At 60.1% G+C, this 230041-nt stretch carries 207 protein-coding genes, 5 tRNA genes, 1 other RNA gene, 3 pseudogenes and 1 riboswitch (2 of these 217 cut by a window edge); of the genes and pseudogenes, 116 read left to right on the forward strand and 100 right to left on the reverse strand.

Annotated features, from left to right (window positions below; all coding sequences use genetic code 11):
- A protein-coding gene (gene thiO, locus FJD34_RS03505) for a glycine oxidase ThiO (RefSeq protein ID WP_090292076.1) crosses the window boundary here: on the forward strand, window positions 1-547 show its 3' portion. It extends 554 nt beyond the left edge of the window; 547 of the gene's 1101 nt are visible here — the last part of the coding sequence; its start codon lies off the left edge, out of view; its stop codon occupies window positions 545-547.
- 27 nt (window positions 548-574) lie between these two features.
- Here thiO and FJD34_RS03510 read toward each other — a convergent pair whose 3' ends face one another.
- Both FJD34_RS03510 and FJD34_RS03515 read right to left on the reverse strand, forming a co-directional pair.
- The gene (locus FJD34_RS03510; protein WP_065944241.1) at window positions 575-808 is read right to left on the reverse strand and encodes a PP0621 family protein; all 234 of its coding nucleotides are present in this window, start codon (window positions 806-808) and stop codon (window positions 575-577) included.
- Window positions 809-935: 127 nt separating this feature from the next.
- Window positions 936-1961 carry an outer membrane protein assembly factor BamD gene (locus tag FJD34_RS03515; RefSeq protein ID WP_032861895.1) on the reverse strand — a complete coding sequence of 342 codons (1026 nt, stop codon included), beginning with the start codon at window positions 1959-1961 and terminating at the stop codon, window positions 936-938.
- Window positions 1962-2110: 149 nt separating this feature from the next.
- Here FJD34_RS03515 and rluD point away from each other — a divergent pair, with 149 nt between their 5' ends.
- The 7 genes from rluD to FJD34_RS03550 all read left to right on the forward strand — a co-directional run bounded on the left by rluD (window position 2111) and on the right by FJD34_RS03550 (window position 7233).
- Entirely contained in the window at window positions 2111-3073 is a 963-nt protein-coding gene (gene rluD, locus FJD34_RS03520; protein ID WP_032861896.1) for a 23S rRNA pseudouridine(1911/1915/1917) synthase RluD, read from the forward strand.
- The gene (gene pgeF, locus FJD34_RS03525) at window positions 3070-3795 is read left to right on the forward strand and encodes a peptidoglycan editing factor PgeF (protein ID WP_065944240.1); all 726 of its coding nucleotides are present in this window, start codon (window positions 3070-3072) and stop codon (window positions 3793-3795) included. The genes rluD and pgeF overlap by 4 nt, the downstream gene beginning before the upstream one ends.
- Before the next feature lie 154 nt (window positions 3796-3949).
- Entirely contained in the window at window positions 3950-6514 is a 2565-nt protein-coding gene (clpB, locus tag FJD34_RS03530) for an ATP-dependent chaperone ClpB (RefSeq protein WP_032861899.1), read from the forward strand.
- A gap of 303 nt (window positions 6515-6817) precedes the next feature.
- Window positions 6818-6893 (forward strand) — tRNA-Asn (locus tag FJD34_RS03535).
- 9 nt (window positions 6894-6902) lie between these two features.
- A tRNA-Pro gene (locus tag FJD34_RS03540) sits at window positions 6903-6979 on the forward strand.
- Window positions 6980-6984: 5 nt separating this feature from the next.
- A tRNA-Lys gene (locus tag FJD34_RS03545) sits at window positions 6985-7060 on the forward strand.
- 96 nt (window positions 7061-7156) lie between these two features.
- A tRNA-Pro gene (locus tag FJD34_RS03550) sits at window positions 7157-7233 on the forward strand.
- Window positions 7234-7392: 159 nt separating this feature from the next.
- On the opposite strand, the gene FJD34_RS03555 is transcribed toward FJD34_RS03550, so the two are convergent.
- From FJD34_RS03555 to FJD34_RS03565, 3 genes are read right to left on the reverse strand one after another with little or no spacing between them, the layout of a single operon-like run.
- A complete protein-coding gene (locus FJD34_RS03555) occupies window positions 7393-8691 on the reverse strand; it encodes an NAD(P)/FAD-dependent oxidoreductase (RefSeq protein ID WP_065944239.1) in 1299 nt (432 codons plus the stop codon).
- 60 nt (window positions 8692-8751) lie between these two features.
- On the reverse strand, window positions 8752-8925 hold the full coding sequence (locus FJD34_RS03560; RefSeq protein ID WP_032861901.1) for a DUF3094 family protein: 174 nt from the start codon (window positions 8923-8925) through the stop codon (window positions 8752-8754).
- Window positions 8926-8964: 39 nt separating this feature from the next.
- Window positions 8965-9594 (reverse strand): DUF1780 domain-containing protein, encoded by a 630-nt coding sequence (locus FJD34_RS03565; protein ID WP_029292005.1) that lies wholly within the window; start codon window positions 9592-9594, stop codon window positions 8965-8967.
- Between the two features lie 182 nt (window positions 9595-9776).
- Between FJD34_RS03565 and FJD34_RS03570 the strand changes: the two genes are divergently transcribed.
- Complete coding sequence (locus FJD34_RS03570) at window positions 9777-10466, forward strand: energy-coupling factor ABC transporter permease (protein ID WP_065944238.1); 690 nt, start codon at window positions 9777-9779, stop codon at window positions 10464-10466.
- Between the two features lie 63 nt (window positions 10467-10529).
- On the forward strand, window positions 10530-10745 hold the full coding sequence (locus FJD34_RS03575; protein WP_032861905.1) for a hypothetical protein: 216 nt from the start codon (window positions 10530-10532) through the stop codon (window positions 10743-10745).
- On the opposite strand, the gene yacG is transcribed toward FJD34_RS03575, so the two are convergent.
- From yacG to FJD34_RS03595, 4 genes are read right to left on the reverse strand one after another with little or no spacing between them, the layout of a single operon-like run.
- Window positions 10742-10945, reverse strand: a complete 204-nt coding sequence (yacG, locus tag FJD34_RS03580; RefSeq protein WP_032861907.1) for a DNA gyrase inhibitor YacG — start codon at window positions 10943-10945, stop codon at window positions 10742-10744. The two genes, FJD34_RS03575 and yacG, sit on opposite strands and share 4 nt — an antisense overlap.
- A complete protein-coding gene (gene coaE, locus FJD34_RS03585; protein WP_065944237.1) occupies window positions 10942-11565 on the reverse strand; it encodes a dephospho-CoA kinase in 624 nt (207 codons plus the stop codon). Before coaE ends, yacG begins: the two co-directional genes overlap by 4 nt.
- Complete coding sequence (locus tag FJD34_RS03590) at window positions 11562-12434, reverse strand: prepilin peptidase (protein ID WP_146552177.1); 873 nt, start codon at window positions 12432-12434, stop codon at window positions 11562-11564. Before FJD34_RS03590 ends, coaE begins: the two co-directional genes overlap by 4 nt.
- A gap of 2 nt (window positions 12435-12436) precedes the next feature.
- Complete coding sequence (locus FJD34_RS03595) at window positions 12437-13657, reverse strand: type II secretion system F family protein (RefSeq protein ID WP_090292074.1); 1221 nt, start codon at window positions 13655-13657, stop codon at window positions 12437-12439.
- A 203-nt stretch (window positions 13658-13860) separates the two neighbouring features.
- Between FJD34_RS03595 and FJD34_RS03600 the strand changes: the two genes are divergently transcribed.
- The 4 genes from FJD34_RS03600 (at window position 13861) to FJD34_RS03615 (ending at window position 16314) form a co-directional block, all read left to right on the forward strand.
- Window positions 13861-14271: a pilin gene (locus tag FJD34_RS03600; RefSeq protein WP_090292072.1), complete on the forward strand. Its 411-nt coding sequence runs from the start codon at window positions 13861-13863 to the stop codon at window positions 14269-14271.
- Window positions 14272-14353: 82 nt separating this feature from the next.
- A complete protein-coding gene (locus tag FJD34_RS03605) occupies window positions 14354-15760 on the forward strand; it encodes an O-antigen ligase family protein (protein WP_090292071.1) in 1407 nt (468 codons plus the stop codon).
- A 39-nt stretch (window positions 15761-15799) separates the two neighbouring features.
- Window positions 15800-15872, forward strand: a tRNA-Thr gene (locus FJD34_RS03610).
- 136 nt (window positions 15873-16008) lie between these two features.
- Entirely contained in the window at window positions 16009-16314 is a 306-nt protein-coding gene (locus FJD34_RS03615; RefSeq protein ID WP_032861916.1) for a DUF6388 family protein, read from the forward strand.
- Between the two features lie 73 nt (window positions 16315-16387).
- Here the strand turns inward: FJD34_RS03615 and nadC are convergent, their stop codons facing one another.
- The gene (nadC, locus tag FJD34_RS03620; RefSeq protein WP_032861918.1) at window positions 16388-17236 is read right to left on the reverse strand and encodes a carboxylating nicotinate-nucleotide diphosphorylase; all 849 of its coding nucleotides are present in this window, start codon (window positions 17234-17236) and stop codon (window positions 16388-16390) included.
- Window positions 17237-17504: 268 nt separating this feature from the next.
- On the opposite strand from nadC, the gene FJD34_RS03630 reads away from it, so the two are divergent.
- The 5 genes from FJD34_RS03630 to FJD34_RS03655 all read left to right on the forward strand — a co-directional run bounded on the left by FJD34_RS03630 (window position 17505) and on the right by FJD34_RS03655 (window position 24047).
- Window positions 17505-19655 (forward strand): DUF1631 domain-containing protein, encoded by a 2151-nt coding sequence (locus FJD34_RS03630; RefSeq protein WP_090292069.1) that lies wholly within the window; start codon window positions 17505-17507, stop codon window positions 19653-19655.
- A gap of 62 nt (window positions 19656-19717) precedes the next feature.
- Window positions 19718-20281, forward strand: coding sequence for a 1,6-anhydro-N-acetylmuramyl-L-alanine amidase AmpD (gene ampD, locus FJD34_RS03635; RefSeq protein WP_065944233.1), 564 nt, complete (start codon window positions 19718-19720; stop codon window positions 20279-20281).
- Window positions 20278-21114: a regulatory signaling modulator protein AmpE gene (gene ampE, locus FJD34_RS03640; protein WP_032861923.1), complete on the forward strand. Its 837-nt coding sequence runs from the start codon at window positions 20278-20280 to the stop codon at window positions 21112-21114. Before ampD ends, ampE begins: the two co-directional genes overlap by 4 nt.
- Window positions 21115-22772: 1658 nt before the next feature.
- Window positions 22773-23477: a methyl-accepting chemotaxis protein gene (locus FJD34_RS28790; protein WP_373347688.1), complete on the forward strand. Its 705-nt coding sequence runs from the start codon at window positions 22773-22775 to the stop codon at window positions 23475-23477.
- Window positions 23478-23606: 129 nt separating this feature from the next.
- Window positions 23607-24047 carry a hypothetical protein gene (locus tag FJD34_RS03655; protein WP_032861925.1) on the forward strand — a complete coding sequence of 147 codons (441 nt, stop codon included), beginning with the start codon at window positions 23607-23609 and terminating at the stop codon, window positions 24045-24047.
- Here FJD34_RS03655 and FJD34_RS03660 read toward each other — a convergent pair.
- Both FJD34_RS03660 and cra read right to left on the reverse strand, forming a co-directional pair.
- Window positions 23967-24770, reverse strand: a complete 804-nt coding sequence (locus tag FJD34_RS03660) for a TatD family hydrolase (RefSeq protein WP_090292065.1) — start codon at window positions 24768-24770, stop codon at window positions 23967-23969. The two genes, FJD34_RS03655 and FJD34_RS03660, sit on opposite strands and share 81 nt — an antisense overlap.
- Before the next feature lie 2 nt (window positions 24771-24772).
- Window positions 24773-25768, reverse strand: a complete 996-nt coding sequence (gene cra, locus FJD34_RS03665) for a catabolite repressor/activator (RefSeq protein WP_065944230.1) — start codon at window positions 25766-25768, stop codon at window positions 24773-24775.
- A 283-nt stretch (window positions 25769-26051) separates the two neighbouring features.
- Here cra and ptsP point away from each other — a divergent pair, with 283 nt between their 5' ends.
- The 4 genes from ptsP (at window position 26052) to FJD34_RS03685 (ending at window position 33189) form a co-directional block, all read left to right on the forward strand.
- Window positions 26052-28910, forward strand: coding sequence for a phosphoenolpyruvate--protein phosphotransferase (ptsP, locus tag FJD34_RS03670; RefSeq protein ID WP_090292062.1), 2859 nt, complete (start codon window positions 26052-26054; stop codon window positions 28908-28910).
- Window positions 28911-29852, forward strand: coding sequence for a 1-phosphofructokinase (gene pfkB, locus FJD34_RS03675; protein ID WP_032861931.1), 942 nt, complete (start codon window positions 28911-28913; stop codon window positions 29850-29852).
- Between the two features lie 11 nt (window positions 29853-29863).
- Window positions 29864-31570, forward strand: a complete 1707-nt coding sequence (locus tag FJD34_RS03680; RefSeq protein WP_032861933.1) for a PTS fructose-like transporter subunit IIB — start codon at window positions 29864-29866, stop codon at window positions 31568-31570.
- 77 nt (window positions 31571-31647) lie between these two features.
- Window positions 31648-33189 carry an alkaline phosphatase D family protein gene (locus tag FJD34_RS03685; protein WP_032861935.1) on the forward strand — a complete coding sequence of 514 codons (1542 nt, stop codon included), beginning with the start codon at window positions 31648-31650 and terminating at the stop codon, window positions 33187-33189.
- A 51-nt stretch (window positions 33190-33240) separates the two neighbouring features.
- Here the strand turns inward: FJD34_RS03685 and FJD34_RS03690 are convergent, their stop codons facing one another.
- Together FJD34_RS03690 and FJD34_RS03695 are read right to left on the reverse strand one after the other, a co-directional pair.
- A complete protein-coding gene (locus FJD34_RS03690) occupies window positions 33241-35766 on the reverse strand; it encodes a PepSY domain-containing protein (RefSeq protein WP_090292060.1) in 2526 nt (841 codons plus the stop codon).
- A gap of 136 nt (window positions 35767-35902) precedes the next feature.
- Complete coding sequence (locus FJD34_RS03695) at window positions 35903-38191, reverse strand: TonB-dependent receptor (RefSeq protein WP_090292058.1); 2289 nt, start codon at window positions 38189-38191, stop codon at window positions 35903-35905.
- A gap of 217 nt (window positions 38192-38408) precedes the next feature.
- Here FJD34_RS03695 and FJD34_RS03700 point away from each other — a divergent pair, with 217 nt between their 5' ends.
- The 3 genes from FJD34_RS03700 (at window position 38409) to FJD34_RS03710 (ending at window position 41530) form a co-directional block, all read left to right on the forward strand.
- Window positions 38409-39089, forward strand: coding sequence for a Fe2+-dependent dioxygenase (locus FJD34_RS03700; RefSeq protein WP_032861939.1), 681 nt, complete (start codon window positions 38409-38411; stop codon window positions 39087-39089).
- 2 nt (window positions 39090-39091) lie between these two features.
- Window positions 39092-39847 (forward strand): tetratricopeptide repeat protein, encoded by a 756-nt coding sequence (locus FJD34_RS03705; RefSeq protein WP_032861940.1) that lies wholly within the window; start codon window positions 39092-39094, stop codon window positions 39845-39847.
- Window positions 39848-40051: 204 nt separating this feature from the next.
- The gene (locus FJD34_RS03710; RefSeq protein WP_065944223.1) at window positions 40052-41530 is read left to right on the forward strand and encodes a M10 family metallopeptidase C-terminal domain-containing protein; all 1479 of its coding nucleotides are present in this window, start codon (window positions 40052-40054) and stop codon (window positions 41528-41530) included.
- A 48-nt stretch (window positions 41531-41578) separates the two neighbouring features.
- Here FJD34_RS03710 and FJD34_RS03715 read toward each other — a convergent pair whose 3' ends face one another.
- From FJD34_RS03715 to FJD34_RS03735, 5 genes are all read right to left on the reverse strand, one after another.
- Window positions 41579-42742 (reverse strand): type III PLP-dependent enzyme, encoded by a 1164-nt coding sequence (locus FJD34_RS03715; protein WP_032861941.1) that lies wholly within the window; start codon window positions 42740-42742, stop codon window positions 41579-41581.
- Between the two features lie 412 nt (window positions 42743-43154).
- Window positions 43155-44312 carry an osmoprotectant ABC transporter ATP-binding protein OsmV gene (locus FJD34_RS03720; protein ID WP_032860144.1) on the reverse strand — a complete coding sequence of 386 codons (1158 nt, stop codon included), beginning with the start codon at window positions 44310-44312 and terminating at the stop codon, window positions 43155-43157.
- Window positions 44309-44962, reverse strand: a complete 654-nt coding sequence (locus tag FJD34_RS03725; RefSeq protein ID WP_027604864.1) for an ABC transporter permease — start codon at window positions 44960-44962, stop codon at window positions 44309-44311. The genes FJD34_RS03720 and FJD34_RS03725 overlap by 4 nt, the downstream gene beginning before the upstream one ends.
- Window positions 44963-44974: 12 nt before the next feature.
- Entirely contained in the window at window positions 44975-45868 is an 894-nt protein-coding gene (locus FJD34_RS03730) for a glycine betaine ABC transporter substrate-binding protein (protein WP_032860143.1), read from the reverse strand.
- A gap of 20 nt (window positions 45869-45888) precedes the next feature.
- Entirely contained in the window at window positions 45889-46605 is a 717-nt protein-coding gene (locus FJD34_RS03735) for an ABC transporter permease (protein ID WP_032860141.1), read from the reverse strand.
- 329 nt (window positions 46606-46934) lie between these two features.
- Between FJD34_RS03735 and FJD34_RS03740 the strand changes: the two genes are divergently transcribed.
- The 3 genes from FJD34_RS03740 to FJD34_RS03750 all read left to right on the forward strand — a co-directional run bounded on the left by FJD34_RS03740 (window position 46935) and on the right by FJD34_RS03750 (window position 49862).
- The gene (locus tag FJD34_RS03740; RefSeq protein WP_032860140.1) at window positions 46935-48518 is read left to right on the forward strand and encodes a peptide chain release factor 3; all 1584 of its coding nucleotides are present in this window, start codon (window positions 46935-46937) and stop codon (window positions 48516-48518) included.
- 179 nt (window positions 48519-48697) lie between these two features.
- Entirely contained in the window at window positions 48698-49141 is a 444-nt protein-coding gene (locus FJD34_RS03745) for a hypothetical protein (RefSeq protein ID WP_090292055.1), read from the forward strand.
- Between the two features lie 439 nt (window positions 49142-49580).
- Window positions 49581-49862 (forward strand): hypothetical protein, encoded by a 282-nt coding sequence (locus FJD34_RS03750; protein WP_146552179.1) that lies wholly within the window; start codon window positions 49581-49583, stop codon window positions 49860-49862.
- A 201-nt stretch (window positions 49863-50063) separates the two neighbouring features.
- Here FJD34_RS03750 and FJD34_RS03755 read toward each other — a convergent pair whose 3' ends face one another.
- The 13 genes and pseudogenes from FJD34_RS03755 to FJD34_RS03815 form a co-directional block, all read right to left on the reverse strand.
- Window positions 50064-50411: a hypothetical protein gene (locus FJD34_RS03755; protein WP_090292053.1), complete on the reverse strand. Its 348-nt coding sequence runs from the start codon at window positions 50409-50411 to the stop codon at window positions 50064-50066.
- A 279-nt stretch (window positions 50412-50690) separates the two neighbouring features.
- Window positions 50691-52949 (reverse strand): TonB-dependent siderophore receptor, encoded by a 2259-nt coding sequence (locus FJD34_RS03760; protein ID WP_032860138.1) that lies wholly within the window; start codon window positions 52947-52949, stop codon window positions 50691-50693.
- A gap of 354 nt (window positions 52950-53303) precedes the next feature.
- Window positions 53304-54275 (reverse strand): peptide ABC transporter ATP-binding protein, encoded by a 972-nt coding sequence (locus tag FJD34_RS03765; RefSeq protein ID WP_029291946.1) that lies wholly within the window; start codon window positions 54273-54275, stop codon window positions 53304-53306.
- Window positions 54275-55243 (reverse strand): ABC transporter ATP-binding protein, encoded by a 969-nt coding sequence (locus FJD34_RS03770; RefSeq protein WP_032860136.1) that lies wholly within the window; start codon window positions 55241-55243, stop codon window positions 54275-54277. Before FJD34_RS03770 ends, FJD34_RS03765 begins: the two co-directional genes overlap by 1 nt.
- Window positions 55244-55253: 10 nt before the next feature.
- Window positions 55254-56165, reverse strand: coding sequence for an ABC transporter permease subunit (locus FJD34_RS03775; RefSeq protein WP_029291943.1), 912 nt, complete (start codon window positions 56163-56165; stop codon window positions 55254-55256).
- 10 nt (window positions 56166-56175) lie between these two features.
- A complete protein-coding gene (locus FJD34_RS03780) occupies window positions 56176-57186 on the reverse strand; it encodes an ABC transporter permease subunit (protein ID WP_032860135.1) in 1011 nt (336 codons plus the stop codon).
- 73 nt (window positions 57187-57259) lie between these two features.
- Window positions 57260-58855, reverse strand: coding sequence for an ABC transporter substrate-binding protein (locus FJD34_RS03785; protein WP_032860134.1), 1596 nt, complete (start codon window positions 58853-58855; stop codon window positions 57260-57262).
- A gap of 81 nt (window positions 58856-58936) precedes the next feature.
- The gene (locus tag FJD34_RS03790) at window positions 58937-60331 is read right to left on the reverse strand and encodes an OprD family outer membrane porin (RefSeq protein WP_032860133.1); all 1395 of its coding nucleotides are present in this window, start codon (window positions 60329-60331) and stop codon (window positions 58937-58939) included.
- Between the two features lie 170 nt (window positions 60332-60501).
- A complete protein-coding gene (locus FJD34_RS03795) occupies window positions 60502-62046 on the reverse strand; it encodes an ABC transporter substrate-binding protein (RefSeq protein WP_373290037.1) in 1545 nt (514 codons plus the stop codon).
- Window positions 62047-62411: 365 nt separating this feature from the next.
- A complete protein-coding gene (locus FJD34_RS03800) occupies window positions 62412-64037 on the reverse strand; it encodes an ABC transporter substrate-binding protein (protein WP_032860131.1) in 1626 nt (541 codons plus the stop codon).
- A gap of 258 nt (window positions 64038-64295) precedes the next feature.
- Window positions 64296-64985, reverse strand: a pseudogene (locus FJD34_RS03805) (ABC transporter substrate-binding protein); the annotation flags it as partial.
- Window positions 64986-65008: 23 nt separating this feature from the next.
- Window positions 65009-67945: a hypothetical protein gene (locus FJD34_RS03810; RefSeq protein ID WP_223232724.1), complete on the reverse strand. Its 2937-nt coding sequence runs from the start codon at window positions 67943-67945 to the stop codon at window positions 65009-65011.
- Window positions 67946-68194: 249 nt separating this feature from the next.
- Complete coding sequence (locus FJD34_RS03815) at window positions 68195-68908, reverse strand: SIMPL domain-containing protein (RefSeq protein ID WP_032860129.1); 714 nt, start codon at window positions 68906-68908, stop codon at window positions 68195-68197.
- Between the two features lie 225 nt (window positions 68909-69133).
- Between FJD34_RS03815 and FJD34_RS03820 the strand changes: the two genes are divergently transcribed.
- Both FJD34_RS03820 and FJD34_RS03825 read left to right on the forward strand, forming a co-directional pair.
- Window positions 69134-70396 carry an ATP-binding protein gene (locus FJD34_RS03820; protein ID WP_032860128.1) on the forward strand — a complete coding sequence of 421 codons (1263 nt, stop codon included), beginning with the start codon at window positions 69134-69136 and terminating at the stop codon, window positions 70394-70396.
- Window positions 70389-70949, forward strand: a complete 561-nt coding sequence (locus FJD34_RS03825) for a response regulator transcription factor (protein ID WP_029291924.1) — start codon at window positions 70389-70391, stop codon at window positions 70947-70949. The genes FJD34_RS03820 and FJD34_RS03825 overlap by 8 nt, the downstream gene beginning before the upstream one ends.
- A gap of 122 nt (window positions 70950-71071) precedes the next feature.
- On the opposite strand, the gene FJD34_RS03830 is transcribed toward FJD34_RS03825, so the two are convergent.
- Window positions 71072-71509, reverse strand: a complete 438-nt coding sequence (locus tag FJD34_RS03830) for a Z-ring associated ZapG family protein (protein WP_032860127.1) — start codon at window positions 71507-71509, stop codon at window positions 71072-71074.
- Window positions 71510-71656: 147 nt separating this feature from the next.
- Between FJD34_RS03830 and FJD34_RS03835 the strand changes: the two genes are divergently transcribed.
- The 3 genes from FJD34_RS03835 (at window position 71657) to zapE (ending at window position 74840) form a co-directional block, all read left to right on the forward strand.
- The gene (locus FJD34_RS03835; protein WP_032860126.1) at window positions 71657-72286 is read left to right on the forward strand and encodes an alpha/beta hydrolase; all 630 of its coding nucleotides are present in this window, start codon (window positions 71657-71659) and stop codon (window positions 72284-72286) included.
- A 24-nt stretch (window positions 72287-72310) separates the two neighbouring features.
- Window positions 72311-73666, forward strand: coding sequence for a tryptophan--tRNA ligase (locus tag FJD34_RS03840; protein ID WP_090292048.1), 1356 nt, complete (start codon window positions 72311-72313; stop codon window positions 73664-73666).
- A gap of 79 nt (window positions 73667-73745) precedes the next feature.
- Window positions 73746-74840 (forward strand): cell division protein ZapE, encoded by a 1095-nt coding sequence (gene zapE, locus FJD34_RS03845; protein WP_032860124.1) that lies wholly within the window; start codon window positions 73746-73748, stop codon window positions 74838-74840.
- A gap of 67 nt (window positions 74841-74907) precedes the next feature.
- Here the strand turns inward: zapE and FJD34_RS03850 are convergent, their stop codons facing one another.
- Window positions 74908-75828 carry a GlxA family transcriptional regulator gene (locus tag FJD34_RS03850; RefSeq protein ID WP_174553311.1) on the reverse strand — a complete coding sequence of 307 codons (921 nt, stop codon included), beginning with the start codon at window positions 75826-75828 and terminating at the stop codon, window positions 74908-74910.
- 220 nt (window positions 75829-76048) lie between these two features.
- Here FJD34_RS03850 and FJD34_RS03855 point away from each other — a divergent pair, with 220 nt between their 5' ends.
- Window positions 76049-77185, forward strand: coding sequence for an acyl-CoA dehydrogenase family protein (locus tag FJD34_RS03855; RefSeq protein ID WP_032860122.1), 1137 nt, complete (start codon window positions 76049-76051; stop codon window positions 77183-77185).
- Between the two features lie 123 nt (window positions 77186-77308).
- Here the strand turns inward: FJD34_RS03855 and FJD34_RS03860 are convergent, their stop codons facing one another.
- Window positions 77309-78349, reverse strand: a complete 1041-nt coding sequence (locus tag FJD34_RS03860) for an NADP(H)-dependent aldo-keto reductase (RefSeq protein WP_032860121.1) — start codon at window positions 78347-78349, stop codon at window positions 77309-77311.
- Window positions 78350-78596: 247 nt separating this feature from the next.
- Between FJD34_RS03860 and rplM the strand changes: the two genes are divergently transcribed.
- From rplM to FJD34_RS03900, 8 genes are all read left to right on the forward strand, one after another.
- Window positions 78597-79025: a 50S ribosomal protein L13 gene (gene rplM, locus FJD34_RS03865; protein ID WP_029291908.1), complete on the forward strand. Its 429-nt coding sequence runs from the start codon at window positions 78597-78599 to the stop codon at window positions 79023-79025.
- A 14-nt stretch (window positions 79026-79039) separates the two neighbouring features.
- Window positions 79040-79432 carry a 30S ribosomal protein S9 gene (rpsI, locus tag FJD34_RS03870; RefSeq protein ID WP_003216038.1) on the forward strand — a complete coding sequence of 131 codons (393 nt, stop codon included), beginning with the start codon at window positions 79040-79042 and terminating at the stop codon, window positions 79430-79432.
- A gap of 267 nt (window positions 79433-79699) precedes the next feature.
- A complete protein-coding gene (gene petA, locus FJD34_RS03875; protein ID WP_032860120.1) occupies window positions 79700-80293 on the forward strand; it encodes a ubiquinol-cytochrome c reductase iron-sulfur subunit in 594 nt (197 codons plus the stop codon).
- Window positions 80293-81504, forward strand: coding sequence for a cytochrome b (locus FJD34_RS03880; RefSeq protein ID WP_003188526.1), 1212 nt, complete (start codon window positions 80293-80295; stop codon window positions 81502-81504). The genes petA and FJD34_RS03880 overlap by 1 nt, the downstream gene beginning before the upstream one ends.
- Window positions 81504-82283: a cytochrome c1 gene (locus FJD34_RS03885; RefSeq protein WP_032860119.1), complete on the forward strand. Its 780-nt coding sequence runs from the start codon at window positions 81504-81506 to the stop codon at window positions 82281-82283. The genes FJD34_RS03880 and FJD34_RS03885 overlap by 1 nt, the downstream gene beginning before the upstream one ends.
- A gap of 150 nt (window positions 82284-82433) precedes the next feature.
- Window positions 82434-83051, forward strand: coding sequence for a glutathione S-transferase N-terminal domain-containing protein (locus FJD34_RS03890; protein WP_027604841.1), 618 nt, complete (start codon window positions 82434-82436; stop codon window positions 83049-83051).
- A gap of 17 nt (window positions 83052-83068) precedes the next feature.
- Complete coding sequence (locus FJD34_RS03895; RefSeq protein ID WP_032860118.1) at window positions 83069-83485, forward strand: ClpXP protease specificity-enhancing factor; 417 nt, start codon at window positions 83069-83071, stop codon at window positions 83483-83485.
- 151 nt (window positions 83486-83636) lie between these two features.
- A complete protein-coding gene (locus FJD34_RS03900; RefSeq protein WP_032860117.1) occupies window positions 83637-84386 on the forward strand; it encodes a FadR/GntR family transcriptional regulator in 750 nt (249 codons plus the stop codon).
- Window positions 84387-84411: 25 nt separating this feature from the next.
- On the opposite strand, the gene FJD34_RS03905 is transcribed toward FJD34_RS03900, so the two are convergent.
- Together FJD34_RS03905 and FJD34_RS03910 are read right to left on the reverse strand one after the other, a co-directional pair.
- Complete coding sequence (locus FJD34_RS03905) at window positions 84412-84609, reverse strand: hypothetical protein (RefSeq protein ID WP_032860116.1); 198 nt, start codon at window positions 84607-84609, stop codon at window positions 84412-84414.
- Between the two features lie 188 nt (window positions 84610-84797).
- Complete coding sequence (locus FJD34_RS03910) at window positions 84798-85955, reverse strand: phospholipase (protein WP_065944213.1); 1158 nt, start codon at window positions 85953-85955, stop codon at window positions 84798-84800.
- 226 nt (window positions 85956-86181) lie between these two features.
- Between FJD34_RS03910 and kdgD the strand changes: the two genes are divergently transcribed.
- The 4 genes from kdgD to garD all read left to right on the forward strand — a co-directional run bounded on the left by kdgD (window position 86182) and on the right by garD (window position 91717).
- Window positions 86182-87093 carry a 5-dehydro-4-deoxyglucarate dehydratase gene (kdgD, locus tag FJD34_RS03915; protein WP_032860114.1) on the forward strand — a complete coding sequence of 304 codons (912 nt, stop codon included), beginning with the start codon at window positions 86182-86184 and terminating at the stop codon, window positions 87091-87093.
- Between the two features lie 54 nt (window positions 87094-87147).
- Window positions 87148-88593, forward strand: coding sequence for an aldehyde dehydrogenase family protein (locus FJD34_RS03920; protein ID WP_032860113.1), 1446 nt, complete (start codon window positions 87148-87150; stop codon window positions 88591-88593).
- A gap of 193 nt (window positions 88594-88786) precedes the next feature.
- Complete coding sequence (locus FJD34_RS03925; RefSeq protein WP_032860112.1) at window positions 88787-90151, forward strand: MFS transporter; 1365 nt, start codon at window positions 88787-88789, stop codon at window positions 90149-90151.
- Between the two features lie 12 nt (window positions 90152-90163).
- Window positions 90164-91717, forward strand: coding sequence for a galactarate dehydratase (gene garD, locus FJD34_RS03930; RefSeq protein WP_032860111.1), 1554 nt, complete (start codon window positions 90164-90166; stop codon window positions 91715-91717).
- Between the two features lie 9 nt (window positions 91718-91726).
- Here the strand turns inward: garD and FJD34_RS03935 are convergent, their stop codons facing one another.
- From FJD34_RS03935 to FJD34_RS03945, 3 genes are all read right to left on the reverse strand, one after another.
- Window positions 91727-92437, reverse strand: a complete 711-nt coding sequence (locus tag FJD34_RS03935; protein WP_090292046.1) for an HAD-IB family phosphatase — start codon at window positions 92435-92437, stop codon at window positions 91727-91729.
- Complete coding sequence (locus FJD34_RS03940) at window positions 92434-93078, reverse strand: 1-acyl-sn-glycerol-3-phosphate acyltransferase (protein ID WP_083204911.1); 645 nt, start codon at window positions 93076-93078, stop codon at window positions 92434-92436. Before FJD34_RS03940 ends, FJD34_RS03935 begins: the two co-directional genes overlap by 4 nt.
- A gap of 246 nt (window positions 93079-93324) precedes the next feature.
- Window positions 93325-93924: a GNAT family N-acetyltransferase gene (locus FJD34_RS03945; protein ID WP_050593344.1), complete on the reverse strand. Its 600-nt coding sequence runs from the start codon at window positions 93922-93924 to the stop codon at window positions 93325-93327.
- 282 nt (window positions 93925-94206) lie between these two features.
- Here FJD34_RS03945 and FJD34_RS03950 point away from each other — a divergent pair, with 282 nt between their 5' ends.
- A complete protein-coding gene (locus FJD34_RS03950) occupies window positions 94207-95148 on the forward strand; it encodes an AEC family transporter (RefSeq protein WP_032860109.1) in 942 nt (313 codons plus the stop codon).
- 15 nt (window positions 95149-95163) lie between these two features.
- Here the strand turns inward: FJD34_RS03950 and FJD34_RS03955 are convergent, their stop codons facing one another.
- From FJD34_RS03955 to gatC, 6 genes are all read right to left on the reverse strand, one after another.
- Complete coding sequence (locus tag FJD34_RS03955) at window positions 95164-95547, reverse strand: carboxymuconolactone decarboxylase family protein (RefSeq protein ID WP_090292041.1); 384 nt, start codon at window positions 95545-95547, stop codon at window positions 95164-95166.
- Window positions 95544-96605 carry a calcium/sodium antiporter gene (locus tag FJD34_RS03960; protein WP_032860106.1) on the reverse strand — a complete coding sequence of 354 codons (1062 nt, stop codon included), beginning with the start codon at window positions 96603-96605 and terminating at the stop codon, window positions 95544-95546. Before FJD34_RS03960 ends, FJD34_RS03955 begins: the two co-directional genes overlap by 4 nt.
- Window positions 96606-96649: 44 nt before the next feature.
- A complete protein-coding gene (locus FJD34_RS03965; protein WP_032860105.1) occupies window positions 96650-97021 on the reverse strand; it encodes a septal ring lytic transglycosylase RlpA family protein in 372 nt (123 codons plus the stop codon).
- Between the two features lie 157 nt (window positions 97022-97178).
- Window positions 97179-98624, reverse strand: a complete 1446-nt coding sequence (gatB, locus tag FJD34_RS03970; protein WP_090292038.1) for an Asp-tRNA(Asn)/Glu-tRNA(Gln) amidotransferase subunit GatB — start codon at window positions 98622-98624, stop codon at window positions 97179-97181.
- Window positions 98625-98634: 10 nt separating this feature from the next.
- A complete protein-coding gene (gene gatA / locus FJD34_RS03975) occupies window positions 98635-100086 on the reverse strand; it encodes an Asp-tRNA(Asn)/Glu-tRNA(Gln) amidotransferase subunit GatA (RefSeq protein WP_032860103.1) in 1452 nt (483 codons plus the stop codon).
- A 16-nt stretch (window positions 100087-100102) separates the two neighbouring features.
- The gene (gatC, locus tag FJD34_RS03980) at window positions 100103-100390 is read right to left on the reverse strand and encodes an Asp-tRNA(Asn)/Glu-tRNA(Gln) amidotransferase subunit GatC (RefSeq protein WP_032860102.1); all 288 of its coding nucleotides are present in this window, start codon (window positions 100388-100390) and stop codon (window positions 100103-100105) included.
- Window positions 100391-100600: 210 nt separating this feature from the next.
- Between gatC and mreB the strand changes: the two genes are divergently transcribed.
- The 8 genes from mreB to tldD all read left to right on the forward strand — a co-directional run bounded on the left by mreB (window position 100601) and on the right by tldD (window position 111762).
- Complete coding sequence (gene mreB / locus FJD34_RS03985) at window positions 100601-101638, forward strand: rod shape-determining protein MreB (RefSeq protein WP_002555108.1); 1038 nt, start codon at window positions 100601-100603, stop codon at window positions 101636-101638.
- Window positions 101639-101776: 138 nt separating this feature from the next.
- Window positions 101777-102853, forward strand: a complete 1077-nt coding sequence (mreC, locus tag FJD34_RS03990; protein WP_090292036.1) for a rod shape-determining protein MreC — start codon at window positions 101777-101779, stop codon at window positions 102851-102853.
- Window positions 102853-103341, forward strand: a complete 489-nt coding sequence (gene mreD / locus FJD34_RS03995) for a rod shape-determining protein MreD (RefSeq protein WP_032860100.1) — start codon at window positions 102853-102855, stop codon at window positions 103339-103341. Before mreC ends, mreD begins: the two co-directional genes overlap by 1 nt.
- 50 nt (window positions 103342-103391) lie before the next feature.
- On the forward strand, window positions 103392-103988 hold the full coding sequence (locus FJD34_RS04000; RefSeq protein ID WP_032860099.1) for a Maf family protein: 597 nt from the start codon (window positions 103392-103394) through the stop codon (window positions 103986-103988).
- A gap of 69 nt (window positions 103989-104057) precedes the next feature.
- A complete protein-coding gene (gene rng, locus FJD34_RS04005; RefSeq protein WP_032860098.1) occupies window positions 104058-105515 on the forward strand; it encodes a ribonuclease G in 1458 nt (485 codons plus the stop codon).
- 75 nt (window positions 105516-105590) lie between these two features.
- Window positions 105591-109406 carry a YhdP family protein gene (locus tag FJD34_RS04010; protein WP_090292034.1) on the forward strand — a complete coding sequence of 1272 codons (3816 nt, stop codon included), beginning with the start codon at window positions 105591-105593 and terminating at the stop codon, window positions 109404-109406.
- A 48-nt stretch (window positions 109407-109454) separates the two neighbouring features.
- On the forward strand, window positions 109455-110303 hold the full coding sequence (locus FJD34_RS04015; protein WP_032860096.1) for a carbon-nitrogen hydrolase family protein: 849 nt from the start codon (window positions 109455-109457) through the stop codon (window positions 110301-110303).
- A gap of 16 nt (window positions 110304-110319) precedes the next feature.
- Complete coding sequence (gene tldD / locus FJD34_RS04020) at window positions 110320-111762, forward strand: metalloprotease TldD (protein ID WP_065944206.1); 1443 nt, start codon at window positions 110320-110322, stop codon at window positions 111760-111762.
- A gap of 45 nt (window positions 111763-111807) precedes the next feature.
- Here the strand turns inward: tldD and yjgA are convergent, their stop codons facing one another.
- Window positions 111808-112329 (reverse strand): ribosome biogenesis factor YjgA, encoded by a 522-nt coding sequence (gene yjgA / locus FJD34_RS04025; protein ID WP_029291815.1) that lies wholly within the window; start codon window positions 112327-112329, stop codon window positions 111808-111810.
- Between the two features lie 108 nt (window positions 112330-112437).
- Here yjgA and pmbA point away from each other — a divergent pair, with 108 nt between their 5' ends.
- The 6 genes from pmbA (at window position 112438) to FJD34_RS04055 (ending at window position 117710) form a co-directional block, all read left to right on the forward strand.
- Window positions 112438-113784, forward strand: coding sequence for a metalloprotease PmbA (gene pmbA, locus FJD34_RS04030; RefSeq protein ID WP_032860094.1), 1347 nt, complete (start codon window positions 112438-112440; stop codon window positions 113782-113784).
- A 152-nt stretch (window positions 113785-113936) separates the two neighbouring features.
- Window positions 113937-114332, forward strand: a complete 396-nt coding sequence (locus tag FJD34_RS04035; RefSeq protein ID WP_032860093.1) for a hypothetical protein — start codon at window positions 113937-113939, stop codon at window positions 114330-114332.
- Entirely contained in the window at window positions 114325-115701 is a 1377-nt protein-coding gene (locus FJD34_RS04040; protein ID WP_090292032.1) for a class II fumarate hydratase, read from the forward strand. The genes FJD34_RS04035 and FJD34_RS04040 overlap by 8 nt, the downstream gene beginning before the upstream one ends.
- Window positions 115702-115728: 27 nt before the next feature.
- Window positions 115729-116172: a hypothetical protein gene (locus FJD34_RS04045; RefSeq protein WP_032860091.1), complete on the forward strand. Its 444-nt coding sequence runs from the start codon at window positions 115729-115731 to the stop codon at window positions 116170-116172.
- A 1-nt stretch (window position 116173) separates the two neighbouring features.
- Entirely contained in the window at window positions 116174-116785 is a 612-nt protein-coding gene (locus tag FJD34_RS04050; protein ID WP_032860090.1) for a superoxide dismutase, read from the forward strand.
- Window positions 116786-116816: 31 nt separating this feature from the next.
- Complete coding sequence (locus FJD34_RS04055) at window positions 116817-117710, forward strand: ZIP family metal transporter (RefSeq protein ID WP_038443334.1); 894 nt, start codon at window positions 116817-116819, stop codon at window positions 117708-117710.
- Window positions 117711-117857: 147 nt separating this feature from the next.
- Here the strand turns inward: FJD34_RS04055 and FJD34_RS04060 are convergent, their stop codons facing one another.
- The 10 genes from FJD34_RS04060 to FJD34_RS04105 all read right to left on the reverse strand — a co-directional run bounded on the left by FJD34_RS04060 (window position 117858) and on the right by FJD34_RS04105 (window position 124868).
- A complete protein-coding gene (locus tag FJD34_RS04060) occupies window positions 117858-118130 on the reverse strand; it encodes an HPr family phosphocarrier protein (protein WP_032860088.1) in 273 nt (90 codons plus the stop codon).
- 16 nt (window positions 118131-118146) lie between these two features.
- Complete coding sequence (gene rapZ, locus FJD34_RS04065) at window positions 118147-119004, reverse strand: RNase adapter RapZ (protein ID WP_032860087.1); 858 nt, start codon at window positions 119002-119004, stop codon at window positions 118147-118149.
- A gap of 2 nt (window positions 119005-119006) precedes the next feature.
- On the reverse strand, window positions 119007-119471 hold the full coding sequence (gene ptsN / locus FJD34_RS04070) for a PTS IIA-like nitrogen regulatory protein PtsN (protein WP_032860086.1): 465 nt from the start codon (window positions 119469-119471) through the stop codon (window positions 119007-119009).
- A 12-nt stretch (window positions 119472-119483) separates the two neighbouring features.
- Entirely contained in the window at window positions 119484-119789 is a 306-nt protein-coding gene (gene hpf, locus FJD34_RS04075) for a ribosome hibernation-promoting factor, HPF/YfiA family (RefSeq protein ID WP_032860085.1), read from the reverse strand.
- Window positions 119790-119864: 75 nt separating this feature from the next.
- Complete coding sequence (locus tag FJD34_RS04080; protein WP_065944203.1) at window positions 119865-121358, reverse strand: RNA polymerase factor sigma-54; 1494 nt, start codon at window positions 121356-121358, stop codon at window positions 119865-119867.
- 184 nt (window positions 121359-121542) lie between these two features.
- On the reverse strand, window positions 121543-122268 hold the full coding sequence (lptB, locus tag FJD34_RS04085) for an LPS export ABC transporter ATP-binding protein (RefSeq protein ID WP_029291791.1): 726 nt from the start codon (window positions 122266-122268) through the stop codon (window positions 121543-121545).
- Window positions 122268-122801 carry a lipopolysaccharide transport periplasmic protein LptA gene (lptA, locus tag FJD34_RS04090; RefSeq protein WP_029291790.1) on the reverse strand — a complete coding sequence of 178 codons (534 nt, stop codon included), beginning with the start codon at window positions 122799-122801 and terminating at the stop codon, window positions 122268-122270. The genes lptB and lptA overlap by 1 nt, the downstream gene beginning before the upstream one ends.
- Window positions 122788-123360 carry an LPS export ABC transporter periplasmic protein LptC gene (gene lptC, locus FJD34_RS04095; protein ID WP_032860083.1) on the reverse strand — a complete coding sequence of 191 codons (573 nt, stop codon included), beginning with the start codon at window positions 123358-123360 and terminating at the stop codon, window positions 122788-122790. The genes lptA and lptC overlap by 14 nt, the downstream gene beginning before the upstream one ends.
- Before the next feature lie 8 nt (window positions 123361-123368).
- The gene (locus tag FJD34_RS04100) at window positions 123369-123893 is read right to left on the reverse strand and encodes a KdsC family phosphatase (RefSeq protein ID WP_032860082.1); all 525 of its coding nucleotides are present in this window, start codon (window positions 123891-123893) and stop codon (window positions 123369-123371) included.
- Window positions 123894-124868 carry a KpsF/GutQ family sugar-phosphate isomerase gene (locus FJD34_RS04105; RefSeq protein ID WP_090292030.1) on the reverse strand — a complete coding sequence of 325 codons (975 nt, stop codon included), beginning with the start codon at window positions 124866-124868 and terminating at the stop codon, window positions 123894-123896.
- A 288-nt stretch (window positions 124869-125156) separates the two neighbouring features.
- Here FJD34_RS04105 and FJD34_RS04110 point away from each other — a divergent pair, with 288 nt between their 5' ends.
- The 10 genes from FJD34_RS04110 (at window position 125157) to hisC (ending at window position 133118) form a co-directional block, all read left to right on the forward strand.
- Window positions 125157-125966 (forward strand): ATP-binding cassette domain-containing protein, encoded by an 810-nt coding sequence (locus tag FJD34_RS04110; RefSeq protein ID WP_090292028.1) that lies wholly within the window; start codon window positions 125157-125159, stop codon window positions 125964-125966.
- Window positions 125966-126763 carry a lipid asymmetry maintenance ABC transporter permease subunit MlaE gene (gene mlaE / locus FJD34_RS04115; protein ID WP_032860080.1) on the forward strand — a complete coding sequence of 266 codons (798 nt, stop codon included), beginning with the start codon at window positions 125966-125968 and terminating at the stop codon, window positions 126761-126763. Before FJD34_RS04110 ends, mlaE begins: the two co-directional genes overlap by 1 nt.
- Entirely contained in the window at window positions 126763-127230 is a 468-nt protein-coding gene (mlaD, locus tag FJD34_RS04120; protein ID WP_032860079.1) for an outer membrane lipid asymmetry maintenance protein MlaD, read from the forward strand. Before mlaE ends, mlaD begins: the two co-directional genes overlap by 1 nt.
- Window positions 127231-127241: 11 nt before the next feature.
- Window positions 127242-127895, forward strand: a complete 654-nt coding sequence (locus tag FJD34_RS04125; RefSeq protein ID WP_032860078.1) for an MlaC/ttg2D family ABC transporter substrate-binding protein — start codon at window positions 127242-127244, stop codon at window positions 127893-127895.
- Window positions 127892-128197: an STAS domain-containing protein gene (locus FJD34_RS04130; protein ID WP_032860077.1), complete on the forward strand. Its 306-nt coding sequence runs from the start codon at window positions 127892-127894 to the stop codon at window positions 128195-128197. Before FJD34_RS04125 ends, FJD34_RS04130 begins: the two co-directional genes overlap by 4 nt.
- 114 nt (window positions 128198-128311) lie before the next feature.
- On the forward strand, window positions 128312-128551 hold the full coding sequence (locus FJD34_RS04135; protein ID WP_010567702.1) for a BolA family protein: 240 nt from the start codon (window positions 128312-128314) through the stop codon (window positions 128549-128551).
- A gap of 23 nt (window positions 128552-128574) precedes the next feature.
- Window positions 128575-129840, forward strand: a complete 1266-nt coding sequence (murA, locus tag FJD34_RS04140; protein ID WP_032860076.1) for a UDP-N-acetylglucosamine 1-carboxyvinyltransferase — start codon at window positions 128575-128577, stop codon at window positions 129838-129840.
- 141 nt (window positions 129841-129981) lie between these two features.
- Entirely contained in the window at window positions 129982-130617 is a 636-nt protein-coding gene (gene hisG / locus FJD34_RS04145) for an ATP phosphoribosyltransferase (RefSeq protein ID WP_003188599.1), read from the forward strand.
- Window positions 130618-130745: 128 nt separating this feature from the next.
- The gene (gene hisD, locus FJD34_RS04150) at window positions 130746-132062 is read left to right on the forward strand and encodes a histidinol dehydrogenase (protein ID WP_029291757.1); all 1317 of its coding nucleotides are present in this window, start codon (window positions 130746-130748) and stop codon (window positions 132060-132062) included.
- Between the two features lie 3 nt (window positions 132063-132065).
- Window positions 132066-133118, forward strand: a complete 1053-nt coding sequence (gene hisC / locus FJD34_RS04155; protein ID WP_090292026.1) for a histidinol-phosphate transaminase — start codon at window positions 132066-132068, stop codon at window positions 133116-133118.
- A gap of 130 nt (window positions 133119-133248) precedes the next feature.
- Here the strand turns inward: hisC and FJD34_RS04160 are convergent, their stop codons facing one another.
- Window positions 133249-134523 carry a uracil-xanthine permease family protein gene (locus tag FJD34_RS04160; protein ID WP_032860074.1) on the reverse strand — a complete coding sequence of 425 codons (1275 nt, stop codon included), beginning with the start codon at window positions 134521-134523 and terminating at the stop codon, window positions 133249-133251.
- A gap of 2 nt (window positions 134524-134525) precedes the next feature.
- Window positions 134526-135164, reverse strand: coding sequence for a uracil phosphoribosyltransferase (gene upp, locus FJD34_RS04165; protein ID WP_032860073.1), 639 nt, complete (start codon window positions 135162-135164; stop codon window positions 134526-134528).
- A gap of 165 nt (window positions 135165-135329) precedes the next feature.
- Here upp and FJD34_RS04170 point away from each other — a divergent pair, with 165 nt between their 5' ends.
- The 3 genes from FJD34_RS04170 (at window position 135330) to FJD34_RS04180 (ending at window position 136735) form a co-directional block, all read left to right on the forward strand.
- A complete protein-coding gene (locus FJD34_RS04170; protein ID WP_029291749.1) occupies window positions 135330-135887 on the forward strand; it encodes a hypoxanthine-guanine phosphoribosyltransferase in 558 nt (185 codons plus the stop codon).
- Between the two features lie 3 nt (window positions 135888-135890).
- Entirely contained in the window at window positions 135891-136358 is a 468-nt protein-coding gene (locus FJD34_RS04175; protein ID WP_032860072.1) for a WbuC family cupin fold metalloprotein, read from the forward strand.
- Window positions 136359-136447: 89 nt separating this feature from the next.
- Window positions 136448-136735: a PA4642 family protein gene (locus tag FJD34_RS04180; protein ID WP_090292023.1), complete on the forward strand. Its 288-nt coding sequence runs from the start codon at window positions 136448-136450 to the stop codon at window positions 136733-136735.
- A gap of 167 nt (window positions 136736-136902) precedes the next feature.
- On the opposite strand, the gene mqo is transcribed toward FJD34_RS04180, so the two are convergent.
- Both mqo and FJD34_RS04190 read right to left on the reverse strand, forming a co-directional pair.
- The gene (gene mqo / locus FJD34_RS04185; protein WP_032860070.1) at window positions 136903-138411 is read right to left on the reverse strand and encodes a malate dehydrogenase (quinone); all 1509 of its coding nucleotides are present in this window, start codon (window positions 138409-138411) and stop codon (window positions 136903-136905) included.
- A gap of 732 nt (window positions 138412-139143) precedes the next feature.
- Complete coding sequence (locus FJD34_RS04190) at window positions 139144-139380, reverse strand: hypothetical protein (protein ID WP_032860069.1); 237 nt, start codon at window positions 139378-139380, stop codon at window positions 139144-139146.
- A 170-nt stretch (window positions 139381-139550) separates the two neighbouring features.
- Between FJD34_RS04190 and FJD34_RS04195 the strand changes: the two genes are divergently transcribed.
- Window positions 139551-140138, forward strand: coding sequence for a YajG family lipoprotein (locus tag FJD34_RS04195; RefSeq protein ID WP_032860068.1), 588 nt, complete (start codon window positions 139551-139553; stop codon window positions 140136-140138).
- A 57-nt stretch (window positions 140139-140195) separates the two neighbouring features.
- On the opposite strand, the gene FJD34_RS04200 is transcribed toward FJD34_RS04195, so the two are convergent.
- Window positions 140196-140405 carry a hypothetical protein gene (locus FJD34_RS04200; RefSeq protein WP_032860067.1) on the reverse strand — a complete coding sequence of 70 codons (210 nt, stop codon included), beginning with the start codon at window positions 140403-140405 and terminating at the stop codon, window positions 140196-140198.
- A gap of 159 nt (window positions 140406-140564) precedes the next feature.
- Between FJD34_RS04200 and FJD34_RS04205 the strand changes: the two genes are divergently transcribed.
- Entirely contained in the window at window positions 140565-140822 is a 258-nt protein-coding gene (locus FJD34_RS04205) for a hypothetical protein (protein WP_032860066.1), read from the forward strand.
- Between the two features lie 123 nt (window positions 140823-140945).
- On the opposite strand, the gene FJD34_RS04215 is transcribed toward FJD34_RS04205, so the two are convergent.
- Entirely contained in the window at window positions 140946-142109 is a 1164-nt protein-coding gene (locus FJD34_RS04215) for a 1-acyl-sn-glycerol-3-phosphate acyltransferase (RefSeq protein WP_174553292.1), read from the reverse strand.
- Between the two features lie 144 nt (window positions 142110-142253).
- On the opposite strand from FJD34_RS04215, the gene FJD34_RS04220 reads away from it, so the two are divergent.
- The 4 genes from FJD34_RS04220 (at window position 142254) to FJD34_RS04235 (ending at window position 144423) form a co-directional block, all read left to right on the forward strand.
- Window positions 142254-142436: a CPXCG motif-containing cysteine-rich protein gene (locus tag FJD34_RS04220; RefSeq protein WP_065944201.1), complete on the forward strand. Its 183-nt coding sequence runs from the start codon at window positions 142254-142256 to the stop codon at window positions 142434-142436.
- 11 nt (window positions 142437-142447) lie between these two features.
- Complete coding sequence (locus FJD34_RS04225; RefSeq protein WP_032860063.1) at window positions 142448-142708, forward strand: putative signal transducing protein; 261 nt, start codon at window positions 142448-142450, stop codon at window positions 142706-142708.
- 36 nt (window positions 142709-142744) lie between these two features.
- Window positions 142745-143365, forward strand: a complete 621-nt coding sequence (locus FJD34_RS04230) for an SOS response-associated peptidase (RefSeq protein WP_065944200.1) — start codon at window positions 142745-142747, stop codon at window positions 143363-143365.
- A 239-nt stretch (window positions 143366-143604) separates the two neighbouring features.
- Window positions 143605-144423, forward strand: a complete 819-nt coding sequence (locus FJD34_RS04235) for a M48 family metallopeptidase (protein ID WP_032860061.1) — start codon at window positions 143605-143607, stop codon at window positions 144421-144423.
- 127 nt (window positions 144424-144550) lie between these two features.
- Here the strand turns inward: FJD34_RS04235 and FJD34_RS04240 are convergent, their stop codons facing one another.
- From FJD34_RS04240 to FJD34_RS04250, 3 genes are all read right to left on the reverse strand, one after another.
- A complete protein-coding gene (locus tag FJD34_RS04240) occupies window positions 144551-145135 on the reverse strand; it encodes a TMEM165/GDT1 family protein (protein ID WP_032860060.1) in 585 nt (194 codons plus the stop codon).
- A gap of 88 nt (window positions 145136-145223) precedes the next feature.
- Window positions 145224-145345, reverse strand: a riboswitch (yybP-ykoY riboswitch).
- Window positions 145346-145395: 50 nt separating this feature from the next.
- A complete protein-coding gene (locus FJD34_RS04245; RefSeq protein ID WP_090292021.1) occupies window positions 145396-146394 on the reverse strand; it encodes a class I SAM-dependent methyltransferase in 999 nt (332 codons plus the stop codon).
- A gap of 31 nt (window positions 146395-146425) precedes the next feature.
- Complete coding sequence (locus FJD34_RS04250; protein ID WP_090292019.1) at window positions 146426-147391, reverse strand: 2-hydroxyacid dehydrogenase; 966 nt, start codon at window positions 147389-147391, stop codon at window positions 146426-146428.
- An 84-nt stretch (window positions 147392-147475) separates the two neighbouring features.
- On the opposite strand from FJD34_RS04250, the gene FJD34_RS04255 reads away from it, so the two are divergent.
- The 8 genes from FJD34_RS04255 (at window position 147476) to FJD34_RS04290 (ending at window position 160421) form a co-directional block, all read left to right on the forward strand.
- The gene (locus tag FJD34_RS04255) at window positions 147476-148105 is read left to right on the forward strand and encodes a LysE family translocator (protein ID WP_032860057.1); all 630 of its coding nucleotides are present in this window, start codon (window positions 147476-147478) and stop codon (window positions 148103-148105) included.
- Between the two features lie 146 nt (window positions 148106-148251).
- A complete protein-coding gene (locus FJD34_RS04260) occupies window positions 148252-149934 on the forward strand; it encodes a fatty acid--CoA ligase (RefSeq protein WP_032860056.1) in 1683 nt (560 codons plus the stop codon).
- 335 nt (window positions 149935-150269) lie between these two features.
- On the forward strand, window positions 150270-152162 hold the full coding sequence (locus FJD34_RS04265) for a DUF1302 domain-containing protein (RefSeq protein WP_032860055.1): 1893 nt from the start codon (window positions 150270-150272) through the stop codon (window positions 152160-152162).
- A 28-nt stretch (window positions 152163-152190) separates the two neighbouring features.
- Window positions 152191-153555, forward strand: coding sequence for a DUF1329 domain-containing protein (locus FJD34_RS04270; RefSeq protein ID WP_029297800.1), 1365 nt, complete (start codon window positions 152191-152193; stop codon window positions 153553-153555).
- Between the two features lie 277 nt (window positions 153556-153832).
- Window positions 153833-156571, forward strand: coding sequence for a LuxR C-terminal-related transcriptional regulator (locus FJD34_RS04275; protein WP_090292017.1), 2739 nt, complete (start codon window positions 153833-153835; stop codon window positions 156569-156571).
- A 72-nt stretch (window positions 156572-156643) separates the two neighbouring features.
- Complete coding sequence (locus FJD34_RS04280) at window positions 156644-158833, forward strand: OsmC domain/YcaO domain-containing protein (RefSeq protein ID WP_065944197.1); 2190 nt, start codon at window positions 156644-156646, stop codon at window positions 158831-158833.
- Between the two features lie 12 nt (window positions 158834-158845).
- A complete protein-coding gene (locus FJD34_RS04285) occupies window positions 158846-159490 on the forward strand; it encodes an MBL fold metallo-hydrolase (protein WP_090292014.1) in 645 nt (214 codons plus the stop codon).
- Window positions 159491-159656: 166 nt separating this feature from the next.
- A complete protein-coding gene (locus FJD34_RS04290; RefSeq protein ID WP_032860051.1) occupies window positions 159657-160421 on the forward strand; it encodes an OmpA family lipoprotein in 765 nt (254 codons plus the stop codon).
- 68 nt (window positions 160422-160489) lie between these two features.
- Here FJD34_RS04290 and FJD34_RS04295 read toward each other — a convergent pair whose 3' ends face one another.
- From FJD34_RS04295 to FJD34_RS04310, 4 genes are all read right to left on the reverse strand, one after another.
- Complete coding sequence (locus FJD34_RS04295; RefSeq protein WP_032860050.1) at window positions 160490-161071, reverse strand: BON domain-containing protein; 582 nt, start codon at window positions 161069-161071, stop codon at window positions 160490-160492.
- On the reverse strand, window positions 161068-161661 hold the full coding sequence (locus tag FJD34_RS04300; RefSeq protein WP_003171862.1) for a phosphoheptose isomerase: 594 nt from the start codon (window positions 161659-161661) through the stop codon (window positions 161068-161070). Before FJD34_RS04300 ends, FJD34_RS04295 begins: the two co-directional genes overlap by 4 nt.
- A 104-nt stretch (window positions 161662-161765) precedes the next feature.
- A complete protein-coding gene (locus FJD34_RS04305) occupies window positions 161766-162137 on the reverse strand; it encodes a YraN family protein (protein ID WP_032860049.1) in 372 nt (123 codons plus the stop codon).
- On the reverse strand, window positions 162137-163948 hold the full coding sequence (locus FJD34_RS04310) for a penicillin-binding protein activator (RefSeq protein ID WP_090292012.1): 1812 nt from the start codon (window positions 163946-163948) through the stop codon (window positions 162137-162139). The genes FJD34_RS04305 and FJD34_RS04310 overlap by 1 nt, the downstream gene beginning before the upstream one ends.
- Window positions 163949-164167: 219 nt before the next feature.
- Here FJD34_RS04310 and rsmI point away from each other — a divergent pair, with 219 nt between their 5' ends.
- From rsmI to lpxC, 18 genes are all read left to right on the forward strand, one after another.
- Window positions 164168-165040: a 16S rRNA (cytidine(1402)-2'-O)-methyltransferase gene (gene rsmI / locus FJD34_RS04315; RefSeq protein ID WP_090292010.1), complete on the forward strand. Its 873-nt coding sequence runs from the start codon at window positions 164168-164170 to the stop codon at window positions 165038-165040.
- Between the two features lie 94 nt (window positions 165041-165134).
- Window positions 165135-165488, forward strand: an RNA gene (gene rnpB / locus FJD34_RS04320) — RNase P RNA component class A.
- A 354-nt stretch (window positions 165489-165842) separates the two neighbouring features.
- Window positions 165843-166298, forward strand: coding sequence for a division/cell wall cluster transcriptional repressor MraZ (gene mraZ / locus FJD34_RS04325; protein ID WP_003171868.1), 456 nt, complete (start codon window positions 165843-165845; stop codon window positions 166296-166298).
- Window positions 166295-167242: a 16S rRNA (cytosine(1402)-N(4))-methyltransferase RsmH gene (gene rsmH, locus FJD34_RS04330; protein ID WP_065944194.1), complete on the forward strand. Its 948-nt coding sequence runs from the start codon at window positions 166295-166297 to the stop codon at window positions 167240-167242. Before mraZ ends, rsmH begins: the two co-directional genes overlap by 4 nt.
- Window positions 167239-167532: a cell division protein FtsL gene (gene ftsL, locus FJD34_RS04335; protein WP_029297818.1), complete on the forward strand. Its 294-nt coding sequence runs from the start codon at window positions 167239-167241 to the stop codon at window positions 167530-167532. Before rsmH ends, ftsL begins: the two co-directional genes overlap by 4 nt.
- Complete coding sequence (locus FJD34_RS04340; RefSeq protein ID WP_167360833.1) at window positions 167532-169274, forward strand: peptidoglycan D,D-transpeptidase FtsI family protein; 1743 nt, start codon at window positions 167532-167534, stop codon at window positions 169272-169274. The genes ftsL and FJD34_RS04340 overlap by 1 nt, the downstream gene beginning before the upstream one ends.
- On the forward strand, window positions 169274-170737 hold the full coding sequence (locus tag FJD34_RS04345) for a UDP-N-acetylmuramoyl-L-alanyl-D-glutamate--2,6-diaminopimelate ligase (protein ID WP_032860044.1): 1464 nt from the start codon (window positions 169274-169276) through the stop codon (window positions 170735-170737). The genes FJD34_RS04340 and FJD34_RS04345 overlap by 1 nt, the downstream gene beginning before the upstream one ends.
- Window positions 170730-172100 (forward strand): UDP-N-acetylmuramoyl-tripeptide--D-alanyl-D-alanine ligase, encoded by a 1371-nt coding sequence (locus FJD34_RS04350; RefSeq protein WP_090292008.1) that lies wholly within the window; start codon window positions 170730-170732, stop codon window positions 172098-172100. The genes FJD34_RS04345 and FJD34_RS04350 overlap by 8 nt, the downstream gene beginning before the upstream one ends.
- Window positions 172100-173182: a phospho-N-acetylmuramoyl-pentapeptide-transferase gene (gene mraY, locus FJD34_RS04355; protein WP_032860042.1), complete on the forward strand. Its 1083-nt coding sequence runs from the start codon at window positions 172100-172102 to the stop codon at window positions 173180-173182. The genes FJD34_RS04350 and mraY overlap by 1 nt, the downstream gene beginning before the upstream one ends.
- Before the next feature lie 6 nt (window positions 173183-173188).
- Window positions 173189-174535, forward strand: coding sequence for a UDP-N-acetylmuramoyl-L-alanine--D-glutamate ligase (murD, locus tag FJD34_RS04360; RefSeq protein ID WP_090292006.1), 1347 nt, complete (start codon window positions 173189-173191; stop codon window positions 174533-174535).
- Complete coding sequence (gene ftsW, locus FJD34_RS04365; RefSeq protein WP_029297828.1) at window positions 174532-175755, forward strand: putative lipid II flippase FtsW; 1224 nt, start codon at window positions 174532-174534, stop codon at window positions 175753-175755. The genes murD and ftsW overlap by 4 nt, the downstream gene beginning before the upstream one ends.
- Entirely contained in the window at window positions 175745-176815 is a 1071-nt protein-coding gene (murG, locus tag FJD34_RS04370) for an undecaprenyldiphospho-muramoylpentapeptide beta-N-acetylglucosaminyltransferase (RefSeq protein WP_032860040.1), read from the forward strand. The genes ftsW and murG overlap by 11 nt, the downstream gene beginning before the upstream one ends.
- A complete protein-coding gene (gene murC / locus FJD34_RS04375; protein WP_032860039.1) occupies window positions 176808-178253 on the forward strand; it encodes a UDP-N-acetylmuramate--L-alanine ligase in 1446 nt (481 codons plus the stop codon). The genes murG and murC overlap by 8 nt, the downstream gene beginning before the upstream one ends.
- Complete coding sequence (locus FJD34_RS04380) at window positions 178250-179209, forward strand: D-alanine--D-alanine ligase (RefSeq protein ID WP_032860038.1); 960 nt, start codon at window positions 178250-178252, stop codon at window positions 179207-179209. Before murC ends, FJD34_RS04380 begins: the two co-directional genes overlap by 4 nt.
- A gap of 4 nt (window positions 179210-179213) precedes the next feature.
- Window positions 179214-180080, forward strand: coding sequence for a cell division protein FtsQ/DivIB (locus FJD34_RS04385; RefSeq protein ID WP_065944191.1), 867 nt, complete (start codon window positions 179214-179216; stop codon window positions 180078-180080).
- Between the two features lie 15 nt (window positions 180081-180095).
- Window positions 180096-181355 (forward strand): cell division protein FtsA, encoded by a 1260-nt coding sequence (gene ftsA / locus FJD34_RS04390; protein WP_029297837.1) that lies wholly within the window; start codon window positions 180096-180098, stop codon window positions 181353-181355.
- A gap of 65 nt (window positions 181356-181420) precedes the next feature.
- On the forward strand, window positions 181421-182614 hold the full coding sequence (gene ftsZ / locus FJD34_RS04395) for a cell division protein FtsZ (RefSeq protein WP_029297839.1): 1194 nt from the start codon (window positions 181421-181423) through the stop codon (window positions 182612-182614).
- Between the two features lie 112 nt (window positions 182615-182726).
- The gene (lpxC, locus tag FJD34_RS04400; protein ID WP_029297841.1) at window positions 182727-183638 is read left to right on the forward strand and encodes a UDP-3-O-acyl-N-acetylglucosamine deacetylase; all 912 of its coding nucleotides are present in this window, start codon (window positions 182727-182729) and stop codon (window positions 183636-183638) included.
- 63 nt (window positions 183639-183701) lie between these two features.
- Here the strand turns inward: lpxC and FJD34_RS04405 are convergent, their stop codons facing one another.
- The 6 genes from FJD34_RS04405 to FJD34_RS04430 all read right to left on the reverse strand — a co-directional run bounded on the left by FJD34_RS04405 (window position 183702) and on the right by FJD34_RS04430 (window position 193238).
- The gene (locus tag FJD34_RS04405) at window positions 183702-185198 is read right to left on the reverse strand and encodes a sensor domain-containing diguanylate cyclase (protein ID WP_090292004.1); all 1497 of its coding nucleotides are present in this window, start codon (window positions 185196-185198) and stop codon (window positions 183702-183704) included.
- Between the two features lie 106 nt (window positions 185199-185304).
- Complete coding sequence (locus tag FJD34_RS04410; RefSeq protein WP_090292002.1) at window positions 185305-186627, reverse strand: OprD family porin; 1323 nt, start codon at window positions 186625-186627, stop codon at window positions 185305-185307.
- A 311-nt stretch (window positions 186628-186938) separates the two neighbouring features.
- A complete protein-coding gene (locus FJD34_RS04415; protein ID WP_090292000.1) occupies window positions 186939-188303 on the reverse strand; it encodes a heavy metal sensor histidine kinase in 1365 nt (454 codons plus the stop codon).
- Window positions 188293-188970 (reverse strand): heavy metal response regulator transcription factor, encoded by a 678-nt coding sequence (locus tag FJD34_RS04420; RefSeq protein WP_032860034.1) that lies wholly within the window; start codon window positions 188968-188970, stop codon window positions 188293-188295. Before FJD34_RS04420 ends, FJD34_RS04415 begins: the two co-directional genes overlap by 11 nt.
- 9 nt (window positions 188971-188979) lie before the next feature.
- Window positions 188980-192075 carry a multidrug efflux RND transporter permease subunit gene (locus tag FJD34_RS04425; protein WP_032860033.1) on the reverse strand — a complete coding sequence of 1032 codons (3096 nt, stop codon included), beginning with the start codon at window positions 192073-192075 and terminating at the stop codon, window positions 188980-188982.
- Window positions 192072-193238 (reverse strand): efflux RND transporter periplasmic adaptor subunit, encoded by a 1167-nt coding sequence (locus FJD34_RS04430; RefSeq protein WP_090291998.1) that lies wholly within the window; start codon window positions 193236-193238, stop codon window positions 192072-192074. Before FJD34_RS04430 ends, FJD34_RS04425 begins: the two co-directional genes overlap by 4 nt.
- A 215-nt stretch (window positions 193239-193453) precedes the next feature.
- Between FJD34_RS04430 and FJD34_RS04435 the strand changes: the two genes are divergently transcribed.
- The 4 genes and pseudogenes from FJD34_RS04435 to FJD34_RS28800 form a co-directional block, all read left to right on the forward strand.
- Window positions 193454-193696 (forward strand): hypothetical protein, encoded by a 243-nt coding sequence (locus FJD34_RS04435; protein ID WP_032860031.1) that lies wholly within the window; start codon window positions 193454-193456, stop codon window positions 193694-193696.
- Window positions 193697-193842: 146 nt separating this feature from the next.
- Window positions 193843-195051 (forward strand): transporter substrate-binding domain-containing protein, encoded by a 1209-nt coding sequence (locus FJD34_RS04440; protein WP_090291997.1) that lies wholly within the window; start codon window positions 193843-193845, stop codon window positions 195049-195051.
- Between the two features lie 99 nt (window positions 195052-195150).
- Window positions 195151-195432, forward strand: a pseudogene (locus FJD34_RS28795) (PAS domain-containing protein); the annotation flags it as partial.
- Between the two features lie 300 nt (window positions 195433-195732).
- Window positions 195733-196725: pseudogene (locus FJD34_RS28800) on the forward strand (methyl-accepting chemotaxis protein); the annotation flags it as partial.
- Between the two features lie 17 nt (window positions 196726-196742).
- Here FJD34_RS28800 and FJD34_RS04450 read toward each other — a convergent pair.
- From FJD34_RS04450 to FJD34_RS04475, 5 genes are all read right to left on the reverse strand, one after another.
- Window positions 196743-197486, reverse strand: coding sequence for a YkgJ family cysteine cluster protein (locus tag FJD34_RS04450; protein WP_090291993.1), 744 nt, complete (start codon window positions 197484-197486; stop codon window positions 196743-196745).
- A 108-nt stretch (window positions 197487-197594) separates the two neighbouring features.
- Window positions 197595-198077: a GNAT family N-acetyltransferase gene (locus tag FJD34_RS04455; RefSeq protein ID WP_032860028.1), complete on the reverse strand. Its 483-nt coding sequence runs from the start codon at window positions 198075-198077 to the stop codon at window positions 197595-197597.
- 3 nt (window positions 198078-198080) lie between these two features.
- Complete coding sequence (locus FJD34_RS04460) at window positions 198081-198983, reverse strand: chemotaxis protein CheV (protein WP_032860027.1); 903 nt, start codon at window positions 198981-198983, stop codon at window positions 198081-198083.
- Between the two features lie 183 nt (window positions 198984-199166).
- Complete coding sequence (locus tag FJD34_RS04465; RefSeq protein ID WP_032860026.1) at window positions 199167-200141, reverse strand: 2-hydroxyacid dehydrogenase; 975 nt, start codon at window positions 200139-200141, stop codon at window positions 199167-199169.
- 731 nt (window positions 200142-200872) lie between these two features.
- Window positions 200873-201841 carry a LysR family transcriptional regulator gene (locus FJD34_RS04475; protein WP_032860025.1) on the reverse strand — a complete coding sequence of 323 codons (969 nt, stop codon included), beginning with the start codon at window positions 201839-201841 and terminating at the stop codon, window positions 200873-200875.
- Between the two features lie 181 nt (window positions 201842-202022).
- Here FJD34_RS04475 and FJD34_RS04480 point away from each other — a divergent pair, with 181 nt between their 5' ends.
- Genes FJD34_RS04480 through FJD34_RS04495 form a run of 4 tightly spaced genes read left to right on the forward strand, consistent with a single transcriptional unit; the run spans window position 202023 to window position 206790 of the window.
- Window positions 202023-203534, forward strand: a complete 1512-nt coding sequence (locus tag FJD34_RS04480) for an efflux transporter outer membrane subunit (protein ID WP_090291991.1) — start codon at window positions 202023-202025, stop codon at window positions 203532-203534.
- 11 nt (window positions 203535-203545) lie between these two features.
- A complete protein-coding gene (locus FJD34_RS04485) occupies window positions 203546-205729 on the forward strand; it encodes an FUSC family protein (RefSeq protein ID WP_090291989.1) in 2184 nt (727 codons plus the stop codon).
- On the forward strand, window positions 205719-205919 hold the full coding sequence (locus FJD34_RS04490; protein ID WP_090291987.1) for a DUF1656 domain-containing protein: 201 nt from the start codon (window positions 205719-205721) through the stop codon (window positions 205917-205919). The genes FJD34_RS04485 and FJD34_RS04490 overlap by 11 nt, the downstream gene beginning before the upstream one ends.
- 10 nt (window positions 205920-205929) lie before the next feature.
- Complete coding sequence (locus tag FJD34_RS04495; protein WP_090291985.1) at window positions 205930-206790, forward strand: efflux RND transporter periplasmic adaptor subunit; 861 nt, start codon at window positions 205930-205932, stop codon at window positions 206788-206790.
- A 41-nt stretch (window positions 206791-206831) separates the two neighbouring features.
- On the opposite strand, the gene FJD34_RS04500 is transcribed toward FJD34_RS04495, so the two are convergent.
- The 4 genes from FJD34_RS04500 to FJD34_RS04515 are packed head-to-tail and all read right to left on the reverse strand — an operon-like array spanning window position 206832 to window position 209452.
- Entirely contained in the window at window positions 206832-207290 is a 459-nt protein-coding gene (locus FJD34_RS04500) for a hypothetical protein (RefSeq protein ID WP_223232725.1), read from the reverse strand.
- Complete coding sequence (locus tag FJD34_RS04505) at window positions 207280-207840, reverse strand: hypothetical protein (RefSeq protein ID WP_223232726.1); 561 nt, start codon at window positions 207838-207840, stop codon at window positions 207280-207282. The genes FJD34_RS04500 and FJD34_RS04505 overlap by 11 nt, the downstream gene beginning before the upstream one ends.
- A 20-nt stretch (window positions 207841-207860) precedes the next feature.
- Window positions 207861-208265 (reverse strand): hypothetical protein, encoded by a 405-nt coding sequence (locus tag FJD34_RS04510; RefSeq protein ID WP_032860018.1) that lies wholly within the window; start codon window positions 208263-208265, stop codon window positions 207861-207863.
- Window positions 208262-209452 carry an MFS transporter gene (locus tag FJD34_RS04515; RefSeq protein WP_090291980.1) on the reverse strand — a complete coding sequence of 397 codons (1191 nt, stop codon included), beginning with the start codon at window positions 209450-209452 and terminating at the stop codon, window positions 208262-208264. The genes FJD34_RS04510 and FJD34_RS04515 overlap by 4 nt, the downstream gene beginning before the upstream one ends.
- A gap of 111 nt (window positions 209453-209563) precedes the next feature.
- Here FJD34_RS04515 and FJD34_RS04520 point away from each other — a divergent pair, with 111 nt between their 5' ends.
- The gene (locus FJD34_RS04520) at window positions 209564-210472 is read left to right on the forward strand and encodes a LysR family transcriptional regulator (protein WP_050593342.1); all 909 of its coding nucleotides are present in this window, start codon (window positions 209564-209566) and stop codon (window positions 210470-210472) included.
- A gap of 77 nt (window positions 210473-210549) precedes the next feature.
- Here FJD34_RS04520 and FJD34_RS04525 read toward each other — a convergent pair whose 3' ends face one another.
- The 15 genes from FJD34_RS04525 to yaaA form a co-directional block, all read right to left on the reverse strand.
- Window positions 210550-211362, reverse strand: coding sequence for an SDR family oxidoreductase (locus FJD34_RS04525; protein ID WP_032860016.1), 813 nt, complete (start codon window positions 211360-211362; stop codon window positions 210550-210552).
- A gap of 20 nt (window positions 211363-211382) precedes the next feature.
- Window positions 211383-211847 carry a multidrug transporter gene (locus FJD34_RS04530; RefSeq protein WP_090291978.1) on the reverse strand — a complete coding sequence of 155 codons (465 nt, stop codon included), beginning with the start codon at window positions 211845-211847 and terminating at the stop codon, window positions 211383-211385.
- Between the two features lie 273 nt (window positions 211848-212120).
- Window positions 212121-213572 (reverse strand): mannose-1-phosphate guanylyltransferase/mannose-6-phosphate isomerase, encoded by a 1452-nt coding sequence (locus FJD34_RS04535; protein ID WP_032860014.1) that lies wholly within the window; start codon window positions 213570-213572, stop codon window positions 212121-212123.
- Between the two features lie 220 nt (window positions 213573-213792).
- The gene (locus tag FJD34_RS04540) at window positions 213793-214446 is read right to left on the reverse strand and encodes an alginate O-acetyltransferase AlgF (RefSeq protein ID WP_032860013.1); all 654 of its coding nucleotides are present in this window, start codon (window positions 214444-214446) and stop codon (window positions 213793-213795) included.
- 16 nt (window positions 214447-214462) lie between these two features.
- Window positions 214463-215653 carry an alginate O-acetyltransferase gene (locus tag FJD34_RS04545; protein WP_090291976.1) on the reverse strand — a complete coding sequence of 397 codons (1191 nt, stop codon included), beginning with the start codon at window positions 215651-215653 and terminating at the stop codon, window positions 214463-214465.
- A gap of 10 nt (window positions 215654-215663) precedes the next feature.
- Window positions 215664-217088, reverse strand: coding sequence for an MBOAT family O-acyltransferase (locus FJD34_RS04550; RefSeq protein WP_032860011.1), 1425 nt, complete (start codon window positions 217086-217088; stop codon window positions 215664-215666).
- 217 nt (window positions 217089-217305) lie between these two features.
- On the reverse strand, window positions 217306-218415 hold the full coding sequence (locus FJD34_RS04555; protein WP_090291974.1) for a mannuronate-specific alginate lyase: 1110 nt from the start codon (window positions 218413-218415) through the stop codon (window positions 217306-217308).
- 8 nt (window positions 218416-218423) lie between these two features.
- Window positions 218424-219872, reverse strand: coding sequence for an alginate O-acetyltransferase (locus FJD34_RS04560; RefSeq protein WP_090293205.1), 1449 nt, complete (start codon window positions 219870-219872; stop codon window positions 218424-218426).
- A gap of 11 nt (window positions 219873-219883) precedes the next feature.
- The gene (gene algG, locus FJD34_RS04565; protein ID WP_032860009.1) at window positions 219884-221473 is read right to left on the reverse strand and encodes a mannuronan 5-epimerase AlgG; all 1590 of its coding nucleotides are present in this window, start codon (window positions 221471-221473) and stop codon (window positions 219884-219886) included.
- Window positions 221473-222960 carry an alginate export family protein gene (locus tag FJD34_RS04570; protein WP_090291972.1) on the reverse strand — a complete coding sequence of 496 codons (1488 nt, stop codon included), beginning with the start codon at window positions 222958-222960 and terminating at the stop codon, window positions 221473-221475. Before FJD34_RS04570 ends, algG begins: the two co-directional genes overlap by 1 nt.
- Entirely contained in the window at window positions 222957-224399 is a 1443-nt protein-coding gene (algK, locus tag FJD34_RS04575) for an alginate biosynthesis TPR repeat lipoprotein AlgK (RefSeq protein ID WP_223232727.1), read from the reverse strand. Before algK ends, FJD34_RS04570 begins: the two co-directional genes overlap by 4 nt.
- Before the next feature lie 98 nt (window positions 224400-224497).
- The gene (locus tag FJD34_RS04580) at window positions 224498-225667 is read right to left on the reverse strand and encodes an alginate biosynthesis protein Alg44 (RefSeq protein WP_090291970.1); all 1170 of its coding nucleotides are present in this window, start codon (window positions 225665-225667) and stop codon (window positions 224498-224500) included.
- A 38-nt stretch (window positions 225668-225705) separates the two neighbouring features.
- Window positions 225706-227187 carry a mannuronan synthase gene (alg8, locus tag FJD34_RS04590; RefSeq protein WP_162237641.1) on the reverse strand — a complete coding sequence of 494 codons (1482 nt, stop codon included), beginning with the start codon at window positions 227185-227187 and terminating at the stop codon, window positions 225706-225708.
- Between the two features lie 82 nt (window positions 227188-227269).
- Window positions 227270-228586: a nucleotide sugar dehydrogenase gene (locus FJD34_RS04595; protein WP_090291968.1), complete on the reverse strand. Its 1317-nt coding sequence runs from the start codon at window positions 228584-228586 to the stop codon at window positions 227270-227272.
- An 885-nt stretch (window positions 228587-229471) separates the two neighbouring features.
- Window positions 229472-230041: the 3' portion of a peroxide stress protein YaaA gene (gene yaaA, locus FJD34_RS04600; RefSeq protein WP_090291966.1), read on the reverse strand. 210 nt of this gene lie beyond the right edge of the window; only the last 570 of its 780 coding nucleotides appear in the window; the start codon falls outside the window, past its right edge; its stop codon occupies window positions 229472-229474.

The raw sequence follows: 230041 nt of genomic DNA on the forward strand, positions 1-230041 counted from the left end.
CGTCGGGGTCAATACGGAGCAGGGTGAGGTGCGGGGCGACGAGGTCGTTCTCGCGGCCGGTGCCTGGAGTGGCGAGTTGCTTGGCAGCCTGGGTCTGACGTTGCCGGTGGAGCCGGTCAAGGGCCAGATGATTTTGTACAAGTGTGCTGCGGACTTTCTGTCCTGCATGGTTCTGGCGAAGGGGCGCTATGCGATCCCGCGTCGGGATGGGCATATCCTGGTTGGCAGTACGCTGGAGCATGAGGGTTTCGACAAGACGCCGACCGAGCCGGCCCTGGAAAGCCTCAAGGCCTCGGCGGTGGAATTGATTCCAGCGCTGGCGGATGCCGAAGTGGTGGGGCATTGGGCCGGTTTACGGCCTGGGTCGCCAGAGGGCATCCCGTACATTGGCAAGGTGCCAGGGTTTAAAGGTCTGTGGCTCAACTGTGGGCACTACCGCAACGGGCTGGTATTGGCGCCTGCGTCTTGTCAGTTGTTTGCTGACTTGCTGTTGGGGCACGAGCCGGTGATTGACCCCGCCCCCTATGCACCCGCTGGTCGGATATAAGCTTGGGTGCCTGCAGGTCCAGGGTTTTCAGCGTTCGATAGATTTCGGTCCCTGCTCCAGGTGCGCCTGGGTGCAGTACCACTCCTGCTGCTGGTTCAACGCCCGGTCCTGAGGTAAATGTACGCCACAGTGGGCACAGCGAACCATGGGCGCAGCGCCTTGTTCGCGGGGCTGTTGCTGCGTTGAAGCGGGGCGCTTGAACTTGCGCCAGAACCATACCGCAGCAGCAATCAGGGCAATCCAGAACAGTAAACGAACCATGGCAGGCAGCTTCTCGACAGGGAATCCGGCAGTTTAGCCAAGGATGTTAACGGCGCACAGGGTAATAAAGTCGCGCCATGAAAAAAGGAGCCCCCGAGGGACTCCTTCTTGTGTGGCCAGACTGGTGTCAGTCAAAGACACCGAACGTCATGTAGCTGAACCATGAGCGGTCCTGGTTGTTGCCCAGGGCTTCGGGGGCTTCTTCCTCGATCACGTCGCCGTTCTCGTCATGCGGCTTGAGGTCCGACGGAATGGAATCCTTGGCGTCCTGGTACTGCTTGAGAATGTCCTGGTTGGCGCGGGTTTCGCCCGGCGGCAACGGCGGACGGGACTCGATCAGACCCAGGGTGTACTTGCTCAACCACGAGCGGTTGTCCGCTTCGGCAACCTGCGGCACAAACTGGCCGTCTTTCAGGCTAGGGTGGTCCGGGTAGTTGAGTTTCAAGGTCTGCAGGCTGGTGTCTGCCAGGGTATCCAGATGCAGGCGCATGTAGGCTTCGGTCATCACAGCCAGGCCATCACCCACCGAAGGGGTTTCCTGGAAGTTTTCCACTACATAGCGACCACGGTTGGCGGCAGCGACATAAGCCTGGCGCGTCAGGTAGTAGTGGGCTACGTGGATCTCGTAGGAAGCCAGCAGGTTGCGCAGGTAGATCATGCGCTGCTTGGCGTCCGGCGCGTAGCGGCTGTTAGGGAAGCGGCTGGTCAGTTGGGCGAACTCGTTATACGAGTCGCGCGCGGCACCTGGGTCACGCTTGGTCATGTCCAGCGGCAGGAAGCGCGCCAGCAGGCCGACATCCTGGTCAAACGAGGTCAGGCCCTTGAGGTAGTAGGCGTAGTCCACGTTCGGGTGCTGCGGGTGCAGGCGGATAAAACGCTCGGCGGCGGACTTGGCAGCTTCCGGCTCGGCGTTCTTGTAGTTCGCATAGATCAGTTCGAGCTGGGCCTGGTCGGCATAGCGGCCAAACGGATAACGCGACTCCAGGGCCTTGAGCTTGGCCGTGGCGCTTGTGTAGCTATTATTGTCCAGGTCGGCCTGAGCCTGCTGGTACAGCTCGACTTCACTGAGGTTTTCGTCGACGACGTCCTTTGTTGACGAGCAAGCAGCAGTCATGGCGAGGATGGCGATCAGCAGCAGGTGTTTCACTTGCATGGCGGCTTGCGTCCCTATGACGGCCGCTGTCTTGGGCGGGGCCGTCCTGTTATGATGAGCGCCCCGATGAAAGCCTCGGGGCAAAAGACGCCGTATTTAACCACAAGCGCGCAGCCGAAACCAAAGGCTGTGCCACGCCTAGTCTGAGCATGTCCGATAAAATTGAACTTCGCGCAGAGGTGCCGTCCGAATTGGGCGGCCAACGCCTCGATCAAGTCGCCGCACAACTATTCGCTGAGCACTCGCGCTCGCGCCTTTCCGCCTGGATCAAAGACGGCCGCCTGACTGTGGATGGAGCGGTTATCCGCCCGCGAGACATAGTCCATGGCGGTTCGATTCTGGAGCTGACTGCCGAGCAGGAAGCCCAGGGAGAATGGATCGCCCAGGACATCGAGCTGGATATCGTCTATGAAGACGACGACATCCTGGTGATCAACAAACCCGCAGGCCTGGTGGTTCACCCGGCAGCCGGGCACGCTGATGGCACCTTGCTCAATGCCTTGTTGCACCATGTGCCGGACATCATCAATGTCCCGCGCTGCGGCATTGTCCACCGCCTGGACAAGGACACCACCGGTCTGATGGTGGTGGCCAAGACCATCCAGGCGCAGACGCAGTTGGTCACACAATTGCAGAGCCGCAGCGTCAGCCGCATCTATGAGTGCATCGTGATTGGTGTAGTCGTGGCGGGTGGCAAGATCAATGCGCCTATCGGTCGCCATGGCCAGCAGCGCCAGCGCATGGCGGTGATGGAGGGCGGCAAGCAGGCCGTCAGCCACTACCGCGTGCTGGAGCGTTTCCGCTCCCACACCCATGTTCGGGTCAAGCTGGAAACCGGCCGTACCCACCAGATCCGGGTGCATATGGCGCATATCAATTTCCCGTTGGTCGGTGATCCGGCCTACGGTGGTCGCTTCCGTATTCCGCCGGCGGCCAGTGTGACCATGGTCGAATCGTTGAAATCGTTCCCGCGCCAGGCGCTGCATGCACGCTTCCTGGAACTGGACCATCCGACGAGCGGTGAGCGGATGAGCTGGGAATCGCCACTGCCTGACGATTTTGTCTGGTTGTTGTCGCTGCTCAAGCAAGACCGCGAGGCCTTTGTCGGATGAGTGACTGGCTGATTCCTGACTGGCCTGCGCCGGCCGGGGTGAAAGCCTGCGTCACTACCCGCGCGGGCGGCGTCAGTCTGGCGCCGTTCGACAGCCTGAATCTTGGCGATCATGTCGAGGACAGCCCTGGGGCTGTGCTTGAGAATCGCCGTCGTCTCACTGCCGCGTTCGATATCCAGCCGGCCTGGCTACGCCAGGTTCATGGCGTCGTCGTGGTCGAGGCCGATCCTGGGCAGATTGCCGAGGCAGACGGCAGTTGGACCGATACGCCCGGCATCGCCTGCACCGCGATGACCGCCGATTGTCTGCCGGCCTTGTTTTGCAACAAGGCCGGGACCCGGGTCGCCGCGGCCCATGCCGGTTGGCGTGGACTGGCCGCGGGTGTGCTGGAAGCTGCTGCGCAAAGCCTGGAAACAGCGCCTGCCGAGGTAATGGTCTGGTTAGGTCCGGCGATTGGCCCAAAGGCCTTTGAAGTCGGCCCTGAAGTACGTGAAGCCTTCATGCAGCAACTTGCGCAAACGGCCGAAGCCTTTGTGCCGAGCCACAACCCTGGCAAGTTCCTGGCCGACATCTACCAGCTGGCGCGCCTGCGCCTGGCTGCACGCGGTATCACGGCGGTCTACGGCGGGGGCTTGTGTACGGTGACCGACCCACGCTTCTTTTCTTACCGGCGCAACCCGCGCACCGGTCGATTCGCCTCCCTTATCTGGCTCGAACGCTAGACTCCCCTGATCCATATCAAGCATCGCCGGCTTGAATCTTCCAGAATCCACCCCATCTATAAGGGTATCTGGCAGGTTTCTTCATTCAGGATGCGTTAATCGCGAGCAAGCTCGCTCGCACATAGCTCCGGCCTGCTCAAAAGGAAGGTGACTAATGCGTATTGATCGTTTAACCAGCAAATTACAATTGGCGTTATCGGATTCTCAATCCCTGGCGGTTGGCCTCGACCATCCGGCCATCGAGCCTGCGCACTTGATGCAGGCGCTCCTTGAGCAGCAGGGTGGTTCGATCAAGCCCCTGCTGATGCAGGTGGGCTTTGACGTCAACAGCCTGCGCAAGGAATTGAGCAAAGAGCTCGATCAACTGCCAAAAATCCAGAACCCTACTGGCGACGTGAATATGTCCCAGGATTTGGCGCGCCTGCTCAATCAGGCCGACCGCCTGGCCCAGCAGAAGGGTGACCAGTTTATCTCCAGCGAGCTGGTGCTACTCGCCGCCATGGACGACAACAGCAAGCTCGGCAAGTTGTTGCTGGGCCAGGGCGTGAGCAAAAAGGCCCTGGAAAATGCCATCAACAACCTGCGCGGCGGCGAGGCGGTGAATGACCCCAATCACGAGGAGTCGCGCCAGGCCCTGGACAAATACACCGTCGACCTGACCAAGCGCGCCGAAGACGGCAAGCTGGACCCGGTGATCGGGCGTGATGATGAAATTCGTCGCACCATCCAGGTCTTGCAGCGCCGCACCAAGAACAACCCGGTGCTGATCGGTGAGCCTGGCGTGGGTAAAACCGCCATTGCCGAAGGTCTGGCCCAGCGCATCATTAATGGTGAAGTGCCTGACGGCCTCAAGGGCAAGCGCTTGCTGTCCCTGGACATGGGCGCGTTGATCGCCGGTGCCAAGTTCCGTGGCGAGTTCGAAGAGCGCCTCAAATCCCTGCTTAACGAACTGTCGAAGCAGGAAGGGCAGATCATTCTGTTTATCGACGAACTGCACACCATGGTCGGCGCCGGTAAAGGCGAAGGTTCGATGGATGCGGGCAACATGCTCAAGCCAGCACTGGCTCGGGGCGAGTTGCATTGCGTCGGTGCGACCACGCTCAACGAATACCGCCAGTACATTGAAAAGGACGCGGCCCTTGAGCGTCGTTTCCAGAAAGTACTGGTGGAAGAGCCGAGCGAAGAAGACACCATCGCGATCCTGCGTGGCCTGAAAGAGCGTTATGAGGTCCACCACCGGGTAGCCATCACTGACGGCGCGATCATTGCGGCGGCCAAGTTGAGCCATCGCTACATCACTGACCGTCAGTTGCCGGACAAGGCTATCGACCTGATCGACGAAGCGGCTAGCCGTATCCGCATGGAAATCGACTCCAAGCCTGAAGTGCTCGATCGTTTGGAGCGGCGCCTGATTCAGCTGAAAGTCGAATCCCAGGCGCTGAAGAAAGAAGACGATGACGCGGCGAAGAAACGCCTGGAAAAACTCCAGGAAGAAATTGTCCGTCTGGAGCGTGAGTATTCGGACCTGGAAGAAATCTGGACCTCGGAAAAAGCCGAAGTACAGGGTTCTGCGCAGATCCAGCAAAAGATCGAGCAATCGCGCCAGGAGCTGGAAGCTGCACGCCGTAAAGGCGACCTGAACCGCATGGCTGAGTTGCAGTACGGGGTGATCCCGGATCTGGAACGCAGCCTGCAAATGGTCGACCAGCACGGTCACAGTGAAAACCAGCTGCTGCGCAGCAAGGTGACCGAGGAAGAAATTGCCGAGGTGGTCTCCAAGTGGACTGGCATTCCGGTGTCGAAGATGCTGGAAGGCGAGCGTGACAAGCTGTTGCGCATGGAAAGCCTGTTGCACCAGCGCGTCATCGGCCAGGAAGAGGCGGTGGTGGCAGTGTCCAACGCGGTACGGCGTTCGCGCGCCGGGTTGTCCGACCCGAACCGCCCGAGTGGCTCGTTCATGTTCCTCGGCCCGACCGGTGTGGGTAAGACTGAGCTGTGCAAGGCCCTGGCCGAGTTCCTCTTTGATACCGAAGAGGCGATGGTACGTATCGACATGTCCGAGTTCATGGAGAAACATTCCGTGGCGCGCTTGATCGGGGCACCACCAGGCTATGTGGGTTACGAGGAAGGTGGCTACCTGACTGAAGCGGTACGGCGTAAGCCTTACTCGGTGATCCTCCTGGATGAGGTCGAGAAGGCTCACCCGGATGTGTTCAACGTATTGCTGCAAGTGCTGGAAGATGGCCGGCTGACGGACAGTCACGGGCGTACCGTGGATTTCCGTAATACGGTGATCGTGATGACCTCCAACCTGGGCTCGGTACAGATCCAGGAACTGGTAGGGGATCGCGAAGCCCAGCGCGCAGCGGTGATGGATGCACTGACCAGCCACTTCCGCCCGGAATTTATCAACCGGGTCGATGAAGTGGTGATCTTCGAGCCCCTGGCACGGGATCAGATTGCAGGCATCACCGAGATCCAGCTGGGCCGCCTGCGCAGTCGTCTGGCAGAGCGCGAGCTGATGTTGGAGCTGAGCAGCGAGGCCTTGGACAAGTTGATCGCCGTGGGTTACGACCCAGTGTATGGCGCACGGCCATTAAAGCGTGCGATCCAGCGCTGGATCGAGAACCCGTTGGCCCAACTGATCCTGTCGGGCAGTTTTGTGCCGGGGACCAGCGTCAAGGCCACCGTGGAAAACGACGAAATCGTCTTCCACTAAGCGCCGATTGGGTGGTTATAAGCAAAGGCCCCGCATTGCGGGGCCTTTTTTTTCGATAGGGCGTTGAACTGTAAGGCAAAGGCTTGTAAAGTGCGCCCCGCAGCAACGTCAGCCCACGGGTTTCTTCTCCCCAAGAAGAAATCAGAAAGAAGCGCAAATCATTGTCTTAAAAGCAATTTAAAGGGTTGACAGGGGTTTTTAAGATTGTAGAATAGCGCGCCTCAGACACGCTAACGTAGCGATACGGACAGCGTCGAAGAGAAGGTTACATCGCAGTAAAAGTTGTAATTTGAAATATGTAGTTCCGTGATAGCTCAGTCGGTAGAGCAAATGACTGTTAATCATTGGGTCCCAGGTTCGAGTCCTGGTCACGGAGCCAATTTCAAGCCGGGGTATAGCGCAGTCCGGTAGCGCGCCTGCTTTGGGAGCAGGATGTCAGGAGTTCGAATCCCCTTACCCCGACCATTTTTGGGTCGTTAGCTCAGTTGGTAGAGCAGTTGGCTTTTAACCAATTGGTCGTAGGTTCGAATCCCACACGACCCACCATTTTTGAGACCAGTTAACACTGGAATCGAATCTTAAGATCAGAGGCCAAAAGCACTGATCGAAGAAGGCGACTTGAAAAGGTCGCCTTTTTTTTACCGGGGTATAGCGCAGTCCGGTAGCGCGCCTGCTTTGGGAGCAGGATGTCAGGAGTTCGAATCCCCTTACCCCGACCATATTAAAAATCCTCGTATCGAAAGATACGGGGATTTTTTTTGCCTGTGAAAAACCTGAAAGTGCCGCCGATCCAATGTGGGAGGGGCTTGCTCCCGATGATGGTGTGTCTGAACCACCGCTATCGGGAGCAAGCCCCCCGCATTGACCTAGTCGTGCTGTTAGTGAAGCTTGAGACGCGGTTCGGTGCCCCGGCCGATCTTGCTGCCCAGCATCAACATCATCGTGCGGAAGAACCCGTACAGCGCCATCTGGTGCATGCGGTACAGCGACACATAGAACATCCGCGCCAGCCAGCCTTCGAGCATCACGCTGCCGGTCAGGTTACCCATCAAGTTACCCACAGCCGAAAAACGCGAGAGCGAGATCAGTGAGCCGTAGTCGGTGTACTTGTAGCTGGGCAGTGTCTTGCCTTCGATGCGCAATTTCAGCGATTTGGCCAGCAGCGACGCCTGCTGATGCGCTGCTTGTGCCCGTGGTGGAACGTTGCGATCCGTGCCCGGTTGCGGGCAGGCCGCGCAGTCGCCAAAGGCGAAGATGTTCTCGTCACGTGTGGTCTGCAGCGTTGGCAGGACCTGCAATTGGTTGATGCGGTTGGTCTCCAGGCCATCGATGTCCTTGAGGAAGCCTGGCGCACGAATCCCGGCGGCCCACACCTTGAGGCTGGCGGGAATCACCTGGCCATTGCTGGTAATCAGGCTGTCGGCGGTGACTTCGCTCACGGCGGAGTTGGTCATGACCGTCACCCCGAGTTTTTCCAGGGTTTTATGCACAGGCCCGCTGATCCGCTCTGGCAGGGCCGGCAATACCCGTGGCCCGGCTTCGATCAGGGTGATGTGCATGTTTTCCGGCTTGATCCGGTCCAGGCCGTAGGCCGCCAGTTCATGGGCGGCGTTGTGCAGCTCGGCCGCCAGTTCGACGCCGGTAGCGCCAGCACCAACGATCGCCACGCTGATTTGCTCGACCACATCGGTTTGCCCAGCATGGGCGCGCAGATAGTGATTGAGCAGTTGCTGGTGGAAACGTTCGGCCTGCTTGCGGGTATCAAGGAACAGGCAGTGCTGTGCCGCGCCTTCGGTGCCGAAATCATTGGTGGTACTGCCAACGGCGATGACCAGGGTGTCATAGCTCAGCACGCGCGCGGGCACCAGTTCCCGGCCTTCTTCATCAAGGGTCGCGGCCAGCTGGATTTTCTTCTGATCCCGATCGAGCCCGCTCATGCGCCCCAGCTGGAACTCGAAGTGGTTCCATTTTGCCTGGGCAACATAATTGAGTTCGTCTTCAGAGGAGTTCAGCGAGCCGGCGGCAACCTCGTGCAGCAGGGGTTTCCAGATATGGGTGAGGTTGGTGTCCACCAGCGTGATGCTGGCGGTACCGCGCTTGCCCAGAGTCTTACCCAGGCGGGTAGCCAACTCCAGGCCGCCGGCGCCGCCGCCGACGATAATAATACGATGGGTCATGGGGATATCTCGCAAGGCTAAAAGAAATCGGTGCGGTTACCCGAGCGAGCGCCAGGCAGCTCATAGCGTCAGGTAACTCAAAAGGCGGCTCAGCAGGCCCAGGCCAATCACCACAATCAGTACCACCCCAAGGAGCAGCCACGGCCGGAAAGGCTTGCGCTCAACCTGGTGCTGGGACAGTTGCAGGTACTCTTCGACATGTTGCTGGTCGTCAGGGTTCAGGCGGCTGGTCATAAAGGCCTCGTCAGGTAGACGTTGCTAAAGGGCACCACGTTACAGGCTGATACCCACATCGAACACTATGCTGCGCCCCAGGTTGTTGCGCAAGAAATCCGGTGCGTCCGGGTGGGCGAACAACACGCGCGCAAAGGTCGGGCCGACCAATGACAGCGAGCGCCAGCCCTGGCGCAGGTATTCGGTGGGCGGCGGGAAATGGCTGTTGAGGTCCAGCACTTCGCGCTTGAGGCTGGCGAAGGCGATGATATCCAGCTCGCCCAGGTCCATGCCGCGTTCTTTGTAGTTATGGGCTTTCTTGCGCAGGGTCGGCGCCAGGCGCAGCAGGAATTCATGGGCGGGAATACGCCTGGGCTTGGCTTCACGCCGCACCAACTGACTCAGGGAAAAAGCACTGCGCCGACGCAGTAGCTCGTCGCGCCATTCGTCATTCAGGCGCCGGCCTTCGTCGAGGACAAAAAACACTTCGAAACTGGCGTCGCGAAACAGCACATCCGGCGGTTCTTGACCGGCGGCATGAAACTCTTCGGCGCGGTAGGGCACATTCAGGCCTTGCAGCAGGCGCTGGCAGACCCAACGCTCACGCTCCCATTTGCGGGCATTGGACAGGAACGCGTTGGCTTGTTCGGCCGCTATGGTGAGCAGGCGCAAATAATCTGAGTCATCCATGGTTGCAGCTTAGCGTTCAAATGATGAGCGCAGGAAGTCCCGTGTGAAAAGGCTCGGTGTAGACTGGCGGTTCGGTTGACGGTTTTCTACAAGGAGTTCGCGGTGAAGTTTCTGGTTGTGGTGTTGCTGAGTCTTTTGCCTCTGTGGGCCCAGGCGGTTGAGCTTGGGGAGCCGTTGCAGCCGTGATCAGCGCCGCTGTGTTGGCGCCACTGACCCTGTGGCTGGGCTGGCTGTTGTATGCGCCCGTGATCCTATGGGCGATCCTGCGCTCGCCCTGGGTCGAGCTGTTTGCCGACCGACGGCGCCAGCATCTGTTGTTTGGCACCGTGTTCGCGCTGTTCATGCTGTGGTTGGTGCGTCGTGACTTCGATACCGGCGTGTCCTACCACTTTATCGGCATGACCGCTGTGACCCTGCTGCTCGACTGGCCGCTGGCAATTGTCGGTGGGCTGGCGGCGCAACTGGGCCTGGTGCTGCTCGGGCGCCAGGACTTGGCGGCGCTCGGGATCAACGGCGCGTTGCTGGTCCTCTTGCCAGTATTGGTAACCGAGACATGCGCGTTGTTGGTGGAGCGGGCGCAGCCGCGCAATCCCTTCGTCTATATCTTCTGTTCGGGCTTTTTTGCTGCTGCATTGTCGGCGTTGCTGTGCCTGTTGGCCGGCCTGGGCCTGCTGTGGCTGGACGGCCGCTTCGCCATGCCTGAGTGGATCGAGGATTTTATCGGTTACCTGTGGCTGATCATCTTTCCCGAAGCATTTATCAACGGCGTAGTGATCAGTGCTCTGGTGGTGTTTTGCCCGGAATGGCTTGAGACATTCAACCGTACGCGCTACCTCTCGGCGCCCTGGAAGGACGACAATTCGCAGCCTTGATCCAAATCAAAGGCGAGACGCGCAAGTGGTCGCATGCTCTGCGAAACTTTCTGGAGCACGATCATGAGTGTGTACGAGTGGGCGCGGCAAGAGGTACGCAGGAGTCAGGAAGCGGCACTGGAAATTGGCTTTGACCCTGGTTTGAGCCTGCGTGCCCTGCTGAGTGCCGTGGTGCAGCAGAGCAAGGGCGTGCGCAGTTTTGAAGACCTGGCCGACGAGTTGCAATACCTTGCAGAAAACCTCGACGACCAGCAGGAGTACGCTTTTATGCGGCCTTAGTGGGCGCGCGGTGGCAGATCTTCCGAGAACAGTTCGTCTTCGGCATCCGGGCTGACTGGAATTTTGTGTTCTTCTGCGGCCCAGGCGCCCAGGTCGATCAATTTGCAGCGATCCGAGCAGAATGGCCGGTTGAGGTTGGTCGCTTTCCATTCCACGGGGGCACCGCAGGTTGGGCATTCGACGGTCAAGGGTTGGCTCATGTTCGGCCTCCACGCAAAGTAAGGTAAAAGTGGTGCAGTCGCTCGACCTCGGCCTGCAGCCAGGCCAGGTCCTGGTCATTGACCAGTACATCGTCGGCATGGCGCAGGCGATCTTCCCGTGAGGCCTGGGCCTTGAGAATTGCCTGCACCTGTTCTTCGCTGATGCCATCGCGCAGCAGGGTACGCTGAATCTGCGTTGATTGCGGCACATCGATCACCAGGATGCGCTGGGTCATGGTGTGCTGGCCCGACTCGATCAACAGCGGCGATACCAGGATCGCATAGGGCGAGCGAGCACGGGCCAGATGGCTGCGGATCTCGTCGGCAATCAACGGGTGCAGCAGGGCCTCCAGCCACAGGCGTTCTTGCGGCGCCTCGAAAATGCGCTTGCGCAAGGCGGCGCGATCCAACTGGCCATCAGGCAGCAGGATCGCGTCGCCGAAGTGCTCGGCAATCTTGGCCAGTGCCGGCCGGCCGGGCTCCACCACCCAACGCGAGGCGTGGTCGGCGTCGATAAGGTCTACGCCAAGGTCGATAAAGTGCTGGGCCGCAGCGCTTTTGCCACTGCCGATGCCGCCCGTCAGGCCAAGAATCCAGGGTGTTGCGACAGAAGTGGTCATCTGAAACCGACAGACTGCAAATAGAAGTCGGTTATTTGACCACCCCAGAGCAATGCAATCCAGCCGGCAATCGCCAGATAGGGACCAAAAGGCAGGGGCACCGATGTCTGCGCGTTACGCATGCGCAACAGAATCACCCCCGATATCGCGCCCACCAGCGATGCCAGCAACAGCGTCAGCGGCAGGATCTGCCAGCCGCCCCAGGCGCCGAGCATGGCCAGTAGTTTGAAATCGCCATAGCCCATGCCGTCCTTGCCGGTGCATAACTTGAACAGCCAGAACACTGCCCACAGGCTCAGATAGCCAGCAACTGCGCCCAGTAATGCGTCGGGCAGGCTGACGTACAGTTCGAAGCAATTGAGGATCAGCCCCAGCCACAACAGTGGCAACACCAGCGCATCCGGCAGTAGTTGGTGATCGGCATCAATCAGGCTCATGGCCAGCAAGCCCCAACTCAAGAACAGCATTCCTGCGGCCGGCCAGCCGAAGCCGTAGTGCCAGGCGATAAATGCCGAGAGCAGCCCGCAGGCCAGCTCGGTCAGCGGGTAGCGCGGGCTGATGGAGCCGTGGCACCGCGCACAACGCCCTCTGAGCAGCAGATAGCTGAATACCGGGATATTTTCCCACGGGCGAATCGGCGCCGAGCAATGCGGGCAGCAGGAGTTGGGATGCAACAGGTTGTAGGTCGGGCCGCGGGGCTCCGGAGGCAGGCCAAGTATTTCATGGGCCTGGGCGCGCCAGTCCCGTTCGAGCATTTTTGGCAGGCGCCAGACCAGTACGTTGAGGAAGCTGCCGACGATCAGCCCCAGCACCAGCGAACACCAGACAAACAGCCAGGGGTGGAGGATCAGGAGTTGGTCCAGGGTCATGTTCAAAACGCCGTGCCGAGCTGGAAGATCGGCAGGTACATGGCGATCACCAGCGCCCCGACAATACTGCCGAGAACCACCATGATCAGCGGCTCCATCAGGCTGGTCAGGTTGTCCACCAGGTTGTCGACGTCCGTCTCATAATGATCGGCGACCTTCTCCAGCATGCTGTCCAGTGCGCCCGACTCTTCGCCGATGGCTGTCATCTGTATCGCCATGCCAGGGAACAGGCCGCTGGCGGTCATGGTTCGATTCAATTGCATTCCTATTGCCACGTCCTGGCGCATACGCATGATGGCTCGTTTGAACCGCTCGTTGCCGGCGGCTGCGGCCACTGAATCCAACGCCTGTGCCAGCGGTACGCCGGCGGCAAAGGTGGTGGCGAGTGTACGGGCGTAACGGGCGACCGCAGTTTTTTTCAGCAGTGTGCCTGCCAGCGGCACTTTCAACAAACCAGCGTCCAGCCAGAGGCGAAAACCAAGGTGTCGACGGTAGCTGTGGCGTAACCCCCAGGCAGTCGTGCTCATGGCCAGCAACAGCATCCACCACGCGCCTTGCATGAATTCTGATAGCACGATAACCAGCAGTGTAAAGCGCGGCAGAGGCGTGTCGCTGCCGGCGAACAGGCTCTCGAACTGGGGCACGACGTGGATCAGCAGGATGCTGCTGACCAGCATCGCCACAAGCAGGACCACCAGCGGGTAGGTCATGGCTTTTTTGATCCGGGCCTTGAGGCGCAGGCTTTTTTCCAGGTGGGTGGCGACCCGTTCCAGCAGGGTTTCCAGGGTGCCGGCCTGTTCGCCTGCCGCAATCAGGCTGCAATACAGGGGGCTGAAACACTGCGGGTGTTTCAATAACGCATCGCTCAAGCTGTTGCCGGCGGCAACCTCTTGCTTCAATCCTTGGGTCAGCGTGCGCATGGCCCGGCTGTCGAGGCCTTCGCCAATCATATCGAAGGCTTGCAGCAGGGGGATTCCCGCTTTCAGCAGGGTCGCCAGTTGGCGAGTGAACAGGGCAATATCGGCAGGCGTGATGGGGTTGCGCAGGCCCGAAAGAAGGCTGGAGCGGAGTTGCACCCGAACCGGGTTGATACCTTGCCGGCGCAATTGGGCCTTGATCACAGCCGGGCTATGGCCACGGGTTTCACCGGACACCTTGCGGCCATTGCGCAGTGTGCCTTCCCAGGCGAAGGTGGCGGTGGAGTTCACGGTGACATCATTCATTGGGAGCGACAGCTCATCGACAGGTGACGATTTACAGCTTAGTCAGGCCTGTGTGTCCGTCAGGCGATTGGGCAGGGGAAAAATGTCAGATTGTGCGTCTTGTGAGCGCCTGGCCCGACGCGGATGAGTACACTGGCGCGGTTGTTGAGGGCAGGGCACAGGATGTGCCTTGCGATGGGGTTTTATTCTGGAGAGTGAGTGTGATGCGTCAGAACGGCTTTACTTTGATCGAGTTGTTGATCGTCGTGGCGATCATCGGCATCTTGGCCACGATTGGCCTGCCCATGTATACCAAGCACCAGGCCAAGGCCAAGTTCACGGCGGGGTTGGCGGAAATCTCGGCGTTGAAGGCAGGTTTTGAGGACACCTTCAATCAGGGCACCACGCCCACGCTGGCGCTGATCGGCGGTACCAGCCCGACAGCGAACTGCGCGATCAGCGTTGCGGGTGATGTGGCCTCGGGAACGGGCTCGATTGCCTGTGAAATCCTTGATGCCCCTGCACCCGTCCAGGGCAAGATCATTACCCTGGTACGCAGTGCCACTGACGGTTGGAAGTGCACCACCACTGCTCAAGAGCAGTACGCTGCAAAGGGTTGCACGGCTGGCAACTGAGGCCGGGCAGCGAAAATCAGTGACCGGAGCCTGTTGGATATGACGGGCTCCCAGGCACGCCACAGGGAAGTAAAGGTTGCCCATGACGTTATCCGTGCAACAGCGAGGAAGCGTGTTCTTGGTGGTGACACTGAGCCTTTTGCTGCTGGGCATCACCCTGTCCTTCAGTGGTCATGACTGGCAGCGTGTGATGCAGGTCGGCGTGGGTGTGTGTGCGCTGGTCTATGGGCTGTCGATTCCCGCCGGTCGCCTGGTCGACAAACCCACCGCTATCGGCCTGGTGCTGGTGTTCGGCCTCGGCCTGGTTTCTTCGTTGTTGGCCCACCAGCCCCTCTGGGCGTTGACCGAATGGGCGCTGATGATTACCTGCGGGGTGATTGTCGCGGCTTTTGCCCGGTTGCGGCGCAATGGCGACCAAACCCTGGATCAGGTGCTGATCCTGTTTGTGTTGCTGCTATGCCTGATCAAGACCCTTCAATATGGATATGCGGGCGTGCTGGCGTTTACCAGTGGCGAACCAATATTGGACACCGATCTCCTGCTTTCCGGGTTCTCCAACAAGCGCTTCTACGGCCAGTTCCAGACCTTTACCTTACCCTTGCTGGCGTTGCCGCTGCTGCTCGCGAGCACCTCACGGTTGGCGCGTGGGCTGGTGTTTACCCTGTTGTGTGCCTGGTGGTTGATTGCAATCAGTGGCGGTACCCGTGGCACCTGGCTGGGTATCGGAGTTGTCGCAGTCGTCCTGGCTTTTTTGGGGGCCGCAGGGCGTCGCTGGTTGGTCTGGCAACTGGCTGCGCTGTGTGGCGGGCTGTTTTTGTACTGGCTGTTGTTCTCGGTCCTGGCGCGTTATCTGGGGCTCGAAATCGCCAGTCTTTCCAATGATCGACTCACCACCAGCCTTTCAGGTCGAGAAGTGATCTGGTGGCAAGCCTGGGGCATGCTCAGTGAACGGCCGTGGCTAGGCTTCGGGCCGATGCACTTTGCCGATATCCCGAACCCGACTGCCGCCCATCCGCACCAGGCAATCTTGCAGTGGGCCAGTGAGTGGGGCGTGCCCTCGGCCTTGTGTGTGTCGTTGCTGGCACTGCGCGGCGGCTGGGCCACGTTGATGGTGATTCGCCGGCAAGGGCCTGCTGGATCATCGCAAGACCTGTTGCGCCTGTGTCTATTCGCCGCTTTGATGGGCGCGACGGTGCAGGCCATGGTCGATGGGGTGATTGTGATGCCTTATTCACAACTATGGCTGGCGCTGGTGGTGGGCTGGCTGTTGGCATTGCATCCGTGGCGCACATCCGTTGCCGAGCCGATGCCGCTGTTGCGTCGGGCCTGGCAGGTGTCGGCGGTGCTTTCGGTGGCGTTGCTGGTATTTGTCGTGTACCGCGACCTGCCAGGCGCCACTGAGCGCAGCCAACACTACATCGACGTTACCAAACGCCATCTGCAGCCACGGTTCTGGGTCCAGGGAGTCATTGCGCCGCATGTCCGGTAAGTTGCCGGGCGCCCAATGCAGTGCTAGCTTTAGCCCACCGCCCGTGTAGCTCAGTTGGTAGAGCAGCGCACTCGTAACGCGAAGGTCGCAGGTTCGACTCCTGTCTCGGGCAAAAAGGCACCACAGTTTTCAGATGATCCCAGAATGGTTCTGAAGGCCAGATGAACCGGTATTCGTGCCCGTTCTTTTGTATCTGCGCAACCTTGATGACCCAGATGCATCCCCATTCCTCGATCTAAGAGAACACCATGACCACGACAGCAATGACCCAGGAAGTGCGGCACGCAGAAGCCCTCAAGAAATACCTTGAGGAGTCGCCGCAGCTTAAGGAAGAGATCAAGGACCTGAGTGCTGATGACCAGCGCGACCAGATCCAGTGGGCATTCGAAGACGAGGCCGAGAGCCAGGGCTTCCAGCCTTGGGAACTGACCCTCAAGTACACGTCCACGCCGCAAGAGTTCGAGGCGGCACGCCTGGCCCTGCACAAGGAGGCGGCCGAAGTGTTGGGAGTCGAGTGGGAAGAGTACTGCGAGATGAACAATCTGGTGGTCTAGAAGCAGCGGCAAATTTCAAGCCTTAAGCTGCAAGTGGCGCCAGGCGCTCTTGCAGCTTAAAGTTTGTAGCCACTCAAATACTGAGTCGCATCGATAAATCCACCGCCTTCACATCCTTGGTCATCGCCCCGATGGAGATGTAGTCCACGCCGGTTTCGGCAATGGGCAACAAGGTGCTTTCATTGATCCCGCCGCTGGCTTCGAGCTTGGCCTTGCCGCCGTTCAAGCGTACGGCTTCGCGCATGTCGTCCAGGCTCAACTCATCGAGCATGATGATATCGGCACCCGCCGCCAGGGCTTCGCGCAACTCTTGCAGGCTTTCCACTTCGACTTCCACCGGCTTGCCCGGGGCAATCTTGTGGGCGGCCGTAATGGCCTGGGCAATGCCACCGCAGGCGGCGATATGGTTTTCCTTGATCAGGAACGCGTCATACAGGCCAATACGGTGATTGTGGCAACCGCCGCAAGTTACGGCGTACTTTTGCGCCAGGCGCAGGCCGGGCAGGGTCTTGCGGGTGTCCAGCAGTTTGACCTGGGTGCTGGCGACAAAGTCCGCCAGGTATTGCGCACGCGTGGCCACGCCGGACAACAACTGCAGGAAGTTCAGCGCACTGCGCTCACCGGTCAACAGCGAGCGGGCGGGGCCTTCGAGGTGGAACAGCGCCTGGTTGGGGCTCACGCGTTCACCGTCGCGCACCTGCCAATGCACGGCAACCCGCGGGTCCAACTGGCGGAACACGGCATCGACCCAGGCAGTGCCACTGATGACGGCAGCATCACGGGTGATGATCGTGGCCTTGGCCAGCCGTTCGGCGGGGATCAATTGCGCGGTGATATCGCCGCTGCCGACATCTTCCAGCAGTGCGCGGCGCACGTTGGCTTCGATTTCGGCGGTGAGGTCGGCGAGGCGTAGATTCGGCATAGCGGGCTCCACATACAAAGTGCCTCGATTATAGGGGCATGGCAGCGCCGAACCCAAGGTATGCCGCCATAACCTGCCTGATTACAAAGCGCCTACAGAGTTTGCTGGCGCTACAGGGGCTATTTGCAAGATAATCTCGCGCCTTGCAATTGGCGTCATAGCTTTGACGTCTCGGTGATCTACAGATAATCGCGGTAACTGCCGGTATTCCATCGGCGGTTGCAGTGATCGTTCACTCAACCGAACCCCGTCGTTCCAGGAGGCCAGCATGCACAATGACGCAAAGGTGGTGCCGATCAACAAGATCGCTGCACACGCGATGCCGTCGCCGCTCGCCCGCCTGCCCGTGATCGTGCTCCAGGTCCGTGACAAGGCCACGCAGCAACTCGACCGGGGTTTGCAGGAGTTGTTCGATAACGCCGACGACACCCTGTTCGAAATGGCCGACAAGGCCCGCAACAGCGCCGACCACAATATTTTCTTTGAGGCGATGCGCGACCTGCGCCTCAAGCGCAAGAACTTCGAACGTGTGTTCATGGAGCAGCTCTTCGCGGCGTTCGCCAACCTGGGGCAGGCCGGGCAAGGCGAGTTGCTGTTACCGACGGTTTCCTACGACGAGACGCCTGGCGTGTGCGCCGACGACCTGGAAAAAGCCGTGGCCCTGGAGGCCATGCTCGACAAGGTCATGCACCGTGACGGCCTGGCGCTGGGGCAACTGAGCGCCCGCCTGGGCGTGTTGTTGGGCAAGCGCCTGGATGATCGGGAAAACCCCCTTGGCCCGGCGATGCTCTGCGAGTACTTCCTGCGGGCCGGGCGCAGCCTGGGGGTGGAGATCCGGGTCAAGCTGATCATTTTGAAGCTGTTTGAAAAGTACGTACTCAGCGATGCCGACCTGCTGTACGGCGAAGCCAATCAGTTGCTGGCCGCCACGGGCGTGCTGCCTGAACTCAAGGCCGTGCCTTCACGGCGTCCTGGCGAGCGTGCCAGCAGGGCCCGCCCGCCCGTCGAGGCCGCCCCGGCTGTCGACCCACAAGCCGACGAAGCCGAGCAACAAGTCTTCGCCGCCCTGCAAGAACTGCTACTGACAGTGCGTGGCAGCGTCGCCCCGACCCTGGAGGCCAGTGCCCAGGCCCAGCCTATCTCTACCCGCGACCTGCTGCGCCTGCTGTCCCATTTGCAACAATATGTACCGGAGCCTGCGGTCGAGGACGATTTTGACCTGCGCCGCCAATTGGAAGAACTGCTCACCCGGGTCAGCGTCAAGAGTGGAAAGTCGCGGGTAGTCGAAGATGCCGATGAGGATGTGATCAACCTGATCGCCATGTTGTTCGAGTTCATCCTCGACGACCGCACCCTGCCTGACTCCCTCAAGGCCTTGATTGCGCGCCTGCAGATTCCCATGTTGAAAGTGGCCGTGCTGGACAAGAGCTTTTTCAGCCGCGCCAACCACCCCGCACGACGCCTGCTCAATGAAATCGGGACCGCCGCCATGGGCTGGGGCAAGCGTGATGATTATCAGCGTGACAGCCTGTACCTGCGCATCGAGCAGGTGGTGCAGCGGTTGTTGAACGATTTTGTCGATGACCCGGCAATTTTCTCGGTACTCCTGCACGAGTTCACCGCGTTTACCCAGGACGAGCGCCGTCGCAGTGAGCTGCTCGAACAGCGTACCCGCGATGCCGAGGAAGGGCGCGCGCGCACCGAGCAGGCCCGACAGCGGGTTGCGGATGCGCTCAATCAGCGCTTGCTGGGTAAGGTCTTGCCACATTTCGTGGTGCAGTTCCTGCAGCAGGCCTGGAGCCAGGTCTTGTTGCTTGAATGCCTAAAACATGGGCAACACTCGTCGCAATGGCAGGCGCGGTTGCGGACCATGGATGAGCTGATCTGGAGTGTCGGCCTGAGTGAGGACACCGAGGCCGGCCGTCGCTTGCTGGAGCAATTACCCGCGTTGCTCAAGGCTCTGCGCGAGGGGCTGAGCGAGGCGGCGTTTGACTCTTTTGTTACCCGGGAGTTTTTTATCCAGTTGCAAGCCCTGCATACCCAGGCGTTCCAGGGGGCAACGCTTGCCAGCGTGACGCTGGTTGAAGTGCGCGAAGACTTGGGGGCAGTGGAGACGGTCAGCCTGGCAGAGGATGATCCCGATTTGCTCAAGGTCCTCCAATTGCGTATCGGCAGTTGGGTCGAGTTCCGCGAAGATGAAGACAATGCCCTGCGCTGCAAGCTGACGGCGATTATCGAGCCGGCCAACAGCTATATCTTTGTCAATCGCACAGGCCTCAAAGTGCTGGAAAAAACCTGCACCGAACTGGCCCTGGAGTTCAAGCGTGGCGGGGTGCGCACCCTGGATGATGCGCTGTTGTTCGACCGCGCACTGGCGTCGGTGATTGGCAATCTGCGGCAACTCAATCGCGCCAAGTGATCGCAACCGCCAGGCGGATCACGGCATACTGAGTGCTCCCAAGTCTTGCGCAAGGAACCTGTATGCAGTTGGACCCCACCAGCGGTTGGTGCCAGGGCGTTGCCCATTGCCCATCGCCCAACTTCAATGAGCGCCCGGGCGGCGAGATTTCCTTGTTGGTGGTGCACAACATCAGCTTGCCACCGGCCCAGTTCGCCACGGGCAAAGTGCAGGAGTTTTTCCAGAATCGCCTGGATGTCACGGAACATCCCTACTTTGCAGGTATTGCTGACTTACGGGTTTCAGCGCACTTTCTGATTGAGCGTGATGGCGCGGTGACGCAATTTGTCTCCTGCCAGGACCGCGCCTGGCATGCCGGTGTTTCCTGTTTCGAGGGGCGTGAGACCTGCAATGATTTTTCCCTGGGGATCGAGCTTGAAGGGACCGACGACCAACCCTTTACCGATGCCCAGTACCAATCCTTGATCGAACTGAGTCGCCAATTGCTGGCCGCCTACCCGGGCATCACGCTCCAGCGCATTTGCGGTCATAGTGACATCGCCCCAGGACGCAAGACCGATCCTGGACCGGCTTTTGATTGGGCGCGTTTTCGCGGCGCCTTGCAGGAAGGAGGACATGCACAATGAGTTTTCTGGTGTTGGTGCTGGCGGTGTGGATCGAGAAGTTCTCGGCCTTGCGTCAGCGGGTACAGCGCGATGGCCGCTGGCTGCGCGAGCTGGCCCGGCTTGAGTCGAGCACGCGGCTGGGCAAGCAACCCTGGCTGATCCTGGCGCTGCTGGTACTGCTGCCGGTGGCGCTGCTGGGGCTGTTGCTGCTGGTCCTGGAACCGGTGGCCTATGGTTTGCTGGCACTGCCAGTGCACCTGCTGGTGGTGATCTACAGCCTGGGGCGCGGTGATCTGTTGGGCCAGCTCGGGCCGTTTCGTGATGCCTGGCGCCGGGGGGACCTGCAAGCGGCTGAGCATGTTGCCGAACGCGACCTGGCCATTGGCGCCGACAGTGGCGAGCAACTGCTGGAGCGGGTCCAGGGCCATTTGCTGTGGCAGGCCTACCAGAGTTTTTTCGCGGTGATTTTCTGGTATTTCCTCCTCGGCCCTGTGGTGGCCCTGGCCTACCGCTTGCTGGCGCTGGCCAGTGAGCGCAGTCAGAACCCATTGGTGGCCGAGCGCGCCGGGCAATTGCGCCATGCTTTCGACTGGTTACCGGTGCGGTTGCTGGCAGCGAGCTTTGCCTTGGTGGGCAATTTTGTCGCGGTCAGCCGGGTCATGCTGCATGAGCTGCTGAACTGGGATATCAGTGCAGCGCAGTTGGTGGAAAAGGTTGGCCTGGTGGCCGGGGAAATTCCGCCGCCGGTAGTGGGTGCAGATGGCATCAACAGCCTGGATCGCTTGTGGGAACTGCTGCTGCGCGCGGCGGTGTTGTGGTACGCCGGGTTTGCGATCTGGACTGTTTTACCCTGAGAAACGCCCTTTGCAGGAGCGAGCTTGCTCGCGAAAAACTTACAGGCGCCGCGTTCATTCAGTAAGTACGCCTTATCGTTGACGTTTTTCGCGAGCAAGCTCGCTCCTACAGAAGGCGATGACCGCTTAACTGACTGGCATTAGAGCAATTTCCCACAGGGAAGATGTGTTGGTATCAAGAAATCGGTCGGCCTATTAAGCGCCGCCGATCGCGTTAACCTTAAGTTACAAAACTCCCCGCCGATTTAAGCTATACAGACAGCGCGCCCAATAGTGGCTTTCTGCCGCTGCCCTGCGCCTTCAATAAAAATAAAAGAAAAGGGAGTTCATCTGTGAAGAGCTTGCTCTATCCCGCCATCGCGCTGATGAATCGCCTGAGCTTCGGCATGAAGTTCAGCCTGATCAGTGTGTTGTTTTTCCTGCCGATGCTGGTGACCAACTATTACCTGGTGCGCGATTCCTGGCGTGAGTTCCAGGGCACGCAGGTTGAGTTACAGAGCCTGGACCTGCTGGGCAGCAGCCTGATCCTGCGCCGCGACCTGGAAACCCTGAACAATCAGGTGCAAATCAACGCCACCCTCGGCCAGGCGGGCAAGGCGGGCGATATCGAAAGTCAGATCAGCGCATTGGAACTGCGCGTCCTTGAACGCCTGCAAGGCTTCCAGGCGATGACGGTCGATCCCGAGCAAGTTGCGGTGTTTGAGGGTAAGCGCGACGAGATGATCGCGGCCTTCAAGGTCCAGCAAAGCGAATCTTCGTTGTTGAGCAAAAGTGCGCTGATTGGCAAGTTGCTCAACAAGGCGCAGATGTTCAGCCAGATCATTGCCAGCCAGTCGGGGTTGAGCCGTGATGTGCAGGGTGATGTGCGCCAACTCAGCGAACTGGTGACCAGCGTCACCCCGCAAGTCACCCAGACCTTGGGCGAGGGCCGGGCCATGGGTGCGTACTCCCTGGGCCAGGGCTTTCTCAACTCATCGTCCAGCACGCGTTTTGACGAACTGTTGCAACAGTTGGAAAAGCTCCAGGCTGAATACGGCTTGAAAGTGCAAGACGCCCTGAACTCCAGCAAGGCCGCCCATGACGCGTTGGATACCTTGGCCCAAGCCAGCCAGGCCAGCCTCAAGCAGGGCAGCGAACTGTTCGAGGAACAGGTGGTGATGGCCGAGACCCTGGAGGCGCCGTGGCAGGGTTTTTATGATCAAGTGACAGCCTTGATGGCCAGGACCTATCAACTGGACGATGCGACCCTGTCCTTCCTCGACCAGCAGCTGCAACAGCGCCTGGCCCAGAACCGAACGCACATGGTGGTGCTGGTTGCGGCGCTGGCGGCGGTGTTCCTGTTGATCTTCTATCTGTACGGCGGCTTCTACGCCTCGACCCGCACCACCCTGCGCCGCCTGGGCGCGATGATGGATAAGGTCGCCGCCGGGGACATGACGGTCAACTTCAAGTCCCAGAGCCGCGATGAGTTGGGTGAGTTGGGTGAGGTGTTCAATGGCACCGTAGCGAAAATCCACGACCTGATTGAACGGGTAGGGCACACCGTCCAGGAAGTCGAGCATCAGGCCGGGCAAGTGGAGTCGGTTTCGGCGCGCAGCAATCAGGCGGTGTCGGGCCAGCGCAGCCAGATCGAACAGGTGGCAACGGCCATGAACCAGATGTCGGCGACCGCCCACGAAGTCGCGCGCAGTGCGGCGGCGGCTGTCAGCAGTGCTCACAGCGTTAACGATGAAACCCTCAGCGGGCGTGGCCTGGTGCAATCCCAGCAGGGCAGCATCGCGCAACTGGCGTCCGAGATCGACCAATCAGTGCTGGTGATCAATCAACTGGCTATCGACAGTCAATCGATCAGCAGCGTGCTGGAAGTGATCAAAAGCATTGCCGAACAAACCAACCTGCTGGCCTTGAACGCGGCCATCGAGGCGGCGCGGGCGGGCGAGCAGGGGCGTGGGTTTGCCGTGGTGGCCGATGAGGTGCGCACCCTGGCCCGGCGCACCCAGCACTCCACTGAAGAGATCGAGCAGATGATCGCCAAATTGCACCAGGGCGTGGGTGCGGCGGTGAAGGCCATGGGCAGCAGCCATAAAATGGCCAGCGGTACGGTCGGGCAGTCGGAAAAAGTCCAACTTGCCCTGGAAAATATCCTGGGCGCCGTGGGGATGATCGTCGATCAGAACCAGCAAATCGCTGCGGCGGTGGAGCAACAGACGGCGGTGGCCCATGACATCGACCAGAACATCGTCGAGATCAATCGGGCTGGCGAGCACGCGGCCCAAGGTGCGCATCAGACCGAAGAGGCCAGCCGGCAATTGTCTTTGCAGGTGATTGAACTGAAAAAGCTGATCGGTGCATTTCGCGTGTAAGACTTTGATGTAGGTTTTATCTGTTAGCTGTGTGGTGCATGTCCTGTTTTCCCGGGTGAGCTTTTTTCGCAACGAGATTGGGTGAGAATTTGTTTCACACCCCATCCAGCGCTTCCGGGAGGCAGGGCCATGACCGCGACAACCCCAGGCGTGAAAGGGCATTGCGCCCATTGCGATATCACCTTCGTACTCAAGCCCTGGCAGCTCAATGCCATTGCCCTCAACGAGCCTTTTGACTGTCCGTATTGCCACAAAGTCCTGCTGCTCAATTGTCCCAGGCAACTGCGCCAGTTGAAGTCCCTGGACAACCTGGCCTTGCTGCGCCCAAGCATGCTCGTGTTGACCTGCGTGGCCTTGTTGGTGGCCCTGGTGGTGGAGTGGGTCGGCTTGATCAGCAAGGTCGGGCAATTGAACGTATCGCTGGTGGCGATCCTGATTCACTTCCTCACCCTGCGCTACGCCCGCCACCGGCATCGCATGACCCTCACGCTACAGGCGGTCAACCCCATCATCGAGCGGCCAGTTGAACAGTTCGCAGGCGTTGCGGGTGCTCGCCTCGGCCAGCGCTGAAGGGCTGATCCCCATCCGTTCAGCCAGGGCGCTGCAGATTGCCGGCAAGTGCTCTGGGCTGTTGCGTTGACCGGGGTACATGGCGGGCGCCATGTCTGGCGAGTCGGTTTCCAGTACCACCGATTCCAACGGCAGTTGGGCGATGACCTTGTGCATGCGTAATGCCTGGGGCCAGGTCGGCGCGCCGCCCAGGCCGAGCTTGAACCCCAGCTTGATGTATTCACGGGCTTCTTCGCGGCTGCCGGCGAAAGCATGGATGATCCCACCCCGGGGCAGGCGGATGCGTTTTAGGGTAGAGATAACGGCTGCGTGGCTGCGTCGCACATGCAGCAGTGCCGGCAGTCGGAAGTCTGCAGCCAACTGCAACTGGGCTTCGAACAGGGTTTGCTGGCGCTCGCGGTCCAGGTGCTCAAGAAAGTAATCCAGGCCGATTTCACCTACGGCACAGAGCTGGCGGTGGCCCTTGAGGCGCGTCAGCCAGTCACCTAGTTCGATCAGGTCTGCGCAGCGATGTTCATCCAGATACACCGGGTGCAGGCCGAAGGCCACATGCAGGTCCGGGTCCTGTTGCGCCAGGTCCCACAACCGCTGCCAATTGCGCTGGTACACCCCCAGCACCACCATGCGCCGCACGCCGAGCTGACGGCTATGCTTGAGCACCTCGTCGCGATCAGCGTCGAAATCCTCGAAGTCGAGGTGTGTGTGGCTGTCGATCAGCTCCACGCCTATGCCTCGTGAATCCGCTGCTTGAAGGTCCGGCCAATCGCATGCACGCCCGGCTGGTAGTGCTGCTCTTCAATCGCCGCCAGTGCCAGGCGCAGGGCCGTATCGGCGATCAGCGCGTGTTGCTGGGCCATGGCGTTGACCGGCAGCGGCAGGAAGTCCAGCAACTGGGTGTCACCGAAAGTGCCGAGGCGCAGCGGTCGGGACTTGAGCGGGAAGTCATGCAGCGCGTCAAACACCCCTTGCAGCAGGACGTAGGAAGTGGTCACCAACGCGTCGGGCAAATGCCCCAGGCGTTGCAGGAGTTCTTCCATCAACTGGCGGCCACAGTCGCGACTGAAGGCTTCGCCATGCTCGATCAGAATGTCACCCTTGAAGTCGTGCAGTGCTTGCTGGAAACCTGCTGCGCGCTCCTGGCTGATGCTCAATTCGGGGTGGGCGCCGATCAAGACGATCTGCCGGGGCAGCGGTTGCAGCAGGCTGCTGGTCAATTGCTGGCAGGCCTGGCGGTCATCGCTGACCACCGAACAGAACTGCTCGGGCGCCATCACCCGGTCGATGGCGATCACCGGCAGGCCCTTGGCTTGCAGCTCGCGATAACAGTCATCGCTGGCGGGCAGGCAACTGGCAACGAACAATGCGTCGCAACGCCGCGCGCGGAACAGTTTCAGCAACTGGCGTTCGCTGTTGGCATCGTCGTCGGAACTGGCGATCAGCAACTGATAGCCACGGGCCCGTGCGCCTTGTTCCAACAGCTTGGCGATCCGTGCGTAACTGGGGTTTTCCAGGTCCGGCAGGATAAACCCCAAGGTGCGGGTATGCCGGCTGCGCAACCCGGCGGCCTGGGGGTTGGGGGTAAAGCCATGCTCCTCGACCACCGCGCGCACCCGTTCGACGGTGGCGCTGCTGATCCGTTGCTGTTCGGCCTTGCCATTGATGACGTAGCTGGCGGTGGTCACGGACACACCGGCTATGCGTGCAATATCACTGAGTTTCAAACCGGGATTTCCTTGTTTTTTAGAGCTTGCCCCGACATTTTGTCCAATCGTAACCGATTCCTGCACACGACCATTGTCGCAACTCAAGCGCCGAGTGGTGCTTCAAGGATGCAGAATTACTCAGTAATCTGCCATAAATTCTAGATTAAACGTTTCAGCAGGCGTATTTTTACGATGATCGCTGCTGAGTGCCTACTGCCAATTGACCACTCAGTCAGTTATTTTTGCACGGTTTAATCAAAACAATACCTAGTGCGCCCCCCGCACTAACTAGGAGAAAGGCATGCTTGAGCTCACCGTAGAGCAGATATCCATGGGCCAGGTGGCTGTGGATAAGTCTGCTGCCTTGCAACTGCTCGCCGAAAAACTGGTGGCCGATGGCCTGGTCGCCGAAGGTTACCTGAGCGGCCTGCAAGCCCGTGAAGCGCAAGGCTCGACCTTCCTCGGCCAAGGTATTGCGATCCCCCATGGCACCCCCGAAACCCGCGATCAGGTGTTCGCTACCGGCGTGCGCCTGTTGCAGTTTCCCCACGGTGTGGATTGGGGCGATGGCCAGATCGTCTACCTGGCGATTGGCATTGCCGCCAAATCCGACGAGCACCTGCGCCTGCTGCAACTGCTGACCCGTGCCCTTGGCGAAACCGACCTGGGCCAGGCGCTGTGCCGCGCCACCTCGGCCGAGGCCTTGCTCAAGCTGTTGCAAGGCGCTCCCCAGGAGTTGGCGCTGGATGCCCAGATGATTGGCCTGGGCGTATCCGCCGACGATTTTGAAGAACTGGTGTGGCGCGGCGCTCGCCTGCTGCGCCAGGCCGACTGTGTGAGCAATGGCTTCGCCGCCGTGCTACAGCAAGTCGATGCGCTGCCCCTGGGCGATGGCCTGTGGTGGTTGCACAGCGAACAAACGGTCAAGCGTCCGGGCCTGGCCTTTGTCACCCCGGACAAACCCATGCGCTACCTGGGCCAACCGTTGAGCGGCCTGTTTTGCCTGGCCAGCCTCGGCGAAGCTCATCAGGCATTGCTTGAGCGCTTGTGCGCCTTGCTGATTGAAGGGCGCGGCCAGGAACTGGGACGGGCCACCAGCAGCCGAGCGGTCCTCGAAGTGCTGGGTGGCGAACTGCCTGTCGACTGGCCCAGCGCGCGCATCGCCCTGGCCAACGCCCACGGCCTGCATGCGCGGCCGGCCAAGGTCCTGGCGCAACTGGCCAAGCAGTTCGACGGTGAAATCCGCGTGCGGATCGTGGACGGGCAGGGCGGCGCGGTGTCGGTCAAGAGCCTGAGCAAGTTGCTCAGCCTTGGCGCCCGACGCGGTCAGGTGCTGGAATTTGTCGCCGAACCCGGTAGTGCCGACGACGCATTGCCCGCGCTATTGGCGGCGGTGCAAGCCGGCCTGGGCGAAGAGGTCGAGCCGCTGCCAGCCGTCAGTGCCCGTCTGGACGTGGTCGAGAGCGAGCCGCCACTGCGCGCGCCAGCTTCCGGCAGCCTGATCCAGGCCATCGCCGCCGCGCCTGGGATCGCCATCGGCCCGGCCCATATCCAAGTGTTGCAGCCGTTTGACTATCCACTGCGCGGCGAGTCGACCAGCGCCGAGCGCGAGCGTTTATCCGCGGCATTGCGCGATGTGCGCGGCGATATCCAGGGTTTGATCGAACGTAGCAAATCCAAGGCGATCCGCGAGATTTTCATCACCCATCAGGAAATGCTCGACGACCCGGAACTGACCGACGAAGTCGACACCCGGCTCAAGCAAGGCGAAAGCGCGCAAGCGGCGTGGATGAGTGTGATCGAAGCCGCCGCCAGGCAGCAGGAGTCCTTGCAGGACGCATTACTCGCCGAACGCGCTGCCGACCTGCGCGACATTGGCCGTCGGGTGCTGGCACAACTGTGTGGTGTGCAAACCCCACAAGAGCCGGACGAACCCTACATTCTGGTCATGGATGAAGTCGGCCCTTCGGACGTTGCCCGGCTGGATCCGGCGCGGGTCGCCGGGATCCTCACCGCACGCGGCGGCGCTACCGCCCACAGCGCCATCGTTGCCCGTGCCTTGGGGATCCCGGCGCTGGTCGGCGCAGGTCCCGCGGTGCTGCTGCTGGCCTCGGGCACGCCGCTGTTGCTCGACGGCCAACGCGGGCGCCTGCATGTGGATGCCGATGCTGCGACCTTGCAGCGCGCCACCCAAGAGCGTGATACCCGCGAACAGCGCCTGCAGGCTGCCGCCGCGCAACGTCATGAACCGGCCTTGACCCGCGACGGGCATGGGGTCGAAGTATTCGCCAATATCGGCGAAAGCGCAGGGGTGGCGGCCGCTGTCGAGCAGGGTGCCGAAGGCATTGGCCTGCTGCGTACCGAACTGATTTTCATGGCCCATTCGCAAGCGCCGGATGAAGCCACCCAGGAAGCCGAATACCGCCGTGTGCTCGATGGCCTGGGCGGCCGGCCGCTGGTGGTGCGTACCCTGGATGTCGGCGGGGACAAACCCTTGCCTTACTGGCCGATTGCCAAGGAGGAAAACCCATTCCTCGGCGTGCGCGGCATTCGCCTGACCCTGCAACGCCCGCAGATCATGGAGGCGCAACTGCGCGCGCTGCTGCGCTCGGCGGACAGCCGGCCGCTGCGCATCATGTTCCCCATGGTCGGCAGCGTTGATGAGTGGCGTGCGGCCCGCGACATGACCGAGCGCCTGCGCCTGGAAATCCCGGTGGCGGACCTGCAACTGGGCATCATGATCGAGGTGCCCTCCGCCGCGTTGCTGGCGCCGGTGCTGGCCAAGGAGGTGGACTTTTTCAGTGTCGGCACCAACGACCTGACCCAGTACACCCTGGCTATCGACCGTGGCCACCCAACCTTGTCGGCCCTGGCTGACGGCCTGCACCCGGCGGTGCTGCAACTGATCGACATCACGGTGCGTGCGGCCCATGCCCATGGCAAATGGGTGGGTGTGTGCGGCGAGTTGGCGGCGGATCCGTTGGCGGTGCCGGTGCTGGTGGGCCTGGGTGTGGATGAGTTGAGTGTGTCGGCCCGCAGTATTCCTGAAGTGAAGGCGCGGGTGCGTGAATTCAGTCTGAGCGAGGCCCGGAGCCTGGCGCAACAAGCACTGGCGCTGGGTTCCCCGGCCCAAGTGCGTGCCCTTGTGGAGGCCGTGTAAATGGCGAAGATTCTGACCCTGACGCTGAACCCGGCGTTGGACCTGACGGTGCGTTTGGCGTGCCTGGAACCGGGTGCGGTCAACCGCAGCGAAACCCTGCTCACCCATGCCGCCGGCAAGGGCGTGAATGTGGCGCAAGTGTTGGCTGATTTGGGCCATAACGTGAGTGTGGGTGGATTTCTCGGCGCGCAAAACCCCCAGGCTTTCGATGCCCTGATCGCCAGCCGAGGGTTTGGCGATGCATTTATTCGTGTGCCGGGCGAAACCCGCAGCAATATCAAGATTGCCGAGCAGGATGGCCGGGTCACCGACATCAACGCACCGGGGCCGCAGGTGAGTGAGCAGGCACAAGAACAATTGCTCAAGCTGATCGCGGTGATCGGTCCTGAGTTCGATGCAGTGGTGGTCGCTGGCAGTTTGCCGCGGGGCGTCAGCCCGCAGTGGTTTCAGGGCTTGCTGGAAACGCTCAAGGACCTTGGTTTGAAAGTCGCCCTGGACACCAGTGGCCAAGCGTTGCGCGCTGGCTTGAAGGCCGCGCCGTGGTTGATCAAGCCCAACACTGAAGAACTCGCCGATGCGCTCGACTGCCCCACGCAGACCGTCGCCCAACAAGCCCTGGCGGCTGAGCGTTTGCACGCCCAAGGCGTGGAGCATGTGGTGGTGTCCCACGGGGCCGACGGCGTGAACTGGTTCAGCCGGAGCGCAGCGTTGCACGCCACACCACCCAAGGTCAGCGTCGCCAGTACCGTGGGCGCCGGCGACTCCTTGCTGGCGGGCATGCTGCACGGCCTGCTCAGCGGCGAAGCGCCCGAGCAAACCCTGCGCCGCGCCACCGCGATAGCCGCCATGGCGGTCACGCAGATCGGTTTCGGCATCAGCGACGACGCGCAACTGGCGCGCCTTGAAAGCGGCGTCGCTGTGCGCCCGCTGACAGAACAATAAGAGGGTTTGTGATGAAGTTAGCCATTGTTACCGCCTGCCCCAACGGCATGGTCACCAGTGTGCTGTGCGCCCGTTTGCTGGACGCCGCCGCGCAGCGCCAGGGCTGGAGCACCAGTGTCGAAGTGGTGGATGTAAACCACCCCGAACGCGCACTGTCCCAGGCCACTCTCGACGCGGCCGAATGGGTGTTGCTGGTCGCCAGCACGCCGGTGGACATGCAGCGCTTTGTCGGCAAACGCGTGTACCAGAGCACCCCGGCCCAGGCGTTGCAGGACGTTGAAGCGGTGCTGCAACGGGGCGCGCAAGAGGCCCAGTTGTACGTTGCCAGCGCTGCAGTGCCGACGGCAAAAAACGCACCGCGCATCGTTGCTATCACGGCCTGTCCAACGGGCGTGGCCCACACCTTTATGGCCGCCGAAGCGTTGCAGCAGGCCGCCAAGGCCAAGGGTTTTGACTTGCAGGTGGAAACCCAGGGCTCGGTGGGCGCGCGTACGCCTTTGAGCGAACAAGCCATTCGCGACGCCGACGTGGTGCTGCTGGCGGCCGATATCGAAGTCGCCACCGAGCGCTTTGCCGGCAAGAAAATCTATCGTTGTGGCACCGGCATTGCGCTCAAGCAGTCTGCCGCGATCCTCGATAAAGCCCTGGCCGAGGCCCGGCAGGAAAGCGCCGCCAGTGGCGCGACAGCCAAGCCGGAGAAAACCGGGGTCTACAAACACCTGCTGACCGGGGTGTCGTTCATGTTGCCGATGGTGGTGGCGGGCGGGCTGCTAATCGCCCTGTCGTTTGTCTTCGGCATCCACGCTTTCGAAGAGTCAGGCACTCTGGCGGCGGCCCTGAAGACCGTCGGCGACCATGCCTTCACCCTGATGGTGCCGCTACTTGCGGGTTACATCGCCTACTCGATTGCCGACCGTCCGGGGCTCGCGCCGGGGATGATCGGCGGCCTGTTGGCCAGTACCCTGGGCGCAGGTTTTATCGGTGGGATCTTCGCCGGTTTCCTCGCTGGCTACAGCGTCAAGCTGATCACCCGTGCGGTGCCGTTGCCGCAGAGCCTGGAGTCGCTCAAGCCGATCCTGATCATCCCGTTGCTGGCGAGCCTGGTCACTGGCCTGGCGATGATCTACCTGATCGGCCCGCCCGTGGCGCAGATGCTGGTGGGCCTGACGGATTTTCTCAGCACCATGGGCACCACCAATGCGGTGCTGTTGGGCATCCTGTTGGGCGGGATGATGTGCGCCGACCTTGGCGGGCCGATCAACAAGGCGGCCTACGCCTTTTCTGTTGGCCTGCTGGCCTCCCAGAGCGGCGCGCCGATGGCCGCCACCATGGCGGCAGGCATGGTGCCGCCGATTGGCATGGCCATCGCCACGTTCCTGGCCCGGCGCAAGTTTGCCCAGACCGAGCGCGAAGCCGGCAAGGCCGCGCTGATCCTGGGCATGTGCTTTATCTCCGAAGGCGCCATCCCGTTTGCGGCCAAGGACCCGCTGCGCGTGATCCCGGCCAGCATCGCCGGCGGCGCATTGACCGGCGCCTTGTCGATGTACTTCGGCTGCAAGTTGATGGCGCCCCACGGCGGGCTGTTTGTGATGCTGATCCCGAACACGATCAATCATGCGCTGCTGTATCTGTTGGCGATCGTCGCGGGTAGCCTACTCACCGGGTTGGTGTATGCCGTGATCAAGCGTCCGGAGGCGGCAGAACTGGCACTCGCCTGACCCTGTAGGCGCGGCATGTCATCTGCGCTTCATCCGCCCATGCTTTAGTTTCCCTTTTGATGCTTGGAGGGAAGCCCATGAGCCACTTTAACCTCGGCCGTCGCCGTGTGATCCAGGGTGTCGGCGCCGGCCTGTTGCTGCCGGGGCTGGCACCGGCAGTGATAGCTTCGGTCAAGGACCGGCCGCTGTTGACCGATGGGGTGCAGTCCGGCGACTTGCTGGGTGACCGCGCAATGATCTGGAGCCGCTGCGACCGACCGGCGCGCATGGTGGTCGAGTGGGACACCCGCAGTGTATTCAGCAACCCACGCAGGTTCGTCTCGCCCTTGGCCGACAGCCGCAGCGATTTCACCGCCCGCGTCGAGTTGACCGGTTTGCCAGCCGACCAGGCGATCTTCTATCGCGTACAGTTCGAGGACGCCCAGACGGGCGTCGCCAGCGAGCCCTGGTTCGGTCACCTGCGCAGCGTGCCGCAACAACGGCGCGATATCCGCTTTGTGTGGAGCGGCGATACCGTCGGCCAAGGCTTCGGGATCAACCCGGATATTGGCGGGATGCGCATCTACGAAGCCATGCGCCTGCGCCTGCCGGATTTTTTTATCCACAGTGGCGATACCATCTACGCTGACGGCCCGGTGCCGGCCCAAGTGACCACCGAAGGCGGGCGCATCTGGCGCAATCTCACCACCGAGGCCAAGAGCAAAGTGGCCGAAACCCTGGATGAATACCGTGGCAACTATCGCTACAACCTGATGGATGAGAACGTGCGTCGCTTCAATGCGCAGGTGCCGCAGATCTGGCAATGGGACGATCACGAAGTGGTCAACAACTGGTCGCCCGGCAAGCAACTGGACGAGCGTTACCAGACCAAGGACATCACCGCCCTGGTGGGCCGTGCACGCCAGGCCTGGCTGGAATATGCACCGATGCGTTTGCAGAGTGCCGACCAGGGCGGACGTATCTACCGCAAGCTCAGCTACGGGCCGTTGCTGGATGTGTTCGTGCTGGATATGCGCAGCTATCGCGGGGCCAACGATGACAACCTGGGCGGGGCAAAACCGTTTCTTGGGCGAGCGCAACTGGACTGGCTCAAGGGTGAACTCAAGGCGTCGAAGGCGCAGTGGAAGGTGATCGCCGCCGACATGCCCATCGGCCTTGGCGTGCCCGACGGTGAGGTCAGCCCCGGTGTGCCACGCTGGGAAGCGGTGGCCAACGGCGACCCGGGGCCGGCCCAGGGACGCGAGTTGGAAATTGCCGAACTGCTGGGCTTTTTACGTGCGCAACAGGTGCGCAACTATGTGTGGCTGACTGCCGATGTGCATTACTGCGCGGCGCATCACTACCACCCGGATCGGGCGGCGTTCCAGGATTTCGAGCCGTTCTGGGAGTTCGTCGCGGGGCCGTTGAATGCGGGGAGCTTTGGGCCCAACCCGCTGGATAAAACCTTCGGCCCGCAGGTGGTGTTTGAAAAGGCCCCGCCGGCGCAAAACACTTCGCCGTTTGCCGGGTTTCAGTTTTTTGGGGAGGTGCAGATCGATGGGCAGACGACAGAGTTGACGGTCACGTTGCGCGACCTGGATGGCGTCTCGGTGTTCGAACAAAAACTCCAACCGAGCTGATAAAACCTGTGGGAGCGGGCTTGCTCGCTCCCACAGGTTGATGGGTGTAGGTCAGTAGACATCCCGGCGATAGCGACCCTGTTCGATCAGCCGTTCTACAGCCTCACTTCCCAGGATATCAACCAAGGCCTGATCGACCCCAGTCGCCATGCCCTGCAAACTCCCGCAGACATAAATCACCGCGCCATCGGCCAGCCATTTGCGCAGCACATCGGCGGATTCGCGCAGGCGATCCTGGACGTAGATCTTCTCTGCCTGATCCCGCGAAAACGCCAGGTCCAGCAACGCCAGGTCGCCACTGGCCAGCCAGCCTTGCAGCTCGTCCTGGCAGTGGTAGTCATGGGCGATGTTGCGTTCGCCAAACAACAACCAGTTACGCTGTTGGCCGTCGGTAATCCTGGCTTTGAGCAAGCTGCGCAAACCAGCCAGGCCGGTGCCGTTGCCCAGCAAAATCATCGGCACCGGGTCAGTTGGCAGGTGGAAGCCGCTGTTACGCCGTACGCGCAGGCTGATCGCCGAGCCCAGTGGTGCGTGCTCGGTCAGCCAGCCCGATGCCAGGCCCAGGCTGCCGTCGGTATGACGCTCCTGGCGCACGATCAACTGCAGCACACCATCGCTGGCAATCGAGGCGATGGAGTATTCGCGCATGGCCAACGGCACCAGTGCATCCACCAGGGAACGCGCATGCAGGCCGACCAGATGCACGCGATTGTCCGGCAGCTGACGGCTGGCAAGCACCTGTTCCAGGGGGCGCGCCAAGCCATCGATCAGTACTTCGTCGGTGCCGGCAATGCCCAGGCCATCGAGGAAATGTTCGACGGCCCACGGGCAATTGCGCGGCATGACTTCCACCAGGTCGCCGGCCAGCCAGTCACGCGGGGCGGGCGGGTTGAGCCCCAGCAGGTAGACACCCGAGCCGCTGCTGTCCGGGTTGAGCAGGGTGCGCTGGCTCAAGGTCCAGTTTTCGTAACTGGCGCTGGCCCAGGCGGCTGCCGGTGCGTGGCCGGTGATCTGGCCCAGTTGTTGTTGCCAGTGCCGCAAGGCGTCCTCGTCGCCGCTGTCGACTTCAACCGGGGCAAACAAGGCGTTGCCGCCCTGGTTGGTCAGCCAGAAGTGCAGGCGCCGGGCAAAGCCGCAGAAGTGTTCATATTGACGATCGCCCAGGGCCAGCACCGAGTAGTTCAGGCCCTTGAGACTGAGGTCGCTGCCCAGCACGCTGCGTTCGAAGCCGCGCGCGCTGTCGGGTGCTTCGCCATCGCCGAAGGTGCTGACTACAAACAGCGCATGGTCTGATTGGCGCAAATCATCTTCGTTGACGCTACCCAGGGATTGCACCTTCACCGGCAACCCGGCGGCCTGCAATTGGCTGGCGGTCTGCCAGGCCAGTTGTTCGGCAAAGCCGCTCTGGCTGGCGAAACCGATCAGCCACGCGGGTGCATCACTGCGGTTGCTGCCCAGGCTTTTGCGGGCATCGCGCACCTGGCGCTTTTTGCGGCGGCGGTCGAGGTACAGCAGCCAGCCGGTAATAAAGAACAACGGCATGCACAGCGAAGTGACGGTGAGGATGATCCGCCCCACCAGGCCGAAATAACTGCCGACATGCAGCGCGTAGATGCTGGTCAGCAATTGCGCCTTGAGGCTTTTGTCGCCATAGCGCTCAACGCTTTTGACTACGCCGGTGGCCGGGTCCAGGTTGATCTGGTTCAGCGCACGGTCATGGGGAGAGCTCTGCAACAGGTAGTAGACCGTGGCCGGTTGCCCAGCCACGGGCGGCATACGAATGTTGTAGGCGCTCAAGTCCGGGCCGGCGGTGCTGTAGATGCTGCTCCAGATGGCGTCGTAGTTGGCGACGGGGGCTGGCCCCGCAGGCGCTGGGCCACGGTTGCGCACCCGCTCGTTTTGCGGGGCATCGGACAACAACCGGGTCAGGCCCTTGCTGTACCACTCATAGGACCAGTACAGGCCGGTGAGCGCGGCCAACAGATAGAACAGCAAGCACCAGGTGCCGAACACCGAGTGCAGGTCCCAGTTGAAACTGCGGCCTTTCTTGCGCCAGTCCAGGGTCAGCCAGGCACGCCAGCTCGCCACCTGGCGCGGCCAGCGCAGGTACAGGCCGGAGAGGCAGAAGAAAATCAGGATCAGCGTACAGGCACCGGTGATTTGCCGGCCGGTGTCACCGATGGCCAGGAAGCGGTGCAGTTGCAGCATCAGGCCGAAAAAATCCTGGCCGACGGCATCGCCCAGGTAGTCACCGGTGTACGGGTCGAAGTAGCGCATCTGGCCCCGGCGCTCGCCCGGTGGCGGGGTGAAGAAGACCCGTGCGGCGTTGCCGCTTTCGCTTTCCACCCACAGCATGGACACGGCCTTGCCTTCGGTGGCTTCGAGCTTGCGCACCAGTTCCGCCGGTGGCAGCACGCCGGCCGGTTGCTTTTGCACGGTCAGCACCGTCGGGTTGAGTGCCCGCAGGATCTCATCCTGGAACGAGTACGCAGCCCCGGTGATCCCCATCAAGGCCAACACCAGCCCGGCGGTAATGCCGAAAAACCAGTGCAACTGAAATAGGGTTTTCTTCAACACGTCGGACGGCCTCGCTGAGCTGGATATGAATTTTACGGCGCGCATTATGCCGTGAGTTGTCGAGAAAGATTCTTTTTTACATACGAAAGCCCCGGGCATCCGATGCACGGGGCTTTTGCATGAAACGTCCAGCCGCTTAGAAGTGGAAGCTGGTGGTCAACAGCGCCGTACGACCGGCTGCCTGGTTGGCGAAGTGCGCGCCGTAGGCCTTGTCGTAGTAGGTTTTGTCGGTCAGGTTCTGCACGTTCAACTGCAGGTCGACGTTCTTGGTCAGCTTGTAACTGGCCATGGCGTCGTAGCGGGTGTAGGACGGCACGTAGACGGTGTTGCCCGCGTCGCCGTAGACGTCGTCGACATAGAACGCGCCGCCGCCGACAGTCAGCTTCGAGGTGATGTCATACGTTGTCCACAGGCTGAAGGCGTTCTTTGGCGTGTTGGGCATTTCGTTGCCTTTGTTGGAACCGGCAGTGACGACGCCCTGACGGTTGCCGTTTTTGCCCGGGTCTACCAGCTCGCTTTTCAGGTAGCTGTAGCCGGCGAACACTTGCCACTGCTCGGTGAGCTTGCCGCTGGCCGACAACTCCAGGCCATCGACGCGGGACTCGCCAGCGTTCTCATAGGTGTTGGAGTTCACCAGGATGCGCGCGTTTTTCTTCTCGGTACGGAACACCGCAGCGGTCAGGGACAGGCGGTCGTGGAACAGGTCCCACTTGGTGCCTAGCTCGTAGTTGACGGTTTCTTCTGGTTTCAGGTCGCTGGTGTTGATGCCGGTGGGCGGTGCATTCGAGTCCACACCTTCACCGACCAGGCCGCCGGGAGGCGAGGCCGAAGTGGCATAGGAGGTGTAGATGCTGCCGTTTTCCATCGGCTTCCAGACCAGGCCGGCCTGCCAGTTGAAGAACTGGCTGTCGTCCTTGAACTTGGTGCGGCCGGTGGCTGCGTTGCTATTGGCCTCGGTGTCGAAGGTGTCGTAGCGCAGGCCGACGTTCAGCAGCCATTGCGGGTCGAGTTCGATGGTGTCGAATACATAGGCGGCGCGGCTGGTGGCCTTGGTGTTGGTACCCAGGTAGTTGCGGGCGACGCTGCCGGTCCAGGCATCGTCCGGGTTCGGGTTGCTCAACGAGGTGCATTGGCCGCCCTTGCCGCCACCGGCCACGGTGCAAACCGGGTTGCTATTGGGGCTGACGGTATAACCGCTGACGCGGGTTTCTTCTCCGGTAAATTCCAGGCCGGTGGAGTAGCTGTGCTTGAAGCCCAGGGCCTGGAAATTGCCAAACAGATCGGTCTGGTTGGTGGTGGTCGTGGTGGTGGACACGCGGCTGTTGGCCCGACGCCACACGGTACCGAACTGGTTGACGTTGTGCTGGCTGTCATCCGGCTGAGTGAGCACGTAGTCCTGGCCGGTGCTGCCGTGGCGCAGGGTGTTCTTGATCGTCATGTTGTCGTTCAGGTCGTGCTCGATGGAGAACGTACTGATGTCGGCGCGGGTCTTGCGGAAGTCACGATCCTTGAGGCCGTAGAAGTTGCTGCTGTCGCCGCCGTCGGTGGGTTTGTCATGCACGTGGGCAGCGTTTGCAGCGCTGCTGCTGTAGCTGTAGGGAATCCCCGAATCCGGCAGGTCGTTGCTTTCCATGTGGTAGTAGCTGAGGTTGACGCGGGTCGGGGTGCCCAGGCCAAAGGTCAGCGACGGTGCCACGCCCCAGCGGTCGTAATTGACCGCGTCGCGACCGGCCACGTTCTGTTCGTGGCTCATCAGGTTCAGGCGGAATGCGGCGGTGTCGAGGAACTGGCGGTTGACGTCGAGGGCATAGCGGCGGGTCTGGTCCGAACCGTAGGTAAAGCCGCCGTTGAGGAAGTCCCGCGCTTGTGGGGTCTTGCTCACCAGGTTGAGGCTGCCACCGGCCGAGCCACGGCCACCGAACGAAGAGTTCGGGCCCTTGCTGACTTCAATGGACTCGATATCGAAAATTTCCCGGCTCTGGCCACCGGTGTCGCGCACGCCGTCCAGGTAGGTGTCGCCTTGGGCATCGAAACCGCGGATAAACGGGCGGTCGCCCTGGGGGTTGCCGCCTTCACCGGCACCAAAGGTAATGCCTGGCACTGTGCGTAAGGCGTCTTGCAGCGAGGTCGCGGCGGTGTCCTTGAGTACCTGCGCCGGCACCACGGTGACGGAGCGCGGGGTGTCGACCAGCGGCGCAGTGTATTTCTGCGAAGAGGCTTTTTCGGTCTGGTAGGACGTCGCGTCCTGTTCCTGGCCGGTGATGCTGGTAGCCCCGAGGGAAATGCTGTTGCGCTCGCCTTTTTGTTCGGTCTCTTCGGCCGCTTGAGCCATATGGGCTACGGAGCTGGCGCTGATGGCCACGCCAATGGCCGAAGCCAGCAGGCGCGGTGAACTGATCGGTGCTTTTGTAATTGTGCGCGACATGAAATTCCTTACCCCAAGGATGTGAAGGTCGCGAAATATATTGTAATCAATTATGTATAGCAATTGAGATACGTTGCTATTTGCACTGTATTTACAAAATTTACACTTGGGAAATTACGGTTTTTATTGGCTCATGCGTCTGCTCGTCCGATCAGGGTTTTACACAGTCAATAAGAATCAATACCATTGGCGCCCCTCTGCTCTCAGGTAACGCCTCATGCTGCTGCATATTCCCGGCCTGTTCTCTCGCGAAGAGGTCCTGCGCATTCGTGAAGCCCTGGAACAGGCGGACTGGGCTGACGGCAAGATCACCGCCGGGCATCAGTCGGCCAAGGCCAAGCACAATCTGCAATTGCCCGAAGGCCATCCACTGGCCAAGGAAATCGGCGCAGCCATGCTCGATCGCCTGTGGCAAAACCCGCAATTCATGTCGGCAGCACTGCCGCACAAAGTTTTCCCGCCGCTGCTCAATTGCTATACCGCCGGTGGCAGCTTCGACTTTCATATCGACAACGCCGTGCGCCAGCCCAAGGGCAGCCCGGAGCGGGTGCGCACCGATCTGTCCTCCACGCTGTTTTTCAGCGATCCGGACGAGTACGACGGCGGTGAACTGGAGATCCAGGACACCTTCGGCCTGCAGCGGGTCAAGTTGCCAGCCGGTGACATGGTGCTGTATCCAGGCTCCAGCCTGCACAAAGTCAACGCCGTGACCCGTGGCACACGCTATGCCTCGTTTTTCTGGACCCAGAGCCTGGTGCGTGAAGACAGCCAGCGCACCTTGCTGTTTGAAATGGACGGCGCGATCCAGCAATTGACCCGTGACGTACCGGATCACCCGGCGCTGATCCAGCTCACCGGCACCTATCACAACCTGTTGCGTCGCTGGGTCGAGGTCTGAGCATGGTTTTTCACCTGCGCCGCGAAGAAACCCTCGACGGTGAACAACTGCGGGCCATGCTCGAAGAGTCCCCGGCCCGTGCGGCTCAGGCGATCCTGATGGCGGCGAAGGAGGGCGTGCTCGACGCCCAGGCGCTGCTGGGGCAAATCCTTTTGGACGGGCGTGGTATCGCGCGCGATGAGGCGCTGGCGTTGCGCTGGTTCCGGATCGCTGCACGGGGCGGCCACCGGATGGCACGCAATATGGTGGGGCGCTGCCTGGAGCATGGCTGGGGTTGCCCCGCCGATGCGGTGGCCGCCGCCGGGGAATACCGCCTGGCCGCAGAAGCCGGGTTGGATTGGGGCTTGTACAACTACGCCAACCTGCTGGCCACTGGGCGCGGCGTGACGTTAGACCAACAGCAGGCATTGGCCTGTTATCGCCAGGCTGCCGAACTGGGGCATGCCAAGTCGATGAACCTGCTGGGGCGTTACCTGGAGCAAGGGCAGTTCTGCGCCCAGGACGTGTCCGCAGCGCTTGATTGGTATCGCCGCTCGGCGGAGGGTGGGGACTTTCGCGGGCAGTTCAGTTATGCGGCGGTGCTGGCAGATCAAGGCCAGGTCGAGGTTGCGCTGGAGTGGTTGCGCAAGGCGCTGGAGGGCGGGAACCTGAAGTTTTTGCGGCTGGCAACCAAGGTGCTAGCGCAAGTGGAACACCCACAGATTCGAGCGTTGTCTGAGGCCTATCGTTTGCGAGCCCTTGAGTTGGTTTGCGAGTAAAGCGTCACGGGTGCTTGTGATGCGTCTTAAGGGAATGGGGTTGTAAAGACTACAGATGGAGCCGATGGTTCTGATGTTTCATGCAGATGCAGCTTATAAGTTCCTGGGTAGATGCGTGGCAAAGTTGTGCCTCTTTTCCACAAATCGTGGGGACGGTGCTTTCTAGAAAAACACGGTTTCTACTGAGCCTCAGGAGTTTTCATTATGCTAATCAATCAGGCACCTGATCGTACGGGATATGAGGAAGTTCAACGGATTCTTGAAAACGATAAGCGTGGAGTTACAAAAAAGTCTGCAGATGATGAGCCGTCACTGACCAGCGCGCAGGTTGCAGACCGGCTTAACCGAAGCGATAAGCGCTGGGTTGATAGCAATCATAATGGCAGGATTGAGCTCACCTATGAGTTTTCCACAGCCGAGCCAAACGAGTTCGAAAAACTTAAGAGTGACACAGCTGCAGCCAAGCTCGAAAAAATCGTACCGATGAGTCTCAGGCAGAAGGAATATGTCAGGGCGGCGCAACAAGAGTATGCCGATGTTGCCAATGTAACGTTCACCGAAAAAACGGGGGGCGGTGGTGAGGGGCATCTGACCCACAGAGGGTATAGCGCTGGCGACCAAGCCACCTCTGTTCGCGGGTTTGCTTACTATCCGGACCCGAAGGATCCAGTGCACCAAGGAAGTCTCTGGATGCGCAATCTGGACCAGACGAGCAAATTCGGGAACTGGGCCGATGATGATAAAAGCACACATGGGGACAATTATTGGCGTTCTACCCTGATTCATGAACTGGGACATAGCCTTGGTCTGGAGCATTCGGGGAGTGATGAGAATGAAAAAACGCAAATTCCAGATTATGCGGAAAATTGGGATAATTACACGGTAATGAGCTACAACACGCCATTGCTGAGTGATGCCGAAGATACTGTGATGCCAGTCAGTCTGATGATGGATGATATGCAGGCAGTTCAATCAAAATATGGTGCCAATTACTCCACACGCAAAGGCGATACAACCTACGGTTTCAACTCCAATACTGACCGTGATCACTACAGCCTGAAAACTGCCGAAGATAAACCGTTGTTCGCCGTGTGGGATGGCGACGGCTGGGATACCCTCGATTTCTCTGGGTTCAGTCAAGCGCAGACGATAAACCTCAACGCGGGTTCTTTTTCTTCGGTCGGTGGATTGAGGAATAACGTCGGAATTGCCAATGGTGTGACGATCGAAGAAGCCAGGGGCGGGAAAGGCAAGAACACGCTGATTGGCAATGATGCCTTCAATGTTCTTCGAGGCGGCCCCGATAGCGATATCCTGTATGGCGGCAGTGGTGGAGCGCAGATGTGGGGGGGGAAGGGCGGGAATACCTTTGTTTTTGATACTACGTCCAGTGGTAAGCCGAACTGGGTAATGGATTTTACCAGCGGCAAGGACAAACTCGACTTTTCAGGATTGCGCCAGCAATTAGGCCCGCTGAAATTTTGCTCCAAGTTGCCTCTTGATCACAGTAAACCGCAAGACCCGCTTAATCCGACGTATATTTCCAAGCCTGGTGATGTGCTCGTGAGCTACGACCGTGAGTTTCAGCGAACGCTTTTTAGGGTCGATACCAAGGGGGATGGCAGGATGGACATGTACATTGATGTCCAGGGGAAAGTTGCTCGCAAAGATATCGTCGTATAAAGATGTAAAAGCCCATGACATGTCATGGGCTTTTTATTTGCAATGCGCTTACACGTAGAAGGATTTCAGCGGTGGGAAGCCGTTGAATTCAACTGCGCTGTAGCTGGTGGTGTACGCACCGGTCGATAGCCAGTACAGGCGATCACCAATGGCCAGGTTCAGCGGCAGGCCATACTTGTAGTTTTCGTACATGATATCGGCGCTGTCGCAGGTAGGACCGGCGATGACCACTTCTTCCATCTCGCCTTTTTTCTCGGTCCAGATCGGGAACTTGATGGCTTCGTCCATGGTTTCGATCAGGCCGGAGAACTTGCCCACATCCGTGTACACCCAACGCTCGACGGCGGTGCGCGATTTACGTGCAACCAGCACCACTTCACTGACCAGGATCCCGGCGTTGGCGATCAACGAACGGCCTGGCTCCAGGATGATTTCCGGCAGTTCATCACCGAAGTCTTCCTTGAGGAAGCGGATGATTTCCTCGGCATAGGTTTCCAGGCTGTTGGTGCGGGTGATGTAGTTGGCCGGGAAGCCGCCGCCCATGTTGATCAGCTTGAGGTGGATGCCGTCTTCTTCTTTCAAACGCTCGAAAATCACCTTGACCTTGGCAATAGCCGCGTCCCACACGCTGATATCACGCTGCTGGGAACCGACGTGGAACGAGATGCCGTAGGGCACCAGGCCCAGGTCGCGCGCGAGGATCAGCAGGTCCATGGCCATGTCGGTCTGGCAGCCGAATTTGCGCGACAAAGGCCAGTCAGCCGTGGTCGAGCCTTCGGTGAGGATGCGCACATAGACTTTCGAACCCGGCGCGGCCTTGGCGATATTGCGCAGGTCGGCTTCGGAGTCAGTGGAGAACAGGCGCACGCCCTTCTCGTAGAAGTAGCGGATGTCCTTGGACTTTTTGATGGTGTTGCCGTAGCTGATACGGTCGGCGCTGACACCACGGTCCATGACCTTGTCCAGCTCGTAGATCGAGGCGATGTCGAAGCTCGAACCCTTGTCTTTCAACAGGTCGATGATCTCGACGGCAGGGTTGGCCTTGACGGCGTAGTACACCTTGGCGAATTCGAAACCGGCGCGCAGGTCATCGTAGGCCTGGCTGATCATCGCGGTGTCGATCACCACGAACGGGGTTTCTTGCTTGTCGGCGAACGCCTTCATTTTGTCAAACGTGGCGCGCGCGAAATAGTCTTCGACGTTGATCGACATGCTGGGAACTCCTAAGGGCAAACTAAATTGATCAATGGGTGCAAATGAACGTCCTCCGTATCCCCACTTTGGTTCGCCTACTTCCCAAGGCATGTCGCCGAAAGCAAAAAGGCCATGGGATAAGCTTCCCTTGGCCTTGCTGTCTCGTCGTCAGTACTTGAGCCGGATGGATCGTTTCCAGCATGGACGTTCGGCGCGAACTTTAGGGCGTGAGGAGCTTGAGATCAACTAAAAATGTCGCGTTTGTGCACGCGTTCGTCGCGAGGCGCAGTGCAGCTACTTATGTAACCGACCGGTGTGACGGATTGATGTTCCCCAAAGAAGAGGAATCAGGCTATTTCCTGACACCCAGCAGAACTAAATGTGGGAGCGAGCAAGCCCGCTCCCACAGTTTTGACCGAGAGGTGTCAGGTCAGGCCTGGGCGGTTTCTGCGGGCGACACAATACTGGTCTTGCCCCCACGGGACTTGCCGGAGCTCAGGTACTCGGCAATCGACTCCTGGGTCACTTCCCCCAAAAACACCCGCTCGGCATCCATCACCGGCAGCCACGAACGGTTGAACTCGTACATCCGTGACAGCAGGATGCGCAAGTGCTCGTCAAACGCCGCCGTGGCGTTGAATTCGCGCAGGTACTGGGCGCAGGTGCCGGTCTGACGATGCAGGTCGCGACGTCGCACATACCCCAGCGCCTTGTTCTCGGCGCAAGTGACCACCACATAGCGCCGGTCATGCTCGTCCATCAATTCCAGGGCATCGGCTACCGGGGTTTCCGGGCTGACCGACGGGGCGTTGTCCGCCGCGTCTTCGGCCTTGACCAGCAGCAGGCGCTTGAGGGTGCTGTCCTGGCCGACAAAGTTGCTGACAAATTCGTCGGCAGGATGGGCCAGCAGAGTGTCCGGGTGGTCGATCTGCAACAGCTTGCCGGCGCGGAAGATTGCGATCTTGTCGCCGAGCTTGATCGCCTCGTCGATGTCATGGCTGACCATGATCACGGTCTTGTTCAACGCACGCTGCATCTCGAAGAACTCGTTCTGGATCATCTCGCGGTTGATCGGGTCGACCGCGCCGAACGGTTCGTCCATCAACAGCAACGGCGCATCGGCCGCCAGGGCGCGGATCACGCCGATTCGTTGCTGCTGGCCGCCGGACAACTCGCGCGGGTAGCGGTGCAGATACTGCTTGGGTTCGAGCTTGATCATGCTCATCAATTCGCGGGCACGGTCATGGCATTTCTGCTTGTCCCAGCCCAGCAGCTTGGGCACCACCACGATGTTTTCCTCGATGGTCATGTTGGGGAACAGGCCGATCTGCTGGATCACATAGCCGATGTTGCGGCGCAGGGTCACTTCATCGAGGTCGGTGGTGTCTTCGCCGTTGATCAGGATCTTGCCCGAGGTCGGGCGGATCAGGCGGTTGATCATCTTCAGCGTGGTGCTCTTGCCGCAACCCGATGGGCCGAGGAACACACAAATTTCGCCTTCGTTGACGGTCAGGCTCACATCGTTAACGGCAGTAATGGTCTTGCCGTTGCTTTGGAAGGTCTTGGACAGGTTTTGAAGTTCGATCATTTGAGCAATCCTTTTGGAGTCAGCGAGCGTTGCAGCCATTGCAGAAGCAGGTCGGCGAAGATGGCCAGGAGACTGACCAGCACGGCGCCAACGATCAGCATCGACATGTCGCTGCGGCTGATGGAAGCCAGAATAAGTACACCCAGGCCGCCGGCGCCGATGGTGGCGGCAATGGTCATCACACCGATATTCATCACCACGGCAGTGCGCACGCCGGCGAGGATCACCGGCACCGCGATGGGCAACTCGACCATGCGCAGGCGCTGGCCGAAGGTCATGCCGATGCCTTTGGCGGCTTCGCGAATCCCAGGCTCCACGCCGGTCAGGGCCAGGTAGGTGTTACGCATGATCGGCAACAGCGAGTAGAGGAACACAGCGGTGATCGCCGGCATCGGCCCCAGGCCCTGGCCGAACTTGGAGTAGAACGGCAGCAGCAGGCCGAACAGGGCGATGGACGGCACGGTCAGCAACACCGTGGCACTGGCCTGCAACGGGCCAGCGAGGGTCGGGAAACGGGTCATCAGCACGCCCAGGGGCACGCCGACGACAATTGCGAGGATCACGGCGATACCGACCAGGGTGATGTGCTGCCAGGTCAGGTGCAGGACTTGGGCCCAATCAAGATGGGAAAAGGCGTTCAAAAATTCCATGTCTTCTCCTCTTTAGTTGAGTGGGTGCTGGCGCAGGAAATCAGCGGCAACTGCGGACGGGCTTTCATGGTCGACGTCGACCCGCGCGTTCAACTGGCGCATGGTTTCATCGTCGAACAGCGCCGCCAGTGGCTTGAGCTCGGCGGCCAGTTGCGGGTGGGCATCCAGATAAACCTGACGCACCACGGGCGCGGCGGTGTAGTCCGGGAAGTAATGCAGGTCATCTTCCAGCAGCTTCAACTTGAAGGCGTTGAGGCGCCCGTCAGTGGTGTACACCAACCCTGCAAACACCTGGCCGTTACGCAGCGCGGTGTAGACCAGGCCGGCGTCCATCTGGCGCGTGTTTTCGCGGGTCAGGTTCATCTCATACAGCTTGACCATGCCGGCCATGCCGTCGGAACGGTTGGCGAACTCGGTGTCCAGAGCCACCAGGCGGTGCTCCTTGGTGTCCTCTCGCATGGCGTTGTTCAGGTCGCTGATCGTATTGATCTGCGGGTGCTCGGCGGCCACTTTTTCTGGCAGTGCCAGGGCGTAGGTGTTGCTGAACTTCGATGGCGAGAGCCAGACCAGGCCTTTTTTCGCGTCGAGTTCTTTGACCCGTGCGTAGGACTGTTCGCTGTCGAGTTTTTCGTCCACATGGTTGTAGGCCACCAGGGACACGCCGGTGTATTCCCAGATCAGGTCCAGTTGCCCGCTTTCCTGGGCACTGCGCGCCAGGTTGCTGCCCAGGCCACCGGTCACGCGGGTGTCGTAACCCTTGGTGCGCAGATACTGGGAGGTGATTTCCGCGAGCAGGGTCTGCTCGGTGAACACTCGGGCGCCGATGCGGATCACCGGTTTTTCAGCGGCTTGCGCAATGCCTGCAAACAGCAGGACGCAGCCTAATATCAAGCTTATTTTTTTCATGTCGATTCCTTTACCCAGCCTTAAGACGCACGCACTCCGCGTTCCAGCCAGAGGCGGCTGGCCATGGTCACCAGGCCGTCAAGCAGCAAGGCCAGCAGCGCGGTACACGCGGCGCCGAGCAGTAATTGCGGCTGATTGTTCAGGGCGATGCCGGGGAAGATCAGGCTGCCCAGGCTGTTGGCACCAATCAGGAACGCCAGCGGTGCGGTGCCGACGTTGATCGCCAGGGCCACACGCACGCCACCGATGATGATCGGCACGGCGTTGGGCAGTTCGACGCGAAACAACACCTGGCGCGGGGTCATGCCGATGCCGACGGCCGCTTCCTTCAGGGAGCCCTGCACGTTTTTCAGGCCTTCATAGGTGTTGCGCACGATTGGCAGCAAGGAGGCGAGGAACAGGGCGAAGATCGCAGGGCCCATGCCGATGCCGAGGACGCCGAGGGCGATGGCCAGTACGGCCAGGGGAGGGACGGTGTTGCCGATGTTGAAGATCTGCATGAAACGTTCTGCGCGCCCGACCATATTCGGTCGGCTGAGCAGGATACCGGCGGGAATCCCTACAACGAGGGCGGCCAGCATGGAGACTAGAACGAGGATCAGGTGTGCTTGCAGGTAAAACAACAAATCGTCGCGGTACATCTCGATCGTGTTGATGCCGATCCAGTGGATCAGCAGGGCCAGGAGAGCGACGACAACCGCTCCTCCTATCAGCCCTTTGCCATAGCGAATAGCCACAGGCGGACTCCTTTATTTCAGTCGGCGAGCACATTCCCGTGTGGCATTGCCATTCCTGGCTGCCGGTCAATGTGGTCGCGAAAAGCAGCTCGCCAATGCCGGCAATACGGCGTTTGGTCGAACCATGAGCGCAGCCCCGTCAGGCTAACTTGCTGATATTTCAGCCTCTGTTACCAATGCGATAACAGGGGAGTGGACGTCTCCGCCTTTTAAAAGGTTCCATAATTGGCAGCATTTAGCCACCCCCAATCGGGTGAGCGGTGGTCTGGGTGCCTTGATTTACGCTATACTCGCCGCCCTTTTTTGACTCACCTGCCAGGCGATTTCCCATGACCCACCAGGCCGCCGAAGTCGCGAAACGCCGCACTTTCGCCATTATTTCCCACCCCGATGCCGGTAAAACCACCATCACCGAAAAGCTCCTGCTGATGGGCAAGGCGATCGCTGTGGCCGGCACGGTGAAATCCCGCAAGTCTGATCGCCATGCCACTTCCGACTGGATGGAGATGGAGAAGCAACGGGGTATTTCCATTACCACGTCGGTCATGCAGTTCCCTTACCGCGAACACATGATCAACCTGCTCGACACCCCGGGCCACGAAGACTTCTCCGAAGATACCTATCGCACCCTGACCGCAGTGGACTCGGCCTTGATGGTCCTCGACGGTGGTAAGGGCGTTGAGCCACGTACCATCGCGCTGATGGATGTCTGCCGCCTGCGTGACACGCCGATCGTCAGCTTTATCAACAAACTCGACCGTGATATCCGTGATCCGATCGAACTGCTCGATGAAATCGAAGCCGTCCTGAAAATCAAGGCTGCGCCGATTACCTGGCCGATTGGTTGCTACCGCGACTTCAAGGGCGTGTACCACCTGGCCGACGACTACATCATTGTCTACACCGCCGGCCACGGTCATGAACGCACCGACGTGAAAATCATCGAGAAACTCGATTCCGACGAAGCCCGCGCCCACCTGGGTGACGAGTACGACCGGTTTGTCGACCAACTTGAGCTGGTGCAGGGCGCCTGTCACGAATTCAACCAGCAGGAATTCCTCGACGGCCAGTTGACCCCGGTGTTCTTCGGTACGGCATTGGGCAACTTCGGTGTCGATCACGTGCTTGATGCGGTCGTGAACTGGGCGCCCAAGCCTCTGGCGCGGGTTGCCAACGAGCGCACGGTTGAGCCAGTCGAAGAAAAATTCACCGGTTTCGTGTTCAAGATCCAGGCGAACATGGACCCCAAGCACCGCGACCGTATCGCCTTTATGCGTATCTGCTCCGGCAAATACGAAAAGGGCATGAAGATGCGTCACGTGCGTACCGGCAAGGACGTGCGCATCGGCGACGCCCTGACGTTCTTCTCCTCCGAGCGTGAACAACTGGAAGAAGCGTTTGCCGGCGACATCATCGGCCTGCACAACCACGGCACCATCCAGATCGGCGACACCTTCACCGAAGGCGAGGCACTGGGCTTCACCGGTATCCCGCACTTCGCCCCGGAACTGTTCCGCCGCGTACGCCTGCGCGACCCGCTCAAGTCCAAGCAACTGCGCCAGGGTTTGCAGCAATTGGCCGAAGAGGGCGCGACCCAGGTGTTCTTCCCCGAGCGCAGCAACGACATCATCCTCGGCGCCGTCGGTGTGCTGCAGTTCGATGTGGTGGCCAGCCGCTTGAAAGAGGAATACAAGGTCGAGTGCTCCTACGAGCCAATCACCGTGTACTCCGCGCGCTGGATCGATTGCAGTGACAAGAAGAAACTGGAGGAGTTTTCCAACAAGGCGGTGGAAAACCTCGCCATCGACGGCGGCGGTCACCTGACCTACCTGGCGCCTACGCGGGTGAACCTGGCGCTGATGGAAGAGCGTTGGCCGGATGTGAAGTTCCGTGCGACACGTGAGCATCATTAACACAGGTATTTGTCGCTGAACTGAAAGCCCTACAGATTTATGTCTGTAGGGCTTTTTAGTTTCTGAGAGGTTCTGGACTGTCAACTGTCAAGGTTGACAGTTGACACTGAATGTCGTGCTTCCTACTTTGTAGGTGAGAGGCGTATGTCTTTCAATAACAGGGCTTGGAGAACGATATCATGTTAGATAGTCAGGAAATAGAAAAGAATCTGTTAAATGCCCAAGGGAAATTTGAATATACAGTGGATGGTGGGGTAGTTGTTATTCCTGTTTATAAATATACTCATTTTTTTCAGAATAGAACCTATACAGTTTTTATTGGGCGGGATACTGATTCTAGTGTCCAGCAAACGGGTGTTCATTTATTGTTCACCTATGATAAGTCACTTGAGTTCTGGGGGGGTGATGTTCCTCCTGGAGGAGATCTCATCGCCAATTTTTACAATGCAGGAGAAGTCTGGGGTAGCCAGGCAGGGAGTATTACTGGGATGTTCAGCGCTTCGCAAGGAGCGGCGTTTTTCCAGTTTGATTTTACAGCGCAGCGAAACTCACAGGTTAAGCGTATAAAGGGGTGCCTTCTGTTGAAGGAGAGTAATTTCTCTTCCTTAATTGATTTAGTATAAAGCTATTGCCCCTGACACGTTATCGAGTTCACGTTTCTGATTTTTTGCGAAGCCTATGACGCATGTAAAGTCTCAGGTACTCCGTACATATGTTGATTTGGGTGGTTTCTTTGAAAGCTTGAATGGAGAAAACTGAGGCTGTACAAGCATTATGATTGATGAGGCGGTAAAGTTATTTATTGTGTTCTCGGACTTTTTGGATAAAAAAGTCAAAATTTTGGTTGTCTGGTAGGGATTGATTTTAAGGCCCGGTGGTTACATCTGGAGAGTGAAATCATGTTGGATCGTCAGGAAATAGAGAAGAATTTACTAAATGCTCATGGCGCATTTGAATACACCGTTGATGGCGGGAACATTGTTACCCCAGCTTACAAGTACACTCATTTTTTGGATATGGGAGATAGAACTACGGCGATTTTAGTGGGGCGAAGTGCTGATAATGCTATCCGAGAAACGGGTGTTTATCTTAGTTTTAAATATGGAAGAGAGTTTTGGGGGGGACGATCTTGCTATCGGAGGGGATGTCGAAGCCATATTTTATTATCTCGGAGAACTCTGGGAAGGTAAGGTGGGAAGGGTTACTGGAATTGTCAATGTTTATCAAAAAGCGGCTTTTATTGAATTTGATTTTGTAGCGCATCGAAACTCACTAGACAAGCATATAAAAGGGTGTTGTATTTTAGAGGCGAATAATGCTTCTTTGTCTGGCGGTTCAGTATAGGAAGTCATGCTTGGTGGGGTGGGTGCCAGGGCCTAATGAACATTCATGGCGTTTGTTTATTGATGGCGTAAATAGTTTGAGGGTGGCTATTTGCAATGCCAGGTGGGAGGTGATTGAGGTCGTGGAGTGTTTTATGAGCATTTACCAAAGGGCGAGGCTATCATGGCTTCGCCCTTTTTGTGGGTAACGAATAGCAGAAACTTATAGGGTGTTGGGCCCTACCTTCAACTGTTTCAAGGAAAGCTCCGCCCCCACCCGCACCGCTTCAACCTGTGCAATCACCGCATCTTTTACAAGCGCTTCGCCAAAGTCGGTCAACTCCTGGTTTTTTATGTGCTCGACACTGAGGTAGAGCAAGTGCAGGGCAACATCCATGGCGCTTTGGAAAGAGATTAGCGTGTTGTTCTTGCCAAGCTCTTCCATGACCGCCTCCCAACGGCGATCCGATTCTTTCTGGAGGGTTTTGAATTCTTCAAAGGTGACGTCGCCATCTTTATAGATGGTGTTTAGTAAGTTTTCGAGTGAACGGGATATGTCGCGATACTTCATAAAGGTCTACCTGTTGATGAGGGTTTGGACGGCAGACTTTAATCGTGGATTTTTTGTGGGGCAATATTAATGGAGGAGATGTTACATGTTTCAGATTTTGCGAGGTAAGGTCGGGGGTTAACGAGTGTTGGTTGTAGTTGTTTTCTTTGTTAGTTGCCTTTTCTGGGCGGGGATTACAGATAAGTTCGAATCAAACTTGATCAACGATATTTCAACATCGTCGGAAAAAGCACCGCCCGGCAGGCCGGGCGGTGCAGGTGTTTTCGTTGAGGTGTAGCGTCAGAAGGAAGCAGTCACCGACGCAAAGTAAGCACGCCCCGGCTCGTTATAGGTCTGCGCGCCCGCGTCATCCGCATTGCCTTTGCGATACAGGCGCTTGTCCAGCAGGTTTTCGATACCCACGCGTACGCTCAGGTTCTTGGTGAACTCGTAGCCACTGCTCAGGCCCATCAGGCCGTACGGGTCGACATCCTGCTGCGCGCTGCTGTCGTAATTATTGGCACTGCGTGAATTGAGGGTCGGCGCTTCCTGTTTGCCGTAGTAGGTGCCGCTGACCTGGAACGACAGTTTGTCGGTGGCCTGCCAGTCCAGCGTGGTATTGACCGTGTACTTGGGAATGATGCTCAGTGGCTCGCCAGTGTCCTTGTCCTTGGAGTCGATCATGTAGGTCAGGTTGGTGTTCCAGGCCAGGTCGTCGCGCAGGTCCATGAACAGGTTGCCCTCGATCCCCTGGACCAGTGCCGCGCCGCTGTTTTCCCACTGCAGTACACGGCGGCCGCCGTCCAGGCGGAAAGCGGCCTGGTTGCTGGCATTGATTTTGTTCTTGTAGTCATTACGGAAGTAGGTCGCGCTGGTGCGCCAGGTGCCTTTGTCGAAGGCCAGGCCAATTTCCTTGTTGACGCTGATTTCCGGTTTCAGGTTCGGGTTGCCGATCAGGTAGCAACCGCCCGAGTTGGCTTCGCTGGCGTTGCAACCATTGCCGCGGCTGTACAGCAGGTAGTTGGGATTGGATTGATACAGGTTCGGCGTCTTGTAGGCCCGGGCGATACCACCCTTGAGGCTCAGTTCATCGGTCAACTGGTGCGAGGCGTTAAGGCTCGGGCTCCAGTTGCCGCCGTACTCTTCATGATTGTCGTAGCGCAGGCCGGGGGTGATGATGGTCTTGCTGCCGACTTCGATGTTGTCCTCGGCGAACAACGCATAGCTCGACGCGGTGGTCTTGGTGCTGCTGCGGCTGACGCCTGGGATGCCTGGGACAGCACCGGTGCCTGGGTCGTAGCTTTGTGGGCGCAGCGAGCCTGGATCGTTCATCGATTCGTAGAGGTATTCGCTGCCCAGGGTCAGTACCTGCTCAGTGCCGAAGCTCAGGGGCAGGTTGACTTCGGCAGTCGCTCGGGTATTGCGCAGGCGCGACTCAAAAGCACCCGCAGTGGCAGAAGGTGCACCTTCGCCGGAGCCCGCCAGGCCTTCGTTGAGACGCGCGTTGCGGGTCAGGTCGTGGCTCAGCGACGCCAGGGTCGAACCCCAGTCAAACTCGCCGCGATGGGTGGCGGAGAAACTGCTGCGCTGGATCACGCTGGTTTCCTTGCCCACCAGGCTGTTAACGAAGGTGCCGCCGCCGTTGAGCATGGTGTCGCCGGCAAAGATATTGCCCTGGCGGCTGTAGCTGGCTTCCAGGTCCAGGGTTTGCTCGGGGGTGAACTGCCAGCTGAGCAAGCCGTTGACGTCCTTGTTGCGCACACCTTCTCGGCCGGCTACCAACGAGTCGGCGCTGGCCTGCTCGGCCTGGTTGATGTTGGAGTCATCGGCGTCGGTCTTGTTCAGGCCACCGTAGACGCGGAACGCCAAGGTATCGCTCAATGGGCCGCTGAGGTTGAAGTTGGTGCGCTTGCTCATGCCTTCGGCATCGTCTTCGGGCAGCGACACGTAGGTGGTCAGCGAGCCGTGCAACTGGTCGGTCGGGCGCTTGGTGATGATGTTGATCACCCCGCCCATGGCGCCGGAGCCATAACGCGCGGCCGCCGGGCCACGGAGGATTTCGATGCGTTCGACTTCCTCGGCCGGTACCCAGTTGGTTTCGCCACGGGTATCACGGTCGCCGCTCCAGCCGTAGCGCACGGCGTTGCGCGAGGTCGACGGCTTGCCATCGATCAGGATCAGGGTATTTTCCGGGCCCATGCCGCGCAGGTCGATCTGGCGATTGTTGCCACGGCTGCCGCTGGAGCTGTTGCCGGTCAGGTTGACGCCTGGCTCACGGCGGATGATGTCCGACAGATCATTGGTCGGTGGGCGCTTCTTGATGTCTTCGGCGGTGATGATCGACACGCCGGGGGCTTGTTTGAGCTCTTCGGCGGCGGTGCCCAGGATTCGTGTTTCGCTCAGTTCCAAGGCTTGGGAGGTGCCGTCGACGGGCAGGTCGGTCGTCTCTATCGGGACTTTGCCGTGTTCTTTCTCCTGGGTATCTGCCAGCAGTGTGGGAGACGAAAGGGCGGCGATAAGCGCCAGGGAAAAACGGCTGAGCCTGAATCGAGGGGACATGTGAGTAAAATCCTTTAAGGAAGGTGGTAACTGGGCGAGATGCACCAGAACTGCCTTCCAGCAGGATTCGGCGCTCTCTATGCGCCGGAATGCTATTCATTATCAAATGTAAGTAAATGTCATTTACAACTTTTACACTTTGGCCGGGCCTCGATGCGGCCCCAAAAAACAAAAAAGCCCCTCCTGCCAGACTGATGCGCAATCTGGCGGGAGAGGCTGTACAACTCGGTATCACCACGATCCCCTGTGGGAGCGGGCTTGCTCGCGAAGGCGGCGTATCAGTCACTGAATGGGGGGCTGACCCACCGCTTTCGCGAGCAAGCCCGCTCCCACACAAGCCCGTTCCCACAGGCTTTAGGCCACGAACTGCTCCGCGTGATGGCAAGCTACCTGGCGGTTGTCCAGTTCGCGTAACAGCGGCTCTTCACTGCTGCAGCGCTCGGTCGCGTACGGGCAGCGCTTGTGGAAGGCGCAGCCAGGTGGCGGGTTCAACGGGTTGGGCAGTTCGCCGACGATCTTGATTTTCGGTTTGTTCGGGTCCGGGTGAATGGTCGGGGTGGCCGACAACAGCGCCTGGGTGTACGGGTGCAGGGGGCGTGCGTAGATGTCTTCCTTGGGACCCACTTCCACCGGGCGGCCGAGATACATCACCATCACGTCATCCGCCACGTGCTGGACGACCGCCAGGTTGTGGGAGATGAACACATAGGCCGTGTTGTACTGCTGCTGCAAATCCATGAACAGGTTGAGCACCTGGGCCTGGATCGACACGTCCAGCGCCGAGGTCGGTTCGTCCGCCACCAGCACTTTGGGTTGCAGCATCATCGCCCGGGCCAGGGCGATCCGCTGGCGCTGGCCACCGGAGAACATATGCGGGTAGCGCTGGTAATGCTCAGGGCGCAGGCCCACTTGCTTCATCATCGCCTGGACTTTTTCCCGGCGCTCGGCGGCGGACAGGTTGGTGTTGATCAGCAGCGGCTCGCCCAGTTGATCACCGACTTTCTGCCGTGGGTTCAACGACGCGTAAGGGCTCTGGAACACCATCTGCACGTCTTTGCGCAGTTGCTTGCGCTGGGCCTTGTCGGCGCCGGCGACTTCCTGGCCGGCGATTTTCAAGGAGCCGGACGATGGCTCTTCAATCAGCGTCAGCGCCCGGGCCAGGGTGGATTTGCCGCAACCGGACTCACCCACGACAGCCAGGGTCTTGCCGGCTTCCAGTTCGAACGACACGCCATTGAGGGCGCGCACGGTGGCGTGGCCCTTGAACAGGCCACGGGACACTTCGTAGTGACGGGTCAGGTCGCGGGCGGTAAGAACGACGGCCATTACGCCACCTCCTGATTCAAGGGGTAGAAGCAGCGCACAAGGCTGTGGGCTTGCGGGTCCAGGCTCGGACGGGTCTGGCGGCAGCTGTCCTGCACGTAGGGGCAGCGTGGCGACAACAGGCAGCCTTGCGGGCGGTCATAACGACCGGGGACGATGCCCGGCAAGGTTGCCAGGCGCTCGGCGCCCATGCTGTGTTCCGGGATCGCCGCCAGCAATGCCTCGCTGTAAGGATGCGCGGGTACGTCGAACAAGCCCGGCACCTGGCCGACTTCCACGGCTTGGCCGGCATACATCACGCATACGCGCTGGGCGGTTTCTGCTACCACCGCGAGGTCGTGGGTGATCAGTACCAGGCCCATGTTCTGTTCTTTCTGCAGGGCCAGCAGCAGCTCCATGATCTGCGCCTGGATGGTCACGTCCAACGCCGTGGTCGGCTCATCCGCGATCAGCAGCTTGGGCTCGCCGGCAATGGCCATGGCAATCGCTACACGCTGGCTCATGCCGCCCGACAACTGGTGCGGGTAGGCGTCCATGCGGCTGGCAGCGCCGGGGATTTCGACTTTTTCCAGCAACTCGATGGCACGCTTGCGCGCTTGCTTGCCGGACATTTTCAGGTGCAGGCGCAGCACTTCTTCAATCTGGAACCCCACGGTATAGCTGGGGTTCAGCGCGGTCATCGGGTCCTGGAAGACCATCGCCAGGTCTTTGCCGACGATCTGCCGGCGCTGGCGATTGCTCAGCTTGAGCATGTCCTTGCCGTCGAAGGTCAGCGAGTCGGCGCTGACGATGCCGGGATGCTCGATCAGGCCCATCAGCGCCATCATGGTCACGGATTTACCCGAGCCCGACTCGCCAACGATGGCCAGTACTTCGCCTTTGTCCACGGATAGGTCGAGCCCGTCGACCACTGGCACGGCAGTCTTGTCGCCGAAGCGCACATTGAGATTCTTGATTTCTAGCAGTGACATGGGAATCTCCTCACGCGGCATTCTTGAGTTTCGGATCCAGCGCATCGCGCAGTCCGTCGCCCATCAGGTTGATTGCCAGCACGCTGAGCAAAATGGTCAAGCCAGGCAGGCTCACGACCCACCAGGCACGTTCGATGTAGTCACGGGCCGAGGCCAGCATGGTGCCCCACTCGGGGGTTGGCGGTTGCACGCCAAGGCCGAGGAAACCCAGGGCCGCAGCATCGAGAATCGCCGAGGAAAAGCTCAAGGTCGCCTGCACGATCAGGGGGGCCATGCAGTTGGGCAGCACTGTGACGAACATCAGGCGTGGCAGACCGGCACCGGCCAGGCGCGCGGCCGTCACGTAGTCACGGTTGAGCTCGCCCATCACTGCTGCGCGGGTCAGGCGCACGTAGGATGGCAGCGACACGATCGCAATCGCGATCACGGTGTTGATCAGGCCAGGGCCGAGGATGGCGACAATCGCCACGGCCAGCAGCAGCGACGGCAGGGCCAGCATGATGTCCATCAGGCGCATGATGGTCGGGCCGAGCAGGCGCGGGAAGAACCCGGCGAACAGGCCCAGCAGGATCCCCGGGATCAGCGACATCACCACCGACGACAAGCCGATCAGCAACGACAGGCGCGAGCCCTGGATCAGGCGCGACAGCAGGTCGCGGCCCAGTTCGTCGGTGCCCAGCAGGAACTGTATCTGCCCGCCTTCAAGCCACGACGGCGGGGTCAGCAGGAAGTCGCGGTATTGCTCGCTCGGGTTATGGGGGGCCACCCACGGGGCGAAGATCGCACAGAACACGATCAGCAACATGAACAGCAGGCCGGCAACCGCGCCCTTGTTCTTGGAGAAGGCTTGCCAGAATTCTTTGTACGGCGACGGGTACAGCAGGCTTTGATCGACTGCTGACACTTGAGTAGGTGTGGTCATGGTCATGATCTCAGCGCTGGTGACGGATGCGTGGGTTGGCGAAGCCGTAGAGGATATCCACCACGAAGTTCACCAGGATCACCAGGCAGGCGATCAGCAGGATGCCGTTTTGCACCACCGGGTAGTCCCGTGCGCCAATGGCTTCGATCAGCCATTTGCCGATGCCGGGCCAGGAGAAGATGGTTTCGGTCAGGACTGCACCGGCCAGCAACGTGCCGACTTGCAGGCCGACCACGGTCAACACCGGAATCAGCGCATTACGCAGGCCGTGTACGAATACCACGCGCGCCGGCGACAGGCCTTTGGCCTTGGCGGTGCGGATGTAGTCTTCGCGCAGGACTTCGAGCATCGAGGAGCGGGTCATCCGCGCAATCACCGCCAGCGGGATGGTGCCGAGCACGATGGCTGGCAGGATCAGGTGGTGCAGGGCATCCCAGAACGCGTCCGGCTCGTCGGCCAGCAAGGTGTCGATCAGCATGAAGCCGGTGCGTGGCTCGATGTCGTAGAGCAGGTCGATACGCCCGGAAACCGGGGTCCAGCCCAGGCTCACGGAGAAGAACATGATCAGGATCAGGCCCCACCAGAAGATCGGCATCGAATATCCCGCCAGGGAGATGCCCATCACCCCATGGTCGAACAGGGATCCTCGCTTCAAGGCCGCGATCACCCCGGCCAATAGCCCGAGGATGCCGGCGAACAACAGGGCGGCCATGGACAGTTCCAGGGTCGCGGGGAACAGGGCGCTGAACTCGGTCCAAACGCTGGTGCGGGTCCGCAGGGATTCGCCGAGGTCGCCCTGGGCGAGCTTGCCGACGTAGTCCAGGTATTGCGCATACAAGGGTTTGTTCAAGCCAAGGCGTTCCATTGCCTGGGCGTGCATCTCGGGGTCAACCCGCCTCTCGCCCATCATGACTTCTACGGGGTCGCCAGGGATCATGCGAATCAACGCAAAAGTCAGCAACGTGATGCCGAAAAACGTTGGGATCAATAATCCCAATCGGCGGGCAATAAAACTAAACATCGTGGTATCTACCTCAATCAGCCGGTTAGGCAGGTCCGGCACCGTCAATGTCGACGGCGCCGGGCGTCTCTTATTACTTCACCTGGGTGGTGGCGAAGTTATTGTTGGTCAGGGGGCTTTGGGTATAACCCTCGACGTTTTTACGCATGGCGGTGAACATTTTCGGGTAGGCCATGGGGATCCACGGTTGGTCCTTGTCGAAAACGTCCAGCGCTTGTTCATAGAGTGCGGCGCGCTGTGTGGGTTCAGCGATGGCGCGGGCCTTGTCGATCAAGCCCTGAAACTCCTGGTTACACCAACGGGCGTAGTTTTCGCCGTTTTTCGCTGCATCGCAACTCAGGTTCGGCGTGAGGAAGTTGTCTGGATCGCCGTTATCCCCGGCCCAGCCGGCAGAGACCATGTCGTGCTCGCCAGCCTTGGCGCGCTTGAGCATTTCGCCCCACTCCATGACCCTGATATTGACCTTCAGGCCAATCTGCGCCAGATCCGCCTGCATACGCTGGGCGCCAAGCATCGGGTTGGGGTTGGTCGGGCCGCCGCCGTTGCGGGTGAACAGGGTGAACTCAGTGCCTTCTGGCACGCCGGCTTCCTTGAGCAAGGCGCGGGCCTTGTCCAGGTCGCGGGCCGGGTTTTTCAGTTTGTCGTTGAAGCCTAGCAGGGTCGGCGGGTACGGGCCGGTGGCGTCGACGGCATTGCCTTTGCCGTACAGGGATTCGTTATAGCCTTGTTTGTCGAACGCGATGTTGATCGCGTGGCGCACCCGCGCGTCGCTCATGTACTTGTGGGTGGTGTTCATGGCGGTGTAGGCGGTGGTCATCGCCGCCAGTTCCGCGACCTTCAGGTTTGGATCGGCCTTGATGCTCGGCAGGTCATCGGGCTTGGGGTACAGGGCGATCTGGCACTCATTGGCCTTGAGCTTTTGCAGGCGCACGTTGTTATCCACCGCGATCGCCAGGATCAGCGGGTCGGCGGGCGGCTTGCCACGGAAGTACTCCGGGTTGGCCTTGAAGCGCACCTGGGCGTCTTTCTGGTAGCGGGTGAAAATGAACGGGCCGGTGCCGATCGGCTTGCTGTTGAGCTCGCCGGTCTTGTTGGCGGCCAGCAGCTTGTCGGCGTATTCGGCGGAATGGATGGCGGTGAACGGCATCGCGACATCGGCCAGGAACGGCGCTTCGGGGCGGGTCAGGGTGAAGATCACGGTGTGGTCATCGGTCTTCTCGACGCTTTTGAGCAGTTCCTTGAAACCCATGCTTTCGAAATAGGGGAAGCCGGTGGTGGACTTGTCGTGCCATGGGTGTTTCGGGTCCAGTTGACGCTGGAAGCTCCAGAGCACGTCGTCGGCATTCAGGTTACGCGTGGGCTTGAAGTAGTCGGTGGTATGGAACTTGACGTCATCGCGCAGGTGGAACGTATAGGTCAGGCCGTCTTCACTGATGTCCCAGGACTTGGCGAGCGCGGGCACGATTTGGGTCGTGCCAGGCTTGAAGTCCACCAGGCGGTTGAACATGGTTTCGGCGGCGGCGTCGGCGGTGACGGCCGTGGTGTACAGGACCGGGTCGAAGCCTTCCGGGCTGGCTTCGGTGCAGACCACCAGCGGCTTGGCTGAAATGCCGACGGCCACACTCAACAGCGCAGCAGCGATGGCTGCTTGTAACGGGAGCATTTTCATCTAGGAGTCCTCCACGATTGTTTCAACCAGACAAGCATGCACCGCGAACTCGTCCTGAGCCCGCGGTGCACCTGGCGCTAATTAAAGAATGTTGAATGGAATGGTGGTGACCAGGCGGAATTCCTTGATGCTGCCGTCAGACTGGAACTTGCTGCCACGGTGCTCGACGTAGGTTGCACGGATAGCCGTGGCCTTGAGCGGGCCGCTCTGGATCGCGTAGCCGGCGCCTACACCGTATTCCTGGTGTTTCTCGCCGTCTTGTTTCTGGATGCCGTCGTAGGCGAATTTGGCCCGGCCACCGTTACCGGTGTAGTGGGTGCCGTCGATGTCCCAGCCGCGTGCCGAGTAGGCGTTGAACTTCAGGCCTGGCACGCCGTATTCGGCCATGTTGATGGCGTAGGCGATCTGGAACGATTTCTCGTTCGGGCCGTTAAAGTCCGACGTCAGGGAGTTGGCCAGGTAGATGCCGTTGGTTTCGTGCAGGTAGTCGAAGTATTCGTTACCGTTCACATGCTGATAAGAGAAGGTCAGGCTGTGAGCCTGGTGAGCCAGGCCCAGGGACAGGGAGTAGGTATCGTTGTCGATTTCCCCCATTTCCTTTTTGCCTTCGTCAACGGTCTTGTAGTAGTTGAAACCGGTGGTCAGTGCCAGTTGCTGGCTATCACCCAATTCGTGGGTTGCGCCAAAGTAGTACTGGTTCCAGAAGTCCTTGACGTTGGCGGCGAAGAAGCTGGTCTTCAAGCTCTTGAGTGGCTGGTAGTTCACACCGGCGGTGTAGACCTTGTCGGTCTCGGCACCATTGCCGTACTCGGTACGGAATTTTGACAGGCTTTGCTCGCTACGCGGCGATACGCGGTCAAAAATACCGCCTTGGAACGACAGGTTGCTGAACTCCTGGCTGTCGATGCTCACGCCCTGGAAGCTCGAAGGCAGGGCACGGTTGCCGATGGTGTCGACGATTGCGCTGCTGAAGTTCTGGCGACCGGCGGTCAGGGTGGTGTTCGACACACGGAATTGCACGTTGGCCAGGCCCAGCTTGCTCCACTGATCTACGGCGTCGCCGCTGGAATCAGCCAGGGTACGGTTGGAGCCGCCCTTGATGTCACGCTTGCTGCGGTCCAGGACCAGAGCGTTGTACACCGCAACTTCGGTCTTGACGCCTACGGTACCTTCGGTGAAACCCGAGCTGGCGTTGAGGATGGTGCCCTGTACCCAGTTGGTACGGTTGCGGTCGGTCAGGGTTTTACCGTGCTTTTGGTATTCGAAGGTGCCACCACGGTACTTGCTTTCATGGGAGTACCAGTTACGCGTCTGGCCGCCCAGGCTGAAGTCTTCGACAAAGCCTTTGGCCTCGCTTTGGGCGCTGGTACCGGCCAGTGTGGTTGGAACGAAGTCCTGGCTCACTGATTCCGCGTAGGCGGTGGCGGTGATGCTGCTGATGGCCATGGCCAGTAGCACTTTGCTGCTCAATTTCATGGGTGGAGCTCCTTTGGTTCTCTTTTTTTAATACCGGTCTCATTAGGTGAACCGGTTATTGGGTGTGTAACTCTTCAAGCCTTTGCAAACGTTTGCTGTAGGGCATTTCGCGAATTACAGCTACACGTTTGCCGCAGAGCCAACTTCGCTCTGCGTATCCGGTTATTTTCTTATGGGGTGATACTGACGCCCGAGAACACGTTGCGGCCGAAGGGGCTCACTTTGAAACCTTCGACCTTGGTGCTTAACGGTTGGTTGACCGTCGAGTGGGCGACAGGCGTGATCGGCACCTGCTGCTTGAGCAGTTGCTGCGCCTGTTTGTACAGAACAGTCCGTTGTTCTCGGTCGGTGACGACCTTGGCTTGCTTGATCAGCTTGTCGTACGCCGGGTCACACCACATCGAGTAGTTGTTCCCGCCGATGGCGTCGCAGCTGTAGAGGGTACCCAGCCAGTTGTCCGGGTCACCGTTGTCGCCGGTCCAGCCAATCAGGCTGATGTCGTGTTCGCCGTTCTTGGTGCGCTTGATGTACTCGCCCCACTCATAGCTGACGATCTTGACCTTGAGGCCGATCTTGGCCCAGTCGCTTTGCAGCATTTCGGCCATCAGTTTGGCGTTGGGGTTGTACGGGCGCTGCACCGGCATGGCCCACAAGGTGATTTCGGTGCCTTCCTTGACGCCGGCGGCCTTGAGCAATTCCTTGGCTTTTTCCGGGTTGTAGGCGGCGTCCTTGATGGTGTCGTCGTAGGACCACTGGGTCGGTGGCATGGCGTTGACCGCCAGTTGGCCCGCGCCCTGGTACACGGCATTGAGGATGCTCTGCTTGTTCACCGCCATGTCCAGCGCCTGGCGCACTTCGAGCTGGTCGAAGGGTTTATGCCGCACGTTATAGGCAATGTAGCCGAGGTTGAAGCCAGGCTTGGTCAGCAGTTGCAGGTTCGGGTCGGCCTTGAGGGCGTCGACATCGGCGGGGCGTGGATGCAGGGTGACCTGGCATTCATTGGCCTTGAGCTTCTGTACCCGCACCGAAGCGTCGGTGTTGATGGCGAAAATCAGTTGGTCGAGCTTGACCTTGCTTGGGTCCCAATATTGCTTGTTGCCGGCAAAACGGATCTGCGAGTCCTTCTGGTAACGCTGGAACACGAACGGCCCGGTGCCGATTGGCTTCTGGTTGATATCGCTGGGTTTGCCGGCCTTGAGCAGTTGCTCGGCATATTCGGCCGAGAGGATCGCAGCGAAGCTCATGGCGATGTTCTGGATAAACGCGGCGTCGACCGTGTTCAGGGTCATCACCACGGTGTGCGGGTCGGTTTTCTCGACCTTGGCGATGTTCTTGTTCAGGCTCATCCCGTTGAAGTATGGGAACTCGGTGGGGTAGGCCTTGCGAAACGGGTGGTCGGGGTCAAGCATGCGGTTGAAGGTGAACAGCACGTCATCGGCGTTGAAATCCCGTGTCGGCTTGAACTCCTTGTTGCTGTGGAATTTCACCCCTTCGCGCAGATGGAAGGTGTAGGTCAGGCCATCGGGTGAAATATCCCACTTGGTAGCCAGCCCAGGTACGACGCTGGTTTCACCCTTTTCGAACTCGACCAGGCGGTTGTAGATCGGCTCGGCCGCATCGTTGTCGGTGGCGGTGGTGTATTGCGCGGTGTCGAACCCTGCCGGGCTGCCTTCGGAGCAGAACACCAGGCTTTTCTTCTCGGCCGCCTGGCCCATTGAAGCGACGGCCAACAGGCTGGTGCCCAATATTGCGGATAGAACGGTGGTATGGCGCATGACGGTCCCCAATCCATGTTTATCATTTTCGTCAGTGAACAATCGCCACGCCTTACCTGGCATGGAGAAAGCACTGCTCTCATCCACAGCAAATACCGTATCGGAACTGCGTGTTTGCCTACCTCGACGTTAGGGAACGAGGGTGGGGCAGTAAATGCGCAGAACCGGACAGACCTTGTAGGTATTGGACGGAACATCGGCAGTTAGCTGCTGTAGGACGGCAGCCTCTGTTTATGTAGTCCGATTCCTAGGATCTTGGCGGATGCAATAACGGCGACGTTATGAAACGTCGCCGCCAGAGATCACTACTTGCTGACGCTCACCCCGTAGAAGGAATTCAAGCCAAATGGGCTGATCTTGAAGTCCTGCACGTTGTTGCGCATGGGTTGATACACCGTCGAGTGCGCGATAGGTGTCATAGGGACTGCATCTTTGAGGACGTGTTGCGCCTGTTTGTACAGTTCGGTGCGTTTGGCGACATCCGAGGTGGCCTTGGCTTCTTTCACAATGCCGTCGAATTTCTTGTCACACCATTTGGAGAAGTTGTTGCCGGCCAGGGAATCGCAGCCGAACAGCACGTTCAGCCAGTTGTCCGGGTCACCATTGTCACCGCTCCAGCCGATGATCATGGCCTGGTTCTCGCCGCCCTTGGAACGCTTGATGTACTCGCCCCACTCGTAGCTGACGATGTTGACCTTCAAGCCGATCTGCTTCCAGTCGTTCTGCAGCATTTCGGCCATCAGCTTGGCGTTGGGGTTGTACGGGCGTTGTACTGGCATGGCCCACAAGGTGATCTCGGTGCCTTCCTTGACGCCGGCTTCCTTGAGCAGCTCTTTGGCCTTGGCTACGTCGTGCGGGACGTCCTTGATGGTCTCGTCATAGGACCACTGAGTCGGCGGCATGGCGTTGACTGCCAGCTGGCCTGCGCCCTGGTACACCGAGTCGATGATCTGCTGCTTGTTGACCGACATGTCCAGGGCCTGGCGTACGCGCAGGTCGGCCAGCGGGTTGGCCGCTGTCTGGCCCTTGAGGACCGGCATGACGTTGTAGGCGATATAACCCAGGTTGAAACCGGCCTGGTGCGGCAGTTTCAGGGTCTTGTCCTCGCCCAGGGCCTTGAGGTCGGCCGGACGCGGGAAGAGGGTGACCTGGCATTCGTTCTTCTTGAGTTTCTGCACACGCACCGACGGGTCGGTGGTGATGGCGAAGATCAGGTTGTCGATCTTCACGTCTTCAGGCTTCCAGTAATCCTTGTTGCCGGTGAAGCGGATGTTGGAGTCTTTCTGGTAGCTCTTGAACACGAACGGGCCAGTGCCGACCGGTTTCTGGTTGATGTCCTGGGGCTTGCCGTCCTTCAACAGTTGGGCGGCGTATTCAGCCGACTGTACCGAGGCGAAGCTCATGGCCAGGTTCTGGATAAACGCGGCGTCCACGGTGCCAAGGGTGAACTTGACGGTGTGGTCGTCGATTTTCTCGATGTTCTTGATGTTGGTGTCCATCCCCATGTCCGTGAAGTACGGGAACTCGGTGGGGTAGGCCTTACGGAATGGATCGTCTTTATTGATCATCCGGTTGAAGGTGAAGAGCACGTCGTCAGCGTTGAATTCGCGCGTCGGCTTGAAGTATGGGGTGGTATGGAACTTGACGCCTTCGCGCAGGTGGAAGGTGTAGGTCAGGCCATCTTCGGAAACGTCCCACTTGGTGGCCAGGCCAGGAATCACGGCGGTGCCGCCGCGCTCGAACTGGCTAAGACGGTTGAACATGGTTTCGGCCGAAGCATCGAAGTCTGTTCCGGTGGTGTACTGGCCTGGGTCGAAACCGGCCGGGCTCCCTTCGGAGCAGAACACCAGATTAGTCGCCGCTTGGGCGAAAGGTGCAGCGGCCATTAAACCGGCGCTGACTAAAAACGGAATGACTGCGTGTTTAAGCATGTTGGCCTCATGATTTGTTGTCATTTTTGGAATTGAGGGCGACCTCGTGAGTCGGCCTGCGGATACTTATGCAGGCCCCATACCCAATGCAAGATGTTGAGAGGCTACAAGCGTCAAAGAGTGGTACGAACGTACAGGAATGTCGCATTCATGTAATTTTCGACACAAAACTGCATCTTTGAGGGTTTTTTTCGGTGCGCGACATGCACCGTATCGGCCCAATCAAGGTGTCTGGCGCACTCGGTTGGGGCGTTGTTGTTACTTATTCAGACTTGCGCCGTAGAGCGGTGTCAGCCGAAACGGGCTGATCTTGAAGTCCTGGACTTCCTTGCGCAGTGGCTGAAAAACCGTCGAGTTCGCAGTAGGCGTTATAGGTGCCTGATCCTTAAGTATTTTTTGCGCCTGTTGATACCACTTGATGCGTTCGTCACGGTCACTGCTGAGCTTGGCCTTCGGCACCCGTTGGTCGTACTGCGGGTTACACCATTTTGCATAGTTGCTGCCCTTGACTGCGGCACAATTGTAGAGCACGCCGAGCCAGTTATCCGGGTCACCGTTGTCGCCGGTCCAGCCGTAAATCATCACATCGTGCTCGCCGTTTTTTGCGCGCTTGATGTGTTCGCCCCACTTATAGCTGATGATATTGGCGGTGATCCCGACTTTGGCCCAGTCGTGCTGGAACACCTGCGCCGACATTCGCGCGTTGGGATTGGAGGCACGCTGCACGGTCATAGCCCACAGGTTGATGGTGGTACCTGGTGCAACCCCTGCTTCTTTTAGTAGCGCCCGGGACTTGACCGGATCGTGCGGCGTATCCTTGATGTTGGGGTCATAAGACCACTGGGCCGCAGGCTATGCGTTCTGCGCCAATTGCCCGGCACTTTGATACACCGCCTGGATAATCGCCGGTTTATCGATGGCCATGTCCAGGGCTTGGCGTACCTTGAGCAGGTGAATCCAGTAGAGGGACGTTACCTGGTCACTTCATTCCGGGGGGCGACGGAGACCTCAATATTGGTTGGGGCGTCTTTGTCGATCGGATATGGGCTGCCCAACTCATTGCCCTTGCGTATTGTGAAGGTCCTGCGGATCGTTACCTCCACACCTGGAATATTGCGGATATCTTTGTCCGGGTAGGAGAGATGTCCCTTAGAAGTAATCTGAACCTTGGTCAGGTCCTTGGCTGGGTCGTACACGATATAAAACTGAGTATCGTCAGCGGCGAAGTAATAGCCATCTTGTAGCATCGATCCCGGGCTCAGATCCGTGACGGCAGGAGCCAGAGAGCCTTGATGAGCGACCTCGGAAATACTGGCACGCAGATCAGCGTCAGGAATAAGTTGCTCAAATTGCTGCAATCTTCCTTGTCTGATGCCTTCGGCCGAGCCTGAGCCAGCCCCTGCATTCAGTGGCTTAGACACGGGAAGCCCATTTTCTGTCGTGACAACGGTATAAGTATTACGATTTAAATCCAAAACAAAGTTGGGTGAATATTTGTTCGAACTGTGTTCCGTGAGTTGTGCTTTTTCTCCGGGTGCAACGGCGAAGTTATTGTCTTCGATGCTCCAGTCCACCTGGAATTTTGTTTTGATGACTCCGTTCTCTTCATAGTTGCTACCGGCGAAGTCATATTGGGTTCCCTCTCTGACTTTCAGGAACTCATCAATCCTGTCAGATGAGGGAAGCTTTTTGCCATCGAGATCGAGAAAGTTATTGGCAAAGGTGGTGGGGGACTTCGGATCATCACTTGGCGTGGGCGAGGGGGTGCGCTCCCAAGGCCACTTGATGCCGCCCTTTCCACTGGCCGGTGCCCACTCGCCGTGACCGGATGAGTGGACGGTCATTATCGGTGTTCTGGTTTTGGGGTCAATGATCTGCACATAACCGTTGTTCAGTTTGAAATCGCTTTTGATCTCATACACCCCAGGGATACCCTGCGCATCGGTATAGCGAATGAACCAGCTGTCTGCACCGGTTAGTGGATCCTTTACCTGATAAATACCCTTGGCGTTGCGCACGGCATATTCGATGACTTTCTCGCCGTCTGGCACTGCATGCTGGCTGATATGCCCCGATTGGCTGGGGCGCAATGGATTGATCGTTTCAGGTTGTTTTGGTCGAATGTCACCCGCCTCGCTACTTGTTTCTGTCCTTCCCTGTCTGGATGTCTCCACTTCATTGGTACCGCTCTCAGCTTCTGACGCTCGCACCAATTCAAAGTCATTATTTTGCGAGTTATATCTCCAACTGTAATCTTCGGCTTTTAGCGCGTTAAAAGAGAGGGGGACTTCACTTAAACTTGCCTCTGCTGCAAACGGCGCAGCATCGTGAGCCAATTGCAGGGCTGATATTACCGCAGCAGCATTGCCACCAACGCGGTCAGAGGCCGTCATGCCATAGATGCCATCGTGGGTGCCAAATACAATATTGCCCTGGTTGCCAAGGCCGGGGATGTAAGCGAACGTGTTACCCCAAAACTCCTTCGCGGCCTTCCAGGTTTGTTGCGAGGAGCCAAACACCTCGGTTTGGTCGGCCCATGCCGCATTTTTTGTGTTTACGGCCTGGTATTTTTCGGCAATGCCGTCATTCAGATTGCCATATTTCAAATTATAATCTGAACCGCGTGAGCTGGTGTAATTGAATGTCTGCGAAACCGGTATGGATTGATCTGACAATTTACTGTAATACCCGGGGTAGTGGGCGTTGGCACCGGAAATCAAATTGTCGAGCACTTCACCTGCCATGGGCCAGTGAGCATCTTTGCCGCCTTGCTTGTCGCGGGCGTTGAAACTCTGCAGTAAGTTGTCACGGTTGTCTTTGGCCCATGTCGCAAACTCTTTGTCGCCATGTATTTCATGGAGGCTGCCGTTCTTCAAATCAATCATTAAACCCTGAGTGGGTCTGCTCTTGTAATCACCATCATATGGCGTATAGGGAATAAAAGCATATCCGGACAATGGGTAGCCATATATGTTGGGGATAATGACTTGCCCATTTTTATCCAGGGTACGAATTATTGTTTCTTTACCTTCGGGGCTTAAGATTTCAAAGCTGTCCTGGTTATTTCGGAAATTCTGCAAGGTTCCCCGTACCAGATAGGCGTCGGCTTTCCCCGAGCGGAGCGCTATTTCTTTCGTGACGCCACTGTCTCCAAGGAGTTGCGAGCCTATTGAGGCTCCTGGGAATCCCAGTTCTCCCAGAAGGTTAAAGCCGCTTTTTATGGGGCTGGTAAAATCATTTTCCCAATGATCCTGGAGTTTCTTGCCGACCGATGTCAGGTCGGCAACCAGGCTTTTGTCCTTCTCCGGGATTTCCATAAAGTTGAAGTTTATCGGGCCTCCCCGTTGAACCTCATCGTGCGCAAGGGCGCCCGCTGCAATTTCCCACGCATAATAGGTACGTTGGAAGGTATTGTTCAGTGTTTCGGGTTTTCCCTTCCCGACGTAGGAGGTGAACGTCGCCGTGATTTTTTCATGCGGGTCGTATCCTGCGGCCAACAAACCGCCACTGAAATAACCCGAAGGTTCGAGGAACTGGCGAACGTTCTGGAACTTGACGTTTCTCTCGTTTTCACTACCGGTTTCCACATTTTTTATCTGATTTTTTACGCGATGAGCATAGCTATCAATATGATTTTTTCGCTCTTCCAGCGTAAAGTTTTTATTCGGTGGAGGTGCCGAATTTTCGCCATAAATAGTTGCACTATAGATGCTGGTTTCGGGGTTGGAAGGAGCGCCCGAAATATGCTTTTGTTTATCGTCAGTTTTTTTGTCTTCTGAATCGGTTATACGGTCCTTGATTTGGTTTTCTGGGGCGGGTGAACTGTCAATGCTTCGAGTATGGCGATGATGTATTGGGGGCTGAGGTATGGCCGTAAGAGGGGGCGCAGAAGGTTGGCTTATATTCATGGTTGACTCGTTTTTAGTAAGTAGATTTATATTGGTAGTTAATGTAATAACAGCGTCCTTGTTGTGGTTTTTTGTATGCTATTTTTGGTGGTGGTATGAGTGTGATAAGTTCCGGTTTTGCGATTTGGTTTGCTTTGTAAGTTGGGTTTAAGCCGATGGCTACAGCTTTCAGGAAAAATCATGCGCTGTTGTACAGGCAAAAAAAACGCCGCCCGAAGGCAGCGTTATTACAACTAAGGTATTGCTCAATCAGGGCATCTGAACTTCGATTACCCCGTCCGCCGACATACTGACCTGGCTGGTACCGGCCTCGACCTCAGGCGTGGGCGCCGAATCCATCGCAGCGGCCTTCATCATCATGCCGCCACGGGCGTAGGGCTGTGGATAACCATTGGTATTGAAGTTCAGGTTGACGATCTTGTAGCCCTTGCCGCCCAGCGCATCGGTGGCCAGTTGGGCACGGGCCTTGAACGCGCTGACCGCTTCCTTGAGCAGCGCATCTTCGCTGGCTTTGCGGGTCGGGTTGGCGATGGCGAAGTCCATGCTGTCCATTTTCAGGTGGGTCAGCATCTCGCCGGTGAGCTTGGACAGCGCCGCGAAGTCCGAGCTTTCCATGCGCAGTTCGGCGCGTTCACGCCAGCCGGTGATCTTCTGGTTCTTGTTGTCGTAGATCGGGTAGCTGTTACGGCTGCCCTGGCGCAGGGTCACGCTTTTGACTTCGCGGGCCTGGGCCAGCGCCTTGTTCATGGTGGTGGTGATTTCTGCGGCCAGCTTGGCCGGGTCGGTGTTCTGGGACTCGGTGTACAGGGTGACGATCATCTGGTCGCGGGCCACTTCCTGGCTGACTTCGGCACGCAGGGAAATCTGGTTGTAGTGCAGTTGATCGGCAGCCAGCACGGGCAGGCTGGCGACGGTGCCAACGCTGAGGGCAATAAGGGCGGCACTGCGAGTGAAACGTGACATGGAAGCTCCTTGAGGGTGATCGTGTTCGATAAGACTGTAGACGGGCGATTTGGGTTCGTCGGGTTACAAATTCTCTACACCTTGGCGCGATGCCGACGAACGGTCAATTTGCGTCCGGCGTTCCTGATTATGTGACCTGCGTCAAAGGGCCACACACACGCTGTCGATACCCTGGCTTCGTTTATACTCCTTGCGATCCGCCTGGAGCGCTCATCAGGAGAGCTCATGCTCGCCCCCGTACAACTGACTTCCGCCACTCGCCAGAACCTCTGGCGCCTGACGTTTATCCGCACCCTGGTCCTGGCCGCACAAGCCGGTTCCGTGGGGCTTGCCTATTGGTTTGACCTGCTGCCGTTGCCCTGGCTGCAGCTGTGGGTGACCTTGGCTTTTTCCACGGTGCTGTGTGTGTTCACGGCCATCCGCCTGCGCACCACGTGGCCGGTGACGGAGCTGGAGTATGCCCTGCAACTGGCCTGTGACCTGTTTATCCACAGTGTGTTGCTGTATTTCTCCGGTGGTTCCACCAACCCGTTCGTTTCCTATTACCTGGTGCCACTGACCATTGCTGCCGTGACGTTGCCGTGGCGCTACTCGGTGATCCTGTCGGGTATTGCCCTGGCGCTCTACACCTTGCTGCTGGCGCAGTTCTATCCCCTGGAAACCTTCCCGATCGCCCGGGAAAACCTGCAGATCTACGGGATGTGGCTGAGCTTCGCGCTGTCGGCGGCGGTGATCACCTTTTTTGCCGCGCGCATGGCCGAAGAGCTGCGGCGCCAGGAAGAACTGCGCGCTATCCGCCGCGAAGAGGGCCTGCGCGACCAGCAACTGTTGGCAGTGGCGACCCAGGCCGCCGGCGCAGCCCATGAGCTGGGCACGCCGTTGGCGACCATGAGCGTGCTGATCAAGGAAATGCGCCAGGACCATCACGACCCGGCGCTACAGGACGACCTCAGCGTGCTGCAGGAGCAGGTCAAGCAGTGCAAGCAAACCTTGCAGCAACTGGTGCGCGCCGCCGAAGCCAACCGGCGCCTGGCGGTGGACATGCAAGACGTCACCCAGTGGCTGCACGAAGCACTGAACCGCTGGCACCTGATGCGCCCCGAAGCCAGTTATCGCTTCCATCTGTTGGGGCAGGGCGCGGTACCGCGCATGGCGCCACCGCCGGACTTGACCCAGGCATTGCTGAATCTGTTGAACAATGCCGCCGACGCCTGTCCGGAAGGGCTGGAAGTGCAATTGGACTGGGATTCGGAAACCCTCACCATCAGCATTCGTGACCACGGCGCCGGTGTGCCGCTGGCCATCGCCGAACAAATCGGCAAGCCATTCTTTACCACCAAGGGCAAAGGCTTCGGCCTGGGCCTGTTCTTGAGCAAGGCCAGCGTGACCCGCGCTGGCGGCTCGGTGAAACTTTACCCCCATGAGGAAGGCGGCACGCTCACCGAGCTGCGCCTGCCCCGTGCTGCACGAGGAGACATCGATGAGTGACGAGATCCAAGTCGAAGGCGAAGAACTGCCGCACCTGTTGCTGGTAGATGACGATGCCACCTTTACCCGCGTGATGGCGCGCGCCATGAGCCGGCGCGGTTTTCGCGTCAGCACGGCGGGGTCGGCAGAAGAGGGCCTGACCATCGCCCAGGCCGACCTGCCGGACTACGCGGCACTGGACCTGAAAATGGATGGCGACTCCGGCCTGGTGCTATTGCCCAAGCTGCTGGAGCTGGACCCGGAAATGCGCGTGCTGATCCTCACCGGCTACTCCAGCATTGCCACCGCCGTCGAGGCGATCAAGCGCGGTGCCTGCAACTACCTGTGCAAGCCGGCCGATGCGGATGACGTACTGGCTGCGCTGCTCTCCGAGCACGCCGACCTCGACACCCTGGTGCCGGAAAACCCGATGTCGGTGGACCGCCTGCAGTGGGAGCACATCCAACGTGTGTTGACCGAGCATGAAGGCAATATCTCGGCGACTGCCCGAGCGTTGGGCATGCATCGCCGGACCTTGCAGCGCAAGTTGCAGAAGCGCCCGGTACGCCGCTGAGCGCTGTACTTGGTCAATGTGGGAGCGAGCAAGCCCGCTCCCACATTTGGTTTGTGTAGATTTAACAAAAAGCCCGGCTGATCATCGATCAGCCGGGCTTTTTGTTGTGGCTTGAAAGCGACTTACTTCTTCAGGCCGTAATGCTCATCCAGCATGCCGGGGGCGTTCGGCGTTTTGGGTGCGTAGTCCCGTGGTGGCTCCTGGTTTTCCCGAGGTGGGGTCAGGCGTTCCCGTGGAGCTTGCGCGGCATCGGAGTGCAGTGCTGCCAGCAGACGCTGACGGGTGATGTCGTCCAGGGCCAGGCGGTTGGCGCCATCGGCGAGGTGATCCTGTACTTCCTGGTAGCTCTGGGTGAGCTTCTTGACCAGGGTCGCGGTGCTGTTGAAGTGGGTAACAACCTCGTTCTGATAACTGTCAAAACGTTCCTGGATGTCATCCAGCTGACGCTGCGTGCGGTTAGGCGCGGCATTCGGCAGCAGGCGAGCAATCAGGAATCCAATGGCGACACCGGCAACCAGGGCAAGAGTCGGCAACAACCAAACTAAGAGCGAGTGTTCCACGAGTCCTTCCTCTATAAACGGCTTTGCTTTACGTTAACGGCTCAAACCTGCGCTGTATACCGCGATTAAGCTCGCAATGATGCCATGCACAGACTTTTAGCTAGACGAGTCGACCCCTTGAGAGGTCACGGAGTTCATTCCTTGCTCATGCGTGAAACCCCCGTTTTGATCGATGGCCCGGTAGGCCAATTGGAAGCCCTGTATCTGGATCACCCCGAGCCACGTGGCCTGGCGCTGATCTGCCACCCCAACCCGGTGCAGGGCGGAACCATGCTTAATAAAGTCGTATCGACCTTGCAACGCACCGCTCGCGATGCTGGTTTGATCACTTTGCGTTTCAATTACCGTGGCGTGGGTGCCAGTGCCGGTACCCACGACATGAGCACCGGTGAAGTGGACGATGCGCAAGCGGCGGCCGGTTGGCTGCGTGAAAAGCACCCGGACCTGCCCATCACCTTGTTGGGTTTCTCGTTCGGTGGATTTGTTGCCGCAAGCCTCGGCGGACGCCTGGAAGCCAAGGGCGAAAAACTCGCGCACCTGTTCATGGTGGCAGCGGCGGTCATGCGTTTGCGTGATGAGGACGTGCTGCCACAGGACTGCCCGTTGACCCTGATCCAGCCGGAAACCGACGAAGTGGTCGACCCGCAGGCCGTCTACGACTGGTCCGCGGCCCTCAAACGCCCCCATGAACTGCTGAAAGTGGCAGAATGTGGACACTTTTTCCATGGCAAGCTGACTGATCTCAAGGATCTGGTCCTGCCGCGCCTTTCGAATTGATAGCAGTCTGATAAGCGATTACCCATGACGACTCGTACCCGTATCCTCACCGGCATCACCACCACCGGCACACCGCACCTGGGCAACTACGCCGGTGCCATCCGCCCGGCGATCCTCGCCAGCCAGGATGCCAATGCCGATTCGTTTTACTTCCTGGCCGACTACCACGCCCTGATCAAGTGCGATGACCCGCAGCGCATCCAGCGCTCGCGTATGGAAATCGCCGCGACCTGGCTGGCCGGTGGCCTGGATGTGAACCGGGTGACGTTCTATCGTCAGTCCGATATCCCGGAAATTCCCGAGCTGACCTGGCTGCTGACCTGCGTCGCGGCCAAGGGCCTGCTCAACCGCGCCCACGCCTACAAGGCCTCGGTGGACAAGAACCTGGAAAACGGCGAAGACCCGGATGCCGGGATCAGCATGGGCCTGTACAGCTACCCGGTGCTGATGGCGGCGGACATCCTGATGTTCAACGCGCACAAGGTGCCGGTCGGCCGCGACCAGATCCAGCACGTGGAAATGGCCCGTGATATCGGCCAGCGTTTCAACCATCTGTTTGGCAAGGGCCGTGAGTTCTTCACCATGCCCGAGGCGTTGATCGAAGAAAGCGTCGCCACCTTGCCGGGCCTGGATGGACGCAAGATGTCGAAAAGCTACGACAACACCATCCCGTTGTTCACCAGCGCCAAGGACATGAAGGACGCGATCTCGCGGATCGTCACCGACTCCCGCGCGCCGGGTGAGGCCAAGGATCCGGATAACTCGCACCTGTTCACCTTGTACCAGGCGTTTGCCACTGCGGAACAGGAGCGGCAACTGCGCAGCGAACTGCTCGACGGCCTGGGCTGGGGCGAGGCGAAGAACCGCCTGTTCCAGTTGCTGGACGATCAGTTGGGTGAAGCCCGCGAGCGTTACCATCAATTGATGTCGCGCCCCTCGGACATGGAAGACCTGCTGCTGGTCGGCGCCAAGAAAGCCCGTGCCGTTGCCGGTCCGTTCCTGCAAGAGCTGCGTGAAGCCGTGGGCCTGCGCTCGTTCGTCAACCAGGCCGCCGAGGCAGTCAGCACCAAGAAGAAGGCGGTGAAGGCCGCACGCTTTGTGAGCTTTCGTGAAGACGACGGCAGCTTCCGCTTCCGCCTGCTGGCGGCTGATGGCGAGCAGTTGCTGCTGTCGCGCAACTTCGCCGACGGCAAGGCGGCGGGTGCTGCCACCAAGCAGTTGCAGTCCGGCCAGGCGCTGGATGTGCGCAGTGAAGCCTCAAGCTTCAGTGTGTGGCTCGACGGCGCGTGTGTCGCCGACAGCCCGGCCTTCGCCGACGCCGCTGCGCGGGATGCTGCCATCGAAGCCGTGCGCGTGGCGTTGACGCCCATCGAGGACTGACCCGACCAAGGGTTGATTGCCATTATCCGGGGCCATCGTTACAGTGACGGCCCGTTTTTGTTGCCTTGCTAACGAAATTATGACGCCCCTAGAACGATATCAAGCTGATCTGAAGCGCCCCGACTTCTTCCATGATGCGGCCCAGGAAACGGCGGTGCGCCATTTGCAGCGCCTGTACGAAGACCTGGTCGCGGCCTCGCAGAGCAAACCCGGGATGCTCAGCAAGTTGTTTGGCAAGAAAGACCTGGTGCCGGTCAAGGGCCTGTATTTCTGGGGGGGCGTGGGCCGGGGGAAGACATACCTGGTCGATACCTTCTTCGAAGCGCTGCCGTTCAAGGAAAAATCGCGCACGCACTTCCACCGCTTTATGAAGCGTGTGCATGAAGAGATGAAGACCCTGCATGGCGAGAAAAACCCGCTGACCATCATCGCCAAGCGTTTCTCCCAGGAAGCCCGGGTGATCTGCTTCGATGAGTTCTTCGTGTCCGATATTACCGACGCGATGATCCTTGGCACCTTGATGGAAGAGTTGTTCCGCAACGGCGTAACCCTGGTCGCCACCTCGAACATCGTGCCCGACGGCCTCTACAAGGACGGCCTGCAACGCGCGCGCTTCCTGCCGGCCATCGCGCTGATCAAGCAGCACACCGATATCGTCAACGTCGACAGCGGCGTCGACTACCGTCTGCGTCACCTTGAGCAAGCCGAGCTGTTCCACTTCCCCCTCGACGAAGCAGCCCACGAAAGCCTGCGCAAGAGCTTTCGCGCGCTGACGCCGGAATGCACCCAGGCGGTGGAAAACGATAAGTTGATGATCGAAAATCGCCAGATCATTGCCCTGCGTACCTGTGACGACGTGGCCTGGTTCGACTTTCGCGAACTGTGCGACGGCCCGCGCAGCCAGAACGACTACATCGAACTGGGCAAGATCTTCCATGCGGTGATCTTGAGCGGCGTCGAGCAAATGAGCGTGACCACCGACGACATCGCCCGGCGCTTTATCAACATGGTCGATGAGTTCTACGACCGTAACGTCAAGCTGATCATCTCGGCCGAAGTCGAACTCAAGGACCTCTACACTGGCGGTCGCTTGAACTTCGAATTCCAGCGGACCTTGAGCCGCTTGCTGGAAATGCAATCCCACGAGTTCCTGGCGCGGGCGCACAAGCCTTAGGCAAACACCGAACCAAAATGTGGGAGCGAGCAAGCCCGCTCTCACATTTGATTGTGCCCGGCTTTAGTCAGGCGGCCTGCTGGAACTGCTGGCGATACTGGTTCGGCGACAACTCCGTGTGCTGCCTGAACAGTCGCGCAAAGAAGCTCGCGTCGTCATAACCCACTTCATAGCTGATGGTCTTGATGCTCTTGCGGCTGCCCGACAACAAGCCCTTGGCCGTCTCGATCCGCAGGCGTTGCAGGTAGTGCAGCGGCTTGTCGCCGGTCGCGGTCTGGAACCTTCGCATGAAGTTGCGGATGCTCATGCCGTGTTCGCGGGCGACGTCTTCAAAGCGGAACTTGTCGGCGAAGTGCTCTTCAAGCCAGTGCTGGATCTGCAGGATGATCACGTCCTGGTGCAGCTTCTGCCCGCCAAAACCGATGCGTCCCGGCGCGTAGCTGCGCTGCACTTCGTAGAGAATGTCGCGGGCCACGGCCTGGGCGATGTTGGCGCCGCAGAAACGCTCGATCAGATAGATGTAGAGGTCGCAGGCCGAGGTGGTGCCGCCGGCGCAGTACAGGTTGTCGGCGTCGGTCAGGTGCTTGTCCTGATTGAGCTGGACCTTGGGGAAACGCTCGCTGAAGGCATTGAAGAAGCGCCAGTAGGTGGTCGCCTCCTTGCCATCGAGCAGGCCGGCTTCGGCGAGCCAGAAGACTCCGGTGGCCTCGCCACAGAGCACTGCACCCCGGGCATGCTGCTCGCGCAGCCATGGCAGGATCTGCGGGTAGCGTTTGCTCAGGGCGTCGAAGTCATCCCAGAAGGCCGGCAACACAATGATGTCGGCGTTTTCCAGGCCGCCGTCCACCGGCATGATCACATCGCTGAAGCTGCGCACCGATTGCCCGTCGGGGCTCACCAGACGGGTTTCAAAGGCTGGGGTGAGGCCCTGGCCTAGTTGTTTGCCGTAACGCAGGCTGGCGAGGTGGAAGAAATCCTTGGCTTGCATGAGGGTTGAAGCAAACACCCGATCAATGGCCAAAATGCTGACGCGCCGCAGGGGCGTGGAGACGAGGCTAGACATAATTTCGATTATTCTTATAGGGGAAAGTGGTCAACTAACGGCTGGATCGTCTTATTTTTTGTCGCATGTGTCCAGTGTCCTGTGACGGCCGTGCAGCTTAGGCTCTGTGATCTTGTTTTTGTCTGACAATCGACGCAGGTGACCCATGATTCCCAGAACCTTGTTCAGCTCGGAGCACGAACTCTTTCGCCAGAGCGTGCGCACCTTCCTCGAAAAAGACGCGGTGCCGTTCCACTCGCAATGGGAGAAGCAGGGGCATATTGATCGCAACCTGTGGAGCAAGGCGGGGGAGGCGGGCATGCTCTGTTCCCATCTGCCGGAAGAGTACGGCGGCCTGGGCGCGGACTTTCTCTACAGCACCGTGGTGATTGAAGAAGTTGGACGGCTGGGCCTGACCGGGATCGGTTTTTCTCTGCATTCGGACATTGTTGCGCCGTATATCCTGCATTACGGCAGCGAGGTGCTCAAACACAAGTATTTGCCCAAGCTGGTCTCCGGGGAGATGGTCACGGCGATTGCCATGACCGAGCCGGGCGCCGGGTCCGACCTGCAAGGGGTCAAGACCACCGCGGTGCTGGATGGCGACGAATATGTGATCAATGGCTCCAAGACCTTTATTACCAACGGTTTCCTGGCGGACCTGGTGATTGTGGTGGCCAAGACCGACCCCAAGGCGGGCGCCAAGGGCACCAGCCTGTTCCTGGTCGAGGCCAATACGCCGGGCTTCGACAAGGGCAAGCGCCTGGAGAAGGTCGGGATGAAGGCCCAGGACACCTCCGAGCTGTTCTTCCAGGATGTACGCGTACCCAAGGAGAACCTGTTGGGCCAGGCCGGGATGGGCTTTGCCTACCTGATGCAGGAGCTGCCCCAGGAGCGCCTGACCGTGGCCATCGGCGCCCTGGCCTCGGCCGAAGCTGCATTGCAGTGGACGTTGGACTACACCCGCGAGCGCAAGGCGTTTGGCAAGGCGATTGCGGACTTCCAGAACACCCGTTTCAAACTGGCGGAGATTGCCACCGAGGTGCAGATCGGCCGGGTGTTTGTCGACAAGTGTCTGGAGTTGCATCTGCAAGGCAAGCTGGATGTGCCCACGGCGGCGATGGCCAAGTATTGGACCACCGACCTGCAATGCAAGGTGCTCGATGAGTGTGTGCAGTTGCACGGCGGCTACGGCTATATGTGGGAATACCCGATTGCCCGGGCCTGGGCGGATGCGCGGGTGCAGCGCATTTATGCGGGGACCAACGAGATCATGAAGGAGATCATTGCGCGGGCGCTTTGAATCTGTAGTGTTTTTGAGGGCCTCTTCGCGAGCAAGCCCGCTCCCACATTCGACCGAGTTCCATCTTTGGAATGCAGTCGAATGTGGGAGCGGGCTTGCTCGCGAAGGCGGCTTAAAGATCAATCAAGGCGCAGGGTTGGGATGATCCTTCTGAATCGCCTCAATCCCCTCCAACACCTCTTTCGACAGCTTCAGCTCGGCACTCGCGATATTGCTATCCAATTGCGCAAGCGTCGTCGCACCAATGATATTGCTGGTCACAAACGGCTGTTGCGTCACAAACGCCAGGGCCATCTGCGCCGGGTCCAGGCCGTGCTCGCGGGCCAGGGCCACATAACGGCTGCACGCTGCTTCCGACTGCGGGTTGAAGTAGCGACTGAAGCGGCTGTACAGGCTCAAGCGCCCCTTGGCCGGCCGTGCACCGCCTTCGTATTTGCCGCTGAGCATGCCGAAGGCCAACGGCGAATACGCCAGCAAGCCACATTGTTCACGGATGGCAATCTCCGCCAGGCCTACTTCAAAGCTACGGTTGAGCAGGTTGTAAGGGTTCTGGATCGACACCGCGCGGGTCCAGCCACGGGCCTCGGCCAGGGCCAGGAACTTCATGGTGCCCCACGGCGTTTCGTTGGACAGGCCGATATGCCGGATCTTGCCGGCCTTGACCTGTTCATCGAGCGCTTCAAGGGTTTCTTCCAGCGGCGTCAGGTCGGGCTCATCCTTGTGCTTGTAGCTCAATTGCCCGAAGAAGTTGGTGCTGCGCTCCGGCCAGTGCAGTTGGTACAGGTCGATCCAGTCGGTCTGCAGGCGCTTGAGGCTGGCATCCAGGGCCTCGACGATATGTTTACGGTTGTGCTTGAGCTGGCCATCGCGGATGTAGTCGATGGTATTGCCGGGGCCGGCGATCTTGCTGGCGAGGATCCAGTCGGCGCGGTCGCCTCGGCTCTTGAAGTAATTGCCAATGTAGCGCTCGGTGGTGGCATAGGTGTCGGCCTTGGGCGGCACCGGGTACATTTCGGCGGTATCGAGGAAGTTGATCCCCGCGCCTTTGGCCCGTTCGATCTGGGCGAAGGCCTCTGCCTCGGTATTCTGCTCACCCCAGGTCATGGTCCCGAGGCAGATCTCGCTCACGTTCAGATCGGTCCGGCCCAGCTGTCGATACTTCATTGGGTGCTCCTTCGGCAAAACAATCATAAAAGCAGGTTGAATTTTTTTTCGCAATCTGCATAATTGCCCACCTCTTTCTGCAGTGGAAGTGATGCGCCGCCTGCCGAAGAATCTTGCCGTTGAACGGACGCGCTGACCCGAGCCCCCGATAGCGTCTGTATCCGGCTGCCTTTGACTTGTCAAAGTACGCACTATTCAGTAAGATCCGCCGTCTAATTTACAGGGCGGCCCCTGAGGCTATTAAAGAATGACAACTTTTACTGCAAAACCGGAAACAGTTCAGCGCGACTGGTTTGTCGTCGACGCCGCTGGTCAGACCCTGGGTCGTCTGGCCACTGAAGTCGCCAGCCGTCTGCGTGGCAAGCACAAGCCTGAGTACACCCCTCACGTTGATACCGGTGACTACATCGTGATCATCAACGCTGAGCAGGTTCGTGTAACCGGCAACAAAGCAAGCGACAAAATGTACTACCGTCACTCCGGTTTCCCAGGCGGTATCAAGTCTTCGAACTTCGAAGGCCTGATTGCCAAGAAGCCTGAAGCCCCGATCGAGATCGCGGTTAAAGGTATGCTGCCGAAGGGCCCACTGGGTCGCGACATGTATCGCAAGCTGAAAGTCTATGCGGGCGCTGCTCACCCTCATGCTGCTCAGCAGCCCCAAGAACTGAAGTTTTAACGGAATAGTTCATTATGTCGGCGACTCAAAATTACGGCACTGGCCGTCGCAAAACCGCAACCGCACGCGTTTTCCTGCGTCCGGGCACTGGTAACATCTCGATCAACAACCGCACTCTGGAAAATTTCTTCGGTCGCGAAACTGCCCGCATGGTAGTTCGTCAGCCGCTGGAACTGACCGAGACCGTTGAAAAGTTCGACATCTACGTCACCGTCATCGGTGGCGGTGTAAGTGGTCAAGCTGGCGCAATCCGCCACGGTATCACTCGCGCTCTGATGCAGTACGACGAAACCCTGCGCGGCGCTCTGCGCAAAGCTGGCTTCGTGACTCGCGATGCCCGTGAAGTTGAACGTAAGAAAGTCGGTCTGCGTAAAGCGCGTAAGCGTCCGCAGTACTCGAAGCGTTAATTCGCTTTACGTTCCACAAAAACGCCCAGCCTCCTCACGGAGCTGGGCGTTTTTTATTGCCCGCGTTTTATGCAGGTTTTTTCTGTGTGACAACTTGCCACATCCGTAGACCCCCTATACTACAAGGCTTGGAGCTTGGGCTTCGGGTAATTACCTTGTCAGAGGTGGGGCTTTTCATTACCATTCGGCAAAATTTTTATAAGTTCAGATTTAATACTTAGTAGACGCCTGATTTAACAGGCCAAAAAGCTGATGGGAGAGGACTGAATGAGCAATGACGGCGTGAATGCAGGCCGGCGTCGCTTCTTGGTAGCAGCCACATCCGTGGTGGGTGCTGCAGGAGCGGTGGGGGCTGCGGTCCCGTTCGTGGGGTCATGGTTTCCCAGTGCCAAGGCGAAAGCCGCAGGTGCACCGGTGAAGGTGAATGTCAGCAAGATCGAGCCAGGCCAGCAGATGATTGCTGAATGGCGCGGCCAGCCAGTATTCATCGTTCGTCGTACCGAGGAAATCCTGGGGAATCTGAAGAAGATCGAGGGCCAGCTGTCTGACCCCGAGTCCAAGAATTCCGAGCAACCCGCCTACGCCCAAAACGAAGCGCGTTCGATCAAGCCAGAAATTCTGCTGCTGGTCGGTCTTTGCACGCACCTGGGTTGCTCGCCGACCTTCCGCCCGGAAGTCGCGCCTGTGGATCTGGGCAAGGACTGGGTTGGCGGTTATTTCTGCCCTTGCCACGGTTCCCACTACGACCTGGCCGGTCGCGTCTACAAGTCCCAGCCTGCCCCGTTGAACCTGCCGGTTCCGCCGCACAACTACGAATCTGACGACGTTATTGTCATTGGTGTCGATAAGGAGAGCGCGTAATGAGCAAGTTCATGGATTGGGTGGATGCGCGCTTCCCCGCCACCAAAATGTGGGAAGACCATCTCAGCAAGTATTACGCGCCGAAGAACTTTAACTTCTTCTACTTCTTTGGCTCCCTGGCACTGCTGGTGCTGGTCAACCAGATCGTTACCGGTGTCTGGCTGACCATGAGCTACACCCCGTCGGCAGAAGAGGCGTTTGCTTCCGTCGAATACATCATGCGTGACGTCGAGTACGGCTCGATCCTGCGTCTGCTGCACTCCACTGGCGCTTCGGCGTTCTTTATCGTGGTCTATCTGCACATGTTCCGTGGCTTGCTCTACGGCTCGTACCAGAAGCCACGTGAGCTGGTGTGGGTGTTCGGCATGCTGATCTACCTGGCGCTGATGGCAGAGGCCTTCATGGGCTACCTGCTGCCTTGGGGGCAGATGTCCTACTGGGGTGCCCAGGTGATCATCTCGCTGTTTGGCGCGATTCCGGTCATCGGCAACGACCTGACCCAGTGGATCCGTGGTGATTACCTGATCTCCGGCATCACCCTGAACCGCTTCTTTGCCTTGCATGTGGTGGCCTTGCCGATCGTGATTCTCGGCCTGGTGGTACTGCACATCCTGGCGCTGCACGAAGTGGGCTCGAACAACCCGGACGGCGTGGACATCAAGAAGCACAAGGACGAGAACGGCATTCCGCTGGACGGCATTCCTTTCCACCCTTACTACACCGTCAAAGATATCGTCGGCGTAGTGGTGTTCCTGTTTGTGTTCTGCTCGATTGTGTTCTTCTTCCCGGAAATGGGCGGCTATTTCCTCGAAAAACCGAACTTCGAACAGGCGAACGCCTTCAAGACCCCGGAACACATTGCCCCGGTCTGGTACTTCACCCCGTTCTACGCCATTTTGCGGGCGATTCCCGACAAGCTCATGGGCGTGATTGCCATGGGTGCAGCCATTGCCGTGTTGTTCGTGTTGCCGTGGCTCGACCGTAGCCCGGTCAAGTCCATGCGCTACAAAGGCTGGCTGAGCAAGATCTGGCTGTGGGTGTTCTGCATCTCGTTCGTGATCCTGGGCGTGCTGGGCGTACTGGCGCCAACCCCTGAGCGTACGTTGCTGTCGCAGGTCTGCACCTTCCTGTACTTCGCCTACTTCATTCTGATGCCGTTCTACACCCGGCTTGAGAAGACAAAACCGGTTCCGGAAAGGGTGACTGGCTGATGAAAAAATTATTCGCTGCATTGATTCTTGCTGCCCTGCCGGCCCTGTCCTTTGCTTCCGGTGCAGGTGTTGAACTGGAAAAAGTCGACATCGACGTTTCTGACAAGGCGGCCATGCAAGACGGCGCCCGTACGTTCGCCAACTACTGCATGGGCTGCCACAGCGCCAAGTTCCAGCGTTACGAGCGCGTTGCCGATGACCTGGGCATCCCGCATGACCTGATGCTCAGCAACCTGGTGTTTACGGGCGCCAAGATTGGCGACCATATGAACATCGGCATGCAACCGGCTGATGCCAAGGCCTGGTTCGGTGCTGCTCCGCCTGACCTGACCCTGGTCGCTCGCGTACGTGGCACAGACTGGCTGTATGGCTACCTGAAGTCGTTCTACGAAGACCCGACACGTCCTTGGGGCGTGAACAACAAGGTCTTTCCGAACGTCGGCATGCCTAACGTGCTGGTCGGCCTGCAAGGTCGCCAGGTGGTAGGATGCAAGCAGGTTCAAGTCGTTGAAAACGGCAAGAAGCAATATGACCCGCTGACCGGCACGCCGTTGACCCATGAAGCCTGTGATCAACTGACCATCGTGCCCAAGAGCGGTGCGCTGAACGAGGAGCAGTTCGACGAGAAGGTCAAGAACCTGGTGACCTTCCTGGCGTACTCCGCCAACCCGGTCAAACTGGAGCATCAACGCATCGGTACCTATGTGTTGCTGTACCTGGCGTTCTTCTTCGTATTCGCTTATTTGCTCAAGCGCGAATACTGGAAGGATGTGCATTGATCCAACCTTAGGCAATTGCTGTTAATCTTGCGCGCCCAGCGACGTCTCTGAACGGGTAACGCTCTGGTTGATCCAGGTGTTACGGGAGATGCTTTCTGGGCGCGCTCGTTTTTGAGCTTTCGATAATTTCAACAAGCGAGGAGGACCGCCATGGGCGTGACCAATCGGTTGGCCTGTTACTCCGACCCCGCCGACCACTATTCCCACCGAGTACGCATCGTGCTCGCAGAGAAGGGTGTCAGCGCCGAGATCATCAGTGTGGAGGTGGGACGTCATCCGCCGAAACTGATCGAAGTGAACCCTTACGGCAGCTTGCCCACCCTGGTCGATCGTGACCTGGCGCTGTGGGAGTCAACCGTGGTGATGGAATATCTGGATGAGCGTTACCCCCATCCACCTTTGCTGCCGGTTTATCCCGTGGCACGTGCCAACAGCCGCCTGCTGATCCATCGGATCCAGCGTGACTGGTGTGGGCTGGTGGATCTGATTCTGGATACACGCAGCAAAGAAGCGGCCCGTGTGCAGGCGCGCAAGGAATTGCGCGAGAGCCTGACCGGCGTTTCACCGTTATTTGCCGACAAACCTTTTTTCCTCAGTGAGGAACAAAGCCTGGTCGATTGCTGCCTATTACCCATACTCTGGCGTTTGCCGATTCTGGGCATTGAATTGCCGCGGCCTGCCAAGCCGCTGCTTGATTACATGGAGCGCCAGTTTGCGCGTGAGGCTTTCCAGGCAAGTCTGTCTGGCGTCGAACGCGATATGCGCTAAGGCTTAAGGAGCCGTTGATGAACTCCAGTCGACCTTATCTGGTCCGCGCGCTCTATGAGTGGATTGTGGATAACGATTGCACCCCGCACATGCTGGTCAATTCCGAGTTTCCTGCGGTGCAGGTGCCACAAGGTTTTGCCAGTGATGGACAGATTGTCCTGAACGTTTCGCCCAGTGCCGTACGTCAACTGCACATGGACAATGAAGCGGTCAGCTTTGAAGGGCGTTTTGGCGGGGTACCGCATACGCTCTATGTGCCTATCGGCGCGATCCTGGGGATTTATGCCCGGGAGAATGGCCAGGGCATGGTGTTTGATCTGGAGTCGTCTCTTGAAGGCGACGAAGCGATCGAAGTTGAAGATGATGACCTGCCGCCACCGGACTCCGAGCCGCCGCGCCCTACTGGCCGGCCGAGCTTGAAAGTGGTGAAGTGACGGAGCATGAGCCTGCGGGCGCGTGCTGAATAAAATGCCCCGGCTTTGGCCGGGGCATTTTTTTGCCCGGTACAAAGTCATGGTGAGCGGTGATCGTACAACTCGCTTGGGCTATGATGCGCCTTTGGATCATCGAGATAATTGGCTACCCATGGAAAACCTCAGCCCCGCCCCGCGTCTTCCCCGCAAGCGCCGCAGCCTTGCCCAGGAATTGGTCACGGTGTTGTCCGAGCAGATCCGCGACGGCCAGCTCAAGCGTGGCGACAAGTTGCCCACCGAGTCGGCGATCATGGATGCCCATGGGGTCAGTCGCACGGTGGTGCGCGAGGCGATCTCGCGCTTGCAGGCGGCCGGGCAGGTGGAGACCCGGCATGGTATCGGCACTTTTGTGTTGGATACGCCGAGCCCCAGCGGCTTTCGCATTGATCCCGCCACGGTGGTGACGTTACGTGATGTGTTGGCGGTCCTGGAGCTGCGCATTAGCCTGGAAGTAGAGTCCGCCGGTCTCGCGGCCCAGCGCCGCAGTGACGAGCAACTGGCGGCGATGCGCGCGGCCCTCGATGCCTTGAATGAAAGTGCGGCGCACGCCAGCGATGCGGTGGCCTCGGATTTCCAGTTCCACCTGCAGATTGCCTTGTCCACCGGCAACCGCTACTTCACCGACATCATGACGCACCTGGGCACCAGCATTATCCCGCGGACCCGCCTGAATTCAGCGCGCCTGGCCCATGATGACCAGCAGCACTACATGAGCCGCCTGAGTCGTGAACACGAGGAGATTTATGAGGCGATTGCCCGCCAGGATTCGGATGCGGCGCGGGCGGCGATGCGCTTGCATTTGACTAACAGTCGGGAGCGGCTGCGCCAGGCTCATGAAGAGGCGCAGGCGCAGCGGGGGTGATTCTGTGTTTGTCGGGGGAGGTGTATCACGCCAGGGTAAAGTCGATTTGGGTAACTTCGCCATTGTCGATATGGAAGTTTTTGGCCAGGATCAATGCAGGCGGATCACCATCAAGTTGAACGGTGTCACCGATATTGGGTAGGTCCGCAGCATCGATATTCTGTGTTCCGGGTTTGGATTTATTGGATTTGGATGTGAACGTGCATTTTTTTTTAGTTGCCATGGTGTGCCTCACTATTCTGGATTAGTAAAGGGCCTCCAAGGTGACTGCACCTCTTGCTGTTGAGGTAGCTTGGTGGTGGCATCCAATCTAGGGGCAGCAAGCATATCGCTGATACTGTCAGAATTCACAGTGACGACGAACGGTCCCCTGTGTGCGAGTCATCCGTACACAGGGGAACTATGGCTACCTCAAGGCAGCGGGTTATTCGGCTTGTAGTCCTTAAGCAACAAATACGTACTCCACCCCCACCAATCATTGGTCCACTGCTTGTCATTCAGGTTGTTGACGTCCTTGCGCCGCAGCACCTTGTCGCCTTCGGCCTTGAACAATGGCGAAAAGTTATTTGCCGGGTTGTTCGCCGCATTCAGGTCCGGCACATGCAGCGGTGCCTTGAACGTGGCTGGGGAGGGCGCGATACCGCTGATGTACGCGTCGAATATCTCGTCGGCCGAAGCCTGCACGGCACGCTTGACCTGGGTGCGGTTGGCGGCATCGTTGCTATCGAAATAGCGCTTGTCACCATAGGCATGCCACTCATCGCCCAGGGCGTTGCGCACGTTAAGCCCGAACTTGCTGTCTTCATCGTGCATAAAACGACTGATCAGCGAACCCAATTCACCTGGTGTGACCACCGCCGCCAGTTGCTTGCGCGGGACGCGCAGGTGGCCCGCAGAAAACAGATCGGTCAAAAAGTGATCGGCAAAGCTGTTCATGGCGTAGGCCAATTCCAATTGCTGATCACTGCCGTTCTGGTGAGCCACTACCGCTTGTTGCAGGGCGGCAGTATGCCCGGCCAGGTAGGCTGACAGCGCCCATTCACCGAAATGGTCGGCATTGTCGGCCGCCAGCTTCAGATAGCGACCCAGTGGCACCATCGCTGATACGACGCTGCCGCCGCCAGTGATACGGTTCCACTCTTCAGACAACGTATCTCCTAATGCATCATAGGCCTCGTGCGGTTGTTTGCCGTCCTTGATGGCCTGCTTGACTGCATTGATCTCTTTTTGCATGACCGCGAGGATTTGGCCCGCTTCGGCCCGCGATGCCGGCAACGTTGCCAGCGAGTTGAAGGCCGCGCTAAAGCGTTGCACGCGGTCGGCTGCCGACGCGCCATCGCTGATGGGTTGACCGGGAATGCCGTAGAAATCCCCCCCCAGGGAGATGATCTGGCCATAGGTCAGGGCCAGGCCGTTGGGCAGGTGCAACTCGACGTTAGCACCCGGAATAGAGGGTTCTCCCTGCACAAAACGCAGTTGGGTGTCATCGCCAATGGCGGTGTGCTCGCCGCCCTCGAAGCGCAGGGAAGGGATAGGGTTTTTGATGTTGATCGATTTAAGTTCTGACATGTTAGCTCCTTGCTATGTCGTAGGACTCTTCCTTATTAACTGTATGTATATACAGTTGTCACGAGAATAGAGGAATAATTTCCTACGTCAAGGCGCTCTCTATAAACGAACGCAAAATCCTGGCAAGCGACGAAATAATATTGACGAACGATTTTATAGTTGTACGATGACGTACGACATTAACAATAACTGTTCATTGATAGTCTTTACCCAGGGTGTTCGAATAATGAATCCACAAGAACTGAAGTCCATCCTCTCCCACGGTCTGCTGTCTTTCCCAGTGACCGATTTCAACGCCCAGGGTGATTTCAACCAGGCGGGCTATATCAAGCGCCTGGAGTGGCTGGCCCCTTACGGCGCCACCGCTCTGTTTGCAGCCGGCGGTACCGGTGAGTTTTTCTCCCTGGCAGCCAGTGAATATTCCCAAGTGGTGAAAACCGCTGTTGATACCTGCGCCACCAGCGTACCGATTCTCGCCGGTGTTGGCGGCTCCACGCGCCAGGCCATCGAATACGCCCAGGAGGCCGAGCGCCTGGGGGCCAAGGGCCTGTTGCTGCTGCCGCATTATCTGACCGAAGCCAGCCAGGACGGTGTCGCCGCCCACGTCGAGGCGGTGTGCAAATCGGTGAAGATTGGCGTGGTGGTCTACAACCGCAACGTCTGCCGCCTGACCGCTCCACTGCTGGAGCGCCTGGCCGAACGTTGCCCGAACTTGATCGGCTACAAGGATGGCCTGGGTGATATCGAGCTGATGGTGTCGATCCGTCGCCGTCTGGGTGACCGTTTCAGCTACCTGGGCGGCTTGCCGACCGCAGAGGTCTACGCCGCTGCCTACAAGGCCCTCGGCGTGCCGGTGTATTCCTCGGCGGTGTTCAACTTCATTCCGAAAACCGCGATGGACTTCTACCATGCAGTTGCCCGGGAAGATCACGCCACCGTCGACAAGATCATCGATGACTTCTTCCTGCCTTACCTGGACATCCGTAATCGCAAGGCCGGTTATGCCGTGAGCATCGTCAAGGCGGGCGCAAAAATCGCCGGCTATGACGCAGGCCCGGTGCGTACCCCGCTGACCGATCTGCTGCCGGAAGAGTACGAAGCCCTGGCTGCGCTGATCGATAAGCAAGGCGCGCAGTAACCCAATAACAAAGCCGCTGAGTCATCAGCGGCTTTTTGCGTCAGGAGAAGATTCGTGTCCCAAGCCAAGCGTTTTGACAACTACATCGGTGGCCAGTGGGTGGCCGGTGCTGACTACTCAAGCAATATCAACCCGTCGGATCTGTCGGATGTCATCGGCGATTTCGCCAAGGCCGATCTGGCCCAGGTCAACGCCGCCATCGACGCCGCCCGCGCGGCGTTCCCGGCATGGTCGACTTCCGGCATCCAGGCCCGGCATGACGCACTGGATAAAGTCGGCAGCGAGATCCTCGCGCGCCGTGAAGAACTCGGCACGCTGCTGGCCCGCGAAGAGGGCAAGACCCTGCCCGAAGCCATTGGCGAAGTGACCCGCGCCGGCAATATCTTCAAGTTTTTCGCCGGCGAATGCCTGCGTCTGTCCGGTGATTACCTGCCGTCGGTGCGCCCTGGGGTCAATGTCGAAGTCACTCGTGAAGCCTTGGGCGTGGTGGGCCTGATCACCCCGTGGAACTTCCCGATTGCCATCCCCGCCTGGAAAATCGCCCCGGCCCTGGCCTACGGCAACTGCGTGGTGCTCAAACCGGCAGACCTGGTGCCCGGCTGTGCCTGGGCCCTGGCAGAAATCATCTCCCGCGCCGGCTTCCCCAGTGGCGTGTTCAACCTGGTGATGGGCAGTGGCCGAGTGGTCGGTGATGCGCTGGTCAACAGCCCGAAGGTCGATGGCATCAGCTTCACCGGCTCCGTGGGCGTAGGGCGGCAGATCGCGGTCAGTTGCGTGTCGCGCCAGGCCAAGGTGCAGTTGGAAATGGGCGGCAAGAACCCGCAAATCATCCTCGATGATGCCGACCTCAAGCAGGCCGTCGAGTTGTCGGCGCAGAGCGCGTTCTACTCCACCGGCCAGCGTTGCACGGCGTCCAGTCGCTTTATCGTGACGGCCGGGATTCATGACCGGTTCGTCGCGGCCATGGCCGAGCGCATGCAGTCGATCAAGGTCGGGCATGCCCTGCATGCCGGGACCGATATTGGCCCAGTGGTGTCCCAGGCTCAATTGGACCAGGACTTGAAATACATCGACATCGGCCAGGGCGAAGGCGCGCGGCTGGTCAGCGGTGGTGGCCTGGTGACCTGCGACACCGAAGGTTACTTCCTGGCGCCGACGCTGTTTGCCGACAGCGAAGCCGCCATGCGCATCAGTCGTGAAGAAATCTTCGGCCCCGTGGCCAATGTGGTGCGCGTGGCGGACTACGAGGCGGCGCTGGCCATGGCCAATGACACCGAGTTCGGCTTGTCGGCGGGCATTGCCACCAGCTCGCTCAAATACGCCAACCACTTCAAGCGCCACTCCCAGGCCGGGATGGTGATGGTCAACCTGCCGACGGCGGGTGTGGATTATCACGTTCCCTTCGGTGGCCGGAAGGGTTCATCCTACGGTTCGCGTGAGCAAGGTCGCTATGCGCAAGAGTTCTACACCGTGGTGAAAACCAGCTACATCGGCTCATAAACCCACCCCCCGTAAAGAGGGGGTTTCTGTAGGAGCGAGCTTGCTCGCGAAAAACTTCAGGGCGACACGACCTACCTGGATGTACGCGTTATCGTTGACGTTTTTCGCGAGCAAGCTCGCTCCTACAAGAGCCAGCGTTACGCAACACACAACCATTACCCGCAAAAAAAATAATTAGTGGGAGTACATCTACATGCAAGCGACCAAGCCGACGCACGTCCGTTATTTGATCTTGCTCATGCTGTTCCTGGTGACCACGATCAACTACGCCGACCGTGCCACCATCGCCATCGCAGGTTCCAGCCTGCAAAAAGACCTCGGCATCGACGCGGTCACCCTCGGTTACATCTTCTCTGCATTCGGTTGGGCCTATGTGGCCGGGCAAATCCCCGGCGGCTGGCTGCTGGACCGGTTCGGCTCGAAAAAAATCTATGCCCTGAGCATCTTCACCTGGTCGCTGTTCACCGTGCTGCAAGGCTATGTCGGTGAGTTCGGGGTCTCCACCGCCGTGGTTGCGCTGTTCATGCTGCGCTTTTTGGTCGGCCTGGCAGAAGCGCCTTCCTTTCCCGGTAATGCGCGGATTGTCGCGGCCTGGTTCCCCACCGCCGAACGCGGTACGGCCTCGGCGATCTTCAACTCGGCGCAGTACTTCGCCACGGTGTTGTTTGCACCGCTGATGGGCTGGATCGTCTACAGCTTCGGCTGGCAGCATGTGTTTATCGTGATGGGTCTGATCGGTATCGTGTTCTCGCTGATCTGGCTCAAAGTGATCTACAGCCCGCGCCAGCACCCGTTGATCAACGAGGCCGAGTTCAATCACATCGCCGCCAACGGGGCGATGGTCGATATGGATCAGGACAAGGCCAAGGGTAAGAAAACCGACGGGCCGAAGTGGGATTACATCCGCCAGTTGCTGACCAATCGCATGATGCTCGGTGTGTACCTGGGCCAGTACTGCATCAACGGCATTACCTACTTCTTCCTGACCTGGTTCCCGGTGTATCTGGTGCAGGACCGTGGCATGACCATCCTCAAGGCCGGCTTTATCGCCTCGCTGCCAGCGATCTGCGGGTTTATTGGCGGTGTCTTGGGTGGGGTTATTTCCGACTACTTGCTGCGCAAGGGCCATTCCCTGACCTTCGCACGCAAGGCGCCGATCATTGCCGGCCTGCTGGTCTCCAGCAGCATCATTGCCTGCAACTATGTGGACGTGGAATGGATGGTCGTCGGCTTCATGGCCCTGGCCTTCTTCGGCAAAGGCGTTGGCGCACTGGGTTGGGCGGTGGTGTCCGACACCTCGCCGAAACAGATCGCCGGCCTCAGCGGTGGCTTGTTCAACACCTTTGGCAACCTGGCTTCGATCACCACGCCGATCGTGATTGGCTACATCATCAGCACCACCGGCTCGTTCAAGTGGGCCCTGGTGTTCGTCGGCGCCAACGCGCTGGTGGCGGTGTTCAGCTATCTGGTGATCGTCGGTCCGATCAAGCGCGTGGTGCTCAACGAGCCACCGAGCAAAGGCCCCGAGTTGACTAACCTTACCCAAGCGCAATCCTGAAGGGGCCGTGCGATGCAGTTGATTGAACATGCCGACTCGCCGCGCTCCATTCGTTTGCACGAGCGCGACAATGTAGTGATTGTGGTCAATGACCAGGGCGTGCCGGCCGGGACCGAGTTCCCGGACGGCTTGGTGACCGTGGAGTTCATTCCCCAGAGCCACAAGGTGACCCTGGAAGATATCCCCGAAGGCGGTCAGATTATTCGCTATGGCCAGACCATCGGTTACGCCTTGCAGCCGATACCGCGAGGCAGTTGGGTCCAGGAAGATCAGTTGCGCATGCCAACGGCGCCGCCGCTGGACAGCTTGCCGCTGTCCACCGAAGTGCCCGAGGCCCAGGCGCCATTGGAAGGTTTTACCTTCGAAGGCTATCGCAACGCGGATGGCACCGTGGGCACGCGCAATATCCTCGGCATCACCACCACCGTGCAGTGCGTGACCGGCGTGCTGGACCACGCGGTCAAGCGCATCAAGGACGAGTTGCTGCCCAAGTACCCGCATGTCGATGACGTGGTGGCCCTGACCCACAGCTACGGGTGTGGCGTGGCCATTACCGCCACCGACGCCTATATCCCGATCCGTACCGTGCGTAACCTGGCGCGCAACCCGAACCTGGGTGGCGAAGCCCTGGTGATCAGCCTGGGCTGCGAGAAACTGCAGGCCGGGCAGGTGATGCACGACAACGACAGCTCGGTGGACCTCAGTGAACCGTGGTTGTATCGCCTGCAGGACGCAAGCCATGGTTTCACCGAAATGATCGAGCAGATCATGGAATTGGCCGAAACCCGCCTGAAGAAACTCGACCTGCGCCGCCGCGAAACCGTACCGGCGTCGGAGCTGATCCTCGGTATGCAATGTGGTGGCAGTGACGCTTTTTCCGGGATCACGGCCAACCCGGCGCTGGGTTACGCCTCGGACTTGTTGTTACGGGCGGGGGCGACGGTGATGTTTTCCGAAGTCACCGAAGTGCGCGATGCCATTTACCTGCTGACTTCCCGCGCGGAAAACCAGGATGTTGCCCGGGAACTGGTGCGGGAAATGGACTGGTACGACCGCTACCTGGCCAAGGGCGAGGCCGACCGCAGCGCCAATACCACGCCGGGCAACAAGAAGGGCGGGTTGTCGAATATTGTCGAGAAGTCCCTGGGCTCCATCGTCAAATCCGGCAGCAGCGCGATCAATGGCGTGCTTGGGCCTGGCGAACGGTTCAAGGGCAAAGGCCTGATCTTCTGCGCGACACCGGCCAGCGATTTTGTCTGCGGCACCTTGCAACTGGCGGCGGGGATGAACCTGCATGTGTTCACCACCGGTCGCGGCACGCCCTATGGGCTGGCGATGGCGCCGGTGGTGAAGGTCTCGACCCGTACGGAACTGGCGCAGCGCTGGCCGGACCTGATCGATATCGATGCCGGGCGGATCGCCACTGGCCGTGCAACCATCGAAGAGTTGGGATGGGAGTTGTTCCACTTCTATCTGGATGTGGCCAGCGGCAAGAAGCAGACCTGGGCTGAGAGGCACAAACTGCACAATGACATTACCTTGTTCAATCCGGCGCCGATCACCTAGGCCTTGGGGTTAGGGCAGCGCGCTGATCAATGCCTGCAGATGGGGGTAGACCTGTTGCGGGCTGGTCGCGCGAAGGATGTGCCCGGACATTGCAGGCATGGGGTGGCGCGTGTAGTAGTCCGCACAGACAAAGCCGTCTACCCAGCCATCGACATACACCTGATGGTCAGAGCGGGCATCTCCGACGATCACGGCCCGGCCCTTGAGCTTGCCGCTCTGGCGCCATTGCCCGACGATTCTGCTCTTGCCGCGCCCGGGATTTATCAGCGGTGAGGGCCAGGGGCATAGGGCCCGCGAACCGGCCCAGAACAGACGGTTGGCGATCACGTTGTGTGTGTCGATATCCAGCGAGCGGGCGATGGGGGCGATCCACTCGATGTAGCCGCCGGACAGGATATGCACTTGTGTGCCCTCGCGTTGCAGGTTACGCAGCATCAGCATCAGCATCAGGTCCGGGTCGAGGCTGCCAATGATCGCGTCGACATAGTGGTTGATATGGCGCTTGCGGATGCGCGGGATCAGCTTGATCAAGGACAGCAGCTCCCAGGTACTGGCCCGGCCGGCCAACGCCTTGGGCGCCAGCCGTTGCAGTTGCTCCAGCGTAGCCTGGGCGCCGGGGCCGTCGCCAAGCGCCGACTTGATGACTTCCAGGGTGCTTTCGTGGTTCACCAGAGTCTGGTCAAAGTCGAAGATTACATGGGTTGTGTCAGCTGTGGTCACGGGCGTACCTGCTTATCTAGCTGGCGATACTGGTGTTTATCCTCGCGGGTCCACAGGGTCGCAGCGATACCCAGGTGTTGGGCAATGCGTGCCTGGACCTGGTCGGCAAACGCCTGGCCACTTTGCTGCTCCTGGCGTTCGAGGCGCTCCAGGTAGGTCATTTCGCAGATGGCCCAGGGCATCATCAGCACACGTAGGAAGCTCGCCAGGCCAGAAGCATGCAGCGGGCTGGCGACTAGGCCGAAGGGTAAAATCAGGCGTCCGGCCAGCGGCACCACGGGCAAGCCGCGGCTCAACAGCCCCGCGCGAAAGCGATACAAGCCCCGGCCATTGTTAATGGTCGCTTCGGGGGTGGTGTAAAGCGCGGTGCCTTGTGGGTGGGTGCGCAGTTTATGCAGGTTGCGGGAGAAGGCCTTCTTATCTGCACCGTTCCAGAACTGCCCACCCGAGCATTTGAGCAGCAGGAAGGCCGTGAAGGCGATAAAACGGTTGTAACCGCTGGACGCCACCAGCGTCGCGCCAGGCATCGCCAGGATGGCGAACGGGTCAATCACGCTGACGTGATTGGCGGCCACCACGCAGCCGTCGGTGAGAAGGGCGATTTGCCGTGATGAGTGTGTGCAGCGGATCCGGATACCCATTATCCCTAGAAGGCCTCGATACATGATGCGTCTGACAGCCAGAGGTAACGGCCAGGCGATCAGACTCACCATGACCATTGATAGCAGGCGCAGGCCTGCCAGCACGCAGCCAAAGGGCAGGTACAGTGGGCGTAGCCAGCAGGGATAGGCCCAGACTTCCCGGGTGCATAGGCCCGCTACAGAATGAAGGGGGGCTGGTGGAGGTAGATTGTCTTTCAAGGGGGCCTACTCAAGTGATGATGGTCGTCAGGCCAGCTTGGTTTGCTCGGCGGTTTTCATCCGGCGCGAAAACCGCTCGATGCGCGCCAGGTTGGCAGGGCTGATTTCCTTGAACCGCTCGCAGGTAAGATCAATTTTCACGTGCGGGCCATAAGGGGTTTCAATCACTTGCCCCGCGATGTGTGGTGCGTGCAAAAAGGCCCTGTTCATTTCCAGTGCACGGTGATGTTGGATATTGGTCAGGGTGTAAATCTTCTCGAAACCCAAGTGTTTAAACCCGTATTCAAGTGCCAGGTGAATGGCGATAAAGGGGTAGGGTGTTCCCCAGTATTTCCTCAGGAAACGGTTGCCGAAGTTGATCCCGTATTCTTTCTTTGCGAACCCGGCATAACCGATAAATGAACCCTCCAGGCCAATGCTCACTGCCCAGCGTGACCAGTTCTGGTCGGCCATTTCTTTTTTGAAGGTCGAGATTTCGTTTGTGGCAGCGGCCATGTCCCGGGTGGTGCCGGCTGAAATGAACTTCATCGCTTCGGGGTCACTGAGCAGCTCGGTATACCCCTTGATGTCCTGATCGTCCCAGCTTCTGATATGCACGTTGTATAAATGGCTGACGGATCTACGCATGAGTCCCCCCTGGAGTTATTCAGTTGTTACAGGAGGGGATTTTCAGGGGCAGCGTTGATGAAACAGAGGTGTGGATTCTCGTTAGTGCGTGGGAGCCTGTGTAGTGGTTTGTGGGACAGTCGACTCTCAAGCGAGAGCTTGGTATTACCTCCTACAAAATAGGCACAGTTCCCTGTTTTTATTTTTTAGTTAGTGCTCATGTTTAGAAATGAAATGTGAACAGTCGGTGCCACTGCTTTATCATTGCAACTCCCTGAAAACAGGACTTAAGGCTGATACAGCATGCTCGCCATTTTCCTTGCGACGCTCACCATCACCGCACCGGTGTTTGCCATGCTGTTCCTGGGGGCGTTGCTCAAGCGCATCAGTTGGATCAACGACAACTTTATCCACACCGCATCGGCCCTGGTGTTCAACGTCACCATGCCGGCGTTGCTGTTTCTGGGGATTCTGCACGCCGACCTGCATTCGGCGCTCAAGCCAGAACTGCTGATCTATTTCTCCTTGGCCACGGTCGTCAGCTTTGCCCTGGCCTGGGGCTGGGCGATCTTTCGTTGCCCGCGTGAGGATCGGGGCATCTATGCCCAAGGGGCATTTCGCGGCAATAACGGAGTGATCGGCCTGGCACTGGCGGCCAGCATGTATGGGGACTACGGGATCTCCCTCGGGGCGATCCTCGCGGGGCTGGTGATCCTGTTCTACAACACCCTGTCGACCATCGTGCTGGCAGTCTATAGCCCGGTGATCAAGTCTGACCCGTGGAGCATCTGCAAGAGCGTACTGGCCAACCCGTTGATTCTCAGCGTGATTGCCGCCACACCGTTTGCCTATTTCCAGATTGGCCTGCCCGGTTGGCTGCAAACCTCCGGTCAGTACCTGGCGGACATGACGCTGCCCCTGGCCCTGATCTGCATTGGCGGCACTTTGTCACTGGCTGCATTGCGCCAAAGCGGCAACATGGCGTTGAGCGCCAGCCTGGTGAAGATGATTGGCTTGCCGGTCGTGGCAACGCTGGGGGCTTGGTTGTATGGCTTCCGGGGGCCGGAGTTGGGGATTCTGTTCCTGTATTTCGGCGCGCCGACGGCCGCTGCCAGTTTTGTCATGGCCCGTGCGGCCCAGGGTAATCATGAACTGGCGGCGGCGATTATTGTGATCACCACCTTGATGGCGGCGGTGACCACCAATATCGGGATCTTTGTGTTGCAGGCGGGTGGCTGGGTGTAGGAGGCAAGCTCGCTCCTACAAAGGGGTTTGCTGATAACTGTCGATCACTTCCTGCGCCGCCCGAAATGCATCAATCGCCGCCGGCACGCCGGCATACACCGCGCAATGCAGCAGCGCCTCGCGAATTTCTTCAACAGTACAGCCATTGTTCAGCGCACCGCGTACATGGCCCTTGAGTTCTTGCGGGCACTTCAAGGCGGTCAGCGCCGCGAGGGTAATCAGGCTGCGGGTCTTCAGCGGCAGGCCTTCACGGTTCCACACCCCACCCCAGGCATGTTCGTTGACGAAGTCCTGCAACGGCTGAGTGAACTCGGTGGCATTGCCCAGGGCGCGATCGACAAACGCATCGCCCATTACCTGGCGACGCATTTCTACGCCGGATTTCGCTTGATCGGTCATTGCGACTCCCTCTTGTGTTGACGGCGCCAGGCTCGCAGCGAGGTGAATAACAGGAACGCCACCAGCGCTGGCAGGACGTAATACAGCATCAATTGTTCAAGTTTGTTGGCCAGCGGCATGCCCGTGGTGAATGACACCACGTGCAGCCCATAAGCCAGGTACAACCCCAGCAGCAGCAAACCTTCGGCGCGGGTGATGCGGTAGCCGGTGTAAAACACCGGCAGGCACAACACCACGACGCCGAGCATCACCGGCAAGTCGAAATCCAGGGCGTTGGGCGACACTGACAAGGGCAACGGCGCCACCAGCGCGGTAAAGCCCAGCACTCCCAACAGATTGAACAGGTTGCTGCCGATCACGTTCCCCACCGCAATCTCCCGTTCGCCGCGCAGGGCGGCGATCAGTGAGGTTGCGAGGCACGGCAGGGACGTGCTGACGGCAACGATGGTCAGGCCGATCACCCGCTCGGACAGGCCCAGGTCGCTGGCCACTTCCACCGCCGCTCCCAACACCAGATGCCCGGCGAACATCAGCAACACGAGCCCGCCGATCATCCACAGCAAACTGCTCAGCCACGGCGCCTGTACCACCGTGTCGCGGGTCCGTGGGCGGCGCGAGTGGCGGGTCTGGTACAGCAACAGACCCAGGTAGGCGAGCAGGGCGGCAAGCAAGGCCAGGCCGTCAAGCGGTGTCAGTTCTTCATCACTGGCGAGAATAAACAGCAGCATGCTGGCGCCGATCATCACCGGGATATCCAGGCGCACCAATTGCCGCGACACGCGCAGGGGAATGATCAGCGCCGAGAGGCCAAGCGTCACGAGGATATTGAAGATGCTGCTGCCAATCACACTGCCCACCGCAATATCGGTGTTACCGGCGAGGGTGGCTTGCAGGCTGACGGCGATTTGTGGCGCGCTGCTGCCAAAGGCGACGATGCTCAAGCCTATGATCAGCGGCCTGACCTTGAGGCTGGCGGCCAGGCGCACGGCGGCGCGCACCAGCATTTCGGCACCGGCAATCAGCAGCAGCAGGCCGCTGATCAGTTCAATCAGGCTCATGGGCGAGAGGGCGCTTAATCCGAAAATGGCCAGGGCTCCGTCAGTCAGTTGTTCAGGGCTTGCACGCGCACGCGCGCGGTGCCGCTGCGCAGCATACCCAACTGCTCGGCGGCCTGGCGTGAAAGATCGATCAACCGGCCACGGATGTGCGGGCCGCGATCATTGATGCGCACCACCACGGATTTGTCGTTGGCAAGATTGGTAACCTTGACCCGCGTGCCGAACGGCAGGCGCCGGTGAGCGGCGGTCAGGGCGTGTTGGTTGAAGGGTTCACCGCTGGCGGTTTTCTTGCCGTGGTGCTTGGCGCCGTAGTAGGACGCGGTGCCGGTTTCGTCGTAGCCGTTGGGGTCGATCATGCCGCTGGCGCAGCCGGTGAGCAGGGAGAACAGGGCCAGGAGGCCGAGCAGACGCTTCATTTTCAAGGTGTCCCCAAAATTGATGTGGGGACCGACCCCTGTAGGAGCTGGCTTGCCTGCGATGCGGGCGCCTCGGTGTTTCAGATGCACCGAGGTGATGCTATCGCAGGCAAGCCAGCTCCTACAGAAGCCGGTTCCTACAGGGCGGCAACCGTTATCAGCCTTCGAGCTTGCTCTTGAGCAATTCGTTCACCTGTTGCGGGTTGGCCTTGCCTTTGGAGGCCTTCATCGCCTGGCCCACAAAGAAGCCGAACATCTTGCCGCGCTTGGCTTCATCCGCCGCGCGATACTGCTCGACCTGCTCGGCGTTGGCCGCGAGCATTTCATCAAGAACGGCCGAGATGGCGCCGCTGTCGGTGACTTGCTTGAGGCCGCGCTTCTCGATGATATCGTCGGCACTGCCTTCACCGCTGGCCATGGCTTCAAACACGGTCTTGGCGATTTTGCCGGAGATGGTGTTGTCCTTGATGCGCAGCAACATGCCGCCCAACTGCTCGGCCGAGACCGGTGCTTCGTCGATTTCCAGCCCCTGCTTGTTCAACAGGCTGCCCAACTCGACCATGACCCAGTTGGCCGCCAGTTTGGCGTCGCCGGCGATGCTCACGACTTTTTCGAAGTAGTCCGCTTGCTCGCGGCTCGACGCCAGGACGCTGGCGTCGTACACCGAAAGACCGAACTGCGCCTGGAAGCGCTCGCGTTTTTGCGGTGGCAATTCCGGCAGGGTGGCGCGCACGTCATTGAGGAACGAATCCTCGATGACCACCGGCAACAGGTCCGGATCGGGGAAGTAACGGTAGTCGTTGGCTTCCTCCTTGCTGCGCATGGCGCGGGTTTCGTCTTTGTTCGGGTCGTACAGGCGGGTCTGCTGGATCACCTTGCCGCCGTCTTCGATCAGCTCGATCTGGCGACGGACTTCGGTGTTGATCGCCTTCTCGATGAAGCGGAACGAGTTGACGTTCTTGATCTCGCAGCGGGTGCCGTACTCGGCCTGGCCTTTTGGCCGCACCGACACGTTGCAGTCGCAACGCAGGGAGCCTTCGGCCATGTTGCCGTCGCAGATGCCCAGGTAACGCACCAGCGCGTGGATCGTCTTGACGTAGGCCACGGCTTCCTTGGCACTGCGCATGTCCGGCTCGGACACGATCTCCAGCAGCGGCGTACCGGCGCGGTTCAGGTCGATGCCGCTGGCGCCGTTGAATTCTTCATGCAGGCTCTTGCCGGCATCTTCTTCCAGGTGCGCACGGGTCACACCGACACGTTTGATCGTGCCGTCTTCCAACGGGATGTCCAGGTAGCCCTTGCCGACGATCGGCAATTCCATCTGGCTGATCTGGTAGCCCTTGGGCAGGTCCGGGTAGAAGTAGTTCTTGCGCGCAAACACGTTGTGCTGGCCGATCTCGGCGTCAATCGCCAGGCCGAACATCACCGCCATGCGCACCGCTTCCTGGTTCAGCACTGGCAATACGCCAGGCATGCCCAGGTCTACCAGGCTGGCCTGGGTGTTGGGCTCAGAGCCGAACGTGGTGGCGCTACCGGAGAAAATCTTCGATTGGGTGGCGAGCTGGGTATGAATCTCCAGCCCGATCACAACTTCCCATTGCATAGTGTTCTCCTCAGAAGCCGGTTGGGGTGCGAGTGTGCCAGTCAGTGTTCAACTGGTACTGGTGCGCCACATTGAGCAAGCGGCCTTCCTGGAAATACGGGGCGAGCAACTGCACGCCCACCGGCAGCCCGTCGACGAAACCGGCTGGCATGGACAAGCCTGGCAAGCCCGCGAGGTTGGCGGTGATGGTGTACAGGTCTTCCAGGTACTCGGCGATCGGGTCGCCGGTCTTGGCACCGATCTTCCAGGCCGGGTTCGGCGTGGTCGGGCCGATGATCACGTCGACTTCATTAAAGGCCGCCATGAAGTCGTTCTTGATCAGGCGTCGGATTTTCTGCGCCTTGAGGTAGTACGCATCGTAGTAGCCAGCCGACAGGGCGTAGGCACCGACCATGATTCGGCGCTGTACTTCCACGCCGAAGCCTTCGCCACGGGAGCGCTTGTACAGGTCGGTGAGGTCTTTCGGGTCTTCACAGCGGTAGCCGAAACGTACGCCGTCGAAACGCGACAGGTTGGACGAGGCTTCAGCCGGGGCGATCACGTAATAAGCCGCAATTGCGTGCTGGTTGTTCGGCAGGCTGATTTCCTTGATCACCGCGCCGAGCTTTTCCAGCTCCTTGATGCTGTTGTGCACCAGTTCGGCGATACGCGGGTCGAGACCGGCGCTGAAGTACTCTTTCGGCACGCCGATGCGTAGGCCCTTGAGCGAGGTATTGAGGCTGGCGCTGTAGTCCGGCACCGGCTCATCGATGCTGGTGGAGTCCTTTGTATCGAACCCAGCCATGCCTTGTAACAATATCGCGCAGTCTTCGGCAGTGCGAGCCAGAGGGCCGCCTTGGTCGAGGCTGGACGCGTAGGCAATCATGCCCCAGCGGGAAACGCGACCGTACGTCGGTTTCAAACCGGTGAGGTTGGTGAATGCCGCAGGCTGGCGGATCGAGCCGCCGGTATCGGTGGCCGTGGCGGCCGGCAGGAAGCGCGCAGCAACGGCTGCGGCCGAACCACCGGACGAACCGCCAGGCACGTGCTCCAGGTTCCACGGGTTTTTCACCGCACCGTAGTAGCTCGATTCGTTGGCCGAGCCCATGGCGAACTCGTCCATGTTGGTCTTGCCCAGGGTCACAGCCCCGGCCTCGGCCAGCTTGGCGACGACAGTGGCGTCGTAGGGCGCCTTGAAGTTGTCGAGCATCTTCGAGCCGCAACTGGTGCGGATGCCCTGGGTGCAGAACAGGTCCTTGTGACCGATTGGCGCACCCAGCAGCGCGCCGTTTTCACCGTTGGCGCGACGGGCGTCGGCGGCCTTGGCCTGGCCCAGGGCGAGTTCCTCGGTGAGGCTGATGAAGCTGTTGACCTTCGGATCCAGTGCGGCGATACGTGCCAGCAGGGTCTGGGTCAGCTCTTCGGAAGAAAACTTTTTGTCGGCGAGACCGCGGGCGATCTCGGCCAGAGTCATTTGATGCATTGCAGGCTCTTTCCCTTTAGTCGATGACTTTCGGAACCAGGTACAGGCCGTTTTCGACCGCTGGTGCGATGGACTGGTAGGCCTCGCGGTGATTGCGCTCGGTCACGACGTCTGCGCGCAGGCGCTGGCTGGCTTCCAGTGGGTGAGCCAGGGGCTCGATGCCGTCGGTATTGACGGCCTGCATTTGGTCGACCAGCCCGAGAATGCTGTTCAGGGCTGCGGTGGTCTGTGGAAGATCGGCTTCATTGAGGCCCAGGCAGGCCAGATGAGCGATTTTTTCCACGTCGGAGCGTTCAAGCGCCATGGGATTCTCCAGTGGAAAACAGAACGGAAGCTATCCGTGTGTTAGATTGTCGGAACACTACCGCATTTCTACGGTCATATGGCCGCGATTGTGGGGTTAGGTGCACAGAAAGTCGGTCAATTTAGCACATTGGCGCCTTGCCCAAAATCCCTGTCGTTGTTAGAGTTTGCCGCACTTTTTTACCCACGCGTTGCCTAGGGTCCTTTCCCCATGTTCAAGAAACTGCGTGGCATGTTTTCCAGCGATCTTTCCATTGACCTGGGCACTGCCAACACCCTTATTTACGTGCGCGAGCGCGGTATCGTCCTGAATGAGCCATCGGTTGTGGCCATTCGGACCCATGGTAATCAGAAAAGTGTCGTTGCCGTGGGCACCGAGGCCAAGCGTATGCTCGGCCGTACACCTGGCAACATTGCCGCCATTCGTCCGATGAAAGACGGCGTGATCGCCGACTTCAGCGTCTGCGAGAAGATGCTGCAGTACTTCATCAACAAGGTTCACGAAAACAGTTTCCTGCAGCCCAGCCCTCGTGTGCTGATCTGCGTGCCATGCAAGTCCACCCAGGTGGAGCGTCGTGCCATCCGTGAATCGGCCCTTGGCGCCGGTGCTCGTGAAGTGTTCCTGATCGAGGAGCCAATGGCTGCTGCGATCGGTGCCGGCCTGCCGGTTGAAGAGGCGCGCGGTTCGATGGTGGTGGATATCGGTGGTGGTACCACCGAGATCGCCCTGATTTCCCTCAATGGTGTGGTGTATGCCGAATCCGTACGCGTAGGCGGCGACCGCTTCGACGAAGCGATCATCACTTATGTGCGCCGTAACTACGGCAGCCTGATCGGCGAATCCACCGCCGAGCGCATCAAGCAGGAAATCGGCACCGCTTACCCGGGTGGCGAAGTGCGCGAAGTCGATGTGCGCGGTCGCAACCTGGCCGAAGGCGTGCCACGTGCCTTTACCCTGAACTCCAATGAAGTGCTGGAAGCTCTGCAAGAGTCCCTGGCCACCATCGTTCAGGCTGTGAAGAGCGCCCTGGAGCAATCGCCGCCGGAACTGGCTTCCGATATCGCCGAGCGTGGCCTGGTACTGACCGGTGGTGGCGCCTTGCTGCGCGACCTCGACAAGTTGCTGGCCCAGGAAACCGGTCTGCCGGTGATCGTCGCCGAAGACCCGCTGACCTGTGTGGCTCGTGGCGGTGGTCGTGCACTGGAAATGATGGATAAACACACCATGGACCTGCTCTCCAGCGAATAAGATCGTTGGTTGCGCCATGTTTCGCCAACAGGCAGCACTTTGCAGTGCTGCCTGTTGGCGTTTATCTTCTTCAATCTGCATCCAGGCCGGTTTGATGCCGTATGAATAAAGAGAATATCTGCCCGGGAGGAGCGGCCTATTAAACCGCTCTTCACTAAAGGCCCCTCATTGGGCGTGCGCTTGTTGGTGCTGGTCGTGCTATCGGTCGCGCTGATGGTGGTCGATGCCCGCTTCACACTGCTCAAACCAGTGCGTAGCCAGATGTCGCTGGTATTGATGCAGTCCTACTGGATCACTGACCTGCCACAACGGCTATGGCAAGGTGTGGCCAGCCAATTTGGCAGCCGTACCGAACTGGTGGCCGAGAACGAAAAACTCAAGACCGAAAACCTGCTGTTGCAGGGGCGCATGCAAAAGCTGGCGGCCCTGACCGAGCAGAACGTTCGACTGCGCGAGTTGCTCAATTCTTCCGCGCTGGTCAACGAAAAGGTCGAAGTGGCCGAGTTGATCGGCATGGACCCCAACCCTTTCACCCACCGCATCATCATCAACAAGGGCGAGCGCGATGGCGTGGTTCTTGGCCAGCCGGTGCTCGATGCCCGTGGCCTGATGGGGCAGGTGGTGGAGTTGATGCCCTATACCTCCCGCGTGCTGCTGCTGACCGACACCACCCATAGCATTCCGGTGCAGGTCAACCGCAACGGCCTGCGGGCTATTGCCAGCGGCACGGGCAACCCGGAGCGCCTGGAACTGCGGCATGTGGCGGACACCGCCGACATCAAGGAAGGTGACCTGCTGGTCAGCTCCGGCCTTGGCCAGCGGTTCCCGGCAGGCTACCCCGTGGCGACGGTCAAGGAAGTGATCCACGATTCCGGCCAGCCCTTTGCGATTGTCCGCGCGGTGCCGACGGCTGCGCTGAACCGCAGCCGCTACCTGTTGCTGGTGTTCAGTGACACCCGCACGCCGGAAGAGCGCGCCAACGAAGCCGCCCAGGCCCAGGAAGCGCAGGACCGGCAAGAAGGCAGCACGACGCCGATTATTCCGGCAACCGTACCCAAGCCTGCAGCGCCAGCTGCAACCGTTACGACACCGCCTGCAACCACCGCGCCCGCTGTGGCGACGCCAGCCCAGCCTGCTCGCCCTGTGAAACCCGCGGCAACGACACCAGCGGCACCTGCAGCTGCGCCGGCAACCACCCGACAGAGGGCGCAATAATGGCCGGTACTCATTCGCGCAATGGCTGGATAGTCTGGCTGACCTTCGCCATCGGCATGCTGCTCAGCGTCTCGCCGATGCCGCAGTTCATGGAAATCCTGCGCCCGCTGTGGCTCGCATTGCTGCTGGCCTTCTGGTCGCTGGCTTTGCCGCACAAGGTCGGGATGGTCACGGCCATGTGCCTGGGGCTGGCCGAAGACGTCATGTATGGCACGTTGCTGGGCCAGAACGCGTTGATCCTCACCCTGATTACCTTTCTGGTGTTGTCGTTGCAGCAACGCTTACGCATGTTTCCGATGTGGCAGCAGAGCCTGGTGATTCTGGTGATCTTCGGCCTGGCCCAGTTGGTGCAACTGTGGCTCAGTGCCTTGACCGGCAACCGTCAGCCGACCCTGGCGCTGGTCTTGCCGGCCCTGGTCAGTGCGCTGTTGTGGCCATGGATCAGCTTTGGCCTGCGTGGTTTGTGTCGTCGCTATAAAATCAATTGAGTGGGGTGCGAGGCTCTGCCTGGTTATCGAACCCACAGGGAGAGTCTGCAATGCATGCACTTTATCTGGCCTCCGGCTCTCCTCGGCGACGTGAACTGCTGACCCAGATCGGCGTGCCGTTCACCGTGGTCAACGCCGCCATTGATGAAACGCCCCTGGGCGACGAATCGCCTGCGTCCTACGTCGAGCGCCTGGCCCGTGGCAAAGCCGCCGCTGGCCTGGCGACATTGGCCGATACCACAAATGCCTGCGTGTTGGGGGCCGATACTGCCGTCATCCTTGATGGCCGGATCCTTGGGAAACCCCTGGACCAGGCCGATGCCTTGGCCATGTTGCTGGCCCTTTCTGATCGTGAACACGAAGTCCTTACCGCCATTGCGGTGCTTGATGACCAGCGCTGTGAAACGCGCCTGGTCAGTAGTCGCGTGCGCTTTCGCAAGGTTTCAACACAAGAAGCAACGACTTACTGGCACAGCGGTGAGCCCCAGGACAAGGCTGGCGGCTATGCTATCCAAGGGCTGGCAGCGGTGTTTGTCGCCGGGCTCAATGGCAGTTACTCCGCGGTCGTCGGCCTGCCGGTCTGCGAAACAGCAGAACTGCTGGGCCATTTCGGCATACCCTGTTGGCAACACCTTTGCGCGCGCTGAACGCTTTACTCCAGCGCCACCTATAAGCGATCGGCCACTATTGTGAAAACGCCTGAACGAGACCCAGCCATGAGTGAAGAGATTCTGATCAATATCACGCCGATGGAATCGCGCGTGGCGGTGGTAGAAAACGGTGTCTTGCAGGAAGTGCATGTCGAGCGCACCCAGAAGCGCGGGATTGTCGGCAACATCTATAAAGGCAAGGTCGTGCGGGTATTGCCGGGCATGCAGGCGGCGTTTGTCGATATCGGCCTGGACCGTGCTGCATTTATCCATGCTTCGGAAATTTCCCTGCGCGAAGGTCCGGCGGTCGAGAGCATCAGCGCCCTGGTACACGAAGGGCAGAGCCTGGTGGTGCAAGTCACCAAGGACCCGATTGGCTCCAAGGGCGCACGCCTGACCACGCAACTGTCGATTCCTTCGCGCTACCTGGTGTACATGCCGCGCACTGCCCACGTCGGCATTTCCTTGAAGATAGAAGATGAAGGCGAGCGTGAGCGCCTGAAAAAGGTCGTCAGTGATTGCGTGGCGGCCGAAGGCATCAAGGAAGTGGGTGGCTTTATCCTGCGCACCGCCGCCGAGGGCGCCGGTGCCGATGAAATCCTCATGGATATCCGCTATCTGCGTCGCCTGTGGGATCAGATTGATACCCAGATCAAGACGATCGGCGCACCGAGCGTCATCTATGAAGACCTGGGCCTGGCCCTGCGTACCCTGCGCGACCTGGTCAGCCCCAAGATCGAGAAAATTCGCATCGACTCGCGGGAAACCTTCCAGCGCACCACGCAATTTGTTGCCGAACTGATGCCGGAAATCGCTGATCGCCTGGAGCACTATCCCGGTGAACGGCCGATATTCGACCTGTATGGCGTCGAGGATGAAATCCAGAAGGCCCTGGAGCGCAAGGTGCCGCTCAAGTCCGGTGGCTACCTGGTGGTGGACCCGGCGGAAGCGATGAGCACCATCGACGTTAACACCGGCGCCTTTGTCGGCCATCGCAACCTTGAAGAAACCATCTTCAAGACCAACCTCGAAGCTGCCACCGCCATCGCTCGCCAACTGCGCCTGCGCAACCTGGGCGGGATCATCATCATCGACTTCATCGACATGGAAGATGAAGAGCACCAGCGCCAGGTATTGCGCACCCTTGAAAAACAACTGGAGCGCGATCACGCCAAGACCAACATCATCGGTATCACCGAGTTGGGCCTGGTGCAGATGACCCGCAAGCGTACCCGCGAAAGTCTTGAGCAGGTGCTGTGCGAGCCGTGCAGCAGCTGCCAGGGCCGCGGCAAGTTGAAGACCCCGGAAACGGTTTGCTACGAGATTTTCCGGGAAATCCTACGGGAGGCACGCGCTTACCAGGCCGAGGGTTATAGAGTCTTGGCCAACCAGAAGGTGGTTGACCGCTTGCTCGACGAAGAGTCGGGCAACGTTGCGGAGTTGGAGGGTTTTATTGGCCGCACCATCCGTTTCCAGGTCGAAACCATGTATTCCCAGGAACAATACGACGTGGTGCTGCTCTGATCGGCATCAGTCTTTTTCAACGAGACCGGCAGACCGTGATCTGCCGTCCGACTATTACCTTGAGGGTCGCCTGACATGGAGCGTCTGAAACGCTTTTTTGCCGCACTGACCCGTTGGGGCCTTGGCCTGTGTGCATTGCTGTTGGTGCTGGCGGCGGTCTACGTCAGCCTGGGCCGTGAATTGACGCCGCTGGTCGCGGAGTATCGCGCCGAAATCGAGGCCAAGGCACAGGCGGCGGTCGATATGCCGCTGAGTATTGGTAGCCTGGAAGGGCGCTGGAGCGGCTTTGCCCCGGTACTGCTGGCCCATGATGTGATGGTCGGCGAGGGCAGCAGTGCCTTGCGCCTGGACCAGGTGCAAGTGGTGCCTGACGTCTGGGCCAGCCTGCTGGCGTGGGATGTGCGTATCGCCCACCTGGAAGTCAGCGGCTTGCAGATCAGCGTCAAGGAAGGCAAGGACGGCCAGTGGGCACTGCAAGGCCTGCCGATGCAGGACGACCAGCCCCTGGATCCGGAGCAGTTGCTCAAGCGCATGCAGGCCGTGGCGAAGGTCTCGCTGCTGGACAGCCAGGTGACCTTGCAGCCGTTCGAGCAGGCGCCGCTGACCTTGACCTATGTGGGTTTGAGCCTGCAAACCGGCGCGACTCGCCAGCGCCTCGACGCCCGCCTGACCCTGCCTGATGGGCAGCCGCTGGCCCTTAGCCTGCGTACGCGGATCCGTGCCAGCCAGTGGAAAGACGGTGAAGTCCAGGCATACCTGAGCCTGCCCCAGAGCAACTGGGCGCAGTGGGTTCCGGCAAAGTTGACGGGTGATTGGAAACTCAGCGAACTGAAAGCCGGCGGCGAGTTCTGGCTGACCTGGGCCAACGGCACGTTGCAAAGCGCGGCCGCCCGGCTCAATGCACCGCAGGTAAAAGTCCGCTACGCCCAGCGCAAGCCTGCAAGCATCCAGAACCTGGCCTTGACGGCTTACCTGCAACGCAGTGACAGCGGCCTGAAGGTTGTCTTCGATTCGTTGGCCATGAACCTGGGGGAGACTCGCTGGGAGTCACACCTGCAATTGCAGCAAACCCTGGCCACCGACAAGACCCAGGAAATCTGGAACTTGCAGGCTGACCGCCTGAACCTGACGCCCATCACCCCATTGCTCAACGCCCTGGCGCCGCTGCCGGAAGGTTTTGCCAAGACCGTCGAGGCGCTGAAGGCCACAGGCATGCTGCGCAATGTGCGGGTGGATTATCGTCCCCAGGAGACGGGCGACCAGCGCGTCAGCTTTGCCGCCAACCTTGACCGCGTGGGTTTTGACGCCTATTTCGGCGCGCCAGCGGCGCGCAATGTGTCCGGCAGTATCAGCGGTGACCTGGGCCAGGGTGAGCTGCGCATGGACAGCAAGGACTTTGCCTTGCATCTGTTCCCGATTTTCGACAAGCCTTGGCAATACATCCAGGCCAATGCCCGCCTGACGTGGAAACTGGATAAGCAAGGTTTCACCTTGATTGCGCCGTACATCAAGGTGCTGGGCGAAGAGGGCAAGATCGCGGCGGATTTCCTGATTCGCCTGCATTTCGATCATAGCCAGGAAGACTACATGGACCTGCGGGTCGGCATGGTCGACGGTGATGGGCGTTTTACCCCCAAGTATCTGCCGGCGGTCCTCAGCCCGGCCCTGGATGAATGGCTGAGTACGGCCATTCTCAAGGGGGCGGTCGATGAAGGTTTCTTCCAGTATCAAGGCTCGCTGAACCATGATGCGGTGACGGCCGCGCGCAATATCAGCCTGTTCTTCAAGGTGCGCGACGCCGAACTGGCGTTCCAGCCCGGCTGGCCCCATGTCAGCAAGGTCGCCGGTGAAGTGTTTGTCGAAGAAACCGGCGTGCGCATCCTGGCCAGCAAGGGGCAATTGCTCGACACCAAGGTCAAGGACATCTACGTCAATATTCCCCATGCGCTGCCTGGGCATGACAGCCACCTGCTGCTCACGGGTGGGTTTGCCGGCGGGTTGGGCGATGGCCTGAAGATCCTCCAGGAAGCGCCCATCGGCACGGCATCGACGTTTGCCGGATGGAAAGGCGAGGGCGACCTGCAAGGTTCGCTGAACCTGGATATTCCCCTGGCCAAGGGTACCGAGCCGAACATCGTGGTGGATTTCAAGACCGACAAGGCACGCCTGCAACTGGCCGAACCTACCCTGGATCTGAACCAGCTCAAAGGCGAGTTCCGCTTCGACAGCGCCAAGGGCCTGAGTGGGCAGAACATCAGCGCCCAAGCCTTCGACCGGCCTATCACGGCGCAGATTGCTGCCGGCGGCAAGCCGGGCAATCTCAGCACACGGGTCACGGCCAAGGGCCAGGTGACGGTCAAGCGGCTCACCGACTGGCTGAAAGTCAGCCAGCCACTGCCGGTGTCCGGGGACATCCCGTATCAGTTGCAGCTCGACCTGGATGGTGCCGATAGCCAACTGATGGTCAGCTCTAACCTCAAGGGCGTGGCGGTAGATTTGCCGGCACCGTTTGGCATGCCCGCCAGCCAGGGGCGTGACAGCGTGTTCCGCATGACCTTGCAGGGTAAGGAACGGCGTTACTGGTTTGACTACGGTGAACTGGCGAACTTTACCTTCGCCGCGCCCGCAGACAACTTTGCCCAGGGCCGTGGCGAGCTGTTCCTCGGTGATGGCGATGCCTTGCTGCCGGGTGGCAAGGGGCTGCGGATTCGTGGTGTGCTGTCGGAGCTGGATATCGATCCCTGGAAGAAACTGGTGGACCGTTATGCCGGCAATGATCCCGGTGGCAACGCCAAGCAACTGTTGAGCAGTGCTGATTTCAAGATCGGCAAGCTGACGGGGCTTGGTACTCGCTTCGACCAGGTCAACCTGCAATTGGATCGCAAGCCCGCCGCCTGGGGCCTGCAATTCGACAGCCAGCAAGCCAAGGGCACTGTTGGCCTGCCGGATGCCAAGGGCGCCCCGATTGCCATCAACCTGCAATACGTGAAGCTGCCTGCGGTCGATCCGACGGTACAGGCCGATGAAAATGCACCTGATCCCCTGGCCGATATTGACCCCAAGGACATTCCGGCGCTGGATATCGCGATTGACCAGTTGTTCCAGGGGCCTGACTTGATCGGCGCCTGGTCATTGAAAGTTCGCCCGACGGCCAAGGGCATGGCCTTCAACAACCTCGACCTGGGCCTCAAGGGCATGCAGCTCAAGGGGGCCGGTGGCTGGGAAGGTGTGCCGGGCGCCACCAACAGTTGGTACAAGGGGCGCCTGGACGGCAAGAACATCGCCGATGTGCTCAAGGGCTGGGGCTTTGCGCCGACCGTGACCAGCGAGAGTTTCCATCTGGACGTGGACGGGCGTTGGCCGGGTTCGCCGGCCTGGGTCGGTCCCAAGCGTTTCTCCGGCAGCCTGGATGCGTCGTTCCGCAAGGGCCAGTTTGTCGAGGTGGAAGGTGGGGCCCAGGCGTTGCGGGTATTCGGCCTGCTGAACTTCAACTCGATTGGCCGGCGCTTACGCCTGGACTTCTCGGACTTGCTCGGCAAGGGCCTGAGCTACGACCGAGTCAAGGGCTTGCTGGTCGCCAGTAACGGTGTGTTTGTGACCCGTGAGCCGATTACCCTGACAGGGCCGTCGAGCAATCTGGAGATCAACGGCACCCTGGATCTGGTGGCCGATCGTATCGATGCCAAGTTGTTGGTGACACTGCCTGTGACCAACAACCTGCCAATTGCTGCGTTGATCGTGGGCGCGCCGGCCATTGGTGGCGCACTGTTCCTCATCGACAAGCTGATCGGCGATCGGGTCTCGCGTTTCGCCAGTGTTCAGTACAAGGTGGAAGGGCCATGGAAAGATCCCAAAATCACCTTCGACAAGCCATTTGAAAAACCACAATAAGCGCCTGTGGAGTAGCATGGCCCCATGCTTTTTATGGAGTGTGGGCCCATGTCCTTTGCGGTAATCCAGATGGTCAGCCAGAGCGATGTCCTGGCCAACCTGGCCCAGGCTCGGCGTTTGCTGGAACAGGCTGCGGCAGGCGGTGCGCAGCTTGCGGTATTGCCGGAGAACTTCGCCGCCATGGGCCGTCGCGACGTGGCTGAGCTTGGCCGTGCCGAAGCCTTGGGCGAGGGACCGATCCTGCCCTGGTTGAAACTGGCCGCCCGTGACCTCAACTTATGGATAGTGGCCGGCACATTGCCGTTGCCCCCACTGGGTCAGCCCGACGCCAAGTCCAACGCCTGCTCGTTGTTGATCGACGCGCAGGGGCAAATCGTCGCCCGCTACGACAAGCTGCACTTGTTCGACGTGGACGTGGCTGACGCGCGCGGGCGGTATCGTGAATCCGACGACTATGCTTACGGCAACCAGGTGGTGGTGGCCGATACGCCGGTCGGGCGCCTGGGGCTGACGGTTTGCTATGACTTGCGCTTCCCGGAGTTGTACAGCGAATTGCGTGCTGCGGGGGCTGAATTGATTACCGCACCCTCGGCCTTTACGGCGGTAACCGGGGCTGCACACTGGGATGTGTTGATCCGTGCGCGGGCCATCGAAACCCAGTGTTATCTGCTGGCCGCCGCCCAGGGTGGAGTGCATCCGGGGCCTCGGGAAACCTATGGCCACGGGGCGATTATCGACCCGTGGGGGCGAGTGCTGGCGCAACAGGATCAAGGCGAAGCGGTGTTGTTGGCCGAACGCGATAGCAACGAACAAGCGTCGATACGGGCGCGCATGCCGGTGGCAGGCCACCGGCGCTTTTTCTCGCAGGGCGCACAGCGACCTGCTTCAGAACGATGAATTTAAGGCCGAACCTATGAGCGAGTTGTTGTCCTCAGTCAGTGAACACCTCCTGGCGCCCGGTGGCGTGACCATCGAAAGTCTGCAAACCGTACTGGGCGACCTGGCCGGGCCGGGCATCGATGCTGCCGACCTGTATTTCCAGGGGCAGATCTCCGAGTCCTGGTCCCTGGAAGACGGGATCGTCAAGGACGGTAGCTTCAACCTCGACCAAGGGGTTGGCGTGCGTGCGCAGTCCGGTGAGAAGACCGGCTTTGCCTACAGCAACGCCATCACCCTGGAAGCCCTGGGCCTTGCAGCCCGCGCAGCACGCTCGATTTCCCGGGCCGGGCAGAACGGCACCGTGCAGGCGTTCAGCACCCAGGACGTGACCCAGTTGTACGGCCCGGACAACCCGCTGGAAGTCATGACCCGTGCCGAAAAGGTCGAGTTGCTCAAGCGTGTGGATGCTGCAACCCGTGCCCTCGATCCGCGTATCCAGCAGGTGAGCGTGAGCATGGCCGGCGTCTGGGAGCGCATCCTGGTGGCGTCCACCGATGGCAGCCTGGCGGCGGATGTGCGGCCGCTGGTGCGCTTCAATGTCAGTGTGATCGTTGAGCAGAACGGTCGTCGCGAGCGCGGCGGCCATGGCGGCGGCGGGCGTACGGATTATCGCTATTTCCTCAGCGAAGACCGCGCCATGGGCTATGCCCGCGAGGCGTTGCGCCAGGCGCTGGTCAACCTGGAAGCCATTCCGGCGCCGGCGGGTACGTTGCCGGTGGTGCTCGGTTCCGGCTGGTCTGGCGTGTTGCTTCACGAAGCCGTGGGCCATGGCCTGGAAGGCGACTTCAACCGCAAGGGCAGCTCCGCCTACAGCGGGCGTATGGGCGAGATGGTTGCCTCCAAACTCTGCACCATCGTCGATGACGGTACATTGGCCGGTCGCCGTGGCTCGCTGAGTGTCGATGACGAAGGCACACCCACCGAGTGCACCACGCTGATCGAAAACGGCGTGCTCAAGGGCTATATGCAAGACAAACTCAACGCGCGCCTGATGGGCGTGGCGCGCACCGGCAACGGTCGCCGTGAGTCCTACGCGCATTTGCCGATGCCACGCATGACCAATACCTACATGCTGGCGGGCGAAAGCGACCCGGCAGAGATCATTGCCTCGGTCAAACGTGGGATCTATTGCGCCAATCTTGGCGGCGGCCAGGTGGATATCACTAGTGGCAAGTTCGTGTTCTCCACCAGCGAAGCCTATTTGATCGAGGACGGCAAGATCACCGCACCGGTCAAGGGCGCAACCTTGATTGGCAACGGCCCGGAAGCCATGAGCAAGGTGTCGATGGTTGGCAACGACCTGGCGCTGGACAGCGGCGTGGGGATGTGTGGCAAGGACGGGCAGTCGGTGCCGGTCGGTGTCGGCCAGCCAACCCTGAAAATTGATGCGATCACCGTGGGTGGCACGGGGTCGTAAGGCGTGGAGCTTCGGGTGGCGAAGACCGCCACCCGGGGAAGAGGATCAGCGCAGGCCGCGTTGAGTCTCGTCCAGCTCACGGATGTACTTGAAGATTTTACGGCTGGTCGCCGGCGCCTTGTTCTGTGCCAGTTCGTGCTGGGCCTGACGGATCAGGGAGCGCAGTTGCTGGCGGTCGGCATCCGGATAATCCAGGACGAACTTCTCCAATACAGCGTCGTCACCGCCGATCAGGCGGTCGCGCCAACGTTCCAGGTTATGGAAACGTTCGTTGTACTGGCGAGTAGAGGCATCGAGTTGGTCGAGCAAGGTCAGAATGGCGTCAGTGTCCTGGTCGCGCATCAGCTTGCCGATAAACATGATGTGCCGTTTACGCGCGATATTCGCGGTGTGCTTGGGTGCATCCGCCAGGGCCCGACGCATTTCGTCGGTCAATGGCAGTTTGGCAATCAAGTCCGGCTTGAGTGTTGTAAGGCGCTCGCCGAGATCAACCAGAGCATGCAGCTCACGTTTGACCTGGGTTTTGCTTTTCTCCCCATCGAGGGAGTCGTCGTAAGAATCAACCATGGTGGCAGTCCGCAAAGAAACGCCGCCATGATAACCAGTCGGGGGCCGCTTGTCCGGCCCGGTCGCTCGATGGCCTTAACCGAAAGCAGAATTTGAGTGGAGAAAACCATGAGTGCAGCCCAAAGCGTCGGTCCACAAGCATTACCGGCACTGCAGGAACAAGTTGAGCAGATCATTGCCGAGGCCAAGCGCCAGGGCGCCAGTGCCTGTGAAGTGGCGGTGTCGCTGGAGCAGGGCCTGTCGACTTCGGTACGCCAACGGGAAGTGGAAACCGTTGAATTCAACCGCGACCAGGGCTTTGGCATCACCTTGTATGTGGGGCAGCGCAAAGGTTCGGCCAGTACTTCGGCCAGCGGCCCGGAAGCGATTCGTGAAACTGTCGCCGCCGCGTTGGCGATTGCCAAGCACACCTCCGAAGACGAGGCGTCGGGTTTGGCCGATGCCGCCTTGATGGCGCGGGACCTGAAGGATTTCGATCTGTATCACGCCTGGGATATCACCCCCGAGCAGGCCATCGAAAAGGCCCTGGCCTGCGAAGCCGCAGCGTTTGATACCGACAGCCGGATCAAGAATGCCGATGGCACCACCTTGAGCACCCACCAGGGTTGCCGGGTGTATGGCAACAGCCACGGGTTTATCGGTGGTTATGCGTCGACGCGTCATAGCCTGAGCTGCGTGATGATCGCCGAGGCCGATGGCCAGATGCAGCGTGACTACTGGTACGACGTAAGCCGCCAGGGTGAGTTGCTGGCGGACCCTGCAAGCATTGGCCAGCGCGCCGCGCAACGGGCAGCGAGTCGTCTGGGCGCACGCCCGGTGCCGACATGTGAAGTGCCGGTGCTGTTTTCGGCAGAGTTGGCAGGTGGTCTGTTTGGCAGCTTCCTGGGCGCGATTTCCGGGGGCAACCTGTACCGCAAGTCGTCGTTCCTTGAAGGCGCGCTGGGCCAGAAGCTGTTTCCCGAGTGGCTGACCCTGGATGAGCGCCCACACCTGATGCGGGCCATGGGCAGCTCGGCGTTCGACGGCGATGGCCTGGCGACCTACGCCAAGCCGTTTGTCGAGAACGGCGAGTTGGTGTCCTACGTGCTCGGGACCTACGCCGGGCGCAAGCTGGGCTTGCCCAGTACCGCGAACTCCGGTGGCGTCCACAACCTGTTCGTGACCCATGGCGACGAAGACCAGGCGGCGCTGCTGCGGCGCATGGGCCGTGGCTTGCTGGTGACCGAGTTGATGGGCCATGGCTTGAACATGGTCACCGGCGATTATTCCCGGGGCGCGGCGGGGTTCTGGGTGGAAAATGGCGAAATCCAGTTCGCCGTCCAGGAAGTGACCATCGCCGGCAATATGCGTGACATGTTCAAGCAGATTGTCGCCGTGGGTAACGACCTGGAACTGCGTAGCAATATCCGCACCGGCTCGGTGCTGATCGAGCGCATGACCGTCGCTGGCAGCTAAGCGTCAACCCGTTGCACAGAAGCGCCACCCCTTGGGGTGGCGCTTTTTTTTGCCTGGAATATTACAAGGCCGAAAAAGGTATAGGTTCAATAGCTTGTTTTGATTCTCAATATCATTTAATAATAAATATCATTATCGAATGAGCGTGGGTCATGAGTTCTGTCTTGCACGAGGATCCCTACCTGGAAAGCTGGCGCTGGATGAGTCGTCAGATTCGCTGCGGGCTCAACCCTGATGAGCCACGCCTGATCGAACACTACTTGAGCGAAGGGCGCTATCTGGCCTGCTGTACGGCCACACACCCGTGGACCATTGCCGAGACCTCGTTCCGCCTGCTGATTGACACCGCCAGTGATATCGCCTTGCCCTGGCATTGGCGCTCCGTGTGCTTGGACCAGGCCTGGCGCCCGCTGCGGGACCTGGAAAACCTTTCTCACTGTGCCTGCCGCCTCAAGCGCTGGCAGACCTTTGCCTGGCAATTGGCGACCTGTGAATTGTTGCCGTCTATTTCTCACTCCGACTTGGTGCAAGGATCTTCCGATGAGTAATACCCGTATCGAACGCGACAGCATGGGCGAGTTGCAAGTCCCCGCAGAGGCTTTGTATGGCGCCCAGACTCAGCGTGCGGTGAACAACTTTCCGATCAGCCACCAACGCATGCCGACCCAGTTCATTCGCGCCCTGATCCTGGCCAAGGCTGCGGCCGCCAAGGCCAATGTCGATCTCAAGCAGATCAGCGAAGGCCAGGGCAAAGCCATCGTCGAGGCAGCCCAAGGCTTGTTGGAAGGCGACTTCATGCAGCACTTTCCGGTGGATATCTTTCAGACCGGTTCCGGCACCAGTTCCAACATGAATGCCAACGAAGTGATTGCGACCCTGGCCAGCCGCCTGCTGGGTGAGCCGGTCAACCCAAACGATCACGTCAACTGCGGGCAAAGCAGCAACGACATCATCCCGACCACTATCCACGTTAGCGCTGCGCTGGTGCTGCATGAGCAGACGTTGCCGGCGCTGCTGCACTTGGTTGAAGTTATCGAGCGCAAGGCGGTTGAAGTCCATCCGTTCATCAAGACCGGGCGTACGCACCTCATGGATGCCATGCCGGTGCGCATGAGCCAGGTCCTGGAGGGCTGGGCGCAGCAGCTCAAGGCCAATATCGGTCACCTGCAAGGCCTGCTGCCAAGCCTGCAAGCCTTGGCGCAGGGCGGTACTGCGGTAGGCACCGGAATCAACGCACACCCTGAGTTTGCTGCGCGTTTCAGCCAGCAACTGAGCAACCTGACCCAAGTGCATTTCACACCGGGCAAGAACCTGTTCGCCTTGATTGGCTCCCAGGACACCGCCGTGGCTGTTTCCGGCCAACTCAAAGCCATTGCCGTAACGCTGATGAAAATCGCCAACGACCTGCGCTGGATGAACTCCGGCCCACTCGCAGGCCTCGGTGAAATCGAACTCGAAGGCCTGCAGCCGGGGTCTTCGATCATGCCGGGCAAGGTCAACCCGGTGATTCCGGAGGCCACCGCGATGGTTGCGGCACAGGTTATCGGCAATGACAGCGTGATCACGATTGCGGGGCAGTCCGGCAACTTCGAGCTGAACGTGATGCTGCCGATCATCGCCCAGAACTTGCTCGGCAGCCTGGAGTTGCTGGCCAACTCCAGCCGCCTTCTGGCAGACAAGGCCATCGCCAGCTTCAAGGTCAACGAGCCCAAGCTCAAGGAAGCCTTGTCGCGCAATCCGATCCTGGTCACCGCACTCAACCCGATCATTGGTTACCAAAAGGCTGCTGAAATCGCCAAGAAAGCCTATCAACAAGGCCGGCCGGTGATTGATGTGGCTCTCGAACACACCGACTTGCCGCGCAGCCAACTGGAGGTCCTGCTGGACCCGGAAAAGCTCACGGCGGGCGGTGTGTAATCACCGACCCTGCTTTGGAGGCTCACCATGGAGCACTGGAAACGCACGATCGAACGGGCCAATCGCTGCTTTATGCAGGGCGAACTGGTGGATGCCCGCGAGCATTACCTGCAGGCGCTGGCCCTGGCCCAAGTGTTGTTCGAGCGCTGGGGTGATGCCGACGAAGCCGTGGCAGCTTGTGTCATTTCCCATCACAACCTGGCGGACCTGCATCTGCGCCTGAACCAGCCTGAAGAAAGCGCCGAATACCTCTGCGCCATTCACCAGCGCTTGCTGCAGACCATGCAGGACACCCGGCTGCCGCAAGCCTTGCGCGAGGCGGCCTTGCGCCAGAGCAGCAAGACCTACGTTGAACTGTTGAATTTCATCAGCGATCACGGCGAGTACCCCCGTACCCATCGCTTGCTGGGCAGCAATACGGCGCAGACGGATGTGCCGACCCGCAACAGCCCTTTTTATGGAGCCCATTGATATGACTTACACCTTGCCTGCCTTGCCTTACGCCTACGATGCCCTGGAACCGCATATCGATGCGCAAACCATGGAAATCCACTACACCAAGCACCACCAGACCTATATCAATAACCTCAATGCCGCCGTCGAAGGCACTGAATTTGCCGGCTGGCCGGTAGAGAAGCTGGTCTCCAGCGTCCAGCAATTGCCGGAAAAACTGCGCGCAGCGGTGATCAACCAAGGCGGTGGGCATGCCAACCACTCGTTGTTCTGGGCGGTCATGTCGCCCAAGGGTGGCGGTAAGCCCGAGGGCGTCCTGGGCCAGGCGATTGATGCGCAGTTGGGTGGTTTTGACGCGTTCAAGGATGCATTCACCAAGGCCGCGCTGACTCGTTTTGGCAGTGGTTGGGCCTGGCTGAGTGTCACCCCACAAAAGACCCTTGTCGTCGAAAGCAGTGGCAACCAGGACAGCCCATTGATGAACGGCAATACGCCGATCCTCGGCCTGGATGTCTGGGAGCACGCCTACTATCTGCTCTATCAAAACCGCCGCCCTGAATACATCAACGCCTTCTACAGTGTGATCAACTGGCCGGAAGTCGCTGAGCGCTACCAGGCTGCACTGGCTTAATGCCCTCTCATAACAAGATCTAAGGCCGACTATGGGCACTGAAACACTGGCGATCAGCAGCGTGCGAATGTTCCGTTATGCGTTTGGCTCGTTGCTGCTATTGGCGGGAACTGCATTGCTGGTGGCCCACGGGCTGGCCTGGCTGAACCTGGAGCCACGGATTCTGCGGGCCCTGCAGGGTGGCGCAATTTGTGCCCTGGGTACGGCATTGGGCGCGGTGCCGGTCCTGGTGATCCGGCGGATGCCGCTGGCGGTCAGCGACACATTGCTGGGCTTTGGTGCCGGGGTGATGCTGGCGGCGACGGCGTTTTCGCTGGTCGTGCCGGGAATCGCCGCCGCCGAAAACCTGGGATTGACGCCCTGGGCCTCCAGCGGGCTGATCAGTTTTGGCATCATGTTGGGCGCGTTCGGTTTGTTCCTGGTGGACCGCAAGGTCTCCGGGGCCAGCCCGGAGATGCTGGTCGGTACGCCCGACAAACCGGTGATTCCACCGCGTATCTGGCTGTTTGTGTTTGCCATCATTGCCCACAACATTCCCGAAGGTATGGCGGTGGGTGTCTCGGCCGGTGGCGGCATGCCTGATGCGGATAGCCTGGCCATGGGCATCGCCTTGCAGGATGTGCCCGAGGGGCTGGTGATTGCATTGGTGCTGGCAGGGGCGGGGATGTCGCGGGTCAAGGCTTTCTTGATTGGCGCGGCGTCCGGGCTGGTGGAGCCGGTGTTTGCCGTGCTTTGTGCCTGGCTGGTCAGCCTGGCCGAGATGCTATTACCTTTGGGCCTGGCCCTGGCGGCTGGGGCGATGCTATTGGTGGTGACTCATGAAGTGATTCCCGAGTCGCGGCGCAATGGCCATGACAAGCTGGCCAGCCTGGGGCTGTGCATCGGGTTTTGTCTGATGATGGCCATGGATACAGCGCTGGGCTGATCCTTTATTCAGGCGTTGCACAAAACCAACGTGGGAGCGGGCTTGCTCGCGATGGCGGTGGGTCAGTCAGATATATTCGGCTGACACCCAGCTATCGCGAGCAAGCCCGCTCCCACATTGATTGGTGCTGCATTCAGGAAAGGCGGGCTATTCGCCTTCATCGAAGTAGTTATTGATCAACTTCACCAGTGCATCCAGCGCTTCCTGTTCCTGCTCACCTTCGGTCTTCAGATGGATCGTGGTGCCCTTGCCGGCTGCCAGCATCATCATCGCCATGATGCTTTTGCCGTCGACCATGGATTCTGGCGTACGCCCGGCACGGACCAGGCAAGGAAACTGGCCCGCAACCCCGACAAATTTGGCCGACGCGCGGGCATGCAAGCCCAGTTTGTTGATGATTTCAATTTCCAGAGCGGGCATCGCGAAGGTGTTCCTTTCAGCTGAGGTCGCGGTGGCGAACCTGGACATTCTTGAGGGTTTTCTGCAAGACCTGGCCCAGGCGCTCGGTCAGGTAGACGGAGCGGTGATGCCCGCCGGTACAGCCGATGGCGATGGTGACATAGGCCCGGTTGCTGGCGGCAAAGCGCGGCAGCCACTTGAGCAGGTAACTGGAGATGTCCTGGAACATCTCCTCGACATCCGGTTGGGCTGCCAGGTACTCGGCCACCGGCTGGTCCTGCCCAGACTGATCGCGCAGTTCCGGCTTCCAGTAGGGATTGGGCAGGCAGCGCACGTCAAACACCAGGTCGGCGTCTACCGGCATACCCCGCTTGAAGCCAAAGGATTCAACCAGGAAGGCCGTGCCGGGCTCCGGCTGGTTCAGCAGGCGCAGCTTGATGGCGTCACGCAGTTGGTAAAGGTTCAGGCTGGTGGTGTTGATCTTGAGGTCAGCCAAATCAATGATTGGCCCCAGCAGCTTGGTCTCGTCCTCGATGGCTTCGGCCAGCGAACGGTGCGGGCTGCTCAGCGGGTGGCGACGGCGGGTTTCCGAGAAACGCTTGAGCAGCGTTTCTTCGTCGGCATCCAGGTACAGCACGTCGCAATGGATATGCTTGGCGCGTACCTCTTCAAGCAGTTCCGGGAATCGCGTGAGGTGGCTGGGCAGGTTGCGTGCGTCGATCGATACAGCCACCAGCGGTTGCGCCAGCTCGGTATGGATCAGTGCGCGTTCGGCCAACTCGGGCAGCAGGCCTGCCGGCAAGTTGTCGATGCAATAAAACCCATTGTCCTCAAGCACGTTGAGGGCAGTACTTTTACCCGAGCCGGAACGCCCGCTGACGATGATCAAACGCATGATTACTGCCCGCTTTGCTCATCCAGGACAACCTGATACAGCGCTTCGTTGGTGCTAGCGCTGCGCAGCTTCTTACGTACTTCTTCACGGTCGAGCATGCTGGCGATCTGCCGGAGCAGCTCCAGGTGTGCATCGGTAGCGGCTTCCGGGACCAGCAGGACAAACAGCAGGTCAACCGGGGCGCCATCGATGGCGTCGAAATCAATGGGGGCCTCCAGGTGCAGCAGGGCGCTGACCGGGGTTTCGCAGCCTTTGAGGCGGCAGTGTGGAATAGCGATGCCGTTGCCAAAACCGGTCGAGCCGAGTTTTTCACGAGCAATCAGGGCCTCGTACACATCTTGCGTATCCAGCTCAGGCACTTCGCGGCCGATCAGGTTGGCAATCTGTTCGAGGGCTTTCTTTTTACTGCCGCCCGGCACGTTCACGAGGGAACGGCCGGGGGTCAGGATGGTTTCAAGTCGAATCATGGGTGGGGAGTGTTAGCGGCCTGTGCCTTGAAGAAGGCTCTGCTGCTTTTCCTTATGCTTTTTGATTTGGCGATCCAGCTTGTCGGTCAGGTCATCAATGGCGGCATACATGTCTGAATGCTCGGCATTGGCGACTACTTCCCCGCCGGGTATACGCAAGGTGGCTTCGATTTTCTGCTTCAGCTTTTCGACAGACATGATGACTTGCACATTGGTGATCTTGTCGAAATGCCCCTCAATTCGTTTGAGTTTTTCGCTGATGTAGGCGCGCAGCGGTTCGGTCACTTCCAGTTGGTGTCCACTGATGTTGACTTGCATACAGCTTCTCCTTCGTTGCCAGTGCATAAAGCGGCGGGTAGGAATACCCGCCACTGGAACGCTGTGGCCCGCCCGTCACATCAACCGTTTACGCTCGCTGGAAGGCGCGATCCCAAGGGACTCGCGGTACTTGGCGACGGTTCGACGGGCGACCTGAATGCCTTGTGCCTCCAGTAAACCAGCGATCTTGCTGTCACTCAACGGCTTTTTCTGATTTTCCGCGGCAACCAGTTTTTTGATGATCGCGCGGATCGCCGTGGACGAGCATTCGCCGCCTTCGGAGGTGCTGACATGGCTGGAGAAAAAGTATTTCAGTTCATAAATTCCCCGTGGTGTATGCATGAACTTCTGGGTGGTTACCCGGGAAATGGTCGATTCATGCATGCCAACCGCTTCGGCAATATCATGCAGTACCAGCGGTTTCATCGCCTCGTCGCCATATTCCAGGAAGCCGCGCTGGTGCTCGACGATCTGGGTAGCCACTTTCATCAGGGTTTCGTTACGGCTTTGCAGGCTCTTGATGAACCAGCGCGCTTCCTGCAACTGATTGCGCATGAACGTGTTGTCGGCACTGGTATCGGCCCGGCGTACGAAACCGGCGTACTGCGGGTTGACGCGCAGGCGCGGCACCGACTCCTGGTTCAGTTCCACCAGCCAGCGCTCGTTGTCCTTGCGCACGATCACGTCGGGGACGACGTATTCGGCTTCGCTGGACTCGATTTGCGAGCCGGGGCGTGGGTTGAGGCTCTGTACCAGTTCGATAATCTGGCGCAGATCGTCTTCCTTGAGCTTCATCCGGCGCATCAACTGGCTGTAGTCGCGGCTGCCCAGCAGGTCGATGTAATCGGTGACCAGGCGCTGGGCTTCGGCCAGCCATGGGGTCTTGGCCGACAACTGGCGCAGTTGCAGCAGCAGGCACTCGCTGAGGTTGCGGGCGCCGATGCCGGCAGGCTCGAACTGCTGGATGCGGTGCAGGACTGCTTCGATTTCGTCCAGCTCGATATCCAGTTCCGGGTCGAAAGCCTCAAGGATTTCTTCGAGGGTCTCGTCCAGGTAGCCCTGATTGTTGATGCAATCGATCAGGGTTACGGCGATCAGGCGATCGGTGTCGGACATCGGGGCGAGGTTCAATTGCCACAGCAGGTGGCTCTGCAGGCTCTCACCAACGGAGGTGCGGGTGGTGAAGTCCCACTCGTCATCGTCGTTGCTGGGCAGGCTGCTGGCGCTGGTTTGGTAGACGTCTTCCCAGGCCGTATCCACCGGCAGTTCATTGGGAATGCGTTCGTTCCATTCGCCTTCTTCCAGGTTATCTACCGTGGGTGCGGTTTCCTGGTAGGACGGCTCCTGGACGTCGGTATTGGGTTTTTGCTCGATGTTGTCGGCCAGCGGGTCGGCGTTATCGAAGTCGTCGCCTTCTTCCTGGCGTTCGAGCATCGGGTTGGACTCCAGGGCCTCCTGGATTTCCTGTTGCAGGTCCAGGGTCGACAATTGGAGCAGGCGGATGGCCTGTTGCAGCTGCGGTGTCATCGTCAGCTGCTGGCCCATTCTCAGGACTAGCGATGGTTTCATGGCAGGGGCTTAACACCTTATTCGCCGGCGCAATGCGCCATCCACGACAGGGCGCGTGAGCGCCAAACATAAGCAAATTATATGCCTGATATCGGGGGCTTTGCCTAGAGCGCGGTAACAATAAAAATAATGAGGTTTTTATTGACTCCCGCGCCTGATGGCGAATGTCCTGACACCACAGTGTTTACAGGCGGAATTCGTGCCCCAGGTACACTTCCTTGACCAGTTCGTTGGCCAGGATGGTAGCGGAGTCACCTTCGGCAATCAGTTGGCCATCGTTGACGATGTACGCGGTTTCGCAGATATCCAGGGTCTCACGCACGTTGTGGTCGGTGATCAGCACGCCGATCCCCTTGGCCTTGAGGTGATGGATGATCTGCTTGATGTCGCCAACCGAAATCGGGTCGACACCGGCGAAGGGTTCATCGAGCAGGATGAACTTCGGTGCAGTGGCCAGGGCGCGGGCGATTTCCACACGACGACGCTCGCCGCCGGACAGGCTCATGCCGAGGTTGTCGCGAATGTGGTTGATGTGGAACTCCTGCAACAGGCTTTCCAGCTCTTGGCGGCGTCCGTCGCGATCCAGTTCCTTGCGGGTTTCAAGGATCGCCATGATGTTGTCGGACACTGACAGTTTGCGGAAGATCGACGCCTCCTGGGGGAGATAGCCGATACCGGCCCGTGCACGACCGTGCATTGGCTGATGGCTGACGTCCAGGTCGTCGATCAAAACACGGCCCTGGTCAGCCTGGACCAGGCCGACGATCATGTAGAAGCAGGTGGTCTTGCCGGCACCGTTGGGGCCAAGCAGGCCGACGATCTGGCCGCTGTCGATCGACAGGCTGACGTCGCGCACGACCTGACGGCTTTTATAGGCCTTGGCCAGATGCTGGGCTTTCAGGGTTGCCATTACTGGGCCTTCTTCTTCGGCTGGATAACCATGTCAATGCGCGGACGTGGCGCGGTGACCTTGGTGCCATTGGCGCGGCCGGCAGTCGCAACTTGCTTGACGGTGTCGTAGACGATTTTCTCGCCTTCGGTCGAGTTACCGTCGCTGCTGATCACTTTGGCACGGTCAGTCAGTACGATGCGGTTTTGCGGCGCGTGGTACTGGATGGTTACGCCGTAGCCTTTGATCGGACCTGGATCGGCGGCATTCTGCTTCTGTTCGAAATAGGCAAGGTTGCCCACCGAGGTCACGACGTCGATGTCGCCGGCCGGGGTGCGGGTAAGGGTCACGGTATTGCCGGTAATTTTCATCGAGCCTTGGGTGATGATTACATCGCCCTTGTAGGTCGCGATACCTTGCTTGTCATCCAGTTGCGCATCGTCAGCCTGAATGTGGATCGGTTGCTGGCTATCGTTCGGCAGAGCCCAGGCGCTCACGCTTCCCAGTGCTGCGCCCAGACCGAGCAAAATAGGGAGGGTTTTAACGAGCCTCATACTGTCCTCTTACGTTCGATAGCAGGTGTATCCTGCTTTCTTTCAAATACGCTTTCATTCCCTTGCCAGTCGATACACCGCCAGCGCCGTCGATTCTAACGTCTTGCTCGGTCTGCGCATATTGCTTCTGTGGGAATACGGTCATGCGACTGCTGGTAATGATGGTCTCGCGGTTCTGTGCGTCGGTGCGCGCAACGCGCACCGAATCGATCAGCTCCACTTCGGTGCCGTCCGGGTTGACCTCGCCACGCTTGCTGGTGACATGCCACGGGAATTCGGTGCCGCGATACAGGTTCAGGTCGGGATTGGTCAGCAATGTGACCTCCGAAGCCTTCAAGTGTTCGACCTTGTCCGACGTCATTTCGTATTGCACCTTGCCGTCAGGCAGGAACTGCACGCTGTAGGCGTTGGTGGCGTAATAGTCGATGGCGCCCTGGTCGGCCTGCACAACAGGCTGGTCGAGGAAGCGCTCCGGGCTGATATTCCAGTAGCCCACCGCCAGGAACAGCGCGGCGATGGCTCCGAATATCAGGAAGTTACGAATCTTTTTGCTCAGCATAGAAGGCTCTATAGGTAGGCGGCGTGGGCCGCTTCAAGGCTGCCTTGGGCACGCAGGATCAGCTCGCAGAACTCGCGGGCGGCGCCTTCGCCGCCACGGGCCTGGGTGATGCCGTGGGCATGCTCGCGGACAAACGACGCGGCGTTGGCCACGGCCATGCCCAGGCCTACGCGACGAATCACCGGCAGGTCAGGCAAGTCGTCGCCCAGATAGGCGACCTGCTCATAGCTTAGGTTGAGTTTGCCAAGAAGCTCATCCAGAACCACCAGTTTATCCTCGCGCCCCTGGTAGAGGTAAGGAATCCCCAGGTTTTGTGCGCGGCGTTCCACAACGGGTGTCTTTCGACCACTGATGATCGCGGTTTGCACACCGGAGGCCATCAACATCTTGATGCCCTGGCCGTCCAGCGTGTTGAAGGTCTTGAATTCGCTGCCGTCTTCGAGAAAGTACAGGCGGCCGTCGGTCAGCACGCCGTCCACGTCGAAAATTGCCAGTTTGATGGCCTTGCCCCGTTGCAACAGGTCGTTGCTCATTTACATCACTCCTGCGCGCAGCAAATCGTGCATGTTCAGGGCGCCGATCGGGTGATCGGCATCGTCGACCACCACCAGGGCGCCGATTTTGTGGTCTTCCATGATCTTCAGGGCTTCAGCCGCGAGCATTTCGGCGCGGGCGGTCTTGCCGTGGGGGGTCATGACCTGATCGATGGTCGCGGTATGGATATCAATGGTGCGGTCCAGGGTGCGGCGCAGGTCGCCGTCGGTGAAGACCCCGGCCAGGCGCCCGTCGGCTTCCAGGATCACCGTCATGCCCAGGCCCTTGCGGGTCATTTCCATCAACGCGTCCTTGAGCAGCGTGCCGCGCTGTACCTGTGGCAGCTCATCACCGATGTGCATCACATTTTCCACTTTCAGCAGCAGGCGACGACCGAGGGCGCCACCAGGGTGGGAAAAGGCGAAATCTTCGGCGGTAAAACCGCGGGCTTCCAGCAGGGCCACGGCCAGCGCGTCGCCCATGACCAGGGCGGCGGTGGTGGAGGAGGTCGGCGCCAGGTTGAGCGGGCAGGCTTCGTGGGCCACGTGCACGTTCAGGTTCACTTCGGCGGCCTTGGCCAGCGTCGAATCCGGGTTGCCGGTCACGCTGATCAGCTTGATGCCCAGGCGCTTGATCAGCGGCAGCAGGGTCACGATTTCGTTGGTGGTGCCGGAGTTGGACAGGGCCAGGATCACGTCATCACGGGTGATCATGCCCATGTCACCATGGCTGGCTTCGGCCGGGTGCACGAAAAATGCGGTGGTGCCAGTGCTGGCCAGGGTGGCGGCAATCTTGTTGCCGACATGGCCTGACTTGCCCATGCCGACCACGACAACCCGGCCTTTACTGGCCAGGATCATCTCGCAGGCGCGTACGAAATCTGCGTCGATATGGGCCAGCAAGCCTTCTACGGCTTCAAGTTCGAGGCGGATGGTGCGTTGTGCGGATTGAATAAGGTCGCTGGATTGGCTCATGTCTGAAATCGTATAGCCTGACGAAAAGTCGGCGATTATAGCGGTAATGATCAATTCCCTCACGCAAGTTCGTCAGGTGTTGTGCTTCTTGAGCGCGAGATCAGTCTCAATTGCGCTTTTTACCTGTCCTCTTTCTGAACAAGCGCTGCTCCGGCCTTGGGCGCTTTATGTCAGCAGTGATATAGTTCGCCGCCAGTTCGGTCCGCGCAGTCCACATGTGTCTAACTGTCGCAAGCAGTTGTCCCAAGCATGGTGTCTGAGTGAGAAGCTGCATCCCAAGGAGTTTAGATGAGTGCCGATAACGCCTACGCGGTCGAGCTGAAGGGCCTTTCCTTCAAGCGCGGTACGCGCAGCATCTTCAATAATGTCGATATTCGCATTCCCCGCGGCAAGGTGACGGGCATCATGGGGCCGTCCGGCTGCGGCAAGACGACCCTGCTGCGCCTGATGGGCATGCAGTTGCGTCCCACCGCCGGGGAAGTCTGGGTCAACGGCCAGAACCTGCCGACCCTGTCGCGCAGTGACCTGTTCGATGCGCGCAAGCACATGGGTGTGCTGTTTCAGAGCGGCGCTCTGTTCACCGATCTCGACGTTTTCGAAAACGTCGCGTTCCCGTTGCGGGTGCACACCCAACTGTCCGAAGAAATGATTCGTGACATTGTATTGCTGAAACTGCAGGCCGTCGGCCTTCGCGGTGCCATCGACCTGATGCCAGATGAACTCTCTGGCGGTATGAAACGGCGTGTCGCCCTGGCGCGTGCGATTGCCCTCGACCCCCAGATCCTGATGTATGACGAGCCGTTCGTCGGCCAGGACCCCATCGCCATGGGTGTCTTGGTGCGTCTGATCCGTCTGCTCAACGATGCGCTGGGTATCACCAGTATCGTGGTTTCCCATGATCTGGCCGAAACCGCGAGCATTGCCGACTACCTCTATGTTGTCGGTGATGGCCAGGTGTTGGGACAGGGTACGCCTGAAGAACTGATGAACGCTGACAACCCGCGCATTCGCCAATTCATGACCGGCGATCCTGATGGCCCGGTGCCTTTTCATTTTCCGGCAGCGGACTACCGCTCAGATCTTCTGGGGACGCGCTGATGCGCAAGACATCTTTAATCGAGAAGGTTCGTCTTTTCGGTCGCTCCGGCATCGACATCCTCGAAGTGCTCGGGCGTTCGACGATTTTCCTGTTTCACGCCTTGCTTGGCCGCGGCGGTATTGGCGGTGGTTTTGGCTTGCTGCTCAAGCAGTTGCATTCGGTGGGCGTGATGTCCCTGGTGATCATCGTGGTCTCCGGTGTCTTTATCGGTATGGTGCTGGCGTTGCAGGGCTTCAATATCCTGTCCAGCTACGGTTCCGAGCAGGCGGTGGGGCAGATGGTTGCGCTGACGCTGCTGCGTGAGCTGGGGCCGGTGGTCACGGCATTGCTGTTTGCCGGGCGTGCCGGTTCTGCGTTGACCGCCGAGATCGGCAACATGAAGGCCACCGAGCAGTTGTCCAGCCTGGAAATGATCGGCGTGGACCCGCTCAAGTACATTGTTGCCCCGCGCCTGTGGGCCGGCTTCATTTCCCTGCCACTGCTGGCGATGATCTTCAGCGTGGTCGGGATCTGGGGCGGTTCGTGGGTGGCGGTGGACTGGCTGGGGGTCTACGACGGCTCCTACTGGGCCAACATGCAAAACAGCGTGACCTTCAGCGGTGACGTGCTCAATGGCATTATCAAGAGCATCGTCTTCGCCTTTGTCGTGACTTGGATCGCCGTATTCCAAGGCTATGACTGTGAGCCCACTTCAGAGGGGATCAGTCGTGCCACCACCAAGACCGTTGTGTACGCCTCGCTGGCGGTACTGGGCCTTGACTTCATTTTGACCGCCTTGATGTTTGGAGATTTCTGATGCAAAACCGCACTGTGGAAATCGGTGTCGGCCTTTTCTTGCTGGCTGGCATCCTGGCTTTACTGTTGCTCGCCCTGCGAGTCAGCGGCTTGTCGACCAGCCCGGCCGCCGATACCTATAAACTTTACGCCTACTTCGACAATATCGCCGGTTTGACGGTCAGATCCAAAGTGACCATGGCCGGTGTGACCATCGGCAAGGTCACGGCAATCGATCTGGACCGCGACAGCTTCACCGGCCGAGTGACCCTGCAACTGGACAAGAAGGTAGATAATCTGCCGAATGACTCCACTGCATCTATTCTCACGGCGGGTCTGCTGGGCGAGAAGTACATCGGTATCAGCGTGGGCGGGGAAGAAGCCTTGCTCAAGGATGGCTCGACCATTCATGACACACAGTCGTCGTTGGTGCTTGAGGACCTGATCGGTAAATTCCTGCTTAATACGGTTAGCAAAGACGCCAAATGAGGAGTTTGTTCATGATCTCTACCTTGCGACGTGGCCTGTTGGTGCTGTTGGCAGCCTTGCCATTGATGGCTAACGCCGTGGCGGCGCCTTCGGCGCACGACATTATTGATAGAACCACCAAAGAACTGCTGGCTGACCTTGCCGCGAACAAGGACAAGTACAAGCAGAGCCCAGGCGCGTTCTACGACGCCCTTAACGGGATCGTGGGGCCGGTGGTCGACGCTGACGGCATCTCCCGCAGCATCATGACCGTCAAGTACTCGCGCAAGGCTACGCCTGAGCAGATGCAACGCTTCCAGGAAAACTTCAAGCGCAGCCTGATGCAGTTCTACGGCAACGCCCTGCTGGAATACAACAACCAGGGCATCGTGGTTTCCCCGGCCAAGGATGAGTCTGGCGACCGCACCAGCGTGGATATGCAGGTCAAGGGCAACAATGGCTCGGTGTATCCGGTTTCCTACACCCTTGAGAAAATCAATGGTGAGTGGAAAGTGCGCAACGTGATCATCAACGGCATCAACATCGGCAAGTTGTTCCGTGACCAGTTTGCCGACGCCATGCAGCGCAATGGCAACGACCTGGACAAAACCATCAATGGTTGGGCTGGCGAAGTGGCCAAGGCCAAGGAAGTGACCGAAGAAGCCGCAGAGAAGCAGGCCCCATGACTGAGTCGGCTGTTCGTCAAGGCCAGCCCGGCGAGTTGCTCCTGAGTGGCGTGCTCGACTACAGCTCCGGGCCGGCTCTGCGCAAGCAGGGCCAGGCGCTGATCAATGCCAGCACCGCGCCGGCATTGGTTCTCGATTGCTCGGCGGTGGTGAAGTCCAGCAGTGTTGGCTTGTCATTGCTCTTGTGTTTCCTACGTGACGCCGCCGCAGTCAGCAAACCTGTCAGTATTCGCGCATTACCCGAGGATATGCGGGAAATCGCCCAGGTTTGCGGTTTGACCGAGCTGTTGGCGCATCCTTAATACACATTATTGAAGAAGCCCCCCGTCAGAGTCCTGCTATGCGGGGTTCGCAGGCGCGGGGCTTTTTTGTATGATGTGCGACCCGCGCGCACTGGGCGCCGATAGAGGTTGAGCATGCAGGCCCTAGAAGTTAAAAGCTTTCTTGAAGGAAAGCTGCCGAATACTGAGGTTGCAGTTGAAGGCGAAGGCTGCAATTTCCAGCTGAACGTGATTAGCGATGAACTGGCGGCATTGAGCCCGGTCAAGCGTCAGCAGCAGATCTATGCCCATTTGAACCCGTGGATCACCGATGGCAGCATCCATGCGGTCACTATGAAATTTTTCAGCCGCGCGGCCTGGGCCGAGCGCACCTGAGCCCCCAAGGCGTCGAGATTCTTATGGATAAATTGATTATTACCGGCGGTGCCCGTCTTGATGGCGAAATCCGTATCTCCGGGGCTAAAAACTCGGCCTTGCCGATCCTGGCCGCTACCTTGCTGTGCGATGGCCCGGTTACCGTAGCCAACCTGCCGCACCTGCACGACATCACCACGATGATCGAGCTGTTCGGCCGCATGGGCATTGAGCCTGTGATCGACGAGAAACTGTCGGTCGAAATCGACCCGCGCACCATCAAAACCCTGATCGCACCGTACGAACTGGTGAAAACCATGCGTGCCTCGATCCTGGTGCTGGGGCCGATGGTCGCCCGTTTCGGCGAAGCCGAAGTGGCCCTGCCTGGCGGTTGCGCCATCGGTTCGCGTCCGGTGGACCTGCACATCCGTGGCCTTGAAGCCATGGGCGCAACCATCGACGTCGAAGGCGGCTACATCAAGGCCAAGGCGCCGGAAGGCGGCCTGCGTGGTGCGAGCTTCTTCTTTGATACCGTCAGCGTGACCGGTACCGAGAACATTATGATGGCCGCTGCCTTGGCCAAGGGTCGCAGCGTCTTGCAAAACGCCGCGCGCGAGCCGGAAGTGGTCGACCTGGCCAACTTCCTGAACGCCATGGGCGCGAAGGTTTCCGGTGCTGGCACTGACACCATCACCATTGATGGCGTAGAGCGTCTGCACACCGCGACCTACAAGGTCATGCCGGACCGTATCGAGACCGGTACCTACCTGGTTGCTGCTGCCGTGACCGGTGGCCGCGTCAAGGTCAAGGACACCGATCCGACTATCCTGGAAGCGGTCCTGGAAAAACTGCGCGAAGCCGGTGCTGAAATCACCTGCGGCGAAGACTGGATCGAGCTGAACATGCACGGCAAGCGGCCGAAAGCCGTCAACGTGCGTACTGCTCCGTACCCGGCGTTCCCGACTGACATGCAGGCGCAGTTCATCTCCCTGAACGCGATTGCCGAAGGTACTGGTGCTGTCATCGAGACCATCTTCGAAAACCGCTTCATGCACGTGTATGAACTGCACCGCATGGGCGCCAAGATCCAGGTCGAAGGCAACACGGCCATCGTCACCGGTATCGAGCAGCTCAAGGGCGCGCCAGTAATGGCGACCGACCTGCGGGCTTCGGCCAGCCTGGTGATCTCGGCGCTGTGCGCTGACGGCGACACCCTGATCGATCGCATCTACCACATAGACCGTGGCTACGAGTGCATCGAAGAAAAACTGCAGATGCTCGGCGCAAAAATCCGCCGCGTACCGGGCTAGTCCCTGCTGCGCTGTAGGAGCGAGCTTGCTCGCTCCTACAAACACTGGTTTGTTTCAAATCGAGGCTGTCATGGCCTCGATCTGTGTCTGGCGCCGTTTGCGACCGGACAGCAATAGCCTGATGAAGGATTGACGTTTCCCATGTTGACCATCGCACTGTCCAAGGGCCGCATCCTTGACGACACTTTGCCGCTTCTGGCTGAAGCGGGCATCGTGCCGACCGAGAATCCGGACAAGAGCCGCAAGCTGATCATCCCCACGACCCAGGACGACGTTCGCCTGCTGATCGTGCGGGCTACCGACGTGCCGACCTACGTTGAACATGGCGCCGCCGACCTCGGCGTCGCCGGTAAGGACGTGCTGATGGAATACGGTGGTCAGGGCCTGTACGAGCCGCTGGACCTGCGTATCGCCCTGTGCAAGTTGATGACTGCTGGCCGTGTCGGTGACGTCGAGCCCAAGGGCCGCTTGCGGGTGGCCACCAAGTTCGTCAACGTCGCCAAGCGTTATTACGCCGAGCAAGGCCGTCAGGTCGACATCATCAAGCTCTACGGCTCGATGGAGTTGGCTCCGTTGATCGGCCTGGCCGACAAGATCATCGACGTGGTCGACACCGGCAACACCCTGCGCGCCAATGGCCTGGAGCCCCAGGACTTTATCGCCGACATCAGCTCCCGGCTGATCGTCAACAAAGCTTCGATGAAAATGCAGCACGCCCGTATCCAGGCGTTGATCGACACCCTGCGCAAGGCAGTGGAGTCTCGACACCGCGGTTGACTCACCCGCGTAGCTGAAAAGCTGCGCCCGTCTATCCGCCTCATAGCCAGAATTCTCAGGTGCCCAAGCGGAAACGACTGCTAGTTTAGGGCGCCTGAGTTTTTGCCAATTCTATTGAGGCCCTCGCTATGACCACGTCCACTGCAATTGCCCGACTCAACGCTGCCGACCCGGATTTCGCCCATCATCTGGATCATCTGCTGAGCTGGGAAAGCGTGTCCGACGACTCGGTCAACCAGCGGGTGCTCGACATCATCAAGGCCGTGCGCGAGCGCGGTGATGCGGCGCTGGTGGACTTTACCCGCCAGTTTGACGGCCTGGACGTCAAATCCATGGCTGACCTGATCCTGCCCCGCGAACGCCTGGAGCTGGCCCTGACGCGCATCACCGCGCCTCAGCGTGAAGCCCTGGAAGTGGCGGCAGCGCGGGTGCGCAGCTACCACGAGAAGCAGAAACAGGACTCCTGGAGCTACACCGAGGCTGATGGCACGGTGCTGGGCCAGAAGGTCACGCCCCTGGATCGCGCCGGTCTGTATGTGCCGGGTGGCAAGGCTTCGTACCCGTCATCGGTACTGATGAACGCGATTCCGGCCAAGGTGGCCGGCGTGACCGAAGTGGTTATGGTCGTGCCGACCCCGCGCGGTGAAATCAACGAGCTGGTGCTGGCTGCGGCCTGCATCGCCGGGGTTGATCGCGTGTTCACCATAGGTGGCGCCCAAGCCGTTGCGGCCCTGGCCTATGGCACCGAAAGCGTGCCCAAGGTCGACAAGGTCGTTGGCCCAGGCAACATCTACGTCGCCACCGCCAAGCGCCACGTATTCGGCCAGGTCGGCATCGACATGATCGCCGGCCCCTCGGAAATCCTCGTGGTGTGCGACGGCCAGACCGACCCGGACTGGATCGCCATGGACCTGTTCTCCCAGGCCGAGCACGACGAAGACGCCCAGGCGATCCTGGTCAGCCCCGACGCCGAGTTCCTCGACAAGGTGGCCGCCAGCATCAATAAACTGCTGCCGACCATGGAACGTGCCGAGATCATCGAGAAGTCGATCAATGGCCGTGGCGCGCTGATCCTGGTGCAGGACATGGAACAGGCCATCGAAGTCGCCAACCGCATCGCGCCGGAGCACCTGGAGCTGTCGGTGGCCGACCCACAAGCCTGGCTGCCGTCGATTCGCCATGCCGGGGCGATCTTCATGGGCCGCCACACCAGCGAAGCCCTGGGCGACTACTGCGCGGGTCCCAACCACGTCCTGCCGACGTCCGGCACTGCGCGCTTCTCGTCGCCGCTTGGGGTGTACGACTTCCAGAAGCGCTCGTCGATCATCTTCTGCTCGCCACAGGGCGCCTCGGAGCTGGGCAAGACCGCCTCGGTGCTGGCCCGTGGTGAATCGCTGAGCGCGCACGCCCGCAGCGCCGAATATCGCATCGTCAAGGGAGAGTAAGGCATGAGCAAATTCTGGAGCCCCTTCGTCAAGGACCTGGTGCCTTACGTGCCCGGCGAGCAGCCGAAGATGACCAAGCTGGTCAAGCTCAACACCAACGAAAACCCCTATGGTCCATCGCCCAAGGCGCTGGCAGCCATGCAGGCCGAGCTGAACGACAACCTGCGCTTGTACCCCGACCCCAACAGCGATCTGCTCAAGCAGGCCGTGGCCAGGTACTACGGGGTCGATGCAGGCAAGGTCTTCCTCGGTAACGGTTCCGATGAGGTCCTGGCGCACATCTTCCACGGCCTGTTCCAGCACGACTTGCCGCTGCTGTTTCCGGATATCAGCTACAGCTTTTATCCCGTCTACTGCGGGCTGTATGGCATCAAGTCCGACCCGGTGCCGCTGGATGAGCAGTTCCAGATCCGCGTGGCGGACTATGCCAAGCCTAACGGCGGGATCATCTTCCCCAACCCGAACGCGCCGACGGGCTGCGTACTGGCACTGGATGCGGTAGAGCAGCTTCTCAAGGCCAGCCCGGATTCGGTGGTGGTGGTTGATGAGGCCTATATCGACTTCGGCGGCGAAACCGCGATCAGCCTGGTGGACCGTTACCCGAACTTGCTGGTCACCCAGACCCTCTCCAAATCGCGCTCACTGGCCGGTTTGCGGGTAGGCTTGGCGGTGGGGCACCCGGACCTGATCGAGGCGCTGGAGCGGGTCAAGAACAGCTTCAACTCGTATCCGCTGGATCGCCTGGCGATTGTCGGCGCGGCAGCAGCGTTCGAGGACCGTGAGTATTTCGAGAAGACTTGCCAGTTGGTCATCGACAGCCGTGAGAAGGTTGTGGCGCAGTTGCGAGAGAAGGGTTTTGAGGTGTTGCCGTCAGCGGCCAACTTCATCTTTGCCCGCCACCCACGGCACGATGCGGCTGGCCTGGCGGCCAAACTGCGTGAGCAAGGGGTGATCGTGCGGCACTTCAAGCAGGAGCGGATTGCCCAGTTCCTGCGGATCAGCATCGGTACGCCAGAGCAGAACCAGGCGCTGGTCGATGGCTTGGGCGATCTTTAAGGCTTGGATCTACATTGGCTGGACTGGCCTCATCGCGGGCAAGCCCGGCTCCCACATTGGAATACACTTCAATGTGGGAGCCGGGCTTGCCCGCGATGAGGCCATCAGCAACACCGACAATCCGTAGCTTTTAGAGCAACGGCTCATCCGGCTTCTTGTGCTTCCAGCCATCATTGCCCGGCAGCAGCAGGTTCAAACCAATTGCCACCACGGCACACAGGGCGATGCCCTTGAGGCCGAAATCATCCGGACCAGTACCGGTACCGATCAGCACACCACCAATCCCAAAGACCAGGGTCACTGACACAATCACCAGATTGCGCGCTTCGCCCAGGTCGATCTTGTGACGGATCAGGGTATTCATCCCCACCGCGGCAATCGAGCCGAACAACAGGCACAGAATCCCGCCCATCACCGGCACCGGAATGCTCTGCAGCAGCGCGCCGAACTTGCCGACAAAGGCCAGGGTGATGGCGAATACTGCCGCCCAGGTCATGATCTTCGGGTTGTAGTTCTTGGTCAGCATCACCGCGCCCGTCACTTCGGCGTAGGTGGTGTTGGGCGGGCCGCCGAACATACCGGCAGTGGTGGTGGCGATACCGTCGCCCAATAGCGTGCGATGCAGGCCGGGCTTTTTCAGGTAATCGCGACCAGTCACGCTACCCACGGCAATCACGCCGCCGATGTGCTCGATGGCCGGTGCCAGGGCCACCGGGACGATAAACAGGATCGCCTGCCAGTTGAACTCCGGTGCGGTGAAGTGGGGCAGGGCGAGCCACGGGGCGGCGGCGATCTTCGCGGTATCGACCACGCCAAAGTAGAACGACATGCCAAAACCTACCAGCACCCCGGCAATGATCGGCACCAGGCGGAAAATGCCCTTGCCGAATACGGCCACGATCAGCGTGGTCAGCAGCGCCGGCATCGAGATCATCATCGCCGTCTGGTAATGAATCAGCTCGGCACCATCACCGCTCTTGCCCATTGCCATATTGGCGGCGATCGGCGCCATGGCCAGGCCGATGGAGATGATCACCGGCCCGATGACCACGGGCGGCAGCAGCCGGTCGATAAAACCGGTGCCTTTGATCTTCACGGCCAGGCCGAGGAAGGTGTAGACGAAACCCGCCGCCATCACGCCGCCCATGGTCGCCGCGAGGCCGAACTGGCCCTTGGCGAGAATGATCGGGGTGATAAAGGCAAAGCTCGATGCCAGGAATACCGGCACTTGGCGTCCGGTCACGATCTGGAACAGCAGCGTGCCAAGACCTGCGGTAAACAGTGCAACGTTTGGATCAAGACCTGTGATCAGTGGCATCAACACCAGCGCGCCAAATGCTACGAAGAGCATTTGTGCGCCAGACAGGATCTGGCGCCAAAGCGGGTCGTTGAATTCATCCTGCATGCTCACGCGTCCTTCTGCTTGGTGCCGAAGATCTTGTCGCCAGCATCGCCCAGGCCCGGAATGATGTAGCCGTGCTCGTTCAGGCGTTCATCAATGGACGCGGTGTAGATCATCACATCCGGGTGCGCCTTCTCTACGGCGGCGATCCCTTCGGGCGCAGCCACCAGCACCATGGCGCGGATGTCCTTGCAGCCGGCTTTCTTCAGCAGGTCGATGGTGGCGACCATGGAACTGCCGGTGGCCAGCATCGGGTCGATGATCATCGCCAGGCGTTCGTCGATTTCCGGGACGAGTTTTTCCAGGTAGGTGTGGGCCTGCAGGGTTTCTTCGTTGCGGGCTACGCCCACAGCGCTGACCTTGGCGCCCGGGATCAGGCTCAGCACGCCTTCAAGCATGCCGATGCCGGCGCGCAGGATCGGTACTACGGTAATTTTCTTGCCGGCGATTTTCTCGACCTGGACGGGACCGCACCAACCGGGGATCTCGTAGTTTTCCAGGGGTAAATCTTTCGTGGCTTCGTAGGTGAGCAACGCTCCGACTTCCTGAGCAAGCTCACGGAAGTTCTTCGTGCTAATGTCGGCGCGGCGCATAAGGCCGAGCTTGTGTCGGATCAGCGGGTGGCGGATCTCACGGATGGGCATGGGAAAAGGCTCCGGCGGCGGGCAAAAAAACCGGCCTAGATTAATCTATCCGAGGGTGTTGTCCTATAGACAACCAGTACGTTAGTCCATAAAGGCTTGAACGTTGCGTCCCAGAAGCGTACCTTCGCCCGCTTTTCTTGCCACAGTACCCCTCTGGAGAGCGCCATGTCCGCTGATCTCGACCATATCCGTCAAATCATGCGCGAGGCTGACTGCCTGTACACCGAAGCACAAGTCGAAGAGGCTATCGCCAAGGTCGGCGCGCACATCACACGCGAAATGGCCGACACCAACCCGGTGGTGTTCTGTGTGATGAACGGTGGTCTGATTTTCGCCGGCAAATTGCTGACTCACCTGCAATTCCCCCTGGAAGCGTCCTACCTGCACGCCACCCGCTATCGCAATGAAACCAGCGGCGGTGACCTGTTCTGGAAAGCCAAGCCGGAAGTGTCGTTCATCGACCGCGACGTATTGATCATCGACGACATCCTCGACGAGGGTCATACCCTTGGCGCGATCATCGACTTCTGCAAACACGCCGGTGCGCGCAAAGTGCACACCGCCGTGCTGATCGATAAAGACCACGACCGCAAGGCCCGCCCGGACCTGAAAGCCGATTACGTTGGCCTGCCGTGCATCGACCGCTACATCTTTGGTTACGGCATGGATTACAAAGGCTATTGGCGTAATGCCAATGGCATCTTTGCTGTGAAGGGGATGTAAGCCATGGCGCGCTTTCTTGATCAATCTCTGTTTGCCGAATTGGCTGAGAAAGCCGCCGCCAGCCCCCGTGGCCGGCAGAACGTCAACTTCCACCAGATGGAAGAGCCGTGCCATCGCATGGCTGTCGGTTTGCAGCCACACACCTACGTGCAGCCTCATCGTCACCTCACTGCTGACAAGGCCGAGACCCTGCTGGTACTCAAGGGGCGCCTGGGGATTCTGATCTTCAGCGAGTCAGGCGAAGTTCTCGAACGGCGCATCTTGCAGGCGGGTGGAGAGTGCCAGGGTGTTGATCTGTCGCCCGGCGTTTTCCATGGCCTGGTGGTGCTTGAGCCTGACTCGGTGATGTTCGAGTGCAAGGCTGGCCCTTATCGCCCGGTAGGCGAGGGCGAGCTGGCGAGCTGGGCACCCCGTGAAGGCGAAGCCGGCATGGCTGAGTATCATCGCTGGATGCTGGCCCAGTTCGACTGAGCCCACATTCGATTTTCGTGGCTTCCGAACCTTGAGTCCCGCAGGTAGACTTCTACCCCCGTGTAAATGTCTGCAGGCTGGAGTCGGCAATGCGTAAAGATAAGAAACAAGTGATTGGTGACGAGATCGGCGACGATCAGATCAAGCTGTTCCTGGATTTTGAACCGGTCGACGCCACTTCACCTTCCCTGCATAAACTGATCAAAGCCTATCGCGGCCTGCGCATCGACGATTTCGGACGTTTCCTGACCTTTTTCAAGGAGGCCGGCCTGGACCTCGATAGCAAGGACGAGCACGGCCAGACCTTCGTCGACCTGATCAAGGACCAGCGCAATGCGCACGAGTACATCGAGTTGATCGAGCAAGTCCGCGGCTGATTATCCAGACATAAAAAAACGCCCCGTTCTCATCGCGAGAGCGGGGCGTTTTTTATTGCCTTTGGTAGGAGCGAGCTTGCTCGCGAAGAACGCTAACGATGACGCGTTTATTCTGGATAAACGCGGCGTCCTCAGGTTTTTCGCGAGCAAGCTCGCTCCTACAGGGGTCAAGCGTAGCTTTGGGCCGCGCTGCTTTGCTCAACCAGCTCCAGGCTGATGTTGTTCTGTACGCTGATCTTGCGGTACAGCTCGGCATCAGTCTCCAGGACTTTTTCCCGGGCCGGGAAGATTTCCTGCAGCTTGGTCGCCCACTCGCCGGCAGCCTGGGCCGGGAAGCAGCGTTCGATCAGTTCCAGCATGATCGAAACAGTTACCGACGCACCTGGGGAGGCGCCCAGCAGCGCGGCCAGCGAACCGTCCTTGGCCGCGACCAGTTCGGTACCGAATTGCAGCACGCCGCCTTTCTTCGGGTCTTTCTTGATGATCTGCACTCGCTGGCCAGCCACTTCCAGGCGCCAGTCTTCGGCTTTTGCCTCGGGGTAGAAGCGGCGCAGGGATTCCAGGCGCTGTTCCATGGACTGCATCACTTCGCTGACCAGGTACTTGGTCAGGTCCATGTTGTCGCGGGCCACGGCCAGCATCGGGCCGATATTGCCGAGGCGAATCGACATGGGCAGGTCAAGGAACGAACCGAACTTGAGGAACTTGGTGGTGAAACCGGCGTATGGCCCGAACAGCAGGGATTTCTTGCCCTCTACCACGCGGGTGTCCAGGTGCGGCACCGACATCGGTGGCGAACCCACAGCCGCCTGGCTGTAGACCTTGGCCTGGTGCTGCTTGACCACTTGCGGGTTGTCGCAACGCAGCCACTGGCCGCTGACCGGGAAGCCACCAAACCCTTTGCTTTCTTCGATGCCCGAGGCTTGCAGCAGCGGCAAGGCCGCGCCACCGGCGCCGAGAAACACGAACTTGGCGTCGACATGACGCGTGTTGCCGCTGTTGACGTCCTTGATGCTCACGGTCCAGCCGGCGCCATTGCGCTTGAGGCCGGTGACGCGCTTGCTGTATTTGACCTGGGCATCTGCCGAGCTGCTCAGGTGCGCCAGCAATTGGTTGGTCAGGGCGCCGAAGTTGACGTCGGTGCCGTTCATCACGCGGGTCGCGGCGATTTTCTCGTCAGCCGGGCGGCCAGGCATCATCAGCGGCATCCACTCGGCCATTTCTGCACGGTCTTCGGTGTAGTGCATATCCGAGAACGCGTGGTGCTGGCTGAGGGTTTCAAAGCGCTTCTTGAGGAACGACACGCCTTTTTCGCCCTGCACGAAGCTCAGGTGCGGCACCGGGCTGATAAAGGACTTGGCTGAGCCAAAGGTGCCTTGTTTGGTCAGGTACGCCCAGAACTGCTTCGACACCTCGAACTGGGTGTTGATGTGCACGGCTTTCTTGATGTCGATGGAACCATCGCCAGCCTGCGGGGTGTAGTTCAGCTCGCACAGCCCGGCGTGACCGGTACCGGCGTTGTTCCACGGGTTGGAACTCTCTGCTGCACCCGAGTCCATCAGCTCAACGACTTCCAGCTTGAGGCCGGGGTCGAGCTCCTTGAGCAGTACGGCGAGGGTGGCACTCATGATGCCCGCACCTACCAGTACTACGTCGACTGCTTCGTTATGCGCCATTTAACGCGTCTCCAAAATCTGCAGCACCAAATTGACGGCATGGCTGCCAGGAGTGACGGGGCGGTTCACGTGATGCCCCAGGTTACCCATGGCCAGGATTGCCATGTCCGATTCTTCGCAATTTTTTTGCAACTTCAGCGGACGCTGCCGACCAGGCCTTATCTGCATATGAACGCATTTCAGGGCCCCTGTGGCAATTCGACTTATGGTCAAGTACGTCCGATCGTGCAACCAAATCCGTAGCGGACAGGCTTCAAGCTCCGGTTCTTGGGGAGTACTCGGTCCTGTGTGGTTGGGCAGTGCCAGACGTTGATGGTGCTTGTACAAACGCAAAACTATTCATTTGCTCGCCACACTCTTGTGAAGTTGTGAAAACCCGTTTTTTCACGCTCTTTTGAAGACGTGAACCTCAAAAAAGGGCTGCCCCAGCCTGGCACCTGGCCCGAAATCACTGCCGACATGCGGCATAACGGGCAAACAACTCAAGTGGCCGAGCGCAATGGCAGCTCTGGCAGATTCGGTAAAGGCGCAGGTTTGCAGACAAAACAGCCAGCTCGCCAGCTTCACTCGATCTGTGTGGGCGGCTCTCTGTGGGCGGTGCGGGGGAGCTAATACCAGGGCATTAGCGATGCTGCGAGGCCCGATCAGGAGACGTCCTTATAATCGGGGGGAGATTGTAGCGAAGAAATGCGGGGAAATGGACGTGTTTTATGACTTTTATTAGCACTTCGGTCAGGCGGTCAACGGCAGACGGTGTGATGACCGTGCGCGGCGCGGGCTGACGCGGGCGCGGGCGGGCAGTGGCTGGTGCATCCAGCTCAGGCGGATCTCTTCGACTTCGACCCAACCCTCGCCCACGGGCGGCTGGCTGCATTGCTTGAATGCCTGGCAGCGACCTTGTGGGTCGAGCCTGGCAAAGTTGCGATAGGCGGGCGTGCGAGCGAAAAAGCGCCAGAGAAGATTGAGCATGGTAGGCCTCCTGAGAATGACGCCAAGCATATCTGTCAAGAATGACATCTTGGTGACACTGAACCGCTGCACACGGGCCTGGGTCTGAGGTTGTAACTGGCGCTAGTTCCAGGTGGTGACGCACCGCTATACTGCCGGGCTGTCGGTACCTGAATTCTGGAGAAAAAAGCATGTTGCAACGCCTGTTGTTCGGTTTGATCACTGTGACCAGCTTGACCCTGGTTGGCTGCGCCCACAGCCCGCAGCAACTGAGCCCGCAACCCAAGCTCACCACCCAGTTGGCGCCTGTGGGCCATGGCCAGCCGGTGTCGGTGCGTGTCGTTGATGGTCGTCCATCGCCGACACTGGGCACCCGCGGCGGCCTGTACCCGGAAACCAGCGCCATCACGGTGACCGGTGCCGACGTGCTGCCCAAGCTGCAAGCCCAGGCCGAAGCGGCTGTGCGTCTGCTGGGTTTCACCCCGACCAGCAACTCGCCTGGTGCGCCGCAGTTGACCGTGACCCTGGCCGAGCTCAAGTATCAGTCGCCCAAGGAAGGCCTGTACGTGACCGAAGCCACCATCGGCGCGACCTTCCGCTCTGATGTGTCGGCCGGCAACCGCCGCTACAACGGCCGTTACGCTGCGTCCCTGGACCAGCGCTTTGGCATGGCGCCGAACCAGGAAACCAACACCAAGCTGGTCAGCGACGTGTTGAGTGATGCCCTGACGCGACTGTTCAAGGATCCAAGCATCGGCCAGATCCTCAGCTCGCAGTAATCTTTAGTAAAAAGCCGGGCCCCAGTCAGGGGCCCGGCTTTTTTGTGCCTGCGGCTGTCATGCCGCCGTTTCGACATAAAAGTCCAGCACACTGACTCCAGTCAGCAGGTCCAGCTCCGGCAGGTCGGCATGCTGATGCCCGCCGAGGGCGCAATACACCAACCAGTGCCGGTCCTGGACATTGAACGCCAGGCCTCCGACCAGCGCCTCTTGCTCATCGGTTGGGGCGATCAGGTACAGCCGATCCTGGTTTTGCGCGTGCAACATGACAAGCTCCCGGGTGTTCGAAGGGCAACAGAGTGGCTTGTTAAGGTGACGTTCAGGTGACGACGTAAATTACTCGATACATTGCTCGTCATTGGGGGATGGAGCTGCACTGCGCAGGAGAGCGCATCTGGATGGACGACTGTCACACCGGGGTTTGAAATGCCGTTGCCTGCGTTATTGATCAATACCACTGCACTGCTGATTGCCTGTCCTGGCGCGGCGTTGCTGTTTATTACCCGCCTGCAGGAGCAGCGTGCGATGGCCAGTCTGGCCGCACAAAGCGAAGAGCGGGCCATCGACCAGCCCATGCTGTTTCTGGATGTGCGCACCGAGCGCAGTCATCGTCTTGGTTATCGCATCGGCTTTGCCTGCCTTGGCCTGGCGCTGCTGCTGTCCTGGCTCAGCACTCAACTGTAAAGACACCACAAAACAACTGTAGGAGCTGGCTTGCCAGCGATGCAGGCACCTCGGTATGCCAGATACACCGAGGTGATGCGATCGCCGGCAAGCCAGCTCCTACAGTTGATTGCGCCGTGTTGTTTACAGAGGGATCCCGGCGTTGACCCGATACTGATTGCGCACCGGCATCGCATATTGCAACACCAGATACGGTCGGTGCTCTTGCGGGCATGCAGTCAAGCGCCGTTCCCACTCCGCTTTCGCCTTGGCCAACTCATCGGCCGGGAATACTTCGGCAGCCGTCGGCACCTGCAATTGCGGGTCCGCGTCGCTCCACTGTGCATACGCCAGGTAATGCACAGGAAACAACCGATAACCGCCCAGGATCTGCCGGTCCATCTCGATGGCCAATAGTTTGGTGTCTTCAAACCGCTCGGTGATGGGCGGCGCAAAGTTGATATGGACCCGGCCCTTGTAACCGGTGATGCCCAGGGCAATGCTCGCGTCATCCTCGCCGGGCGCCTTGCTGTAGGTGCCAGTGCTGGCGCGGATAAATAGCTCGCGCGCCTTGGCCGCGTCGCACGGGTCATATTCGTAGCTGATGGACACCGGTGTCAGGTTCAACGACAGGATGACGTCGGCGAACGGCTCATCCTTGCGGCTCATATGGAACATCTTGAGGATCGCCGACTCGGTGCGATCATCCCCATCCTTGGCCCGACCTTCGGCCTGGGCGATCCAGATCGACTGGCAGTCGTTGCGGATCGAATGGTTGATGTAGGCGGACAGCAACTGATAAGCCGCCATCTTCTCGCGTCGCCCGGTAATGGAGCGGTGCACGATAAAGCTCTTGTTCAGGCGCATCAGGTCGCTGACGAACGGCTTCTGCAGCAGGTTGTCACCGATGGCAATGCGTGGTGTTGGCAGGCCGGCGTGGTACACCGCATAGTTGACGAAGGCCGGGTCCATCACGATATCGCGGTGGTTGGCCAAAAAAACATAGGCCATGCCGGACTTGAGCTGTTCGACCCCGGTGTAGGTGACGCCGTCGGTCGCCCGGTCGATGGTGTGGTCGACGTAATACTCGACTTTGTCCTGCAAGGTGGCGACGGTGGTGACACCGGCGAACTCACGGCGCAGTTTCTGGGCGATCAGCGGCTTGAGCAGCCAGCCAAAGGCGCCGGCAAAGCGCGGGAAGCGAAAGTGGGTCAGGATGTCCAGAAAGGCCTTGTCACTGAACAGCCGGGCCAGCACTGCCGGGACTTCGCTGTCGTTGTAAGGTCGGATGGTATCGAATTCGCCCATCATGCTCTCTTGTTAGAAACGGCTAGGGTAAGTAAAGGTTTGGATCGATAAGTGACAGGGCCGGTCTGAACAAATGGCATCAAACGAAAAAGCCCTGCAAATAGACCGGCGATTATACGCACAAGTCACTTGGGAGAGACCGCGATGCTAGAACCTGCGCTGTACGATTGCCCTTATTGTGGTGAAGAGGTTGAGACAAGCGTGGATTTATCCGGCGGTGACCAGAACTATATAGAGGACTGCCAGGTGTGCTGCCGGCCGATCGTTTTCGACCTGCAGGTTCATGGTGATGAGTGGATGCTTGAAGTGCGCAGCGAGAACGAATAAAGGGGGCGACGATGCAACGAATCTACGAGCCGGAGAATCTGATGGAGGGCGAGTTGCTGCAACAAATGCTTGCCAGCGAAGGTATCGACGCCCATCTGGTCGGGCGCCATCTGCTCGGTGGCACGGGTGAGCTGCCGATCTTCGGCCTGCTGGGCCTTGAGGTAGAGAACGACCAGGCCCTTGTCGCCCGAGAGCTGATTAGCGCCTATATCGGCGCGCAACCCCTGCCTGGCGATGAACCCGACAGCTTCCCCGACGTGCTGGTCTGTTAGGCTGTCGACCGGTTTACCCAAGAGTCGTGTTGCCCCATGTGTGGACGTTATGCCCTGTTTCGCTGGAACCCCTCGTTTGCTGCCTTGCCGGGCTTCCCAGCGGATCAACAGGCCCAGTGGAATATTTCCCCCAATGATTCGGTACTGATCCAGCGCCTCAGCGACGGCCAGCGCAGCTTGGCGCGGGCGCGTTGGGGGCTGACGCCGCCGTGGTTGACCGACCTGTCCCGCACACCGGCCCACGCCCGCGCCGAAACCCTGGCTGAGCAACCGATGTTTCGCGAGGCCTTCCGCCTGCGCCGTTGCCTGCTGCCGGCCAATGGCTTTTATGAATGGCGCGGCACCCAGCGCAAGCGACCGTACTGGCTGACGCCGGGGGAGGGCTCGACGTTGTTCTTTGCGGCGATCTGGGAGGCCTACCCGGTGCAGGAGCAGGTGTGGTTGAGTACGGCGGTAGTGACCCAGGCGGCGCAGAGCCAGCGCCGGCCGTTGATTCTCGATGCGGCAGGGCAGGAGGCCTGGCTGGATCCCGAGACGCCGCTGCATGTGTTGCAGGGATTGCTGGCCAGCGAGCCTACGGCGTTGCGCGAGCGGGTGTTGGCTAATATGGTCAATGATCCGAAGCTCAATGGGCCGGAGTGCCTTACTCCGGGGTGAGACTGCCAGTGCTTTGTTGTTTTGGTTGGCCTCATTGCGAGTAAGCCCGCACACATGTTGATGTGTGAATACATTCAAAATGTGGGAGCGAGCCTCCCGCAAAAGAATCAGAAGTGTCATCAATAGAACGGTCGCAGGCGTGGGGCGTATCGGAAATTTAGCGGTTAAGCGTCAGGTGTATCTGGCGCCGATACATGGGAGGGCCTACGATACGCGCCATGTTTTCAGGGAGAATGTGCATGAAAAAATCATTGGTGGTCACGGCATTGAGCGCAGCCTTGCTGCTCGCCGGTTGCCAGTCCGTCAACACCACCAGCGGCGGTGCCGTGGGTGTGGAGCGCAAGCAGTACATGTTCAGCATGCTGTCGAGCCAGGAAGTCGACCAGATGTACGCGCAGTCGTACCAGCAGACCCTGGGTGAAGCCAGTGGCAAGGGGTTGGTGGACAAGACCAGCGCCAACGCCAAGCGCGTACAGGCCATCGCCAAGCGCCTGATCGCCCAGGCACCGACCTTCCGTCCGGATGCGGCGCAGTGGAAGTGGGAAGTGAACCTGATCAAAAGCGACGAGATGAACGCCAACTGCGGGCCTGGTGGCAAGATCTTCGTCTACAGCGGGTTGATCGAAAACCTCAAGTTGACCGACGACGAATTGGCCGCGGTCATGGGGCATGAAATCGCCCACGCCTTGCGCGAGCACGGCCGCGAAGCCATGTCCAAGGCCTACGGTATCGAAATGGCCAAGCAGGGCGCCGGTGCGTTGCTGGGGCTTGGGCAGGACAGCATGGCGCTGGCCGACACCGTGGCCAACTACGGCATGACCTTGCCCAACAGCCGCAGCAATGAGAACGAAGCCGACCTGATTGGCCTGGAACTGTCGGCCCGCGCCGGTTATGACCCGAACGCTGCGATTACGCTGTGGAACAAAATGGCCAAGGCTTCCGAAGGCGCACCGCCTGAGTTCATGAGCACTCACCCGGCCTCCAGCAGTCGGATTGCCTCGTTGCAGGCGGCGATTCCCAAGGTGATGCCGCTTTACCAACAGGCCAAGAAGTCCTGATAGCTCGGACTGTGTGAAACGCCAAATGTGGGAGCTGGCTTGCCTGCGATAGCGGTGTATCAGTTACATATTTATCAACTGAGCCACTGTTATCGCGGGCAAGCCCGCTCCCACACAAGCCCGCAGGTCAGATCCAGCCGCTGCTTTGCATGGCCTTGTACACCGCTACCAGCGCCAGGATGAAGAACGCCGAGGCCGCCAGGCGACGGATCAGGGTCAGAGGCAGTTTCTCTGCCGCGAAATTCCCCGCCAGAACCACCGGCACGTTGGCAATCAGCATGCCTAGGGTGGTGCCGATAATCACCAACCACAACTCCGGATATTGCGCCGCCAGCATCACTGTGGCGATCTGCGTCTTGTCGCCGATTTCAGCGATGAAGAATGCAATCAGGGTGGTCAGGAACGGCCCGAACTTGCGTGAAGTGCTGGCCTCGTCATCGTCGAGCTTGTCCGGCACCAGGGTCCACAGAGCCGTGGCGCAGAAGCTTGCGGCGAGGATCCAGTGCAGCACCGCCTCCGAGAAGAAACTGCCAAACCAGGCACCCACGGCGCCGGCGGCGGCGTGGTTGGCCAGGGTCGCGGCGATGATGCCGGCGATGATCGGCCAGGGTTTGCGAAAGCGGGCGGCGAGAATAAGCGCGAGCAGTTGTGTCTTGTCGCCAATTTCGGCCAAGGCAACGATTGCGGTAGGAACGAGAAGTGAATCCAGCATCAGGTAGGTTTCCAGGGGCGGGTCGACACGGCTATGACACGTACAGCCTTCCCGCCCCGGGTAAGGTGTGCGTGTCATAGGTCTTGTCAAACCCCGGTCCGTCTGTGCGGACTCCTGGGTCGCATACGCCATGGTCTGCTGACCAAGTATGTTGACGTATGCCGGACGAGCATGTTGCTCGTGGGAGACTACTCCCCTAGGACGGAGCGGATTCTGCCTTGGCAAAATCCATTCGGCAAGCCTTCTTTTTCAAACACCCGTCAGCCGCGCTTGGCCCGGTAGATACGAAACCCCTGGCCTTCGGCCTTGATCGCACACACGCCCAGGTGTTCTTCGATCAGTGGCTGGTACTTCAGGAAGCTATTGGCGACTAGCCGAAGTTCGCCGCCATTTTTCAGATGTTGGCGTGCTTTTCGCAGCAGGTTTTCCGTTGCGAAATAATCCGTATGCACCCCGACATGGAACGGCGGGTTGCTCAAGATCGCATCCAGCCCCATGGGCGCGGCGTCGATGCCATCACCGGTCAGCACTTCGCCTTCCAGGCCATTGGCCTCCAGGGTCAGGCGACTGCTGGCGGTGGCGAAGGCGTCCACATCAAGCAGGGTCACGGTGTTGTGCGGGTAGCGCCGCTTGACCGCCGCGCCCAGCACGCCGGCGCCACAGCCGAAGTCCAGCAGATGACCGCTGGGCAGTTTGTCCAGGTGCTCCAGCAACAGCGCGGTACCGCGATCCAGGCGGCCATGGCTGAACACGCCTGGCAGGCTGACGACCTTGAGCGGCCCGTCGGCCAGTGGCACCTCAAATACCTCGGCCAGGCTCGCAAGGTCTGGCGCCACCGGGGCGTTGGCCACGGTGGTCAGCCACAACTGGCAGTGTCGCGCGTTGTCGAGTTTGCGTGGCTTGCCAAAAGCGTTCAGTTGCTTGGCGGCGCTTTCAATGCCGCCGCGCTTTTCGCCGACCAGGTACAGCTCGGCGCCCGGCAGGCGCGCGGCCACGGCCTTGAGGATGTAGTCAGCCAGGTCCTTGGACTTGGGCAGGAACACCACCGCCGTGTCGAATGGACGCTGCGGCACATTCACCCCGAAATGGCTGCGCTCGGTAAACCGCGCATCCAGCGCTGCCTGATCGCCGGCATGCCAGCACCAGCCGTGGGCATTGGGCAGGCGGCCAAGCAGGTCATCGGCGGGCAGGCCAGCCAGCAACACGTTGCCTTGAAAAAGTTCGGCCTGACGAAGCAGTACTTCACTGCGCGGATCCATGGTCTGCTCCCTGAAAAAGGAGCGCAGTTTATCAACTGACGACGCGCTGCGGTGCGCCGCTGAAAAAGCCCCGGGCGTTTTCGGTCAATTGGCCGACGATCCGTTGCCGTGCTTCGCGGCTGCCCCAGGCACTGTGTGGCGTGATGATCAGCCGTGGGATGTCGCCGGCCAGCAGCGGGTTGCCGGTAGTCGGCGGTTCGACGCTCAGCACATCGGTGGCCGCGCCACCCAGATGACCGCCGCGCAAGGCGTCTGCCAAGGCTTGTTCATCGATCAGGCCACCGCGTGCGGTGTTGATCACGAACGCGTCTGGCTTGAGCAGCGCCAACTCGCGGGCACCGATGAAGTGGCGCGTGTGCTCGTTGAGCGGGCAATGCAGGGTCAGGGCGTCGATCTGCGGCAGCAGTTCGTCCAATGGCACTCGGTCTGCACGCGCCGGGCGGCCGGGGATTGCGCCCAGCAGCACGCGCATGCCAAAGGCTTCGGCCAGGCGTGCGACGGCGCCGCCCAGTTCGCCATGGCCCAGCAGCCCGAGGGTTTTGCCTTGCAGTTCGACAATCGGGTAATCCAGCAGGCAGAACTGCTTGGCTTGCTGCCACAGGCCGGCGTCGACGTCTTTTTGATAGTCCTTCAGGCGTGTGGCGAGGTTGAGCAACAGCATGATCGTGTGCTGCGCCACCGACGGCGTGCCGTAGCCCTGGCAGTTACTGACGGTAATGCCTTGGGCGCGGGCAGCGGCCAGGTCGACGTTGTTGGTGCCGGTGGCGGCGATCAGGATCAGCTTCAGGTCGGGGCAGGCGGCCAGGGTCTGGGCGTTGAGCAGGATCTTGTTACTGATAGCTACCTGAGCGCCTTGCAGGCGCTCGACCACCTGATCCGCCGAGGTCTGCTCGCACAGCTGCAAGTCGCTGAAAACTTCCTGCAGCTCGCTGAGGTCAAGGTCCCCCTGGTCCAGGGAAGGGTGATCAAGGAAGACGGCGCGGCGATTGTTCGTCATCAACTGTACCTTTTGCGACAGGGTTCGAAGGCGTAATCTGCCGAGCCTACCAGATGAAATAATCAGTTACTTCTTGGAGTGTGCATGTACCTCACCGAGTTTTTGACCGTGGCGTTGATTCACCTGCTGGCCGTGGCCAGTCCCGGGCCGGACTTTGCCGTGGTGGTCCGCGAGAGCGTGACCCATGGCCGGCGCGCAGGCACCTGGACAGCACTGGGCGTTGGTTCGGCGATTTTCCTCCACGTCGGCTACTCTTTGCTCGGTATCGGCTTGATCGTGTCCCAGTCCATCGTGCTGTTCAACGCCCTGAAATGGGCGGCCGCGGCCTACCTGTTGTACATCGGCTTCAAGGCCCTGCGTGCGCAACCGGCCAAGCCTGCCAGTGAAGAAGACCTGCACCGCGAAGTGGGCGAGCGCAGTGCCCGCGGCGCTTTTACCTCGGGCTTTGTGACCAATGGCTTGAACCCCAAGGCCACGCTGTTCTTCCTGTCGCTGTTCACCGTGGTGATCAACCCCCACACGCCGCTGGCGATCCAGGCGGGTTATGGCGTGTACCTGGCCGTGGCCACCGCCCTGTGGTTTTGCATGGTGGCCATGCTGTTCAGCCAACAGCGCGTGCGCGCCGGCTTTGCGCGCATGGGCCATTGGTTTGATCGGAGCATGGGCGCGGTGCTGATTGCCATCGGTGTGAAAGTGGCTCTCACCGAGCGCTAGGCACGCCATTCGTGAATGAATGCTGGCGCAAAGCTAGCATTCATTGTGCGCTGCAAATCATTCCTTCGGCTGATTTGGCAGGCGCGCAAGGTCTCTACAGTGCAAATCCTTTAGCCAAGACCGTGCAGTCATAAAAAGGGATTCGTATGTTGCAGACTCGTGTTATCCCGCCCGCCGAAGGCGCCTACCAATACCCGCTGTTGATCAAGCGCCTGTTGATGTCGGGCGCCCGCTACGAGAAAACCCGGGAAATCGTCTACCGCGACAAGCTGCGCTACACCTACCCAACCCTGATCGAGCGCGTTGCCCGCCTGGCCAATGTGCTGACCGCAGCCGGGGTCAAGGCCGGTGATACCGTGGCCGTGATGGACTGGGACAGCCACCGTTACCTGGAGTGCATGTTCGCCATCCCGATGATTGGCGCGGTGATCCACACCATCAACGTGCGCCTGTCGCCGGAGCAGATCCTCTACACGATGAATCACGCCGAGGACCGCTTTGTGCTGGTCAACAGCGAGTTCGTCGGCCTGTACCAGGCCATTGCCGGGCAGTTGACCACGGTCGACAAGACCCTGCTGTTGACCGATGGCGACGAAAAAACCGCTGACCTGCCGAACCTGGTGGGTGAGTACGAAACCCTGTTGGCCGCCGCCAGTACTCAGTACACCTTCGAGGACTTCGATGAGCATTCGGTAGCCACTACCTTCTACACCACCGGCACCACCGGTAACCCCAAGGGTGTGTATTTCACCCACCGTCAACTGGTGCTGCACACCATCGGCGTGGCGACCATCATGGGCAGCATCGACAGCGTGCGCCTGCTCGGCACCAACGATGTGTACATGCCGATCACGCCGATGTTTCACGTGCACGCCTGGGGCTTGCCGTATGTGGCGACCATGCTCGGCCTGAAGCAGGTCTATCCCGGCCGTTACGACCCGGAATACCTGGTGGAGCTGTGGCGCAAGGAGAAGGTGACGTTCTCCCACTGCGTGCCGACCATCCTGCAGATGCTGCTTAACGCCAAGGCCGCCCAGGGCGTGGACTTTGGCGGCTGGAAGATCGTGATCGGCGGCAGCGCCCTCAACCGTTCGCTGTATGAAGCGGCCAAGGCCCGTGGTATCCAATTGACGGCAGCCTACGGCATGTCCGAGACCGGGCCGCTGGTGTCCTGTGCCCACCTCAATGAAGAACTGCTGGCCGGCAGCGAAGACGAGCGCACCACCTACCGGATCAAGGCCGGTGTGCCCGGGCCGTTGGTGGAAGCTGCGATTGTCGACGCTGACGGCAACTTCCTCCCGGCCGATGGCGAGTCCCAGGGCGAACTGGTGCTACGCGCACCGTGGCTCAGCGAGGGTTATTTCAACGAACCGCAGAAGGGCGCCGAACTCTGGGAAGGCGGTTGGATGCACACCGGCGACGTGGCCACCCTGGATGCCTTCGGCGTGATCGATATTCGCGACCGCATCAAGGATGTGATCAAGACCGGCGGTGAGTGGATCTCGTCCCTGGCCCTCGAAGACCTGGTCAGTCGTCACCCGGCGGTACGCGAAGTAGCGGTGGTCGGGATTGCCGACCCGCAGTGGGGCGAGCGCCCGTTTGCCCTGTTGGTGGTGCGCGAGGGCCACGGGATTGGCGCGCGTGAACTCAAGGAACACCTCAAGCCGTATGTCGAGCAGGGCCACCTGAGCAAGTGGGCGATTCCAAGTCAGATTGCCATTGTTACGGAAATTCCCAAGACCAGTGTCGGCAAACTCGACAAGAAACGTATCCGTATCGACATCATTGAATGGCAGGCCAATAACAGCACCTTCCTCTCCACGCTTTGACCCCTTTCGCCGTGCCCGCCCGGGCACGGCAATGCTCTATTACAAGCCTTCGCCTTGTCATTTGGCAAATTTCAGCCATCCTCTTTCGCGTCAGCTCTCGCTGACATGGCGAAAGGGCTGTTGCAGACGGGTTGGTGATGCAAATCACACTTTAGAGGGATCAAGCGATACCCCCTGCTGGCTATAGTCCCTCCCAGAGTTTTTCAAGAATGTGGCGCTGCGGTCCTGGGTGGTCCGGCGGTTGTCTGGCATTGGAATCGTTGTATTCCGGCTGTTACAAGCATGTTTGAAAAGGCTCACTGCCATAACAATAAAATGCACATGGAGTAGCGTCGATGACCTCAGTAAATCAGTTCTGGCGCCGGGCGAGATTACCCCTGGCGGTCAGTCTTGCCTCGACCCTCGCCGGGCCCGCATTCGGCGTCAGTTTCAACATCGGTGAGGTCGAAGGCAGCTTCGACTCGTCCCTGTCGGTGGGGGCCAGCTGGAGTACGGCCAAGCCCGATCGCGACCTGATTGGTGTCAACAACGGTGGCAAGGGGTTGTCTCAGACCTCTGACGACGGTCACTTGAACTTCAAGCGTGGGGAAACGTTCTCGAAGATCTTCAAGGGTATCCATGACCTGGAACTGAAGTACGGCGATACCGGTGTGTTTGTACGTGGCAAGTATTGGTATGACTTTGAACTCAAGGATGAAAGCCGCGAGTTCAAGGACATCAGCGACCACAACCGCAAAGAGGGCGCCAAGTCTTCTGGCGGGCAGATCCTCGATGCGTTCATCTACCACAACTACTCCATTGCCGATGCGCCGGGTTCGGTGCGGTTCGGTAAGCAGGTTGTGAGCTGGGGTGAAAGTACGTTCATTGGCGGTGGTATCAACTCCGTCAACCCGATCGACGTGTCTGCGTTCCGTCGTCCGGGCGCCGAAATCAAGGAAGGCCTGATTCCGGTCAACATGTTCTACGTGTCTCAATCCTTGACCGATAACCTGTCGGCAGAAGCCTTCTACCAGTTGGAATGGGACCAGACGGTTACCGACAACTGCGGGACGTTCTTCTCCCAGCCGGATGTGGTGTCCGATGGCTGCAGCGACAACCTGCGCCTGCTGGCCAAGCGTTCGACCATTGCTGCAACGGCCCCAGGTCGTGGTGCATTGGCGGTATTTGATCGCATGGGCATGGACATTAACAATGAGGGCACACTGGTTCGCCGTGGCCCCGACCGGGATGCACGCGACAGCGGCCAATTCGGCGCGGCGATGCACTACAACTTCGAGCCGCTGGATACCGAGTTCGGCGCTTATTTCATGAACTACCACAGCCGGGCGCCGATCTTCAGCGCGACGGCTGCGCCAGCCTCAGCTTATGCAATGGCACCTAACTTTGGTCAGTTGGCGCCAGTGTTCATTGCGGGTAATTCCAAGTACTTCATCGAGTACCCGGAAGACATTCGTCTGTATGGCTTGAGCTTCTCCACGACGTTACCTACCGGCACCGCATGGAGCGGTGAAGTCAGCTATCGCCCGAATGCTCCGGTACAGCTCAATACCACCGATATCTTGTACTCCGCCGTTAAGCCTTTGAAGGGTCTTTACGATAATGCATCGCTGCTCAATGGCGTTCCTGGGCAGGACATGCATGGTTATCGCCGTAAGGAAATCACCCAGTTCCAGACCACACTGACCCATTTCTTCGATCAGGTGATGGGCGCCAGTCGTCTGACCGTGGTGGGTGAAGTCGGGGTGACTCACGTGGGCGGGCTTGAGAGCTCATCGAAGATTCGTTATGGCCGTGACCCGGTTTATGGTCCAGGCGCACTGCCTAATACCGGCTCTGCGAATACCTGTTCGCAAATCTTGAACACGGGCACCATCGGTGGCGCGGGTCCGGGAACAGACGCCAGTAATCTGTCCAAAAACTGCAACAACGACGGCTTCACCACCTCCACATCCTGGGGCTACCGTGGCCGCGCTATCTGGGAATACCCGGATGTGTTCGCCGGTGTAAACCTCAAGCCTAGTGTGGCCTGGTCCCATGACGTGAGCGGTTACTCGCCAGGTCCTGGCGGCAACTTCGAAGAAGGTCGCAAAGCGGTGAGCCTGGGGCTGGACGCGGAATACCAGAACACCTACACCGCGAGCCTGGCCTACACCAACTTCTTTGGTGGCGACTACAACACCTCGGTTGACCGCGATTTCGTGGCCCTGAGTTTCGGCGCGAACTTCTAAGCACACTGCATTTCAGGAAGACCAGAACATGAAAATAACCAAAAGTCTGTTGCACGTGGGTGTGCTGGGACTGTCGATCATGGCCAGCAGCGTCATGGCGGCCGTCTCGGCGGATGAAGCCGCCAAGCTGGGAACCACGCTGACCCCGATGGGCGCGGAAATGGCCGGCAACGCTGCCGGCACCATCCCCGCCTGGAAAGCCCTGCCAACCAACGCGGGCGCCGTGGATGCCAAGGGCTTCCTGGCCAACCCCTATGCCAGCGAGCAGCCGCAGTTCACCATCACCGCGCAGAACGTCGAGCAGTACAAAGACAAGTTGGCGCCGGGGCAGTACGCGATGTTCAAGCGCTACCCTGAAACCTTCAAGATGCCGGTGTACACCACCCATCGCGGCGCCACTGTGCCGGCCGAAGTGTTCGCCTCCATCAAGAAAAACGCCACCAGCACCAACCTGGTAGGTGGCGGTAACGGCCTGGAAAACTTCGAGACCGCGATTCCGTTCCCGATCCCGAAAAGTGGGGTCGAGGTGATCTGGAACCACATCACCCGTTATCGTGGTGGCAGCGTGACGCGCCTGGTGACCCAGGCCACGCCACAGGCCAACGGCTCGTACAGCCTGGTGTACTTCCAGGATCAGTTTGTGTTCCGCGACAAGATGAAGGACTACGATCCGGCCAATCCGGGCAACATCCTGTTCTACTTCAAGCAGCAAGTGACTGCACCGGCGCGCCTGGCCGGTGGTGTGCTGCTGGTACACGAGACCCTGGACCAGGTGAAGGAACCGCGCGCGGCGTGGGTCTACAACGCCGGTCAGCGCCGTGTGCGTCGGGCGCCGCAAGTGTCCTATGACGGGCCGGGTACTGCTGCCGATGGCCTGCGTACCTCCGATAACCTCGACATGTACAACGGCGCGCCGGATCGCTACGACTGGAAGCTGGAAGGCAAGAAGGAAATCTACATCGCGTCCAACAGCTACAAGCTCGACGATCCGAAGCTCAAGTACGCCGACATCATCAAGGCCGGCCACATCAACCAGGACCTGGCACGCTATGAACTGCGCCGCGTCTGGCACGTGGTCGCAACCCTGAAGGAAGGCCAGCGCCATATCTACGCCAAGCGTGACTTCTATATCGACGAAGACACCTGGCAAGCAGCCGTGATCGACCACTACGACGGTCGTGGCCAGCTGTGGCGTGTGGCTGAAGCCCATGGCGAGAACTACTACGACAAGCAAGTGCCGTGGTACGCCCTGGAAACCCTCTACGACCTGCAGTCCGGCCGCTACCTGGCACTGGGCATGAAGAACGAAGAGAAAAAGGCCTATGACTTCGGCTTCACCGCCACCACCAAAGACTTCACGCCAGCGGCCCTGCGCCAGGAAGGCGTGCGCTAACCAGCGGTAAACAAGTCCGCACCTGTGGGGGCGGGCTTGTGTGGGAGCGGGCTTGCTCGCGATAGCGGTGGTTCAGTCAATTCACCAGTGACTGACACACTGCTATCGCGAGCAAGCCCGCTCCCACATTTGTTTTCGGCTACCCGGAAAATGGTTGGTTATTTTTTGTTGTAGTCTTTTTCAGACAAATGTTGCAAAGATCTACAAAGCTGCCGCTTTTAACGCTAGTCTGCCGACATCTGCAATGCCGACCACAGCCTATTACAAGAGCCCGGCGATGACTGATCTGTCCCGAATCCAAGGGCCTGCCAGCACGGTAATCCCCACGCTGGAAGGGCGCTTCTATCGACCCCCGCTACCCGACGGCTATGTGCTGCGCCCGCGCCTGTGTGAGCGTATGAGCGCGGGCCTGGAGGGCCGTTTGCTGTTGGTCAGCGCGCCGGCCGGGTTTGGCAAGAGTTCGCTGGCGGTGGAGTTCTGCCAAAGCCTGCCTGACCACTGGCAAAGCCTGTGGTTGGGCCTCAGTTCGCGGGACAGTGATCCGGGGCGCTTCCTTGAGCGTTTGCTGGAGGGTTTGCAGCAGTACTTCCCGCAGGTCGGCAACCAGGCCCTGGGCTTGTTGAAAATGCGCCAGCGCCATCAGCCATTTGCCTTTGAAGAATGGCTCGATGGCTTGCTCGATGAATTGACTGTCCATCTGTCTACACGCACGCCGTTGTTACTGGTGCTGGATGACTACCATCTGGCCCAGGGTCCGGTGCTGGATCGCTGCCTGCAATTTTTTCTCAATCATCTGCCCGATGGCCTGTTGGTGCTGGTCACCAGCCGCCAGCGTCCCGACTGGCATTTGGCGCGGCTGCGCCTATCGCGGCATTTGCTGGAGTTGCATGAGCAGGACCTGCGCCTGACCAACGATGAATCCTTGGCCTTGCTCGACCGCCATAGCAGCTCGTTGCGCGGTGAAGCGCTGGACAACCTGATCCGCCGTAGCGAAGGCTGGGTGGCCGGCCTGCGTTTTTGGTTGTTGGCGGCCTCCGAAGCCGGCAGCGAGGCCGACCTGCCCCAAGGCCTGCATGGTGGGGAAGGGCTGATCCGTGACTATCTGCTGGAAGAGGTGATCGACTGCCTGCCGCCAGAGGTCCAGGCCTTCCTCTATGACACCGCTTCCCAGGAGCGTTTTTGCAGCGAGCTGTGCGACGCCGTGCGTGAGGCCCATGACAGCGCGGAAATCCTGCGCTACTTGCAAGCCCACCAAGTATTCCTGGTGCCGCTGGACGAGCAGGGCCACTGGTATCGCTATCACCACCTGTTTTCCGATTTGCTGCGCACCCGGCGTTCACCGAACGCGATGCTGCCGGCCGCCAGCCTGCACTTGCGCGCCTGTCGCTGGTTCAATGCCCAGGGTTTGCTTGATGAGGCGGTGGAGCAGGCCCTGCGCGCGGGGCATCTGGATGTGGCGGCGAACCTGGTGCAGAACCTGTCCGAAGAGCAATTGTTGGCCGAGCAGAACGTCGGCATGCTCCTGCGCTGGAAGATGGACCTGCCCGATAGCCTGTTGATCAGCACGCCACGCTTGATCGTGCTTTATAGCTGGGCGTTGGGGCTGGCCTGTCAGTTGGACGCAGCAGAGGAGTTGTCCAGCCACCTCAGTCGCTTCCTGCCGGCACCGTCGGCCACGGCGCAGAAGTCGATGCTGGCCCAGTGGCTGGCCCTCAGCGGCATCATTGCCCGTGGCCGCGGCAATCGCGAGTTGACCCAGCTGTATTGCAGCGAAGCCCTGGAAAGCCTGCCGCACAAGCGTTACGGCCAGCGCTTGATGTGCCTGTCGACCTTGTCGAACCTGGCCATCGTCGATGCCGACCTTTGGCGCGCGCGTGGCTTGAATCGTGAATCCCTGGAGCTGGCGCAACGTGTTGGCAACCCGCTGTTCGAGGCCCTGGCCCATTACGACCGGGCGCGCGTGCTGCAGGCGCGCGGGGAAATCCTGCGTTCCCTGGATGAGGTGCGCGAGGGCCTGCAACGCTTGCAGGGCCTGGCGCCTCAACGCCTGTATGCGGTGCGCGCACGCCTGTCATTGTATGAAGGGTTCCTGCTGCTGATGCGTTGCCAGCCGGAAACCGGCCTGTTGCGTTTGCGTACGGGGTTGGCTGAAGCCCGTGCCTGCCGAGATATCAGCGTGTTGATCGGGCACTGTGTCATTGCCAACTTTGAAGGGCGCCGTGGCGACTTTCCCAAGGCTTTTGCCGAGCTGGCCGAAGCCGAGCGGCTGATGCACATCTGGGACGTGCCGCCGATCTACTACCTGGCCATGATTACCCTGATCAAATGCGAGTTGTGGCTGGCCCAGGGGCGTACCGACCTGGCCGATGCCTGGCTGGCCCGCCTGGGGCAAACCTATAACGGCGAGCAGGCAGCGGCCGCCCCGGAGTTTCACCCACATCTGCCGCAACATATCGAACTGCAACAGGCGGCCCTGGAGGCCATTCGTGGTCAGTCCGAAAGCGCCCTGCGTCGGCTCGATGCGCTCGCCCGGCAGGCTGAAGACAAGGGCCAGCAGATGATCGCGGTGATGGCCCTGAACCAACACGTCCTGTTGTTGCTGGATGACGGTCAGGCAGCGTCAGCCCGGCCGGTTTTTGCCCGGGCCCGGCAAATGGCGAGCGGCGGCGCGTTGCAACCCTTCCAGCGCCTGTTGGAGCGTTATCCCGACTGGGTGCGCGAGCAACTGGGCCAGGCGCCGAGTGACTTGCTGCGGCAAAGCCTGTGGGCCCTGCTGCCGGCGGTTGCCCCGCGCGAGCCGGTCGAAACCAGCCACTCCAGCGAAACCTTGAGCGCCCGTGAGTTGGCGGTGCTGCAGTTGATCGCCCAAGGCTGCTCCAACCAGGAAATCAGCAACCAGCTGTTTATCTCGCTGCACACCGTTAAGACCCACGCCAGTCATATCAACAGCAAACTGGGGGTCGAGCGCCGCACCCAGGCGGTCGCGCGGGCGCAAGAGATGGGGTTGTTAGGGTAAGGGGGAGACTTGCGCCGCAAAAGCCGGATAATGGCGGCCAATTCGTTTGCTCCGCTATTCTGGTAATCCCGCATGGAAATCAAGGTCAATTTTCTCGACAACCTCCGGCTTGAAGCCAAGTTCGATGACTTCACCGTGGTGGCCGACCAGCCGATTCGCTACAAGGGCGATGGCTCGGCCCCCGGTCCGTTCGACTACTTCCTGGCTTCGTCGGCGTTGTGTGCGGCTTACTTTGTGAAGTTGTATTGCAGCACGCGCAACATCCCCACGGATAATATCCGTCTGTCACAGAACAACATTGTCGACCCGGAAAACCGCTACAACCAGATCTTCAAGATCCAGGTCGAGTTGCCTGCGGATATTTCCGACAAGGATCGCCAAGGTATCCTGCGCTCCATCGACCGCTGTACGGTCAAGAAGGTCGTACAGGCCGGGCCTGAGTTTGTCATCGAAGAGGTGGAAAACCTCGACGCCGATGCCCAGGCGTTGCTGATGCCGGCTTCTGCTTCGGACGCGGGCACTTATATCGCGGGCAAGGACCTGCCGCTGGAGCAGACCATCGCCAACATGTCGGCGATTCTCGCGGGCCTGGGCATGAAGATTGAGATCGCCTCGTGGCGCAATATCGTGCCCAATGTCTGGTCGCTGCATATCCGCGATGCCCATTCGCCGATGTGCTTTACCAACGGCAAGGGCGCGACCAAGGAAGGCGCACTGGCGTCGGCCCTGGGCGAGTTTATCGAACGCCTGAACTGCAACTTCTTCTACAACGACCAGTTCTGGGGCGAAGACATCGCCAACGCGGCGTTTGTGCATTATCCGGACGAGCGCTGGTTCAAGCCGGGCCGCAAAGATGCGCTGCCGACTGAGATCCTCGACGAGTACTGCCTGAAGATCTACAACCGTGATGGCGAATTGCGTGGTTCGCACCTGATCGACACCAACTCTGGCAATGAAGAGCGCGGCATTGTTTCGCTTCCGTTTGTGCGCCAGTCGGATGGCGAGGTGGTGTATTTCCCCTCAAACCTGATCGAAAACCTGTACCTGAGCAACGGCATGAGTGCCGGTAACACCCTGGCGGAAGCCCAGGTGCAGTGCCTGTCGGAGATCTTCGAGCGCGCGGTGAAACGCGAAATCATCGAAGGCGAATTTGCCCTGCCGGATGTACCGGCCCACGTGCTGGCCAAATACCCAGGCATCCTCGCCGGTATCCAGGCCCTGGAAGAACAGGGGTTTCCGGTGCTGGTCAAGGACGCCTCCCTGGGCGGTGAATTCCCGGTAATGTGCGTGACCCTGATGAACCCGCGCACCGGTGGTGTGTTTGCCTCGTTCGGTGCCCACCCAAGCCTGGAAGTGGCGCTGGAGCGCAGCTTGACCGAGCTGCTCCAAGGCCGCAGTTTCGAAGGCCTGAACGACTTGCCGCAGCCGACCTTTGAAGGCCATGCGGTGACTGAACCGAATAACTTTGTCGAACACTTCATCGACTCCAGTGGCGTGGTGTCGTGGCGCTTCTTCAGTGCCAAGTCCGATTACGAATTCGTGGAATGGGACTTCTCCGGCCAGGGCGAAGACTCCAACGCCGAGGAAGCCGCGACCTTGTTCGGCATTCTCGAAGGCATGGGCAAGCAGGTCTACATGGCGGTCTACGAACATATCGGCGCCAAGGCCTGCCGCATCCTGGTGCCGGACTATTCGGAAATCTATCCGGTTGACGACCTGATCTGGGATAACACCAACAAGGCGTTGTTCTTCCGCGCCGATATCCTCAACCTGCACAGCCTGGATGAGGACGGCCTGCAAGCGCTGGTCGAGCGCCTGGTGGAAAGCGAACTGGATGACTACACCGATATCACCACCCTGATCGGTATCGAGTTCGACGACAACACCGCATGGGGGCAGTTGACCATCCTGGAGTTGAAGCTGCTGATCTATCTCGCCTTGCAGCAGTTTGAAGAGGCGAAAGAGGCGGTGGAGATGTTCCTGCAGTACAACGACAACACCGTCGAACGCGGCCTGTTCTACCAGGCGGTGAATGCGGTGCTGGAGATGCAACTGGACGAGGACCTGGAATTGGAAGACTACGAGGCTAACTTGCGTCGCATGTTTGGCAATGAGCGCATGGATGCCGCCATCGGTTCGGTGGATGGCCGCGTGCGGTTCCATGGCTTGACGCCGACCAGCATGAAGCTCGAAGGCCTGGACCGACACCTGCGGTTGATCGACAGCTATAAAAAGCTGCACGCCGCTCGGGCTAATAGTTAGGACGGACCTCTTATGCACGCTGCAAAGCTCCAAGTGATTCGCGAGACATTTCCTGTCGGCCCTTTGCAGTGCAACTGCACGATCATCGGCGACCCGATCAGCAAGAAGGCCATCGTGGTCGATCCGGGTGGCAACCATGAATTGATCCTGGCGCGGCTCGACGCGCTGGGCTTGAAGGTGGTGAGCATCATTCATACCCATGCGCATCTGGATCACTTCCTGGCTTCCGGCCAATTGAAGGAGAAGACCGGTGCCACGCTGCACCTGCACAAGGAAGATCAGTTCCTGTGGGATAACCTGGAGATGCAATGCCAGATGTTCGGCGTGCCCTACACGCCGGTGCCGTCGCCGGATCGCTGGCTGGCCGATGATGAAGAGTTGGCGTGTGGCTGCGGGGTGGCCTTGCACACACCCGGGCATACACCGGGCTCCATGAGTTTCTGGTTTGCCGATGCCAAGCTGCTGATCGCCGGGGATACCTTGTTCCGGCGCGGGGTAGGGCGTACGGATTTGTGGGGCGGCGACCAGGCGACCATCGTTCGCTCGATCCAGCAGCGCCTGTATACCCTGGATGAGGACGCGACCGTGGTGACGGGGCATGGTCCGGATACGCGACTGGGGGATGAAATGCGCGAAAATCCGTTTGTCAGGGCCTGATATGGCGAGGCTCTGCTAGTGTTCAGGTAAGCGCACCGGTCTCCATCTTTTGTTACAGGGCAGAGGCCGGGCATGGAATTTTTGTCGTTTGTCGCGTTCCAAGCTCGGCACAGGTCCATTGCCAATGTCCTCTGCATCACAGAATGCAAAAGTAGGAGCTTCCTTCATGTTCACTTCGCGTCGTCTGCTTGTTGTTGCTACAGCGGTAGCCCTGTTGTCGGGCTGTGCTTCCCCTAACCCTTACGATGGCAGCCAGGGGCAGGCGGACAGCGGTTCACAAGGCATGAGCAAAACCGCCAAGTACGGCGGCCTCGGCGCGCTGGCTGGCGCGTTGGCTGGTGCGGCCATTGGCCATGATAATCGTGGCAAGGGCGCGCTGATCGGCGCAGCGGTGGCCGGTATCGGTGCCGCAGGTTATGGCTATTACGCCGACCAGCAGGAAAAGAAATTGCGTGAAAGCATGGCCAATACCGGTGTCGAGGTGCAGCGCCAGGGTGACCAGATCAAGTTGATCATGCCGGGTAACATCACCTTCGCGACCAACTCCGATGCAATTGCCAGCAGCTTCTACTCCCCGCTGAATAACTTGGCCAACTCGCTCAAGCAGTTCAACCAGAACACCATTCAGATTGTCGGCTACACCGACAGCACCGGCAGTCGCCAGCTCAACATGGACCTGTCCCAGCGTCGTGCGCAAAGCGTGGCCAATTACCTGACATCCCAAGGTGTGAGTCCGACCAACCTGACCACCCGCGGTGCCGGCCCGGATAACCCGATTGCCAGCAACGCCGACGTCAACGGCCGCGCACAGAACCGTCGCGTCGAGGTCAACCTCGGCCCGATCCCTGGTCAGCAATATGGTCAGCCTGCACAGCAGCAACAGCAGCAGAACAACCAGTTCCAGGGCAATCCATACCAGCAGTACCAGTAACCGCCAGCCATTAAAAAGGGCGCCGTGCAGTCAATGCGCGGCGCCCTTTTTTGTGGCTGGTGATTACATCAGTCGATGTATTCGAACAGCTTGACGATTTTCTGTACGCCGGACACACCCTGCACCAGGTTGGTTGCGCGAGTGGCTTCCTGTTGAGTCAACAGTCCCATCAGGTAGACGATACCGTTATCAGTCACGACTTTGATCCGAGAGCCGGGAATCGCGCTGTCGGTCAACATCTGCGCCTTGATCTTGGTGGTCAGCACCGCATCGTTGCTGATTGCCAGCAGCGTGATCGGCTGCGTGACCTGCAATTCGTTGTGGACCTTCTTGACCCGTTGCACAGTTGCGGCGGCTTGTTCGGCCTGGGTCTTGAGGTCGGCGCGCGGGGTTTGCCCGGCGAGCAGCACGATGCCGTTGAAGCTGGTCACGACGATACGCGATGCGCCGTTGCCCAGGTCGGGTGCGGCCTTGGCGACGTTGACGCCGACCTTGGTTTCGATCAGCGAGTCATCGATCTTGCTACCAAAGGTGCGCGTGCCCCGGTCGTCCTGGATCGGTGTGTCGCGGGTCGCGGTGATGGCCGAGGTGCAGCCGCTGATACCGAGGCACAGCGTGATGGCCAAAAGGCTGAGGCGGTTAACGGTCATTCTTCACTCCCGAACAGTTGGCTGTCGATCAGATCGCACAGGCAGTGGATCGTCAGCAGATGGACTTCCTGAATACGTGCAGTGACATTGGCCGGGACGCGGATCTCCACGTCTTCGGGCAGCAGCAGCGAGGCCATGCCGCCACCGTCGCGGCCGGTCAATGCTACGACAATCATTTCGCGATCATGTGCGGCCTGGATCGCTTGAATAATGTTCGCCGAGTTGCCGCTGGTGGAAATAGCCAGCAGCACATCGCCCGGTTGGCCGAGGGCACGGATTTGTTTGGAAAAGATTTCGTTGTAGCTGTAGTCGTTGGCGATCGAGGTGATCGTCGACGAATCGGTGGTCAAGGCGATGGCCGGCAGGCTCGGCCGCTCGCGCTCAAAGCGGTTGAGCAGCTCGGAGGAAAAGTGCTGGGCGTCGCCGGCCGAACCACCGTTGCCACACGAAAGCATTTTGCCTTCGTTGAGCAGGGCGTTGACCATGACCTGGCTGGCTTGCTCGATGTGCGGTGCAAGTACGTCCATCGCCTGTTGCTTGGTATCGATACTGGCCTGGAAAAGCTGGCGAATTCGGGATTGCATGTCCATCTGTGTGACCTTAAGTAGCGCGGCTGTATGGCACACGAATGTGCAGCCCGCAAAGCAAAGAGCAAAAGTGTGCGGTGAAGATGTCCGATCCGTCCCGGTGGTGCTCAGCCGTCGAAGGCGTTGCGCAGCCAGTTCAGATCAGTGGTTCCGTGGGGCGTGCTTTCCATGGCAACCACATCGAAACGGCAGGGGGAGTCAGCCCAGCGACGTTCACTGAGCAGGAAAAACTGCGCGGCGAGTATCAGCTTTTGGCGTTTGCGCTCGTCGATACTGGCGAGTGCGCCACCCCATTGTGCGTATTTTCTGTAGCGGACTTCGACAAATACTACTGTATCGCCGTCAAGCATGACCAGATCAAGCTCGCCGCGTTTACACAACCAGTTCTGCGCCAGCAGGCGCAGACCCTGTTGTTGCAGGTGTTCAAGTGCTTGTTGTTCGGCATCCTTGCCGCTTTGTGCGCTGGAGCGTAGGGGCATCAGCGCGGGGTATCGGGCAGGCGTTCGACCTGGCCACTGACAAACTTGGCCCACGGCAGTTGGCGCTCGATCCGTTGGCTTTGGCTCATCCCCAGGTTGCCGGAAAGGCCATCGATGCGGGTATCCGGCAGCGCCTTGAGCTGGCCCAGGCGCGGTGCCAGGCGGTAGGCATCAACACCCATCGCGTACAGGCGGCCCAGGCTGCCATTGGCTTGTGGCCATTGTGCGGTGACCTGGTTGCGCAGTGGGTCGGTGGTGTTGAGCAGCCACGGCGTCTCGCAGAACATGATGGCGTTCATGTCGTTGTACTGGTTCTTGTCGCCGCTGGCGCTGTACACGTGGGAGGTGGCATACACCGGCACATCGCCCGCGTACTGGAAGTTCAGCGTTGGCTTGATCTGCTGGGCCTGCTGTGGCGTCACGGCGAGGAAGATGAGCTCGATGTCCTGGCGGCGCGATGGCTGTGCGGCGACGTCAGCGCCGACCGTGCTTTGCAGGCTCTTGGCGCGGCCTTCGCTCTGGCGCAGCTTGAACAGGTCGGCGATCTGCTGGGCCAGGGCGACGGGCTGGTCGACATGCTCGACACCGATCAGGGTGCCGCCATTGGCTTCCCAGTCCTGGCGGAAGGCCTTGAGTACGCGGTCGCCCCATTCGCCTTTCGGCACCATGGCCGCAGCGCGGTGCAGGCCATCGGCGCGGGCACGACGTGATACTTCGCGGGCTTCGTCCTCGGCTGCCAGGCCGAACTGGAACAGTTGTGCAGGTGCTTGATCGCCTTCGCTGTAGTTCAGGGCCAGGGTGGTGATGGGCAACTGCGCACGGGTGCTGAGTTGCTTGACCAGCGGTTTTTCCAGCGGGCCGATCACCAGTTGCACGCCGTCAGCCTGGGCCTTTTTGTAGAACTCATCGAGGGAGCTGACCCGTGAGCTGTCATAGAACTCGATGGTCGGTGGTTTCTGCCCGGCCTGTTGCGCCTGGTAGTGCGCGGCCATGAAGCCTTCGCGCAAAGCCTTGGCCACGTTGGTCAACGGGCCTTGCTGCGGCAACAGCAGGGCGATTTTGTTCAGTGGCTGGCTTGCCAGCTCCTTGAGCTTGGTCAGCGGCAGGGGCAGTTGCACCGCCGCCGGGTGCGCAGGGTTCTGCGCACGCCAGGTGTCGATGGCGGCTTGTTGCTGCTCCAGGGTACCGGCGTTCTTGACGGCCTGGGCCAGGCTGATCCAGCCATCGAGTGTCGGGTTGCCGCTGGCCTGCAATTGTTCACCAGGCACAGCAGCAATCAGGCTCCAGATGGCCTCGTGATTGCTAGCGGCGGCATCTCCCGTCAGCAGCGGGGCGATGTCCACGCGTTCGCGGGCTGCGGCCAGGGTCTGGCCGTCGGCTTCATAGGCGCGGGCGTGTACGGTGCCGGTGCGGACCTGTTGCTCCGGCGGCAACTCCTTGAGGTTTTGCAGGCTCGGATGGCTCAACGCCGTCAGCGCCGCCTTGGGCTGGTTGCGGGTCATGGCCAGCTCTGCAGTCAGGGTGCTGGCAAAGACCTGGGCCGCCGGCTTGAGGCTGTCCAGTGGCACTTGCGCGAGAATCTGCGCCGAGCGGCCGGGATTGTTCTGGTGGAAGGCCATGTCAGCTGCGCTCAGGCGCAGCAGTGCAGCTTTTTCCGGAGTCTTGGCCGAAGTCGCCTGTTCGAGCAGTTGCTCGATCGTGGCATCCGGGGTCCGTGGGAGTTCGCCAAGGCTTGACGAGGGCGAGCTTGCGCAAGCCGCCAACAGGGCAGCCAGGCAAAGGGCAGAGAACAGCCGCAGGCAAGCGATCATGTAAGTGTTCCTGATACCGATCAAATTAGCGTGGAATTGTACCCAAGCACTGGCCGGGGCGCGATGTTACTGGCGTGAAACCGTCTATTTAGATCGTTTAAATGTTGCAGGGCGTCAGTAACCGCCGCAAACAGACCCGATGGACGCTACCCCGTTGGCGCATTTTCTTGACGTCTACGCGCTACAATATGGCTTTTGCCAATCTTCGAGGTGTGCGCTTTGACTGCTCCAGGTCCTTTGAATTCCACTGCTGGCTCGCTTTTTGTGGTGGCGACGCCGATTGGCAACCTGGACGACATCAGCGCGCGGGCGCTGAAGGTGTTGCGCGAAGCCAAGTTGATTGCGGCGGAAGACACTCGGCACTCGCTGCGCCTGATGCAGCACTTTGGTATTACCACGCCCTTGGCGGCTTGCCATGAACATAACGAGCGTGACGAGGGCAGCCGCTTTATTACCCGCCTGTTGGCGGGGGACGACGTGGCGTTGATTTCCGATGCCGGTACTCCACTGATCTCCGACCCTGGCTACCATCTCGTGCGTCAGGCTCGTGCCGCTGGTATCAATGTAGTCCCTGTTCCCGGGGCGTGCGCGTTGATTGCGGCTTTGTCGGCGGCGGGCTTGCCGTCTGATCGCTTTATCTTCGAAGGCTTCCTGCCTGCCAAGGCCGTGGGGCGTCGCGCGCGCCTGGAGTTGTTAAAAGAAGAGCCGCGCACCCTGATCTTCTACGAAGCACCGCACCGCATCCTTGAGTGCCTGCAGGACATGGAGCTGGTCTTTGGTGGCGAGCGCCTGGCCCTGCTGGCGCGGGAGTTGACCAAGACTTTTGAAACCCTCAAGGGCTTGCCGCTGGAAGAGCTGTGCGCCTTTGTCGAAGGTGACAGCAATCAGCAGCGCGGCGAGTGTGTGGTGCTGGTCGCAGGCTGGAGTGCGCCGGAAAGTGAAGATGCCGTGGGCAGCGAAGCCATGCGCGTGCTGGACCTGTTGCTCAAGGAAATGCCGCTCAAGCGTGCGGCGGCCCTGGCGGCGGAAATAACCGGGGTGCGCAAGAACGTGTTGTATCAGGCTGCGCTTGATAAGCAAAAGAGCGAATAGTTCCGGGTTTAACGTGCACGACGTCGGCACATGATGGCAATGCTGTCTTTTAATACTTGTTCTAAGGCCGCCGTGCCGTTAACCTTCGCGGCGGAGAGTCGATTGGACAGTCGCTGCCCTCTATGAAAATTAGGGGGGGGAGGAAAGTCCGGGCTCCATAGGGCGAAGTGCCAGGTAATGCCTGGGGGGCGTGAGCCTACGGAAAGTGCCACAGAAAATAACCGCCTAAGCACTTCGGTGCCGGTAAGGGTGAAAAGGTGCGGTAAGAGCGCACCGCACGACTGGCAACAGTTCGTGGCTAGGTAAACCCCACTTGGAGCAAGACCAAATAGGGTTCCAAGGCGTGGCCCGCGCTGGAACCGGGTAGGTTGCTAAAGATGTCCAGTGATGGCCATCGTAGACGAATGACTGTTCAAGACAGAACCCGGCTTATAGATCGACTCTCCACCTTTTTACTTCTGCACGAGTCTCGGGCAGAAACCAGGTAGTAACGCAAGAATCCCTCCCTGCCAAATCATTGGCAGATGCGTCTTCGTAATACCGAAAAAATCTTACTCTTAATAAATTACTTTAACTTCAAGCTCTAGCTCTTTGAGCTGCTTGGGATTATCGAGTCAAAAACATCGCTGAACTCTCGTTTCTCCTCCTTTTACGCTCCTAAATCTCCGTTCTGTAAGGCTTTTCCTTTAATCCGCGCCTTGACGGTGTGGTGGGCGCATTCCTATAGTGTGCGCAAGTGGCGGAAAGTGGCACAAAGTGGGTTTTTTGAACGTAAAACGCTAATATTTGGAGAAACGCATCTGTGTTTCGCGGAGCTAACGCTATCAGTCTCGATGCAAAAGGCCGTCTCGCCATGCCGAGCCGGTATCGTGACGAGCTCATTTCGCGAAGTTCAGGCCAGTTAATCATCACGATTGATGCCGTTGATCCATGTTTGTGTGTTTACCCGCTCGATGAGTGGGAGTTGATTGAAACCAAGTTGCGCGCTCTGCCTTCGTTGCGTGAAGAGAACCGTCGCCTGCAACGCTTGCTGATTGGTAATGCCGTCGACCTCGAACTCGATGGCAGTGGTCGTTTCCTGGTTCCGCCGCGTCTGCGCGAATACGCCAAGCTCGACAAGCGCGCGATGCTGGTAGGCCAACTGAACAAGTTCCAATTGTGGGACGAAGATGCCTGGGATGCTGTTTCTGCAGCTGACCTGGCTGCTATTCAACAACCGGGCGCCATGCCTGATGAACTGCGTGATTTGATCCTGTGACTATTGATAGCGGCTTTAACCACATCACCGTGCTGCTTGACGAAGCCGTCGAGGCTCTCGCCGTGCGCCCTGATGGCTGCTATCTGGATGGCACATTCGGGCGCGGCGGGCACAGTCGCTTGATCCTCAGCCAGCTTGGCTCGGAGGGCAAACTCCTCGGGTTCGACAAGGATCCCCAGGCGATTGCCACCGGGCAAGCGCTAGCGGCCGAAGACGGCCGCTTTGTCGTTGTGCAGCGCAGCTTTGCCGAGCTGGGCGCGGAAGTCGCCGAGCGGGGCATGGCGGGCAAGGTGGCCGGGGTCTTGCTGGACCTGGGCGTGTCTTCGCCGCAGTTGGACGACCCTGAGCGCGGCTTCAGTTTCATGAATGATGGTCCGCTCGATATGCGCATGGACCCGAGCCGTGGCATCAGTGCTGCGCAGTTCATCGCCAGTGCGCCCCACGAAGAAATTACCCGCGTGTTCAAGGAATACGGCGAAGAGCGTTTCGCCGGCCGCATGGCGCGTGCCGTGGTCGAGCGCCGGGAAATCCAGCCGTTCGAACGCACTGCCGACCTGGCCGAAGTGCTGAAAGTCGCCAACCCTGCGTGGGAAAAGGGCAAAAACCCGGCGACCCGTGCCTTCCAGGGCCTGCGCATTCACGTCAACAACGAACTGGGTGACCTGGAGGCTGGCCTTGAGGCTGCCCTGGAGTCCCTGGAAGTGGGTGGTCGCCTGGTGGTGATCAGTTTCCACTCCTTGGAAGACCGCATCGTCAAACTGTTCATGCGTCGTCTGGTCAAGGGCGAAACCGACAACCTGCCGCGCAACCTGCCGGTACGTTTCGAAGCCTTTGTGCCGAAAATCAAAATCCATGGCAAAGCGCAGTTCGCTTCCGAAGCCGAACTCAAGGCCAACCCGCGTTCCCGTAGCGCCGTCATGCGCGTCGCGGAGAAGCTGCGGTGAGCAAGCTTTTCGCCAAGCCCCTTCCGGGCGGCAGCTTCTTTATGATGCTGCTGTATGTCGGCGTGCTGGTGTCCGCGATTGCGGTGTCCTACAGCGCCCACTGGAACCGTCAGTTGCTCAATAGCCTGTACGGCGAATTGAGCGTGCGCGACAAGGCGCAGGCGGAATGGGGTCGGCTGATTCTGGAGCAAAGCACCTGGACGGCCCACAGCCGGATCGAAGTGCTGGCTGCCGAGCAACTGAAGATGCACATTCCTGGCGCAGCAGAAGTACGCATGGTGGCGCCATGATGAAACTCGAAGGCGCACTCTACCCGTGGCGCTTCCGCGTCGTGCTGGGCTTGCTCGCATTGATGGTGGGCGCGATTGTCTGGCGCATCGTCGACTTGCAGGTGGTGGACCGCGACTTCCTGATCGGCCAGGGCGATGCCCGCAGCCTGCGGCATATCCCGATTCCTGCGCACCGCGGCCTGATCACCGACCGTAACGGCGAACCCCTGGCTGTCAGCACCCCGGTAACCACCCTGTGGGCCAACGCCAAGGAACTGCAAGTCGCCAAGGACAAGTGGACCGAGCTGGCCCACGCCCTCGGCCAGGACCCCAAGGCCCTCAAGGAACGTCTTGAGGCCCAGGCCAATAAAGAATTCATCTACCTGGTTCGCGGCCTCACCCCCGAGCAGGGTCAAGGCGTACTCGACCTGAAAATCCCCGGTGTCTATGGTATCGAGGAATTCCGCCGCTTCTACCCGGCCGGTGAAACCACTGCCCACATGGTCGGCTTCACCGACATTGATGATCATGGCCGCGAAGGGGTGGAACTTGCCTACGACGAGTGGCTGGCCGGGGTTCCCGGCAAGCGGCAGGTCATCAAGGATCGGCGCGGCAGACTGATCAAGGATGTCCAAGTCACCAAAAACGCCAAGGCCGGTAAGCCCTTGGCGTTGTCGATTGACCTGCGTTTGCAATACCTGGCCAACCGTGAGCTGCGCAACGCGATCATCGAGAACGGCGCCAAGGCCGGCAGTCTGGTGATCATGGATGTGAAGACCGGCGAGATCCTGGCCATGGTCAACCAGCCGACCTATAACCCGAACAACCGTCGCAACCTGCAACCGGCGATGATGCGCAACCGCGCGATGATCGACGTGTTCGAGCCGGGCTCGACCATGAAAGCCATCTCCATGAGTGCGGCCCTGGAAAGCGGGCGCTGGAAGCCGACCGACAAGGTCGAGGTGTATCCAGGCACCCTGCAGTTGGGCAAATACACCATTCGCGACGTATCGCGCAGCGAAGGCCCGGTGCTGGACCTGACCGGCATCCTGATCAATTCCAGTAACGTGGGCATGAGTAAAGTCGCCTTTGATATCGGCGGCGAGACCATCTACCACCTGGCGCAGAAGATCGGCCTGGGCCAGCCCACCGGCCTAGACTTCCCGGGCGAGCGCGTCGGTAACCTGCCCAACTACCGTGAGTGGCGCAAGGCCGAGACTGCGACCCTGTCCTACGGCTATGGCCTGTCGGTGACGGCGATCCAGTTGGCCCACGCTTTTTCCGTGCTGGCCAACAATGGCCGCATGACGCCGTTGAGCCTGATCCACGTGGACGAAGCGCCGAAATCCGAACAGGTCATCCCGGAAAACGTCGCCAAGACTATGCAGACCATGCTGCAACAGGTGATCGAGGCGCCGCGTGGTGTGTTCCGTGCACAGGTCCCGGCCTATCACGTGGCCGGCAAGTCCGGTACCGCGCGTAAGACTTCGGTGGGCACTAAGGGGTACGCGGAAAACTCCTACCGTTCGCTGTTCGCAGGCTTCGGTCCCATGAGCGATCCGCGCTATGCCATCGTCGTGGTCATTGATGAGCCGAGCAAGGCCGGCTACTACGGTGGCCTGGTCTCGGCACCGGTATTCAGCAAAGTCATGTCCGGCACCCTGCGCTTGATGAACATCACGCCGGACAACCTGCCGCCGACCCAACAAGCCAACGCCGGACCACCGGCCGCAGCGGTAAAAGCCAATGGAGGGCGCGGCTGATGTCTCTTAGCCTGAACAAGATTTTCGCCCACGCTGGCCGCGATCTGTTGATTCGCGAACTGAGCCTGGACAGCCGCAATGTACGTGCCGGCGACCTGTTCCTGGCCGTGCCGGGTGGCAAACTCGATGGTCGTGCACACATTGCCGACGCCTTGCAGCGCGGTGCGGCAGCGGTGGCCTATGAAGTTGAAGGCGCCACCGTCCTGCCAATCACCGATGTGCCGCTGATCCCGGTCAAGGGCCTGGCGGCACAGCTGTCGGACATCGCCGGGCGCTTTTATGGCGACCCGAGCCGCCAGCTCAACCTGATTGGCGTTACCGGCACCAATGGCAAGACCAGCGTTACCCAGTTGGTGGCGCAGGCACTGGACCTGCTGGGTCAGCACTGCGGCATCGTCGGTACCCTGGGCACCGGTTTCTACGGCGCGCTGCAAAGCGGCCTGCACACCACGCCGAACCCGATTGCCGTGCAAGCGACCCTGGCCGACCTGAAAAAGGCCGGCGCCAAGGCGGTTGCCATGGAAGTTTCGTCCCATGGCCTGGATCAAGGCCGGGTGACCGCGCTGGCCTTCGACGTGGCGGTGATGACCAACCTGTCCCGCGACCACCTGGACTACCACGGCAACATGGAGGCCTACGCTGCGGCCAAGGCCAAGCTGTTCGGCTGGAATGACCTCAAGTGCCGGGTGGTCAACCTGGACGATGCATTCGGTCGCCAACTGGCCGCTGAAAAAAGTGAATCGCGCCTGATCAGCTACAGCCTGGAAGACTCCAGCGCCTACCTGTATTGCCGCGAAGCCCAGTTCAATGATGAAGGCGTGCTTGCAACGCTGGTCACGCCCCAGGGCGAGCATCACTTGCGCAGCACTTTGCTGGGCCGCTTCAACCTGAGCAATGTCCTTGCTGCCATCGGCGCTTTGCTGGGCCTGGATTACGCCCTGGATGAAATCCTGCGCGTACTGCCCAAACTCGAAGGCCCGGCCGGGCGCATGCAACGCCTGGGGGGCGGGACGCAACCGCTGGTGGTGGTCGATTACGCCCACACCCCGGATGCCCTGGAAAAAGTACTCGAAGCCCTGCGCCCGCACGCCAAGGGCAAGTTGCTGTGCATGTTCGGCTGCGGCGGTGACCGTGATCGCGGCAAGCGCCCCTTGATGGCCGAGATTGTCGAACGCCTGGCCGATGGTGTGCTGGTGACTGATGACAACCCGCGCAGCGAAGCGCCGAGCCAGATTTTCGATGATATTCGTGCAGGCTTCAAAGACGCCTCCCAGGTGACCTTTGTTGCCGGTCGCGGTGCTGCCATTGCCCAATTGATCGCCAGCGCCAGCGCAGACGACGTGGTGGTCCTGGCCGGTAAAGGGCATGAGGACTATCAGGAAATCAACGGCGAGCGCCATGCCTTCTCCGATCTGGTCGAGGCTGATCACGCCTTGACCGCATGGGAGGTTGCCCATGCTTAAGGCCATGACATTCAGCGAACTGACCCAGGCCCTGGCGGCCCGCGTCCTGTCGAGCGATTGCAGTTTCGACGGCGTCAGCATCGACAGTCGTGCGATCAAACCGGGGCAATTGTTTGTTGCGCTGGCCGGACCGCGTTTCGACGGTCATGACTACCTGAACGAAGTGGCCGCCAAGGGCGCGGTCGGCGCTCTGGTGCAGCGCGAAGTGGCTGATTCGACCTTGCCGCAATTGCTGGTGGCCGATACGCGCCTGGCCCTTGGCCAGTTGGGGGCCCTTAACCGCGCAGCGTTTACCAACCCGGTGGCTGCGATCACCGGCTCCAGTGGTAAAACCACGGTCAAGGAATTGCTCGCCGGCATCTTGCGCACGCGCGGGCCGGTGCTGGCCACCCGTGGCAACCTCAATAACGATTTTGGCGCACCGCTGACCCTGCTCGAACTGGCCCCGGAACACACGGCGGCGGTGATCGAGTTGGGCGCGTCGCGCATTGGCGAAATTGCCTACACCGTGGCCATGACCCGGCCGCACGTCGCCATCATCAATAACGCCGGCACCGCCCACGTTGGCGAGTTTGGTGGCCCCGAGAAAATTGTCGAAGCCAAGGGCGAAATCCTTGAAGGCCTCGACGCTTCGGGCACCGCGGTACTGAACCTGGACGACAAGGCTTTCGAAACCTGGCGTGTACGTGCCGCCGGTCGCAAGGTCCTGACCTTTGCCGTGCATAACGCCGCCGCTGATTTCCACGCCTCGCGCATCACCGTCGATGCCCGTGGCTGCCCGGCCTTCACCCTGCACAGCCCGCAAGGTGACGAGCACGTCCAACTGAATCTGTTGGGTAACCATAACGTGGCCAATGCCCTGGCCGCAGCGGCTGCGGCTTATGCCCTGGGCGTGTCGCTGTTCGGGATTGCCACGGGTCTTGGCGCCGTGCAACCGGTCAAGGGCCGCACTGTTGCGCAGTTGACCAGCAGCGGCATTCGGGTGATCGACGATACCTACAACGCCAACCCGTCCTCGATCTGTGCCGCCGTCGACCTGTTGACAGGTTTTACCGGGCGCAAGGTGTTGGTGCTTGGCGATATTGGTGAGCTGGGCGAGTGGGCCGAGCAAGGCCATCGTGAAGTCGGCGCCTATGCCGCCGGCAAGGTCGACGCACTGTATGCCGTGGGCACGAATATGGCCCACGCCGTAGCTGCGTTTGGCTCCGCTGCCCGGCATTTCGCGACCCAGGCTGAATTGATCCAGGCGCTGGTCGGCGCCGAACAAGAAAAACACACAACCATTTTGATCAAGGGATCGCGCAGCGCGGTGATGGAAAACGTCGTCGCGGCCTTGTGTGGCTCAAGTACGGAGAAACATTAATGCTGCTGCTGCTGGCTGAGTATCTGCAACAGTTCCACAAAGGCTTCGCGGTCTTTCAGTACCTGACCCTGCGCGGGATCCTGGGTGTGCTGACCGCGCTGTCGTTGTCGCTGTTTCTGGGGCCATGGATGATCCGTACTCTGCAAAACCTGCAGATCGGCCAGTCCGTGCGCAATGACGGCCCGCAGTCGCATCTGTCCAAGTCTGGCACGCCGACCATGGGCGGGGCGTTGATCCTGTCGTCCATCGGTGTCAGCACCTTGCTCTGGGCCGACCTGGCCAACCGCTACGTGTGGGTGGTGTTGCTGGTGACCCTGTTCTTCGGTGCCATCGGCTGGGTCGATGACTACCGCAAAGTGATCGAGAAGAACTCCAAGGGCCTGCCAAGCCGCTGGAAGTACTTCTGGCAATCGGTATTCGGCCTGGGCGCGGCGATCTTCCTTTATATGACTGCGCCAAGTGCGGTGGAAACCACCCTGCTGATTCCGATGCTCAAGGATGTGAGTATCCCGTTGGGCGTCGGCTTCGTAGTGCTGACCTACTTTGTGATCGTCGGCTCCAGCAACGCGGTCAACCTGACTGATGGCCTCGATGGCCTGGCGATCATGCCGACGGTCATGGTGGGCGGCGCCCTGGGCATCTTCTGCTACCTGTCGGGTAACGTGAAATTCGCGGAGTACCTGCTGATCCCTTATGTACCGGGCGCAGGTGAGCTGATCGTATTCTGCGGCGCGCTGATCGGCGCCGGCCTGGGATTCCTGTGGTTCAACACCTACCCGGCGCAAGTGTTCATGGGCGACGTCGGCGCACTGGCGCTGGGCGCGGCCCTGGGCACCATTGCCGTGATCGTGCGCCAGGAAATCGTCCTGTTCATCATGGGCGGCGTGTTCGTGATGGAAACCCTGTCGGTAGTGATCCAGGTAGCGTCCTTCAAGTTGACCGGCCGCCGCGTGTTTCGTATGGCACCGATTCATCACCATTTTGAACTCAAGGGCTGGCCTGAGCCGCGTGTGATTGTCCGTTTCTGGATCATCACCGTGATTCTTGTGCTGGTTGGCCTTGCCACCCTGAAACTGAGGTAGAAACGAGTGTCCCTGATCGCTTCTGACCACTTCCGCATCGTTGTCGGCCTCGGCAAGAGCGGCATGTCCCTGGTTCGCTTCCTGGCGAACCGGGGCACGTCGTTTGCCGTGGCCGATACGCGGGAAAATCCACCGGAGCTGGTCACGCTGCGCCGTGACTACCCGCACGTGGAAGTGCGTTGTGGCGAGTTGGATGTCGAGTTTCTGTGCCGTGCCGACGAGCTCTACGTGAGCCCGGGCCTGGCCCTGGCTACACCGGCCCTGCAAGCCGCCGCAGCGCATGGCGTGAAGTTGTCTGGCGATATCGAGTTGTTTGCCCGCAACGCCAAGGCGCCGATCGTGGCGATCAGCGGCTCCAACGCCAAGAGCACCGTCACTACCCTGGTCGGCGAGATGGCGGCAGCGGCCGGCAAGCGCGTGGCCGTGGGCGGTAACCTCGGTACGCCGGCGCTGGACCTGCTCAGCGACGATATCGAGCTGTACGTCATGGAGCTGTCTAGCTTCCAGCTGGAGACTACCGATCAACTCGGCGCCGAAGTGGCCACCGTGTTGAACGTCAGCGAAGACCATATGGACCGCTACAGCGGCCTGCCGGCTTATCACCTGGCCAAGCACCGGATCTTCCGTGGTGCGCGGCAAGTGGTGGTCAATCGCCAGGATGCCCTGAGTCGTCCGCTGATGGGCGAGGGGCTGCCGTGCTGGACCTTCGGCTTGAGCAAACCTGACTTCAAGGCCTTTGGTATCCGGGAAGAGAGTGGCGAGAAGTACCTGGCCTTCGAATTCCAGAACCTGATGCCGGTGCGTGAACTGAAGATCCGTGGCGCCCATAACCAATCCAATGCCCTGGCGGCCTTGGCACTGGGGCACGCGGTCGGCTTGCCGTTCGATGCGATGTTGTCGAGCCTGCGCACCTTTGCCGGCCTCGAACACCGCTGCCAGTGGGTACGCGACCTCGATGGCGTGAGCTACTACAACGACTCCAAGGCCACCAACGTCGGTGCCGCACTGGCCGCCATTGAAGGCCTGGGCGCCGATATCGACGGCAAGCTGGTGCTGATCGCCGGTGGCGATGGCAAGGGTGCCGACTTCAAGGACCTCAAGAACCCGGTGGCTGCCCATTGCCGTGCGGTGGTGCTGATGGGCCGTGACAGCGACTTGATCGCTGCTGCCCTGGGCGACGCTGTGCCGCAAGTGCGTGCCACCTCGCTGGACGACGCCATCGCCCAATGCCGCGCCCTGGCCCAGCCGGGCGATGCAGTGCTGCTGTCGCCAGCCTGCGCGAGTTTCGACATGTTCAAGAACTACGAAGAGCGCGGCCAGTTGTTCGCCCGCGCCGTGGAGGGCTTGGCATGAGTCTGGACCTGAAAAACATCATCAAGCCGTACCCGTCGCCAATCATTACCGGGCGCGGGATCGACCTCGACTTCCCGATGCTCGCCGGTTGCCTGGCGTTGCTGGGCCTGGGCCTGGTGATGATCACCTCGGCGTCCTCGGAAGTGGCCGCCGTGCAGTCGGGCAACACGCTGTACCACATGATCCGCCACCTGATTTACCTGGTGATCGGTCTTGGTGCCTGCATCGTCACCATGATGATTCCTATCGCCACCTGGCAGCGCCTGGGTTGGCTGATGCTGATCGGCGCCTTCGGCTTGCTGGTGATGGTGATCGTCCCCGGTATCGGCCGTGAAGTGAATGGTTCGATGCGCTGGATTGGCTTCGGTGCCTTCAACGTGCAGCCCTCGGAAATTGCCAAGGTATTCGTGGTGATTTACCTGGCCGGCTACCTCGTGCGCCGGCAGAAAGAAGTGCGTGAAAGCTGGATGGGCTTTTTCAAGCCGTTCATCGTGCTGCTGCCCATGGCCGGCCTGCTGTTGATGGAGCCGGACTTCGGCGCCACCGTGGTGATGATGGGCGCGGCTGCGGCGATGCTGTTCCTCGGTGGCGTGGGCCTGTTCCGCTTTGCCTTGATGGTCGGGCTGGCGGTTGCCGCCGTGACGATCCTGGTCCAGGCGCAACCCTATCGGATGGCGCGACTGATCACCTTTACCGACCCCTGGTCCGACCAGTTCGGTTCCGGCTACCAGTTGACCCAGGCACTGATCGCCTTCGGTCGCGGCGAGTGGTTGGGCGTGGGCCTGGGCAACAGTGTGCAGAAGCAGTTCTACCTGCCGGAAGCGCATACCGACTTCGTGTTCTCGGTCCTCGCCGAAGAGCTGGGCGTGGTTGGCTCCCTGGCCACCGTCGGGCTGTTCGTGTTCGTCTGCGTGCGGGCCATGTACATCGGCCTGTGGGCCGAGAAAGCCAAACAATTTTTTGCTGCCTATGTAGCGTACGGCCTGGCCTTCCTGTGGATCGGCCAGTTCCTGATCAACATCGGCGTGAACGTCGGCCTGCTGCCGACCAAGGGCCTGACCTTGCCGTTCCTCAGCTACGGCGGCAGCTCGTTGGTGATCTGCTGTGCCTGTCTCGGCTTGTTGCTGCGTATCGAATGGGAGAGTCGAACCCATTTGGGCAGCGAAGAGATGGAATTCAGCGAGAGCGACTTTGCCGAGGAGCCGACCCATGGGCGCTAACGTGCTGATCATGGCTGGCGGCACCGGCGGCCACGTGTTCCCGGCGCTGGCCTGTGCCCGTGAGTTCCAGGCCCGTGGCTACACCGTGCATTGGCTGGGCACACCGCGTGGCATTGAAAATGAGTTGGTCCCGGCTGCCGGTTTGTCCCTGCACCTGATCAACGTCAGCGGCCTGCGCGGCAAGAGCAAGTTGTCACTGCTCAAGGCGCCGTTCGTGTTGCTCAAGGCGGTGTGGCAGGCGTGCAAGGTCATCCGTGAATTGAAACCGGTTTGTGTGCTGGGTTTTGGTGGCTATGTCACCGGTCCCGGCGGTGTGGCTGCGCGCTTGTGTGGTGTGCCAGTGATCGTCCACGAACAGAATGCCGTGGCCGGTACGGCCAACCGTCTGTTGGCGCCATTGGCCGCGCGGGTGTGCGAGGCGTTCCCGAATACGTTTGCGGCCATGGACAAGCGACGCACCACCGGCAACCCGGTGCGTACCGAACTGTTCATGGACATTACCCGCCAGGCCCTGGTCGGGCGCAAGGCTCACCTGCTGATCCTGGGCGGAAGCCTGGGCGCCGAGCCGTTGAACAAATTGCTGCCAGAAGCGCTGGCGCAACTGCCTGTGGACCTGCGTCCCGAGATCTTCCACCAGGCTGGCAAGAACCACGATGAAGTGACCGCTGGCCGCTACCGCGAGGCCGGGGTCGAGGCAACGGTAGAGCCCTTTATCAAAGACATGGCCCATGCCTATGGCTGGGCCGACCTGGTGGTCTGTCGCGCAGGTGCGTTGACCGTCAGTGAACTGGCTGCCGCCGGTCTGCCGTCCTTGCTGGTGCCTTTGCCCCACGCGATTGACGATCACCAGACCCGCAACGCCGAATATTTGGCCGCAGAGGGCGCTGCCTTCCTGCTGCCGCAAAGAACGACTGGCGCCGCCGACCTGGCCGCTCGCCTGACTGAGGTTTTGATGCAACCCGAACGACTGAACAGCATGGCGAGCACCGCAAGCCGCCTGGCCAAACCCGACGCCACCCGCAGCGTGGTCGATATCTGCCTGGAGGTGGCCCATGGTTGAGAATCAAAAAGCCATGCCGCAACCGGAAATGCGCCGCATCCGTCGCATCCACTTCGTCGGTATCGGCGGCGTGGGCATGTGCGGGATCGCCGAGGTGTTGCTGAACCTGGGTTACCAGGTTTCCGGCTCCGATCTCAAGACCTCGCCGGTCACCGAGCGCCTGGAATCGTTCGGCGCGCAGATCTTTATCGGCCACCGTGCCGAGAACGCCGCGCAAGCTGATGTACTGGTGGTTTCCAGCGCCGTGAACACTTCCAACCCGGAAGTGGCCACTGCCCTTGAACGCCGTATTCCGGTAGTGCCACGCGCCGAGATGCTGGCCGAGCTGATGCGCTACCGCCACGGCATCGCCGTCGCCGGTACCCACGGCAAGACCACCACCACCAGCCTGATCGCCTCGGTGTTCGCTGCCGGCGGCCTGGACCCGACTTTCGTGATCGGTGGCCGGCTGAATGCAGCAGGTACCAATGCACAACTGGGTACCAGCCGCTATCTGATCGCCGAAGCCGATGAAAGCGATGCCAGCTTCCTGCACCTGCAACCTTTGGTCGCCGTGGTCACCAACATCGACGCCGACCATATGGCGACCTACGACGGTGACTTCAACAAACTGAAGAAAACCTTCGTCGAGTTCCTGCACAACCTGCCGTTCTACGGCTTGGCCGTGCTGTGCCTGGACGATCCGGTGGTGCGTGAAATCCTGCCATTGGTCAAGCGCCCGACTGTGACCTACGGCTTCAGCGAAGATGCTGACGTGCGCGCGATCAATGTTCGCCAGCAAGGCATGCAGACGTTCTTCACCGTGCTGCGCCCGGATCGCGAACCGTTGGACGTGTCGGTGAACATGCCGGGCAACCACAATGTGCTCAATTCCCTGGCAACCATCTGCATTGCCACCGATGAAGGCGTCAGTGATGAAGCCATCGTCGAAGGCCTGTCGGGCTTTGCCGGCGTGGGCCGGCGTTTCCAGGTCTACGGCCAGTTGCCGGTAGAAGGCGGGGAAGTGATGCTGGTGGACGACTACGGTCACCATCCGACCGAAGTTGCGGCCGTGATCAAGGCTGTGCGCGGTGGTTGGCCGGAGCGTCGCCTGGTGATGGTCTACCAGCCGCACCGCTACAGCCGCACCCGCGACCTGTACGACGACTTTGTAAATGTATTGGCCGATGCCAACGTGCTGCTGCTGATGGAAGTCTACCCGGCCGGTGAAGAACCGATCCCCGGCGCCGACAGCCGCAAGCTGTGCAACAGCATCCGCCAGCGCGGCCAGTTGGACCCGATCTACATCGAGCGGGGTGTCGACCTGGCGCCAATCGTCAAGCCGCTGCTGCGCGCCGGCGACATCCTGCTGTGCCAGGGTGCCGGTGATATCGGCGGCCTTGCCCCTAAATTGTTGGCGAGCCCGCTCTTCGCCGTGGCCAAGGGGAAGTCGAAATGATCACTGACTACGGCTCCCTGTTCTCCACCATCGCGCCTGCCGATTTCGGCCGTGTGGCGGTGCTGTTCGGCGGCAAGAGTGCTGAGCGCGAAGTGTCGCTCAAGTCCGGCAATGCCGTGCTTGAAGCCCTGCAAAGTGCAGGCGTGAATGCCTTTGGTATCGACGTGGGCGATGACTTCCTCGCCCGCCTGCAGGCCGAGAAGATCGATCGCGCCTTCATCATCCTGCACGGCCGTGGCGGTGAAGACGGCAGCATGCAAGGCTTGCTGGAGTGCGCCGGCATTCCCTATACCGGCAGCGGCATCCTCGCCTCGGCACTGGCCATGGACAAGTTGCGCACCAAGCAGGTGTGGCACAGCCTGGGGATTCCGACCCCGCGTCACAGTGTGCTGTGCAGCGAAGACGATTGTATTTCTGCAGCCAAGGAACTGGGCCTGCCTTTGATCGTCAAACCTGCCCATGAAGGCTCCAGTATCGGCATGGCCAAAGTGAACTCGGCCGCCGAATTGATCGACGCATGGAAAGCGGCAAGTACCTACGATTCGCAAGTGTTGGTGGAACAGTGGATCCAGGGTCCCGAGTACACCATCGCCACCCTGCGTGGCCAGGTATTGCCGCCCATCGCATTGGGCACGCCCCACACCTTTTACGACTACGACGCCAAGTATGTGGCTTCCGATACCCAGTACCGGATCCCATGCGGCCTCGATGCAACCAAAGAGCAGGAATTGATGGACCTCACGGCGAAAGCCTGTGAGGCGTTGGGTATCGCCGGTTGGGCGCGGGCAGACGTGATGCAGGATGACCAGGGGGATTTCTGGTTCCTTGAAGTCAACACTGCGCCGGGCATGACCGACCACAGCCTGGTCCCCATGGCTGCACGCGCAGCCGGCCTGGATTTCCAGCAGTTGGTGCTGGCAATTCTGGCGGCTAGCTATATAGAGGCACGAGGTTAAGACCATGCAAGGCGCATCGCTTCGTCATCAGCAACCCGCTCCCGGCCGCAAGCCGGTGCCGCGTGGTGCCAGTCGAATGGTGGCTAAAGAGCCGATGTCGGCGCGCCTGCCGAAAGCCAACTTTGGTTTTCTCAAGGCCTTGTTCTGGCCGGTGCTGCTGGTGGCGCTGGGCTTTGGTACCTATGAAGGTGCGCAGCGCCTGTTGCCGTATGCCGACCGCCCGATCACCAAGATCAGCGTGCAAGGCGACTTGAGCTACATCAGCCAGCAAGCGGTGCAGCAGCGGATCGCGCCTTTTGTCGCGGCGAGCTTCTTCACCATCGACCTGGCAGGCATGCGTGCCGAACTGGAACAGATGCCGTGGATTGCCCACGCCGAAGTACGGCGCGTGTGGCCGGATCAAGTGACGATCCGCCTGGAAGAGCAACTGCCCGTGGCCCGTTGGGGCGACGAAGCGCTGTTGAACAACCAGGGCCAGGCGTTCAACCCGCGTGAGCTGGCCAACTACGAGCATTTGCCGCAGTTGTTCGGACCGCAACGGGCACAGCAGCAAGTGATGCTGCAGTACCAGGCGTTGAGCCAGATGCTGCGGCCACTGGGCTTCTCCATTGCGCGCCTGGAATTGCGCGAGCGGGGCAGTTGGTTCCTGACCACCGGGGCAGGCAGTTCCGGCCCGGGCATCGAGTTGTTGCTGGGACGCGACCACTTGGTGGAGAAGATGCGCCGCTTTATCGCCATTTACGACAAAACCCTGAAAGAACAGATTACGAACATTGCGAGCATCGACCTGCGTTACGCCAACGGCCTGGCCGTTAGCTGGCGCGAACCGGCTGCGCCCACGGCAGCGCAACCCGCTGTCGCGAAGAATTAAGAAGAGGCAGGACCCATGGCAAACGTGCAAAGCGGCAAAATGATCGTCGGTCTCGATATCGGCACCTCCAAGGTGGTGGCGCTGGTAGGCGAGGTCGCGGACGACGGCACGCTGGAAATCGTCGGAATCGGCACGCATCCGTCCCGGGGCCTGAAGAAGGGCGTGGTGGTCAATATCGAATCCACCGTGCAGTCGATCCAGCGCGCTATCGAAGAAGCGCAGTTGATGGCTGGCTGCCGGATTCACTCGGCATTCGTCGGTGTGGCAGGCAATCACATCCGCAGCTTGAACTCCCACGGCATCGTGGCGATCCGCGACCGTGAAGTCAGCTCGGCTGACCTGGAGCGCGTATTGGACGCGGCCCAGGCCGTGGCTATCCCGGCTGACCAGCGCGTGTTGCACACCCTGCCGCAGGACTATGTGATCGACAACCAGGAAGGTGTTCGCGAGCCCCTGGGCATGTCGGGCGTACGTCTGGAAGCCAAGGTCCACGTGGTGACCTGCGCCGTGAATGCCGCACAGAACATTGAAAAGTGCGTGCGCCGCTGTGGCCTGGAAATCGACGACATCATTCTTGAGCAACTGGCCTCGGCCTACTCGGTATTGACCGACGACGAAAAAGAACTGGGCGTGTGCCTGGTGGACATCGGTGGCGGCACCACCGACATCGCAATCTTCACCGAAGGTGCGATCCGTCACACCGCGGTGATCCCGATTGCCGGCGACCAGGTGACCAACGACATCGCCATGGCGCTGCGTACACCGACCCAGTACGCCGAAGAAATCAAGATTCGCTACGCCTGCGCCCTGGCCAAGCTGGCCGGTGCCGGTGAAACCATCAAGGTGCCAAGCGTGGGCGATCGTCCACCGCGCGAACTGTCGCGCCAGGCCCTGGCCGAAGTGGTCGAACCGCGCTACGACGAACTGTTCACCCTGATCCAGGCTGAACTGCGCCGCAGTGGCTACGAAGATCTGATCCCGGCCGGCATCGTGCTGACCGGCGGCACCTCGAAGATGGAAGGCGCGGTCGAACTGGCCGAGGAAATCTTCCACATGCCTGTGCGCCTGGGCGTGCCCCATGGCGTCAAGGGCCTGGGCGACGTGGTGCGCAACCCGATTTACTCCACCGGTGTGGGCTTGCTGTTGTACGGCCTGCAAAAGCAGACCGACGGCATTTCCCTGTCGGGCATTGGCAGCCGCGAAAGCTACAGCAGTGACGAGCCGAAAGCGCCGTTGCTGGAGCGCCTGCAAGCCTGGGTGAAGGGCAATTTCTAAAGATTTACCGCAACACCGTTTCAAGTAGTAGGCGAAAAAACTAGAGAAATGAAAGGAGAGGGAAAATGTTCGAACTCGTAGACAACATCCCCGCAAGCCCGGTTATCAAAGTAATCGGTGTCGGCGGTGGCGGCGGCAACGCTGTCAACCATATGGTCAAGAGCAACATTGAAGGCGTTGAATTCATCTGCGCCAACACTGATGCCCAGGCGCTCAAAAGCATCGGCGCGCGGACCATCCTGCAATTGGGCACCGCGGTGACCAAGGGCCTCGGCGCTGGTGCCAATCCGGAAGTCGGCCGTCAAGCCGCCCTGGAAGACCGCGAGCGTATTGCCGAAGTGCTGCAAGGCACCAACATGGTGTTCATCACCACTGGCATGGGCGGCGGTACCGGTACCGGTGCAGCACCGATCATTGCCGAAGTGGCCAAGGAAATGGGGATCCTGACGGTTGCAGTCGTGACCCGTCCGTTCCCGTTCGAAGGCCGCAAGCGCATGCAGATCGCCGACGAAGGTATCCGTCTGCTGTCTGAAAGCGTTGACTCGTTGATCACCATCCCCAACGAGAAACTGCTGACCATCCTCGGTAAAGACGCCAGCCTGCTGTCGGCTTTCGCCAAGGCCGATGACGTACTGGCCGGTGCCGTTCGCGGTATCTCCGACATCATCAAGCGTCCGGGCATGATCAACGTCGACTTTGCCGACGTACGTACCGTGATGAGCGAAATGGGCATGGCGATGATGGGCACTGGCTGCGCCAGCGGTCCGAACCGTGCACGTGAAGCCACCGAAGCGGCCATCCGCAACCCGTTGCTCGAAGACGTGAACCTGCAAGGTGCACGCGGCATCCTGGTGAACATCACCGCAGGTCCCGACCTGTCCCTGGGTGAGTACTCCGACGTGGGTAGCATCATCGAAGCCTTCGCTTCCGAGCACGCGATGGTCAAGGTCGGTACTGTTATCGATCCAGACATGCGCGACGAACTGCATGTGACCGTGGTTGCCACTGGCCTGGGCGCAAAAATCGAGAAGCCTGTGAAGGTCATCGACAATACCGTTCACACCAGCCAGGCGTCTTCGACTGCCGCTCCAGCGCCTGTGCGCCCGGAAATGCCGTCGGTGAACTACCGTGACCTGGATCGCCCGACCGTGATGCGCAACCAGGCTCAGGCCGGTGCTGCTGCGTCCCGTAGCCCGAATCCGCAAGATGATCTGGATTACCTGGACATCCCGGCTTTCCTGCGTCGTCAGGCCGATTAATGGAATGTATCAGGGCTATGAAGGTGATTGGTGTTCAGCAAAGGTCTGGTCTGTTATTATCGCCAGCCTTTGTTGATACCAGTTCGCAATTTGCGCTGAAGCGGTCCAAGCCATGATTAAACAACGCACCCTGAAGAATATTATCCGTGCCACAGGTGTAGGTCTGCACTCCGGGGAGAAGGTATACCTGACCCTCAAGCCCGCACCTGTCGACACCGGCATCGTGTTTGTTCGTGCCGACCTGGACCCTGTGGTGCAGATTCCTGCTCGCGCGGAAAACGTTGGCGAAACCACCATGTCGACCACATTGGTCAACGGTGACGTCAAAGTGGACACGGTGGAGCACTTGCTCTCGGCCATGGCTGGCCTGGGCATCGATAACGCCTACGTCGAGCTCTCCGCGTCTGAAGTCCCGATCATGGATGGTAGCGCTGGACCTTTCGTATTCCTGATTCAATCTGCCGGCCTGGAAGAACAGGACGCAGCCAAGAAGTTCATTCGCATTCTGCGGGAAGTGACAGTAGAAGACGGCGACAAGCGCGCCACCTTCGTCCCGTTCGAAGGCTTTAAAGTGAGCTTTGAGATCGATTTCGATCACCCGGTATTCCGTGACCGCACCCAAAGTGCAAGCGTGGATTTTTCCAGCACTTCGTTCGTAAAAGAAGTCAGCCGCGCCCGTACCTTTGGTTTCATGAGTGACATCGAGTACCTGCGCAAGCACAACCTCGCACTCGGCGGCAGCGTGGAAAACGCCATCGTGGTCGACGCGGATGGTGTACTGAACGAAGACGGCCTTCGCTATGAAGACGAATTCGTGAAGCACAAGATCCTCGATGCAATTGGTGACCTCTACCTGCTGGGCAATAGCCTGATAGGCGAGTTCAAAGGCTTCAAGTCGGGCCATGCACTGAACAACCAGCTCCTGCGCAAGTTGATTGAGCAGAAAGATGCTTGGGAAGTCGTGACCTTCGAAGATGCCAGCACCGCACCGATCTCTTACATGCGTCCCGTTGCGGCGGTGTAAGTAACAACTCTCTTTCTTTAGTTTTTAAAGGCTGCCTTCGGGTGGCCTTTTTTTATAGCGCAATCAACCTGCGGCATCAACGGTACGGTTGCGCCCGCCATCCTTGGCCTCATACAGCGCCCGGTCGGCACTGAGCAGCAGTTCTTCCAATGACGCATTGCTGCGTTTGTGCCAGCTACTAAGGCCGATGCTCACGGTGACTGGCTGTGTATCCCCGGCCACCCGTGGCAAGTGCTCGACGCTGCTGCGGATATGCTCGGCAATCACCTGGGCGCCCTGGCTGTCGGTATTGGGCAGGATCACCGCAAACTCCTCACCGCCATAACGGGCCGCGAGGTCGGCGGGCCTGCGGATATTGCTCTCGATCACCTGAGCCACACTGCGCAGTGCTTCGTCACCACCCTGATGGCCATGGCGGTCGTTGAAGGCCTTGAAGTGGTCGACATCAATCATCAACAGGGTCAAGGGTTCGCCGGAGCGCTGGGCGCGATCCCATTCCAGGTTCAGGCGCTGGTCCAGTGTGCGGCGGTTGGCCAGGCCAGTGAGCGGGTCGGTAGCTGCCAGTTCTGACAGCACCCCTTCGGCACGATAGCGACGGCGCAACTCCATGCACAACATCCAGGTCAGCCACAGCAAACCGATGCACAACACCCCGGTGGCAGCGCTGATCAGCAGGGCGGCACGTTTCCAGGGGGCGAAGATCTCGTCGTTGGACAAGGCCACCACCACAATCAACGGCAGGGCACCGACATTGGAGAAGGTGTACAGGCGTCGTTGACGGTCGACGCTGGAGACGCTGCTAAAGCTGCCGTCGCGCTCGCGCAGGATCCGGGCAACGTTGGGTCGGGCGCTCAGGTCCTTGTTGATAATGTCCGGCTCCAGCAACGGCTGTTGCGCCAGCAGGATGCCCTGGTGATTGAGCAGGTTGATGGTGCTGTTGTTGCCAATGTTCAGGCTATTGAACAGTTGGGCAAAGTACGACAAACGCATGGACGCGACTGCGACGCCCATAAAGCGCCCGTCGGCGGACGACACACGGCGGCTGAAGGCAATGCGCCAGTTATCCTCACACACGCAGTGAGTCTGGAAGGGGCGGCTGATAAACAGCCCGAGCTCCGGGTTTTGACGGTGCACCTGGAAGTAGTCGCGGTCGGCAAAGTTGCCGGGCTTGGGCTTTAGTAGCGAAGAGTCGGCGATGACCTCGCCGGTCCTGTCCAGCAACAGGATATCGCCCTTGTAGCGTGCGGCCGTCGAGCGGTCGAACAACACCAGGTGGCGGATGTTGGCCGACACACCCTCTAGATCGCTACGCTCGGTGGCGGCGATCAGGCCCTTGAGGGACAGGTCATACAGTTCGACGTTCCGCAGCACATCGGCGTCGATCAGTTGGGTGATGGTGCTCGCCGTACGCTTGGCTGCCTGCAGGGTGTTGGCGTGTTCACGAATCAGCAGCACGGTCACGACACTGACGATCATCAGCACGGTGAGGCCGCTGCCCAGGATCAACATAAACTCCGGGCGACGGGTCGGGCGGGGCGGGCGTGCTGGGCTTGAGCTCATCGGGCGTACTTCTGCGTCGAGGATGCCCTTAGCGTAGTAGCAAGCCCGCAAAAGAGTGCAGAACAAGATGTAGGGGCCGACAAGCCGGCTCCTACAGTGCTACGGGTTAGAACACGTTGATTGGATAGTCGACGATCATCCGGTACTCATCCACATCCCGGTCCACCGCCGAGTAGCCATTGCTGCCACGGTTGGTCGCCCATTGCAGGCGCACCGCCAGGTCCTTGGCCTTGCCGCCCTGCACCACGTACTTGAGGTCGATGTCCCGTTCCCAGTGCTTGGCGTTCTTGCCGTCGGCGTTGTACCAGGCCGAGTAGCCACGGCTGTTGGGGTCGACCTTGGTCAGGTCGGTCTTGCCACTGATATAGGACACCGCCGAGGTCAGGCCCGGCAGGCCCAGGCCTGCGAAGTCATAGGCGTACTTGAGCTTCCACGAACGCTCGTTGGGGCCGTTGAAGTCCGAGTACTGCTGGGAGTTGTCCAGGTACACGCTGTCGCCCTGGGCGATGTAGTCGAACGGCGTGTTGCCGTTGACCCGCTGGTACGCGGCGGTGACGCTGTGATTGCCCACGCCGACGGTGAAATGCAGGCTGTAGGTGTTGTTGTCGATATCCCCCAGCAGCGCATGCCCGGTGTCCTGGGTATGGTAGAAGTGCAGGCCCGGGTTGAGGCTGATCAGGTCATTGAGCGCGTAGGTGTAGTCCAGGTCGTAGTAGTACTGGTTCCACACGTCCTTGAGCTCGGAGGCGTACAGGTTGCTGGTCAGTCCTGGCAGGCCGCTCCAGGCCATGCCGGCCCAGTTCATGTGTTGGCTGCTTTCACCTTTGGGCAGCGCGCCATAGCTGGTGCCGATGCGCCCATGGCCACTCTGGTTGTAGAGCTTGGCAAAGCTGGCCTGGCCACCTTCGAACATCCAGCCGTCCAGGCTGTGGTTGGTCAGGCTGACGCCACGAAAGGTCTCGGGCAGCATGCGAGTCATGCCACCGGCAATCACCGGGTTGTTGAGGAACAGGTCACCGGCTTTCAGCTCGGTATCGAAGGCGCGCATCTTGAGGGTGCCGCCACCGGTGGAAAACGACCCGGGCGCTTTGCCGCTGCCGCTGCCGTACGGCAGGATGCTGGAGCCATCGGTGCCGCCACCGCCGTCGAGTTTCAGGCCGAGCATGGCGTGGGCATCCAGGCCAAAACCCACGGTGCCTTGGGTGTAGCCGGATTCGAAGATACCGAGAAAACCCTGGCCCCATTCTTTGCTGTCATCGATATGAATGTCGCGGCGGTCGCGGTTCATGTAGTAGTTGCGGGTGTTGATGTTGAGCGTTGAGCCTTCGACGAAACCGTCGGCAGGTGGAGCGTCTGCCGCATGGGCGAGCGGGGAGATAGTTGCTGCAATCGCGAGGAATAACGGGGTGAATGTCAGCGCGGTTTTCACCGGGGAGCTCCTTTGGGTCAGTCTGAACGGCCAATGTCGTGGGGTGTTCCTGGCCTTTTTTACGGCAAAAAAAAGCCGCTGAAGTCAGCGGCTTTAAAACAGATTCCCAGTGTAGAGCCCTGGAAATAAGTCGAGGGAAATGGCAGGGCGGGTCGGCTGTCTTTGCCGTCTCGCTCGTCGGTGCGACATATTGGCGCAGGCGAGCGGTACGGTACAGAGTGTAACAAGATAATGACTGTTGCCCAAACCGCAACAGTCCAGACGATGAAGATCAACCTGTGGGAATGGGTTTATGTGGGAGGTTTGAAAATTCAAATCGGCAGGGTGATACCAAAGGTGTTGCCACCGTGCTCGCTGCGCACAAACACATCCCCGCCATGCATCAACGCAATCGCCTTGACGATGGCCAGGCCCAAGCCATGATTGGCCCCGCTGTTACTGCGCGAGGCGTCAACGCGGTAGAAACGTTCGAACAAACGGGGCAAGTGCTCGCTGGCAATCAGCTCGCCAGGGTTGGTCACCCCGATCACCACCTGCTGCTCCCGGGCTTCAATCCGCACCTCGATCACCTGCCCCGGTGACGTGTGCTGCACCGCATTGCTCAACAAGTTGATCAGTGCTCGCCGTAAATGGGCCTTTTCGATTTTCACCAAGGCATCGCCAACCACCGAGACCTGCACCTGGGCGTCCTCCAGGATGAAGTCCAGGTAGTCGAGGGTGGTCGCCACCTCATCGGCCAGGGAACTTTCAATCAGCTTGGTCGCCTTGCTGCCCTGGTCGGCGCTGGCCAGGAACAGCATGTCGTTGATGATCGAACGCAGGCGCTCCAACTCTTCCAGGTTCGATTGCAGCACTTCGAAGTAGTGTTCGGCGGAGCGGCCACGGGTCAGCGCCACCTGGGTCTGGCCGATCAGGTTGGTCAACGGCGAGCGCAGTTCATGGGCCACATCGGCGTTGAACGATTCCAGGCGCGAGTAGGCGGTTTCCACACGTTCCAGGGTGGAGTTGAAGGAATTGACGAACTGCTTGAGTTCCGGCGGCAGCGGCGACAGTTGCAGGCGCCCGGAGAGTTTCGGCGGTGCCAGTTTTTGCGCTTCATCCGACAACTTGATCAGCGGCTTGAGGCCGATACGCGCGACCCAGAAGCCCAGCAGGGAAGCCAGTACCACGCCGACAAACGCCAGGCTGATCAGCGCCATCAGCAAATGATGCTGGGTGGTGCGGAAGTTGGCGGTGTCGATGGCGATCATAAAACGCAGGGGCGGGCGCTGGTCTTTGGCGGGGAACTGACTGACCAGTACTTTGAACGGGTAGGCGTGCCCCGGCAGGTGCAGGTCGCGTTTGCCCGTCGGCCCTGTGGCAAATTCGCGGATGCGCGCATCCGGGTTGCCGTATTCATAGGTTGGGTCGCTGCTGACCACCCAGAAACGAATGCGCTTGTCCTCTTCCCCCAACAACTTGAGCTTGTTGGCCATCTTGCCCCAGTGATCCTGTGTACCGAAGCGGGTGATCGACGACTCCAGCACGCTGTAGCGCGCATCCAGTTCGGCTCCCGGCAACAGGCCCAGGCCGCGGTCCACCTGCTGGTACAGCGCACCGCCAATCAGCAGGAAAATCACCAGCGCCACCAGGCTGAACATGCCGCTCAGGCGCAGGGCAATGGAGTTACTCGACACTGCGGTTCTCCAGCACGTAGCCCATGCCGCGAATAGTGTGCAGCAGCTTGTGTTCGAACGGCCCGTCGAGCTTGGCCCGCAGCCGCTTGATTGCCACCTCGACCACATTGGCGTCGCTGTCGAAGTTGATATCCCAGACCATTTCCGCAATGGCCGTCTTCGACAGGATTTCGCCCTGGCGCCGGGCCAGGACACTGAGCAACGAGAACTCCTTGGCCGTCAGGTCCAGGCGCAGGCCGGCGCGGCTGGCCTTGCGGCTGATCAGGTCGATCCACAGGTCGGCGATGGTCACCTGCACCGGTTCATGCCCGCCGCTGCGCCGGGTCAGGGCTTGCAGGCGCGCTACCAGTTCGAGGAAGGAAAACGGCTTGCCCAGGTAATCGTCGGCGCCTTCGCGCAGGCCGCGAATGCGATCTTCCACGCGCTCGCGGGCGGTCAGCATGATCACCGGGGTTTGCTTGCGCGCCCGCAGGGCACGCAGTACGCCAAAACCGTCGAGGCCGGGCAGCATCACATCCAGCACGATCACCGCGTAGTCGCTTTCCAGGGCCAGGTGCAGGCCCTCGACGCCATCGTGGGCGACGTCCACCGTATAGCCTTGCTCCGTCAGCCCGCGATGCAGGTAGTCGGCAGTTTTTTCTTCGTCTTCAATAATCAGGACACGCATGACCCCGCCTCAATGTGTGGTCGCCAGCCCGAGCGCCGGTTTGGGTCTGTGGAAAAGTTTCTCAAGGTACAAGTATATGACCGGTGTGGTGAACAGCGTCAGCGCCTGGCTCACCAGCAACCCACCGACCACCGCGATGCCCAGTGGTTGGCGCAGCTCCGCGCCGGGGCCTGCGCCGAGCATCAGCGGTACGGCGCCCAGCAGGGCGGCGAGGGTGGTCATGATGATCGGCCTAAAACGCGTGACACAAGCTTCATAAATCGCATCGCCAGGTGCCAGCCCACGTACGCGCTGGGCTTCCAGGGCAAAGTCGATCATCAGGATGCCGTTTTTCTTGACGATGCCGATCAACAGCACCAGGCCGATCAAGGCCATGATCGAAAAGTCCTGGCCCAACAGCCACAGCATGATCAATGCGCCGAGGCCGGCGGAGGGCAGGGTCGAGATGATCGTCAGCGGATGCACGAAGCTTTCGTATAACACGCCAAGGATGATGTAGACCGCCACCAACGCCGCGAGGATCAGCCATGGCTGGCTGGCCAATGAGCTCTGGAATGCCTGGGCCGCACCCTGGAAGTTACCGATGATGGTGCTCGGCATGCCGATCTCGTTCTTCGCCTGGTCGAGCATGATCACCGCGTCGCCCAGGGCCACCCCCGGCGCCAGGTTGAACGACAGGTTGGCCGCCGGGAACATACCGTCATGGCTGATGGACAACGGTCCGACGGTTGGCGGATCTACCTTGGCCAGCGCCGAAAGCGGCACCATCTCGCCACTGAGCGGCGAGCGCAGGTAGAAATAATTCAGGCTCTCGGCCTTGCCCCGTTGTTGGCTGTCCAGCTCCAGCACCACCTGGTACTGGTTGGTCTCGGTCTGGAACTCATTGACCTGACGCTGGCCGAACGCGTCGTACAGCGCCTGGTCGACATCGGTGGCCGTCAACCCAAACCGCGCGGCCGCCTGGCGGTCGATGCTGATGTGGGTGATGCTGCCGCCCAGTTGCAGGTCGTTGGACAGATCGCGAAAGGCCGGGTTGGCGCGCAGTTTTTCGGTCAGGCGCTGGGTCCAGGTATTCAGGGTTGCGCCATCGTTGCTCTTGAGCACGTATTGGTACTGGCTGCGGCTGGGCCCGGAGCTGAGGTTGATGTCCTGGCCGGCGCGCAGGTACAGCACGATCCCCGGTACCTGGGCCAGTTTGGCGCGAATCCGGTCGATGAACTGGCTGGCGGACACGTCGCGATCGCCGCGATCCTTCAAGGCAATCCAGAAGCGGCCGTTGGCAATGGTCTGGTTGCTGCCGGTCACGCCCACCGAGTGTGAGAAGTTTTCCACCGCCGGGTCGGCCTTGATGATCTCGGCCAGGGCCTGGTGCTTGGCCACCATATCGGGGTAGGACACATCGGCGGCCGCCTCGCTGGTGCCGAGGATAAAGCCGGTGTCTTGTACCGGGAAAAACCCCTTGGGAATAAACACGTAGCCGGCCACGGCCAGGCCCAGGGTCACGGTGAAGATAGCGAGCATCGTGCGCGGATGGGCCAGTGCCCGTCGCAGGTTCCGGGCATAGCTGGCCAGCAGGCGCTCGCCAAAGCCCGGCTTGTCGTGGGGAGGGTGGGTGGGCGCGCGCATGAACTGCCCGGCCAGCATCGGCGCCAGGGTCAGGGACACCACCACCGAAATCAGGATGGTCGAGGTCGCGGTCAGGGCAAACTCCTTGAACAGGCGCCCGACCACGCCACCCATGAACAGCAGTGGGATAAACGCGGCCACCAGCGAGAAGCTGATGGACACCACGGTAAAACCGATTTCGCCGGCCCCCTTGATCGCTGCCTCGCGCTTGTCCAGGCCCGCCTCAAGGTGACGATGGATGTTCTCCACCACCACAATCGCATCGTCCACCACAAAGCCCACGGCGATGACGATGGCCACCAGCGTCAGGTTATTCAGGCTGAACCCCATCACGTACATCAAGGCGAAAGTGGCCACCAGCGATACCCCCAGCACGCTGGAGACAATCAGGGTTGCCGACCACTGGCGCAGGAACAGCGCCATCACCGCCACCACCAGCAACACGGCGATCAACAGGGTGATTTCCACTTCATGCAGCGAGGCGCGAATGGTCTTGGTGCGATCCGACAACGAGCTGACATCCACCGACGCCGGCAGCATCGCCTGCAGGCGCGGCAGCTCGGCCTGGATGCGGTCCACGGTGTCGACGATGTTGGCCCCCGGCTGGCGGAAAATCACCAGGTTGACCCCTGGCGTGTCGCCAGACCAGGCCTGCACGTAGGCGTTCTCCGAGCCATTGATCACCCGCGCCACATCGCGCAGTTGCACGGGCGCGCCGTCTTTGTAGGAAACAATCAGCTCGCCATATTCCTCGGGATGAAACAGTTGGTCGTTGGTCGACAGCGTCGACACGCTGTCGCGCCCATACAGCGCGCCCTTGGCCAGGTTCAGGCTCGATTGCTGGAGCACCAGGCGGATGTCGGCCAGGGTCAGGCCAATGGCGGCGAGCTTGTCCGGCGAGGCTTGCACGCGAATGGCCGGGCGCTGCTGGCCGGTGATGCTGATCTGGCCCACCCCGTCGATCTGGCTGATCTGCCGGGCCAGCAGGGTTTCCACATAGTCGCTCAGTTCGGTGCCAGGCATGTTGTTGGAACTGATGCTGAGGATCAGCACCGGGCTGTCCGCCGGGTTGACCTTGCGCCAGGTCGGCAGGTTGGGCATGTCGCTGGGCAACTTGCCGGCCGCGGTATTGATCGCCGCCTGCACTTCCTGGGCGGCGGTATCAATGCTCTTGTCGAGGGTAAATTGCAGGGTCAGCAGCGTGGAGCCCAGGGCGCTGCTGGAGGTCATCTGGGTCATGCCGGGTATGGCACTGAATTGTACTTCCAGGGGCGTGGCCACCGAGGACGCCATGGTGTCGGGGCTGGCGCCGGGCAGTTGGGCGGTGACCTGGATGGTCGGGAACTCCGCCTCCGGCAGCGGCGCGACCGGCAGACGCGGGAAGGCAATCAAGCCCAGCAGCACCAGGGCAAAGGTCAGCAGCAGGGTGGCGACCGGATGGTCGACGCACCAGGCCGATACCGAACCATGGCCTTTCATGGCCGGGCCTGCGCTTGGGCCGTCTGGATCACTTGCGGCGGCTCCTTGAGCACCTCCACCTGGGCGCCGGCCTTGAGGCGTGACTGGCCGTCGCTGACCAGCACATCGCCGGACTGCACCCCGGTAACAATCGTCAGGTCGCTGTTCTGGTAGGCCACGTGTACGGGGACCACATCCACCTTGTCGCCATTGAGGCGGTACACGAAGTGCGAGTCCATGCCGCGCTGGACCACCGTCGGCGGCACCACCAGGGCGGCCTTGTCGAGGGCGGTCTGGATCTTCACCGTGACCAGTTGCCCTGGCCATAGTGTTTGCGTGGCATTGCTGAATTCGGCCTTGGCGCGGATGGTGCCGGTGGTAGCGCTGATCTGGTTATCGATCAGGCTCAGGCGGCCTTCGCCAAGCAGGACCGCCGCCGGGCTATCGGTGTCGGCGCCGAGGAACGCATCGACACTGGCCGGGTGCTGCGCGGCGATCAGGCCTTGCAGGGTCGGCAGCATCTGCTGTGGCAGGGAGAACTCCACCGCGATCGGGTCGATCTGCGTCACCGAGAACAGGCCTTGGGTATCGCTGGTGCGTAGGAAGTTGCCTTCATCCACATTGCGAATCCCCACCCGGCCGCTGACGGGGGAGCGAATCTGCGTGTAGGAAAGTTGTACCTGGGCCGCATCAATCGCCGCCTGGTTGCCCTGTGCCGTGGCCTTGAGCTGGTTGACCAGGGCTTGTTGCTGGTCATACGTCTGCTTCGACACACCGTCGTCGATGCTCAGCTCCTTGTAACGCTTGAGATTGACCTGCGCCACCTGCAACTGCGCCTGGCTTTCGCTCAACTGGGCCTTGGCCTGGTCGAGGCTGGCGCGGATCGCCCGGTCATCGATGCTCGCCAGCAGGTCGCCGGCCTTGACCAGTTGCCCTTCCTTGACCTGCAATTGGGTGAGAATGCCATCGACCTGGGGGCGAATCACCACACTGTGCAGCGACAGCACCGAGCCGATCCCGCTGACAAAGCGCGGGATATCCTGTTGCGCGACACTGACCACCCGCACCGGAATCGCGCTGGAGGCGGACAGCTTGGTCTTGGCTGGCCGGATCGAGAGCCAGGCCACAGTCGCCAGGGCCACGCAGACGAGCACAATCAAGGTGGTTTTTCGTTGAATGTGCATGGGCGAGCGGCGTCCGGACAGAGAGTTGGAAGGCTGGATGCTCTTTATAGCCTGCAAACCCGGTCAGCAAAGTGACCGTTAACTGACAGCGCTGTCAGCAAAGGTCGACCATTCGTACGAGCAGTGGTTAAAGAACTAGGGCGCGCAGGTATACTGCGCGCCAGTGTGGCCTGCAAGGCGGGCCCGCGTCATTTTTTGCACGTTCCGGAGCTTCCATGACTTCCCCGACACAATCGCCTGTTGAAAGCGCCGAATTGGCTGATCCCGCCAACCCAGACAGCCTCGACAGTGAAGCCAAGCCGGTAATTCCTGCTTTTAAGTTCCCTTTCAAACCGGGTGAACTGGCCGGGGCGAAAGACGGTAATCAGCCGTGGTACAAAAACGGCGCCAAGAACGGCCACACCAAGACCCCTGGTATGGCGCCGCCAGGCACACGCCGCTCGATGGGTAAACGCTAACGGCAGTTGTGCCTACAATCATTGCTGACTTTTCGCCTTGTCGGTCCATGACTCTTTCTTGAAAGCTTGCTCGATACCCCTTCGCCCCACCTGGCTGGCAGAAGCCCCGGTTGAAGGCGTTGGTCTTTCAAGAAAGGGATGTCTTCATGGCTTTGGCAAAGATCTTCGTGTTATCCGCTGGGCTGTTGTCAGGCGGCTTTTTTGTTGGGGCAACAGCCGGTGCTGCGCCACGCAGCGAGATCCGCTTCGCGATCTCCCCGCTGTTTCCTCCCTATGAAAGCCGCAATGCACAAGGGCAGTTGGTCGGCCTGAATATCGACTTGGGCAATGCCTTGTGTGCCCAGCTCGACGCCCGCTGCATCTGGGTCGACCAGGTATTCACCCGCAGTATCGAGGCCCTCGAAAACCGGCGTTTCGATGCGATCATGGGTATGGCTTCAACGCCCCAGCGCCGCAACCTGATCGACTTTACCGACGATTTGTACCCCCTGACCACGCACTTGGTAGCACGTAGGTATTCCGGGCTGATGCCCACGGTGCGCGCCCTCAAGGGCAAGCGTGTGGGCGTTCTGACCGGGAGCAATCGTGAAGCCTTCGCCCAGGCACAATGGGCGCCGGCCGGTGTGATCATCAAGAGCTTCTGGCTCAACGACCAGTTGATCCGCAGCCTGGTGGCCGGTGATATCGACGCGACGCTGCAGGGCACCGCAGAAATCCGCCAGGAACTGCTCGACACTGAGCAGGGGCAATCTTTCGACTTCGTCGGCCCGCCAGTCACCGGGCAGCAGATGGGCACCGCCGTGGCCATCGGCGTGCGCAAATCCGACCCCCAGTTACGCAGTGACCTTAACCGGGCGCTGGAGCAGCTCAGGCAGAGCGGCGAGCATCAGCGCATTCTCCAGAACTATCAGGAGCAAGAGCCCGACGCCGCCACCGTGCAAGACACCAATGGGCCGCAGTTCTACCCCACTGATGTGGAGCTGCCCTTTTCCGAGGCTGTGCGGGTGGGCAGCACGCTGTATATCTCGACTATTTTGGGTGTGGATGCGAACCGCAATCTGGTCAGAGGAGGCACGGGCGCGCAGATGAAACAGGTGATGAAAACCCTGCACGACCTGTTGGAGCGCCATCAGTCGTCGCTGGACCGAGTGGCCAAATGCACCTTGATGCTGGTCGAGCTGGATGACCTGACCCTGGTCAACCAGGTGTACCTGGGTTACTTCGCCAGTGGCCGCTTGCCCGCCCGCAGCGTACTGGCCGTACGCAGGCTGCCGCGCGGCGCACGGGTGGCGATCGAGTGTGTGGCCCAGACCGAGGACCATCACGGGGCGGTGGTGATCACACCGGGCAACTAAATGCGTGGAACATGAGCTGGATCAGTATTTGCTCAAGCGGTGCGCTTAGAGTCGGTGCCCCTTGCCGACTCCCTCAATAACCCCCCGAGCGCGCTTTCCATGAAGATCAATCTCCCGGTCACGGGGCGAAGTGTGGACATTGCCCAAGACGCCAATATCCTCTCGACCACTGACCTCGGCAGTTCGATTACCTACGCCAACCAGGACTTCATCGACGTCAGTGGCTACAGCCGCGAGGAATTGTTGGGCGCGCCACATAATCTGCTGCGCCATCCGGACATGCCGTCGGCGGCCTTTGCCCATATGTGGCAGGCCCTCAAGAGCGGTCGCTCGTGGATGGGCATGGTGAAGAATCGCTGCAAGAACGGTGATCATTATTGGGTCAGTGCCTATGCCTCGCCGGTCACGCGCGACGGCGTGGCGGTGGAATATCAGTCGGTACGCACCAAGCCTGATGCGCGGCGAGTGATGGCGGCGGAGCGCGCTTATGCGCGCCTGCGTGCAGGGACTAGGCGCTGGCGGCCAATACTGGAGATGCCCTTGAAGTTGTCGCTGGTCACCGGCGCAACGTGCGTCCTGACCTGGGGCGTGGGGGCTGGGTTGGCGAGTTATTCATGGGCGTTGCAAGTGCTGGGCCTGGCGGCAGTGGGCGCGGCGGGGGTATTGGGCATCAATCTGTTGTTGCGTCCCCTGAAGCAATTGAGTGAGCGGGCGCGGCAGATTGCCGACAACCCCGTCAGCCAGGCGATCTACACCGGGCGCGCGGATGAGCTGGGGCAAATCGAATTTGCCATGCAGATGCTTGAGGCCCAGGTAGGCGCGGTGGTCGGCCGGATTGGCGATGCGTCGCAGCGTTTATCCGGGCACGCCGCCGCATTGGTCGAACAACTGGATAGCAGTCACACCAGCACCCTTGGCCAGCAGAGCCAGACCGATCAGGTGGCAACCGCCATCCAGCAGATGGCGGCCAGTGTGGCGCAAGTCGCCCACCATGCCCAGCAGGCCTCGAAGGCCGCAGACCAGGCCGGTAGCGAGACCCGCGAAGGTCATCAGCGGGTGGACGAAAGCCGCGATGCGGTGCTGCGCCTGTCTCAGGAGCTGGCCAGGGCCACCACCGTGATCCATCAGTTGGAAAACCACAGCGGTGATATTTCCAGTGTGCTGGAAGTGATCCGGGCGATTGCCGAGCAGACCAACCTGCTGGCGCTCAACGCGGCCATCGAAGCCGCGCGGGCGGGCGAACAGGGCCGTGGCTTTGCGGTGGTGGCCGACGAAGTGCGCGGCCTGGCCCAACGTACCCAGCAATCGACCAATGAAATCCAGCGCATGATCAGCACCCTGCAGGGCGGCGCCCGGGATGCGGTGATGGCCATGGAGCAAAGCAGCCAACATGTCGACGTCAGTGTCGAGCATGCCCAGCGTGCCGCATCGGCCCTGGACGGCATCAGTCAGCGGGTCAACCAGATCACCGCGATGAGTGTGCAGATCGCGACGGCGGTGGAAGAGCAGAGCGCGGTGAGCGAGGACATCAATCGCAATATCGTCAGCATCCGCAATGCTGGCGAGGCCACTGTCAGTGCCGGCCAGCAAAGCCAGCTCAGTTCGGGCGACGTGGCGGCACTGGCGCAAGACCTGCGGCGGCTGGCAGAAGAGTTCTGGGGCAAGCGCCGCTAGCGTTTGCCCGTGTCAGGTCAGGCTGCGCGCAGGGAGATAAACGCATAGTTGGCTGGTACTTCTGTGGCTATCTGCGCCCCGGCGTCCAGCAACTGTTCGGCAATGTCCATTCCGGAGACATGAAATGCCCATTCATGGGCCTCGGCGGGTTGCTCCACCGCCAACTCAATGGCCTGGGCAAAGGCGCCCATGTCCGGCAGGTACGCGGTAAAGCCATCGCCCTTGAGCGCGGTGGTGCGAATCCCCAACAGGGCGCACACCGCTTCCTTGGTCTGCACATCGTCACGGTCAGCCTGGCGGGAACGGCGGATCAACTCTGCCAGTTCCAGGTCCATCAGTTCGCCGCCGACGATCAGCGCCGGGCCCTGTTCCCAGGCGTGCGGTGGGCAATCCTTGGCGGCCGGGTTCAGCGGGATATGCGGGTTGATCTCCATCGGGTAGATGCGACAGACCAGCGGGCGACGCTCATAGATCCGGCAGCGGTTGTCTGCGTCAAGATTCCGACAGGGCCCGGCGTTGTAGGCGGCAAAGGTGATTGCTACAAACGCTTGGGTTGTGCCGCTGGGCACCACCACCGAACGCCGTTCGGCATGCTCGCGTTGCTGCAGTGGCAGGCCCAGGCCGTTGCCCAGGAAGCCTTCCACCAGAACGATGACATTGCCACCGTCTGCCGCCCACATGCGGGCTTCGTCGAGGGTCAGGGGTACATGGTGATCGGTGCAGCATTTGCCGCAACCTACGCAGGAAAACTGAGTATTCATGGAGGATCTGCTACCAGGCCAGGTCAGAGGGCTCTCTAGAACGGTGACGGGTTTTTACCTCTATCCGCCGTTCAGAGACTCTGGAAGCAAGTTATGCGCCAGTGCCTGTCAGTCTTGCGGCACCACGTCGCGCAGGACAAAGACCATGCCCGCACTCTCATACAACTGACGTGCGCGCAGATTGCTCTCGCGTACCTTGAGGTCCACATAGGGTTCGCCACGCTGCTTGAACACCTGGAAGCTATGCAGCAACAAGGCGCGCCCCAGGCCCTGGCCCTGGGCGCAGGGGTGTATGCAGAGGTGCTTGATAAAGGCACTGGTCCAGCACTGTGCGACGCCGAGAATGCCATCACCGTTACTGGCCACCAGGCACAGCGTGGGGTCGAATTCTGCGTCGGTGACGAACTGCTGCTGCCAGGTGTCCAGGTTGGCGACGCGGCCACCGCCCTGTTCCTGGGTCATGCGCAATACCGCATGAATCGCCGGGGCCAGCTCTTCGCGGTAATGATCCAGGCGGGTGTCGGCCGGCCACTGTGGTGCGGGCAGGCTGCCAGTGAGGTCGCGGCGTAGCAGTTGGTAATACTCTGTCACCGTCTACAGGCCTTTCTGCGCCACGGTCTGGGCCGCGACAACCAGGCATTTGGTCAGTTCGGGCGACGAGAACTTGGTCAATACCGCGTCGGCACCGGCCAGGCGCGCTTTTTCGCTGTTCATCGCGCTGTCCAGAGAGGTGTGCAACAGCACGTAAAGGTCCTGGAAGTCCGGGGTTTCGCGCAGGGTGCGGGTGAGGGCATAACCGTCCATTTCCGACATCTCGATGTCAGACACCACCACATTGATCTGCCCGGCAGTGCCTTGCAGCTCCAGCAGCACGTCGATGGCTTCCTTGGCGCTGCGTGCGGTGTGGCAGGTCAGGCCGAGGTTGCGCAGGGTGTGTACCGATTGCTGCAGGGCGACCTGGCTGTCGTCCACCACCAGGATGCGTGCATGGCCGAGCACTTCGGCCTCTTCCATGGTCAGGTCGGTGGGGGCCACTTCGATCTGGGCGGGGGCGATGGCATGGATGACTTTTTCGATGTCCAGCACTTGCACCAGCACGCCGTCCACCTGGGTCACGCCGGTGATAAACGAGCGCGTGCCGCCGGAGCCGAAGGGCGGCGGGCGGATATCGGTGGTCAGGCAATGCACGATCCGGCTCACGGCCTGCACATGCAGGCCCTGCTTGGAACGGCTGACATCGGTGACGATCAGGCAGCCGCCGTCGGGGTCTTGCAGGGGCATTTCGCCCAGCGCGCGGCTGAGGTCGATCACCGACAAGGCCGCGCCACGCAGGGTGGCGATGCCTTTGACGTGGGGGTGGGACTCCGGCAGCTTGGTCAGCGGCGGGCAGGGAATGATTTCGCTGACTTTCAGCAGGTTGATGGCCATCAGCTTGCCGCTGCGCAAGGTAAAGAGCAGAAGCGAGAGTGAATCTGCGCGGGCTTTGGTGGTGGACATAAAAACCTTCTGTGGATCAGGGATAACAATCTTCTATGGGAGGTTATCGACGCAGGCACAAAAAACTGTAGGAGCGAGCGTGCTCGCGAAAAACCCGAGGACGCCGCGTTTATTCAGGATAGACGCGTTATCGTTAATGTTTTTCGCGAGCACGCTCGCTCCTACAGTGGGTTGTGTTGTGTCTTAGCCTTTCCACACCTGCGGGTTCACCAGATCCTGCGGGCGCTGGCCCAACAATGCGCTGCGCAGGTTGTCCAGGGCGCGGTTGGCCATGGCTTCGCGGGTTTCATGGGTGGCCGAACCGATATGCGGCAAGGTCACCGCATTGCTCAGTTGGAACAGCGGCGACTCGGCCAGCGGCTCCTTCTCATACACATCCAGCCCAGCGCCGCGAATGGTGTGGTTTTGCAGGGCCTCGACCAGCGCGGGCTCGTCCACTACCGGACCCCGGGAGATGTTCACCAGGATTGCACTGGACTTCATCAGCCCCAGTTCGCGAGTGCTGATCAAATGACGGGTTTTCTCGCTGAGCGGCACCACCAGGCACACGAAATCCGCCTCGGCCAGCAACTGGTCCAGGCTACGAAACTGCGCGCCCAGTTCCTGTTCCAGCGCGCTCTTGCGGCTGTTGCCGCTGTAGAGAATCGGCATATTGAAGCCCAGGCGCCCACGGCGGGCGATGGCGGCACCGATATTGCCCATGCCGACGATGCCCAGGGTCTTGCCGTGTACATCACAGCCAAACAACGGCGCGCCGACACTGGCTTTCCACTGCCCGGCCTTGGTCCAGGCGTCCAGCTCGGCCACGCGACGAGCGCTGCTCATCAGCAGGGCGAAGGCCAGGTCGGCGGTGCTTTCGGTCAGCACATCGGGGGTATTGGTGAGCATGATCCCGCGTTCGTTGAAGTAGTCCACATCGTAGTTGTCGTAGCCCACCGAGACGCTGGACACCACCTCCAGCTTGCCCGCACCTTCGAGCTGCGCACGGCCCAGCTTGCGGCCCACGCCGATCAGGCCGTGGGCGTGGGGCAGGGCTTCATTGAATTGCGCGTTGATATCACCGAGCTTGGGGTTGGGCGCGATGACGTCAAAGTCCTGTTGCAGGCGTTCGATCATCTCGGGGGTGACACGGCTGAAGGCGAGGACAGTCTTTTTCATCGCAAGTGGGGCTCATCGACAGGGAGGAATGCCAAGCAAGCTAACATTCCTGCACACACTTGTCAGGACACCGGGTGCCCACTGTGCAATACCTGCCTGCGGCCAGCGTGGTTTGACGGGGCACCTAAGATCAAAAGCCAGATCAAAAGTAAAAGCAAAAGTAAAAGCATAGTGCAGAGCTGGCTGCTTACCTGTGGGAGCGGCGGTGCGACGATTCGACTTGCTCGCGAAGATGTCGGCCCAGCAAATATTGATGTTGACTGACCCAGTGCCTTCGCGAGCAAGCCCGCTCCCACAAAGGGTGCGCGTACGCATCAAGAATCAGGTCGGCTGTCAGGCCGCCTCGACTCGCTTTGCTTTTTGATTTTGATCTTAGGCGCCCCGTTAAACCACGCTGGCCGGAATCCGATATTGATTTGGGGGGTAAACCGGCAGGACGCCGGTTTAGCCGCGCTGGGCCATGGATGGCCCATCGCGGCGGCCACCCAAATCAATGTCGGATTACGGGCATGCCGAGCCTAGGCGAGGCACCGAGTGGTGGGGCAAGAGCGCTTTGGTTACTTTCGCGCTTTTCGAAAGTGACCCGCTGTAAGAGCGGAACCCTAAGTGGCCCTGACCGCAGCAACGGATATGTACACATACCAAGAAGACAGTTGTGTAGATACTCATGGCTATCGCGGGCAAGCCCGTACACAGGGTGATCTCCACTATTTGGGAGGCCGTGTTCCAAATCAGGTCGTAAGGCGCACGCTACCCAAACTCCCACTCAACTCATACGCCACCAACTCCGCCTGGTGCGCCGCCAGGATCTCCGGCAGCGAGCCACGCAGGTATTCGACCCAGGTCTTGATCTTCGCATCCAGGTACTGGCGCGACGGGTAGATGGCGTACAGGTTCAGTTCCTGGGAGCGGTAAGTCGGCATCATCCGCACCAGGGTGCCATTGCGCAGGCCTTCGATGGCCGCGTACACCGGCAGCAGGCCGACGCCCATGCCGCTGATGATCGCGGTCTTCATCGCGTCGGCGGAATTCACCAGGAATGGCGAACTGTTGATGCTCACGCTTTCCTGGCCATCCGGGCCGTTGAACACCCATTTGTCCAACTGAATCACCGGGCTGACCAGGCGCAGGCAGGCATGGTTGAGCAGATCACTGGGGCGCTGCGCGCAGCCGTTAGCTTTGACGTAGGCTGGCGAGGCACAGACGATGCTGTAGGTGATCCCCAGGCGCTGGGAGACAAACCCTGAGTCCGGCAGCTCGCTGGCGAGCACGATGGACACGTCGTAGCCCTCGTCCAGCAGGTCTGGCACGCGGTTGGCCAGGGTCAGGTCGAAGGTCACATCGGGGTGGGTGCGGCGATAGCGGGCAATCGCGTCGATCACGAAATGCTGGCCGATGCCGGTCATGGTGTGCACTTTGAGCTGCCCGGCAGGCCGTGCATGGGCGTCGCTGGCCTCGGCCTCGGCTTCCTCGACATAGGCCAGGATTTGCTCACAGCGTAATAAATAGCGTTTGCCCGCCTCGGTCAGGGCGATGCGGCGGGTGGTGCGGTTGAGCAAACGGGTTTGCAGGTGGGCCTCCAGATTGGAGACCGCGCGCGAGACGTTGGCCGTGGTGGTGTCCAGTTGCACGGCGGCGGCGGTGAAGCTGCCGGCTTCGGCGACACAACTGAAGGCGCGCATGTTTTGCAAAGTGTCCATGGGGTGCTCTCAAGGGAGATGGCAAATTGTGACACGAAGTTACGGGGGCGAGTGAGCCCGACCAATGGATTATCGCCTTAACGGTAACAAAGATTCACAGGAATCCCACCTTATCGCCATTCCTTGCGCCCCCTAGAATTGCCGCACCGTCCCCGCAACACCACCTCAGGAATTCGCAGCAGTGCCGCGTCGCATCAGCAGAGAGCTGAAGACTCTCAGTGTTTGGGCTTTATCGTTAGCAATCAGCGGCTGCATCGGAACCGGAGGAGTTGCCCCCCAAGGCAAGAGTCTTGCCGCCAATACCCTGGCCACCGACGACGCGATCCAGAGCGCCACCCGGGATGCCCACTGGCCGATCACCCGGTGGTGGCAGGTTTATGGCGATCCGCAACTCAATGCCTGGATCGACCTCGCCGTACAAGGCAGCCCGAGCATGGCCGAAGCCGCCGCGCGGGTGCGTGAAGCGCGGGCCATGGCCGGGCTGGCCGAGTCCGCCGAGGCCGTGCAGATCAACGGGGATGCCACGCTCAAGCGCCACAACTGGCCGAGCGATCAGTTCTACGGCCCTGGCAAACTGGACAACTCCACCACCTGGGACAACAACGCCGCCTTGGGCCTGAGTTACGCCCTCGACCTGTGGGGCCGAGAACGCAACGCCACTGAGCGCGCGGTGGACCTGGCCCATATGAGTGTCGCCCAAGCGCGCCAGGCCCAGCTGGAATTGCAGAACAACGTGGTGCGCGCGTATATCCAACTGTCGCTGCATTACGCCCAGCGCGATATCGTCGCCGCCACCCTGGCCCAGCAACAGCAGATTCTCGACCTGGCGCAAAAGCGCCTGGATGGCGGTATCGGCACACATTTTGAAGTCAGCCAGGCCCAGTCCCCATTGCCCGAAACCCACCGGCAACTGGACGCCCTCGACGAAGAAATCGCCCTGACCCGCAACCAACTGGCGGCTTTGGCCGGCAAGGGCCCGGGGGAGGGGGCAAAACTGCAGCGACCGACCCTGGCCCTCGGCGAACCGCTGAAACTGCCGTCGGCACTCCCCGCGCAATTGCTTGGCCAGCGTCCCGATGTGGTCGCCAGCCGCTGGCAAGTGGCGGCCCAGGCCCGGGGGATCGACGTGGCTCACGCCGGCTTCTACCCCAATGTTGACCTGGTGGGCAGCCTCGGCTACGTCGCCACCGGCGGCGGTATGCTGGAGTTCCTCACCGGCAAGAAGCTCAACTACAGCGTCGGCCCGGCGATCACCTTGCCGATCTTCGACGGCGGCCGCCTGCGCGCGCAATTGGGCGAGGCCAGCGCCGGCTACGACATTGCCGTGGCTCGCTACAACCAGACCCTGGTCAATGCGCTCAAGGGCATCAGCGACCAACTGATCCGCCGCGAATCCATGGCCAAGCAGCAAATATTCGCCGCCGAATCGGTGGCATCGGCGCAGAAAACCTATGACATCGCGATGATCGCCTACCAACGCGGCCTGACCGATTACCTCAATGTTCTCAACGCCCAGACGTTGCTGTTTCGTCAGCAACAGGTCGAGCAACAGGTCCAGGCTGCGCGCCTGAGCGCCCATGCCGAGCTGGTTACCGCCCTGGGCGGTGGCCTTGGCGCGGGCAGCGATGCCCCGGCCCCGGACAAGACCCTCCCGAGCAAGACCCCGGCGGCACTGGCCGTGTTCGATCACTGATCAGGTTTCCCATGACTCCCTTGCCTGCACCGCTGCGTTGGCTGCATTCCCTGGAATGGCGCCGTGGCTTTTTCGACTGGGCACGCAGTGATGGCGTGACCTGGGTGTATATCTTCAAAGTACTGATCGCCGCGTTTCTCACCCTGTGGCTGGCGATGCGCCTGGAACTGCCACAACCGCGCACCGCGATGATTACCGTGTTTATCGTGATGCAGCCGCAAAGCGGCCAGGTGTTCGCCAAGAGTTTCTATCGCTTTCTCGGCACCCTCGCAGGCTCTGCGGTGATGGTGTTGTTGATCGCCTTGTTTGCGCAAAACACTGAGCTGTTCCTTGGCTCGCTGGCGATCTGGGTTGGCCTGTGCACGGCGGGTGCGACGCGCAACCGTAACTTTCGCGCCTACGGATTTGTGCTGGCCGGTTACACGGCGGCAATGGTGGGTTTGCCTGCGCTGGCCCACCCGGACGGCGCATTTATGGCGGCGGTATGGCGGGTGCTGGAGATCTCCCTGGGGATTCTCTGCGCGACCCTGGTCAGTGCCGCAATCCTTCCGCAAACCAGCAGCGCGGCCATGCGCAACGCCTTGTACCAGCGCTTCGGCACCTTCGCCCTGTTTGTCACCGATGGCCTGCGTGGCCGCAGCCAGCGCGAGGGTTTTGAAAGCAGCAATGTGCGCTTTATCGCCGAAGCCGTGGGCCTGGAAGGGCTGCGCAGCGTCACCGTGTTCGAGGACCCGCACATGCGCCGGCGCAACGGCCGCCTGAGTCGTTTGAACAGCGAGTTCATGGGCATCACCACGCGCTTCAATGCCCTGCACCAGTTGCTCGAACGCCTGCGCAGCGACGCTGCCGACCATGTGGTAGCGGCCATCAAACCCGGTTTGCAGGACCTTGCCGAGCTGCTTGATGGCTTCAGCGGACGAGCCTTGACCAGCCCCGATGCGGCACGGCTGGTGAGCCAACTCACGGCTTATAAAGAGGGCCTGCCCGCCAAGGTGCGCAGCCTGCGGGCGCTGTTTCAGGAGAGCGGGCCAAGCGACGCCGAGCAACTGGATTTCCATACCGCCTACGAGTTGCTGTACCGCTTTGTCGATGACTTGCACAACTATGCGCAGACCCACGCCTCCCTGGCCGAACACAGCCACGAGCGCGAGCACTGGGATGAAGCCTACACCCCCAAAACCAACTGGCTGGCCTGCGCCGCCTCGGGGATTCGCGCGTCATTCATTCTGATCGTCCTCGGCAGTTACTGGGTGGCCACCGCCTGGCCCAGCGGCGCCACCATGACCCTGATCGCGGCGGCCACCGTGGGCCTGTCGGCCGCTACGCCGAACCCCAAGCGCATGGCCTTTCAGATGGCCTGCGGCACCTTGATCGGCGCGGTGGTGGGGTTTGTCGAAATGTTCTTCGTGTTCCCCTGGATCGATGGTTTTCCCTTGCTCTGCGTGATGCTCGCCCCAGTGATCGTGCTGGGTGCGTTCCTGTCGTCGCGGCCGCAATACGCCGGGGTCGGCCTGGGCCTGTTGATTTTTTTCAGCACCGGTTCCGTGCCGGATAACCTGACGATCTACAACCCCTACACCTTTATCAACGATTACATCGCGATGATCCTCGGCATGTTGGTGTGTGCGGCGGCGGGCGCGATCATCCTGCCGCCCAACAGCCCCTGGCTGTGGCGCCGCCTGGAGCGCGACCTGCGCGAGCAAGTGGTGTACGCGATCAGCGGCAAGCTCAAGGGCCTGGCGTCAAGTTTCGAAAGCCGCACCCGCGACCTGCTGCACCAGGCCTATGGCCTGGCCGCCGGGCAACCGCAGGTGCAGCGCAACCTGTTGCGCTGGATGTTCGTGGTGCTGGAAGTCGGCCACGCCATTATTGAGTTGCGCAAGGAACAGGCGATCCTGCCGGTGCATCCGGCGTATGCCGAATCCCAGCCCTGGCGCCAGGCCATCCGGGTGATGGGGCGCTCGCTGGTGCGGCTGTTCCTGCAACCCGGCCAGAGCAATCTTGAGCGCGCCTTGATCGCGGTGGATCACGCGATCAGCCGCGTGCAAGCCACTGACGAACCCTTCGCCCCGCACTTCGACACCTCGGCCCTGCGCCGGGTGAAAAGCTACCTGCACTTTATCCGCACGTCCCTGCTGGACCCGCAATCGCCCCTGGCTGCCCTGAAGCCTTCCGGAGTCGCCCATGCCTCGTGAAATCGCGTTCCACGGCATCTACATGCCAACCATGACCCTGATGTTTTTCATTGCCGCGGGGCTGGCCTGGGCCCTGGACCGTTTCCTGGCGGGTTATGACGTGTACCGTTTTTTCTGGCACCCGGCGTTGCTGCGCCTGAGCCTATTTGTTTGCCTGTTCGGCGCCATGGCGCTGACCGTCTACCGTTGAGAATGCCCTGATGAAAAAGTTTTTCAGCCTGCTTGCGACATTGCTGGTCTTGGCCCTGGCGATCTGGATTGGCCGTACGCTGTGGGTGCATTACATGCAGACCCCGTGGACCCGTGATGGCCGGGTGCGCGCCGACATCATCAACGTCGCTGCCGACGTCACTGGCGAGGTGGTTGACGTGCCGGTGCGCGACAACCAGTTGGTGAAAAAGGGCGACCTGCTGATGCAGATCGACCCCGAGCACTACCGCATTGCGGTGAAACAGGCGCAATCACTGGTGGCGTCACGCAAGGCCACCTGGGAGATGCGCAAGGTCAATGCGCACCGCCGCGCTGACCTTGACGCCCTGGTGATCTCCAAGGAAAACCGCGACGACGCCAGCAACATCGCCGACTCGGCCCTGGCCGACTACCAGCATGCCCAGGCGCAACTGGAAGCGGCGGAGCTGAATTTGAAACGCACGCACGTGGTGGCGGCCGTCGATGGTTATGTCACCAACCTCAACGTACATCGCGGCGATTACGCGCGCATCGGCGAGGCGAAGATGGCAGTCGTCGATATGAACTCGTTCTGGGTCTATGGCTTCTTCGAAGAAACCAAGCTGCCCCATGTAAAAGTGGGGGATAAAGCCGACATGCAACTGATGAGCGGCGAAACCCTCAAGGGCCATGTGGAAAGCATCTCGCGCGGCATCTACGACCGTGACAACCCTGAAAGCCGCGAACTGATCGCCGACGTGAACCCGACCTTCAACTGGGTGCGCCTGGCCCAGCGTGTGCCGGTGCGCATTCATATCGATGAAGTGCCGGAAGGCGTGCTGCTGGCGGCTGGTATCACGTGCACGGTGATCGTGAACCAGACACAACACTAAAAGTGTGGGATCTGGTTTGGTCACAGATTTTTTGCGGTTGACTAAGAGATTGACGCGTTAGCCCTGATTTTACGCCGACGCTTGACCCTCAGCATGCTGGTGCAGCGGCGGTGGTTTCTTGTATTGAGGATGACCAGGCAGAGCAGAGATTGCAGCAGAGGAAATAGCGCAAACAGAGTGACCGGGTGGTTGCCCAAGTAGTCCGCCGAAAGCAGAACATTCAGAGCCGCGACACATGCAAGTAGTGGAGGGCCCAAACGAAACCCTAGCGCCACCAAGGCTAATCCGATACACATTGCCAATACCAGTATCAGGCTTGCCATCACAGCATAGTCGCTAGAGAGATAGTTTATTCGGGCGTAATAAGAGAGGCTATGTGACAGGTTGCCCGAGATGCTCACTAAGTTCATTGATGTTGCAGTACCCACCGTGAAAGCAAAGCGTTGGGTGTAACCACGCAATGTTCGCGGCTTGCATACCGTATTGGCGTTATTGGTCATGGCTACTGAACTCCTCATAAAGCGCGATGACGATGTGGTTAATATTTCCAGAGATGCTGCTACCTGTGACGGCTATCGCGGCCCCTATCTGATCTGCTATCTGAGTGAGAATGTCTCGGCGTAATTGGGCATTGCTGTAGCGTTTAGGAAGAGTTCCGGCCAACTGCTTCAACCGGATTATTTCGCGAGGATGGCGAGGGTTTTTCAGTCGCAGCACCGTCACCCGATAATCACTGCTGATATGCACTACGCCAGCCCCGACGATGGCAGGATCGGCGTCAATGGTTCGATAGAGCCTGGGCAGGTCCAGTAGGCTGGTTAGTCGTTGACGAGTTGTTATGTGGGCATTGGGCACGCCGCTGCTGAGAAAGTCCTTGAGCATCCTTTCACCTTTCCTTGGACAAGAGGTGAAAGAGCCTGAAGATTGGTTACCGTTAATGATGTCAGCTAGTTCGCGGATTGCTGTAGGAGCCGGCTTGCCGGCGAAGAACCTGAGAGCAACGCGGGGTACCTGGTGCTCCGTGTCAGCGTTGACGTTTTTCGCTGGCAAGCCAGCTCCTACAGGAGGCGTTATTGGCCCTGGATATAGGTCTCGTGCAGATGGCGCCACAGCAGCGCGCCACTGGCTTGTTTCTCGAATACTACGGTGGCACGGCGGTCTGTTTGTGTACCGCTGTCATCGATCTGGCGTTCGCGGTAGGTCACCGTGGCCCCGCGTGCATGCCGGTCAATGCCTGCCATTTCACTCAAGGTGATTTTCAATCCGGGCCGCATGCCGCCCAGGCGAGTGAACAGGGCATTGACCCCGGCGGCATTGACCCGTGCGCCGGTGGCGGGGGCGATCATGCTGAATTCGGGGGAGAAGCGCGCAAGCAGGTTCTGCAGGGTGCCTTCGGGTGCCACGCCGGCAAACCATTGCTCGATTTCTATGTGGGTCTGGATCACTTCTTCAAAAAAATCACTGTAGTCAATCATCGTTGCGGCTCGCTGGCTGGGTGAAGCAGCGTGCGGACTCTGGAAGCATCCAGGTGCAGCACTGCGAAGAGTGGCAGCAGTGTCAGGGCTGCCGCTATCGTGAAGGTTATGCTGAAGGAATCCAAGGCCGACAACAGTGCGCTGAGCGCTGCGGCACCCAGGCAGAAGCTGACTTGCCGATTGATATTCCACAGCGCGCTGGCATGGCCCATGCGTTCGACGGGAACATCGAGAAACGCCAGGGTCTGTGCGGTGCTGCTGCACAGGCTGCCGCCCAGGCCCATTGAGGCGTAGGCAAGAATGATCAGCACAGGTTCGGCGGTGTTCAGCAGCACAATACCGCTGCATTGCAGCACCATGCCCGCCAGCAGCAATGGCTTGGGCCCACAGCGGTTGAACAATTTTTTGCTGAGGAAAATGGCCAGGGCCGACGCCACTGCCCATGGCAGCATCAGGGCCCCGGTGCGTGTCGCGTCGTATCCAAGGCCGCGCAGATAGAGGATGGCAATCAGGCTGGTGCCGATAAAGACCCCGGGAATAAACAGATAGACCAGCATCGCCACCCGTAACAGCGGGCTGCTCAGGGAGGTGAAAATCCCCCCCAGCTCAAGCACAGGGCGAACATTTGTTGGTTGGTCGGGTTTTATCCACAGCAGCGCCAGCAGTAAGGTCAGCAGCGCCAGCGGCAGGTTGGCGTAGAAGATCCAGCGCCACGACACACTGTCGACGATCACCCCGCCCAGCGCTGGGGACAATGCTGGTACCAGTAACGCGACGGACATCACCCTGGCGGTGAGTTGGCTGCGTTCTGCTGGGGGAAAGTGCCGGTAGGCCATTGCCTGGCCCACCGGGATCAGTAAGCCACCCCCCAACCCTTGCAGGCCGCGCCAACCGATCAGCGCTTCAATCGAACTCGCCTGCCCGACCATCACCGAGGCTGCGGCGAACAGCAGCAGGCTGACGGCAATCAGGTTTCTTTCCCCCAGCATGGCGGCCAGCCACACACTCATGGGAATGATCGCAGTCAGGCCGAGCATGTAGGCATTGCTGACCCACGCCAATTGCGTGACCGAAGCCTGCAGTTCGCGGGCGATATCCGGGTAGGCAATGGTGGCGACAAACATGTTCACCAGGTCGAGGGTAAAACCCAGTAAAAAGATCCAGGCGACTTTCGAGCGGTAGGTCATCAGGGCGTTCCTGCATTCAATCCTGGCAGGGTAGAGTGCTGCGGATGCTTGGGGAACGCTGGTTTGGCTGTTAGTTTGTCAAAAATATTTTGACAAATGGAGGCGTGGCCCATGGTCAGCCTGGATCGTTTCGAGACGTTCAAGACGGTGGTGGAGGCCGGTTCGCTGACTGCCGCGGCCGATAGACTGGGGCAGACCCGCGCCGTAGTCAGCTTCAATCTCAAGCGCCTGGAGGCTGAACTCGGTGTCACCCTGCTGACGCGCAACACCCGGCAATTGGCGTTGACCGATGCCGGCGAGCGGTTTTACCTGCGCTGTACACGCATGCTCGAAGAAGCGCAGTTGGCGGTGGAAGAAGCCCGCTCTGAACACGCCCAGCTCAAGGGCACGCTGCGCATCACCACCACCGTGGAATATGCGTTGGCGGTGGTTGCCCCAGCAGTGGAAGCCTTTCGACGTCTGCACCCGGATCTGAATGTCCACTTATCCACATCCTCCACCCATGCCGATCTGATCTCCGAGCGCTTTGATGTGGCGATTCGGTTGGGGCGGCTGCTGGATTCCAATCATCGTGCGGTGCAGTTATCCACTTACCAGATATTCGCGGTTGCGGCGCCTGGTTTTGGTACCGCCCATACGCTGGATGAACTTGAACAACTGCCCAAGCTGGGGCACGGCCGATTGACCGAGTTGAGTGTGATCGACCCGGCAGGTGGCGAGCATCAATATCGCTCTGGTCCCTGTGCGCTTATGGTTGACAGTGCCGCCGTGCTCCAGGCATTTGCCGTGCGTGGCCATGGCGTGGCAATCCTGCCGCAGTGGCTGGTACAGGAGGATCTGGACACGGGGCGATTGGTACGCCTGTTGCCGGATTATCGCTTCGTACCCCAGGGGGTGTATGCACTGTACCCGGACACGCGGCATTTGCCGCTCAAGGTGCGGGCGTTTATTGATTTCATGAAGGAGGGGGCGGTTGCTGGTTGGGACGCCATCGCGAGCAAGCCCGCTCCCACAGGTTGACCGCATTTCAAGGATGTATTCGGTAAGTGTGGGAGCGGGCTTGCTCGCGATACAGGCGCCTCGGTCCCTGAATAAACCTACAAAACCCCAGCCAAGCCAAACCGCTTCTTCAACACCTTCTCCAGCAACCCCTTGGGCAACAGTGCCGCCATCAACGGCAACGCCCGGCTGCCATTGCCCGAGCGCAGCAGGCGCGGTGGTTCTGGTTGTTGCACGGCCTTGAGCACATCTGCCGCGAACGCGCTGGCCGGTGTGGGTTTGTCCTGAGAGGCCTGGGAGCGCGCACGGATGCTTTCGCGCAACGGCCACCATGGCGATTGTTCGTTGATCAGCAATTCGGCCTGGGTGCCGGCGTTCTTGGCAAAACGGGTGTTGATCGCCCCCGGCTGCACTTCCATGACCCGCACGCCAAACGGCGCCAGCTCCATGCGCAGGGCATCGCTCAGGGCATGGACGGCGGCTTTGGAGGCGCAGTAGGCACCGGCAAACGGGGTGACCAGCACTCCGGAAACACTGCCGATATTCACCACCAACCCCTTGCGCGTGCGCAAGGCTGGAAACAGCGCCTGGGTCACGCCGACGATGGAGAACACATTGGTCTCGAATTGGCGCTGCATCGCCTCGGTACCGCCATCGAGCAGCGGGCCCATGGCGCCGTAGCCGGCGTTGTTGATCAGTACATCCACCTCGCCCACTTGCCCGGCCAGTTGCGCCAGCGCCGCCCCATCGTTGACATCCAGTTGCACGGCCTTGAAGCCGGCTGCCGCCAGGGTCGCGACGTCTTCGGGGCGGCGGGCGCTGGCCCACACGTCATAGCCGGCAGCCTTGAAGGCATCGGCCAGGGCGCGGCCGATGCCGCTGGAGCAACCGGTGATAAGCACGTTGGGCATGGATCAATCCTTTGTGGGTATTAGTCGGAGAAACTGCCTTGCAGGCGTTCGGCACGAAACTCCAGGGTTTGTGGGCGATAGCCGGGACGCAGTGGCGGCATCGGCAGGCAATCTTCCCAGGTAGCGCCGGCCTGCAACTCGCCGGGGCCGCGATAGCGCGGGGCAGCATAGACGTTGTCGGCCAGGTTGACCGTATCGCCCGGCGCGTAGGCGGCGACGCGCCAGCGCAATTCGGTCAGGGGCACATCGTTGCCATTGTTGAGTTTGAGCTGCAAGGGGCGATCGGCAGGGCATTGCTCGGGGGCGTAGCTGATGCGTAGTTCCAGGCGCGCCAGTTGCGCGGCTTCGCGGTTGTCCAGCCAGACCACCCACATCGCCACGAAGCCCAGGCCCACGGCAGCTGCGAGGGATACTGGCAAGGCCTTGGCGGGATAGCGCAGCAGCAGGATCAGCCAGGTGATGATCAGTAGAACGCCGAAGAACATGGAGACCACCTCGAATAAGGAACGAACATCCTAACTGAAGCGTAGGTGGGATTGGCTACCTTAAGAGGTGTGTTGGCTGGGCTGACGCCTTCGCGAGCAAGCCCGCTCCCACAGGTTGACCGCATTTCAAGGATGGACTCGGTAAGTGTGGGAGCGGGCTTGCTCGCGAAAGGGCCCTCAGCATCACCCAAAGCCTCAAAGAAAAAGCCCCCGCCCAACCCCCTGCGGATAGGGGACGCAGTGAGCTGGACGGGGGCTTTTTGTACGGCGTGGTTACTGCGCGATGGTTTTCACCGACACGCCACGCTCAATCGGGGTCGACCGACCGTAGATATCCTCAAACCGCTCGATATCATCCTCGCCCAGATAACTGCCCGACTGCACTTCAATAATCTCCAACGGGATCTTGCCCGGGTTGCGCAGGCGATGCACCGAGGCAATCGGGATGTAGGTGGACTGGTTCTCGCAGAGCAGGAACACGTTATCGTCGCAGGTCACCTCGGCGGTACCACTGACCACGATCCAGTGTTCGGCGCGGTGGTGGTGCATCTGCAGTGACAGGCACGCGCCCGGCTTGACCGAGATGTGCTTGACCTGGAACCGCCCGCCCATGTCCACCGAGTCGTAGGAGCCCCACGGGCGATAGACCTCGCAGTGGTTCTGGGTCTCGCTGCGCCCCTGTTCGTTGAGGGTGTTGACCATCTGTTTGACGCCCTGGACCTTGTCCTTGTGGGCAATCATCATCGCGTCCTTGGTTTCCACCACCACGATGTTTTCCAGGCCGATCACCGACACCAGTTTGCCGTTGCCGTGGATCATGCAGTTCTTGCTGTCCTGGATCACCACGTCGCCTTTGGTCACGTTGCCGTTGGCGTCCTTGTCATTGACCGCCCACAGCGAGGCCCAGCAGCCCACGTCGCTCCAGCCGGCGCTGAGCGGGACCACGCAGGCGCGCTGGGTTTTTTCCATCACCGCGTAGTCGATGGAATTATCCGGGCAGCAGGCGAAGGTGGCTTCGTCGAAGGTCACGGTATCGGCGGTATGTTCGCTGCGCTCCAGGGTCAGTACGCAGGTGTCGTAGATGTCCGGGTCGTGCTTTTTCAGCTCTTCGAGGAAGCGGCTGGCGCGGAACAGGAACATGCCGCTGTTCCAGAAGTAACCACCGCTTTTGACGAACTCCACGGCGCGCTTTTCATCGGGTTTTTCCACAAACTGCTGCACGCGGCTGACGCCTTCGGGCAGCAGTGAGTCGTTGGTGGACTTGATATAGCCGTAGCCGGTTTCCGGGCGGGTGGCGGGCACGCCGAACAGCACCATCTCGCCACGCTCGGCGGCCACGGTGGCCAGGGCCAGGGCGCGTTGCAGGGCTTTCTGGTCGTCCAGTACGTGGTCGGCGGGCAGGACCAGCATCAGTTCGTCACGGCCTTCATTGACCAGCATCATCGCGGTCAGGGCCACGGCCGGCGCGGTGTTGCGGCCAAACGGTTCCATCAGGATGCGCTGGCTCTCCAGCTTGCGTGCGCTCAACTGCTCGTTGACGATGAAACGGTGCTCCTTGTTGCAGACCACGATCGGGCTGTCCATGCCTTCGAATACCAGGCGCTCCAGGGTTTGCTGGAACAGCGTGTGCTCGCCGGTCAGGGCCAGGAACTGTTTAGGGAACTGTTTACGCGAAAGCGGCCAAAGACGTGAGCCGCTACCACCGGAAAGGATTACTGGGATCATGGGTTTCTCCTTGAATCTGTATGGGTTAGAGCAACGAAATTCAGTCGTTTCACTCTTGTTTTTGTCTCGGTCTGAATTGACGCCTTGATCCCCTGTAGGAGCGAGCTTGCTCGCGAAGCACTTCCAGACACCGCGTTCATTCAGATTGCTCGCGTTATCGTTGGCGATTTTCGCGAGCAAGCTCGCTCCTACAGTGGGTAGCCGTCAGTTCAGGAAATAATTAGCGGGTCGACACGGGGCGCTTGACCCACACTGGCGACAGGCTCGAACCGGAACCGGTGACATACAGCACCGCCGCCTCACCACGCTCCAGCGCCACCGGCTTCACGTCGCCGACTTTCTTGTCGCCGTCGTACAGCGCCAGGCTGACCTTCACCGGGTTGATTTCGCGCTCGCCACGGCCCTTGGCGGCCACGGCCTTGACCACGTCGGTCTTGCCGTCGGCGGTCTTCAGGGTCAGGGCCTTGTCGCTGAGGTTCTGCACGCGCACCAGGGATTTCTGCTTGTTCTTGAACGGTGGCTCTTCGATCAGTTGCGGCTGGCCGCTGCCACTGTTGACCAGGGTGTAGTAGTGATCGGCGGCCAGCTTGACCGTGACGTTCTGGCTACCGACCTTGGCGCTGTAGTCGCCGCCCGGCAGGAAGCTGAAGTCACTGCTGGCCAGCGGGGCGACGTCGCTCAAGGCGGTGTTGCCGACCGTGGCGCTGACTTCCTGGTTGCTGGCGTTGAACAGGCGCACGAAGCTCGAACCTTTCGGCGCTACCGGGCCGTAGAGGGCGGCATCGCCGGCGAAGGCGGACATCGATACGAAGCTCATACCGGCGGCCAGGGCCAGGGTCTTGGCGAGACGACGCGGAGTAGTAGTGAAAGTCATGTGAGTTACCTCTCTTTCAGTTTTGCGCCCGGTCGGGCGTCTCGGATTTCTGGGTTTTAACGGGAGTGTTGAGTGCCATGTTCTGTTGGCGGGTACCGGCTTGTTTGAGTTGCGCAACCCACTGGGGGTCGGCGTCGCCGATTTCGTTGTTCACAGGCAGATAGCGTTCCGGAAACTCCCAGATCAGCACTTGTGGTGGGCTGTTCTTGAAGTCGTCGCTTTTCAGGTAGCTGAGCATCGGCAGGATCGGGCCGTGACCGTCTTCGGCGTAGCTCACCACTTCACTGCCCAGGGCTTGCTTGAGGGCGCCGACGAAGTTCCAGTTGGGGTTGGCGCTGTAGCTGGTGCCTACCAACGCCACCGGCATTTCGCTGTCGGCGAACAGGGCGTCATCGCCTGCTGCCTGGGTTTGCACCGCGTGAGTCACGCGTTTTTGCAGGGGCTCTTTGGGCGGCATCAGGTTTTCGAACAGCGGGTCCAGGGGCAGGAACAAGCGCAAGTCACCGCTGTGCGGGGTGATGCTCTCGGCGTCGGTGACAAAACGCTGGGGCTCGCCGCTGAGCAGGGTCTTGGCGTTGATCACCCTGGCCAGTTGCTTGGCCGCAACTTCGGCGCCATCCGGGGTCCAGTGTGTGTCGGTGCGCAGGAACACTTGCTGGCCATGGAGCTTGGCCTGTTGCAACGGGCCCAGCAGGTCGGGGGCGATGATCTTGTCAGCGGCAACCCGGGCGTGGAAATCCTGGTAGAGCCCGGCATGAATACTCGCCGGTTGCACTTCTCCCAGGTGCTCGGGGTACAGGCGCACCTTGGCCGGGACAATCGCCATCACCAATTGCACGCCCTTGGCCTTGAGGGTCTGGCGCACGCCTTCGACCAGGGCGTAGTTGTCTTGCAGGTTCTGCGCCTGGTTGACGGCGGGGTTGAACTCCTCGTCGCTATACAGCCAGTGATCGCGGCCCAGCACCACGCCGGGACGGCCTTCGTTGAACAGCTTGTAGTCCAGCGCCGCCCAGAGGTTGGTACCCAGGCGCTTGATCGGGAACTCGTCGTCGTAATGGGTCTCGACGGCCTTGGCCCAGCGACCGTTGAGCACGGTGGCATCGGCGTGGGTGCTGAGACCGAAGAAACTGCGCATCGACCAAAGTCCCAGCACCAGCAGCATGCTCAGGAACAGGGCGATATAGAGCACGCGTAATGAACGGGTCATGTCGGCTCCCTCAGAATTGGAAGTAAAGGAACGGCGAGAAACTCTGCGCCGACAGTTTGAGAATCGATGCCGCGAACAGCAGCAACACACAGGCCCGCATGGCGTAGCCCGGCACTGCCTGGGCGACGCGGGGCGCCGCCGGATGATCGCGATAGAAGTCGCGCAGGCCAAAGAACGCCAGGGTGGCGTAGGCCACCACCAGGGTTGCCACTTGCAGGCCGGTGAGGCTGGCGCGGTTGAGTTCCGACAGCGACCACTCGTTGAAACTGAACATCGCGCCGTACATGCGCCCGGCCACCTGCAGGTTTTCCGCGCGGAAAATGACCCAGCCGGTCACCACCAGCAGGAAGGTGAAGGCCCACCGCAGCGGGTTGAACGTGCGTGGCGAGGTGTCGAGGCCGATGGCTTTTTCAATCGCCAGCCACATGCCGTGCCAGGCGCCCCAGACGATGTAGGTGATGTTCGCGCCATGCCACAGGCCACCGAGCAGCATGGTCAGGAACAGGTTGCGGTAGGTGGTCAGCGTGCCTTTGCGGTTGCCGCCCAGGGTGATGTACAGGTAGTCGCGCAGCCAGGTGGACAGGCTGATATGCCAGCGCCGCCAGAACTCAGTGATCGACTGGCTGATGTACGGCTGCTTGAAGTTTTCCATGAAACGGAAACCCATCATCAAGCCCAGGCCGATGGCCATGTCGCTGTAGCCGGAGAAGTCGAAGTACAGCTGCGCGGTATACGCCAGCGCGCCGAGCCAGGCATCGCCGGTGGTGGGGTTTTGCAGGGCGAAGCAATGGTCGGCCACCACCGCCAGGGTGTCGGCGATAAACACCTTCTTGATAAAGCCCTGCATGAATCGCGTGCAGCCCTCGGAGAATTTATCCAGGGTGTGGGTGCGGTTGTTGAACTGGTCGGCCAGGTCGCGAAAGCGCAGCACGGGGCCGGCGATCAGGTGCGGGAAGATCGCCACGAACGCCGCAAAATCGATGAGGTTGCGGGTCGCCGGAGTGTCGCCGCGGTACACGTCGATGATGTAGCTGATGGACTCGAAGATGTAGAACGAGATCCCGATCGGCAACAGTACGTGGGTCAGGATAAACGGTTCCAGGCCCGCCGATTTCATCATCAGGTTGATGCTGTCGACGCCGAAGTTGGCGTACTTGAAGTAGCCAAGGATGCACAGGTCGACCGCCACCCCGAGCAGCAGCCAGCGCTGCGCCGGCTTGGTGCGCACGCCTGCCGCACCGACCTTGAGGCCGATCCAGTAGTTCCACAGGGTCACGGCGGCGAACAGCGCCAGGAAGTCCACTCGCCACCAGGCGTAGAACACGTAGCTGGCAATCAGCAGCAGCAGATTGCGATAGCGTTGCCCGCTCAAATAGTACAAGCCGAGGAAGATCGGCAAGAACAGAAACAGGAACACATTGGACGAGAAAACCATCCCGATCTCTCCATGTTTAACCAACAGTCAAGGGCCAACGGCCCCCCCAAACCCCCCACGAAAAACCGGGGAGGGCTGTACTACTTTTTCACTGTCGAAACCGACTCAAAATGTGGGAGCGGGCTTGCTCGCGAAGACGCTGTAACAGTCGCCTACTGTGTTGAATGCCACACCGCTTTCGCGAGCAAGCCCGCTCCCACATTTGGACCGAGTACGGTCAGGAACCTTTGTTGCCTTTGTCGTGCGCCGGGTCGTAGACCTTGGTCAGGTCGCCGCCCAGGCGGAAGGTCTTGAACGGTTGCATGTCGTGCTTGCGTTCGATCACATCCGGGGCGCAGGTGTAGAGGGTGCAGAACGGTTCGAGCCAGGCGAATTTCGAGTCCTGCTCCAGATCCTTCATGTCCTGCTCCTTGCCGTTTTTCTGTTCGAATATGTCCGGATCTTTGGCGCCTGCGAGCACCTTGTCCCCCAGGCGCTTGAGCGCGCCGTTGTTTTCACCGCGCACATCCACGCCGTTGACCAGGGCAAAGCTGGCGATCATCGCCAGTGGCGGCAACGCATAGTTGTGATAGGCCAAGGCCCGTTGCTGACGCTTCAGTTCGTTGGGCAGGTAGCCCTGGGCATCGACCTGATTGACGCCGACCTTGTATTCCTTGATCGCCCAATCAAACAGATCGCGACGGTTGGTGGCGACGGACGTGGCCATCACCGACCAGGCGGCCCAGTACGAGTGGTTGTTGGTTTTTTCCAGGGGCAGGTTGTCCCAGTCGCTGACCACTTGCTCGGCCAGTCTGTTGAACCAGGCTTCGATCAACTGTGATTCCTGCGGGTGTTTGGCCAGCGGTTGCGACTCGGAAAACTTCAGGCGCACATACGCCGAGGCCATGCTGCCCAACGCCCATTTGCGCATGGACTTGCCGGTGTGGTTGAAGTCCTTGGACATCAACGCATCGGCCTTGGCCCAGCTCACCAGCCAGTTCAGGGTGCATTGCAATTGCTCCGGGCGACCGTCGCGCATGAACTGCATCACCCGCTTGCTGGTGTCTTTCTCCAGTTTGGTGATATCGGCGGTGCTGTCGCGAAAGGCTTTTTCCGACTGTACGTTCAGGGTCGAACGGGCCTTATCGGAGCCCTCGTATTTGCTGCGAAACTGCAGGGCCCCGGTGTAGGGCGTGGGCATCGCGTCGCAGTCATTCTTGAAGTCGCCGGTCTTGAACGCTTCAATCGGCGCGAAGTAACCCTGGGGCGGCCGCAGCGGTGCGGCGGCGTTGACTTGACCTGCAAACATCGCCAGGCCCAGCAGCGTTGGAATCAGTAACTTTTGCATAGGTAACCTCATTGCCCAAGTTGGGCGGTCTGCTGACCGCCGCTTGGGAACACGTTGCGTGTGCAAATTTTCGCTTCGACTTTTTGCGCGGCAGCACCCGCTTCGGGGCCCTGGACTTCCACGGCCAGCAGGTTCTGCGAGGCCCAGTCTTCATCGGTGCGCAGTTCAAAGGCGAAACGCCCGTCTGTCTCGGATGTTTCGGGCTTGTCGATCTTGATGTCCTCGTGGCGCCCGTTCATGTACCAGAGGGTGGCTTGCAGGGTTTTCACCGAGGGATCGGCGAAGCGAATATCAACCTGATGGCGGCTGTTGCGCAGGTCCATGTTCTTGCTGTTGACCATCAACTCGTTCTTGCCCGGCTTGAGCGTGGTGCTGGCGCTCATTTGCGCCGGCTTGCCTTCGCAGCCGTTGTCGAGCAGGGCCATCATCTGGCGATAAGTGGTTTCCTGGTCCAGGCGATACAGCGGCGAGAACTCCCAGATCAGGATCTTCGGCGGGCTTTTCTGGAACTCTTCGCTGCCCAGGTACTGGATCATCGAACCTTCCAGGCCACCGCCGGGGAAGGCGACGTTGAGGATGTCGGCACCGATTTCCTGTTCCAGGAAACCGGCGAAGTTGTAGTTCTTGCCGCTGTGGCTGGTGCCCACCAGCGTGATCTGCGGGTTGCCGGAGTCGCCGAACAGGTCGCCGTCCGCCGCTTCGCCCTTGGGCTCGGTGCTGAACTGGTCCATGTACTGGATCGCGTAGCTGGTGCCGCATAACTGCCCGGCCATGTTGTGCAGGGTGCCGGTCTTGCCCATGCGTCCGGATTTCTTGGTCTCGAATTCGCGCTGGGGGATCCCGGCGAATTCGGGCATGGCGCGCACCTTGGCACCGACGATTTTTGCGGTGCGCTGGGCGCCATACGGGGTCCAGTGCTGGTCGCCACGGAAGTAGAAATCATGGGCCGGCAGTTCGTCCGGTAACTGTTCATTGGTCAGCGGCGACAGGTCCGGCACCACGTAGCCCATCTTGGCAAAACGCCCGAGCATGGACTTGTAGTTGCCCAGCGCCTTATCGAAATCAAAGCGCGCTTTTTCCGCCGGGTTGAGCTTGTTGCGGTTCACCAGGCCACGGGTCGGCTGGTAGACCACCACCAATTCCACGCCCTTGCTCTTGAACGCATCGTGCAACTGTTGCATGCGCTTGTAGCCGGCCGGGGTGGTGTCGAATTCGGTACGCAGGTCTTCCTGGGTCCGGAACAGCCAGTCGCCCTGGGCCTGTACCAGGGTGGTGAAGTTTTGCTGGTAGCGAGTGGTGTAGTTCTTTGCGTCGTGCGCCGCGGGGCACAGGTTGCAGCACGGCTCGGCAGTGAAGTTTGGGGCCGGTGCTTGATCGGCGCGCACGCTATGGCTGGCGGCCAGGATGCCAAGGGTCAAACCCGAGAGGCTGAGCAGTTTGATCATGTGTGGGTGCATAAAGGTCATCCTCAGTCCTGCAATGGGGTCTGGCGTTCGACAGGGTCGATCAGCACGGCTTTGCGCTGGCGCACCAGCAGGTCGAGAATTTCATCCTGGCGCTCGCCAAGAATCCCCGAGAAGCTGATGCCGCTGGATTTGGTGGGTGCGAGCATCGATACGCGAAACAGCTCAATGCTCAGCGGCGAGTCGATGGACAACGGCCCGCTGCCGTTGGCCGCCAGCTCACCGCCGACGACGATCAGCGAGACCTGGGCGTCGAACGGGTCGAGGGCGATGTCGCGGTCGGTGTCGGTCAAGTCCTTGATGTGCCCGTAGACGCCGGTCAGGCCGTTGGCCATGGCGACGTTTTCGTAGAGGCGGATATTCACGCTGTTGCGCACGCGGATCCCATGGCGGCGGTTGCTGATCACGCGGTTGCCCCACAACAGGTTGTCGCCGCTCTCATAGAGGGTGATGCCGTCGGTGTGGTTGCGGTAAATCTCGTTATCGGCGATCAGGTTGTTCACGCTGTTACGGTCGATCACCAGGCCCGAGAGCTTGTTGTCGTAGCTGCGGTTGTTGAAGATGAAGCTGTCGTTGACCTCACGGGAAATAATGATGCCGTGCTTTTTCTTGGTGCCGTACACGGTGTTGTCGGCAATGATCAGGCCGTGGGAACGGTCGTGGGGGTCGATGCCGTAGACGATATTGTCTTTGTAGGTGCTGCCCTTGATCACAAACCCGGTGGTCTCGTAGCAGTAGAAGCCGTACCACATGTCCGAGAACTCGGAATCGACAATCCAGCCGGTGGGTTCCGGGCGCTTGAGCACCTTGGCCATGTTCGGCGTGTACTGGGAAATACTCACGCCGTAGGACTTGCTGTTGGCGTAGCCGAAGCTGGCCATCTTGCTGTTGACGATATAGGTCTGGGTACCGCCCCAGGCCAGCAGGAACGGGCGGAATTCCTTGGGCGAGCGGAAGGTCGCCGGGCCATTGGTCTTCTCACGCCAGCCGGTGATCTTGGTATCGCGCACAAACAGCTGGCCATCGTTGACCAGGAACGAGCCGGCCTCCTGGGACAGGCGCAACTCCTGGGTCTGTTTATCGATTTCGAGGATGCCCTTTTCGCCGACCACAATCGGTAGCTTGGCCAGGAATACCCCGGGCGAGGTTTCGCTCAGGTATTGCTTGGGCACCTTCTTGAGCAGGTCCTTGAGGTTCATGTAGCCGTCGTCGATAAAGATCGCCTGGGGGATGCCGTGCTGGCGCACCACCCATTCGGCCATCTTGTTGTCGCCGCCGATGAAGTCCTTGAGGGCGTTCTCCTGCATCATCCGACGGATGCTGACCTTGCCGGCCTTGCTGCGTACGATCTTCTGCGCCACGGCCTCGGCGGTGTAGCCCGACAGGTCTGGCAGCGCCGGCTTGGGCATCTCCAGCGGCGCGGTCGGCGGGCTGGTGATGGTGTAGGTCTTGGCCTGTTGCAGTTCCTTGGCGATGGTGGGCGCCTTGACCTGCGGCTCGACATTGGCAAAGGCCGGGGCGCACGCCAGCAGCATTGCCGCAGCGAGCAGGGCCGAGCCTTTGAGGGCGTGAGGATTCATTGCGCAGGCTCCCATCAGAAGCGCCAGACTACGTCGACAAAGGCGCGGTGCATGTACGAGTCGACTTGCTTGCCATAGGCATCGCCCGGTTTGAACACGCCGCCACGAAAGCGCACCAGGGCCGACGGTTCGTCGATCGACTGGCTGAGGGCTGCGGGCAGCAGGCCTTTCTTGAAGTATTTGGTGACCACCAGGTCCATCTCCTGGCCAAGGTCCTTGTTGCCGTCTACCAGCGGCAGGGAGGCGCTGGACAACACGGCGCCGGTGACGTCGTCGTAGTTGTTCTGTACCGCATCGATGCCATTGCTGCCCACTGGCTTGTTGCCGTCCACGCGCCAGAACTTGTGGTAGACCAGGCTGGCGTCGTAGTCGTCGCGCAATTGCCAGGAACCAAACAGGCTCATGGACTGCATATTGTTCATCTCGCCGCGAAACGCCTCGCCAAAACGATGCACCCGCGATTGCGTGCCGGTGAAGTTCGAACGGTTGCTTTGCAGGCCGTTCTGCTCGTAGTCGGCGCTGGCGCGGGCATAGGCCGCGCCCACTTGCCACTGCGGGTCGAGGCGCAGGCGCACGCCGAGGTCAGTGGCCCAGCCGTCTACATCCTGGTTGCGCTTGGCGTTGGCTGGGCGTGTGCCGTCGGCGTTCAGCGCGTTGACGCTGCTGCGGTCGCCCTGCATGCCGGTGACGCTGGCCCAGTAGTTGACGGTATTGGTGTTGCGCCAGTTATAGGCGTCGCTGTTGGCCTCAATACCGAGCCAGGTCAGGTCGCCGTTCTGGCGCTTGTCCAGTGGGTCGGCGGCCACGCCCGGTTGTGGGTAGTCGAGCTTGCCGTCGTCGTGGGTGTGATGCCCGCGCAGGCCGACCCAATGGCCGGGAGTCCACTGGTAGGCTGCATCGGCATACAAGTGCTGGCGGTCCTTGTCTTCGGGAGACAGTTCCTTGAGGTCGGTGCGGTACTCGCTGAAGCGTTCGGCAACGCCGACATTGGCTTTGAGCAGGGTGGTGTCGAAGGTCCAGTTCAGCGCTTCGATATTGGTGTCGCGCCACTGCCCATCGTTATTGCGCAGGCGTTGGCGGCCGAGCTTGAGGATCTCGCCAGGGTAGGGCGTGAAACCGCTGTAGCCGACCCAGAACTCGCGCAGGGCCAGGTAGTTCTTCTTGGTCTTGCGATCGTTGTTGCTCGACTGCTCGGTAGTGTCGCCATCGGACTGTTGCAGGGTATCGGTCTCGATGATGTCGCTGGACGCTACTGCCTGGCCCATGGCGTAGGCGCTCCAGGCACCGCTTTCGCCATAGATCCACGGGCGTACATCCAGGCCGATACCGTTGACGTCGCCGCCACGCTGGGTGCCCAGGTCGCGGTCATCTTCGGACTGACCGGTGACTTTCACTTCCAGGCCGAAGTTCTTGTCTTCGGTCAGCGCGGCCAGGGTCGGACACGACCACAGCAGGGCGAAGGTCAGGCCAATACCGGCCTTGACGAATGGATTGAGTTTCATAGGGATTCCTCGCCGTCTTCTTGCAGGGCGTGCAGTTGCAGCGTGCTTTGGCTCAGGGCGCCACGGGCGGCCAGCTCTTGTTGCAGCAGGCGCTGGCCCTCGGCGCGCTGGGCGGGCGGCAGTTGTTGTTCAAGTTGCGCGGCCAGCTCATTGGCCTGCGGGGTGTCCTGGATCTTGGCCAGTTGGCTGAACACATAGGCGTTCAGCGGATCGGGCTGAGTGCCCTTGCCTTGGGAAAACAGCTGGGCGATGGCGAAGTCGGCGCTGTTCTGGCCGTTGCGCGCTGCAGTCAGCAAGTGATCCAGGGCTTTTTGCGGGTAGACCTGGCCGAGGTAGCCACGGCGGTAGATCTGGCCGAGGTAGTAATCGGCAGCCACTTCCTGGCCCTGGGCTTTCTGGAAGTGCGCTTGCGCGGCCTTGGCATCGGCCGGCACCCACTTGCCTTCGTAGTACAGCTTGCCCAGCAACAATTCGGCGCGGGGTTGGTCGGCGGCACGGCCGTTGTCCAGATACTTCATCATCTGCTCGACGTCGCCCAGTTCCGGGAAGTCGTAGAGCAACTGCGCGAGGCTGACCCAGGATGCAGGGTAGCCTGGGGCGATGTTCTCCAGCAGGGCCTGGGCGGTTTTTTCGTCAGTCTTGCCCAGTGAGGCATCGCCCAGCACACGGGCCACACTGTCGACCCGCTGGGCGGTGACGGTGCCACGGCTGTAGTTTGCTTGCATCTGCTTGAGCAGTTCGGCCTGTTGCTCAGCCTGGCCGCGTTTCTGGTAGACGGTGGCCAGTTCGACGTAGCAGATATCGGTACTGTTCAGCGCGGCCTTGCAGATTTTCTCGACGTCATCCAGGTGCTGGTCGTAAGTGCCCTGGGTGCGATACAGCAGCACCTGCGCCAGGCCCGCTTCAGGGTAGCCGGCAGTGCGCCAGGTATCGATCTGCTGCTGCGCGTTGACGCTGGGGAAATCGTGAGGGTATTGCAGGTACAGCATCGCCAGTGGGATCAGAGTGTTGCCCTCGCCATTGGCAAAGGCTTTTTTCAACAGGCTTTGGGCTTCATGGTGTTCGGCCTCGGTGGCGCCGGGCTTGGCCACCAGCAGGCGGCCCAGGCGGGCCTGGGCGCGTGGCGATACATCCGCTGCCGCGCGATAGGTGGCTTCGGCCTGCTTGATCTGCGCCGGGTCGCGGCTGCCGACCTGGATATCCGCGAGGCCGACTTGGGCCTCGCTGTAACCCAGGTCTGCCAGTTGCTGGTAATTCTGCGCGGCGGTGGCGGTGTCGCCACGCTTGAGTGCTTCATTGGCCAGGCGCTGGTCGGGCAGGCCGGCGCAACCGGCCAGGCTGACCGCCAATGCCAGCAGCGCCACAGGGCGGATGTGGGCGCGCGCTTTTGTGGGAGCTGGCTTGCCGGCGAAGGCATCGTCGCGGTTTGTCTGATGCACCGCGTCGCCTGCATCGCGGGCAAGCCCGGCTCCTACAGGACTAGGCTCCCACAGGGATTGTGTTGTTCTTGAAATAGGGTTCACAGGCATGTCCTCGCTTACAAACCAGCAGCCATGGCTTTATCGATCAGCCAGTTCAGGGACGGGCCACGGTCGCTGGTCACTTCCACCGGGCGGCCGGCGTAGAGGCTGTCCAACGGGGTATCGGGCTTGATCTGCACGCGGATGTCGGAAGACAGGTCGGCGCTGTTGAGGCTGGTGCTGCTGACGATGGTGCCGCTGCGCACTTGTTCCTCATCGGCCACCTGGAAGTTCACGCGGGTGCCAGGGCGCACATCAGCGAACTGGCGATAGGAAAAGCGCGCCTCGACATTCGCCTGGCTGCCGCGCGGCACCAGTTGGAAGATCACATCACCTTTGCTGGCGTACTGGCCGTCCGCGACCAACTGCTGGGCGACGATGCAGTCGCAGGGCGAGGTCAGGGTGCCGGTCATTTGCTTGCCGAACAGCTCTTCGACCTTGGCCGGTTGCAGTTGGTCTTCGTCCAGATGGCCCTTGAGCACATCGAGCATGCTGGTGCTGAAGGTCGCCAGTGGCGCGCCTTTGGCGGCAACGCCGTTGTCCTTGATCAGGCTTTGTACGGTGCCGTCGCGGGGCATGGTGACGTTCATCCCCGGCACGTTGACCAGGCCGGCCTGGGCATGGCTGACGAAGTACATGCCGTACACCGACTTGAACACGAACCCGAAGGCTGCCAGGCCCACCAGGAAAATCGCCAGGCTGAAGGTCACGGCGCGCAGGCGGCCGAAGGCGCTCATGCCACTGCCGCTGTCCTTGATCTTGCGCGCCTTGGTGAAGTTGTCGCGCTGCAGGGTTGCCAGCACGTCGCCCATGGTCACGATATCGCCCGACAAGTGCGAGGTGATCAGGTGGCGCAGGGTCGAGATGTCCTGGGCGTCGAGGTTCTGGAACTGGCAGCCGGTGCGGCCACTCTGGCGGTCGTGGGAACGCACCATCAATTCCACGTCCATCGCCAGGCCCAGGTTGTCGATCACAAATTGCAGGCGCGCCTTGTGCACATCACCGACTTTCAATGGTTGCTGGGCGGCATTGAAGGCCAGGCCGCCGGCGGACAGGTCGATGACACGCACTTCCATGGGTGTGCGGTCGGCGCCGAAAAAACGCAGCTTGGCCGGGATTTTTACCCGGGCGTGTTGGCGCTGGGCTTCGGATTCGTGGACAACGTTGGCGTTTACTTGACTGTTCATGGCGTACTAATTCCTAGGTTAATTCAGGCTTGGCAGGGTCAGACCATCATCAGCAACACGGCGACGAAAATGCTGCCGGCGGAGAAGGTCATGGTCCGAGACGACCAGGTGTTGAACCAACGTTGAAAGCTGGCCAAATCGCGGGTCAGTTTGGTGTCCTGGCGGGTCCAGGACTGTTGATCGAGGCGGAAGAACACGTAGATCTTCACCAGCGCGCCCATGATCTGGTTGTAATAGAGAATCGCCGGGTAGGCGGGGCCGATCTTGTGGCCGGAGCACGACAGCAGCAGGGTCAGGATCAGGCGGGTGATGCCGATCCACAACAGGTAGGCGAGGATGAACGCACCGCCGTACTTGAAGGTGGCGATGATTGCCACGGTCAGGCCCAGCAGGGAGGTCCACATCGACACGCGCTGGTCGAACAGCACCACGCTGGTAAACAGGCCCAGGCGTTGCATGCCCAGGCCCAGGGCGCGGGAGTTCTGGCGCAGGTTGTTGCCGTACCAGCGGAACATCAACTTGCGGCTGGCCTTGATAAAGCTCTTTTCCGGCGGGTGTTCCACGGTGTTGATCGCCGCATCCGGCACGTAGAAGGTGTCATAGCCCAGGCGCATCAGGCTGAACCAACTGGACTTGTCATCGCCGGTCAGGAACTTGAAGCGGCCCAGGCGCCAGTGTTGCAGCGAGTCGCTTTCCACATCGGCAATAAAACCGGGGTCGGTGACTACGCTGGCACGGAACACCGACATGCGCCCGGTCATGGTCAGCACGCGCTTGGACAGGGCCATGGAGCACATGTTGATGTGACGCTGGGCGAAGCGCAGCTTGTGCCACTCGCTCATGATGTAGCCGCCGCGCACTTCGCAGAATTCGTTGGTGGTCAGGCCGCCGACATTGCCGAACAGCTGGAACCACGGCACGGTCTTGCGCACCACGCCCTCGGCCAGCACCGTGTCGCCGTCGATCACTGCAACCACGGCGCGCTCGTCCGGCAGATGGCGGGAGATCGCACGGAAACCGAAGGCCAGGCCATCGCGCTTGCCGGTGCCGGCGATCCGCACGAAATCCAGTTTGACGTGGGCCGGCGGGTTCATCTTTTCCCAGAGGCTCTTGACCAGCAACTCATCGGACATTTCCACCAGCGAGCAGACCACGGTGGTAGGGAAGCCGCACTCGATGGCCTCGCGAATCACCGAGCTGTAGACCTGTGCGGTGGTCAGCGCGTCGATGCGGAAACTGGTGACCATCAGGAACACATGGGACGGGTCCGCCGCCTTGCCCAGCTTGCGCACTTTGCGCCGCAGGTGCGGGTAGACCACGTAGAGGAACAGCATGCCGCGAAAGAAATGCGTAGCACCCATCGAATAGCGCCAGATACCAACGGCGCCAATCAGGAAAATAAAATTCTTCGACTCGGAGTCGAACGTACTGGCTGGCAACAGCAGGGCGAGACCCATCAGCAGGCTCAGGAAGCACAGCCAGCCGGCGGATTGCAGTAGTACGTGTTTTAACTTGGACATAAGCGTCATCCGAAGGTGAAGAAGGCTTCGCGCTGCAAACGCTGGGGATGGGAACGCTGCAGCGCGAAACTTGCCGTTGCTGTTACCAACAAATGCCTTCGGTACGGCCCGTCACGCTGGTGGCCTTGGACATGAAGCCCACCAGGTCGACCACTTGCTTGCCGTGCGGGGCGTTCTGCGCCAGGGCACGGAATTTCTCGTCACGGTTGCCGAGGATGATCACGTCGCTGTTGTTGATCACATCGTCGAAGTCCGAGTTGAGCAGGGACGACACATGGGGGATCTTGCCTTCGATGTAGTCCTTGTTCGCACCGTGGACACGGGCGTACTCGACGTTGCTGTCGTAAATGCTCAGGTCGAAGCCCTTGCCGATGAGCATTTCCGCCAGCTCTACCAGCGGGCTTTCGCGCAGGTCATCAGTGCCGGCCTTGAAGCTCAGGCCCAGCAGGGCGACCTTGCGCTTGTCGTGGCTGGAGACGATGTCGAAGGCGTTCTGCACCTGGGACTCGTTGCTGCGCATCAGCGAGTTGAGCAGCGGCGCTTCCACGTCCAGGGCGCCGGCGCGGTAGGTCAGGGCACGCACGTCTTTTGGCAGGCACGAGCCGCCGAAGGCAAAACCCGGGCGCATGTAGTACTGGGACAGGTTCAGGGTCTTGTCCTGGCAGACCACTTCCATCACTTCGCGACCATCGACGCCCACGGCCTTGGCGATGTTGCCGATCTCGTTGGCGAAGGTCACTTTGGTCGCGTGCCAGACGTTGCAGGTGTACTTGATCATCTCGGCGACGGCGATGTCCTTGCGGATGATCGGTGCATCGAGTTCTTCGTACAGCGATTGCAGGACATCGCCGGAGGCTTTGTCGAACTCACCGATGACGGTCATCGGCGGCAGGTCGTAGTCGGCAATGGCGGTGGATTCACGCAGGAATTCCGGGTTGACCGCTACACCGAAGTCGACACCGGCTTTTTTGCCGGAGCAGTCTTCGAGGATCGGGATCACCACGTTGGCCACGGTGCCGGGTAACACGGTGCTGCGCACCACGATGGTGTGACGGGTGGTCTTGTCACGCAGGACAAAACCGATCTCGCGGCACACCGCTTCGATGTAGTTGAGTTCCAGGTCGCCGTTTTTCTTGCTCGGTGTACCGACGCAAATCATCGACAGATCGGTATCGCGGATGGCTTCGGCGAAGTCGGTGGTACCGCGCAAGCGACCGCTGGCAATGCCCTGGCTCAACAGTTCGCCCAGGCCCGGTTCAACGATGGGCGACTTGCCCGCGTTGATCAGGTCAATCTTGTCCTTGGAGATGTCTACGCCGACCACTTCATGGCCCCGTGCAGACAGGCAACCGGCACAGACTGCGCCCACGTAACCCAAACCAAATATACTGATGCGCATCGCATATACCTCTGTGTTTAACGAGCCATTAGATGGCTGGAGTTAATGTTTTAAAGCGTCACTCATGCATAAGGTTATGCCGTGAATAGACACAGCATTCCCGTGTACAGGCATGTTAAAAGTCGAGTGACTAACTAATGCACTCAAGTTGTGCGCAACTTGGCCTTGTTGTTGGGGCTTGCCCTGAAATGCAGCCAGCCTTCAGCGAGAAAGGTCTGGCGCCAGTGCCGCAAAGCCGTGATATGGGCATTAAGCCCTTGTCTATCAGTGCCTTGGGTTGTCTCACTGACCCATTTGGGTAGGCTCAGCCTTGGCCTTATAGGTGATGGTCATGCAACCTGATCGCCTGCCCTCAACTAAATAGTTGGTTGTTAGAACCGAAAGTAAACGTGTATGTGACAACTTTGCTACTTTCGGTGGTCGTTGTGTAAGTCATATCGCACAAGAGCAGAGATAATCGTTACCGGTGGTATGAGCGGCACTTGGGGGCATAGTTCCTGGCCGCTCATCCTGTTTTTCGAAATTTCTTGAAATATTGGCAAAGATGGCACTGGTACTATATTGATAGCACTTGCGGATTTGGCTAGTGGTTATAGGGAGTTGGCGCGGGGATATAGTTTTATGCCACTACTGTTTAAAAAAAGTGGTGCCACTACGAAAAAAACTGACGAATGTCGAGTGAAAGAAACGTTAGAGAATCTGAAGAAATATTTTTGACGCCAAAATAATGACGATTCTGCTGAAGGAATGTAGGACAAATGTGGGAGCGGGCTTGCTCGCGAAAGCGGTGCTTCAGTCAATCTATCCGGTGACTGATCCACCACTTTCGCGAGCAAGCCCGCTCCCACATTTTTATCCGCATTGTTCTTTAGATCGGGCAGCGCTTTATTCCGGTGCGTGATCGCGCAAAAACACCAGGTTATCCGGCTTGGACTGCTCGGCATTGAAGCGATAACCCTGCGCGTCGAACTGCTTGAGCTGGGCCGGGTCGTTGATGCGCTCTTCGATCACGAAGCGGCTCATCATGCCGCGGGCTTTCTTGGCGTAGAAGCTGATGATCTTGTACTGGCCGTTTTTCAGGTCCTTGAACTCGGTATTGATGATCCGCGCGTTCAGGGCCGGGCGCTTGACCGCAGAGAAGTACTCGTTGGACGCCAGGTTCAGCAACACGTCATCGCCTTGCTCGGCCAGTGCTTCATTAAGCCACTCGCTGATCTGTGGGCCCCAGAACGCGTACAGGTCCTTGCCACGGGCGTTGGCCAACTTGGTGCCCATCTCCAGGCGGTACGGCATCATCAGGTCCAGCGGGCGCAGCAGGCCATACAGGCCGGAGAGCATGCGCAGGTGTTCCTGGGCGTAGGTGAAGTCGGCTTCCTTGAAGGTCTGGGCATTCAGGCCGGTGTACACATCTCCCTTGAACGCCAGTAGCGCCTGCTTGGCGTTGGCCGGGGTAAA

Origin of the sequence: Pseudomonas brenneri (assembly GCF_007858285.1) — a bacterium.
Lineage (GTDB): Bacteria > Pseudomonadota > Gammaproteobacteria > Pseudomonadales > Pseudomonadaceae > Aquipseudomonas > Aquipseudomonas brenneri.

Coding starts and splice junctions, on each gene's coding strand:
- FJD34_RS03510 (WP_065944241.1), bottom strand. CDS start 808: ATGGTTCGTTTACTGTTCTGGATTGCCCTGATTGCTGCTGCGGTATGG.
- FJD34_RS03515 (WP_032861895.1), bottom strand. CDS start 1,961: ATGCAAGTGAAACACCTGCTGCTGATCGCCATCCTCGCCATGACTGCT.
- rluD (WP_032861896.1), top strand. CDS start 2,111: ATGTCCGATAAAATTGAACTTCGCGCAGAGGTGCCGTCCGAATTGGGC.
- pgeF (WP_065944240.1), top strand. CDS start 3,070: ATGAGTGACTGGCTGATTCCTGACTGGCCTGCGCCGGCCGGGGTGAAA.
- clpB (WP_032861899.1), top strand. CDS start 3,950: ATGCGTATTGATCGTTTAACCAGCAAATTACAATTGGCGTTATCGGAT.
- FJD34_RS03555 (WP_065944239.1), bottom strand. CDS start 8,691: ATGACCCATCGTATTATTATCGTCGGCGGCGGCGCCGGCGGCCTGGAG.
- FJD34_RS03560 (WP_032861901.1), bottom strand. CDS start 8,925: ATGACCAGCCGCCTGAACCCTGACGACCAGCAACATGTCGAAGAGTAC.
- FJD34_RS03565 (WP_029292005.1), bottom strand. CDS start 9,594: ATGGATGACTCAGATTATTTGCGCCTGCTCACCATAGCGGCCGAACAA.
- FJD34_RS03575 (WP_032861905.1), top strand. CDS start 10,530: ATGAGTGTGTACGAGTGGGCGCGGCAAGAGGTACGCAGGAGTCAGGAA.
- yacG (WP_032861907.1), bottom strand. CDS start 10,945: ATGAGCCAACCCTTGACCGTCGAATGCCCAACCTGCGGTGCCCCCGTG.
- coaE (WP_065944237.1), bottom strand. CDS start 11,565: ATGACCACTTCTGTCGCAACACCCTGGATTCTTGGCCTGACGGGCGGC.
- FJD34_RS03590 (WP_146552177.1), bottom strand. CDS start 12,434: ATGACCCTGGACCAACTCCTGATCCTCCACCCCTGGCTGTTTGTCTGG.
- FJD34_RS03595 (WP_090292074.1), bottom strand. CDS start 13,657: ATGAATGATGTCACCGTGAACTCCACCGCCACCTTCGCCTGGGAAGGC.
- FJD34_RS03600 (WP_090292072.1), top strand. CDS start 13,861: ATGCGTCAGAACGGCTTTACTTTGATCGAGTTGTTGATCGTCGTGGCG.
- FJD34_RS03605 (WP_090292071.1), top strand. CDS start 14,354: ATGACGTTATCCGTGCAACAGCGAGGAAGCGTGTTCTTGGTGGTGACA.
- FJD34_RS03615 (WP_032861916.1), top strand. CDS start 16,009: ATGACCACGACAGCAATGACCCAGGAAGTGCGGCACGCAGAAGCCCTC.
- nadC (WP_032861918.1), bottom strand. CDS start 17,236: ATGCCGAATCTACGCCTCGCCGACCTCACCGCCGAAATCGAAGCCAAC.
- FJD34_RS03630 (WP_090292069.1), top strand. CDS start 17,505: ATGCACAATGACGCAAAGGTGGTGCCGATCAACAAGATCGCTGCACAC.
- ampD (WP_065944233.1), top strand. CDS start 19,718: ATGCAGTTGGACCCCACCAGCGGTTGGTGCCAGGGCGTTGCCCATTGC.
- ampE (WP_032861923.1), top strand. CDS start 20,278: ATGAGTTTTCTGGTGTTGGTGCTGGCGGTGTGGATCGAGAAGTTCTCG.
- FJD34_RS28790 (WP_373347688.1), top strand. CDS start 22,773: ATGTCGGCGACCGCCCACGAAGTCGCGCGCAGTGCGGCGGCGGCTGTC.
- FJD34_RS03655 (WP_032861925.1), top strand. CDS start 23,607: ATGACCGCGACAACCCCAGGCGTGAAAGGGCATTGCGCCCATTGCGAT.
- ptsP (WP_090292062.1), top strand. CDS start 26,052: ATGCTTGAGCTCACCGTAGAGCAGATATCCATGGGCCAGGTGGCTGTG.
- pfkB (WP_032861931.1), top strand. CDS start 28,911: ATGGCGAAGATTCTGACCCTGACGCTGAACCCGGCGTTGGACCTGACG.
- FJD34_RS03680 (WP_032861933.1), top strand. CDS start 29,864: ATGAAGTTAGCCATTGTTACCGCCTGCCCCAACGGCATGGTCACCAGT.
- FJD34_RS03685 (WP_032861935.1), top strand. CDS start 31,648: ATGAGCCACTTTAACCTCGGCCGTCGCCGTGTGATCCAGGGTGTCGGC.
- FJD34_RS03695 (WP_090292058.1), bottom strand. CDS start 38,191: ATGTCGCGCACAATTACAAAAGCACCGATCAGTTCACCGCGCCTGCTG.
- FJD34_RS03700 (WP_032861939.1), top strand. CDS start 38,409: ATGCTGCTGCATATTCCCGGCCTGTTCTCTCGCGAAGAGGTCCTGCGC.
- FJD34_RS03705 (WP_032861940.1), top strand. CDS start 39,092: ATGGTTTTTCACCTGCGCCGCGAAGAAACCCTCGACGGTGAACAACTG.
- FJD34_RS03710 (WP_065944223.1), top strand. CDS start 40,052: ATGCTAATCAATCAGGCACCTGATCGTACGGGATATGAGGAAGTTCAA.
- FJD34_RS03715 (WP_032861941.1), bottom strand. CDS start 42,742: ATGTCGATCAACGTCGAAGACTATTTCGCGCGCGCCACGTTTGACAAA.
- FJD34_RS03720 (WP_032860144.1), bottom strand. CDS start 44,312: ATGATCGAACTTCAAAACCTGTCCAAGACCTTCCAAAGCAACGGCAAG.
- FJD34_RS03725 (WP_027604864.1), bottom strand. CDS start 44,962: ATGGAATTTTTGAACGCCTTTTCCCATCTTGATTGGGCCCAAGTCCTG.
- FJD34_RS03730 (WP_032860143.1), bottom strand. CDS start 45,868: ATGAAAAAAATAAGCTTGATATTAGGCTGCGTCCTGCTGTTTGCAGGC.
- FJD34_RS03740 (WP_032860140.1), top strand. CDS start 46,935: ATGACCCACCAGGCCGCCGAAGTCGCGAAACGCCGCACTTTCGCCATT.
- FJD34_RS03745 (WP_090292055.1), top strand. CDS start 48,698: ATGTTAGATAGTCAGGAAATAGAAAAGAATCTGTTAAATGCCCAAGGG.
- FJD34_RS03750 (WP_146552179.1), top strand. CDS start 49,581: ATGCTATCCGAGAAACGGGTGTTTATCTTAGTTTTAAATATGGAAGAG.
- FJD34_RS03755 (WP_090292053.1), bottom strand. CDS start 50,411: ATGAAGTATCGCGACATATCCCGTTCACTCGAAAACTTACTAAACACC.
- FJD34_RS03760 (WP_032860138.1), bottom strand. CDS start 52,949: ATGTCCCCTCGATTCAGGCTCAGCCGTTTTTCCCTGGCGCTTATCGCC.
- FJD34_RS03765 (WP_029291946.1), bottom strand. CDS start 54,275: ATGGCCGTCGTTCTTACCGCCCGCGACCTGACCCGTCACTACGAAGTG.
- FJD34_RS03770 (WP_032860136.1), bottom strand. CDS start 55,243: ATGTCACTGCTAGAAATCAAGAATCTCAATGTGCGCTTCGGCGACAAG.
- FJD34_RS03775 (WP_029291943.1), bottom strand. CDS start 56,165: ATGACCACACCTACTCAAGTGTCAGCAGTCGATCAAAGCCTGCTGTAC.
- FJD34_RS03780 (WP_032860135.1), bottom strand. CDS start 57,186: ATGTTTAGTTTTATTGCCCGCCGATTGGGATTATTGATCCCAACGTTT.
- FJD34_RS03785 (WP_032860134.1), bottom strand. CDS start 58,855: ATGAAAATGCTCCCGTTACAAGCAGCCATCGCTGCTGCGCTGTTGAGT.
- FJD34_RS03790 (WP_032860133.1), bottom strand. CDS start 60,331: ATGAAATTGAGCAGCAAAGTGCTACTGGCCATGGCCATCAGCAGCATC.
- FJD34_RS03795 (WP_373290037.1), bottom strand. CDS start 62,046: ATGGGCCAGGCGGCCGAGAAGAAAAGCCTGGTGTTCTGCTCCGAAGGC.
- FJD34_RS03800 (WP_032860131.1), bottom strand. CDS start 64,037: ATGCTTAAACACGCAGTCATTCCGTTTTTAGTCAGCGCCGGTTTAATG.
- FJD34_RS03810 (WP_223232724.1), bottom strand. CDS start 67,945: ATGAATATAAGCCAACCTTCTGCGCCCCCTCTTACGGCCATACCTCAG.
- FJD34_RS03815 (WP_032860129.1), bottom strand. CDS start 68,908: ATGTCACGTTTCACTCGCAGTGCCGCCCTTATTGCCCTCAGCGTTGGC.
- FJD34_RS03820 (WP_032860128.1), top strand. CDS start 69,134: ATGCTCGCCCCCGTACAACTGACTTCCGCCACTCGCCAGAACCTCTGG.
- FJD34_RS03825 (WP_029291924.1), top strand. CDS start 70,389: ATGAGTGACGAGATCCAAGTCGAAGGCGAAGAACTGCCGCACCTGTTG.
- FJD34_RS03835 (WP_032860126.1), top strand. CDS start 71,657: ATGCGTGAAACCCCCGTTTTGATCGATGGCCCGGTAGGCCAATTGGAA.
- FJD34_RS03840 (WP_090292048.1), top strand. CDS start 72,311: ATGACGACTCGTACCCGTATCCTCACCGGCATCACCACCACCGGCACA.
- zapE (WP_032860124.1), top strand. CDS start 73,746: ATGACGCCCCTAGAACGATATCAAGCTGATCTGAAGCGCCCCGACTTC.
- FJD34_RS03850 (WP_174553311.1), bottom strand. CDS start 75,828: ATGCAAGCCAAGGATTTCTTCCACCTCGCCAGCCTGCGTTACGGCAAA.
- FJD34_RS03855 (WP_032860122.1), top strand. CDS start 76,049: ATGATTCCCAGAACCTTGTTCAGCTCGGAGCACGAACTCTTTCGCCAG.
- FJD34_RS03860 (WP_032860121.1), bottom strand. CDS start 78,349: ATGAAGTATCGACAGCTGGGCCGGACCGATCTGAACGTGAGCGAGATC.
- rplM (WP_029291908.1), top strand. CDS start 78,597: ATGACAACTTTTACTGCAAAACCGGAAACAGTTCAGCGCGACTGGTTT.
- rpsI (WP_003216038.1), top strand. CDS start 79,040: ATGTCGGCGACTCAAAATTACGGCACTGGCCGTCGCAAAACCGCAACC.
- petA (WP_032860120.1), top strand. CDS start 79,700: ATGAGCAATGACGGCGTGAATGCAGGCCGGCGTCGCTTCTTGGTAGCA.
- FJD34_RS03880 (WP_003188526.1), top strand. CDS start 80,293: ATGAGCAAGTTCATGGATTGGGTGGATGCGCGCTTCCCCGCCACCAAA.
- FJD34_RS03885 (WP_032860119.1), top strand. CDS start 81,504: ATGAAAAAATTATTCGCTGCATTGATTCTTGCTGCCCTGCCGGCCCTG.
- FJD34_RS03890 (WP_027604841.1), top strand. CDS start 82,434: ATGGGCGTGACCAATCGGTTGGCCTGTTACTCCGACCCCGCCGACCAC.
- FJD34_RS03895 (WP_032860118.1), top strand. CDS start 83,069: ATGAACTCCAGTCGACCTTATCTGGTCCGCGCGCTCTATGAGTGGATT.
- FJD34_RS03900 (WP_032860117.1), top strand. CDS start 83,637: ATGGAAAACCTCAGCCCCGCCCCGCGTCTTCCCCGCAAGCGCCGCAGC.
- FJD34_RS03905 (WP_032860116.1), bottom strand. CDS start 84,609: ATGGCAACTAAAAAAAAATGCACGTTCACATCCAAATCCAATAAATCC.
- FJD34_RS03910 (WP_065944213.1), bottom strand. CDS start 85,955: ATGTCAGAACTTAAATCGATCAACATCAAAAACCCTATCCCTTCCCTG.
- kdgD (WP_032860114.1), top strand. CDS start 86,182: ATGAATCCACAAGAACTGAAGTCCATCCTCTCCCACGGTCTGCTGTCT.
- FJD34_RS03925 (WP_032860112.1), top strand. CDS start 88,787: ATGCAAGCGACCAAGCCGACGCACGTCCGTTATTTGATCTTGCTCATG.
- garD (WP_032860111.1), top strand. CDS start 90,164: ATGCAGTTGATTGAACATGCCGACTCGCCGCGCTCCATTCGTTTGCAC.
- FJD34_RS03940 (WP_083204911.1), bottom strand. CDS start 93,078: ATGGGTATCCGGATCCGCTGCACACACTCATCACGGCAAATCGCCCTT.
- FJD34_RS03945 (WP_050593344.1), bottom strand. CDS start 93,924: ATGCGTAGATCCGTCAGCCATTTATACAACGTGCATATCAGAAGCTGG.
- FJD34_RS03950 (WP_032860109.1), top strand. CDS start 94,207: ATGCTCGCCATTTTCCTTGCGACGCTCACCATCACCGCACCGGTGTTT.
- FJD34_RS03955 (WP_090292041.1), bottom strand. CDS start 95,547: ATGACCGATCAAGCGAAATCCGGCGTAGAAATGCGTCGCCAGGTAATG.
- FJD34_RS03960 (WP_032860106.1), bottom strand. CDS start 96,605: ATGAGCCTGATTGAACTGATCAGCGGCCTGCTGCTGCTGATTGCCGGT.
- FJD34_RS03965 (WP_032860105.1), bottom strand. CDS start 97,021: ATGAAGCGTCTGCTCGGCCTCCTGGCCCTGTTCTCCCTGCTCACCGGC.
- gatB (WP_090292038.1), bottom strand. CDS start 98,624: ATGCAATGGGAAGTTGTGATCGGGCTGGAGATTCATACCCAGCTCGCC.
- gatA (WP_032860103.1), bottom strand. CDS start 100,086: ATGCATCAAATGACTCTGGCCGAGATCGCCCGCGGTCTCGCCGACAAA.
- gatC (WP_032860102.1), bottom strand. CDS start 100,390: ATGGCGCTTGAACGCTCCGACGTGGAAAAAATCGCTCATCTGGCCTGC.
- mreB (WP_002555108.1), top strand. CDS start 100,601: ATGTTCAAGAAACTGCGTGGCATGTTTTCCAGCGATCTTTCCATTGAC.
- mreD (WP_032860100.1), top strand. CDS start 102,853: ATGGCCGGTACTCATTCGCGCAATGGCTGGATAGTCTGGCTGACCTTC.
- FJD34_RS04000 (WP_032860099.1), top strand. CDS start 103,392: ATGCATGCACTTTATCTGGCCTCCGGCTCTCCTCGGCGACGTGAACTG.
- rng (WP_032860098.1), top strand. CDS start 104,058: ATGAGTGAAGAGATTCTGATCAATATCACGCCGATGGAATCGCGCGTG.
- FJD34_RS04010 (WP_090292034.1), top strand. CDS start 105,591: ATGGAGCGTCTGAAACGCTTTTTTGCCGCACTGACCCGTTGGGGCCTT.
- FJD34_RS04015 (WP_032860096.1), top strand. CDS start 109,455: ATGTCCTTTGCGGTAATCCAGATGGTCAGCCAGAGCGATGTCCTGGCC.
- tldD (WP_065944206.1), top strand. CDS start 110,320: ATGAGCGAGTTGTTGTCCTCAGTCAGTGAACACCTCCTGGCGCCCGGT.
- yjgA (WP_029291815.1), bottom strand. CDS start 112,329: ATGGTTGATTCTTACGACGACTCCCTCGATGGGGAGAAAAGCAAAACC.
- pmbA (WP_032860094.1), top strand. CDS start 112,438: ATGAGTGCAGCCCAAAGCGTCGGTCCACAAGCATTACCGGCACTGCAG.
- FJD34_RS04035 (WP_032860093.1), top strand. CDS start 113,937: ATGAGTTCTGTCTTGCACGAGGATCCCTACCTGGAAAGCTGGCGCTGG.
- FJD34_RS04040 (WP_090292032.1), top strand. CDS start 114,325: ATGAGTAATACCCGTATCGAACGCGACAGCATGGGCGAGTTGCAAGTC.
- FJD34_RS04045 (WP_032860091.1), top strand. CDS start 115,729: ATGGAGCACTGGAAACGCACGATCGAACGGGCCAATCGCTGCTTTATG.
- FJD34_RS04050 (WP_032860090.1), top strand. CDS start 116,174: ATGACTTACACCTTGCCTGCCTTGCCTTACGCCTACGATGCCCTGGAA.
- FJD34_RS04055 (WP_038443334.1), top strand. CDS start 116,817: ATGGGCACTGAAACACTGGCGATCAGCAGCGTGCGAATGTTCCGTTAT.
- FJD34_RS04060 (WP_032860088.1), bottom strand. CDS start 118,130: ATGCCCGCTCTGGAAATTGAAATCATCAACAAACTGGGCTTGCATGCC.
- rapZ (WP_032860087.1), bottom strand. CDS start 119,004: ATGCGTTTGATCATCGTCAGCGGGCGTTCCGGCTCGGGTAAAAGTACT.
- ptsN (WP_032860086.1), bottom strand. CDS start 119,471: ATGATTCGACTTGAAACCATCCTGACCCCCGGCCGTTCCCTCGTGAAC.
- hpf (WP_032860085.1), bottom strand. CDS start 119,789: ATGCAAGTCAACATCAGTGGACACCAACTGGAAGTGACCGAACCGCTG.
- FJD34_RS04080 (WP_065944203.1), bottom strand. CDS start 121,358: ATGAAACCATCGCTAGTCCTGAGAATGGGCCAGCAGCTGACGATGACA.
- lptB (WP_029291791.1), bottom strand. CDS start 122,268: ATGGCAACCCTGAAAGCCCAGCATCTGGCCAAGGCCTATAAAAGCCGT.
- lptA (WP_029291790.1), bottom strand. CDS start 122,801: ATGAGGCTCGTTAAAACCCTCCCTATTTTGCTCGGTCTGGGCGCAGCA.
- lptC (WP_032860083.1), bottom strand. CDS start 123,360: ATGCTGAGCAAAAAGATTCGTAACTTCCTGATATTCGGAGCCATCGCC.
- FJD34_RS04100 (WP_032860082.1), bottom strand. CDS start 123,893: ATGAGCAACGACCTGTTGCAACGGGGCAAGGCCATCAAACTGGCAATT.
- FJD34_RS04105 (WP_090292030.1), bottom strand. CDS start 124,868: ATGAGCCAATCCAGCGACCTTATTCAATCCGCACAACGCACCATCCGC.
- FJD34_RS04110 (WP_090292028.1), top strand. CDS start 125,157: ATGAGTGCCGATAACGCCTACGCGGTCGAGCTGAAGGGCCTTTCCTTC.
- mlaE (WP_032860080.1), top strand. CDS start 125,966: ATGCGCAAGACATCTTTAATCGAGAAGGTTCGTCTTTTCGGTCGCTCC.
- mlaD (WP_032860079.1), top strand. CDS start 126,763: ATGCAAAACCGCACTGTGGAAATCGGTGTCGGCCTTTTCTTGCTGGCT.
- FJD34_RS04125 (WP_032860078.1), top strand. CDS start 127,242: ATGATCTCTACCTTGCGACGTGGCCTGTTGGTGCTGTTGGCAGCCTTG.
- FJD34_RS04130 (WP_032860077.1), top strand. CDS start 127,892: ATGACTGAGTCGGCTGTTCGTCAAGGCCAGCCCGGCGAGTTGCTCCTG.
- FJD34_RS04135 (WP_010567702.1), top strand. CDS start 128,312: ATGCAGGCCCTAGAAGTTAAAAGCTTTCTTGAAGGAAAGCTGCCGAAT.
- murA (WP_032860076.1), top strand. CDS start 128,575: ATGGATAAATTGATTATTACCGGCGGTGCCCGTCTTGATGGCGAAATC.
- hisG (WP_003188599.1), top strand. CDS start 129,982: ATGTTGACCATCGCACTGTCCAAGGGCCGCATCCTTGACGACACTTTG.
- hisD (WP_029291757.1), top strand. CDS start 130,746: ATGACCACGTCCACTGCAATTGCCCGACTCAACGCTGCCGACCCGGAT.
- hisC (WP_090292026.1), top strand. CDS start 132,066: ATGAGCAAATTCTGGAGCCCCTTCGTCAAGGACCTGGTGCCTTACGTG.
- FJD34_RS04160 (WP_032860074.1), bottom strand. CDS start 134,523: ATGCAGGATGAATTCAACGACCCGCTTTGGCGCCAGATCCTGTCTGGC.
- upp (WP_032860073.1), bottom strand. CDS start 135,164: ATGCCCATCCGTGAGATCCGCCACCCGCTGATCCGACACAAGCTCGGC.
- FJD34_RS04170 (WP_029291749.1), top strand. CDS start 135,330: ATGTCCGCTGATCTCGACCATATCCGTCAAATCATGCGCGAGGCTGAC.
- FJD34_RS04175 (WP_032860072.1), top strand. CDS start 135,891: ATGGCGCGCTTTCTTGATCAATCTCTGTTTGCCGAATTGGCTGAGAAA.
- FJD34_RS04180 (WP_090292023.1), top strand. CDS start 136,448: ATGCGTAAAGATAAGAAACAAGTGATTGGTGACGAGATCGGCGACGAT.
- mqo (WP_032860070.1), bottom strand. CDS start 138,411: ATGGCGCATAACGAAGCAGTCGACGTAGTACTGGTAGGTGCGGGCATC.
- FJD34_RS04190 (WP_032860069.1), bottom strand. CDS start 139,380: ATGCTCAATCTTCTCTGGCGCTTTTTCGCTCGCACGCCCGCCTATCGC.
- FJD34_RS04195 (WP_032860068.1), top strand. CDS start 139,551: ATGTTGCAACGCCTGTTGTTCGGTTTGATCACTGTGACCAGCTTGACC.
- FJD34_RS04200 (WP_032860067.1), bottom strand. CDS start 140,405: ATGTTGCACGCGCAAAACCAGGATCGGCTGTACCTGATCGCCCCAACC.
- FJD34_RS04205 (WP_032860066.1), top strand. CDS start 140,565: ATGCCGTTGCCTGCGTTATTGATCAATACCACTGCACTGCTGATTGCC.
- FJD34_RS04215 (WP_174553292.1), bottom strand. CDS start 142,109: ATGGGCGAATTCGATACCATCCGACCTTACAACGACAGCGAAGTCCCG.
- FJD34_RS04220 (WP_065944201.1), top strand. CDS start 142,254: ATGCTAGAACCTGCGCTGTACGATTGCCCTTATTGTGGTGAAGAGGTT.
- FJD34_RS04225 (WP_032860063.1), top strand. CDS start 142,448: ATGCAACGAATCTACGAGCCGGAGAATCTGATGGAGGGCGAGTTGCTG.
- FJD34_RS04230 (WP_065944200.1), top strand. CDS start 142,745: ATGTGTGGACGTTATGCCCTGTTTCGCTGGAACCCCTCGTTTGCTGCC.
- FJD34_RS04235 (WP_032860061.1), top strand. CDS start 143,605: ATGAAAAAATCATTGGTGGTCACGGCATTGAGCGCAGCCTTGCTGCTC.
- FJD34_RS04240 (WP_032860060.1), bottom strand. CDS start 145,135: ATGCTGGATTCACTTCTCGTTCCTACCGCAATCGTTGCCTTGGCCGAA.
- FJD34_RS04245 (WP_090292021.1), bottom strand. CDS start 146,394: ATGGATCCGCGCAGTGAAGTACTGCTTCGTCAGGCCGAACTTTTTCAA.
- FJD34_RS04250 (WP_090292019.1), bottom strand. CDS start 147,391: ATGACGAACAATCGCCGCGCCGTCTTCCTTGATCACCCTTCCCTGGAC.
- FJD34_RS04255 (WP_032860057.1), top strand. CDS start 147,476: ATGTACCTCACCGAGTTTTTGACCGTGGCGTTGATTCACCTGCTGGCC.
- FJD34_RS04260 (WP_032860056.1), top strand. CDS start 148,252: ATGTTGCAGACTCGTGTTATCCCGCCCGCCGAAGGCGCCTACCAATAC.
- FJD34_RS04265 (WP_032860055.1), top strand. CDS start 150,270: ATGACCTCAGTAAATCAGTTCTGGCGCCGGGCGAGATTACCCCTGGCG.
- FJD34_RS04270 (WP_029297800.1), top strand. CDS start 152,191: ATGAAAATAACCAAAAGTCTGTTGCACGTGGGTGTGCTGGGACTGTCG.
- FJD34_RS04275 (WP_090292017.1), top strand. CDS start 153,833: ATGACTGATCTGTCCCGAATCCAAGGGCCTGCCAGCACGGTAATCCCC.
- FJD34_RS04280 (WP_065944197.1), top strand. CDS start 156,644: ATGGAAATCAAGGTCAATTTTCTCGACAACCTCCGGCTTGAAGCCAAG.
- FJD34_RS04285 (WP_090292014.1), top strand. CDS start 158,846: ATGCACGCTGCAAAGCTCCAAGTGATTCGCGAGACATTTCCTGTCGGC.
- FJD34_RS04290 (WP_032860051.1), top strand. CDS start 159,657: ATGTTCACTTCGCGTCGTCTGCTTGTTGTTGCTACAGCGGTAGCCCTG.
- FJD34_RS04295 (WP_032860050.1), bottom strand. CDS start 161,071: ATGACCGTTAACCGCCTCAGCCTTTTGGCCATCACGCTGTGCCTCGGT.
- FJD34_RS04300 (WP_003171862.1), bottom strand. CDS start 161,661: ATGGACATGCAATCCCGAATTCGCCAGCTTTTCCAGGCCAGTATCGAT.
- FJD34_RS04305 (WP_032860049.1), bottom strand. CDS start 162,137: ATGCCCCTACGCTCCAGCGCACAAAGCGGCAAGGATGCCGAACAACAA.
- FJD34_RS04310 (WP_090292012.1), bottom strand. CDS start 163,948: ATGATCGCTTGCCTGCGGCTGTTCTCTGCCCTTTGCCTGGCTGCCCTG.
- FJD34_RS04340 (WP_167360833.1), top strand. CDS start 167,532: ATGAAACTCGAAGGCGCACTCTACCCGTGGCGCTTCCGCGTCGTGCTG.
- FJD34_RS04345 (WP_032860044.1), top strand. CDS start 169,274: ATGTCTCTTAGCCTGAACAAGATTTTCGCCCACGCTGGCCGCGATCTG.
- FJD34_RS04350 (WP_090292008.1), top strand. CDS start 170,730: ATGCTTAAGGCCATGACATTCAGCGAACTGACCCAGGCCCTGGCGGCC.
- mraY (WP_032860042.1), top strand. CDS start 172,100: ATGCTGCTGCTGCTGGCTGAGTATCTGCAACAGTTCCACAAAGGCTTC.
- ftsW (WP_029297828.1), top strand. CDS start 174,532: ATGAGTCTGGACCTGAAAAACATCATCAAGCCGTACCCGTCGCCAATC.
- murG (WP_032860040.1), top strand. CDS start 175,745: ATGGGCGCTAACGTGCTGATCATGGCTGGCGGCACCGGCGGCCACGTG.
- murC (WP_032860039.1), top strand. CDS start 176,808: ATGGTTGAGAATCAAAAAGCCATGCCGCAACCGGAAATGCGCCGCATC.
- FJD34_RS04380 (WP_032860038.1), top strand. CDS start 178,250: ATGATCACTGACTACGGCTCCCTGTTCTCCACCATCGCGCCTGCCGAT.
- FJD34_RS04385 (WP_065944191.1), top strand. CDS start 179,214: ATGCAAGGCGCATCGCTTCGTCATCAGCAACCCGCTCCCGGCCGCAAG.
- ftsA (WP_029297837.1), top strand. CDS start 180,096: ATGGCAAACGTGCAAAGCGGCAAAATGATCGTCGGTCTCGATATCGGC.
- ftsZ (WP_029297839.1), top strand. CDS start 181,421: ATGTTCGAACTCGTAGACAACATCCCCGCAAGCCCGGTTATCAAAGTA.
- lpxC (WP_029297841.1), top strand. CDS start 182,727: ATGATTAAACAACGCACCCTGAAGAATATTATCCGTGCCACAGGTGTA.
- FJD34_RS04405 (WP_090292004.1), bottom strand. CDS start 185,198: ATGAGCTCAAGCCCAGCACGCCCGCCCCGCCCGACCCGTCGCCCGGAG.
- FJD34_RS04420 (WP_032860034.1), bottom strand. CDS start 188,970: ATGCGTGTCCTGATTATTGAAGACGAAGAAAAAACTGCCGACTACCTG.
- FJD34_RS04425 (WP_032860033.1), bottom strand. CDS start 192,075: ATGAAAGGCCATGGTTCGGTATCGGCCTGGTGCGTCGACCATCCGGTC.
- FJD34_RS04430 (WP_090291998.1), bottom strand. CDS start 193,238: ATGCACATTCAACGAAAAACCACCTTGATTGTGCTCGTCTGCGTGGCC.
- FJD34_RS04435 (WP_032860031.1), top strand. CDS start 193,454: ATGACTTCCCCGACACAATCGCCTGTTGAAAGCGCCGAATTGGCTGAT.
- FJD34_RS04440 (WP_090291997.1), top strand. CDS start 193,843: ATGGCTTTGGCAAAGATCTTCGTGTTATCCGCTGGGCTGTTGTCAGGC.
- FJD34_RS04450 (WP_090291993.1), bottom strand. CDS start 197,486: ATGAATACTCAGTTTTCCTGCGTAGGTTGCGGCAAATGCTGCACCGAT.
- FJD34_RS04460 (WP_032860027.1), bottom strand. CDS start 198,983: ATGTCCACCACCAAAGCCCGCGCAGATTCACTCTCGCTTCTGCTCTTT.
- FJD34_RS04465 (WP_032860026.1), bottom strand. CDS start 200,141: ATGAAAAAGACTGTCCTCGCCTTCAGCCGTGTCACCCCCGAGATGATC.
- FJD34_RS04475 (WP_032860025.1), bottom strand. CDS start 201,841: ATGGACACTTTGCAAAACATGCGCGCCTTCAGTTGTGTCGCCGAAGCC.
- FJD34_RS04485 (WP_090291989.1), top strand. CDS start 203,546: ATGACTCCCTTGCCTGCACCGCTGCGTTGGCTGCATTCCCTGGAATGG.
- FJD34_RS04490 (WP_090291987.1), top strand. CDS start 205,719: ATGCCTCGTGAAATCGCGTTCCACGGCATCTACATGCCAACCATGACC.
- FJD34_RS04495 (WP_090291985.1), top strand. CDS start 205,930: ATGAAAAAGTTTTTCAGCCTGCTTGCGACATTGCTGGTCTTGGCCCTG.
- FJD34_RS04500 (WP_223232725.1), bottom strand. CDS start 207,290: ATGACCAATAACGCCAATACGGTATGCAAGCCGCGAACATTGCGTGGT.
- FJD34_RS04510 (WP_032860018.1), bottom strand. CDS start 208,265: ATGATTGACTACAGTGATTTTTTTGAAGAAGTGATCCAGACCCACATA.
- FJD34_RS04515 (WP_090291980.1), bottom strand. CDS start 209,452: ATGACCTACCGCTCGAAAGTCGCCTGGATCTTTTTACTGGGTTTTACC.
- FJD34_RS04520 (WP_050593342.1), top strand. CDS start 209,564: ATGGTCAGCCTGGATCGTTTCGAGACGTTCAAGACGGTGGTGGAGGCC.
- FJD34_RS04525 (WP_032860016.1), bottom strand. CDS start 211,362: ATGCCCAACGTGCTTATCACCGGTTGCTCCAGCGGCATCGGCCGCGCC.
- FJD34_RS04530 (WP_090291978.1), bottom strand. CDS start 211,847: ATGTTCTTCGGCGTTCTACTGATCATCACCTGGCTGATCCTGCTGCTG.
- FJD34_RS04535 (WP_032860014.1), bottom strand. CDS start 213,572: ATGATCCCAGTAATCCTTTCCGGTGGTAGCGGCTCACGTCTTTGGCCG.
- FJD34_RS04540 (WP_032860013.1), bottom strand. CDS start 214,446: ATGACTTTCACTACTACTCCGCGTCGTCTCGCCAAGACCCTGGCCCTG.
- FJD34_RS04545 (WP_090291976.1), bottom strand. CDS start 215,653: ATGACCCGTTCATTACGCGTGCTCTATATCGCCCTGTTCCTGAGCATG.
- FJD34_RS04550 (WP_032860011.1), bottom strand. CDS start 217,088: ATGGTTTTCTCGTCCAATGTGTTCCTGTTTCTGTTCTTGCCGATCTTC.
- FJD34_RS04555 (WP_090291974.1), bottom strand. CDS start 218,415: ATGCAAAAGTTACTGATTCCAACGCTGCTGGGCCTGGCGATGTTTGCA.
- FJD34_RS04560 (WP_090293205.1), bottom strand. CDS start 219,872: ATGCACCCACACATGATCAAACTGCTCAGCCTCTCGGGTTTGACCCTT.
- algG (WP_032860009.1), bottom strand. CDS start 221,473: ATGGGAGCCTGCGCAATGAATCCTCACGCCCTCAAAGGCTCGGCCCTG.
- FJD34_RS04570 (WP_090291972.1), bottom strand. CDS start 222,960: ATGAAACTCAATCCATTCGTCAAGGCCGGTATTGGCCTGACCTTCGCC.
- FJD34_RS04580 (WP_090291970.1), bottom strand. CDS start 225,667: ATGAACAGTCAAGTAAACGCCAACGTTGTCCACGAATCCGAAGCCCAG.
- alg8 (WP_162237641.1), bottom strand. CDS start 227,187: ATGTCCAAGTTAAAACACGTACTACTGCAATCCGCCGGCTGGCTGTGC.
- FJD34_RS04595 (WP_090291968.1), bottom strand. CDS start 228,586: ATGCGCATCAGTATATTTGGTTTGGGTTACGTGGGCGCAGTCTGTGCC.